Raw genomic sequence first — 229620 nt, 5'->3', positions numbered from 1 at the left:
ACCCGTTGGGATCGGATCCGTCTGCGGCTGGTGAAGTGCCGGAGGAGGTGGATCTTGTGGATTTACGGGCGATGAGCGGCCACCCCTAAGGAAAGTAGGGGTGGACACTCCGTCATTCGCCTAGGAGCCTGCCGCAGTGCCTGCTGTGGTGGGCTCCACCTTTTTTACGGTACCGGATCCGCCGTCCGGCGGATCCGCACTGGAGAGCGGCCGCCCCCACGGAAACCAGGGGCGGACACCCGTTCGTTTCCCCGGAGCCTCCGCAGTACTGCACCACCCGCTGTAACGGGCTCCACCAACACCCTCGTAAGTTAGCCGCGTCCCACCCCACCCGCCACCGGCTCACGAGCCCCAGCCACCCACGCGCCCCCCTTCACCCACACGCGCCGGTCGGCGAGCCCCGGCTGTGGGAGCCGGACCAGCTCAGAGCCGGTGCGCCGCCCCCGTCGGGGTCGCCCCGCGCGTGTCCAGCAGCAACTGGGCCTTCACCGACAGGCCTTGCAGGTCGTACGTGCGGTGCTGCTGGACCAGGATCGTCAGGTCGGCGTCGGCGGCGGCCTCGTAGAGGGAGTCCGCGCGCGGCACCGGACGGTCCAGGACGCTCCAGGACGCGATGTGCGGGTCGTGGTAGCTGACCGAGGCGCCCAGCTCCATGAAGCGCATCGCGATCTCCTGGGCTGGGCTGTTCTGCTGGTCGGCGAGGTCGGCCTTGTAAGTGACGCCGAGCAGCAGCACGCGCGCGCCGCGCGCGGACTTGCCGTGCTCGTTGAGAAGGGCGGCGGCGCGCTGCACGACGTACCCCGGCATCCGGCTGTTGACCTGCTGGGCCAGTTCCACCATGCGCAGGCCGCGGCCGGCGCGGCCGGACAGGTCCTGGGCGACGCCGTGGCCGCCCACACCGGGGCCGGGACGGAAGGCCTGGAACCCGAACGGCTTGGTCTCCGCGCAACGGATGACGTCCCACAGGTCGACGCCCAGGTCGTGGCAGAGGACGGCCATCTCGTTGACGAGGGCGATGTTGACGTGCCGGAAGTTGGTCTCCAGGAGCTGCACGGTCTCGGCCTCGCGCGGGCCACGCGCGCGTACCACCTTGTCGGTGAGCCGGCCGTAGAACGTGGCGGCCGACTCCGTGCACGCGGGCGTGAGGCCGCCGATGACCTTCGGGGTGTTGGCCGGCGTGAAGTCCCGGTTGCCGGGATTCACCCGGCTGGGCGAATAGGCGAGGTGGAAGTCGCGGCCCGCGCGCAGACCCGAGCCCTTCTCCAGCAGGGGCCGCAGGAAGTCCTCCGTCGTCCCCGGATGGACCGGGGACTCCAGGATCACCGTCGTGTGCGGACGCAGCCGCTCGGCCAGGGTGCGCGCGGCGGCCTCCACCTGGCCCAGGTCGAGCCCGCCGTCGGCGCCGCGCGGGGTCGGCGCGCAGATCACGGCGGTGCGCACCCGCCCCAGCTGTGCCGGGTCCTCGGCCACCCGGAAGCCCTTCGCGAGCATCCGGCGCAGCTCGGCGGGGCTCAGCGAGCCCGCCTCGGGGCCGGTGGCGTAGCCGATCGTGGAGACGCCGGAGGCCACGGCGGCCTGGGCGAGGGGCAGGCCGTAGGGACCGAGTCCGATGACGGCGAGGTCTGCGGGCATGGCGTGGGCCGTCCTTCCCAGTAACCGAAGCGGGACAGGTGCGCAAGCCCTGTGGACAGGATGAGCGAGGCGCACGGTCAGACTAGGAGTAAATATGACCGTTATGCGGGATTGTGTTCATGTGTCTTCCGTGGGTTCGGTGACCGTTGTCCACAGGCTGGGGGTGAGTGGTGGCTGAAGTCGGGCAAGCCGGTCAGAATTTGGGCAGGGGCCACGCCCGCCGGGGGTGCGGCCGACGCGACCGATGACCGACGACGTGTTCGACGGCGGACGACGCGGTCGACGACCCATTCGACGATCCCTTCGATGACCCATTCGGCGGCGCGATCGATGACGCGATCGACGACCGACGACGACTGACGACCGACGACGACCAGTGACCGACGACGACCAGTCGACCGACATCGGCCCGCGACCGCCGGGTATCCGGTGACGAACGGCGATCGATGGCCGTGGGCGCCCGATCACCCATGGCGGTCGGCGGCCGATGGCGGTCGACGGCCGATGCCGGTCGGCGGCCGATGCCGGTCGGCGGCCCATGGCGGCCGGTGGTCTGCGGTCGGCGACGGCCGATGGTGAGCGATGGACCGATGGCGAGCGATGGCCGCATAGCGGCAGAGCGGGAGGCAGCGGTGAGGACAGCGACACTGGGGCCGGAGCAGCGTGCGGAGTCCCTGGCGGCCATGGCCGAGCGCGAGCTGGACGTGCTGGTGGTGGGTGGTGGAGTGGTCGGCGCGGGCACCGCGCTGGACGCGGTCACCCGGGGCCTGAACACCGGCATCGTCGAGGCCCGAGACTGGGCCTCCGGCACCTCCAGCAGGTCCAGCAAGCTGATCCACGGCGGCCTGCGCTACCTGGAGATGCTCGACTTCGCCCTGGTCCGCGAGGCCCTCAAGGAGCGCGGCCTGCTCCTGGAACGCCTCGCTCCGCACCTGGTCAAGCCGGTGCCCTTCCTCTACCCGCTCCAGCACCAGGGCTGGGAGCGCCTGTACGCCGGCTCGGGCGTCGCGCTCTACGACGCGATGTCGATGGCCCGCGGCCACGGCCGGGGCCTGCCCGCACACCGCCACCTGAGCCGCCGTCACGCCCTGCGCGTGGCACCGGCCCTGCGCAAGGACGCCCTGGTCGGCGCCATCCAGTACTACGACGCCCAGATGGACGACGCCCGCTACGTGGCCACCCTGGTGCGCACGGCGGTCTCCTACGGCGCGAAGGCGGCCAACCGCGCGCGCGTGACCGGGTTCCTGCGCGAGGGGGAGCGGGTCGTCGGGGCCCGGGTGCTGGACGTGGAGAGCGGTGGGGAGTACGAGATCCACGCCCAGCAGGTCGTCAACGCGACCGGGGTGTGGACCGACGACACCCAGGCGATGGTCGGCGAGCGCGGGCAGTTCCACGTCCGCGCCTCCAAGGGCATCCACCTGGTCGTCCCCAAGGACCGCATCCACTCCACCACCGGCCTGATCCTGCGCACCGAGAAGTCGGTCCTGTTCGTCATCCCCTGGGGCCGGCACTGGATCATCGGTACGACCGACACCGACTGGGACCTGGACAAGGCCCACCCGGCCGCCTCCAGCGCCGACATCGACTACCTCCTCAACCACGTCAACTCGGTGCTCGCGGTGCCGCTGTCGCGCGACGACGTCCAGGGCGTCTACGCCGGTCTGCGCCCGCTGCTGGCCGGCGAGTCCGACGCCACCAGCAAGCTGTCGCGCGAGCACACGGTCGCGCATCCGGTGCCGGGGCTCGTGGTCGTCGCGGGCGGCAAGTACACGACGTACCGGGTGATGGCCAAGGACGCCGTCGACGAGGCGGTGCACGGGCTGGACCTGCGGGTCGCGGAGTGCGTCACCGAGGACATCCCGCTGCTCGGCGCGGAGGGCTACCGGGCGATGTGGAACGCCCGTGCCAGGATCGCCGCCCGCACCGGCCTGCACGTGGTCCGTGTCGAGCACCTGCTCAACCGCTACGGCTCGATGGCGGAGGAGGTCCTCGACCTCATCGCCGCCGACCCCGGCCTGGCCGAGCCGCTGTCGGCCGCCGACGACTACCTGCGCGCCGAGGTCGTCTACGCCGCCTCCCACGAGGGCGCCCGCCACCTCGACGACGTCCTGACCCGTCGCACCCGCATTTCCATCGAGACCTTCGACCGCGGTACCCGCAGCGCCCGCGAGGCCGCCGAACTGATGGCCCCGGTCCTCGGCTGGGACAAGGACCAGATCGAGCGCGAGGTCGAGCACTACGAGAAGCGCGTGGAGGCCGAACGCGAGTCCCAACTCCAGCCGGACGACCAGACAGCGGACGCGGCAAGGCTGGGAGCACCGGAGATCGTGCCGCGGTAGTGCCCGGCCGGGGCGGCTTTCCGGCGGTGCCTGACCGCCGGAAACCACCTGACCGCCCACGCCACCCGACCGTCCGACATCACCCGATCGAGCGACCCAGCGGTGGGATCTCCGTCCCGGCCCCGGCCGTTCTAACGAGTGCGAGGGCAGAACTCGGCCGCGAGCAGTGCGGATTCGAGGTCCGGGTCTGCGATCGCCGTCGTGTTCACACGGAACGTGAGGACATGCCGGCCGCCGATCGAGGCAGCGCTCCGCACGTAGCTGCCCGCGATCCGGCCGTTGTGTCCCCACACCGTGGTCCCGCACGGCAGCTTCACAGGAAAGATCCCCAGGCCGTACGCGCCATGTGCGGCACGGGTGTCGAGCATCTCGCGCAGCCGGCGCGGGGGCAGCAGCTCGCCGTCCAGCAGCGCCGCGTAGAAGCGGTCCAGGTCGTCGAGCGTGGTCACCAGCTCACCCGCCGCGCCGGCCACGCGCGGGTCGAGCTCGGTGACGTCGGAGCCGTCGGTCGCGTAGGCGCGGCCGTGCGGGGAGGGCAGTGAGGTGCGGGCACCGGGGAAGGACGTGCCCGTGAGACGGAGGGGGGTGATGATGCGGCGCCGGACCTCGGTGGCGTACGAGTGCCCGGTGACCTGACGGATGACCATGCCGAGCACGATGTAGTCGGTGCTGGAGTAGGCGTAGTGACCCAGCCGGGTCGAAGGGAGGGAGAGGGCGATGCGTACGGCCTGAAGCGGGGCCAGGGGGACGGCCCCCCGGGTGACCGTGGTGAAGTCGGCGAGCCCGCCGGTGTGGCCGAGCAGGGCCCGGAGGGTGATCCTCCGCCCGTCGACGCCGTGTCCGCGCAGCAGTCCCGGCAGATACCGCTCCACGGAGTCGGAGAGCGAGAGCCGGTCTTCCGCGGCCAGTTGCAGCACGACGGTGGCGATGAACGTCTTCGTGATGCTGCCGGCGCGGAAGTGGTCGGCGCGGGCGATGCCCCGGCCGGCGCCCGCGTAGCGGACGTCGTCGCCGTCACGGTCCAGGAGCGCGGCGGCCGGTGCTCCGCCTTTGATGACGAACTGTGACAGGAGGGGGTTCGTGGCCTCCGCGGAGGAGGCGGAACCGGCCATCAGCGGGGCGAACAGCAGGGCAAGAGCGACCGGTATGGCCACCAGTGTCCGAAGCGACGGCATCCGGGTTCCTCCCTTCTCGCGGCCCATCATCCCGCCCGTGTGACGCACTCGTCACCGGGGGTTCCGGTCGGCCGGCCCCGATGCGCGATCAGGGGGCCCCTGGGCGTCGGGCACTTGTCGGGTGAGGGACAATGGAGGCTCTGTCAGGGCGGGTTGCATGAGGGGACGCATGTCGGAGGCGGAGCGGGCGGGGACTTCTCGTCAGGAGACTCGTCAGGACAACAGTGAGCGTCTTCTCGCCGGGCGGTACCGGCTGGGAGGAGTGCTCGGCCGCGGCGGCATGGGCACAGTGTGGCGCGCCGAGGACGAGACCCTCGGGCGGACGGTGGCCGTCAAGGAGCTGCGGTTCCCGTCGAACATCGACGAGGAGGAGAAGCGGCGCCTGATCACGCGCACCCTGCGCGAGGCCAAGGCGATCGCCCGGATCCGCAACAACAGCGCGGTGACGGTCTTCGACGTGGTCGAGGAGGACGACCGGCCCTGGATCGTGATGGAGCTGGTCGAGGGCAAGTCGCTGGCCGAGGTCATCCGGGAGGACGGCCTGCTGGAGCCCAAGCGGGCGGCCGAGGTCGGGCTGGCGATCCTGGACGTGCTGCGGTCGGCACACCGCGAGGGCATCCTGCACCGGGACGTGAAGCCGTCCAACGTGCTGATCTCCGAGAGCGACGGCCGGGTCGTGCTCACCGACTTCGGCATCGCCCAGGTCGAGGGCGACCCGTCCATCACCTCGACCGGCATGCTCGTCGGCGCCCCCTCCTACATCTCCCCGGAGCGGGCCCGCGGTCACAAGCCCGGCCCGGCGGCCGACCTGTGGTCGCTCGGCGGCCTGCTCTACGCGGCGGTCGAGGGTGCACCGCCGTACGACAAGGGGTCGGCGATCGCCACCCTGACGGCGGTGATGACCGAGCAGCTGGAGGAGCCCAAGAACGCGGGACCGCTGAAGGACGTCATCTACGGGCTGCTCACCAAGGATCCGGCCAAGCGGCTGGACGACGCGGGCGCGCGGGCGATGCTCAACGCGGTCATCAACGCGCCGGCGGAAGTGCCCGCGGACGCCACCCGGGTCGTACCGCTGCCTCCGCAGCCCGAGGCGCCGCAGGAGGAGAAGGGCGCCGGGGCCAAGCGGGGCGAGGAGGCCGGGGAGAAGCTGCGCGGGGCGCTGCGGTCGGTGCGGAAGGCCGCGGGGGCGGCGGGCGCCGCGGCCGCGACCCGGACGAAGAACTCCGGCACGGGCGCCGAGGCGGGCAAGGCCTCGGCGCCCGCCGCCCCGGTCGTCACCGGTTCGCCCTCGGGGCCGGTCGGGGGTGCGCGTCCGGCCGCCGGTGGCGGGTCCGGTGCGGCCACCGCCCCGGCGGGGAGCAAGCCCGCGGCGGGCAAGGCGAGTTCGGGATGGCCCGTGATGCCGCCGCCGGATCTGGACCTGGCGCCCCGGCCCGTGCCCAAGGCGCCGCTCACCGACGTGGTGCCGAAGCGCACCCTGGTGGTCATCGCCGTGGTGGTGGTGCTCGCGGTGCTCGGTACCGTGCTCGCCGTCGTGCTGAACGGCGGCGACGGGGACAGCAAGGGGAGCGGCAAGAGCGGCGGTTCCAAGACGGTGGCGTCCGCGGGGGCGAGTGCGGGCACCGGTTCCGGTTCGGGGGCGAAGTCCGGTTCCGGGGGCGACTCCACCAAGCAGGACACGAGCGGCGGCACGCGGACGGACGGGGACGCCTCGGCGGCCGACGACTCCGGGAGCGGCGGCTCGGACGACTCCGGCGACGACTCGTCCTCGGCGTCGAACTCCAGTGGCAGCGGCACCGACAGCGGCAGCGCGCCGGTGGTACGGACGTACAAGGGCGACCAGGGGTACTCGATCGGGCTGCCCAAGGGCTGGAAGTTCCAGACCAGCAGTGCCGCCGGGGACCGGTTCACCGGGCCCGACGGGCAGAAGCTGCTGATCGCCTGGACGAGTACGCCCAAGGACGACCCGGTCGCGGACTGGGAGAACCAGGCGCGTTACATGGTGCGCTCCCAGTACCAGAAGATCCGCATAGCCGAGGTGGGCTACCGCGGCTGGAACACGGCCGACTGGGAGTTCACCTACGTCGACGGCGGCACCAAGTACCACACGGTCGACCGGGGATTCGTCGTCAGCCCCAAGCAGGGGTACGCGCTGATGTACACCGCGAAGGCCGACGACTGGAGCAGTGAGCTGCGCAAGGACACCTGGAAGACGCTGACGGTGTCCTTCGAGCCCAAGTGACAAATTCGCATCCCCACAATGAGACTTGCCTCCGGCACGTATCGTGAGTGGTTGCGGACCGTACGCATCCAGGTATGCATACAGAACGGGCCGCGAAACGAACGGATTTGACCAGCCGGGCGGCCGGGGGAGGCAACGTGGACGACTACGCGGGTCGGGTGCTCGCCGACCGCTACCGCCTGCCGCTGCCCCCCTCCGACGAGTACGAACACACCGAGACCCGGGCCTTCGACACCTACAGCGGGCAGGAGGTGTTCGTCCGCCAGGTGCCGTTGCCGGAGGTCGTCGAGGCGGAGGTGCTGGACGCCGAGGGGTTGCCGGAGGGTTTCACTGCGCGTGACCGTGGCGCGCGGCGGCCGCCGACGGCGCGCACCGCGACACGCCGGCCCAGCGACCCGGTGGTGCGGCGCGCCGTGGAGGCCGCGCAGGCCGCTGCCCGGATCCCCGACCATCCCCGGCTCGACCAGGTCTTCGACGTGTTCGCCGAGGGCGGTTCGCTGTGGATCGTCAGCGAGTCGGTCGCCGCGCGGTCGCTGGCGGCGGTGCTGGCGGAGCAGCCGCTGAGCCCGTACCGGGCGGCCGAGGTCGCCTCCGACGTGCTGATGGCGCTGCGGGTGCTGCACGCCCACGGCTGGGTGCACCGCAACATCACCACCCGCACGGTCCTCGTCTGCGACGACGGCCGGGTGATGCTGACCGGCCTCGCGGCCGGGGCCGCGGAAGAGGCGCTGTGCGGGTACGACCCGGTGCCGGCGCCCGAGGGCGAGGGCGGCGAGGGTGGCGCACCGGCCGACGGCCGTCGGTGGGCCGGCGTGGCGGAAGGTTACGCCACGCCCGGCGGTCCGCCCGGTCCGCCTGGCTCGTCCGGTCCACCGGGTCCGCCCGGCCCGAACGCTGCGCCCGGTTCGGGTGTTTCGGGCGGTTCCATCGGCTCGGGGGTCGTCCCCGTCGGGGGCATCGGGAGCATGGGTGGTGCGTCCGGTGGTACGGGCGGCGCGCAGCAGGCGCCCGGCGCGTCGGACACCGATCCCGAGGCAGCCCGGCGTGCCGCGATCCAGGCGCGGGCGGCCGGCGGCCTGCCGGGGGCCGGTCCGGACGAGGGCACGGGCGGCACCGGCCAGGGCGGCGCCGGTACGGGTGCCGTGGAGCGGCGGGCGCTGGAGACCGGCTCGGACATCCGGGCGGCGCGGGCCGGGGCGATAGCCGCGTACCGGGCGGGAGCCAGGGCCGCCGCCCGGGTCCATGAGGCCCAGCAGAACGGGCGGACCGCGCTGCCTGGCGCCCGGCAGCCGGCCGAGGGCGACACCGCGGCGCCCGCGGCACAGCCGCCGTACGGTCCGGGACACGCCAACGGGGCGGCGCAGCAGCCGTATGCCAACGGGGTGGCGCAGCCGCCGTACGCGAACGGGCAGGCGCAGCCGCCGGGCGGGGAGCAGCGGGCCGCCGCCGGTATGCCGCCCGGCCAGATCGCGGACCCGTACGGGGTGCGCGGCGCGCCGTCGCCCTGGCACGGTGCCGCACCCCGCCCCCGCCCCGGCACGCCCCCGGCGGTGGCCCCCGGCCAGGAACGCACCGCGCTCCCGACGGCCGGACCCGGTACGGGCGCGCCCAGGACCGGTGCCGAACTTCCCGGCGGCCAGGGACAGCCGCACGCGGTCGTCCCCGCGCAGGGTGCCGGACCCGCCGCCGCCCGCTGGGGCGAGCCCGGTGCCGCCGTCCCCGGGCGGCGGGGGCCCGGCACCGCGCTGGCCGCCGAGCGGGCGCGGCAGGTGCGGATGACCGTCGTGGGGCCGGTGACCGAGCGCTGGGCGCCGGAGCAGGCCGTTCCCGTGCACGAGAACTGGCAGCTGGCGGCCCCGATCGGCCCGGCCACCGACCTGTGGGCGCTCGGCGCGCTGCTGTTCCGGTCGGTGCAGGGACACGCGCCGTACCCGGAGGAGTCGACGGCCGAGCTGGTGCAGCTGGTGTGCTCGGAGCCGCCCGCCTTCGCGGAGGAGTGCGGGTCGCTCAGGCCGGTCGTGGAGTCGCTGCTGCGGCAGGACCCCACCGAGCGGCTGGACTTCGAGGAGCTGCGCGGCTGGCTGCGCTCGCTGGTGCGGTCCGCGCCCGAGCCGGACGCCGGTACGCACGTCGTCACCGCCCCGCCCGCCGACCCCAGGCGGCTGCCGATCGTCCGGCGCCGCGGTGAGCTGGTGCGCAGGCGCAAGGCAGGGCTCCCGGCACCGCACGGCCGGCACAAGCGGGCCCGGGAGGAGCCCAGGTCCCCGCGCAAGCTGGGCCGAACCCTGCTTCTGCTGGTCCTGCTCCTGCTGGCCGCGGCGGTCGCCTACGCCATGCTGTTCCTGCCGAAGAAGGGCACCGGGGACGAGGGCGGCGCGGCGACCGGCGACCGGACGGGCGCGGCCGGCGAGGCGAGTCCCGCACCCAGCCGGAACCAGACGCCCACTGCGACACCGACGCCGACCCCCACGTCGACCCCGTCCACCGAGACGCAGACCACCGCCGGTTCGACCGGCGGCTCCACGGTCGCCGACGGGTTCACCCTGCGCGACGACCCGAACGGCTTCCGGATCGCCGTGGCCAAGGGCTGGAGCCGCTCCCCGAAGAACGGCAGCGGCCAGGTGATCTACTCGCACGGGAAGTTCGAGCTGATCGTCGTGGCCGGACGGGACAGCGCGGCGGCCTTCGGCAGCGACCCGATGGCGTACCAGCGGGACAAGGAGCCGGAGCTGCAGCCCTACCGCGACTCCAGCTGGGCCACCGCGGGCGGGCTGCGGACCATCACGGTCGGTCAGCAGGTGTCGGCGGAGGGCCAGTTCACCTGGACGGGCCAGCAGGGCGACCTGTTCGTGCGCAACATGGTCTTCCTGATCAACGGGAGGTACCACATCGTGCAGGTGCGCGGCCCGGAGGCCGACCGGGACGAGGTCACCACGCTGTACGAGCAGGCGTCGGCGACGTACAGGTACACGGGCTGAGACGCAGAGGTAGCCGCAGACGTACCAGAGGGCGGGCCGGGCGGAATTCAACGCGTCCCCGGGGCAGTTGGTTCCCGTTCCGGTGCGGGGGTTTCGTTCACATCCGGTGGCGGAAGCGAGAACCGTCACAGTGCTGTCTCCGTGGGACCCCCCTTGTTCCCTGACCGGGGAGCGGTCCTTAGTCTGACCCTGACAAGAGCATTGCGGGGCAACGTGAATCAGATGCAGGGCCTGCTCATCGCGGGCCGCTACCGGCTCGCCGACATCATCGGCAGCGGCGGCATGGGCCGGGTGTGGCGCGCCCATGACGAAGTGCTGCACCGGGCTGTCGCCATCAAGGAGTTGACGGCCGCGCTCTACGTCTCCGAGGGCGACCAGGCCATCCTGCTGGCCCGCACCCGGGCGGAGGCCCGAGCCGCGGCACGCATCAACCACTCCGCCGTCGTCACCGTCCACGACGTGCTCGAACACGACGGCCGCCCGTGGATCGTCATGGAACTCGTCGAGGGCCACTCCCTGGCCGACGCGGTCAAGGAACAGGGGCGCATCGAGCCGCGGGAGGCCGCGCGGATCGGGCTGTGGGTGCTGCGCGCGCTGCGCGCCGCGCACAGCGCCGGGGTGCTGCACCGGGACGTCAAGCCGGGCAACGTCCTGATCGGCCGGGACGGCCGGGTCCTGCTCACCGACTTCGGCATCGCCCAGATCGAGGGCGACACGACGATCACCCGTACCGGGGAAGTGGTCGGATCCGTCGACTATCTCGCGCCGGAGCGCGTGCGCGGGCACGACCCGGGGCCGTCCTCCGACCTGTGGGCGCTGGGCGCGACGCTGTACACGGCGGTGGAGGGGCGCTCGCCGTTCCGCCGCACCTCGCCGCTGACCACCATGCAGGCCGTCGTCGAGGACGAGGCCGCCGAGCCGGGCGCGGCGGGCCCGCTGGAACCGGTCATCACGGCCCTGTTGCGCAAGGAACCGGCCGAGCGGCCGAGCCCCGAGGAGGCCGAGCAGATGCTCGCCGAGGCGGCGGAGGGCCGGCGGCCGAGCGGGGCACAGGCGTACGTGCCGACACAGTCGCAGCTCCGCGGCAGCGGCAGCGGCGAGGGGACGCGGCGGGACTCCGGCGGCGGGTACGAGAGCTTCCAGGAGGGCGCGCCGTACGAGGGCTCGTACGGCAGCAACTCCTACCCGAACTCCTACGCCGGTTCTCTCGGCGGCTCCTACGAGGGGCAGCGTCCCTCCAGTGGTGCCACGAACCCCCCGACAACCGTCGGCCCGCCCTCCGCGCCCGTCTCCGCCCGGCCCGGACGGCGCCGGCTGCGGACCCTCGCGCTCGTCGTCGCCCTGGCCGCGCTGCTCGGCGGCGGTGCGGCCGTGGCCCTGCAGCAGTGGGGCTCCGGACAGCAGGACGGCAGCGGCAGCGTGGCCTCGCCGGCCACCTCCGGCCCGTCCTCCTCGGACGGCGCGACCACCGCTCCGGACGGCGCCGTTCCCGCCGACTGGCAGGCCGTGCACGACCCGTTCGGCTTCGGCCTCTCGCTGCCCAAGGGCTGGCAGCGCAAGGTCTTCGGCGTCGACGGCGACCTCAGACAGGTCGACTACACGCCCGACGGCGGCAGGCACTTCGTGCGCATCGCCATCGACAGCTCACCGGACTTCTCCAACGCGCTCGCGCACCAGCAGGACCTGGAGCAGCAGTTGCAGAAGCTGGTCGACTACAAGCGCGTGACCATGAAGCAGAACCTGTACCGGGACCGGGACGGGTCGGTGTGGGAGTACACCTGGACGGCGCTGGCCAAGGACGGGGCGAACGCGGCCGGGCCCCGGCGGGCGATCGAGGAGACGTACTACTCACGGGCGGGCGTCGAGTACGCGATCTACGTGTCGTCGCCGGCGAAGGACTGGGCGACGGCCGACCGGCAGTTCAAGTGGATCCTGCAGAGCTGGCAGGAGCCCGGGTCGTCCGGGTGACGCGCCCGCGCGCCGCGGAAAGCCCCGGAAAGGGGCCTTCCGGTCAGGTGTCTTGGCTTGTCACCGTCCGGAAGGTTCGGGTCCGGTGCGGCATCATGGGGCCATGGGGACCGACGGGGACGCCGTCCGTCTGATCGCGGGGCGTTATCGCCTGCAGGCGCGGCTCGGGCGGGGCGGGATGGGTGTCGTGTGGCGCGCGGCCGACCAGTTACTGGGGCGGGAGGTCGCCGTCAAGGAGCTCACCGTCGACGACTCGCTCTCGGACGACGACGCCCGGCTGCGCCGTGAACGCACGCTGCGCGAGGCGCAGGCCGTCGCCCAGCTGCACCACCCGCACATCATCGTCGTGCACGACGTCGTCGAGGACGGCGGACGGCCCTACATCGTCATGGAGTTGATCGAGGGCGGTTCGCTCGCCGACCGGATCTCGCGGAGCGGGCCGGTGGACGTGGGCGAGGCCGCGCGGATCGGGATCGCGCTGCTGAGCGCGGTGCGGGCGGCGCACGGGGCGGGGGTGCTGCACCGGGACATCAAGCCGGCGAACGTGCTCGTGGAGGCCGCCACCGGGCGTGTCGTGCTCACCGACTTCGGTATCGCCCAGGTCGCGGGCGCCACCACGCTCACCGAGACCGGGTCCTTCGTCGGCTCGCCCGAGTACACCGCGCCCGAGCGGATGTCGGGCGGCCGGTCCGGCCCGGCGTCCGACCTGTGGTCGCTGGGGGCGCTGCTGTGCGCGGCGCTCAGCGGCGAGTCGCCGTTCCGGCGCGACTCGCTCGGCGGGATCCTGCACGCCGTGGTCTCCGACGAGATCCGGCCACCGGCCCAGGCCGAGCCGCTGCTGCCGGTCGTACGGGGGCTGCTGGAACGGGATCCCGAGCGCCGGCTGGGTGCGGCGGAGGCCGAGCTGATGCTGCGCGGGTTCCTGGAGACGGGGGCGGTGACGGGCGCCGGTGGCGCGGCGCGGAGCGCGGACGTCGCGTCGTACACGCCGACCCAGCGGGACGTTCCGTGGCCGCCGCCCCCGGAGCCCGCGGTGCCGCCCCGGACCTCCACCCGCGGGGTGCTGGTCGCCGCGCTGCTGGTCGCCGCGATGGCCGGGGCGGGCGTGTCGGCGGCCACGCTGCTGTTCCACGGGGGCGGGGGCGGCACCGCCCCGGGCCCCGGAGGCACGACGGCCGTCACCGCCTCGCACCCGGGGGCCCCCTCGGCCACGGCCACCACGGCGTCGCCGTCCCTGTCCCCGTCCGCCCCGCCCCCCACCACCCACTCCCGCACCGCGCCCTCCGGCTACCGCCTCGCGCGGGACCCGGCCGGCTTCTCCCTCGCCGTCCCGGAGGGCTTCACCCGCGACCCGCAGGGCGAGCGCGTCTTCTACATGTCGCCGGGGCAGACCTTCCGGCTCGGCATCAGGCTCTCCGAGACGCAGACCGGCGGACCGGGCGGGGTGATGCGGCGCGCGGCGGCCGAGGGGCCGAGCACGAACCCCGGCTACCACGACGGCCGGGTCACCGACACCACCCACTCCGGACATCCCGCCGCCTTCTGGGAGTTCACCTGGAAGGGCTTCAGCGCGGCGGAGGGCCCCCGGCACACCTACGACCTCTGCTGGGAGGAGGGCGGCCGGCTGTACGACGTGTGGGTGTCGGCGCCGGTCGGGAAGGTGCGGGAGGCGCGGGAGTACTTCGACGTGGCCGTCGACACGTTCACGGCCACGTGAGGAAGGACCGCTACCGAGTGCGCCGGACCAGGTCCACGAGACGGCGGGCGGTGCCGGGGCGGTAGGCCGGGCCCTCCAGCCGCAGCACGGCACCGTTGCGCACGACCGCGTACGCGACCGGCGCCGGCGCCTTCGGGAGGGTGACCGGGTGCCGTCCGGAGGGCAGTTGCAGGCGGGCCGGGAGGCGCAGGTGCACCGCACCGGCGTCGGGGACCAACTCGGCGTTCACCGCCAGCGTGGACACCGTGACCTTGACGGGGGCCGGTGCGGTGGACGCGGCCACCGCCACGTACGGCAACGGGAGCGAGTGCCTGCCGTGGGCGGAGTTCGCGGCGGCGGCTTCGGCGGTGTCGGGACCGAGCTTGCGCAGGCGGGGGCCCACGTCGAGGGTGAGCTGGGCGCGGCCCGCCGTCCAGTACGGGAGGGCGAGCCGCCCGCCGGTCAGCGCCGGGTCCGCGGCCGGGGTGTTCGGAGCGGCGTCGCCGGTCATGCGGATCAACCGGTCGACGCCCAGGAACTGGACGTACGCCCATACCTCGTGCGGCCCGCGCTCCAGCGGCCGGCCGCCGGCCAGCCGCTCCGGATCCAGGCTGAGCCGGCCGGACGCGACGAGCCGGGAGCGGCCTTCCCCGTGCGGTTCCAGCCGTACCTCCAGGTCGCCTTCCGGGTACCACCAGTCCTCCCGGTCCCGGTCCTTGACGACCAGTTCGGCGTAGGCGAGCCGGAACGGGTCACGGACGTCCCAGCCGTCCTCGGTTCCCGGCACCCCGTCCAGCAACTCCGGGTCCAGCCAGTGCTTCCCGTCCCGCCGGACGAGGACCAGGGGCTCGCCGTCCCCTCGTACCAGGCTCAGCCTGACATCGGCGACCAGCCGGCCGTCCTCCCAACGGGGCCGGCCGAGTTCGCCGCGGGCCTGCACCTCGCGGATGTGCTCGGCGAACGCGACCGCGCCGTCGAAGTCGCCGCGTTCGAGGAGTTCGGCCCGCAGCCGTGACACCGCGGGCAGCCCCTCCCGTACGGCCGGCGGGAACTCCTCCAGGGCCAGCTGACGGGCCGTCTCGAAACGCGGGCGCTGATCGGCCGGGTCCTCGCGCAGGACTTCGGGTTCCCGGGCGCGGGCGAGGATCTCCACCTGGTAGAGGCGGTGCAGCAGCCGGTTCTGCAGCGCGTCGAGGTCGTCGGAGGGCGGGGTGCCGTCCTTGAGCTGACGGGCGATGGTGCGGAGGTTGGGCCAGAACCCGTACCGGGGGTTGAACCGGTGCTGGGTGTTGTTGCCTCCGTCGTCCCGCTTCATCCAGTAGTAGCAGGGGTAGTCGGCGAGGATCGCCACGCGCTGCGCCTTCAGATAGGCGGCGGTGACGAAGAGCATGTCCTCGAGGAACCAGGGTCCCTCGGGGAAGCGCAGGCCGTGCTGCTCGACGAAGGCCCGCCGGAACATCTTGTGCGGCGTCAGCGTCTGCATCAGCTCGTCGTTGTCGATCGTGCAGGCGTCCACCGTGTGCCGGAACACCCGGCGGGGCCGCACCATGGTGCTGGACATCTTGCCGAGCACGACGTCGGCGTCGTTCCGCTTCGCGTGCTCGTACAGCCGCTCCAGGGCCTCGGGCCCGAGCATGTCGTCGTGGTCGACGAACTGCACGTACTCGCCCCTGGCGTGCTGTATGCCGAGGTTGCGCGGCGCGCCCGGCCAGCCCGAGTTGGGGCGGGTGCGGACCTGGACGTTCGGATGCGCGGCAGCGATCTTCTCCAGCCGGGCCAGGGTGTCGTCCGTCGACCCGTCGTCGACGTAGATCACCTCGTACTCGTCGGCCGGCAGGCTCTGCCCCAGCAACGACGGTGCGCACTCGTCGACATAGGCCCCGGTGTTGTAGACGGGAACGATGACGCTGACCTTGATTCTCGGCATTCCCCGGATTTTACCTGCTTGGCCAAGTGTTGACGAACCGTTTGCAGGAGCGGGGAGGGTGATACGCGCGCGGGATTCGGATAACCGAAACGCGAGGCTCGACCATTCTGCCGAATTACCGGGAGGGTCGGCGGGCGTAATTGTCCCGACGGATCGCGACGCCGAATACCGGTAAAAGGGGCCGCCGCGGACCGTGGTGGTTTGCAGATATGAAGCTTCTTGCGCTCATGAACATATCACGACCATTCAGGAGCCGTCATGTGAATATTTTGTGAAGCACCGTTGAGTTGCCTCGGACGAGGGTGTGAGTGGTGCATCGTTTGTCCCTTTTTCGCACCCGGGGTCCCCTTCTCGTTCGTTGCGATGCATAAGGCAAAGATGGTGACACTCTGTGTGGTTGCCGTGTGCAGCTGGTTTCCCGGGCGGTCTTGACGATCTTTATTTGGTTCGTATTTAGTCTCCTCTTACGTCATTCATAGGGTGGTCTTACCTGGGCTTGCCCGACGGGAAAACGAGGGGTGGAGTGTGCGTACGCGTACACATCTGGCGGGGAAAATGGTCGCTTTGGCCGGCCTTCTCCTGGCCGCGACGGGGGGCGTGACGCTGACCTCGCCGGAGGCGGCCGCCGCCACATGCACGGCGGGGACGGCGAGCGATTTCAACGGCGACGGGGTCCAGGACACGGTGATCGCCGACCCGGGCGCCACGGTGAACGGGGCCAGGCGCGCAGGACTCGTGCGGGTGGTCCTGGGCGGGGGCAAGGGCGTCTCGGAGATCTCGCAGGCGACCAGCGGCATGGACGCGACGCCCGAGACCGGCGACGGCTTCGGCACGTCCTACGCCGCCTACGACGCCGACGGCGACGGCTGCAGCGACCTGGTCGTCGGTGCGCCGTTCGAGGACGTCGTGAAGGACGGCAGGAATCTCGTCGACGCAGGGGCGATCTACATCGTCCACGGTACGCCCACCGGCATCGGGACGGGCTCCGCGATCCAGGGGTACAGCCAGGCGGGGTTCGACTCCGGTACCGCCACCGAGGCGTACGACTGGTTCGGCTACGCGCTGAAGGCGGGCACGGCCGCGAGCGGATCGCCGTACCTGGTCATCGGGGTCCCCGGCGAGGGGGTCACGGTGAGCGGCACGACGTACGCCGACGCCGGGTGCATCGAGTACGTCCAGGGCACCACCAAGGTCTCCCTGACCCAGAACTCTCCCGGGGTGCACGGCGACGCCGAGGAGAACGACCGCTTCGGCTCCTCGCTCGCCGGAACCAACCGCTACTTCGCCGTCGGTGCTCCCGGTGAGGGAGCGGGTGACCTGGCGTTCGCCGGCGCGGTGGACGTCTTCAGCCACACCCTCTCCGGCGGCATGCCCACGCCGCTCGTGGGGATCGGCCAGGACAGCACCGGGATCGGCGGCGCGGCGGAGGCCGGGGACCGCTTCGGCTTCTCGGTCTCCATGACCGGCTACCGGCCCGGCGACCAGACCTACAACTCCGACGTACTGCTGGCCGTGGGCATCCCGGGCGAGGACATCGGGACCACGCCGGACGCGGGCGGGGTGGCGGTCGTCCGCATCCAGCCGTCCGGCGCGTACACCCAGGTCGCGGCCTTCGACAACAGCGTCGCGGACGTCGAGGGCGACGCCGTCGCCGGTGACTTCATGGGCCAGCGCGTGGCGATCGCCAACACCGACACCACCGTCGTGACCACCACGGCCGACGTCCGACTTGCCGTCGGCGAGCCCGGCAAGGACACCCCGACGGTCAAGGACGCGGGCGCCGTGCACATCTTCCGGCCGCTCGACGCCGCCCTCGGCACCAACGACAAGGAGCTCTTCCGCGGCTCGGGGCTGCCCGGCACCGCCACCGCCCGCGACTACACGGGCGTCGCGTTGGTGGGCGGCAGCACCAACCTCTACGTGGGCGTGCCCTACAGCAAGGAACCGGCCACCTCGAAGGGCGTCGCGTACGTCATGCCGTGGTCCGACATCGACGGCACCACCAGCACGGGGACCACCGTCCACGTGCCCGGTTCGGGCGGCCTGCCCGACGCGGGCTCGACGTTCGGGGTGATCGGGTGAACGGCCGGCACGGGAGCAGAGAGCACCGCACCATGAAGATCCGCAGCACACCCGGACGCCGCCCCCTGGTCGCGGCCGCCGCCGTGGCGGCCCTGCTGACGACCGGTCTGAGCGTCGTCCCCGCCCCGGCCGCCGAGCAGACGTCGGCCGGCAAGGACACCTCCGCCGGCAGCGGCACCTCGCTCTCCCCGGACGCCGCCCGGACCCGGGCGAAGAAGTCCGGCAAGGCCGTCGAGGTCCAGAGCCTGCGCGACGAACGCAGCACCACCGTCGCCAACCCGGACGGCACGTTCACCGTCAGCGAGTACGTCCAGCCCGTCCGCACCCGCGTCGACGGCAAGTGGACGGACATCGACACCACGCTGGTCAGGCGGAAGAACGGCACCCTCGCCCCGAAGGCGGCGCTGACCGCCATGTCCTTCTCCGGCGGCGGTGACACGACCTTCGCCGAGATCGAGAAGGACGGCCACTCCGTCTCCCTGGACTGGCCGGGCAAGCTGCCGAAGCCGAAGATCGACGGCTCCACCGCCACGTACCGCGACGTCCTGGACGGCGTCGACCTCAAGGTCACCGCCAGCGCCGAGGGTTTCTCGCACGTGCTGGTCGTCAAGGACGCGAAGGCGGCGGCCGACCCGGAGCTGGCGAAGCTGCGGCTCCCCGTCGAGACCTCCTCGGTGAAGCTCGCCGAGACCGGGGACGGCGGGCTGACCGCCACCGACACCGGCGCCGGCGGTGCGGTCTTCGAGGCGCCGCAGCCGGTGATGTGGGACTCCAGCCACGCCACCGCGGACGCCGCGGACGCCGCGGCCGCCGCCGCCGAGAGCACCCAGACCCCGCCCGAGGGCGCCCGGATCGCCGACGTGGGCGTGGACGTGTCCGCGGGCACCATGACGCTCACCCCCGACACGGACCTGCTCACCGACGCCGACACCGTCTACCCGGTCTACATCGACCCGGTCGTGAAGACCGCCACCCGCACGGGCTGGACCATGGTGTCCTCGCACTACTCGGGCACCTCCTTCTGGAAGTTCGACGACGACGAAGGCGTCGGCCTGTGCCCCTCCGACGTGTCGGTCCGGTGCAGCAGCGCGACGGACGTGAAGCGGCAGTTCTTCGCGATCCCGACGGGGACCTTCGCGGGCAAGGACATCGTCAGCGCCGAGTTCGCGGTGACGCAGGTCTTCACCTACAGCTCGAGCGCCCGTGAGGTGCAGCTCGCCCGGGTCAACAGCACCGGCGCGAGCGCGATCAGCTCGAAGACCGACTGGGCGAACCAGCCGTCCTCCAAGGCGACGATCGGCACCAAGTCGCCCACCGACAACGCCGGTTCGTGCACCTCGACCAACCAGAACGTCCGCTTCGACGTGCAGGGCACCCTCCAGACCGCGGCCGACAAGGCCTGGGACACCACCACCTTCCGGCTGAAGGCGGGCAGCGAGTCCGACACCTCGTACTGGAAGCGCTTCTGCGGCAACGCGCACCTCGAAGTGACCTACAACCGGCCGCCGTTGGAGCCCGTCCAGGACGACCTGCAGATGAAGCCGGGCGGTACCTGCGAGTACGGCGCGGCCACCGAGCACTACGTGACCGAGGCCCCGCGGGTCTCCGCCGTGATCCGGGACTACGACCACGGCGACACCGGCTCCAACTCGGAGACGCTCCAGGCCCAGTTCAAGGTCTGGTGGACCAACTCCAGCGGCGACACGGTCACGCACTACGCCACGACGGCCAAGAAGACCACCGTCGACTCCAGCTGGAGCGACCAGACCGGTGTGGCCACGTTCTTCTACACCGTCGGCAGCGATGTCGCGGGCGACGGGGAGGCCGGGTTCACCGTCCCGGCGAACACCACCGTCGGCTGGGCGGTCCGCGGCTACGACCAGCAGTCGTACGGCCCCTGGTCCAGCGACGGCGACCAGACCCGCTGCGAGTTCATCTACGACACCAGCAAGCCCAAGTCGGCCGCGATCACCTCGGCCCAGTACCCCGACGACGAGGCCTGGCACACCGGCGTCGGCGACTACGGCGACTTCACCATGGACTCGCCGTCCACCGACGTCACCAAGTACACCTACTACCTCACCGGCCCGCAGGCCGACAGCACGAAGAAGACGGTGGCCGCCGACTCCACCGGCGGACCGGCGACGATCCGCTGGATGCCGCCGAGCGAGGGCACCTACACCCTGCACGTGACCGCGGTCGACGGCGCCGGCAACGCGCAGAAGACGCCGACCGTGCACGTCTTCCTGGTCAGCGACGGCCGCGCGCCCGTCGACGCCTGGACCCTCGGTGACGCCAGGGGCTCCACCAAGGCGGCCGGCAGCAGCACCACGCCCGACGCGACGGCCGGTTCCGGAGTGACCTTCGGGGCGCAGGGGCCGCTCGGCTCCACCGACACCGCCGCCTCCTTCGACGGCACCGAGAACGCCTACCTCGACTCGGGCACCGCCTCCGTCGACACCGGCAGGACCTTCTCCGTGAGCGCCTGGGTGATGCTGCCGACGCTGCCCACCCAGAACATGACCGTCGTCAGCCAGGACGGCACCGCCCAGGCCGGCTTCGAGCTCGGCTACGACAAGGACACCGCCTCCTGGACCTTCCGCATCCCGGTCAGCGACATGGAGACGCTGGGCAGCTGGAAGGTCTCCGGCGCGGCGGCCGTCGCGGGCAGCTGGACGCACCTGATCGGCGTCTACGACGCCGAGCTCGGCAAGCTGATGCTGTACGTCAACGGCGTCCTCGTCGCCGACGACGTGCAGGCCCGGCACACCGTGTGGAGCGCGCCCGGCGCCGTGCAGATCGGCCGCCGGATCGACCTGGACGGCTACGTCAACAACCTCAGGGGCAGTGTCGCGGACGTCAAGCTGCACGACCGGGTCATCCCGCCCACCGAGGGCCAGGAGCTCGGCGGCATCCAGCCGCACCAGCTGGCCTACTGGCAGCTGGACGAGGCCACGAACGCCGTCTCCCCGGAGACCGGCGGCGGCACCGGCCTCACGCTCGGCGGCGGCGCGTCCGTCTACACACCGGACGAGTCCTGCGACCCCGAGGCCGACCCGGACTGCACCCCGCCGGCCGAGCCGCTGTGGGGCGACGGGCACCTGGCGCTCGACGGCGTCGGTGGATACGCCACCCGCGCCGCCGCCGGACCGCTCACCGCCCAGGACAGCTTCACCCTGACGGCCCGTGCCCGGCTGGCCTCGGCGAGCCCGGCGGCGGACGAGACGGTGCTGTCGCTGTCCGGCGCCAACGGCACCGCCGTCAAGGTCAGGTACTCGGTGGCCGACGCCCGCTGGCAACTGGTGCTGACCGGCGCCGACTCGGCGACCCCGGTGACCGTCACCGAACTGGACAAGGGCGACGTCCCGAGCTCCGCGGGCGACGGCGACCACCTCGCCCTGGTCTACAACGCGGTCTTCGGCGACGCGCTCCTCTATGTCAACGGAGTCGCCACCGTCGACGTGTCCTGGGACAACACCTGGGACTTCAGCACGACCAGCCTCCAGGTGGGCCGGGCGCTGACCGGTTCCTCGGCGGGCGAGTACTTCTCCGGTGCCGTGGACGAGGTGCGCATGTACCAGGGTCCGCTGGACGCCTCGCTGGTCGCGCTCGTCGCCGACCTGCCGGGCGGCGCCAGCATCGACGAGACCTCGGCATAACCGGCCCCAGGCGTGGGCGGGCGGCTCGACTGTAAGCCGCCCGCCCTTCTCGGCATGCCTGCCGTTCCCGTACATCCCCTACCTACAGGAGAGTTGATGTCCTCGCCTCCCTGGTTCCGGTCGGCACGACCGGCCTGGCGAAGCGGTCGCAGAAGGGCCGCGGTGGTCCTCGGACTGGCGCTGTCCATAGGGCTGCTGCCGCAGTACGCCCCCACGGCCACCGCCTCCGACAGCGGTGTCACCCGGCCCAAGACGCAGACCGACCTCGACCGTCCGGTGCGCGGCAGGAGCGCCACCGCCAAGACCTTCAAGAAGACCGACCAGGCCGCGAAGGCCGCGGTCAGGAAGACCTCCAAGGCGCACTGGCCCGAGGCGGGCAGCGCCGAGGTCGACCTCGGCGGCAAGGCGGTCAGGGCCGACGGCCTGCCGCTGACCGCGAAGGCGGCCGGCGGGGCCAAGGGCGCCGACTCGGTCCGTGTCCGGGTCCTCGGCCGCAAGGCCACGGAGGCGGCCGGGGTGGACGGCGTGCTGTTCACCGTCGCCCGCTCCGACGGCGCCGCGACCGCGGGACCGGCCCAGGTCGCCCTGGACTACTCGGACTTCGCCGACGCCTTCGGCGGCTCCTACGGTTCCCGGCTGCGGCTGGCCACGTACCCCGCGTGCGTGCTGACGACGCCGGAGAAGAAGTCCTGCTCGACGCCGACCTATCTGAAGACGGCGAACGACCCGGCCAAGCAGACCCTGACGGCGACCGTGCAGGCGGCCGCCGACACCTCCGGACTCTCCGGCCAGCTCCTCGAAGCGGACTCCGCCGCGTCCACGGCCGCGTCCACCGCCACGTCCACGGCCACGGTCGTCGCGGCCACCGCGAGCAGCGGCGGCGACGGCGGCGACTACAAGGCGACCGGTCTCTCGCAGTCCTCGCAGTGGGGCGTCGACACCAGCTCCGGCGCGTTCACCTGGTCGTACCCGATGAGCGTCCCGCCGGTCCCCGGCGGCATGCAGCCGACCGTCGGCCTGAGCTACAACTCGCAGTCCATCGACGGCCAGACGGCCACCACCAACAACCAGGGCTCGTGGATCGGCCAGGGCTTCTCCTACGACCCCGGTTACATCGAGCGCAGCTACAAGGCCTGCGCCGACGACGGCCACGACGACACCAACGGCGACGAGTGCTGGGCGTTCGACAACGCCACCCTGTCGCTGACGGGCGGCAGCTCGGGCCGGCTGGTCAAGGACGACAAGACCGGCGAGTGGCGGATCAGCTCCGACGACGACTCCAAGGTCGAGCACCTGACCGGTGCCGTCAACGGCGACGACAACGGCGAGTACTGGAAGATCACGACCGGCGACGGCACCCAGTACTACTTCGGCCTCAACCACCTCACCGGCTACGCGAGCGGCAACGAGGAGACCAACTCCACCTGGACCGTCCCGGTCTACGGCGACGACTCCGGCGAGCCCTGCTACAAGTCCACGTTCGCCGACGCCTACTGCACGCAGGCCTGGCGCTGGAACCTCGACTACGTCGTCGACCCGCACGGCAACGCCATGTCGTACTTCTACGGCACGGAGACGAACTACTACACGCAGGGCCTGAAGACCACCGAGAACGGCAAGGCCTACGTCCGCGGCGGCTACCTCAAGCGCATCGACTACGGCCAGCGCGACGGCTCGGTGTACTCCACGAAGCCCGCCGCCCAGGTCGTCTTCACCACCGCGGAGCGCTGCGTCGGCTCGCTGACCGACTGCTCCGCCGACGCCCTCAAGGACGCCACGGCCGCCGACTGGCCGGACGTCCCCTGGGACCAGAACTGCACGTCGGGCAGCAAGTGCCCCGGCCAGAACTCGCCGACCTTCTGGACCCGCAAGAAGCTCACGAAGATCACCACCCAGATCCGTACCGGTGACGCGACGTACACCCCGGTCGACGTCTGGAGCCTCACCCACGACTTCACCGACAACGGCGACGGCTCCAGGTCGCTGTGGCTGAGCAAGATCGATCACACCGGCAAGGTCGGCACGGACGCCTCGGTCCCGTCCGTCCAGCTGTACGGCACCCAGCTGCCCAACCGCGTGGACGAGACCGGCGACAACATCCAGCCCTTCTACCGTTTCCGCCTCTCCGGGGTGCAGAACGAGTCGGGCGGTGTGCTCAGCGTCAACTACGCCGACAACCAGTGCACGACGGGCAACGTCCCGGCGGAGGACTCCTCCGTCAAGCGCTGCTTCCCGGTGAAGTGGAGCCCGCCGGGCGCCACCGACCCGATCACGGACTGGTTCCACAAGTACGTGGTCGCCTCCGTCGTGCAGACCGACCTCACCGGCGGCAACGCCGACCAGGTCACCTCGTACACCTACCTGGGCGACGCGGGCTGGCGGAAGACGCCGGCCGACGGCATCACCAAGTCCGAGGACCGCACCTGGAGCGACTGGCGGGGCTACGGCAGGGTCCGGGTCGTCACCTCCGACGGCACCAACTCCGCCGCCAACACCCGCACCGAGCACGTCTTCTTCCGCGGCCTGGACGGCGACGTCGACAAGAACGGCACCACCCGCTCCGCGACCGTCACCGACTCCAACGGCGTCTCCTACGACGACTCCGACTGGAAGGCCGGCCAGGAGCTGGAGACGCTCACCTACAACGGCGACGACATCACCGAGAAGTCGGTGACGGTGCCGTGGACCGCGGTGACCGCGACGGAGACCCGGGACTGGGCGACGTACAAGGCCCGTTACGTGGCGACGGGTTCCACCGACACCTACACCGCCCTCGCGGTGGGCGGCTGGCGGCACACCAGGTCCACCACGACCTACGACGACGCGACCGGCCGTGAGAAGACGGTCGACGACGACGGCGAGGTCGGCGTCGCCGACAACCAGTGCACCCGCACCGAGTACGCGGACAGCGCGAGCGCGCACATCTACACGATGGTCTCGCGGGTCGAGAAGGTCGGCGTCGACTGCGCGTCCACCCCCGACCGCTCCAAGGACGTCATCTCCGACGACCTGACCTACTACGACGGTTCGACGACGCTGGGCGCCGCCCCCACCAAGGGCGACCCCACCACGACCAAGCGCCTGTCGGCCCACGACGGCACGACGGCCACCTACCAGACCACCGCCGTGAGGACGTACGACGCCAACGGCCGCCCGCTGGTGGTGAAGGACGCGGAGACCGCGTCGTCGTCGACGCAGTACACGTCCTCCACCGTCTACACGGACACCTACGGCCTGGCGACCAAGTCGACGGTCACCAACATCGACGGCTGGACGACGACCACCGAGTACGCCCCCGCCTGGGGCCAGCCGACCGCCAAGACCGACCAGAACGGCCTGCGCACCGACCTCGCCTACGACGGCCTCGGCCGCCTGGTCAAGGTCTGGCTGCAGGACCGCCCCAAGGCGGGCAACTTCACCCCGTCCATCACGTACGAGTACCTGATCCGCGGCGCCGGCGGCCCGGCCGCCGTCCACACCCAGAAGATCGAGAACGACGGCACGTCGTACGGCAGCGAGTGGTCGCTGTACGACGGCTGGCTCAGGCCCCGCCAGGACCAGACGGAGGGCGAGGGCGGCCGCATGGTCGCCGACACGCTCTACGACGGTTCGGGCCGGGTGGTGAAGGTCAACGACACCTACTTCACCACCGGCGCCCCGTCCTCGACGCTCTTCGACCCGGTCAACGCCGACCTCGACGCGCAGACCGTCACCCAGTACGACGGCGCGGGCCGCACCACGGCCTCGGTCTTCCAGGTCCAGGGCACGGAGCAGTACCGCACCTCGTACGCCTACGGCGGCGACCGCGTCACGACCACCCCGCCCAGGGGCGGCGTCAGGACGACGGTGGTGAAGGACGGCCGGGACAACACCACGACCCAGATCCAGTACCCGGCGGACGGCGCGGCGGTCACCACGTCGTACGGCTACGACGACGCCGGCCGGCTGACGAGCGTCACGGACGACAAGAGCAACAACTGGAAGTACACGTACGACCAGCTGGGCCGGAAGAAGACGGCCGTCGACCCCGACACCGGCTCGTCCTCGTACACCTACGACGCCCTGGACCGCCAGACCTCCGTCACGGTGAACGGCGACAAGACGTCGACGCTCTACGACGAACTGGGCCGGGCGGTCTCCACCTGGCAGGGCGAGGCGACGACGGGCACCAAGCTCTCCGTCACCAAGTACGACACGGCCTACAAGGGCGAGCTGTACGGCGTCTACACCTACAAGGACGGCGCGGTCTACTCCTCGGTGACCTACCCGACCCTGGACCCCGACAACGACTACGCGCCCGTCTCCACCAAGTACTACCTCTCCAAGACGGCGGAGCCGCAGCTGGGCGGTACGTACGAGTTCACGGCCCAGTACAACGACGACGGCACCCTGCAGAGCCAGGGCCTGCCGGCGACCGGTGACCTGTCCGCCGAGTCGGTCGGGTACGTCTACGACGGCCTCCAGCGTCCGACCGGCCTCAACACCTCGCTGGGCGGCCTGAGTTACGTCACGGACGCGTCGTACTCGCCGACGTCGAACCTGGAGCAGCTGGAGCTGTACACGGGGGAGTCCACGGCGAAGAAGACGTGGATCACCAACAACTACGAGGCGGGCACCGACCGCCTGACCGACTCGCGGGTGGACGTCCAGGGCGCGCCGAGCGTGGCCTACGACGCGAACTACACCTACGACGCCGCCGGTGACATCCTCTCCGTCGCCGACACCCCGACCGGCGGCACGGGCGACGTCCAGTGCTTCTCGTACGACGGTCTGGGCCGCGTCTCCTCGGCGTGGACGTCGTCGGTCGCGTCGAACGACGCGAAGGGCACGGGCCCGACGGACGCGTCCTGCGCGTCGGGAGCGTCGTCGACGACGGTGGGCGGGGTCTCCCCCTACTGGACCGACTACGGCTACGACACCATCGGCAACCGCACGAGCGAGGTGCGCCACGGCCTGAACGGCGCGGCGACGTCGAGCCGCAACTACAAGTACGGCGAGACGGGCTCCGGCCCCAACGGCGCCGCCTCCGGCGCCCACACGGTGTCGTCGGTGACGGAGAAGACGGACGCGACCAGCACCACGCCCGCCGTCACCTCCCAGAACTCCTACACCTACGACGCCACGGGCAACACGAAGACCCGTGTCCTGGACGGCGACACCCAGTCGCTGGCCTGGGACAAGCAGGGCGAGCTGACGACGGTCACGAACGCCGACAACTCGGTGACGACGTACAAGTACGACGCGTCGGGCTCCCGCGTCCTTCGGGACACGCCGACGGAGAAGACGTTCTACCTCCCCGGCACCGAACTCCACTACGACAAGTCGACCGCCAAGGTCACGGCGACCCGCTACTACAGCTTCGCCGGCACCACGGTCGCGATGCGGGAGGCGGGCGGCGTCCACTTCCTCGCCTCGGACAACCAGGGCACGGCACAGCTGTCGGTCGACGCGAAGACGGGTTCCACGACCCGACGCCGCATGGACGCTTTCGGCAACGTCCGCGACGACTCCACGTCGTCATCGTCCGGCTGGGTGAACGACAAGGGCTTCGTCGGCGGCACCGTCCAGAAGTCCACGGGCCTGACGACACTCGGCGCTCGCGAGTACGACTCCGACACCGGCCGCTTCATCTCGGCGGACCCGGTGGTCGACTACACCGACCCGCAGCAGATCAACGGCTACGCGTACGCCAACAACAGCCCGATCTCACACAACGACGCGTCGGGCCTCCGCCTCGCCGACTGCGTCGGCGGCTGGAACGAGTGCGGCCCCGGCCCCTCCACCCACCGCGGCGCGGTGGGCACCAGCGACAACGGCGGCTCGGGCAGCACGGGCAGCGGTACGACCTACACCCCGGCCCAGGCGAAGGCGGACGACGCCAGAGCGAAGGAGGACTCCGCCAAGCAGCGCGCGATCGCGGTCGCCAAGGAACTCGGCAAGATCGCGATGGACGAGCTCGGCATCACCGACGCCCTCGACTGCTTCACCACCGGCAACCTGGGCGCCTGCGGCAACACGGCCCTCAACGTGGTCGGCTCCTTCCTCGGCGGCGGCCCCCTGGCCAAGCTCGCCAAGAAGTACCTCTTCCGCTGGGACAAGGCCGCAGCCCTCGGCAAACGCATCTACGGCCTGGGCAAGGACCTGCTGAAGTCCTTCAAGGACTGGCGCAAGAGCAGAAAGGAAGCGGACCGGCTGGCGGAGGCCGCCGAAGCCTGCGTCGTGAAGAAACCCAACAGCTTCACTCCTGATACCAGGGTGCTGATGGCGGACGGCACGGCCAAGGCCATCAAGGACGTGAAGATCGGCGACGAGGTACTGGCCACCGATCCGGAGACAGGGAAGACCAAACCGGAGAAGGTCACGGCCGAGATCAAGGGCGTGGGCCTCAAACACCTCGTGAAGGTCACCGTCGACGTCGACGGGAAAAAGGGCTCGAAGACGGCGTCGGTCACCGCGACCGACAACCATCCTTTCTGGGTGCCGGAGTTGGGCGAGTGGATCTCCGCCACCGACCTGCACTCGGGCGAGTGGCTGACCACCGGCTCGGGCACCCGTGTCCAGATCACCGCGGTGAAGCGCTGGACGGCCCTGACGGCGACGGTCCACAACCTCACGGTCGGTGAGGTGCACACGTACTATGTGCTGGCAGGGACCACGCCGGTTCTGGTCCACAACTGTGGCGTACACCCGGACGAACGCGCCGGCCTCGACTTCACCGACAGTGGACGTCAAGAGGTCTACGACGAGAATCTGGAGAGGAACGGCGGCGTTCTCAAATGCGACTACTGCGGTCAGACCGTGGAACGGCGCGCCTCCAGAGGTGCGGACGGAAAGGCGATCAAGGGCAAGCCGGATGACGCTCAGATCGATCACGAGATTCCGAAGATGCAAGGCGGCTGCGGATCCTCGCACAACGGCTGTGTAGCCTGCCGAAGGTGCAATCGGGACAAGTCGGCCAAGACGGTGGAAGAGTGGGACGATGAACTCCGTGAATTCGCGGAGCCGTAAGGATGGACGTGACTCAGTCGAGCGGACGACCGATTTCGCCGAGCGGTGCGAAGATGTTCAAGGTGGCTTTCGACCTTCCGCAGGAGCGTGAGGACTGGCCGCCGGTCTCGGTGGAACGCCTATGGGGCGAGAAGACCGACGTCAGGTTTGAGATCCGGGTGGTGAACACGCCGTTCTTCGTGCGTGGGATCGCATTCGGTGACCTCGTCATGGTTCGTCCGGACCATGAGCGGAGGGAGTTGGTCTTCGAAAGCTTCACATCCGAGTCGGGGCATTCGGCCATTCGGATCATCTTCATGCGAGGTGGTGACCGTGAGGGAGTCGAGGCCTTCCTGGAAAGGGCGGGCTGCAGTTGGGAAACCGCGCCCGGATTCGGGAATCTCGTGGCGGTCGACATTCCGTCGGAGGTGAACTATCGAGAGCTGCGGGAAGGGCTTCTGGCTCGCGTCGGAGCCAGAGAGATCGAAATCCAGGAGAGTGCCATCTCGAGGATTCATCGAGGTCAACTGGATCGTTTCCCGTAGTGTCCCTCGGTAGCCGGTAGTTGCATGCGGAGCGCCTGGTCGGAACGAGTCGGCCAGGCGCTCCGACGTTCCGTCGGGGAGGCAGAGTCCCGAACGGCTCCTCCGGACCGCCGTGTCTCTGACCGCGCCGCTTCGACAACGGCATGGTGCGCAAGGTACTCATGTGACATGAGTGAAGACGGCGAACTGCCGGTCGAGGGACGGCTGATCGGCGGGCGTTACCGGCTCGCGCGGCGTATCGGCTCGGGGCCGGCCGGGACCGTGTGGCGGGCCCGGGACGAGCAGGAAGGGCGGGACGTCGCCGTCAAGGAGCCGCGGCTGGCCGGTGAGCCGGACGGCGAGGAACGGCAGCGCGCCGCCCACCGTCTGCTGCACGAGGCCCGAGCCGCCGCCCGCGTCGACCACCCGGCCGCCGTCGCCATCCACGACGTACTCCTGGATGACGAACTGCCCTGGGTCGTCATGGAGTTGGTGGAGGGGGCGGCGCTGCACTCCGCCCTCGCCGCCCGCGGCCCGCTGCCGACCGCCGAGGCCGCCCGGATCGGGCTCGCCGTTCTCGGCGCCCTGCACGCCGCGCACTGCGTCGGCATCGTCCACCGCGACCTGAAGCCGTCCAACGTCCTTCTCGCAGCGGACGGCGACCGTGTCGTCGTCACCGACTTCGGCATCGGCGGGGGACAGGGGTGCGGCCCCTTCGACGCCCCGGAGTGCGGTGCGGGGCGCGGGGCGGGTCCCGCCTCCGACCTGTGGTCCCTGGGCGCGCTGCTCCGCGCGGCCATCGGCGGCGACGCCCAGGGCGCCCTGGGCCCGCTTCTCGACGGGCTCCTCGCCCCGGACCCGGAAGCCCGGCCGACCGCCCGGGAGGCCGCCGAGGCGCTCGCCGAGGCCGCCGGTACACCCCTTCCGGCCTGGGTGACCGAACCCACCGCCGCACCGCCCCCGGCCCTGGCCCCCGCGCCGCCCCCGGCCCCGGAGCCCCGCCGCCTCACCCCCCTCACCGCCCTCGGCCTGCTCCTCGCCAAAAAACCGGAACGCGGCTGATCGTCCGCGTCCGAGGGCACCCGAGGGCGCTGATCAGCGCATTCGCTGCCAGTGATCACTGGCGGTGTGTGTGCGGTCGGTGAAACCGGGTTACCCACGGGTACCCAAAGGCCTCGCGCCCGAATACCCTGCGGCTCATGACGGACTCGCAGGCCCCGGCCCACGCACCGGCCCCCACCGGCACGAACCCGCTCGCCCCCGCGCCCGCAGGGGCCCGAACCGCCGCCGACGTGGTCACGCCCGAGCTGGTCGCCCAGCTCACCAAGGGTGTCGTCGGCTCCGGACGTACGGCCAACCACACGCCCTTCACCGGCGAGAAACTGGCCGACCTGCCCGAGTCCACCCCCGAGGACGTGGCCAAGGCCTTCGGCGCGGCCCGCGCCGCGCAGGCCGTGTGGGCGAAGGTGCCGGTACGGCAGCGCGCCGCCGTGCTGCTCCGCTTCCACGACCTGATCCTGGCCCGCCAGGCCGAGGTCCTCGACCTCATCCAGCTGGAGACCGGCAAGGCCCGCCTGCACGCCCACGAGGAGGTGCAGGCCGTCGCCGTCGCCGCCCGGCACTACGGCCGCAAGGCCCCCGCCTACCTCCGCCCCAAGCGGCACGCGGGCGCCATGCCCACCCTCACCAAGGTGACCGAGCTCCGGCACCCGCGGGGCGTGGTGGGCCAGATCGCCCCCTGGAACTACCCCCTCGAACTCTCCGTCGGCGACGCGCTCCCCGCCTTCGCCGCGGGCAACGCGGTCGTCATGAAGCCGGACACCGAGACCTGCCTGACCGCGCTGTGGGCCCGCGACCTCCTCGTCGAGGCGGGGCTGCCCGCGGACGTCTTCCAGGTCGTGCTCGGCGAGGGCCCGGTCGTCGGCCCCGAGGTCGTCCGGCATGCCGACTACGTCTCCTTCACCGGCTCCACCCGCACAGGGCGCGAGGTCGCCCAGGGCGCGGCCGCCCGCCTGGTCGGCGTCTCCCTCGAACTCGGCGGCAAGAACGCCATGCTGGTCCTCGACGACGCCGACATCGAGAAGGCGGCCGCCGGTGCGGTCCGCGCCTGCTTCTCCTCGGCCGGCCAGCTCTGCATCTCCATCGAGCGGCTGTACGTCCACGAGTCGGTCGCCGACGCCTTCGTCGAGCGCTTCGCCGCCCGTACCAAGGCCATGCGCCTGGGCCGTTCCCTCGCCTACGGCGCCGACATGGGGTCCCTGGTCGGGGAACGGCAGCTGGAGACGGTCACCCGCCACGTCGACGAGGCCGTCGAGAAGGGCGCCACCGTCGTCGCCGGCGGCACCGCCCGCCCCGACATCGGCCCCTACTTCTACGAGCCGACCATCCTCGACGGCGTCGAGGACGCGATGGCCGTCTGCACGGAGGAGACCTTCGGCCCGGTCGTCTCGATCTACCGCTTCAAGACGGAGGACGAGGCCGTCGAGCACGCCAACGGCACGCCGTACGGCCTCAACTCCTCCGTCTGGACGAAGAACGGCAGCCGCGGCCGCGCCGTCGCCGCCCGCCTGCGCACCGGCACCGTGAACGTCAACGAGGGCTACGCCCCCGCGTACGGCAGCGTCCAGTCCCCGATGGGCGGCATGAAGGACTCGGGCCTCGGCCGCCGGCACGGCTCGGAGGGCATCCTCAAGTACACCGAGGCCCAGACCGTCGCCCAGCAGCGGCTGCTTCCCATGGCCCCCTCGCTGGGCATGGACGACGAGAAGTACGCCCAGTTCATGAGCACGAGTCTCAAGGTGATGAAGGCACTGAGGCTGCGCTGAAGCACCCCTTCAGGGGCGCTGGGGGTCCCCCGGCCGAAGGCCGGGGGAGGAACTGCGCGATCAACCACCGACGGCTCGCACGCGAAACTCGACGAGGAGCACCCGTGCCCCAGGACACCTACGACTACGACGTCATGGTCGTCGGCTCAGGATTCGGCGGCTCCGTAACCGCCCTGCGCCTGACAGAGAAGGGCTACACCGTAGGCGTCCTGGAGGCCGGCCGCCGCTTCACCCGCGAGACCCTCCCCAAGAACTCCTGGGACATCAAGAACTACCTCTGGGCCCCGCAGCTCGGCTGCTACGGCATCCAGCGCATCCACCTCCTCGGCAACGTCATGGTCCTGGCCGGTGCGGGCGTCGGCGGCGGCTCGCTGAACTACGCCAACACCCTCTACGTCCCGCCGAAGCCGTTCTTCGACGACCCCCAGTGGCGGGACATCACCGACTGGCAGGAGGAGCTGAAGCCGTACTACGACCAGGCCCAGCGGATGCTCGGCGTACGGCTCAACCCGACGATGACCCCGTCCGACGTGCACCTGAAGGCGGCGGCGCAGAAGATGGGCGTCGGCGACACCTTCCACCTCGCCCCGGTCGGCGTCTTCTTCGGCGACGGCAAGGACGCCGACGGCGCGGCGAAGGCGGCGCCCGGGGACCCGGTGGAGGACCCCTACTTCGGCGGCGCGGGCCCCGCCCGCAACGCCTGCACCGAGTGCGGCGAGTGCATGACCGGCTGCCGGCACGGCGCGAAGAACACCCTCAACGAGAACTACCTCCACCTCGCCGAGAAGGCGGGTGCGGAGGTGCACCCCATGACCACCGTCGTCTCCGTCACCGACGACTCCCGGGGCGGCTACGCGATCGCCACCCTCCCCACCGACGACAGGAAGGCGGAGGGGCGGATCTTCACGGCCCGCCGGGTCGTCGTGGCCGCCGGTACCTACGGCACCCAGACCCTGCTGCACCGGATGAAGGCAGGCGGCCAGCTGCCGTACCTCTCCGACCGCCTCGGCGACCTCACCCGCACCAACTCCGAGGCCCTGGTCGGCGCCCAGACCGACGACCGGCGCTACCGCAAGGCGCACGGCACCCCGAAGGCCGACTTCACCAAGGGCGTCGCGATCACCTCGTCCATCCACCCGGACGAGAACACGCACATCGAGCCGGTCCGCTACGGCAAGGGCTCCAACGCGATGGGCGGCCTGTCGATCCTCCAGGTGCCGTACGCGGAAGGCTCCTCCCGCGCCCTCGGGTGGCTGGCGAACGCGGTCCGCCACCCCCTCCTCGTGCTGCGCTCGCTCTCCAACCGGCGCTGGTCGGAGCGGACCATCATCGGCCTGGTCATGCAGTCGCTGGACAACTCCCTGACGACGTACCTGAAGCCGGACGGCGTCGGCAAGGGCCTGCTCACCGCCCGGCAGGGCCACGGCGCGCCCAACCCCAAGCAGATCAAGGCGGCTTCGGAGGCCGCGACCGTGCTCGCCGCCGAGATCAACGGCTTCGCCGGGAGCAACGTCGGCGAGCTGATGGGCACCCCGCTCACCGCCCACTTCCTCGGCGGCTGCCCCATCGGCGACTCGCGCGAGACCGGGGTCATCGACCCGTACCACCGGCTCTACGGCCATCCGGGCATCTCGGTCGTGGACGGCGCCGCCGTCTCCGCCAACCTGGGCGTGAACCCCTCCCTCACCATCACCGCGCAGGCCGAGCGGGCGATGTCCTACTGGCCCAACAAGGGCGAGGCGGACCCGCGGCCCCGGCAGGGCGAGCCGTACCAGCGCCTGCAGGCGGTCGAGCCGCACCGCCCGGCGGTCCCGGCCGGGGCCTTCGGCGCGCTGCGGCTGCCGTTCCTCGGCGTCCCTGCCGTACCGCCGAAGAAGTAGCCGGACACCGAAGAGGGACCTGTGCCCCCCTCCGAGCCCAGGTCCCTCTTCGATCGGTGCGCGGCCGCCGCATACGACGGTCCGCGCGACCTTGCCTATGAGTCCGCGCCGGTCCTCCGCCGCCTCACCAGGACCACCGCACCGGCGCCGACCACGACGGCGGCTCCGCCGACCAGGCCGATGACCGGCAGCGCCGAACTGGAGCCGGTGTCGGCGAGGTTGCCGGTCGGCAGGTCGGAGACGTCGCCCTGGGGCTTCTTCACGGAGTCCTTGCCGCCGTCGTCGCCCGGTGTGGCCGTACCCGGCTCCGGGTTGGACGAGCCGGCCTTGAGGACCGTGAAGTCGTACTGGGCCCAGCCCTCGGCGATGCAGTCCTGGCCCTCGACCTTGTCGAGGTAGGCGCCGGAGCCGAAGGAGTAGGCGTCACCGGCGGGCGCCTTGGCGTCGACGGAGACCCGCAGGTCGACCGACTTGCTGGCGCCCGCCTTCAGCTTCGGCACGTAGAAGAAGTAGTCGCCGGCCCAGTCGTCGTCGCCGATCCGGTCCCAGGACCCGGTGTCGGGGTTCTTGAACTCCAGGTCGACGTACGGGCTGAGGTACCTGGACTCGTCGAGTTCGTAGTTCTCGATCTCGGCGTAGAAGGCGACGCCCTCGACGTCCGCCTTGGAGTCGTTGGTCACGACCAGTTCGAAGCCGTGGAAGCCGTCGCCCGCGACGATCTTGCCGGGCAGGCCCTTGATGTCGGCGGACACCCTGGCGTCGCGGAAGTCCTGGTCGAGGTCCTCGCAGTACGGCACGTCCGGGTCGGACGGGTCCTCGCTGGGCTCCGCCGACTGGGACGGCCCGGTGGAGGAGGACGCCGACGCCGACGCGCTCGCGCTGCCGCTGGGGGAGCCGGAGGGCGACGCGGACCCGGACTCCGACGCGCCGTCGCTCGGCGAGGCCGAGCCGGAGTCCGACGGGGAGGCGGACGACGTGTCGCCGGGGGTCCCGCCCGGTGCGCTCTCCGACGCGGGCGTCGACGGCGACTCGTCCGCGAACGCGGCCGGCGCGGACAGCAGGGCGACCGGCGCGATGACGGCCGCTACCACCGCCGCTGCCATGACCTGGCGAAGTTTCATGAGGACCCCCGTGCGTCAGCTGCGGTGGATGGATGTCACCGCTGGTTCCGCAGATGTGACCGGTGAGTCCTGTGAATGGTTGCCTCCGCATTCACAGAACCCTCATGTGAGGTGGGTCACTCTTCCGTCGGGTCATGGGAAGGCATGGACACAGCCGATTCCAAGGCTATTCTCGCCCCGTCGAACGGCCGAGCGAGAGAGTGTCATGTCTGACAGACGGTCCGAAGAATCGTCGGGGGACGAGCCGTCGTCCTCCTCCATATCCGACGAGGTGTGGGAGCAGTTCCTCCAGGACACCGAACGGGACATCCGCAAGTCCGCTCCCAAGGAGCCGTCCGCCCGGGCCCGTGAGGTGACCGAGCGGCTCAAGGGACAGCAGGGGCAGCCCGAGGGCTGGCGGACCGGGCCGGCCTGGCAGGAGATGAACGGGCGGGCTGCCCGGCGCCGCAGGATCTGGGCGGTCGTCGGCCTTCCGCTGGCGATCGCCGTGGCCGTCGTGGCGATGCGGCCGTCCCTGATTCCGGGCGACCCCTTCGGCTCGTCCGCCGGCACGGACGCCGCCACCACGCCGCTGCCCGCCGAGACCACCACCCCGACCGCCCCGCCCTCCGCGGCCGCCCCCGGCACCCCCACGCTCGCCCACCCGTTCGCCGGTTCCCCGGCGCTGCGCTGGGCCGACGGCGCCGCCGGCATCGTGCTGCCGAAGGCCACCGCGCTCGGCGCGATCCCGGAGGACCGCGTCGAACTGGCCCTCCAGCAGACCAGGAAGCTGCTGGTGGATGCCAACCTGAACCCCGATGTCATAGCCGGCGGCAACCCCGGTGCGGCCCTCTCGGTGCTCGACCCCAAGCAGCCCGGGGTGATCGACAACTTCAAGACCTCGCTGCGCAGCCCCAGTGAGGCCCACAACCCGCTCTTCCTCATCAGCCGCTTCGACCCGAAGGACGTGAAGCTGGCCGGGAAGATCGTCAAGGTGCGCGGCCGGATCACCTTCGCCAAGGGCAAGTACCACGGCGTGGCCGTGCACGCCGACTACACCTTCGTCTACCCCGTCGTCCGCGCCGACGGCTCCACCGAGGTCACCCGCACGATCGTGCGCCGCGTCATGGACGCCGAACTCCCCGACCCCAAGCGGTACCAGGTCACCTCGGGCCGCCTGACCCTCCTCCGCTACGACGAGGACGCCGGCAACTCGATCTGCGGCATCAACGACGGCTATCTGCACCCGCAGTTCCCGTCCCAGGCCCGGGTCCAGGCCCCGACCGGGAGCGCCACTCCGAGCGGACAGCTCGTCGACCCGTACGACCGCAGCCGTGACATCGGCAAGGAGGAGGCTTGCAGCAAGGTGAGCCGTACGTAGGCGGCTACGTAGCTTCATGTGCAGGCCCGTGCAGGCATGTCATGTGCAGGCATGTGCGGACAGGCGAAGGGCCCCGCGGAACGGAGCCGCGGGGCCCTTCTTTCGTCAGCACCGACGTCAGGGCAGCGTCGGTGCCTGGGAGCGGCGCCGGGGGGTTGCGCCGCTGGTCTCTGTGCCCTGTGCCGCCGTCCGTGCCCCGGGTCGGCGCCCCGGCGCGCTCGGGGCGTACGGCAGGTCTCGACCTTTGGCGGACGGTCGGTACACGGCAATTCCGTTGCCTGAACTGGGACTTGGGAACTCCGAAGGCCTTGCGGGCCTTCTACGCATCGTGCTGGATGTACGCGGCCTCCGCAACCGTTTGACCCAGCCCTTGTGCATTTTTGCAATTTTCCGCCGGTCGGCCCCGGGCGTCCCCGGAGCCGGCCGTCTCTTGGGTGACCGGGCTGCTGTCCCCTGCCGTCCGGTCACTTGACTGGAACGAGGTCCCACGGCGCACGGCACGTTCCGTACGCCTCATCGCTCCAGCGAAGCCACGCGTGGTTCTTTCGGGCCCGCCCCTGGCTGACACGGACACCCCACCAACGAAGCGGTTCGCGGGCCGGTCACGCGCCGTACGGGTGAGAAGGGCCCCGAACTCAGGTCCGCCCGACTCAGATGCGACCCCGGCACAGCTCCAGGAGCGTCATGGCCAGGGCCGTGCCGGGCCTGCCGAGGGCCGAGCTGTAGTGGCCGAGGATCTCCATCTCCCGGGAGAGGTTCACCCGGCGGCCGCCGGAGGTGATCCGTGCCTCCTGGACGACGGCGGAGACGGCCATCCGTTCCTGGATCAGACCGATGATCCGGTCGTCGAGCGCGTCGATGCGCTCCCGCGCACCGGTGATCACCTCGGCGGCCTCGTGGGTACGGGCACCGGTCACGTCGATCGCGTTCATGGGGGCTCCTCGTCTGTCCTTGCCGGAAGGGGTGCGGTGCCCCGGAGCGACCGGATCCGGAGAAACAGCAGGCGCCCCGGACCTTGTCGGCCCGGGGCGCCTGGGGAAGTCGCTCGTCAGTTGCTCAAGCGGCACGACCATGGCAGCCGGTGGGCCGGTTGCCATAGGTAAAGAAGACGGTCGTCTGCGTGAGCATGGGGGCGAGTATGCCACAGCACTACGGCGAGGTGCCCCGCGCCCACCCCGTTAGAATCGGTAACCACAGACCCCCGCCCGACCGCCGGAAGGCACCCCGTGTCATCAGCGACTCCCGCTGCCGCCGCTCCCGACACCGTCCTGGTCGTCGACTTCGGCGCGCAGTACGCCCAGCTCATCGCCCGCCGCGTCCGCGAGGCCCGGGTCTACAGCGAGATCGTGCCCAGCACCATGCCGGTCGCCGAGATGCTCGCCAAGAACCCGGCGGCGATCATCCTCTCCGGCGGCCCCTCGTCCGTGTACGAGGAGGGCGCCCCCCGCCTGGACCGCGCGCTCTTCGAGGCCGGCGTCCCGGTCTTCGGCATGTGCTACGGCTTCCAGCTGATGGCGCAGGTCCTCGGCGGCACCGTCGACAACACCGGCGCCCGCGAGTACGGCCGCACCGACCTGCACGTCTCGAAGACGGCCTCCACCCTGTTCGAGGGCACCCCGGCCGAGCAGCACGTGTGGATGTCGCACGGCGACGCCTGCTCCGCCGCCCCCGAGGGCTTCACCGTCAGCGCGTCCACGGACGTCGTCCCGGTCGCCGCCTTCGAGAACGACGAGAAGAAGCTCTACGGCGTCCAGTACCACCCCGAGGTCATGCACTCCACGCACGGCCAGCAGGTCCTGGAGCACTTCCTGTACCGGGGCGCGGGCCTCAAGCCCACCTGGACCACCGGCAACGTCATCGACGAGCAGGTCGCCGCGATCCGCGAGCAGGTCGGCGACAGGCGCGCCATCTGCGGCCTGTCCGGCGGCGTCGACTCCGCGGTGGCCGCGGCCCTCGTCGCACGGGCCATCGGCGACCAGCTGACCTGCGTCTACGTCGACCACGGTCTGATGCGCAAGGGCGAGACCGAGCAGGTCGAGAAGGACTTCGTGGCCGCGACCGGCGTCAAGCTGGTCGTCGTCGACGCGGAGGCCCGCTTCCTCGACGCGCTCGCCGGTGTCTCGGACCCCGAGCAGAAGCGGAAGATCATCGGCCGCGAGTTCATCCGGGTCTTCGAGCAGGCCCAGGCCGAGATCATCGCCGACGCAGGACCGGCCGTGGAGTTCCTGGTCCAGGGCACCCTCTACCCGGACGTCGTCGAGTCCGGCGGCGGCACCGGCACCGCGAACATCAAGTCCCACCACAACGTGGGCGGGCTGCCCGAGGACCTCGAGTTCCAGCTGATCGAGCCGCTCCGCAAGCTCTTCAAGGACGAGGTCCGCATGGTCGGCCAGGAACTCGGCCTGCCGGAGGAGATCGTCCAGCGCCAGCCGTTCCCCGGCCCCGGCCTCGGCATCCGGATCGTCGGCGAGGTGACGAAGGAGCGTCTCGACCTGCTCCGTGACGCCGACGCGATCGCCCGCGAGGAGCTGACCGCGGCCGGTCTCGACCGCGACATCTGGCAGTGCCCGGTGGTCCTGCTCGCGGACGTCCGCAGCGTCGGCGTCCAGGGCGACGGCCGCACCTACGGCCACCCGATCGTGCTGCGCCCGGTCTCCTCCGAGGACGCCATGACGGCCGACTGGTCCCGCCTGCCGTACGAGGTCCTCGCGAAGATCTCCACCCGGATCACCAACGAGGTCCGTGACGTCAACCGGGTCGTCCTCGACGTCACCTCCAAGCCGCCGGGCACCATCGAGTGGGAGTAGGCCTGGTGAAGAGGTGGCACGGCTCCGGCCGTGCCACCTCTTCGTCATGTGTCACGAGGGCCACCGCGACTGTCGATTCCCGACATCTTCTGTCGCGATCTGCTCGCGCGCGTCATCTTTACAGAACAGCTCTGTTTTCCTGCGCTGACCGGCGGTAACTTCCGGCCGTAACACAAACCCAGTGCTGGAGGACCTATGCACGGGCCGACCCCGCCCCTTCCGCTGCCCACCGACCAGCTCCAGTTCGCGATGCCGCCGATGTACGACTCGCTCGACGACGAGCGCCGGCATCGCAAGGAGCGGCTCGCCGGAGCGCTGCGGATCTTCGGCCGGGCCGGACTGGAGGACGGCGTGTCCGGGCACATCACCGCCCGCGACCCCGAGTACTCGAACTGCTTCTGGGTCAATCCCTTCGGCATGCCGTTCAAGCACGTCACCGTCGGTGACCTCGTCCTCGCCAACCAGGACGGCCAGGTGATCGAGGGCCGCTACCACGTCAACCAGGCCGCCTTCACCGTGCACGCCCAGGTGCACGCGGCCCGCCCGGACGTCGTCGCCGTCGCCCACTGCCACTCCGTGCACGGCCGCGCGCTGTCCGCCCTCGGCGACCTGCTCGACCCGATCAGCCAGGAGAGCTGCGCCTTCTACGAGGACCACGCCCTCTACGACGCCTACACCGGCGTCGCCGTCGACGCCGAGGAGGGCCGCCGGATCGCCGCAGCCCTCGGCTCCCGCAAGGCGCTGGTGCTGCGCAACCACGGGCTGCTGACTGTCGGCGACTCGGTGGACGCGGCGGCCTGGTGGTTCCTGTCGATGGAGAAGTCCGCGCAGGTCCAGCTGGCCGCGAAAGCGGCCGGCCGGCCGCTGCTCATCGACCACAAGCTCGCCGTCGCCACCCGGGAACAGCTCGGCGGCGACCTGGTGGCGTGGATCAACTACCAGCCCCTGTGGCAGGACATCAGCCGCAGCGAACCGGATCTGCTGAGCTAGGCGCTCCGCAGGGCGCTCCGCTGGAGGGTGCCGCGGTCTGTCGTCTGCGGCGCCGTCGTGGCTGGTCGCGCAGTTCCCCGCGCCCCTTCGGGGCGCTGGTCAGAAGCTCCGCAGCACCGCTGCCTTTGTCAGTGCGAACTCCTCGTCCGTGAGGACTCCGTCGCGGTGCAGTTCGCCCAGCTCTCGCAGTCTGCGCAGGAGGACGTCGTGGTGGTCGGCCGGCTGGCGCGGTACGGGCGCCGGGGGCCGGTCCCGGTCGGTGTGCTCCGCGTACTCCGCGCCGGGCCGGGTCGAGGGGTGCGGCAGCCGGGCCGTGACGGCCGCCGCGACCAGCGCCGTCAGCAGGTCGCGGCGGACGCTGCCCCACAGGTCCAGGGCGTACGGGTCGCGCTCGGCCGGCAGCTTCGAGAACGTCGTCTCCCGGGTCACGAACCGCAGGAAACCGTCCTCGTATCCGGAGTTGGGCAGCCACTCCACCTGCACCAGATCGCCGACGCGGATGATCCGGGGCCCGGTGGCCCGCTTGACCCGGTCGGAGGTGTCGGCCCAGTCGATGCGCACCTGCGTACCGTCGAACGACACCGTGCCGTCCGAGGACCGCACCGACACCGGCACCGGCGGCCCGGACAGCAGATAGGTCCTCGCCGGCTCCTTGGGGACCTGGTCCAGCAGCAGCGACCGCCGGATCTCCGCCACGACGTACTCGGCCACCCCCGACCGGTCCGCGTCCACCGCCAGCCGATACGGATCGGCCGCCTCCGGCAACCGCCCGCCCGTCGCCTGCAGCAACGGGTCCGCGCCCTCGCGCAGCCGCATCCTCAGCAGCCCCCGCCTGCGCTCCGGCTCGTACCCCACCCCCGCCACCGCCTCCAGGGGCACGGCGATCTCCCCGTATGTCTGCCGGAACAGCGGCACGGACCGGTGGCGTCCCGGCGTGATCCGGACCGTGCTGCCGTCGAAGGCCCAGGTCCCGTCCCGCTGGATGATCTCGGCCATGGGGAAATTCTCGCAGCCGGGTCAACACGTCTGCCGTATCTTCACTCGTCGTGACCAGCCCACTGAACGCGAACGGCGTGGCGTAGGGCACAATTCGCTCTCGACACAAGGGAGTTGCATGACGCCGTCCGGCCCCGGGGAGGGCCCTGCGCGTCGTGCCCCGGGCGTGGGGAAGGCGGGCGTCGGGCGTGGCGGTGCAGGAGGCGAGGCAGGGCGCCGGTACGGGTGCCCACGGTGGCGGCTGCGCGTGCGGGGACTGCCCGCACGGGGCACGCGAGGGACACCGGCGGGCGGTCGCCGAATTCCTCCTCAAACGGGAGGAGTTCGCGGCCGGACAGGGGCTGCCCGCGGCGGTGGCCCACTCGGCCTCCGCCTCCCGCCAGTGGGTCTCCGAGGAACTCGCCCAGTCCGCCGGGGTGGTCGCCGAACGCGGCCGCGCGGAGGGTGAGGCCTGGCTCGCCCGCCTGTGGCTGCGCACCGCGTGCACCGTCTGGGCCGCCGTCGTGATCATGCTCCTGACCCAGGCCCTCACCGCCATCGGCGCGGGCTGGACCAGCGCCCGCACCGCCGGACTGCTCGCCGCCCTGCTCGTGGCCCTCGCCCTCACCGCCGCCTCCTGGTTCCACCGCTCGCGCGGCGGGGTGATCGCCCCCGTCATCGGCGAGGACAACCGCATGTCCACCTCCCGCACCGTCGCCGCCCTGTGGGTCCTCTTCGTCGCCTACGCCGTCCTCGTCCTGGCCGGCCGCCTGGCCGCCGCCTCCTCTCCCGCCGAGCGCGACGCCCTCATCTCCGGCCTCGACCTCGCCCGCGGCGCCGGGGCGGTCACCGTCCTCGCCGTGGTCTGCGGCATCGCCGTCCTGGTGCGCCGGGTGGTCGGCCTGCGCATCGCCGGCCAGCGACTGCAGAAGGTGCGCGCCCACCGCCCGCGCGCCGCCGACCTGCTCACCGACGACTCCGGCCGCGGCACCTTCGCCGACATCCAGTACGTCGTCATCAGCGCCGTCGCCCTGCTCTTCGCCGCCGTACGGCTGGCCCGCCGACCCGACCAGCTCCCCGACCTGCCCTGGGGCCTCGCGACGGTGGTCCTGATCTCCGCCGCGACCTACCTGGCCGGCAAGTACGCCGAGGGCGGCCGTCCGGTGATCCTCTCCGTCGTCCGCGCCCGCGAGGCCGGTGACCTGGACGCCCCGATCCGCACGGGCGACGACATCGAGATCCGCGGTACCGGCTTCGTCCCGCCCGGCGCCCAGACCGCCGACCGCCTCTCCCGCATGGTGGTCCGCATCGGCGCCGTCAACGTCCACGTCCCCCTGGTCCCCGTCACCGGCGGCTTCAGCAACCCCACGGACCACGTCCTCACCGTCCCCGTCCCGGCCGACGTGGAGCCCGGCTCCGTCGAGGTCCAGGTGGTGACGGCGGCCGGAGTGGCGACCAACCGGTGCGTGGTCGAGGTGACGGAGTGAGCCGGCCGGGCGGCGAAGGGCGGGGCGGAACCGGCCGAGCCCACCCCCAGGCCCTTCTTGCCCACCTTTCTCCACCCTCCCGGGTGTCTCGGTCCGGCCGAAATTCGGAAAAACGTCCGGGGGAGGATTGAGCCGACCGCCATCGTCGTACGTATGGTCTGTTGAGGGGCCCGGGTACTGCGGCGAGAGGCGGCTACTGGCGATGACTCACGGCATTCGTTCGGACACGCACACTCCGTATCTCGACGGCGACCGCGGCCTGCGGGACACCGCCACCCGATACGCCCTCCTTCCCCTGCGGATCTTCCTGGGCGTCACCTTCATCTACGCCGGCCTGGACAAACTGACCGACAGCGCCTTCCTCAAATCCGGCGGCTCCGGGTCCATCGGCGACACCATGCGCGCCGTCCGCGACTCGGCCGCGATCCCGGCCCTGATCGACCTGGCCCTGAAGAACCCGGTCGGCTTCGGCACCGCGATCGCCATCGGCGAACTCGCCGTCGGCCTCGGCACGCTCTTCGGCCTGCTGGCCCGGCTGGCCGCGCTCGGCGGCGCACTGATCTCGCTCAGCCTCTGGCTGACCATCAGCTGGGCCAACTCCCCGTACTACTACGGGAACGACCTCGCCTACCTGATGGCCTGGCTGCCCCTGGTGCTCGCCGGCGCCCCCTACCTGTCCCTGGACGCGATGCTCCGCGCCCGACGCCGACACCGCTCGGCACGGGCCTCGCTGGGACTCTGACCGGCTCCGGCTCCTACCTCTCCGGGGTGCCGCGGCGCCTGCGTATCGCCCGGGCCAGCGCCGCGGCCACCCCCGCGAGGAAGAGGCCTGCCACCGTCACGGGGATGACCGCGAACCACTCGGTGTCCCACCAGCCACCCGCGTCACCGGCGTAGGCGATCCCCGCCGCCGTCAGGAAGACACCGACGACCAGTCGTCCGGGCTGGAACTCATGCCGCAGCACGGGTCACCTCCACCTGTCCCGCGCCGACCTGGAGGTCCAGGTCGAGCGTCCCCGCGTTCTTCGCGCCGCTCGACGGCGGCAGCGTCACGTTCTTGTGCCTGCCCGGCTCCACGTCCACGTCCTTCTTGTCGTCACCGGGCAACTGGATGTCGCCCACCCCCACGTCGATGCTCATCCGCACGGTCACGTCCGCCGGCACGACGATCTTCAGCTGGCCCGCGCCCACCTCGGCGGAGGTCGACACCGTCCGCCCCCGGGCGACGCGTATGTGCGTCAGGTCCAGCGTGGCCACGCCGGTCCCGAGGTCGTAGGCCGGTGACACCTCCGCCGCGGTGGCGGGTGTCCAGGACGCCTGTGTCCAGTGGGTGCTGATGTTTGACGGCAGGGCCGTCGCAGCCGCCAGCAGGGCCGCCGTGAGCAGGGCCAGGAACAGCGAGCCGGCCCCCGTGCGTCCGAGGAACGAGCTGAGTGCCGTCCCCACCCCGAACACGATCAGCGCGCACGCCAGACCGGCCTGGAGGCTGGTGCCCAGTGGGTGCGCGTCCCACGTCAGCCCCGTGCCCAGGCTGCCCGCCACCAGCGCGAACAGGAAGATCCAGCCGCCGATCCAGCGCGGTCCACGCGGCCTCGGAGGCGGGCTCGGCCGGGTCCTGACGCCCTGGCCGTGGACCCACGGGGTGCTCAGCCGGAAGTCGAGCCCCGGCGCCGCCGGGCCGGGAACGTCGGCCGGGCCCCACAGGTAGCCGGTGCCCCCGACATGCGTGCCGTCCTTGATGATCGGGTCCCGCCACCACGAGGGGTAGGAGACCGGGACCGGCGGTGCCTGGGCCTCCGGCGGGGCGTCGGCGACGGCCTGGGCGGACAGCGGGTCGGGGTCGGGGGCGCCGCGCCGCCGCGACCAGTATCCGGCGCCGGCCAGCAGCACGGAGAGGACGACGGCGAACGCCAGCACCTGGCCGTTCCTGATCATCGTCAGCAGCACGCCGCAGCCGACCAGCGCGAACAGCACGGCCGCCAGGGCCTGCCCGTCGACCCGGCCGGTCAGCAGCTTGCGGACCTCGTTCTCCTCGTCGTCCTCGTACGGCACGAAGAGCCAGGCCAGGCCGTAGAAGAGGAGACCGATGCCGCCGGTCGCGGCCAGCACGGCCAGCGTGATGCGGAAGATCACCGGGTCAAGGTCGGTGTGGCGCCCGAGCCCCGCGCACACGCCCGCGATCATCTTGTGCCGGCGGTCGCGCCGGAACCGGGCGGAGGCCGCGTCGGCGGCTCCCGCGCCGGTGCGGGAGGCGTCGGCTCCCGTCGCGGCCGCATCCGTCGCGGCGGGCGCGGCATCCGACGGCCCGGTGCCCGCTGGGGGCCGCGGGCCGGGGCCGGGTCCCGGACCCGTCGCGGCGTGCTCGTGATCAGTCATGAGTCAATGGTGACGGCCTGGCGGCCGCAGCGGCAGTCGGGATGACCCTGGCCGAACCCTGAGATCTGCCCCGAGGCCGGACCGGGAAGCGTTCGAGCGGCCGGATGCGAGGAGTTCCCGCGGGGGAAATCCGAAGATCAGGGGAGTCTCGGGGGTCGACCCTGATGCTCCACCACCGCGGGCGTGTGAACATCGATGGCATGCCGGAAGCCGCAGCAGCGCCCCTCGACGACCCGCGGCCGCCGCGCAAGCTCTACCGCAGCAGCGACGGCCGCTGGCTCGGCGGAGTGGCGCGGGGCCTCGCCGGGCATCTCGGCCTGCCTGTCGTCTGGGTCCGGCTCGTCTTCGTCGGCCTGTTCACGGCCAACGGCCTCGGCGCCCTGCTGTACGCCGCGTTCTGGTTCTTCGTGCCGCTCGGCGTCGGCGGGGTCGGCGGACAGAAGCCGCCGTCCCTGGTCGCCACCGAGACCTCGGCGGACGGCCGCCGCAGACTCGTCGCCCGCAAACCGGACCGGGGCCAGATCGTCGCCCTGCTCCTCATGGTCATCGTGTCCATGGTGTTCGTGGGCAGTGTCAACCTGACCAGCGGCGCCAAGGCCTATCTCCTTCCCGCGGTCCTGGTCGCGGCCGGTGTCGCCCTGGTCTGGCGCCAGGCCGACAACGCCCGCCGGGCCCGCTGGGTCGAGGTCGGCAGCCGGCGCCGCACCCTCAGCCTGCTGCGCGCGGGCGTCGGTGTCCTGCTCGTCACCGCGGGCGTCTCGGGCGTCTTCGTCATGCAGGGCTCCGCCGCGCACATCGGCGCGGTGCTCCAGGCGGCTCTCGCCGTGCTCGTCGGCATCACGCTGCTCGCCGGTCCGTATCTGGTCCGGATGACCCAGGACCTCTCCGAGGAGCGGTTGATGCGCATCCGCGCCCAGGAGCGTGCCGAGGTCGCGGCCCATGTCCATGACTCGGTGCTGCACACCCTCACCCTGATCCAGCGCAACGCGGAGAACGCGGGCGAGGTGCGCCGTCTCGCCCGCGCCCAGGAGCGCGACCTGCGCACCTGGCTCTACAAGCCCGAGGGCACCGGCAAGGACGAGGCCGACGAACCCGCCACCCTCGCCGACGCGGTCCGGCGCAACGCGGCCGAGGTGGAGGACAAGCACGGCGTGCCCATAGAGGTCGTCGTGGTCGGGGACTGCCCGCTCGACGAACGGACGGGCGCGCAGATGCAGGCCGCGCGCGAGGCGATGGTCAACGCGGCCAAGTACGGTGGCGAGGGCGGCGCCGTCCAGGTCTACGCCGAAGTCGAGGGAAGGACGGTCTTCGTGTCCGTCCGCGACCGCGGTCCCGGCTTCGACCTCGACTCGATACCCGCCGACCGCATGGGTGTCAGAGAATCGGTCATCGGCCGTATGGAACGCCACGGCGGCACCGCACGGCTGCGGTCCGTGCCGGGCGGCGGCACGGAGGTCGAGCTGGAGATGGAGAGGGCGGAGAAGACGTCATGAGCGACGCGACCGAGGCGAACGGCCCGGCGGAAGGCGCGGGTCAGTCCGGGCGTCGGGTGCGTGTGGTCCTCGTCGACGACCACCGGATGTTCCGGACGGGCGTCCAGGCCGAGATCGGCGAGACCGAGCAGACCGGCGTCGAGGTGGTCGGCGAGGCGGCCGACGTCGACCAGGCGGTCTCGGTGATCACCGCGACCCGGCCCGAGGTGGTCCTCCTCGATGTGCATCTGCCGGGCGGCGGCGGGGTCGAAGTGCTGCGCCGGTGCGCCCCGTTGACGGCGGACGCCGAGCGGCCGGTGCGTTTCCTCGCGCTGTCCGTGTCGGACGCGGCCGAGGACGTGATCGGTGTGATCCGGGGCGGCGCCCGGGGCTACGTCACCAAGACGATCACCGGCACCGACCTGGTCGACTCGATCTTCCGGGTCCAGGAGGGCGACGCCGTCTTCTCGCCGCGGCTCGCCGGGTTCGTCCTGGACGCCTTCGCCTCCACGGACGCCCCGCCGGTCGACGAGGACCTCGACCGCCTCACCCAGCGCGAGCGCGAGGTTCTGCGCCTCATCGCCCGCGGCTACGCGTACAAGGAGATCGCCAAACAGCTGTTCATCTCCGTGAAGACGGTCGAGTCCCATGTCTCGGCGGTGCTGCGGAAGCTGCAGCTGTCGAACCGGCACGAGCTGACCCGCTGGGCGACGGCACGCCGCCTGGTCTGAGGCCCGTGCCCCCGGCCGGTCCGCCGGTGCGCCGGTGCGCCGGTCCGTGGCGCCCGGCCGGCCGTCGGCGGCCGCTCAGACGACCCGCGTCGCCCCCGCGAACGGCATCTCGTCGATCGGGGCGATCCGTACCGGCGCCGACGGGTTGGGTGCGTGGATCATCTGGCCGTCGCCGATGTAGATGCCGACGTGGCTGATGCCCGAGTAGAAGAACACCAGGTCGCCCGGCTGGAGTTCGGAGCGGGAGACGCGGCGGCCGGCGTTGATCTGGGCGTAGGTGGTGCGGGGGATGGAGACTCCGGCGGAGCGGTAGGCGGCCTGGGCGAGTCCCGAGCAGTCGAAGGCGTCGGGGCCGGTCGCGCCCCAGACGTAGGGGCTGCCGAGCTTCGCGTAGGCGTAGGCCACGGCGGCCGCGGCGCGCGAGTCGGTGGCGGCGACGCTGCCGGCGGTCAGCGGGGCGCGGGCGTCCGCCGCGGAGCGTGAGGCGCGTGCGGTGGTGCCGTCCGCCGTGACCGCCGACCGCTGCTGCGGTGACAGCCGGTCCAGCAGCTGCCGCGCCTCGTCCAGTTTGCCGGTGACGGCGCTCTTCTCGCGCTTCAGCTCGGCCTGCCGGGACCGCAGCGCCGTCAGCTCGACATGTGCCGCACCCCGCAACTGCTCGATGTCCCGCAGCTGTTGCCGTACCCGTGTCACCGCACCGGCCTGCCGGTCGCCGGCCCGCTCGGCGATGGCCGCGTCGTCCAGGTACCGGTCGGGATCGCTGGACAGCGCCAGCTGCCAGGCCGGATCGATGCCGCCGTCGCGGTACTGCGCGGCCGCCACGAGCCCGAGCGCGTCCCGGGCGGAGTTGAGCTTCTGCTGCGCGCGGGCGGTCTCGTCCTGGAGCGACGTCAGCCGCCGCTGGGCCGTGTCGGCCTTGTCCTTCGCCCCGTCGTACTTCTGGGTGGCCTCCTCGGCCTCCTGGTACAGCTGGTCCACCTTGGCCTTCACCTGGGCCGGTGTCAGTTGCGGCTCGGCGTTTCCGGTCCCTTCGAAGGCCGTCGCGGTGGCCGCGCCCGCCAGGGCGAGGGTGACGGCCGTGCGGGCCGTGCTGCCGCCTAGCGAGCGCTGTCGGGGCCTGCGGTGCGCTGCCACCTGGAGTGTCCCGTCCTTTCGTACGACCGCCGTCTCGTCCGCAGGCACGCCGGGGGGCGTCCGTACGGCCGCGGGGGAGTGCGGAGCGTGTCCGGCGGCGGCCCGCACAGGGGGAACGGGCCGCCGCAGGACCTTCTCGGCGGTGGTGTCCGACTGCCGCCCCTGGCCCGGGCGGCGGTGGGGAGTCGGTCACCTGGGGGAGGACGCTAGGCCCGGGTGTGTCGGCCCGGTAACGCGATGCGCGGAATTGGCGTGACCGGATCGTTGCCCGACGGTATGTGAACGGGATTCCGGTCCGGAGACGTCGGCTTCTCGGGGTGGGATGACCGAAGCGGCGGTTCCGGGGCTGATCAGGGACGCGGGGTGCTATGGCGTGCATATATGCGGGGCGGCGGGTGCCGGGGGAGGGGGCGGTGGCCGGTGCCCCGTACGGGCCTGATTAGGCTCCGGGGCCATGGACGTACTCATCCATCTCTTCGTCGGCCTGCACATCATCGGCATCGCCGCGCTCCTCGGCGGTTTCCTCACCCAGATGAAGGCGATGGGCCAGGGCACGGCCCGGTTCGTCCCCGGGATGCTGCACGGCGCGTTCACCATGCTCGCGACCGGCGTGATCCTGGTCGGCCTCAACGAGGCCGACGACCACCACGTCAACACGATCAAGATCGGCGTGAAGCTCGCCCTGCTGATCGTGATCCTCGGGCTCGTCTACGTGAAACGGGACGACGAGAAGGTCGAGAAGGGTGCCTTCGGCCTGGTCGGTCTGCTCACGGTGGTGAACATCTTCATCGCCGTGCTCTGGACCTGAGCCGTCCTGTGGACCTGAGCCGTCCTGCGGACGACCCGATCCCCGGCACCCTCAGCGGGCCTTCGTGAGTGCGGCACGGGCGCTCGCCGCCGCACCGGCCGCCACCGCCAGCCAGGCCGCCACCGTCACCCACACCAGCACCCGCCCCGGCCACCTCAGCCAGGCGCCGCCGACGGCGGCCGCGACCGACAGCGTCGCCGTCGCCGTCATCCCCATGGGGAACACCGTCGCCCAGCGGCGCACGTCGTAACGGAGCCGGGGCCGTGCCACCTCCGCGGCCAGCAGGACGACGTACCAGGCCAGGTCCAGGACCAGCAGCGCCACCGTCACCGTGCGCAGGACGCCCCGGTCGTCGTCGTTCCAGAGGTACAGCCGCGCACTGTCGGCGGCCAGCAGTCCCGCCCCGGCCAGCGCCGAGATCGCGAGCGCGCCGCCCGCCACCCACTGGTCACCGGGCCCCCGGGTGATCTGCCGCCACTCGAACCGGGGCACCGCGAGCCCGTACATCGCCAGCCCCAGCCAGAACAGGACCAGCGAGAGGTGCGCGAGCCATGCCGTGGTCAGGGCCGCCGCCAGCGTCGCGCCCAGCACGGCTGGCCCCTGCGTGGCCACGCAGGCCAGGAACACCGCGCCGGGCATCCTCGGCCTCCAGTGCCGTACGACGAGGACCAGCAGCGGTGGCCACAGCACCGCCGACAGCGCCAGCAGGGCCTCGGCGAGGGTCTGCCACCCGAGCGCCGAGAACCGTGTCCCCAGCACCGCCGTCGCCGCCACCGCGGTGAGCGCGCCCGGCGTTCGCGCCTGTTCCGCCCACTGCCGGCGATCGCGCACCAGCCGTACGACGAAGTCCGCGGCCAGCGCCACCCACATCGCGCCGGCCACCGCCAGCGCCACCCTGGACACGGTCTCCGCGCCGACCAGGTGCAGCCCCACCGACATGATGCCGGTGGCCATCACGGCGGCCCCGGCCGCGGGCGGACGCTGCGCCCACCAGGCGCGGAGAGGTGACATGCCGGATATGTCCCTGATGCTAGGGAGAGCCGGCCGCGGTGCGGGCGGGGCACGCGCGCGTGCGGCCCGAAAACCGCGCCGGACGCGCGAACGTACGGTCGCGGCGGACAGGAGTGCCAGGGGGCTTCGGCAGGAGGCCGGGGTTGCGTGACGGCGGGCGGGCGCCGTGGTGTGTGCGGGCCGGCGGAGGGAAGCGGGTGGGGGCGCCCGAGAGGTGACGGGCGCCCCGCGGGGTCAGGCCGGGCGCACCACGCTGTGGATGATCGACTCGCCGCCGTAGTAGATCGACTCCTCGCGGACGTAGGCGCCGGGCTTGGGGGCGTGGATCATCATGCCGTTGCCGATGTAGATGCCGACGTGGCTGACGTCGTCGTAGAAGAAGACCAGGTCGCCGGGCTCGGCGTCGGCCAGGGAGACGGTGGTGCCGGCGTTCACCTGGTCGTAGGTGGTGCGGGGCAGGGAGACGCCCGCGGCCTTCCAGGCGGCCTGGGAGAGCCCGGAGCAGTCGTAGGAGCCGGGGCCGGTGGCGCCCCAGACGTACGGCTTGCCGATCTGTGCGCGGGCGAAGGCGATCGCCTTGGCTGCCTTCGTGGCGTAGGCGGAGTCCGAGCCGGAGCCGGAACTGGAGCCGGAAGAGGAGCCCGAGCCGGAAGAGGAGCCGCTCGACGCAGAGGACGACGACGCCGCCTGTTCGGCCGCCGCGGCCTGCTGCTTCGCCAGCTCCGCCGCCTTGCGGTCCGCCGCCTCCTGCTGCTGCTTCTCGATCGCCGCCAGCCGGGCCTTCTCCGCGGCCGTCAGCTGGGACAGCAGCTCCCGCGCGGAGGCCAGCTTCGTCTGCACGGTGGTCTTGGCGGTCTTGAGGTCGTCCTGCGTCTCGGTGAGCGTCTCGAGGCTCTGGGAGGCCTCCTGCCGCTTCTTCATGGTCGCGGACTGCTCGGTGACGTAGTCGTCGACCGCGCCCTTCTGGCGCGAGGTCAGGCGGCTCATCAACTGGTCCTGGTCGAAGTAGTCCTGGGGACTGTCCGCGAGCAGGAAGGTCGCCGTGTCGGGGACGCTCGCCCCGGTCCGGTACTGGGCCGCCGCGAACGAACCCAGTTCCTCACGCGCCTTGTTGAGCCGGTCGGTGCGCCGGGCGACGTCGTCGAGCAGGGTGTCGACCTGCTTGCGCTGCTTGCCGGTCCGCTCCTTGGCCGCGTTGTACTTCTCGGTCGCCGACTCCGCCTGCCGGTACAGGGAGTCGACCTTCTTCTCGACCTCCTCCAGGCTCGGCTTGCCGTCGTCGGAGGGCGCGGCCTCGGCCGTCTGGGAGAACAGGGCCATGGACGTGAGGGCGGCGGTGGCCAGGGCGGGGGTGCGTATGCCTGCCGCGCGTGTTCCTGACGGCCGGGACTTGCGGTGCGACGCCAACGGGGGCGACTCCTTCCAATGTTCCGCCTACCGAGTTAGCTGTCGGGTTCGGGCGGGTGGTTCGGAAGGGTTGCCCTACGGTCCGTTCCCCCGGTGGGGAGTCGGGACCGATTCACCCCAAGGTCGGTGTGGGTCCCCGGCTCCGGGTGCGCGGCGGCACTCCGGACTCGGCGGAGGCCGTGCGGCCCGGCGATGTTCGCCGGTGGGGGTCGTACGGCCTGCCCGGCACGCTAGCCAACTCGTGTGGTCCCTGTGAAGTTTGATGTGCGATATGCCCGATACATTTTCGTGACCTTGGCGTTGCGGCGTATCTGGGTGGGGCGATTCGGAACGTTATGGGCGACTTGCCTGGTGGTGTCGGAAGGTTCGAGGTGAGTGTTCGCGGCTGCGGGACGCGCGTCGACCTGCCGTGACGGAGTGGATCTGTTCGGTCACCGGGGCGAGTTTTCGGGGCGGCGGCCGGTTGTCGGTGGGGCGCCCTAGACTCGGAGAGCGATGAGCAGCCTCTTTGACGACAGCTTCCTGGCGAGCCTCCAGGCCCCCCGCGGCCATGACGAGGAACCTCCGCCGCCGCCCGAGGACGAGCACGCTCCGGAGCCGGTTCCGGACGATCTGTTCGGCGGGAAGTTCGACGTGCCCCCGGACCGGGACACCTACTACCGCGACGGCGCAGCCCGCCCGGCCCTGGACACGGCCGCGCTCCTGGAGGGGCTGAACGACAACCAGCGGGCAGCCGTCGTGCACGCCGGCTCACCGCTGCTCATCGTGGCCGGCGCCGGTTCCGGCAAGACGCGTGTGCTCACCCACCGCATCGCCCATCTGCTCGGCGCACGCCAGGTGCACCCGGGCCAGATCCTCGCGATCACCTTCACCAACAAGGCCGCGGGCGAGATGAAGGAGCGCGTCGAGCACCTCGTCGGCCCGCGGGCGAACGCGATGTGGGTGATGACCTTCCACAGCGCCTGCGTGCGGATCCTGCGCCGGGAGAGCAAGAAGCTCGGCTTCACCTCCTCCTTCTCGATCTACGACGCCGCCGACTCCAAGCGCCTGATGGCCCTGGTCTGCCGCGACCTGGACCTCGACCCCAAGCGGTTCCCGCCGAAGTCGTTCAGCGCCCAGGTGAGCAACCTCAAGAACGAGCTGGTCGACGAGGAGGACTTCGCCGCCCGCGCCAGCGACGGCTTCGAGAAGACCCTCGCCCAGGCCTACGCCCTCTACCAGTCGCGGCTGCGCGAGGCGAACGCCCTCGACTTCGACGACCTGATCATGACGACGGTCAACCTGCTGCGCGCCTTCCCGGACGTCGCCGAGCACTACCGCCGCCGCTTCCGGCACGTCCTGGTCGACGAGTACCAGGACACCAACCACGCCCAGTACGCCCTCGTGCGCGAACTGGTCGGCACCGGTGTCCGCGCCGACGGCACCGACACCCCGCCCGGCGAGCACGACCTGCCCCCCGCCGAACTCTGCGTCGTGGGTGACGCCGACCAGTCGATCTACGCCTTCCGGGGCGCCACGATCCGCAACATCCTCCAGTTCGAGGAGGACTACCCGAACGCGACGACGATCCTCCTGGAGCAGAACTACCGCTCCACGCAGACGATCCTCTCCGCCGCCAACGCGGTCATCGAGCGCAACGAGTCCCGCCGCCCGAAGAACCTGTGGACCAATGCGGGCGCGGGCGCGCAGATCACCGGCTACGTCGCCGACACCGAGCACGACGAGGCGCAGTTCGTCGCCGAGGAGATAGACCGTCTGACGGACGCGGGCGAGGCGAAGGCGGGCGATGTCGCCGTCTTCTACCGCACCAACGCGCAGTCCCGTGTCTTCGAGGAGATCTTCATCCGGGTCGGCCTGCCCTACAAGGTGGTCGGCGGCGTCCGCTTCTACGAGCGCAAGGAGGTCCGGGACGTCCTGGCGTACCTGCGGGTGCTGGCCAACCCGGAGGACTCCGTGCCGCTCCGGCGCATCCTCAACGTCCCCAAGCGCGGCATCGGCGACCGCGCGGAGGCGATGATCGACGCCCTCGCCCAGCGCGAGAAGATCAGCTTCCCGCAGGCGCTCAAGCGGGTCGACGAGGCGTACGGCATGGCCGCGCGGTCGACGAACGCGGTCAAGCGGTTCAACACGCTGATGGAGGACCTCCGCACGGTCGTGGAGTCCGGCGCCGGACCCGCCACAGTCCTGGAGGCGATCTACGAACGCACCGGATACCTCGCCGAGTTGCAGAACTCCACGGACCCGCAGGACGAGACCCGCATCGAGAACCTCCAGGAACTCGCCTCCGTGGCCCTGGAGTTCGAGCAGGAGTCCGGCGAGGGCGAGCAGACCGGCGGCCTCGCCGACTTCCTGGAGCGGGTGGCCCTGGTCGCCGACTCCGACCAGATCCCCGACGACGACGAGAACGGCGACGGCGTCATCACCCTGATGACCCTGCACACCGCCAAGGGCCTCGAATTCCCGGTGGTGTTCCTGACCGGCATGGAGGACGGCGTCTTCCCGCACATGCGCGCCCTCGGCCAGACCAAGGAGCTGGAGGAGGAACGGCGGCTCGCCTACGTCGGCATCACGCGTGCGCGGGAGCGGCTGTACCTCACGCGGTCGGCGATGCGCAGCGCCTGGGGCCAGCCGTCGTACAACCCGCCCTCGCGCTTCCTGGAGGAGATTCCCGGCGCGTATCTGGAGTGGAAGCGGACCGGGGCGATGGCGCCGGTCTCCTCCGGGCCCGCCGCGGGCGTGGCGGCCTCGCTCTCCTCGACCCGCTCGCGCTCCTCGGCGTCGGGCGCGTCCGGCTTCGCCACCCGGCGGACCTCGGAGAAGCCGGTGGTGTCGCTGGCGGTCGGCGACCGCGTCACCCACGACCAGTTCGGGCTCGGCACAGTCGTCGCGGTGAAGGGCACGGGCGGCAACGCGGAGGCGACGATCGACTTCGGCGACGACAAGCCGAAGCGGCTGCTGCTGCGGTACGCGCCGGTGGAGAAGCTCTAGCTGTTCTGTCCATAGAGGTTGGTGACGGACGGCACGGCTAGGTGGTCTTGAACGAGTGAGGGCCTTCCGGCTTCGGTGTGGATTGCGACATCTCCACCGAGTACCGAGAAGGCCCTCTTGCCCCACCGTAGTGCACCTCTGACCGAGACCGGCCGTCTGCGCCTGGCCCGCCGCGGCGGGGCCCCACGCCTGCCGGCCGGATCAGGTCGGGTCGAGCCCGTGGCTGCGCAGCCACGGCAGCGGGTCTATGGCGGCGCCGCCGGCCGGCCGCACCTCGAAGTGCAGGTGCGGTCCTGTCGAGTTCCCGGAGTTCCCGGAGTACGCGATCGGGTCGCCGGCCTTCACCGTCGTACCGGCGGCGACGCGGTACGACGAGAGGTGGCAGTACCACGTCTCCGTGCCGTCCTTCGCCGTCACGATCATCATGTTGCCGTAGGCGCTGTTCCACTTGGTGGAGACGACGCCGTCGGTCGCGGCCATCACCGTGGTGCCGTAGGAGACGGGGAAGTCGATGCCCGTGTGGACGGACATCCAGTTGACACCGGCCTGGCCGAAATAGGCGCTGAGCCCTCTCTGCGTGACCGGAAGCGCGTACTTGGGGCGCAGCCGCTCCTTGCGGGCCGCCTCCGCCGCCGCCTTCTTCTTCTCGGTCTCCTGCTGGGTCTTGAGGTCGATGCGCTCCTGCGTCCGGCTGGCCCGGTCGGCGAAGTCGTCGGCGCCCGCCGAGAGCGTCCTCAGCTGGGCGTCCAGCTTGCTGTTGGCGGCGGACGGCTTCACCGACTGCGCGTCGGAGGCCGAGGCCGTGGTGTCCTTGCCGTCGTCGGTCAGGCTGTTGACGGAGGCGGCCGCGATCCCGGCGACCCCCATCACGCACACGGAGGGCACCGCGACGGTCAGCAGCGCGGACCGCTTGGGAGGCGTACGGCGACGGGAACGCGCCCCCGCGCGGGAGCCGGCGCGAGTCGCCGGCGGCGCGGCCGGGGTGACCTCTTCCTGGTCCTCCAGCAGTGGCGTTACTGCAGGCAGTTCGCCGGTCGCGGTCAACTCCGCGCCGTCCGAAGAGTCCGCCGCGGACTCCGCGAACCCGTCGTGCCCGCCGTACTCCGCGTACTGGCCGTGCTCCACTTGCTCCCCGAAGTCCCCGTACGGCTCGTGCTGCTGCGCGTGCTCGGACTCGTGCTCGGGGGCGTGCGCCGGGGTGCCGTCGGAGTTCCACTGCGTGGCGTCGTACACGCCGGTGTCGAACGCCTGGGTGCCCCACTCCCACTGCTGGGTCGCACCGGCCATGCCCGACTGCTCGGGCTGCAGCCAGGCGTTCGCGTCCCACTGGCCGCTGGCGTCGGGGGCCGTCCCCTGTGCCGGGACGGTCCACGCGGTGCTGTCGTAGGCACCGGAGTCGTAGGCGGCATGGTGCTGGGCCGCGTACGGGTCGTAGTTCGGTGTCTGGCCGCCGGCGGTCTGCCACTGCGTGGCGTCGTAGGCACCGGTGGCCTGGCCCTCGCCGGGGAGGCTGCCGAAGAGCGGGTCGCTGTGGAACGCGGTACCGGTCGCGGTGTGGTCGCTGTACGTGGTGAAGTCGCCGTACTGGGCTTCCTGGGTGCCGTACGACGCGTAGTGCGCCGGGTCGGCGTCGGAAGCCGGGGCCGGGGTGGTCATGGTCCCCGACGGGTGACGGTCGTTCACCAACTTCTCTTTCGCCTCGACAACAGGGGCTGCCAGAGCAGTGCGGCGACTGTACCCGGCGGTATGCGGGCGCGACAATCTTCAACAGGTTTCGCTGTTTCGGGAAACGGGCATTCGGCCGTGTTTCGGGGGACGGCGGGCGCGGGTTTGGCTTTGTGTTCGATGATTGTTCGAGGCGAGTGGGGGTCCCCGGAGGTCTCCGGGGACCCCGCCAGCTCCCGAACGGGCGCTCCGGCGCGCCCTCAGGCCACCGTCAGACCGCCGGCGATCCGCTCCTCCGGGTGCGTTTCGTCGAGGGCCTGTCGTATACCGGTCGCGACCGCCGGATGGACGGGCAGGGCGAGGTGGCCGATGCCGGTCACCCGCACGTTCGTCGTCAGGAGGTCCGGGTGGTCGACGCGGGCCGTCTCCACCGGCTCCATCAGTGAGTCGAGGTCGCTCCAGAAACTCACGAACCGGGTACGGCAGCCCGGCGCGGGCCGGGCCAGCTCCTCGATGACCGCCGAGCCGGGGCGCATCTGCCGCACGATCGGGTGCGCGTCCGCCAGCGGCGCCACCCGGGTGCCGGAATGCGGGGTGCCGAGCGTCACCAGCGTGCGGACGCGCAGGTCACCGCCGAGGCGCTGGACGTAGTAGCGCGCTATCAGCCCGCCGAGGCTGTGCCCGACGATGTCGACCCGGCCGCTGCCGGTGCGCTCGCAGATCTCCTCGATGTGCCGGCCGAGCAGCTCGGCGGCGGTGCGGATGTCGCAGGTCAGCGGCGAGTAGTTGAGTGACTCGACGCGCTGGCCGCCGTGCTGGGCGAGGGTGCGGCGCAGCAGGACGAAGACCGAGCGGTTGTCGATGAAGCCGTGCAGCAGCACGACCGGCGGAGCCGCCCGGACCGGCAGCCGGGCCGTTCCGTCGGGCTCCGCGGGCGGCGCGGGCGGTACCGCCGGGCGGCGCTCCGGGGTGAGGCCGGTCGGGTAGAGCAGCAGATGCCCGGCCAGGATCGCGGCCTCCAGGGCGGTCGACTTCAGGAGGGCCAGCGAGAGGCCGGCGAGTCTGCTGGGCAGGAAGCGGCGGCAGAACGGGAGAAAGGGCTCCAGCAGTACCTCGGTGACCTTCATCGGCCGACCTCCTGTCGGCACGCCGAGGACAGCTCCGTCCCCCGTGTGCCCTCATGGGGATGCCGGGGCGGAGGCTGCGGGGGTGGCGGGGTGCGACGACGTGCCGCGTCGCGCGCTCCTGCCGTCCCCGCGGACCACGCTGCGGCTCCCTGACGTGTCCCGCTGTGTGTGATTTCCCCCTCTGTAACCTCCGCGAAACTGCCGGTTGCGGGATGCTGGAGATAACGTTCGTTCACTTGAGGTGGGTGGCGGAACGCGCCGAATGTGCGGTACTTCTCGGTACGCATGGATGTTGGCGTGTTCGTTTCGTGGTCATGGAGGCAGTGATGGGTGTGGCAGCCGGTCCGATCCGTGTGGTGGTGGCCAAACCGGGGCTCGACGGCCACGACCGCGGGGCCAAGGTCATCGCGCGGGCGCTGCGCGACGGGGGCATGGAGGTCATCTACACCGGGCTCCACCAGACGCCGGAGCAGATCGTCGACACGGCCATCCAGGAGGACGCCGACGCCATCGGCCTCTCCATCCTCTCCGGCGCCCACAACACCCTGTTCGCCGCGGTCATCGACCTCCTCAAGGAGCGTGACGCCGAGGACATCCTCGTCTTCGGCGGCGGCATCATCCCCGAGGACGACATCGCCCCCCTCAAGGAGAAGGGCGTCGCGGCGATCTTCACGCCGGGGGCGACGACGTCGTCGATCGTGGAGTGGGTCCGGGAGAACGTGCGGCAGCCGACCGAGGCGTAGGCCGCGTCCGCGGGGGGCTGACTTCGGCGTGCGGGTCGTGGGCCGGCCGCGCGCCGGTGGGGACCGGCCGCGCAGTTCCTCCCCCAGCCTTCGGCCGGGTTCGGTCGGGGGTGCCCCCGGCGCCCCTGGCGGGCCGCCATCGCTCGCCTTTCTACGAGGCGCGCTCGTCGAGTTCCGAGAGCATCGCCGCCCGCAGCCTCAGTGTCGTCACCAGGCGCTGGAACGCCTCTGCCCAGTAGCCGCCGGCTCCCGGTGAGGCGTCCTCACGGTCGTCCGGTATCGCGAGGAGGGCGTCCAGGCGGCCGGCTTCCGCGGGGTCCAGGCAGCGCTCGGCAAGCCCCATCACCCCGCTGAAGCTCCACGGGTAACTTCCCGCGTCCCGCGCGATGTTGAGGGCGTCCACCACGGACCCGCCGAGTGGCGCGGACCAGGGCACGGCGCACACACCGAGCAGCTGGAACGCCTCCGACAGGCCGTGTGCCGCGATGAAGCCGGCCACCCAGCCGGCCCGCTCCCCGCCCGCCAGCGTGCCCAGCAGCTTGGCCCGCTCGGCCAGGGACACCGCGCCCGGACCACCCGCTTCCGGTGCCCCCGGCACCCCGAGCAGCGCTCGTGCCCATGCGGCGTCCCGCTGCCGTACGGCGGCCCGGCACCAGGCCGCGTGCAGCTCGCCCTGCCAGCCGTCCGCCACCGTCAGCGCCACGATCTCCTGAGGCGTCCGGCCGCCGAGCCGGGCCGGCCAGGTGGAGAGCGGGGCCGCCTCCACCAACTGTCCCAGCCACCAGGAGCGTTCGCCGCGTCCGGTCGGCGGTCTGGCCACGACGCCGTCGCGCTCCATGCCCGGGTCGCACTCCGGCGGTGCCTCCACCGCGATCACCGGACCGTCCCCGGTGTGATCGACCGCCACGCACGCCCCGGCCCGCACCGCCATCCGCCCGGCGAGCGCCGAGCCGGGCAGCGCGGACAGCAGCTCGGCCGCCGTCGTCCGCACGTTGCGGCTGCGGTCCGACAGCGCCTGCTCCAGGAACGGCTCGTCCCCGGCGGCCAGTCCGGTGCGCAGCGAGTCGAGGAACATCAGCCGGTCCTCGGCCCGCTCCGTCGCCCAGGTCCCGGCCAGCAGCTCGCGCGCCGCCTCGGGCCCTCGGGCCCGCAGCGCGGCCAGCAGCGCGACCCGCTCGGCGAACAGCCCCTCCTGCCACAACTGCCGTATCCCGTCGGTGTCCTCGGGGTCAGGCAGGGTCGCGCCCCCGCCCGGGGCCGCGCGCAGGGCGAACCGCCAGTCCTGGTTGAGCCGGGCCAGCCACAGGGCGCGCGGTCCCGCGAAGGCCAGCGCGGCGGGCCGCAGGTCGGTACGGCCCCGGGCCGCGTCCAGCAGCGCGGGCAGCGTCTGCGGGGGCGCGGCGAACCCGCGCGCGTTGGCCGCCGCGAGCCACTGCGGCAGCAGCTCCATCAGGTCGGGCGAGGTGCCCCGGCGGCCGCCGGTCGCGGTGCCGGGGCGGTCGGACAGCAGCATCGCCAGTCTGCGTGCCGCGGCGGCCGGCAGCGCGGGGCGCGGGTCCCCGGGGGCCGGTTCGGGGCGGCGCGCGGCCGGTGCCGGACGCAGCCCGGCCCGCCGTCGTACGGTCGCCACGGCCGCCTCGTCCAGCAGGGCCACCGGGGCCTCGCGCCGCGGCCCGCCGGTCGCGGGCGGCCGCCGGTCCGTGCCCAGCAGGGCCGCGGTGACGAGATCCTCCCAAGCGGTCACGGGGTTCCCCTTCCACGAGATCCAGGAGTTCCGAGAGATGCAGGAGTTCCGAGAGATGCAGGAGTTCCGAGAGTTCTGTGCGTTCCGAGAGTTCTAAGTGCTCTGTGTGTTCCGAGGGTTCTGTGAGTTCTGTGAGCCGGTGCCGGTGCCGGTGCCGGTGCGGGAGCGGGTGTCGGCCGGGTCAGCACAGCGGTACCGCCTCGCCGGTCTCCTGCGGCCAGGCCGTCAGTGGGGTGAAGCCGCGGTGACCGCACTCGCCGAAGACCGTGACCGGGGCGCCGCCCGAGAGCGCGACCAGCCGCCACAGCCCCGGACCGGAACGGGCGCCCGGCGTCAGGGGCAGCGCCGACTCGCCCTCGGCGTCCGCCAGTTGCCAGGAGTCGCCGTCCGGGACCGGCACGACCCGGTCGAGTGTCACCGGCACCGATTCCAGCCACGGGTCCTCGCGCAGTGCCTCCCCGTACCGGGCCGCCGCCTGTGCCGTCGGTACGCCCGGCGGCCGCGCCGAGGAGGGCGCGGGTGCGGCGAACCGCTCGCCCAGCGCCGCCCGGTGCTGCCCCGAGCCCGGATAGGCGGACAGCTCCGCGTCCAGGGCGAGCCCGACAGGCAGCGCCGGCTCGGGAGCACGGCCTGCCGCACCGTAGGAGAGGAGCAGCGCCGTACGGCCCGAATCGGTGCCGTGCAGCCAGATCCGGCGGGTCGTCAGCTTGGCGTCCGCCGTGTCGTACTGGGCGAGGACCAGCCAGCGGTCGCGCACCGGCGTACCGTCCGCCGGGGCGGGCAGGCCGATGCGGGAGCGGACCGTGGCCGCGAGGCCCGCCGGGAGCCGGTCGCGGCGCAGCCAGCCCTGGTCGAGGAGGTGCAGCAGCGCGCATTCCTCGAGGAGCCGCACCGGCCAGCCCGGACCGGAGCCCGGTATCGCCCCCAACTCCCGCACCCGCGCCGCCAGTCCGGGAGCCTGGGCGTCGACCATGCGGGCCGCCGTCTCCTCCCACAGCCCGTACCCCGCCTGCTCGGCCGCGGCCAGGCCGCCGCGCAGCAGGTCGGACAGCCGCTGCTCAAGCTCCGTGGCGCCCGCCGTGACCCGCTCGGCCCGCTGCTCCGCCCGGCGCCGGGCCGCCTCGGGATCAGCGGCGGCCGCGGAACTCCCGCCGCCCGTCGGCCGTTTCCCCTCCGCGCGCTCGCGTCTGCCCGCGATCCACTGCTCGGCCCAGTCCGGCGGCTGCTGCGCCGCAGGCACCGAGTCGTCCCCGCCCGCCCAGAGCAGGAGCAGTCCGAGGGCGTGCTTGCAGGGGAACTTCCGGCTCGGGCAGCTGCACCTGTAGGCGGGCCCCGCCGGGTCGGCGACGTCCACGATCGTCTGGTACGGCTTGCTGCCGCTGCCCTTGCACAGTCCCCATACCGTCCCCTCCTCGCCACTGCCGGCTCCGGACCACGGCCCCGCCGCTCCGAGCCTGCTTCCCGCTTTGCGTGACGCGGCGTCAGGCGCCAAGGCCAGCACCTGGTCCGCACTCCAGCGCACCCCCTGCTGAGTCATGCCATCGAAGGTAGATCCCGCCACTGACAATCGCCCCGGCGAGCGCGTTTGTGCAGGTCAGGGCGATTGTCAGTGGCGTGGTGCACGGTGGACACCAGATCCGAACCGGCCGAGCTGGAGGGGGCCTCAGCCATGACTGTGTCCGTGGAACCGACCGACCCGACGACCGTCGAGAGCGCGCTGCGACCGCACGCCGAGCACGCCTTCGCCGCCGAACTCGCGGCACTGGCCGCACAGGACGACCGGCCGCGCCCGGCCCGCTGGAAGCTGTCGCCGTGGGCGGTGGCCACCTACCTGCTGGGCGGCACCCTGCCGGACGGCACGGTGATCACACCGAAGTACGTCGGCCCGCGCCGCATCGTCGAGGTCGCCGTCACCACCCTCGCCACCGACCGCGCCCTGCTCCTGCTCGGCGTGCCCGGTACCGCCAAGACCTGGGTCTCCGAGCACTTGGCCGCCGCCGTCAGCGGCGACTCGACCCTCCTGGTGCAGGGCACGGCCGGCACCCCGGAGGAGGCGATCCGCTACGGCTGGAACTACGCGCAGCTGCTCGCCCACGGCCCCAGCCGGGACGCCCTCGTGCCCAGCCCCGTCATGCGGGCCATGGCGGAGGGCATGACGGCCCGGGTCGAGGAGCTCACCCGGATCCCCGCCGACGTGCAGGACACGCTGATCACGATCCTGTCCGAGAAGACCCTGCCCATCCCCGAACTGGGCCAGGAGGTGCAGGCGGTCCGCGGCTTCAACCTGATCGCCACCGCCAACGACCGTGACCGGGGGGTCAACGAGCTCTCCAGCGCCCTGCGCCGCCGCTTCAACACCGTGGTGCTGCCCCTGCCGGAGAGCCCGGAGGCCGAGGTCGACATCGTCGCGCGCCGCGTCGACCAGCTCGGCCGCTCCCTGGACCTGCCGGCCGTGCCCGACGGCATCGAGGAGATCCGCCGCGTCGTCACCGTCTTCCGCGAGCTGCGCGACGGCGTCACCGCCGACGGCCGCACCAGGATCAAGTCGCCGAGCGGCACGCTCTCCACGGCCGAGGCGATCTCGGTCGTCACCGGAGGCCTCGCCCTGGCGGCCCACTTCGGGGACGGCGTGCTGCGGGCCGGTGACGTCGCCGCCGGCATCCTCGGGGCCGTCGTCCGCGACCCGGCCGCCGACCGGGTCGTCTGGCAGGAGTACCTGGAGACGGTCGTCCGCGAGCGGGACGGCTGGAAGGACTTCTACCGCGCCTGCCGCGAGGTGAGCGCGTGAGCGACGACACCGCGTGGCGGCGGTCGCCCGGCCCCGGGCCGCTGCTGCTGGGGGTACGGCACCACGGGCCCGGCTCCGCGCGGGCGGTGCGGGCCGCGCTGGACGCCGCCCGGCCACGAGCGGTGCTGATCGAGGGGCCGCCCGAGGCCGACGCGCTGATCCCGCTGGCCGCCGACCCGGAGATGCGGCCACCGGTCGCGCTCCTCGCGCACGCCGTGGACGAGCCCGGCCGCTCGGCGTTCTGGCCGCTGGCCGACTTCAGCCCCGAGTGGGTGGCGCTCCGCTGGGCTTTGGAGCACGGGGTCCCGGCCCGCTTCATCGACCTGCCGGCCACGCACACGCTGGCCTGGGAGCGGCCGGAGGACCCGGGCGAACCGGACGAAGGGTCCGAGGGATCCGAGGGGTCCGAGGGATCCGGCGGCGGGCCGCACCAGGTCCGCGTCGACCCCCTCGCCGCGCTCGCCGAGGCCGCCGGTTACGACGACCCCGAGCGCTGGTGGGAGGACGTCGTCGAGCACCGGGGCGGGGCCGGGGAGCGGGACGTGTTCGCGCCGTTCGCCGCGGTGGCGGAGGCCATGGGGGCGCTGCGGGAGACGTACGGGGCGGGCGGTCGCGACCGGGACCCCGTGCGGGAGGCCCACATGCGGCTCCGACTGCGCGCCGCTCAGCGGGAGTTCGGGGAGCAGGTCGCGGTGGTGTGCGGGGCGTGGCACGTGCCGGCGCTGCGCGCGAAGACCACCGTCGGTGCCGACCGGGAGTTGCTGAAGGGGCTGCCCAAGGTCAAGACGGATCTGACCTGGGTGCCGTGGACGAACCGCCGGCTGGCCCGGACGAGCGGCTACGGCGCGGGCATCGACTCGCCGGGCTGGTACGGGCACCTGTTCCGCGCCCCGGACCGGCCGGTGGAGCGGTGGCTCACCAAGGTGGCCGGGCTGCTCCGCGAGGAGGACCGGATCGTCTCCTCGGCCCATGTCATCGAGGCGGTGCGGCTGGCCGAGACGCTCGCGGTGATGCGCGGCCGCCCGCTGCCCGGCCTCGGCGAGACCACCGACGCGGTGCGGGCGGTGCTCTGCGAGGGCTCGGACGTCCCGCTGGCGCTGGTGCACGACCGGCTGGTGGTCGGGGACGTGCTGGGGGAGGTCCCGGAGGCGGCGCCCGCGGTGCCGCTGCAGCGGGACCTGGCCCGGGAGCAGCGCCGGCTCAGGCTGAAGCCGGAGGCGCTGGAGCGGGAGCTGGAGCTCGACCTGCGCAAGGAGACCGACGCCGGGCGCAGCCGGCTGCTGCACCGGCTGCGGCTGCTCGGCGTCGGGTGGGGGGAGCCGGTGCGGTCGCGGGGGAGCACGGGCACGTTCCGGGAGACCTGGCGGCTGCGCTGGGAGCCGGAGCTGTCGGTGCGGGTGGCCGAGGCCGGCGTCTGGGGGACGACCGTCGAGGGCGCGGCGACGGCCAGGGCCGAGGCCGACGCGGTGCAGGCGGGCGACCTCGCCGACGTCACCGGTCTCGCCGAGCACTGCCTGCTCGCCGGGCTGCCGGACGCGCTGCCGTTGGTGATGCGGGCGCTCGCCGACCGGGCCGCGCTGGACACGGACGTGGGCCGGCTCGCCCAGGCCCTGCCCGCCCTGGTCCGCTCCCTGCGCTACGGCGACGTCCGGGGCACCGACACCCGCGCGCTCGCCGAGGTCGCCGCGGGTCTCGCCGAGCGGGTCTTCGTCGGCCTCCCGCCGGCCTGCGCCGCCCTCGACGCGGACGCGGCCGACGAGATGCGCGGCCATGTGGACGCGGTGCACACGGCGGTGGGACTGCTCGGGGAGACGGCGGCGCAGGCCGGTCCCGGCCACTCGGACCTCCGCCTGCGCTGGCGGGCCGTGCTGCGCACGCTCTCCGGACGGGACACCGTGCCCGGGGTGCTGCGCGGGCGGGCCGTGCGGATCCTGCTCGACGAGGGAGAGCTGGGGGCGGAGGAGGCGGCGCGGCTGATGGGTCTGGTGCTCTCGCCGGGAACCCCGCCGGCGGACGCGGCCGCCTGGATCGAGGGGTTCGTCGGCGGGAGCGGCGGGGGCGGGATGCTGCTGGTGCACGACGAACGGCTGCTCGGCCTGGTCGACGCCTGGCTCACCGAGGTCCCGGCGGAGGCGTTCACGGACGTACTGCCGCTGCTGCGCCGGACGTTCTCGGTGTACGAGCCGGGAGTGCGCCGGACGATCGGCGAACTGGTCCGCCGTGGCCCGGGGGAGCGGCTGCGGGACGGAGCGGGGCAGGCCGGCGGGACACCGGGGTTCGGCGCCGAGCCGGACGCCGGGCGCGCCGACGCCGTACTGCCGGTGCTGCGCCTGCTGCTCGGCCTCGGCGACGGGGAGGACGCGGCGGAATCGGACGACGACCTTGTGGGGGCGGGCAGATGACCACGGACGTGACGGACGCGGGCAGCGGGACGGGTACCGGAACCGGGACCGGCATCGGAGCCGGGAGCGGCACCGGGACCGGGACCGGCATCGGCACCGCAGATCCCGTGCAGGAGCGGCTGCGGCGGTGGCGGCTGGTGCTCGGGGGCGAGGCCGCCGACGGGACCGGGTGCGCGCTGTCGGGGCGGGACACGGCGATGGACGGGACGCTGGCCGCGCTGTACGGGAGGGGGGACAGACCGCAGTCGGGGCGGGAGCGTGCGGCGGGGCTGGGGGCGTCGGCGCCGTCGGTTGCGCGCTGGCTCGGGGACATCCGGACGTACTTCCCGTCGTCCGTCGTGCAGGTCATGCAGCGTGACGCCATCGACCGGCTCGGGCTGGCCGCGCTGCTGCTGGAACCGGAGATGCTGGAGGCGGTGGAGGCGGACGTGCACCTGGTCGGCACCCTGCTCTCGCTCAACAAGGCGATGCCGGAGACGACGAAGGAGACGGCTCGGGCGGTCGTGCGCAAGGTCGTCGAGGACCTGGAGAAGCGGCTGGCCACCCGCACCCGGGCCACCCTCACCGGCGCCCTCGACCGCAGCGCCCGCGTCAGCCGCCCGCGCCACCACGACATCGACTGGAACCGCACGATCTCGGCCAACCTCAAGAACTACCTGCCCGAGTACCGGACGGTGGTACCGGAGCGGCTGGTCGGGTACGGGCGGGCCTCGCAGTCGGTGAAGAAGGAGGTGGTGCTCTGCATCGACCAGTCCGGGTCGATGGCGGCCTCGGTGGTGTACGCCTCGGTGTTCGGGGCGGTGCTGGCGTCCATGCGGTCGATCGACACCCGGCTCGTCGTCTTCGACACCGCGGTGGTCGACCTCACGGACCAGCTGGACGACCCGGTGGACGTGTTGTTCGGCACCCAGCTCGGCGGCGGGACGGACATCAACCGGGCGCTCGCGTACTGCCAGTCGCAGATCACCCGGCCCGCGGAGACCGTCGTCGTCCTCATCAGCGATCTCTACGAGGGCGGGATACGGAACGAGATGCTGAAGCGGGTCGCGGCGATGAAGGCGTCGGGGGTGCAGTTCGTGGCGCTGCTCGCGCTGTCGGACGAGGGCGCGCCGGCGTACGACCGGGAGCACGCGGCGGCACTCGCGGCGCTGGGGGCGCCGGCGTTCGCGTGCACGCCCGACCTCTTCCCCGAGGTGATGGCCGCGGCGATCGAGAAGCGGCCGATCCCGGTACCGGACACCGCGTGACACGTGGCCGGAAGAGCGACTTGTCGACTCGGCGATGTCCGGCACCGGACGTCAAAACGGACATGACTACCCATCGGTAACGGGGGGCTTGCGCTACCTCGGGAGTCCCGTGCAAGGATCGAAGTCTCCACTGGTCTTTCACCGGCCTTCACGCCGTTGGCCCCCTTCTGCTCTGTTCCGCCGCACGGGAGGACCCTCCCCGTCTTGACCTCGCCAGCAGTTCTGCCCGGTACCGCCGTGCGCGTGTTGCGCACGGCGCCGGGACGGCGTGCGCTGCACCTGGCGCTGCTGGTCGGCGGACTGCTCGCGCTCGGCCTGCTCTGCGGGCAGCGGGCGCAGGCGGCCGAGGGGGTGCCGCCGAATCCGTCGCCGGCACCGTCGTTGACGTCGACGGTGACCTCGGCCGTGACGTCGACGGTGAACTCGGCCGTGACCTCGACGGTGACCTCGGCCGTGACGTCGACGGTGAACTCGGCCGTGACCTCGGCCGTGACCTCGGCGGTGCCGCAGAAGCGCCCGGCGCAGGACGCGGTGACGCCGCATCGGGAGCTGGCGACGCCGCATCGGGAGCCGGTGGCGGCGCATCGGGAGCCGGTGGCGGCGCGAAAGCCCGTCGTCAAGGCCGTGCCGGTGGTGGACGGCGTCGGCGAAGCGGTCCGGTCCGTGACCGGCACGGCGAGCGACACCGTGACCGGGACCGTGTCCTCTCCCGTCACCTTTCCCGTCACCTCGGCCCTGACCGAATCGCTCACCGCATCGCTCACCGGGACACTCACCGAGACGATCACCAGGACACTCACCGAAACGGTGCGGCAGGTGACGGAGCTGCCGGTCGTGCCGGTGGTGCAGGTGCCGGAGCTTCCCGTCGTCTCCGACCCGCAGGCCGGGTCGGACCCGGCACCGGTGACACCGGCGCCGGGTCCCGCGCAGGCGCAGCCGCGGACACCGGTCACGCACGTCGCCGGGCACGAGAAGCCCGCTACGAAAGCCGCGTCGGCGACGGCGACGACCGCCGCGTCGTACGGCCCGCGGAACACCGCCGCCGTGACGTTCGCGTCCGGCAGGGCGCCGCACACCGACGGCCACCGCGCCGACCGCGTCGCCGGTGCTCCCGCCCACCCGGCGCCCGCCGGAGACCCGGACGGCGTACTGGGCAAGGCCGCGGTGGACGCCGCCCCCTCCCGGCAGGGTGACGCGCACGCCGTGACCTTCGTGGGCCGGGCGCCGCTCGGGCTCGCGCCCGGTACCGCCGCGCGTACCGAGGCGGCCGGGACCCGGGACAGGTACCGGGACATCCCCCTCTTCCCCGGCTAGGGACCGGCGGCCCTCCTCCCCGCCGCAGACCTGCCGCGCGGGGCGGAACAGGTCTGCCCGCCCGCCCGGACCCTCTCGGCGGTCCCCCTTCCGGACTCCGTGAGCACGCCTCGGTACCCCTGCCGACGCTCCGGGCGGCGATGTCCCCAGCCGCGCTTCCGGCCCCACCGGAGGCTCTCCCGGCTCCGTACGCGCGGGGAAGACGCGCCGGAGCCTCGAAGGACTGACACACGTATGAACGAGTACATCGGCCGTTCCATGGTCATAGCCGCCGGCCGGAGCTGGTCGGGGGCGTTCGGCGGGCCCGCGGCGGCCGGCGCCGAGGAGCCGCCCGCCGTGCCGGGCCGGGCGGCCCGGATCCGCGGTGCCGAGGCCATCCAGGGCGCCCGTGCGGCCCGCGCCGCGACGGCCACGGCCAGGGCGCAGGCCACGGCCCGAGCGCACGCCCAGGCCCTCCAGAACCGCGCCGAGGCCATGCTCGCGGACCACACGGCCCTCAGCCACTTCCCCGGCCGCCTCCGCTCGGCAGGCACCCCCGTGACCCCGGAGGCCGGCCGCCGGGCGTAGGCCTGCGCGACCGGCTCTCCGCGACTCCGTGGGCGGTTCGGTGCGGACGGCCGAACGCCGTCGGTCCGTCCGGCCGGAACCCCCACGGGCCGGGGCGGCCCTCCCCCTGGGACGGGGTGCGGCCGCCCGCCCCGAGGACCGGAAATCCTCGGGGGCTGAGGCCTCACCGGGCCAACCCCAGCCCGGTGAGGCCTCGCACATCGCACGCAAGACGGCACGCCGTGCCACGAAAACCCGGGATGCCCGGCATCATGTGACAGGTATCACCGCTCAGGTGTGACTCCCGATTTAGAGACCCCCAGCGAGCGGCGATAATCTGCGAGACGGACATGCCGCGCGCTCGGACACCGTGTGCGCACCCCTTGTGACACATTGCGGACGTCACGTTGCCCTTCGCGGCACGCCCACGCATCCAACGAACCGCGAGATCACTGATAGGGACGGAAGCGCGTGGACCTGTTCGAGTACCAGGCGAGGGACCTCTTCGCCAAGCACGATGTACCGGTGCTGGCCGGTGAAGTCATCGACACGCCTGAGGCGGCGCGCGCGATCACCGAGCGGCTGGGCGGCAAGTCCGTCGTCAAGGCGCAGGTGAAGGTCGGTGGCCGCGGCAAGGCCGGTGGCGTCAAGCTGGCCGCCTCCGCGGACGAGGCCGTCGCCCGGGCGACGGACATCCTCGGCATGGACATCAAGGGCCACACGGTCCACAAGGTGATGATCGCCGAGACCGCCCCGGAGATCCTCGAGGAGTACTACGTCTCCTTCCTCCTCGACCGTGCCAACCGCACCTTCCTCTCCATCGCCTCCGTCGAGGGCGGCATGGAGATCGAGGAGGTCGCGGCCACCCGCCCCGAGGCCGTCGCCAAGACGCCGATCGACGCGATCGACGGTGTGGACCTGGCCAAGGCCAAGGAGATCGTCGCCGCCGCGAAGTTCCCGGCCGAGGTCGCCGACAAGGTCGCCGACGTGCTGGTCACGCTGTGGGACACCTTCATCAAGGAGGACGCCCTCCTCGTCGAGGTGAACCCGCTGGCGAAGGTCGCCTCCGGTGACGTCATCGCCCTGGACGGCAAGGTGTCGCTGGACGACAACGCCGAGTTCCGCCACGCGGACTGGGCGGAGCTCCACGACAAGGCCGCGGCCAACCCGCTGGAGGCCGCCGCCAAGGAGAAGAACCTCAACTACGTCAAGCTCGACGGCGAGGTCGGCATCATCGGCAACGGCGCGGGTCTCGTCATGAGCACCCTGGACGTCGTCGCGTACGCCGGTGAGAACCACGGTGGCGTCAAGCCCGCCAACTTCCTCGACATCGGCGGCGGCGCCTCCGCCCAGGTCATGGCGAACGGCCTGGAGATCATCCTGGGCGACCCCGACGTCAAGTCGGTCTTCGTCAACGTCTTCGGTGGCATCACCGCCTGCGACGAGGTCGCCAACGGCATCGTGCAGGCCCTGAAGCTCCTGGAGGACCGCGGCGAGGACGTCTCCAAGCCGCTCGTCGTCCGCCTCGACGGCAACAACGCCGAGCTGGGCCGCAAGATCCTCACCGACGCCAACCACCCGCTGGTGCAGCGCGTCGACACCATGGACGGCGCCGCCGACAAGGCCGCCGAACTGGCCAACGCCGCCAAGTAAGCACTCAGGACGAGGACACAACACACCATGGCTATCTGGCTCAACAAGGACAGCAAGGTCATCGTCCAGGGCATGACCGGCGCCACGGGCATGAAGCACACCAAGCTCATGCTGGGCGACGGCACCAACGTCGTGGGCGGCGTCAACCCGCGCAAGGCGGGGCAGACCGTGGACTTCGACGGCACCGAGGTACCGGTATTCGGTACGGTCGCCGAGGCCATCGAGAAGACCGGCGCCAACGTCTCCGTCATCTTCGTGCCGGAGAAGTTCACCAAGGACGCGGTCGTCGAGGCCATCGACGCCGAGATCCCGCTGGCCGTCGTGATCACCGAGGGCATCGCCGTGCACGACTCGGCGTCGTTCTGGGCGTACGCCGGCAAGAAGGGCAACAAGACCCGGATCATCGGCCCGAACTGCCCCGGCATCATCTCCGTCGGCCAGTCCAACGTCGGCATCATCCCGGGCGACATCACCAAGCCGGGCCGCATCGGCCTGGTGTCGAAGTCCGGCACGCTGACGTACCAGATGATGTACGAGCTCCGTGACATCGGCTTCTCCACCGCCGTCGGCATCGGTGGCGACCCGATCATCGGCACCACGCACATCGACGCGCTCGCCGCGTTCGAGGCCGACCCCGAGACCGACCTGATCGTGATGATCGGTGAGATCGGTGGCGACGCCGAGGAGCGGGCCGCGGACTTCATCGCGAAGAACGTGACCAAGCCGGTCGTCGGTTACGTCGCGGGCTTCACCGCCCCCGAGGGCAAGACCATGGGCCACGCCGGCGCCATCGTCTCCGGTTCGTCGGGCACCGCCCAGGCGAAGAAGGAGGCCCTGGAGGCCGCGGGCGTCAAGGTCGGCAAGACCCCGACCGAGACGGCGAAGCTGGCCCGCGAGATCCTCGCCGGCTGAACAGCTGCGTGACCGAACGCCGGTAGGCCCGTCCCCGGGGTGGGGACGGGCCTACCGGCGTTCCACTCACCGGCGCTTGCCCGTAGCCAAGTAGCCCCGTAAGGGGCGCTGGGGGAGGAACTGCGCGACCAGCCCCCACCGGCCCGCAGCCGACGGACTACCGAGCCACCGGCACCACTCTCTCCGGACCGTTGTCGGCAAGCCTCTGCAGTTTCAGCCGGAGCGCCCGTTCCCCCGCCGACAACGGCCCCATCCCCACCTCCGCCGGCACCCCGCTGATCGCCTGCGCCGGACCGATCGGCGCCTCGTAGTGCGTCGGCGCCGTCCGCAGCGTGAGGGTCGTCGCCGCGACGATCGTCGCCGTGAAGGCGAGCGCGGACCGGGTCCAGAAACGGGTCCGCCGTTCGGCGTACGTCCGCACGGCGGGCGGCTGGGCCGCCCGCAACCGCTCCGTCGAGGCCAGTTCGGCCAGCCGCCGGTGCAGCGCGGCGGGATCGGCGAGTTCCGGCACCTGGCCGGCGACCAGCCGCCGCGCCCGGGTCAGCCGGCCGGCCGCAGCCGGCGTACTCGCCTCCGTCTCCGCCGCGGTCTCCGGCAGGTCGAGGCCGATGCCGTCGTACAGCAGCAGCGTGCGCCGGTACGTCGGCGGCAGCTTCAGCAGCGCCGCCAGGAGCGCGCGGTCGGCCGCGTCGGCCGGCGGCGCCTCGGGGTGGCGTTGGCGCAGCCGGAACCGGTGCCAGGGGGAGAGCGCACACTCGTGCGCCACCGCCCGCACCCAGCCGGCCGGGTCCCGGTCGCGGGCCACCTGCGGCCAGTTCTGCCAGGCCAGTTGGAAGGCCCGCTCGACGGCCTCCAGCGCCAGCTCCCGGCGGCCGGTGAGCAGGTAGGCCTGCCGTACCAGGGCCGGGGCGCAGAACGCGTACAGCGCGTCGAAGGCCTGAGCGGGCGTCAGAGCGGGGGACGGTCCGGCCTCGTGGGCATGGCCAGGGCTCTGCGTCATCGGGCGCACCTCCCTTCGAAAAAGCACATAAACATATATTGAGCGACACTTCGGCCATTCACCGGTTACGACGGGAAAGCGCGTGTCGTTGGGAGCATGGCGGTCGTGATTCGGATGACCGCCCGCCGACCGTCGTTGCCCTCCCGCCGGCGCTCGTCGCCGCCGCTGCTCAGCCGGGTGCGCGACCGTTCCCCGGGACTGGGCGCGAGCCTGGCGGCCGGGGCGCTCGCGGCCGGACTCGGACTCGGTTCCTTCGCCGTGCTGGCGATCGCGCTGTGGGTCAGCTCGCCGTACCCCGACAGCGGACCGGGCGGCGCACTGCACGTCGCGGCCGCGCTGTGGCTGCTCGCCCACGGTGTCGAACTGGTCCGTACCGACACGCTGTCCGGCGTGCCGGCGCCGGTCGGGGTGACGCCGCTGCTGCTGCTTCTGGTGCCGGCGCTGCTGCTGCACCGGGCGGCGCGGTACGCGGTGGACGCGCCGGACGGCGACGACCCCGACGCGCCGCCGCCGGTCCGCGCCCGTACGGCCTGGGCCGGCGTCGTCGCCGGCTACCTCGGCGTCGGCGGCTGCGCCGCCCTCTACGCGCCCGGTGGTGACCTGCGGCCCCAGTGGGCGTGGGTGGCGGTGGCTCCGCCCCTGCTCGCGGCGTGCGCGGCGGGCGCCGGGGTGTGGACGGCGTACGGCCGTCCGCGTGAACCGCTGCTGCGCCTGCTGCCGGTACTGCCGGTTGCGGTACGGCGGCGGCTGCTGGGGCGCGACACGCGGGTGCGGTGGGGTACGGCCCTGCGCGCGTCCCTGGCCGGGGCGGCCGTCTTCCTCGGCGGCGGGACGCTGCTGCTCGCGGTGTCGCTGGTGGGGCACGGGGACACCGCGCGGGCGTCGTTCCTGCAGCTGACGGAGGGCTGGACGGGCCGCTGCGCGGTGCTGTTCCTCTGCGTCTCGCTGATCCCGAACGCCGCGGTGTGGTCCGCGGCGTACGCCGTGGGTCCCGGCTTCGTGCTCGGCGCCGGGCACACCGTGAACCCGCTGGCCTCGGATCCGGCACCGCTGCTCCCGCCCTTCCCGCTGCTGGCGGCCGTGCCGCAGCACGGTCCCGGGACCTGGGTGCACTGGGTGGCCGGGGTGGTGCCGGTGGCGGCCGGGGTGACGGTGGCGTGGTTCGTGGCGGCGCGGGCGGTCCAGCGGCGCTGGTCGGCCGAGCGCACGGCCGGGGTGGCGGCACTGGCGGCGCTGCTGTGCGCGCTGCTGCTCGCGGCGCTGGCCGAGCTGGCGGGCGGCCCGCTGGGCGTCGCCGCGCTCGCCTCCTTCGGCCCGGTCTGGTGGCAGACGGGCGCGGCGACCGGCGGCTGGCTCCTGGCGGTCGGCCTGCCGGGAGCCCTGACGCTGCGCGCCTGGCGGCGGGAGGGCGCCGTCTCACTCGCCGCGTGGCTGGGCTTCGCCGGGCGGAAGCCGCGGGACGCGCAGGCCGCGGAGAAGCAGCGGACGCAGGGGAGCCCAGCACCGTCGGCACCGGCCCCGTCCGCGGCCCCGCCCTCGGCACCGGTCGCGGCCCCGGTCTTCGTGGCCGGACTACTGCCCGACCAGGCCGACGGTGGCGGCGACGCCTCCGAGCGGTACGAGGCGCTGCCGGCCGAGCCGCACGAGGTGCTGCCCATCGACCCGCTGCCCGGCCAGGTACGGTCCGTCGACCCGCCGTCCGGCCAGGTACCGTCCGTCGACCCGCTGCCCGGCCACGCGCCGCCCCTCGACGCACCGCCCGGCCAGGCAGCACCGCCCGTCGACCCGCTGCCCGGTCCCTGGGAGGACGAGGCGGCGCGCAAGGCCCGCTGGACGGCGCTGCGGAAGCTGTCCGAGCCGGCCGAGGACGAGACCACCGACGGCCCCTGACCCTCCCGGCACCGGCACCGACACCGACACCGACACCGTCGCCGCTCCCGCTCCCGGTCCCGTCAGCTGTTCCCGCTCCCCAGGACCCCGCGCAGCTCCTGCGGCAGCAGGTGGTCGCAGGACTGCTTGGCCTCGTTGGTGAGGGCGTCCGAGACGCAGGTGTAGTAGTCGCGGTAGACCATCTGGGCCGTGAAGTTGGCCGCCACCAGTGCCAGCGCCAGGGACGCCGTGACCAGGCCGCTGATCGCCGCCGTCGTCTGGGGGCGGCCGGTGGCGGCCTCGTCCGGGTCGCGGGGCTTGGCGCGGAGCGCGCTGATGCCCCAGTAGACGGCCAGGGCGCCGAGCAGCAGCGCCACGTACGGCCAGCTGAAGAGCGCGAAGAGGAAGGCCCACATGCCGCACAGCAGGGCGTACCGCGCCCGCCGCTGGGCCGGGTCGGTCGGGTCCCAGCGCATGCCGGGGCCGCCTGGACCGCCGGGGCCGTTCTGGCCGCCGCCGCCCGGTCCGCCGTCGGGACGCTGGCCGAAGCCGCCGGGCTGGCGGCCGGGCTGGCGGTCGCTCCACTGACTGCCCCACGGTGCTTCCCGGTCGTCGTCACCGGCCGGGCGGCGCGGCCGCCACGGGCTGTCCGGCGTGCCCTCCGGTGGCGGGGCGAAGGGGTTGTCATCCTTCGAGTCGTTCTTCGGGCCGTTCTTCGGGCCGTCCTTCCGGTCGCCCGTCGGCCGGTCCGAGGGCGCGTCCGGCGGCGAGGTCGGCCGCTCCCGCAGCAGCACGGCGAAACGCGTCCCTCCCTGTACCGACTGCGGGGGGAGCATGCGAAGTCCCAGGCTGCGGTCCGGCATCAAGTGAGCGTCTTCCCCTAGATCAAGATGAACAGATACAGAGCTGACGGATGGGCTGGATACGGATACGGCTGGACACGGCGGACGGCTGCGGGCGATGTGCGCATCGGCCGAAACGACCGCCTACCCGGTGAACGCGTCGTATCCCGGACGCGTTCCCGCCTCGGTACCTCCCAGACGCTACCTTCCGGCCACGCCCCCGTCCCGTGGGGGCCGCCCGGTGTGCCGGTATCGTTGCTGACGGTCGGCCGCTTCGTAGACTTCCCCGTATCCCGGGGCGCGAAGCACTCGTACGAATGTACAAAGCGGGTGCGGGGCCGGCCGCCGTACCGACGCTCCCCCGAGAAAGGGCCCCACCGTGGCCGCCAAGCCCGTGGCCAAGCGCCTCGTCGTGCTGGTCTCCGGATCCGGCACCAACCTCCAGGCGCTCCTCGACGCGATCGCCGAGCGCGGCGCCGAGGCCTACGGTGCCGAGGTCGTCGCCGTCGGTGCCGACCGTGCCGGCATCGAGGGGCTCGCGCGTGCCGAGCGGGCCGGGATCCCGACGTTCGTGACCAGGGTGAAGGACTTCGCGACCCGGGAGGAGTGGGACCGGGCGCTGGCCGCGGCCGTGGCCGCCCACGAACCCGACCTGGTCGTCTCCGCCGGGTTCATGAAGATCGTCGGCAAGGAGTTCCTGGCACGGTTCGGGGGGCGGACCGTCAACACGCACCCCGCCCTGCTGCCCAGTTTCCCCGGGGCCCACGGCGTACGGGACGCGCTCGCGTACGGCGCCAGGGTCACCGGCTGCACCGTCCACTTCGTCGACGACGGCGTCGACACCGGGCCGATCATCGCTCAGGGCGTGGTGGAGGTCCGGGACGAGGACGACGAGAGCGCTCTGCACGAGCGCATCAAGGACGTCGAGCGAAGGCTGCTCGTCGAGGTCGTGGGGCGGATCGCCCGCAACGGCTATCGCATTGAGGGACGAAAGGTAGTTATCCAGTGACCGCCGAGAGCACTGTCACGGCCGAGAGCGGCAAGCGGGCCATCCGTCGCGCGCTCGTCAGCGTCTACGACAAGACCGGGCTCGAAGAGCTCGCCCGCGGGCTGCACGAGGCCGGAGTCGCGCTCGTCTCCACCGGCTCGACCGCCGCCCGCATCGCCGCCGCCGGCGTCCCCGTCACCAAGGTCGAGGAGCTCACCGGCTTCCCCGAGTGCCTGGACGGCCGGGTCAAGACCCTGCACCCCAGGGTGCACGCCGGCATCCTCGCCGACCTGCGCCTGGAGGACCACCGGCGCCAGCTCGAAGAGCTCGGCATCGAGCCGTTCGACCTCGTGGTCAGCAACCTCTACCCGTTCCGCGAGACCGTCGCCTCCGGCGCCACCCCCGACGAGTGCGTCGAGCAGATCGACATCGGCGGTCCGTCGATGGTCCGCGCGGCCGCCAAGAACCACCCCTCGGTCGCGATCGTCACCAGCCCCGCCCGCTACGCCGACGTCCTCAGGGCCGTCGCCGAGGGCGGCTTCGACCTCGCCACCCGCAAGCGGCTCGCCGCCGAAGCCTTCCAGCACACGGCGTCGTACGACGTGGCGGTGGCCTCCTGGTTCGCCTCGGAGTACGCCCCGGTCGACGACTCGCGGTTCCCCGACTTCCTCGGTGCCACCTGGGAGCGCGAGAACACCCTGCGCTACGGCGAGAACCCGCACCAGCCCGCCGCTCTCTACGTCGACGCCGCCGGCGGCGGCCTCGCCCAGGCCGAGCAGCTGCACGGCAAGGAGATGTCGTACAACAACTACACGGACACGGACGCCGCGCGCCGTGCCGCGTACGACCACGAAGAGCCGTGCGTCGCGATCATCAAGCACGCCAACCCCTGCGGCATCGCCGTCGGTCCGGACGTCGCCGAGGCGCACCGCAAGGCGCACGCCTGCGACCCGCTGTCCGCGTTCGGCGGGGTCATCGCCGTCAACCGGCCGGTGAGCAAGGAGATGGCGGAGCAGGTCGCCGAGATCTTCACCGAGGTCATCGTCGCCCCCGACTACGAGGAGGGGGCCCTCGAAGCCCTCGCCAGGAAGAAGAACATCCGGGTGCTGAAGGCGCCGGGTGCCCCCGCCAACCCCGTCGAGATCAAGCCCATCGACGGCGGCGCCCTCCTCCAGGTCACCGACCGCCTCCAGGCCGACGGCGACGACCCGGCCGACTGGACCCTGGCCACCGGCGAGGCGCTGAGCCCCGAGGAGCTGCGGGAGCTCGCCTTCGCCTGGAAGGCCTGCCGGGCCGTGAAGTCCAACGCCATCCTGCTCGCCAAGGACGGCGCCTCGGTCGGCGTCGGCATGGGCCAGGTCAACCGCGTCGACTCCGCGAAGCTCGCCGTCGAGCGGGCGGGCGAGGAGCGGGCACGCGGCTCCTACGCCGCCTCCGACGCGTTCTTCCCGTTCCCCGACGGCCTGGAGATCCTCACCGCGGCCGGTGTCAGGGCCGTGGTGCAGCCGGGCGGTTCGGTCCGTGACGAACTCGTCGTGGAGGCCGCGAAGAAGGCGGGCGTGACGATGTACTTCACCGGGACCCGGCACTTCTTCCACTGAGCCGCCGCACAGGGACCGTGAACACCAGGGCCGTGGCCCCCTGCGCGGGGGACACGGCCCTTGGGGTGCCGGTGAACGCTCAGTTGCTGCGGATCACGATGGTGCCGCAGACCTTGTCGGCGAACGTCTGGCGCTTGGAGTCCCACGCCGGCCACAGCCAGCCCAGGTAGCAGGCGAGGCTGTCCAGGATGTGCGCGATACGGCGCACGAACGCCATGCCGACGCCGACCGGCTGGCCGGTGGCCTCCTTGACCAGGCGGATGCCCAGCGCCTTCTTGCCGATGGTCTGGCCGGTGCGGCCCTCCATGATCAGCTGCCAGATCGCGATGCCGAGGATCGCCAGACCGCCGATGATTCCCAGCACCGCGGCCTTGCTGCTGAAGAGCACCAGGATGTACGGCACCAGGAAGACCAGGCCGTCGACGATCGTGCCGCCGAAGCGCTGGCCCCAGTTCGCGTACGGCGGCGTGGCGCCGTAACCCTGCTGCGGGTAGCCGTAACCGCCCTGCTGCGGGTAGCCCGGCTGCTGGGGGTAGCCGTAGCCCTGCTGCGGCGGGACGCCCTGCGGGGCCTGCTGGTAGCCGGGCTGCTGCGGGTAGCCGTAGCCGGGCTGGCCCTGCTGCGGGTCCTGTGGCTGACCGTAGGGGTTGTTGGGCGCGCCGAAACTCATGACGGGTTTCCTCCGTTTGACCTGCGGGGACGACGCGGACAAGGACGGAGGTACGTCATGAACTGAGCGGTTTTGCCCCCCACCGGACCGCGGTACTGCGCCGTTCATCGTTAAGTACGGGCGAGTTGTTGTCCAGTCCGATTAGCGATGTGTTGTGCAAGTGCAACATCATTGATCATGACCGCACACCCGACTGGAACCGGGAGACCGGCATCCGCGAGGATGGAGCCATGACCGCCCAGATTCTCGATGGCAAGGCCACCGCAGCCGCGATCAAGTCCGATCTGACCGCCCGCGTGGCGGCGCTGAAGGAGAAGGGCGTCACGCCCGGCCTCGGCACGATCCTCGTCGGGGACGACCCCGGCAGCCAGAAGTACGTCGCCGGCAAGCACCGCGACTGCGCCCAGGTCGGCATCGCCTCCATCCAGCGCGAACTCCCGGCCACCGCGACCCAGGAGGAGATCGAGGCGGTCGTCCGCGAGCTCAACGACGACCCCGCCTGCACCGGCTACATCGTCCAGCTGCCGCTGCCCAGGGGCATCGACGAGAACCGCATCCTGGAGCTGATGGACCCGCACAAGGACGCGGACGGCCTGCACCCCATGAACCTCGGCCGGCTGGTGCTCGGCGAGCCTGCGCCGCTGCCCTGCACCCCCAACGGCGTGCTCACGCTGCTGCGCCGCTACGGCGTCGAGATCAAGGGCGCCGAGGTCGTGGTCGTCGGCCGCGGCGTGACCATCGGGCGCCCGATGCCGCTGCTGCTCACCCGGCGCAGCGAGAACGCGACGGTGACGCAGTGCCACACCGGTACGCGGGATCTCGCTTCGCACCTCAGGCGCGCGGACATCATCGTCGCCGCCGCCGGTTCCCCGCACCTGATCCGCCCCGAGGACGTCAAGCCGGGCGCCGCCGTCCTCGACGTCGGTGTCTCCCGCAACGCCGACGGCAAGATCGTCGGGGATGTGCACCCCGGGGTCGCCGAGGTCGCCGGGTGGATCTCGCCGAACCCCGGCGGGGTCGGGCCGATGACCCGCGCGCAGCTGCTCGTCAACGTGGTCGAGGCGGCGGAGCGCAGTGTCGGCTGACCGCGGGCACGAGCAGGGTGCGGGGCGCCGGGCGACGCGGCGCTTCCCGCTGTTCACCCGGGACACGGCGCGCCCCGAAGGGGGCGGCAGGGCCGCGTCGGGGGATCTGCCGGCGCCGGCCCGGCAGTGGCCGATGCTGGTGGTCCTTGCGACCGTCGCGATCGGGCTGCTGCTGACCTCGCTGGACCAGTTCCGGGTCGGTGCGCTGCTGATCGGGGCGGCGCTGCTGGCCGGGGCGGTGATGCGGTGGATACTGCCGAGCGTGGGGATGCTGGCGGTCCGGTCGCGGTTCACGGACATCGCCACGTACGGGGTGCTGGGGCTGGCGATCGTGCTGCTGGCGTTGATGGCGCAGCCGAAGCCGTGGCTGGTGATCCCTTATCTGAAGGACACGCTGCATTTCACGATGAAGAGCTAGGGAATTCACCGGCGGGTGCGGGTGCGGGTGCCTGTGCCTGTGCGTGGGGGCTGGCCGCGCAGTCCCCCCCGCCCCGGCCGAAAGGCGGCCCGTCCTCTCCCCCGAGCAGGACGGGCCGCCGTCGGGAATCAGCCTTCCCAGCGCGCGGCGGCTGTTCAACGGCTGTCCGCCGGCTGTGGCAGAGAGGTGACAGTTCCGCTACGGGGCGCCCGTACTGCCACTGCCTGCGGGAACCGGCGGGCCGCCCGCCGTCGTCACCCGCTCTGAACTGGTGACGAACCGGCGACGAACCGGCGACGAGGCAGGCCGTGGAGGTGCGTGATGGGCGGCTGGCAGCCGCTGCCGGAGGGGCTCCCGCCGGAGGTGCGGCACTTCGTGGAGCAGTTGCGGCTCCTCAAGGACGACACCGGCCTCAGCCTGGTCGCGCTGGGTGCCCGTACCGCGTACAGCAAGTCGTCGTGGCAGCGCTATCTCAACGGCGTGCAGCCGCCGCCCCGGCAGGCCGTCGTCGCGCTGTGCCGGGTCGCGGGCCTCGCCGACTCGGACGCCGAACGGCACGCCGTGCGATGGGAACTGGCCGTCGAGGCCTGGCCGCGCCCGGCGGCCGCGCCGGACCCGGACCGCCCGCCGGGCGCGGCGGAGACGGAGGGGTACGAGGACGACCCGACCCTCCCGTGGTGGGACCGGCCGGAACCGGAACCGGCGCCCCGCCCGCACGGCCGCCTGCTGCTGTACGCGGTCCTGCTGCTGCTCGTCCTGCTCCTCGTGGCGGTCGTCGGTGCCGTGGCTCTCGGGTGAGGTGTGCCCCCTGTGACCTGCGAGGTCACGGCCGGATGACCGGTGTGTCGATGTGTTGACAAGTTCGCGGACAAGTAACGGAGCCGACCCACAACCGGGCTAACGTGTCCAATCGGGACGAGCCGGGGGCCCGTTGGACCTAGGGCGGCAGGCGTGCGACGGTGCGTTCCGGACGGGTCGGTGCTCCAGTGCGCCCCCTGCCCGGGGACTGTTCTCCGGGGCCGCCGCATCTCGCTGGGTAGGCCAGACGGGGACCGGCGCGGGGGCACCGCGCGAGGGGAAGCGCGGGGGAAGACACGGCACCGAACCGGGGGAAGAGGACCGGGGGAAGAGGGGGAAGCTATGCCTCGTTGGAAAGCCCTGCCGGATGAACTCGATCCGCAGGTCAAGGAGTTCGCGACCCAGCTGCGGCGCCTCGTGGACCGCAGCGGCCTGAGCGTCGCGGCGCTGTCCGACCGCACCGGCTACGCCAGGACGTCCTGGGAGCGCTATCTCAGCGGCCGTCTGCTGGCACCGAAGGGCGCGGTCGTCGCGCTCGCCGAGGTCACCGAGACCGATCCCGTCCACCTCACGACCATGTGGGAGCTGGCCGAACGCGCCTGGAGCCGTTCGGAGATGCGCCACGACATGACCATGGAGGCGATCCGGATCTCCCAGGCGCGGGCGGCGCTGGGGGAGTTCGGGGCGCCGCCCGCCACCTCGCCCTCCGGCGCCGGAGAAGGCAAGGCGCCGCGCCGGGCGGGCAGCGCGGTGGCGATGCCGGGGATCGCCGGACCGGCGGGTGTCTCGCCCACCATCCCGCCCCAGCCGACCGCACCCGACGCGAACCGCCGGGAGGGGGCGGGGGGTTCCCGCGGTCCGGCGACGCCTCAGGCCCCGCCCGGCGGCGGCAGGCGGCGGCTGACGATGTTCCTCGCCGGGGCCGTCGGCGTGGTCGTGGTCATCGCCGCGGTCCTCTTCCTCACCGGGGGCGACGGCGGCGGGAGGAAGAACCAGGGCAACGCCGCCTCGGCCACCCCCTCCACCGCTACCGGCAGCGACCTCCCGGCCGGGGTGAAGTGCGCGGGCGCCGGCTGCACCGGCAAGGACGCGGAGGCCATGGGGTGCAGTGGCGACCTCGTGACCACCGCGAAGACCGTCACCGTCGGCGCGACCACCCTGGAGGTCCGCTACAGCCGGACCTGCGGCGCCGCCTGGGGCCGGATCACGGGGGCCGCCCAGGGCGACTCGGTCCGGGTCACGGCCGGCACCACCACGGAACGCGGCGACATCACGGCCGCCGGCGACACGATCGCGTACACGCCGATGGTGGCGGTGCCGGACGCGGCGCGGGCGAAGGCCTGCGCCACGCTGGCGTCGGGCCGGCAGGGGTGCACGACGTAGACCTCGAACAGCCCGTCCGGCGTTCGAGGACGAGGCCGAAGACCGACGACGGGGCCCGGGGCGGCAGCCCCCGGACCTCGCGGCAACGCCGGCCGGCGAAGAAATCTGCGGCACACAGGAATGCCCGCCTCCGTACTGGGCACGCGACACGTATCCCCCCACGGGAGTCCGGAATCCGGTACCCCCGAGTGGCGGCCGTCCTGTCTCACCTCTCCCGGGCAGGCGGCCGCCTCTTTTGTGGGGTGAGCCACACGGACCCCTCGCCCTCCGGCATCCTTGATGCGCGATAGCCTGACCGGTGGATCTCTTGATACCAAGAGATCGATCATTTGTACGTCCGCACCCCAGGGCACCCAGGGCAAGGACGCCCACCGCCAGCTGTCATACGGAGAACGCCATGACCCGCACTCCCGTGAACGTCACCGTCACCGGCGCGGCCGGCCAGATCGGTTACGCCCTGCTCTTCCGCATCGCCTCCGGCCAGCTGCTCGGCGCGGACGTGCCGGTCCGGCTCCGCCTCCTGGAGATCACCCCCGCGCTCAAGGCCGCCGAGGGCACCGCCATGGAGCTCGACGACTGCGCCTTCCCGCTCCTTCAGGGCATCGACATCTCCGACGACCCGAACGTCGCCTTCGACGGCGCCAACGTCGCCCTCCTGGTCGGCGCCCGCCCCCGCACCAAGGGCATGGAGCGCGGTGACCTGCTGGAGGCCAACGGCGGCATCTTCAAGCCGCAGGGCAAGGCCATCAACGACCACGCCGCGGACGACATCAAGGTCCTGGTCGTCGGCAACCCGGCCAACACCAACGCGCTGATCGCGCAGGCCGCCGCCCCGGACGTACCGGCCGAGCGCTTCACCGCGATGACCCGCCTCGACCACAACCGCGCGCTGACCCAGCTCGCGAAGAAGACGGGCTCCACGGTCGCCGACATCAAGCGCCTGACCATCTGGGGCAACCACTCCGCCACCCAGTACCCCGACATCTTCCACGCCACCGTCGCCGGCAAGAACGCCGCGGAGGTCGTCAGCGACGAGAAGTGGCTGGCCGAGGAGTTCATCCCGACCGTCGCCAAGCGCGGCGCGGCCATCATCGAGGCCCGCGGCGCGTCCTCCGCGGCCTCCGCCGCCAACGCCGCGATCGACCACGTCCACACCTGGGTCAACGGCACCGCCGACGGCGACTGGACCTCCATGGGCATCCCGTCGGACGGCTCCTACGGCGTCCCGGAGGGCCTCATCTCCTCCTTCCCGGTCACCACCAAGGACGGCCGGTACGAGATCGTCCAGGGCCTGGAGATCAGCGACTTCTCCCGCGCCCGCATCGACGCCTCGGTGCAGGAGCTGGCGGAGGAGCGCGACGCGGTCCGCGCCCTCGGCCTCATCTGAGCCTCCCGCACCCCGACGGGCCCCGCTCCGGATTCCTCCGGAGCGGGGCCCGTCCGCGTGCGGTGAGCGGGTTACTCCATCCCCCGCTTCCCCGGCGTCCAGAACGGCTTGGTGAGCACCGCACGCCGGTCCCAGCCGGCCTCCTGGACGAGCACCCTGCGCACCGCCTGCACGGCCCGCGCCTCCCCGGCGACGTAGGCCACCCCGCCGGGTCCGGGAGCGAGCCGCCGTACCGCCTCCGGCAGCGAGGTCTCGGTGCGCAGCACCCAGTCGAGGCGCTCCGCGTGGGTGAGGGGCAGCCGGTCGGCGGCCGTCTCCGTCTCGACGCAGCCGGAGATCCGGGCCTCCTCGGGCAGCGCCGCGAGCATCGCGCCGAAGGCGACCGCGGCGGTCTCGTCGCCGACGAAGACGTGGTGGGCGGCGTCGGGGCGCAGCGTGAAGGTGCCCTCCGGCCTGCGCAGCCGCACCTGCTCGCCCTTCTGGGCGGTCCGGCCCCACCGGGCGCCCGGCCCGCCCTCGGAGTGGTCGAGGACGCACAACTCGACGACGCCGGACGGGTCGTAGTGCCAGACCGAGTACGTCCGCAGGGTCAGGCCGGCGACCAGGACCCGGACCTGCTGGCCGGGCCGGACGTCGAGGCCGGCGAGCTGCTCCCCGTCGATGCGCAGCCGGCGCATCCGGGCGGTGATCTGCTCGGCCTCGGTGACGGTGCCGCGCAGGGTCAGCAGGTCGAGGACGGGATTCAGGAGGGCGGGCATCGGGGGCTCCTCAACGGGCCGGGGTGCGGGGGGAGTTGCTCAGGCACCGGTCGAACGCGATAGTACGCGTTCCGGATCGGACGCGATAGTGCGTGTCGGGGTGCGACCGCCGTGACCCGCCACCACCAGCGCCGTCGCCGCGAGCACCAGCAGGGCGACCGTGCGCAGCGCCGGGCCCATCCCGGAGGCGAGGTCGCCGTGCCCGGACAGGATCGTGCCGGTGACCGCGACCCCGAGGGCCGCGCCGGTCTCCCGGGCCGTGGTGCCGAGGCCCGAACCGAGGCCCGCCTGGTGCGGCGGGAGCGAGTCGACCACACCGAGGGTGAGGGCGGGCATCGAGAGCCCGGTGCCGGCCGAGATGACCAGCAGCCAGCAGGCGTACGCCCAGTACGGCGTGGCCGCGTCGACGGTGGACGCGCCGAGCAGACCCAGGCCGATCAGGGCGAGTCCGGCACCCACGACCGCACGCGGGTGGCCCGACCAGCGGGCGGCGAGCCTCGGGACCAGGGCCATGCCGATCGTCAGCGGCATGATCGCGACACCGGTCACGGCCGCGCCGTAGCCCTTGACGCCCTGCAGGTACTGCGAGTTGACGAAGAAGAGGGAGAAGAGGCCGAAGAAGCCGGCCGCCGTGCCGAGGGACGCCGAGCGCAGCCGGGCGGAGGCGAAGACCCGGGGGTCGAAGAGGGGGCGCGGCGAGCGCAGGGCGTGCGCGGTGAAGAGGGCGGTCAGGAGGGCACCGGCCGCGAAGGAGCCGAGGATGGGCGCCGACGTCCAGCCGTACGTGGTGCCCTCGATGATGCCGAACAGCACCGCCACCAGGCCCGCCGTGAGGAGCACGGTGCCGAGCGGGTCGGGGTTGCTGTGCGCGGAGCGGCCGGTGCGCGGGGTGATGACGGCGACGGCCAGGGCGAGCAGGGCCGCCAGCGGGACCATGACGGCGAACAGGGCCCGCCAGGAGAGGAACTGGCCGACCAGGCCGCCGCCCAGGTTGCCGGCCGCGCCGCCCAGGCCGAGGGCCAGGGTCCAGGAGGCGAGGGCGCGGGCCCGCCGTTCGGGGGCGGAGAGGTGGACCAGGATCGACAGGGTGGCCGGGGTGATCAGGGCGGCTCCGGCGCCGGACAGGCCGCGGCCCGCTATCAGCACGGCGGGATCCGGGGCGAGCGCGCTGGTGGCCGCGCCCGCCGCGAACAGGGCGAGGCCCGCGAGCAGGGCGCCCTTGCGGCCGTGCCGGTCGCCGAGCGCGCCGGCCGGGATGAGCAGGCCGGCGAAGGCGATGACGTAGGCGTCGACGGTCCACAGGATCTCGCTGTGCGAGGGGTGCAGGGACGACGCGGCCAGTTCGGGGATGAGCAGGTTGATGGCGGCGACCATGCTCTGCGCGACCAGTACGCAGGCGCACAGGACGAGCAGGACGGGGCGTTTCAGGGCGTGCGGGGGCACGGCTTCTCCCGGGGAGCTGGTGGGTGTGGTGTGGGCTGCCCTGTCACCGTAGGCTCGGCACTGACCTGCTTTCCAGTGCAACCTTTGCAAGGGACGACTGCGTATGACGCAATCCGCCGCATCCCCCGCGGGCCTCGACCTGAACCTGCTGGTCGCGCTGGACGTGCTCCTGGAGGAGGGGAGCGTGCAGGGGGCCGCGCGGCGGCTGCACCTGTCCGAGCCGGCCATGAGCCGTACCCTCGGCCGGATCCGCCGGGCGCTCGGCGACCCCGTGCTGGTGCGCGCCGGGCGCCGGATGGTGCCGACCCCGCACGCACTGGCCGTGCGCGCCGAGGTGAGCGCGGTGGTGGAGCGGGCGCGGGCGCTGTTCGCGCCGGGCCGGGACGCCGATCTGCGTACCGTCTCCCGGACGTTCACGATCGTCGGTTCCGACACGATCGCCGGCACCCACGCCGCCGTCCTCTTCGCCAGGGCCGCCGCGGAGGCGCCCGGCATCCGCATCCGCTTCCTCGCCGAGGCCCATGTGGACCTGCCGTACCTGCGGCAGGGCACGGCCGACCTGGAGGTCGGGGCGATCGACACCACCGCGCCCGAGGTGCGGGTGGAGCAGCTCCACGAGGACCGCATGCTCGGCGTCGTACGGTCCGGGCACCCGCTGCTGGCCGGCGAGCTGACCCCCGAGCGGTACGCGACCGCGGCCGGTCACCTGAACGTCTCGCGGCGCGGCAAGCTGCACGGCCCGGTCGACGCCGCGCTGGCCGGACTCGGCCTGGAACGCCGGGTGGTGGGTACCGTCGGCACCTTCCCGGCCTCCCTCTTCGTGCTGCGCGACTCCGACCTGATCGGCCTGATCACCTCCTGGGGCGTCCCGCTGGCCACCGCCCTGGGCCTCACCACCTTCGAGGTCCCGCTGCCGCTGCCGCCGATCCCCATCGGCCTGGCCTGGCACCCGCGCCACGACGCCGACCCGGCACACGCCTGGCTGCGGGGCTGCGTACGCGAGCTGATGGCCGGGGCCTCCGGGGCCGCCGCCGGTGCCGCGCCGTAGCCGCTCATTTAAATTCAGTATTGACGGAGTGCGGCATCCGGCGCATTCGCCATTTCTTCGAATGTGCGGGCGGTGGGAATTATATAACTTCTCTTCCGGGTGACTGAATTCCCCCGAACGCTCCAGATCCCGCCCGGCGTGACGGTCGTTAAGGTGACCGTGACGCGATTGGACTGGTGCGCAGCCGAAGATCATCCGACAACCGTGCTCCGCTGGCCCGGTGGTATGGATATCACCTCATGCTCGGACCTGCTCGATGATTTCCTGAAGAGAATCAACTCGATGGAAAATGAATATCGGCGGACGCTGGCGGATCTGTACGGGGCCTTCTGAGGCAGGGTGCGGAGGTAATCGATGGACGGGATTCAGCACGACTCGGGGCCGGGTCTCTACGACCACCCCGGCTTCTACGACCACCCCGGTCTCTACGACCATGCCTGGGGTGCCCCGGAGCCGGACGTCGCGGCGAACGACTGGGACCCGGTCGAGGAGCTGGCGCAGATACTGTCCGCACCGAGCGCGGCCACGGCCCCCACCCTGCTGGACGTGCCGGCCCAGCGCCGGGGCAGCCGCCGGCGGGTCCGGCACCGGGTCCGCCACGACTCCCACCTGCTCGACGGCGGCCGGAGCGTCACGCACATCACGCTCCTGATCGCGACGGTCTCGCTGTGCGCGGTGTCCATGCTGGCCTGGTCCCTCTGCTACTCCTACGCCCAGCTGCGCGGCATCGCCTCCTCGGTGCTCCCCGGCGGGCTGGCGCGGTACTGGCCGCTGACGGTCTACGGCCCGTGGTTCGTGGCGGCGCTGTCCGTCCTGCGGGCCACCGCGCAGCGCCGCAGCGCGCGCCGGTCCTGGTGCGTCGTGCTGGCCGCCTCCGTCGTGGCCGTGGCCCTGTGCGTCAGCCACTCCTCCCACGCGCTGCTGTCCTTAGTCATCTTCGGGATTCCGCCCGTCACCGCCCTGGTCTGCTTCTGGGAGCTCGTCGGCCAGATCTCGACCAAGAGCGGCCCCCGGCACGCCACGCCCGCCGGATCGGCGGGCACCACCACGCCCTGAACCCGAACCGCCCCCCGGGAGCCTTCGCGCCCCTCGGGGGTTTGTTCGTTTATGTCCGACTGTTCAGTGACGCCGCACACTTTCGGTCGACGATTGCGCATGCAATCCGAGGCCGAGGGCAGGTGCTGGCGGTCCCCGAGTGTGACCCGGAGGTCACGCAGGGGCACCGAACAGGAACGGAAGGCAATACCGATCATGGCGGACAGCACGGCACGAGCGACCATCCATGCCGGAGGCGACTGGCTGGCAGCGGTCTCCGGCGCAACACGCGAGATCATCGACCCCGCGGACGGCCTGCCCTTCACCGTGGTCGCCGAGGGCGACGAGAAGGACGCGGAGGCGGCCGTGGCCGCCGCCCGGCACGCCTTCGACGCCGGCGACTGGCCCCGGACCCCCGTCGCCGAGCGCGCCGCCCTGCTCCGCCGGGTCGCCGACCTCCTCGTACGCGACCGCGAACAGCTCGGCCGCCTGGAGAGCCGGGACGCGGGCAAGACCGTCGAGGAGGGCCGCGTCGACATCGACTGCGTCGCCGACGCCTTCCGCTACTTCGCCGACCTGGTCGCCGCGGAGGGCGCGGGCCGGGTGGTCGACGCGGGCTCGGCCGACATCCACAGCGTCGTCGTGTCCGAACCGGTCGGCGTGTGCGCGTTGATCACGCCCTGGAACTACCCGCTCCTCCAGGCGAGTTGGAAGATCGCCCCGGCGCTCGCGGCCGGCAACACCTTCGTGGTCAAGCCGAGCGAGCTCACCCCGCTGACGACGGTCGCGCTGATCGAGCTGCTCGCCGAGGCCGGGCTGCCCGCCGGAGTCGCCAACCTCGTCACCGGCCCCGGCCACACCGTCGGCGCCCGCCTCGCCGAGCACCCCGACGTCGACCTGGTCTCCTTCACCGGCGGCCTGGTCAGCGGCACCAAGGTCGCCCAGGCCGCCGCGCCCACCGTCAAGAAGGTCGCCCTCGAACTGGGCGGCAAGAACCCCAACGTCGTCTTCGCCGACGCCTGCGCCACGCAGGAAGGTTTCGACACCGCCGTCGACCAGGCCCTCAACGCCGCGTTCATCCACAGCGGCCAGGTCTGCTCGGCCGGCGCCCGGCTGATCGTCGAGGAGCCGGTACGGGAGCGGTTCGTCGCCGAACTCGCCCGCCGCGCCGCCCGGATCCGGCTCGGCCGGGGCACCGCGGACGGCGTCGAGTGCGGACCGCTCGTCTCCGAGCAGCAGCGCGCCAAGACCGAGGCGTACGTGGCGTCGGCGCTCGCGGAGGGCGCGGTGCTGCGCGCGGGCGGCAAGCGGCCCGAACCGTCCGCCGACCGCCCGGCCGGCGGCTACTTCTACGAGCCGACCGTCCTCGACCAGTGCCACCGCGGGATGCGGGTCGTGCGCGAGGAGGTCTTCGGCCCGGTCCTCACCGTCGAGACCTTCCGCACCGAGGACGAGGCGGTCGCCCTCGCCAACGACACCGAGTACGGACTCGCGGGCGCCGTGTGGAGCACGGACGCCGGGAAGGCCCGGCGGGTCGCGGGACGGCTGCGGCACGGCACCGTCTGGATCAACGACTTCCACCCCTACCTGCCGCAGGCGGAGTGGGGCGGCTTCGGAAAGAGCGGGACCGGCCGCGAGCTGGGCCCCGCCGGGCTCGCCGAGTACCGCGAGACCAAGCACGTCTACCAGAACCTCGCGCCGAAGCCGGTGCGCTGGTTCGCCGGCTGAGTTCTTCCGACCGCCGTACCGAAGAAGCCTTTTGGAGCTCCCTCCCATGTCCCACACCCCCCACGTCTACGACTACGTCGTCATCGGCGGCGGAACCGCCGGTTCCGTCATAGCCTCCCGCCTCACCGAGAACCCGGACGTCACCGTCGCCGTCATCGAGGGCGGACCCAGCGACGTCGGCCGCGACGACGTCCTCACCCTGCGCCGCTGGATGGGCCTGCTCGGCGGCGAACTGGACTACGACTACCCGACCACCGAGCAGCCGCGCGGCAACTCCCACATCCGGCACAGCCGCGCCCGGGTGCTCGGCGGCTGCTCCAGCCACAACACCCTCATCTCCTTCAAGCCGCTGCCCTCCGACTGGGACGAGTGGGAGGCGGCGGGAGCCAAGGGCTGGGGCGCGGTGCCGATGGAGGCCTACTACGCCCGCCTCCTCAACAACATCGTCCCGGTCGACGAGAAGGACCGGAACGCCATCGCCCGCGACTTCGTCGACGCGGCCCAGGAGGCGCTGGGCGTCCCGCGCGTGGAGGGGTTCAACCGCCGGCCCTTCACCGAGGGCGTCGGCTTCTTCGACCTCGCCTACCACCCCGAGACCAACAAGCGGTCGAGCGCGTCGGTGGCCTACCTCCACCCGGTGCTCGACGAGCGCCCCAACCTGCACCTCCTGCTGGAGACGTGGGCGTACCGCCTGGAGCTGGACGGCACCCGGGCCGAAGGCGTCCACGTCCGCACCAAGGACGGCGAGGAACTCCTCGTACGGGCCCGCAACGAGGTCGTCCTGTGCGCCGGCGCCGTCGACTCCCCGCGCCTCCTGCTCCACTCGGGCATAGGCCCGGCTCCGGACCTCGAAGCCCTCGGCATCCCGGTCGCGCACGACCTCCCGGGCGTCGGCGAGAACCTCCTCGACCACCCCGAGTCGGTGATCGTGTGGGAGACGAACGGCCCGATCCCGGAGAACTCCGCGATGGACTCCGACGCGGGCCTGTTCGTCCGCCGCGACCCCGAACAGGCGGGCCCGGACCTGATGTTCCACTTCTACCAGGTCCCGTTCACCGACAACCCCGAGCGCCTGGGCTACGAACGCCCCGCGCACGGCGTCTCGATGACCCCGAACATCCCCAAACCCCGCAGCCGCGGCCGCCTCTACCTGACCAGCGCCGACCCGTCCGTGAAGCCCGCGCTCGACTTCCGCTACTTCACCGACGAGGACGACTACGACGGCCGCACCCTCGTGGACGGCATCCGCATCGCCCGCGAGATCGCGAAGACCGAGCCGCTGGCGGGCTGGCTGAAGCGCGAGGTGTGCCCCGGCCCGGAGATCCTCGGCGACGCGGAACTGAGCGAGTACGCCCGCAAGGCCGCGCACACCGTCTACCACCCGGCGGGCACCTGCCGGATGGGTGCGGCCGACGATCGACTGGCGGTCGTCGATCCCGAGTTGAGGATCCGCGGCCTGGACGGCATCCGCGTCGCCGACGCCTCCGTCTTCCCGGCCATGCCGGCCGTGAACCCGATGATCGGGGTGCTGATGGTCGGCGAGCGGGCCGTGGACCTCCTGAAGGGCGGTGCGTGATGAGCAGTGCGACCCCTGTCTTCTCCGTCGAGGGCCTGTGGAAGGTGTTCGGCCCCAAGGCCGACCGCGTCCCGGCCGACCCCGAACTGACCGGCCTGTCCCCGGCCGAGCTGCGCACCCGCACCGGCTGCACCGCCGCCGTCCGGGACGTCTCCTTCGACGTGCGCAAGGGTGAGGTCTTCGTGGTGATGGGCCTGTCCGGCTCCGGCAAGTCCACTCTGGTCCGCTGCCTGACCCGGCTCATCGAGCCGACGGCCGGTGCCATCGCCATCGACGGCGAGGACGTCCGCGCGATGGACAAGGGCCGGCTGCGGGAACTTCGCCGGCACCGGGCCGCGATGGTCTTCCAGCACTTCGGGCTCCTTCCGCACCGGTCCGTCCTCGACAACGTGGCGTACGGCCTGGAGATCCAGGGCGTCGGCCGCTCCGAGCGGCGTGCGCGGGCCGCCGAGGTCGTCGCCAAGGTCGGCCTGGAGGGCATGGAGCAGCGCCGCCCCGGCCAGCTGTCCGGCGGTCAGCGCCAACGGGTGGGCCTCGCAAGGGCGTTGGCCGTGGACCCCGAGGTCCTCCTCTTCGACGAGCCGTTCAGCGCGCTCGATCCGCTGATCCGGCGGGACATGCAGGAGGAGGTGGTCCGCCTGCACCGCGAGGAGGGCCGCACCATGGTCTTCATCACCCACGACCTGTCGGAGGCGCTCAAACTCGGCGACCGCATCGCCCTGATGCGGGACGGCAGGGTGGTCCAGCTCGGCACCCCGGAGGAGATCGTCGGCTCCCCGGCCGACGACTACGTCCGCGAGTTCGTCCGCGACGTGCCGCGCGAGCAGGTGATGACGGTTCGGACGGCGATGCGGGAGCCGGGGGAGGCCGGGGAGGGCGACGGCCCTGCGGTCGGCCCGGAGGCGACGGTCGCCGAGGCGATCGAGGTGGTCGCGGGGACCGGCGTCCCCGCGCGGGTCGTGGACGGCGACCGGTGCGTCGGAGTGGTCGACGCGGACACGTTGCTCGGCGTCGTGGCGAAGGGCGATGCGGGCGGTACGTCGGCCGCGGGTGGTCGTGGGCCGGGCGCGCAGTTCCCCGCGCCCCTGGGTGGGGATGCGAGCGGTGGGTCGCAGAGTTCCGCGGCTGCGGGTGGTGGTTCGGCTGCGGGTGGTCGTGGGCCGGTCGCGCAGTTCCCCGTGCCCCTGGGTGGGGATGCGAGCGGTGGGTCGCAGAGTTCCGCGGCTGCGGGTGGTCGTGGGCCGGGCGCGCAGTTCCCCGCGCCCCTGGGTGGGGACGCGGAGGTCCCGCCGGAAGGCAACCCGGCCGTCGGCGTCGCTGACGCCGACTCGGCCGCGGGCGGTCGCACGAGTCCGGAGGACGTCTGATGGCGACGATCAGTGTTCCCGGCCCTCGTCGGGTGACGCTTCCTGCCGGCCGGGCCGCCCGTAAGCTTCTCGCCCTGGCGGTGGCGGCCGCGGTCCTCGTTCCCGTGGCCAACGCCCACTGGGCGTCCGCCCCCTGGCCCAGTCACCTCACCGTCGATCTCTCCTCCCCCCTCACCTCCGCCAGCAACTGGGTCATCGACAACCGGGACACGCACCCCCTTTTCCTCTACTTCTTCGGCTACATCAGCAACGCCGTCGTCCTCACCGTCCGCGCCGTCTACCTCACCCTCCTCGCCGCGGGCTGGCCAGGCGTCACCGTGGTGGCCGCCGCCGTCGCGCACCGTGTCGCGGGGACGCGGCTCGCCGCCGGTACGGCCGCCGCGTTCCTCGCCTGCGGTGCCCTCGGCATGTGGGTCCCGACGATGCAGACCCTCGCGCTGATGGTCGTGGCCGTGCTCGCGTCCGTGGCCGTGGGCCTCATGCTGGGCCTCGGTGGCGGGCTCTCCGACCGGCTGCACCGCGCCCTGCGCCCGGTCCTCGACACCATGCAGGTGCTGCCCGCCTTCGCCTACCTCCTCCCCGTCGTCCTGGTCTTCGGCATCGGCGTCCCCGCGGCCGTCCTCGCCACCGTCGTCTACGCCGCCCCGCCCATGGCCCGGCTCACCGCCCTCGGCCTGCGCGGCGCCGACCCCGAGGTCATGGAGGCCGTCGACTCGCTCGGCGCCACCCGCACGCAGCGGCTGCTGACCGCCCGTATCCCGCTGGCCCGGAAGGAACTCCTCCTCGGCCTCAACCAGACGATCATGATGGCGCTGTCGATGGCGGTCATCGCGTCCGTCATCGGGGCCGGCGGCCTCGGTGACCGCGTCTACCAGGCGCTTGCCTCGGTGGACGTCGGCGCGGCCCTCGCCGCCGGCATTCCGATCGTGCTCCTCGCGGTCGTCCTTGACCGCATCACCGCGGCGGCGGGCGAGCGCGGCGACGTCCGCAAGGCCCCCGCAGGCCTCCTGTACGGCCTCGGTGTCACCGTCGCCGTCGCGCTCGCCGCCCGGCTCCTCGGCCGCCTCGACTGGCCCGCCGCCTGGACCCTGGACTTCGCCGAACCGGTGAACCGTGCCGTCGACTGGATGACCGCCCACCTGTACTCGGGCGTGCCGGTCGTGGGCGGCACCGCCGACTGGGCCGGGCACTTCACCACGTGGGTCCTCGACCCCGTCCGCTCCGGGCTGCAGTGGCTGCCCTGGTGGGCGGTGCTGTTCGTGGTCGCCGCGCTGGCCTGGCTGATCGGCACCTGGCGCACCGCGCTCACCGCCGTCCTGGCGATGGCCGCGATCGGCGTGCTGGGGGTGTGGGAGCCGTCGCTGGACACCCTGTCCCAGGTGCTGGCGGCCGTCGCCGTGACGCTCGTCCTCGGCTTCGCGACCGGCATCGCCGCCGCCCGCAGCGACCGCGTGGAGCGCGCGCTGCGTCCGGTCCTGGACGTGTTCCAGACCATGCCGCAGTTCGTGTATCTGATCCCGGTCGTCGCGCTGTTCGGTGTCGGCCGCGCGCCCGCCGTCGCCGCCGCCGTCGTCTACGCGCTGCCGGCCGTCGTACGGATCACCGCGCAGGGCCTGCGCCAGGTGGACCCCGCCGCCCTGGAGTCCGCACGGTCGCTCGGCGCGACCGGCCGCCAGCAGCTCACCCAGGTCCAACTCCCGCTTGCCCGCCCCGCGTTGCTGCTGGCCGTCAACCAGGGTGTGGTGCTCGTCCTCGCCGTCGTCATCATCGGCGGCCTGGTGGGCGGTGGCGCCCTCGGGTACGACGTCGCCTTCGGTCTCGCCCAGGGCGACCTGGCCACCGGGCTGGTCGCCGGTGCCGCCATCGTCTGCCTGGGGCTGATGCTCGACCGGGTCACCCAGCCCACGGAACGCCGTACGGAGAAGGGAGCATGACCATGCGTCGTACGACACTCGTCGCCGCCGCCTCCGTCCTGGTGCTCGCCACCGGGTGCGGTGCCGCCGACATGACCCGGCAGGCCTCGCCGTTCGCCAACGCGCAGGGGTCGAAGACCGTGACCCTGTCCGTGCAGTCCTGGGTCGGCGCGCAGTCCAACGTGGCCGTCGCCCAGTACCTCCTTGAGCACAAGCTCGGCTATCGCGTCGACACCGTGCAGGTCGACGAGGTGCCGGCCTGGGACGCGCTCAGCCAGGGCCGCGTGGACGCGATCCTGGAGGACTGGGGGCACCCGGACCAGGAGAAGCGGTACGTCGACGACAAGAAGACCATCAGCCGGGGCGGGGAGCTCGGGGTCACCGGGCACATCGGGTGGTTCGTGCCGACCTATCTCGTCAAGCAGCACCCGGACATCACCGACTGGAAGAACCTGAACAAGTACGCCCCGCTCTTCCGCACCGCGGAGAGCGGCGGCAAGGGGCAGCTCCTGGACGGCTCACCGTCGTACGTCACCAACGACAAGGCGCTGGTGAGCAACCTGAAGCTGGACTACCAGGTCGTCTTCGCCGGGTCCGAGGCCGCCCAGATCACCCAGATCAAGCAGTTCGCCAAGGAGAAGAAGCCCTTCCTCACCTACTGGTACGCGCCGCAGTGGCTGTTCAAGAAGGTGCCGATGACCGAGGTGCGGCTGCCCGCGTACAAGGAAGGGTGTGACGCCGACGCGGCCAAGGTCGCCTGCGCGTATCCGCACACCCCGCTGCAGAAGTACCTCAACACCGACTTCGCGCACAGCGGCGGCAGGGCGGCGGCCTTCCTGAAGAAGTTCACGTGGACGACGGAGGACCAGGACCAGGTCTCCCTGATGATCGCCGACCAGAAGCTGAGCCCCGAGGAGGCCGCGAAGAAGTGGGTGGACGGCCACCCCGAGGTGTGGAAGCGCTGGCTGTCCTGAGCCGGCCGCCGGGCCTGCCGCCGCGTCACCGGTCCGGCCGCAGGCCGGTGACCCGAAGGTATGTCCGGCGGTTACCCCTCCGGCCGATGCCCGAGGGAGGCGTACGTGGTCTACACGCGCAAGAACGTCAACAGGCTGACCCGAGCCGAGCGGCGCCGGTTCGTGGACGCGCTGCTGGAGGTCAAACGCCGGGGTGAGTACGACGAGTTCGTGCGGATCCACATCGCGCACAACTCCGCCGACCGGGAACACCGGTTGCGCACCGCCCACATGGCGCCGTCCTTCCTGCCCTGGCACCGCAAGCTGCTGCTCGAACTGGAGCGGGCGCTGCGCAGGGTGGACGCGTCGGTGACGGTGCCGTACTGGGACTGGACCCGGGACCGGGCACCGGACTCCCTGCCGTGGGCCGACGACCTGCTCGGCGGCAACGGACGGCGCTCGGACCGGCAGGTGATGACCGGCCCGTTCGCCTACCGGGCGGGTCGGTGGAAGATCACCGAGAACGTGACCGACGTGCACTACCTCACCCGCGACCTCGGCCATGCCCGCGCCCCGATCCAGCTGCCGACCGGGCGGGACGTCGAGTCCGCGCTGGCCGACCCGGTCTACGACAGCTGGCCCTGGAACTCGGCCGTCACCCGCGGGTACCGCAACAGGCTGGAGGGCTGGGGGAGCGGCCGGGGCAGCGTCTCCTGGCAGAACCACAACCGGGTCCACCACTGGGTCGGCGGGGTGATGGTCAGCGCCGCGTCCGTCAACGACCCGGTCTTCTGGCTGCATCACTCCTTCGTCGACCTGCTGTGGACCCGCTGGCAGCAACGGCACCCCGGCCACACGTACCTTCCGGCCGAGCCCCCGGGCGCGGGTGACCCCCAGCACGGCCGGGTGGTGGCCCGGCACCAGCAACTGCCGCCCTGGACCGTCACTCCGGCCGAACTGGAGGACGTGCGGGGGATCTACGGATACGAGTGAGGCGGTGCGCTTGTCCGTTCGAGATGTCACACGTCCCGCTGAACTCACGGCGACACAGCGATCATCGCGCGCGTACGGCTTGCCGTTGATGACGAAGCTGGTGTCTTCTGCGAAGGAGAGCCACCGTGCGAATTTCTGACATCCAGCGCTGTGAGATCCGGCCCGGACGGCTCGTCGAGTGGAGGTTCAGCCCGGTGACGATCGCGGCCGCGGCGGCACTGCCGCCGGATCCGCGGCCGCCGGCGTACATCCAGGAGTCGCACATCAGAACGGCCCGGTCGGTGCGCGAGGACGGGCTGTTCGTACCGACCTGGCTCGGCGCGGCGTTCGACCTGCCGGGCGAGGTCGATCTCGACGCGCTGGAAGGGGCGTTGCGCGGCTGGACGCTGCGGCACGAGACGCTGCGCAGCGGCTTCCGGTGGGCCGGTGACGACATGCAGCGGTTCACGCTCGCCGAGGGCGACGTGTCCCTGCACCGCGAGGAGGTCGGGGAGTTCACCGACGCGGGGGCGCTCACCCGTTACCTGCAGGATCGGTTCGACGCCGCGGCGGACGCGCTCGGCTGGCCGAACCTCATCTACACGGCGGTCGTGCGCGAGGACTCCACCAGCGTGTACATGGCCTTCGACCACACCAACGTCGACGCCTACTCGATCCACCGGCTCCCGGAGGAGATCAACGGACTGTACGCGGCCGCCGTCGCGGGAAGCCCCGTCACCGGTCCGTCCGTGGGGAGTTACGTCGACTTCTGCGAGCAGGAGCGGGCGAACGCGGACGGCATCGACGACGCCCACGCGATCGTCGCGCGCTGGCGGGAGTTCATCGCCCGGTGCGGCGGCCGGCTCCCGGAGTTCCCCGTCGACCTCGGTCTGGAGCCCGGCGGGGTGCTGCCCACCCAGAAGCTGGTGTGCGAGCCGCTCGTCGACGCCGAGGCCGCCGCCGCGTTCGAGGCGTACTGCCGTCCCTACGGCGGCAGTCTGGTGGGCATCCTGGCCGCCACCAGCCTGATCGTCCACGAACTCGGCGGCCAGCCGGTGTACCGCACCGTCGTGCCGTTCCACACCCGGCTGAAGTCCGCGTGGTCGGACTCGGTGGGCTGGTACGTCGGCGGCGCACCCATCGAGGTGCCCGCGGCCCGGAACCTGGAGACCGCGCTCGACACGGTCCGCGCCGAACTGCGGGCCAACCGGTCCCTGGCCCGCATCCCGCTCGCCCGCGTACTGCGGCTGCTCGGCGCGGACTTCAGGCCGACCTCGCCCGACATGTACTCGATCATCTCGTACGTGGACGCCCGTCTCATCCCCGGCGCGGCCGACTGGGCCGAGCAGAAGGCGTACGGGCTGCTCCGGGTCTCGTACGGCGACCAGGTGTGCGCCTGGGTCAACCGGCTGCACGAGGGACTGTGGTTCGCCTGCCGCTACCCGGACACCGACATCGCCTACAAGAACGTGCGGCGCTACGTCGAGCGGCTGCGGGACCTGATCCTGTCCGTGCCCGCGACCGACCGCCCGCGGCCCGCGGAGCTGGCGCTCTCCTGACCCAACTCCCCCTCCCCATAAGGTGATTATGTGTTGCTATGTCACCCTGGGGATGGATGTCCGTTGTGGAACCCCTTGTCCCGCTACTGCTAGTGTTTATGCAATCACGCTAGGCAACCAATTCGCTGTATGAGCAAAGGACCGAGGGTTCCATGCGCAAGCTTCAGCAGGTCGTGATCGCAGCAGTGGCGGCAGCCGGCGGTCTGTCCGCCGTCGCCGCCGCCCCCGCCGTGGCCGAGTCCTACGACAGTGGGCCGCAGGTGTCCAACCACTACCGCCCCTACCAGGAGTGCAGCCCGCAGACGGTGTCCGAGAATGACGTCCCGATCGGTGTGCTCGGCCTCGCCGACACCCTCGACACCACCTGCGGCCAGTACAACCAGGCCTTCGGCGGCTGAGTTCGGCGGGTGTCCTCACGACAGGAAGCGCATCACATGTTCAGCGGGAAGATCAGCGCGAAGAAGATCGCGGCCGTCTCGGGGCTCGTCGGCGGCCTCGCCGTGGCCTGTGCCGGCCTCGCCCCGGCGTACGCCGCGGCGGGTCCGGGGAAGTGCACCGACGACCTGATGGGCAACCTCACCTGCACCCAGCGGATCAAGGGCGAGGTTCCCGAGGGCGGATCCATTCCGCACCAGGAGACCTGCAAGCCGGTGCAGCCCGTGCAGTTGCCCGCGGTCCTGGGCCAGGGGACGGAGCGGCTCGGGCCCGAGGTGACCTGTTCCCCCGGAACCGTCGGGGTGGCGCCCGTGGAGAAGGGTGACGAGCCGGAGTCGCCCGCCGACCCGTTCGGTGTCATGGGCCGGATCCTTCCGGTCGGCGGCCGGTAGCGCCTATACGGCAGACGGGGCTGATGCGCAACATGGCGGGCGTAGATCCCCGGTTGGCTACGGACGGTGTGTATATGCTCACATTAAGTAGTCGAGCCGGGCGCTATCGCCTGGACCAGAAAGGGTCAATCATGCGTAAGTTTCAGCGCGTCGCACTCGTAGCGGCGACGGTTGCGGGGCTCTCCTTCCTCGGTGCCGGGGTCAGCTCCGCCGCCGGTGGCGAGGACGCGCCTCCGCAGATCACCGCCGTGGCCAACTCGACGGCCAACGCCCTGGCCGTCGGTGGCGGTTACTACGCCACTCCGCAGGCCCAGCCGCAGGCGCAGCCCGAGGCGCAGCCCGAGGCTCAGCCGCAGGAGCAGGGGAACTCCGGCCCCGAGCAGGGCGGTTACGACCAGAACCAGGGTGGCGAGTAAAAACGCACCCCGCACGAACTCGGTATCCCGCGTCGGCGCCGCTTCGGTCCGCTCGCCGGTGTGCTGAGTGACAACCATGGCGAAGGCAGCCCGGACGCACCCCGACTCCGTCGAGGTATGCGTCCGGGCTGCTTTGCGTCGCCCTTCGCAGAGGAAGACAACTCATGTTCACTGCACGGAAGATCGCCACCGTCTCGGGGCTCGTCGGGAGTCTCGCCGCGCTCTGTGTCGGCGCCGGGCACGCCTACGCGGACCCGGCCCCGGGCGACTGCAGGACCACCGCCCAGGGCGGCACCGTCTGTGTGCACAAGAGCGAGACGCGTATCGACAAGAACGGTACGCATGTCCTCAAGCAGGCGCAGGACTGCTCGACCTCGGACCGTCCGCGCGTGGTGTTCCCGGACGACCAGCTGGTGGGTGAGGGATCCCACGGCGTCGGAGAGGTCGTGGACTGCTCCAACAAGGCCGAGCTGCCCAAGGGCTTCAAGAGGCCGCACGTCGAGTTCTGAGGGCCGCGAAAACGAAAGTCCCCGGTTTCCCGGCCATCGGCCGGGAAACCGGGGACTTTCGTTCTGCCCTACTTGCCGAACGCGCTGTTGCTGCAGCCCATGCTCGAACCCAGGGACGACTGCTGCGCACCCGAGTTGCCCTCGCCGTTCAGCAGGTTGCCGCCCAGGCCGTTGAGGATGCCGACCTCGCCGAGGATGTCGAGGTTCAGGTCGTGCGACTTACAGCTGCTGCTCTGCTGGATGTTGAATTCGTCGCCCTTCTTGCCCCAGCCCTGGTCGGCGTGGGCGGCGCCGGCGCCGAGGAGCCCGAAGCTCCCGAAAGCGGTGACGAGAACGGCGGCGGTGCGGAGCTTGTGCATGTCATCTCCGATGAGCGAGGTGGATGTGATCTGCGGGAAATCGCGATCTGTGTCATAAAGGCTGATACGAAATACCCGAGATAACCGCGCGACGCGCCGAGTGCCCCTGTATTTCGCTGCATTGCTGACCCGTCGACACACACGAATGGTCCCGGCGCCGGGCGCCGGGACCATTCAGTGCTGCTGTTGCCGGCCTCAGAAGGCGCTGTTGTTGCAGCCCATCGTCGAACCGAGGTTGGTGGCCTGGGCGCCCGGGTTGCCCTCACCGTTCAGGGCGCTGCCCAGCAGGCCGTTGAGCAGGCCGACCTCGCCGAGGACGTCGAGGTTCAGGTCGTGCGACTTGCAGTGCGAGCTCTGGGTGATGTTGAACTTGTCGCCGTGCCCGTGGCCCTCGCCGCCGGCGTAAGCCGTGCCGCTGACCAGGCCGATGCTGCTGAGGGCGGCGACCAGGACGGCAGCGTTGCGAAGCTTGCGCATGTCATCTCCGTGGAGTGGGGGGTTGCGATCTGTGGAAGATCGACTTTTTACAATTACGGGAGATTAGTACCTAATAGGGCAAATCTGGCAACGACGCGCTGTTCTCTGCGATACACGGCAGAAACACCCGAAGGGTCGAACGCCCGTCAGCCCTGGTACTGCGCGCTGGCAAGGGCGTTCGACTGGCTGTTGGCCTGCGTGCAGTCGACGCCACGGGTCTGCGAGGCGGCGAGCAGGGCGACCGGGACGTTCGCGTCGAGCAGGGACTGCGGGCTGCACTCCTGGTACGGACGGAACAGGTTGTTCTGCTCCACCGGCCCGCCCTGCGCCTGTTGCGGGGCCTGGGGTGAGATCTGGGGGCTGATCTGCGGGTTCAGCTGGGGGTTGAGCTGCGGGGCGACCTCTGTGCCGCGCTGCGGGGCCTGTTGCTGGGCCGGCGTGCCGTACGTCTGCGCGGTCGCCTGGGCGGAGGTGGCCGCGGCGGCCTGGGCGTCCGGCTGCGACAGGGGAGTCGGTCCGGTCCCGTAGGAGACGGGGGCGGCGGAGCTGGGGGCGGCACCGACAGCGGTCAGACCGCCGGCTGCTGCGACGATGAGCGCGACTTGCCGAAACTTGCGCATGAAATCCTCGGCTCTTCATTTGATCTGTGCACGGAACCTGATGAAATGACTGATGCGGCAGCGCGGTTATCGCCTTGCCGCCGCGCCGGGCGGCTGGGATGCCCCTTCGCCCTCACCCCGTGGGGAACGAGAGGCAGGTGGACCCGGATACGGGCGCGCTGTCGTGTCACCCGTTTGCCGAAAGGCATATGAGCGGCAACGTCCGTATCGGTGACGGCAATTGGGTGACGCGCTCCTGAATTCCCGTGACCATCGCCCGGCATTCCTCGTTCCGGTGGGGAGAGGGCAGCGGCCGAGGACCTGACGAGAACGAGGCGAATCGCCGCCGGCTCCGATGCGAAGTTCGCGTGCTGTCCCGGGAGTACCGCTGCTGAAAGTGCAGTGTCATTACCGCACCGTCCGCACGCGCGACCGCACCGAACGCAATGGACTTTCTCATCTCCAGGTATCGAAGGGCCGAGGGTTTCATGCGCAAGCTTCACAAGGCCGCGCTCGTTCTGGCGGCGGCCGGCGGACTGTCCGCCATCGGCGCGGGCGTCAGCTATGCCGACGCTCCCGTCGGATACGGCGGTCCGGCTCCGGCGCCGGCTCCGGACCAGCCGTATCCCCAGGCCCCGCCCCCGGCCCCCGCTCCGCCGCAGGCCCCCTACGCGGCCGGCCAGACCCAGGGCTCGGCCCAGGCGACCGTCCCCGCCTACCCGCAGCAGCAGGCCGCGCCGCCGCCGCAGTACCAGCAGCAGGCGCCGCCGCCCCCGCAGTACCAGCAGGCCCCGCCGCCCCAGCAGTACCCCCAGCAGCAGACCGGTTACGCCGCCGCCTCGGCCTCGTCGCAGGGCTCGGCCCAGGCCACCGCCGCCCCCGCGTACCCGCAGCAGCAGTACGCCCCGGCGCCGCAGTACCAGCAGGCCCCGCCGCCCCAGCAGTACGCCCAGCCGCAGGCCGCCCCCGTCTACCCGCAGCAGCAGTACGCGCCGGCGCCGCAGTACCCCCAGCCCCAGCCGCAGCCCGCCCCGCCGCAGGTCGTACCGCAGGTCATGCCCCAGGTCATGCCGCAGGTCGCCCCGCAGCTGGCCGTTCCCCAGGGCTACGCCCCGGAGGGCCCGACGCGCGTCACCCCGCAGGTGAACCCGCAGGTGAACCCGCAGGTGAACCCGCTCATCAACCCCGTGCTCGGAGCGCCGGGCGTGCCCGGACTCGCACCGGTCGGACTCGGCCAGGTCGCGGCGCCTCCCGTCGGCCAACTGGGGCTTCCCCGCCTCGGCTGACGCCCTCCCGACACCGTCCGTACCTTTCATCGACCCGTAGCGGATCCCCGTCCGCTCGACCAACGGAGAACCCATGCGCAAGCTCCACAAGGCGGTCCTCGTGGGCGCCGTCCTCGGCAGCGTCTGCTCGTTCGGCGGCGGCGCCGCCTTCGCACACGGTGAGCCGGGCCACGACATCGACGTCACGCAGGGCACCGAGTGCCGCTCCCACGACATGAACATCGAGGTGCTCGGCAGCGTCGGCGCCCTCACCGGCCTGGCGGGCAACCTGCTGAACGGCGAGGGGAACCCGGGCGCGCAGCAGAGCCACCTCGGTTCGGACATGGGCTGCAACAACCAGGCGCTCTGACCTGGCAGTCCGCCTCTCTCCTCCCCTCTCTTCTCCCCAGTGATCTCCCCAACGTTTCACCGAGTCCGGGTGACTGCCCGCGACGCGTCCGGAAAGGCAGGTACCCCATGAAGCGGGTTACCCGGAACAGTGTGATCGCCATGGCCGTCGCCTCTGGCGCGATGGCGGTCGCGGGGACGGCGCACGCCGACTCCGCGGCGGAGGGCACCGCGAGCGGCTCGCCCGGAGTGGCGTCCGGCAACACCATCCAGTTGCCGGTGGACATCCCGGTGAACGTCTGCGGGAACACCGTGGACGTGGTCGGGCTGCTGAACCCCGCGATGGGCAACAAGTGCTCCAACGAGGGGCACAAGGCACCGGGCAAGGCGGGCTCCAGCACGTCGGGCCGGTCCACGGCCGACGGAACCGCCCACGACTCGCCGGGAATCCTCTCCGGCGACCTCGTCCAGATCCCGGTCCACGTGCCCGTGAACCTCAGCGGCAACAGCGCGAACCTGGTGGGCGTCCTCAACCCCGTCTTCGGCAACGAGTCGAGCAACGGCTCGGACAAGCCCGACGCGCCGGCACCGTCCACTCCGGCCACACCGTCGACGCCGCGGGTGCACCACGAGCCGCAGCACCCGGTCAAGACGCACCCGAGGACCACCGTCGTGCGCCAGCGGACGACCGGCACGCTCGCCCACACCGGCGCGGCCAGCCCCTGGGCACCGGCCGCCGTGAGCCTGGCCTCCCTGGCGGCCGGCGCGGTGCTCTACCGGCGCTTCCGCCCCGGGACGGGCAGCTCGTACGTCTGACCGGAACCGCGCCCCGCACGGGGCGCCGCGGGTGGCCCCGAGTTCGCCGAGTCCGGCGGGCGCGGGGCCCTCGCCGTCCACGCGGGCGCACATGCGCAGCGGGCCCTCGACGGCCCGGTCCGGATCACCCGTGCTGTCCCGGCGTGTAGTGCCCGGGGACCATGCGGGTCGTCACGGCGAACCGGTTCCAGGAGTTGATCACGATGATCGACGCGATCAGCTGCGTCAGCTGCACCTCGTCGAAGTGCTTCGCGGCCCGCTCGTAGACCTCGTCGGGCACGAAGCCGTCGGTGAGCACCGTGACGGCCTCGGTCAGCTCGATCGCCGCGAGTTCCTGCTCGGTGTAGAAGTGCTTCGACTCCTCCCACGCGCTGAGCTGGACGATCCGCGCGATGCTCTCGCCCGCCGCGAGCGCGTCCTTGGTGTGCATGTCGAGGCAGTACGCGCAGTGGTTGAGCTGCGAGGCGCGGATCTTCACCAGCTCGAACAGCTTGGCGTCCAGGCCCTTACGGGCGGCCCCGTCCAGACGGACCATCGCCTTGTAGACGTCGGGCGCGTGCTGTGCCCAGGCGAGGCGGGGGGTGTGCTCGGGGGCGTACTCGGCGCTTTCCTGATTGCTCATGGTGCCGACACTAGGTGCCAGGCAGCCCAGGGGTATGGTCCATTTCCATGGAGAAAGCATGGGCCACTCCGCCGGCCCGGCCCGCTTCGGCCGCCCGGACCACGCGGGCCGCCCTGGGTATCGACCTGCACCTGGAGCCGGCCGCCGGTCCGGGCCTGCGCCGGGGCCTGACCGACGCGCTGCGCGAGGCCGTGCGCAGCGGCCGGCTGCTCCCCGGCACCCGGCTGCCCTCCTCCCGCTCCCTCGCCGCCGACCTGGCCATCGCCCGCAACACCGTCGCCGACGCCTACGCCGACCTCGTCGCCGAGGGCTGGCTCACCGCCCGGCAGGGCTCCGGCACCCGGGTCGCGACGGGCGTGGCACCGGCACGGCAGCCGGAGCCCCCCGCGGGAACGGCCGCCCACCTGCCCGCCTACGACCTGCGCGCCGGGTTCCCCGACGTCTCCGCGTTCCCGCGCACCGAGTGGCTGAAGGCCGCCCGCCGCGCCCTCACCGCCGCCCCCAACGAGGCCTTCGGCTACGGCGATCCACGCGGCCGCGTGGAACTGCGCACCGCGCTCGCCGCCTACCTCGCCCGCGCCCGGGGTGTGCGCGCCGACCCCGAACGGATCGTGATCTGCGCCGGGTTCTCGCACGGCCTGAGCCTGCTCGGCCGGCTGCTGCGGGCCCGCGGGGCGGACACGGTCGCCGTGGAGTCGTACGGCCTCGACGAGCACTGGCAGCTGCTCACGGCGGCCGGCCTCCGCCAGGTCCCGCTGCCGTTCGACGAACTCGGCACGGACACCCGGGAACTGGACCGGGGACCGGCGGCCGTGCTGCTGACCCCCTCCCACCAGTTCCCGATGGGCGTACCGCTGCACCACGACCGGCGGGCCGCCGTCGTGGACTGGGCGCGGCGCACCGGCGGCCTGGTCCTGGAGGACGACTACGACGGCGAGTTCCGCTACGACCGCCGGCCCGTCGGCGCCCTCCAGGGACTCGCCCCCGACGAGGTGGTCTACCTGGGCACCGCCAGCAAGTCCCTGGCGCCCGGACTGCGGCTGGCCTGGATGGTGCTGCCCCCGGCGGTGGCCGGGCAGGTGGCGGCGGTCAAGGGCGGCGCGGACACCTGCGGGGCACCGGACCAGCTGACCCTGGCCGAGTTCATCACCTCCGGGGGCTACGACCGGCACGTCCGCGCCGCCCGCTCCCGCTACCGGCGGCGCCGGGACGCCCTGGTCCGGGCCCTCGCCGAGCGCGCCCCGGCGATCCGGGTCACCGGCATCGCGGCGGGCCTGCACGCCGTGCTGCTGCTGCCGCCCGGCACCGGGCGCCGGGTGGTCCGGGCCGCCGCCGAACGCGGCCTCGCCGTCGAGGGACTCGTCCCGCGCCACCGCCATCCCGGGGCCGCCGCCGAGGCCCCGGACGCCCTCGTCCTCGGCTACGGCACCCCGCCCGACCACGCCTGGTCGGGCGCGCTGGACATCCTGTGCACGGTGCTGTCCGACCCGGCTGTGACCGGCGTCGCCTGAATTCCCGGACAACGGCCTCCGTAATTGAATTACGGAGGCTAGAGTCTCCCCCATGAGCAATGGCGATCAGATTTCCCGTGTGGCCCTCAAGAAAATCACCCCGGACGTCTCCTCGGCGATGGGTTCCCTGCATGCCGCCGCGGTCACCGCGGCCCAGGAGGCCAAGGTCGAACCGGAAATACTCGAACTGGTCAGAATCCGTGCCTCCCAGCTGAACGGCTGCGCGTTCTGCCTCGACATGCACACGAAGGACGCTCGTGCGCAGGGCGAGACCGAGCAGCGGATCTACGCGCTGGACGCGTGGCGGGAGACGCCGTTCTACAGTGAACGGGAGCGGGCCGCACTGGCGTTGACCGAGGCCGTGACGTTCGTCGCGGACGGCCACGTGCCGGACGCGGTGTACGCGGAGGCCGCCGGGGTCTTCGACGAGGCGCAGGTCGCGGCGCTCGTGTGGGCGGCGACCGTCATCAACGCGTACAACCGGATCGCTATTGCGACGCGGATGGTTCCCGGGGCTTATCAGCCCAAATAGAAACGCGATTTCCGGCCCGGTGGATTATCGCCGGGCCGGTTTTTTTGTGTATTTCGGCCGCAGGCCGGCGGGGGCTGGTCGCGCAGTTCCTCCCCCAGCCTTCGGCCGGGGGTACCCCCAGCGCCCCTGAAGGGGCGCTGTTCAGTCGCGTGTTTCCAGCTGCTCCGGTATCTCCTCGTCGAGCCACTTCCGCCATTCCGGTGCCCGTGTTGCCGTGCCGGCCTTGGTCGGTCCTCCCACCCACCGTGTCACCGGTCTGATTCCGTGCAGGGCGTTGACCAGCCACACCTCGCGGGCCGCCAGCTCGGTGAGGGTGCGTTCGCGGTGGGCGGTGCGGATGCCGGTGTGCTCGGCGCGCTCCCGGATCAGGGCGAGGGTCACGCCGGGGAGTACCGGGAGGCGGGGCGATGGCAGGCAGAGGGTGTCGTCCTCCCACCACAGGACGCTGGTGGTGGCCGCCTCCAGGACCACCCCGGACGGGGTCACCAGCACCGCCTCCTGAGCCCCCGCCTCGGCCGCGCGGGCGCGGAGGCGGGCCAGGGCGTCGAGGTCGGGGCCCTTGCGGCGGGGCACGGTGCGCGGGTCCGGCTGGCCGGTCGCCCAGACCTCGACCGTGGTGCCGAGCGGCGGGGCGGGCCGCAGCCGCAGCCGTACGTGGTGGAGGGTGAGTTCGACGCGGGGGAACCAGGCGCCGGCGCGGGGCAGCGCGGCCGTCATGGCCCGCCAGAACTCCAGCAGCCGGTACTCCGGCGGCCCGCCGCACTCGCCGCAGGACCGCACGAAGCGGTCCCGGTGCCGGTCGAGGCCGCGCACCCGGCCGTCCCGCACCAGCCAGGAGTCCGCGACCAGCAGCGGCTCACCGGGTCCGGGGTCCTCGACGGGCCGCAGCCCCGCGGCCGGTGACCACGCGAACACGCCTTCCGCCACCGCCGGTCGTGTCATGACTCCTCCTTCGCCGCCCTCAGTATTTCCGGCCCGACAGCGCCGCCGCCCCGCCCCGCGGCCCGTACGGGGCGTGCTCCAGCCAGGAGCCGCAGGACGGCAGGACCGGCGCCAGCGCCGCCGCCGCGCGCTGCCGCAGCCGGACGGTCCGGCGCCGGGGCCGCAGCTGGTCCAGGGCGGCCCCGGCCGCCTCGCTGTTGAACAGCGCGGCGGCCCGCCGTACCACCGCGAAGTCCGCCACCGTGCCGTTCGCGACGGCCTCCGCCGCGGCCGCCGCGTCGGCGATCCCGCTGTTCATGCCCCGCGCCCCGAACGGCGGGAAGAGGTGTGCGGCCTCCCCGGCGAGCAGCACCCGCCGGTGCGGGTCGGTGAAGGAGGCCGCGACCTTGCGCAGGAAGCGGTACGTCGACACCCACAGGATCCGGTCCGCGTAGCCCTCGCCGACCACCCCGGGCAGCCAGCGGCGGACGGCCTCCTCGGTGCCGTACTCCTCCGCCCGGTCGTGGGCGTGGCACTGGAGGTCCACCTGGAAGCCCCCGGTGAAGGGCACCCGCATCACGCTGCGGCCGCCGACGCCGGGGTGCTCGTAGTGGAAGACCCGTTCCAGGGGCAGTTCGGCGCCCGGCCGGTCCGCGACGTCGACGACCACGTGGAAGCCCTCGCCGTGCGTGCCCTCCATGGGAATGCCGAGCCCGGCCCGCACGGCGGAGCGCGCGCCGTCCGCCGCGATCGCGTGGCCGCACGTCAGCTCCCGGCCGTCGGCGCAGCTCAGCGACACGTCCGAGGCGGTGGTGCGGACGCCGATCACGCGCGCGTTCCACGCGAACTCCACGCCCGCCGCCGCGCACGCGTCCCGCAGGAACCGTTCGGTGTCCACCTGGCGCAGGCTGGTGAAGGGCGGCCGTCCGGAGGGGGGCGGGAAGGTGCGGGAGTACACCTCCCGCCCCCGGTACAGGGTGCGCCTGGTGTGCCAGGTCCGGCCGTACGAGGTGATCTCCCCGGCCAGCCCCGGCCGCATCGCGTCGAGCAGCGCGAGGGTCTCGCGGTGGACGAACAGGGCGCGGCTGCCCGGCCGTTCACGGTCCTCGGGGTCGGCTTCGAGGAGCAGCACCGGCAGCCCGTGCGCGCGCAGCGCAAGCGCCGCCGACAGGCCCACAGGACCGGCACCGACCACGACGGCCGGGGTCACGTGCGCGCCCCCTCCGCCAGCATGCGGGTGATCTCCACCCGCTTCACCTTCCAGGTCGCCGTCATCGGCAGTTCCTCGAACCGCCACTGCCGCGGCTCCGCCATCGCCGGCAGGTCGGCGGTCGCCGCCCGCCACCGCTCGGGGTCCAGCGGCCGTTCCCCGCGCACGCACACCACCGGCACCGGCTCCCTCTCCGCGCCCGGCACGATGACCACCTCACGCAGTTCCTCCAGCCGGTCCATCAGGGTGTCCTCCACCTCCAGGTTGCTGCGCACGGAGTCGATCCGGTCGATCTCCCGGTCGGTCAGGTACAGCGCGCCCAGCCGGTTCCGGTAGCCCATGTCGCCCATCTGCCACCACTCGCCGTCCAGTTGGCGCTCGTACTGCTCACGGGCGCCGAGGTAGGTGAGGATGCGGCCCCGGGTACGGGCCTCGATCCGGCCGGGGGTGCCGGGCGCGGCGGGCCGCCCGTCGGGGCCGGTGACGCGGACGCTGGTGAAGCCCGGGATCCCGATCCCGACCCGGCGCCCGTCGGCGCGGGACACGCTCCGGCGGGTGAACCACTGGAAGGCGACCGGACCGGTCTCGCTCTGCCCGTACAGCTGGAGCAGCCACGGGCTGCGCCGCTTCGAGGCGTCGAGCAGCCGCCGTACCGTGCGCGGGTGGATGGCGTCGAAGGTCGAGCCGTACGACTTCACGCGGGAGAGCGGGGCGCCGGGCGCGTCCGCCAGTTCCTCCCACAGGACGAAGGTGTTGGGGTGGGTCTCGACGATGCCGGGCCGGTGCCGGGCCAGCATCGGGCCGACCTTCGCCGGGTCCGGGTCGGTGATCAGCAGCAGCGGGCTGCCGTAGTGCAGCAGGACGCCGAGCAGGTGGTAGAAGCGGGAGTGCACGAAGGACATGTGCAGGGCCGCGACCTCGCCGCGGGTGGGCCAGCCCATCGCCTGCTGCGGGACCAGTCGGTTCCACATGGTCTGCGGGCAGTGCACGGCGAGCTTGGGGACGCCGGTGGTGCCGGAGCTGTGGGTGATCAGGGCGGGTTCGCGCGGGTGCAGCCGGATCGGCGGCGGGACCTTCGCGCCGGTGTGCTCCGCCAGCGACACCACACCGGGCACGCTGTCGACGGTGAGGGTCTGCCGGACCAGGCCCGTGACCTCCAGGCCGGCCAGTTTCGCCGCGTCCGTGACCAGCCACGGCTGCCGGAGCCGGGCGAGCAGCCTGCCGACCGTCTCGCCGGACAGCGCGGGGGAGAGCAGCACGGGCACCGCGCCGATCCGGGAGACCGCGCAGGTCAGCAGCACGATGTCGACGTTGTCGGTCTTGTGCACGACGACCTGCTCGGCCGGTCGTACCCCGGCCGCCCACAGCCGTGCCGACAACTCCTCGACGGCGTCGGCCAGTTCCGGGTAGCTCAGCCGGACGCCGAGGTCCGGATGGGTGTCCAGGGGCCGGTCCAGGGTGACGAACACCCCGCCGTGCCGGTCGGCGGCCCGCCGGAACAGCGGGCCGAGGTAGAAGCCGCGGTCGCCGATCAGGGACTCCTGCATGGAGACGGTCCTCTCAGTCATGGTCACCACGCGCCCCGGCGGACCAGGTGGCGGCGGAGCTTCCCCGACGACGTGCGGGGCAAGGAAGGCAGCAGGCTGACGCTGCGCGGGACCTTGAAGGCGGCCAGCCGCTGCCGGGCCAGCGCCAGCAGTTCGTCCGGGAGCCCGTCCGGCGCCGGGGTGGCGGCGGGGACCACGAAGGCGCGCAGCCGTCCCGTGCCGGTCCCGTCCGGTACGGCGGCCACCGCGACCTCGCGCACCCCGGGATGGGTGCGCAGCACGGCCTCCACCTCCAGCGGGGAGACGGTGATCCCGCCGACCATCTCCATGTCGTCGGCGCGGCCCAGGTGCCGGTAGGCGCCGTCGGGTTCGCGGACCGCCCGGTCGTGGGTGGCCAGCCAGCCGTCCACGAGGGTGCGCGCGGTGTCCTCGGGCCGGTTCAGGTAGCCGGGCGTCACCGTCGGTCCGCGCACCCACAGCTCGCCCTCGTGGCCGTCCGGCACCGGGTGCCCGTCGCGGTCGCGCAGCTCCACCTCGAAGCCGGGGACGGGACGCCCGACGGTGCCGGGGTGGTTGTGGCCGAGGCCGTTGGCGCAGAAGGCGTGCCCGGCCTCGGTGGAGCCGATCTGCTCCAGGACCGGCGCGCCCAGCAGCTCCGTGACCCGGTCGCCGAGCCCGGCCGGCAGCCCCTCGCCGGCCGACACGGCGGCCCGTACCGAGGTGAAGCAGGCCTGGTGCCCGGTGCCCCGGTCGGCGACCAGCGCCGCGTACGCGGACGGCACCGAGTACAGCAGGGTCACCCGGTGCCGGGCGATCAGTTCGTCCACGGCGGCCGGGTTCGGACGCCGGTCTGCGAGGACGGCGCTGGACCCCGAGAAGAGCGGGAAGACGAAGGCGTTGCCGAAGCCGTACGCGAAGTACAGCCCGGACACCGACAGGGTCACGTCGGCCTCGGTGATCCCGAGCAGCCGCCGCCCGATCAGGTCGTGGTACGCGGCGGGGTGGGCGTGGGTGTGGACGACGCCCTTGGGTCTGCCCGTCGTCCCGGACGTGTACTGGACGTACAGCGGGCTGTCCGCGTCCACCGGGTGGGCGGGGGCCGGTGCGGCGGCGGGGGCGAGCGCGAGCAGCTGGTCGGCGCCGAGGCGGACCCGTCTGGCGAACCGGTCCTCGAGACCGGGGCCCGTCAGGCACAGCACCGCCTCCGTGTCGGCGGCCATGAACGCGTGGTCGGCGGTGGGGAGTTCCGGGTTGACCGGGACGGCCACCGCGCCGAGCCGGGCGAGGGCGAGGAAGGCCACCACCCAGGCGATCCCGTCGGGCAGCGCGAGCACCACCCGGTCGCCGGGGCCGACGCCGTGCCCGGCGAGGACCGTCGCGGTGCGCGCCCCGAGGTCGTGCACCTCGCCGTGAGTCCAGGTGCGATGGCCCTGGTGGAAGGCGGGACGGTCGTGCCACCCCTGTCGCTCGGCGAGTTCGGTGAGCCGGGCGGCGAGGTTGGCGGTCGCCGTGACGGCGGGGGCCGGGGTCATCGGGCGGCCTCCTCGACGGCGTCCGCCGCGGCCGGCGCCGTGTGCTCCCGCAGCGCCCGCATCTGCGCGGCCGTCTTCAGCAGCATCTCGTCGTACTCGGCGGCCGGGTCGGAGTCCAGGACGATCGCCCCGCCCGCGCCCAGCTGCATCCGGCCGCCCGTCATCACGGCCGTCCGGATGACGATGTTCAGGTCCGCGCCGCCGCTGCACCCGAGGTAGCCGAGCGCCCCCGCGTACACGCCCCGGGCCTCGGTCTCCAGGCCGTCGATGATCTCCATCGTGCGCAGCTTCGGGGCGCCGGTCATCGAACCGCCCGGGAAGCAGGCGCGCACGCAGTCCACGGCGTCCGTCCCGGCCTTCAACCGCCCGGTCACCGTCGACACCAGCTGGTGCACGGTCGCGTACGACTCGGTGGCCATGAGGCGCGGGACCCGGACGGTGCCGGTACGGCAGACCTTGCCCAGGTCGTTGCGGAGCAGGTCGACGATCATCAGGTTCTCGGCGCGGGTCTTGGCGTCCGCCGCCAGCGCGTCCCGCAGCCGTGCGTCCTCGAACGGGGTCGCCCCGCGCGGCGCGGTCCCCTTGATGGGCCTGGCCTCGGCCACCCCGTCCCGGGTGATCCGCAGGAACCGCTCCGGCGAGGAACCCGCCACGTCCAGGTCGCCGAAGCGCAGGAAGGCCGCGTACGGCGCCGGGTTGACGCGGCGCAGCTCCCGGTAGAAGGCGTACGGGTCGGGCGGGGCGGGCAGCCGGGCCGCGTCGGTCAGGCAGATCTCGTAGCTGGTGCCGGCCCGCAACTCCCGTTGGCAGGCCCCGATGTCGGCGAGGTAGGCGGCCCGGTCGCGCACCAGCCAGGGCTCGGCGGCCGCCAGGTCCGGTTCCGGGGCGGCGGGCGGCGCCGGCCGGGGCACGGCCGGGGCCAGGAAGCTGAGCTGGGCCAGCGTGTCCGTCAGCCACTCGTCGGCGGCCCGCGCCGCCTGCGGGGAGTTCTCCGCCAGGCAGACCGCGTAGGTGACGTCCGCCTCGTGGTCCACGGCGATCAGCCGGTCCGCGAACAGCCAGCAGGCGTCCGGGGTGTCGGCCCGGTGCCGGTTCGGGGAGCCGCAGTCGGCCTTGGTCTCGTAGCCGAAGTAGCCGACATAGCCGCCGGTGAAGTCGAAGGGCAGCCCGCCGGCGTCCACCCGGCGGCTGCTCAACTGCCGCTTCAGGTAGTCGAAGACGCTCGCGGACACCTTGCGCGGCGGCCGTCCGGCCCGCTCGACCTCGCATCGGCCGGCCGTGACGTCGTACCGCACGAACTCGGCGAGCGGGCCGCTGTCGTCGCCCAGGAAGGAGAAGCGCGAGCGGCCCTCCTCGACGAGCGAGCTGTCCAGCCAGAACGCGCGCGGCGAGGCGGCGAAGAGGCGGGTGAAGGCGGCCTCCGTGTCGACGGCGCCGGCGATCTGCCGGGTGTGCAGGCGGTACGCGGGCACGCCGGCCTGGCGGGGGCGGGGGACGGCCGCGCTCGCCGGGGGCCTCGGCCGGGGGATCGCGGCCTCGGCCGGCGGGACGGCGGTGTTCTTGGTGCGCGCTCTGCGGGCCCGGCGGGCGGTGAGGTTGCGGAAGTTCACCAGCATGCGGTGGCCGTACTCGGTGAGCACCGACTCGGGGTGGAACTGCACGCCCCACAGCGGCCGTTCGCGGTGGCGCAGCCCCATCAGGACGCCGTCCTCGGCCCAGGCGGTGGCCTCCAGCGTGGCGGGCAGCGGCTCGTGCACCGCGAGGGAGTGGTAGCGGACGGCGGTGAAGTCCTGGGTCAGCCCCTCGAAGAGGTCCCGCCCGTCGTGCCGCACCCGGGTCAGGTGTCCGTGCCGCGGCTGCGGGGCGGGTGCCACCCGGGCCCGCTCCCCGAGCGCGATGCCCTGGTGGCCCAGGCACACGCCGAGCACGGGGACCGCGGCCTCGGCGATCACCCGGGCGCTGACGCCGAAGTCACGGCCGTCGCCCGGATGCCCGGGGCCCGGCGAGACCACCACGTTGTCGAACTCCGCGAGAGCGGGCGGTGCCGGCTCGTCATTGCGGATCACCACCGGTTCCTCGCCGTTGACCTCGGCGATCAGCTGGAACAGGTTGTAGGTGTACGAGTCGTAATTGTCGATGAGCAGGGTCTTCACCCGCCCACCTCCCTCGGGTCGTTCCCGGGCCTATGCGGCCCGTCGTTTGTGCCGCCCGCGCAGCGCCTGGAGCGGGGGATACAGCCATTTCTTGAAGAAACGCTGAAGCCGCGGCATGAGAATCCACGTGACAAGCGCTGTCACGCAGAGGCAGAGCAGCAGAGTGCGAATGAGCGGATTGAGGCCGCCGAGATGCGGAATCACGATGATGTTGAAGAGCAGGACCGGCGGAAACACCGCGCTCATGTTGATGAACCACAGTTTCCATTTCGCCGGAGGGGTGGGCGTCGGTGGCACGGGCGGCGGCCCGGCCAGCGAGTCGAACCACTCCTTCGACCCGCGTACGCTACGGCGCCCGGTGGGCCGGGCGATGCCGTCCGCGCGGGACTCCCACTCGCTCCGGTCTGGGGAGTTCTCCCAGGCCAGCGCCGAGTCCTCGGTGGCAAAGCGATACACGACATGCCATTCCGTCTCCTGGTCGACTAGGACGCCGCCGCCGAGGAACCCCGGCCGGCGGGCGCTCGCGCCCAGCATGGCCCACCCCCACGAGTGGAAGTCGGCCTCGCGACCCGGCATCACGTGATAGGCCACGGTGACGGTGACGGGATTACTGGTCACGGTGTCCTTTACGGAATGGACACAACTCGCGTTCAAAGATTCAACGAGTTTTTTTGATGTCCGGATCGTGTCTCTTTATAGCGCTTTCTATGTGCTTGCCGTGGTCTGCCGCCCGCTACTTCTGGTAACTCGCCCGTAATTCAGGAAAGTGCTTGCCCGGCCGTCCTCCGGCATTGCACGATCGCCGTCCCAGAACCAAGGAGGCCGCCATGTCGAGGTACGTCTGGAATTTGACCGAAGAGGGTCGACAGGCAATCGATCAGGCGCGATCCGTGATCGAACCGGCGCGCAAGGAAGTGACCGCGCACCCGCTTTACCAGCGAATATCGGACCGGGAACGCCTGGCCACGTTCATGGCCCACCACGTGTTCGCCGTCTGGGACTTCATGTCCCTGCTCAAGTCGCTCCAGCAGGAGCTGACCTGCATCGACGTCCCCTGGGTGCCCCGCGGCTCCGCGGTGGCCCGCAGGCTCGTCAACGACATCGTGCTGGTCGAGGAGAGCGACGCCCTGAACGGCGGCTTCACCAGCCACTTCGAGCTCTACCGCGCCGCCATGACGGAGGCGGACGCCGACACCGCCCCCGTCGACACCTTCGTCGCGCTCCTCGCCGAGGGCCACGACGTGCCGGCGGCGCTGCGGGTGGCCCAGGTGCCCGCGCCGGCCGCCGAGTTCGTGCGCACCACCTTCGGCATCATCGCCGACCGCCCGCTGCACTGCCGGGCCGCCGCCTTCGCCTTCTCCCGCGAGGACCTGATCCCGGACATGTTCGACCAGGTCGTCAAGGAGGAGGGCACCGGCCGCTTCCCGCTCTTCCGGGACTACCTCGCCCGGCACATCGAGGTCGACGGCGAGGAGCACACCCCCATGGCCCTCCAGATGGTCGCCGACCTGTGCGGCACGGACGACGCCCGCTGGCGCGAGGCCACCGAGACCGTGCTCGTCGCCCTGGAGGCCAGGTCCCGGCTGTGGGACGGGATCACGGCCGCGATGGGGTGAGTGCGCCGGCCGAAGGCGAGGGGCCGGGAGGCCGCCCCGCGCCGCCGGCGGCATCTTCTCCCTGGCCGAGCGGGTGAGGCAGTCGGGTGCACGGTCGCCCGTGTAACCTGTCTGATGCGTCGATTCGGTTAGGAGGGATGGCGGTGGCCGACCGGGAACAGCAGGAGGCGCTGCTGCTGGAGCTCCTCAACAGCACGCCGGTCGTCGACGGGGTCGCCCAGGACCTGCTGGCGGACCCGGCGGCGGCGCGGACCTGGCAGCGGGCGCACGGCGGCAGCGGGACGGCGGCCGAGCTGCGCGGCCTCGTCGCGGCTCGCGACGCCCTCCAGGGGGTGGTGCGCGGCAGCCTGCCCGCCACCGCACTGGCCCCGCTCCTGGCGGGCGTCACCTCCCGCCCCCAGCTCTCGCCGACGGGCGTGTCGTGGCAGCTGGCCGCCCCCGCGGAGCACCGCATGGCCGCGGAGGCGGTCATGGCGTGGAGCGGCGTGCAGCAGACGCTGCCGGGCCGGCTGCGGCCGTGCGCCAACCCGGAGTGCCGGCTGTTCCTCATCGACCGCAGCAGGACCAACAAGGCCCGCTGGTGTTCGATGGCCGTGTGCGGCAACCGGATGAAGGCGCGACGCCACTACCAGCGCACCCGCGACGCCGTGACGGACTGACGCGGTGACCGGCGGACGTCGTGACGGGCGGACGTCGTGACGGGCGGACGTCGTGACGGACTGACGTCGGACGCCGCCCCCGGACGGCGGGCTCACTCCTCCTCGGCCGTGACCGGCGCCTCCCCGAACCGGCCCAGGGCCAGCGCCCCCGCCACGGCCACCGCGAAACCGAGCACCGCGAGCCAGGCCAGCCCCTCCCGGGTGCGGTCCCCGAGCCACACCACCCCGACTGCGGCCGGGCCGATCGTCTCCCCGATGACCATGCCGGCCGTCGCCGTGGTCACCGAGCCGCGCTGCAGCGCCGAGGTCAGCAGCATGAAGGCGCTCCCGCCCCCGACCAGCAGCGCATACGTCGCGGGGTTGGTGAGCAGCCCGGCCGGCCGCAGGGTGTCGATCAGCCGCACCGACACCTCCACCACGCCGAACCCGAACCCCGCCCCGAGACCGAGGACCAGGGCCCGCCCCCGCCCGGTCAGCCGCCCGCCGGCCAGGCCGAGCAGCAGCACCCCCACCGCGGTCCCGAGCATCACCCACTTCAACGTCACGGACCCGGCCCGGCCCCCCTCCGGGCCCGACGCCAGCCCCAGCATCGCGAGCCCCGCGCACACCACCCCCACCGCAGCCCACTCCATCCCGCTCAGCCGCACCCGCAGCAGCCGCGCCGCGACCACCGCGGTCACCGCGAGCGACGAGGCCAGGGCCGCGCTCACCGCGTAGAGGGGAAGCGCCCGCAGCGCCAGGATCTGGAACACGAACCCGAGCCCGTCAAGACCCAGCCCGACGACGTACCGCCACTGCCGCACCGCCCGCAGCAGCAGGGCGGCCTCACCGCCGGCGCCGTCACCGGCCGCCCGCGCGGCCATCGCCTGCAGGACCGTCGCCGTACCGAAGCAGATCGCGGCCGCGAGGGCACACACCATTCCGAAGAGCACAGAGGGACTGTAGGGGAGGGGGCCCGGGGTGATCGCGGGGAAGGGTGAGAAGGAGCGGGTCCGGGGCGACCCCGGACCCGCTCCTCGGGCGTCCCGGACGTCAGCTGGCGCCGGCCAGCCAGGCGGTGGCGTTGAGGGCGAGGGCGGCGTTGGTGGCGCCGGTGTCGTTCCAGCCGTCGTACAGCGTGTTGCCGGACTGGCCGGTGCCGTCGTCGATCGGGGAGCTGTCGCCCCAGAAGGCGACCCGGCCGCTGCCGAAGGTGCTGGTGGCGAAGAAGGCGCCGGTGTTCCCGGTGTAGCCGCTGCGGTAGACCAGGCCCTTGACGGCGGAGTTGTCCGAGGGCTTCAGGGTGGCGGTCGTGCCGTCGGCGATCAGGCTCTTGGTGACCGTGCCGAAGCCGCCGTGCAGCACCGCGTTGCTGCTGTCGCTGACGGCCTTCGGGTAGCCGGAGCCGATGTCGAGCGAGTCGATCGAGAACCCGAACGGGTCGGTCGAGTCCACGCTGTTGTTCGTCATCAGGTCGTTGAGGATCTCGACCGCGTCGTAGCCGTCGTTGTTGCGGTCGGCCCCGGTGTGGTCCGAGATCATGAACAGCCCGCCGCCGGCCTTCACGAAGTTCATGATCGCCGTCTTCTCGGCGGTGGTGAACTTGGTGTTGGGCTCCGGCAGCACCAGCGCGTCGAACTTCGACAGGTCGGTCGTCGACGACCCCCCGTAGGTGAGGGCGCTCGTCGCGGTCTTCAGGCTGTAGTCGCCGGTCTTCTGCAGGGCGATGCCCCACGAGGAGAGCGCGCCGGTCCAGTCCTTGTCCGAGGACGGGGCGGAGTCCTGGGCGAGCGGGTCGGGCTTGCTGGTGGAGATGATCCAGTCCGCGTTGCCGGCCTCCTCGGCGTGGCCGTCGTCGAACAGGACCTTGTAGGTGGTGGCCGCGTGGGCGGGGGTCGCGGCGCCGGTGGCCTGGACGGCGGCGCCGGCGGTGAGCAGGCCGAGCACGGTCAGGGCTGTGGTGAGTTTGCGGCGCGGTACGGCGAAGCCGGGCATCTGTCATTCCTCCATCGGTGGGGGGTGCGAGAGGGATGGCGGTGCGGGTGGTGCGTCACGAGTCGGTCTGCGCGCGTAGAGGGAAACGCGGTCGGAGAAACGCGGGTGTGGGGGCGAAGCTTGTTCTGCGCGCGTAGAGTCCGAAGTTGATCGTTCACCCAGGGACAGCTGGACGGTACCGGCGGGATGTGGCGCGCCGACAGGAGTCCGGCGACTTCACATGCTTTTCTTACCTGTGCATGACAACTCGACACCGTCCGGTGGTGGCTCGAAACCGCTCGTCTAAGCTTTCGCCGGACATCGCATCGCACGGGGGAGAACGAACATGGCGGACACGCGCCGGCAACTGCGCTCGGGCACGGTCGTCCTCGGCGGCATGGGCCTGCTGGCCGCCGCCCTGACCGCCTGCTCCGCCGACCCCGACAAGCGCTGCGTCGACCGCGACAGCTACACCGCGGCCAAGGGCTACCAGGTCGTCTCCGACAAGAACTGCACCTCGGCCAGGTCCGCCGTCGACGCGGGCTACTACTACGGCGGCAAGAAGAAGGTCGGCTGGGTCAGCGGCGGCTCCTTCACCAAGCCGCGCAGCGGTTCGGGCGGCTCCTCCGGTGGCGGCCACAGCGTCAAGCGGGGCGGCTTCGGCAGCGGCCACGGCAGCTCCGGCGGCTGACCGCGCCGTGGAACGCCGCATGACCGAACCCCGCCCCGGCTGGCAGCGCACCGTCGAGGAACAGGGCCTGATCTACCCCCTCACCCGCCACCCCGACGGCATCCTCCGCCCGTACTGGGACGAGAGCGCCTACTACGTCTTCACCCTCGACGAGGTGGCGGCGCTGGAGGAGACCGTCGAGGAACTGCACGCCATGTGCCTGGCGGCGGCGGACCGCATGGTCGCGGAGAATCGTTTCGCCGACCTGGGCATCACCGACCCGCGCGTCGCCGCGGCCGTCACCGATTCCTGGCACCGCCGCGCCGAACTCCCCTCCCTCTACGGCCGCTTCGACCTGCGCTACGACGGCACCGGCCCGGCGAAGCTCCTGGAGTACAACGCGGACACCCCCACCTCCCTGGTGGAGGCCGCGTCGGCACAGTGGTTCTGGATGGAGGACCGCTTCCCGGGCGCCGACCAGTGGAACAGCCTCCACGAACGCCTGGTCGCGGCCTGGCGGAAACAGGCCCCCCTCCTCCCGCCCGGCGCCCCGCTGCACTTCGCCCACTCGTCCGCCGACGAACTCGGCGAGGACCTGATGACGGTCGCGTACCTCAAGGAGACGGCGGAACAGGCGGGCCTCGCCACCGACTGGATCCCCATGGAGGAGATCGGCTGGGACAGCCTCTCCGGCCGCTTCGTCGACAACCGGCTCCGGTTCATCCGCAGCTGCTTCAAGCTCTACCCCTGGGAGTGGCTCACCACCGACGCCTTCGCCGCCCACGTCCTCGACACCCTCGACAACGGCGGCGGCACCGGCACCACGATGTGGATCGAGCCCGCCTGGAAGATGCTGCTCAGCAACAAGGCCCTGCTGGCCGTCCTCTGGGAGCTGTACCCCGGCCACCCGAACCTCCTCCCCGCCTACGTCGACGGACCGGGAGAGCTCGCGACCGGACGCGGCTACGTCAGCAAGCCGCTGCTGGGCCGCGAGGGCGCGGGCGTCCTCGTCCACCCGCCGGGCGCGGAGCCCGTCGTACGCGAAGAGCCTTGCTGCTACCAGGAGCTGGCTCCGCTACCCGGCTTCGACGGCAACCATGTGGTGCTGGGCGCGTGGGTCGTGGGCGAGGAGGCGGCGGGCCTCGGCATACGTGAGTCGTCGGGCCTGGTGACGGACGACTACGCCCGCTTCCTGCCGCACGTGATCCTTTGAGCGCCACCCACAGAATCGCCCCTCCCCGTCAGGCGCTCAGAACCTCCCACAGCTGCTCCACCCCCCACTCCAGATCCTCCTCCGCCACCACCAGCGGCGGAGCCACCCGCACCGTCACCCCGTGCGTCTCCTTCACCAGCACCCCCCGCTCCATCAGCCGCTCCGCCACCGCCCGCCCCGAACCCACCGCCGGATCCACGTCCACCCCGGCCCACAGCCCCCGCCCCCGCACCGCCGTCACCCGGCCGCTCCCGGTCATCTCCGCCAGCCGCCGGTGCAGCAGTTCCCCGAGCTCGGCCGCCCGCTCCTGGAACTCCCCGGTCCGCAGCATCGCGATCACCTCCAGAGCCACCGCGCAGGCCAGCGGATTGCCGCCGAAGGTGGACCCGTGCTCGCCGGGCCGGAACACCCCGAGCACCTCGGCGTTCGCCACCACCGCCGACACCGGCAGCACCCCGCCGCCCAGCGCCTTCCCGAGGACGTACACGTCCGGTACGACCCCCTCGTGCTCGCACGCGAACGTCCGCCCGGTCCGCCCCAGCCCGGACTGGATCTCGTCCGCGACGAACAGCACGTCCCGCTCGCGGGTCAGCTCCCGCACCCCGGCCAGGTAGCCCTCCGGCGGCACGATCACTCCCGACTCGCCCTGGACCGGCTCCAGCAGCACCGCGACCGTGTTCTCGGTCACCGCGGCCCGCATCGCGGTCAGGTCGCCGTACGGCACGATCTCGAAGCCCGGCGTGTACGGCCCGTAGTCAGCCCGTGCCTCCGGATCCGTGGAGAAGCTGATCACGGTCGTCGTACGGCCGTGGAAGTTCCCGCCCGCCACCACGATCTTCGCCCTCCCGGCCGGCACGCCCTTGACCCGGTACCCCCACTTCCGGGCCGTCTTCACCGCCGTCTCCACGGCCTCCACGCCGGTGTTCATCGGCAGCACCGTCTCCATCCCGCAGAGCTCGGCCAGCTGGGTGCAGAACGCGGCGAACCGGTCGTGGTGGAACGCCCTCGACGTGAGCGTCACCCGCTCCAGCTGAGCCTTCGCCGCCGCGACCAGGCGCGGGTGGCCGTGGCCGAAGTTCAGCGCCGAGTAACCGGCCAGGAAGTCCAGGTACCGGCGCCCCTCGACGTCCGTCATCCAGGCGCCGTCGGCCGTCGCGATCACCACCGGCAGCGGGTCGTAGGTGTGCGCGCTGTGCGCGTCGGCGGCGGCGACGAGGGCTTCCGTACGGGTCACGGCGACTCCAGATGGCGCGGCGGGATTGCCCCCTTTCCTACCCTCTGCCCCGGACCGACTGGTGGACGCCACGGCCCTCGGGCCCGGCGTGCCCGGTAATGTGATCCACGGGCCGTGACTGGCGCGCTGGGGTCTGCCGTCACATTCCCGTCGTCCGCCCGGAGGGCGGGCCCCGCGGCGGCTGGTGCGTGCAGCTGCAAGGCGGAGGAGGGAGTCGACGCGGAGCGTCGGTGACCGACGACAACGCCGCTGGGGGCACCCCCTCTGGGGGAGCGCGTGCCAGGCGTCGCGGGGCAGGCGGGAATGTGACGGCAGACCCCGAGGATGGGACCGACCATCGGGGAGCGGCCCGCGTCGTGACCGAGTGCCGTGCGCCTGGGCCGAACCGTGAATGCCGAACGCCATGTCCGGAGGTCCCGAATGCCAGACAAGTCCGCGCCCCTGTCCACCGAGTCCACCGCCTACCGCGCCGCACTGGACGTGATCCGCGCCGTCGAGCCGCGGGTCGCCGATGCCATCGGCCAGGAGGTCGCCGACCAGCGCGAGATGCTCAAGCTGATCGCCTCGGAGAACTACGCCTCCCCGGCGACCCTGCTCGCGATGGGCAACTGGTTCAGCGACAAGTACGCCGAGGGCACGATCGGCCGCCGCTTCTACGCCGGCTGCCGCAACGTCGACACCGTCGAGGGGCTCGCCGCCGAGCACGCCCGCGAACTGTTCGGCGCCCGGCACGCCTACGTCCAGCCGCACTCCGGCATCGACGCCAACCTGGTCGCCTTCTGGGCCGTCCTCGCCGACCGCGTCGAGGTCCCCTTCCTCCAGAAGACCGGCGCCCGCCAGGTCAACGACCTCTCCGAGGCCGACTGGGCCGAGCTGCGCCAGGCCTTCGGCAACCAGCGGATGCTCGGCATGTCCCTGGACGCCGGCGGTCACCTCACGCACGGTTTCCGCCCGAACATCTCCGGCAAGATGTTCGACCAGCGCTCCTACGGCACCGACCCGGCCACCGGCCTCATCGACTACGACGCGCTGCGCGCCCAGGCCCGCGACTTCAAGCCGCTGATCGTCGTCGCCGGCTACTCCGCGTACCCCCGGCTGGTGAACTTCCGGATCATGCGCGAGATCGCCGACGAGGTCGGTGCCACGCTGATGGTCGACATGGCGCACTTCGCCGGCCTGGTCGCCGGCAAGGTCCTGACCGGCGACTTCGACCCGGTCCCGCACGCCCAGATCGTGACCACGACCACCCACAAGTCGCTGCGCGGCCCGCGCGGCGGCATGGTCCTGTGCGACGACTCCCTGAAGGACCAGGTCGACCGAGGCTGCCCGATGGTCCTCGGCGGCCCGCTCCCGCACGTCATGGCCGCCAAGGCCGTGGCCCTCGCCGAGGCCCGGCAGCCCTCCTTCCAGGACTACGCCCAGCGCATCGTCGACAACTCGCGCGCGCTGGCCGAGGGCCTGATGCGGCGCGGCGCCACCCTGGTCACCGGCGGCACCGACAACCACCTCAACCTGATCGACGTCGAGACGTCGTACGGCCTCACCGGCCGCCAGGCCGAGTCCGCCCTCCTCGACTCCGGCATCGTCACCAACCGCAACGCGATCCCCGCCGACCCGAACGGCGCCTGGTACACCTCCGGCATCCGCATCGGCACGCCCGCGCTCACCACCCGCGGCCTGGGTACGGCGGAGATGGACGAGGTGGCGGGCCTCATCGACCGCGTCCTGACCGCCACCGAGCCGGGCACGACGAAGTCCGGCGCCCCCTCCAAGGCCTCCCACGTCCTCGACGAGAAGGTCTCCACGGAGATCGCCCAGCGCGCGACGGACCTGGTCGCCGGCTTCCCGCTGTACCCGGAGATCGACCTCGGCTGAAGCGCCCTGTAAGGGGCGCGGGGAACTGCGTGAACGACCCCCACCGGCCCGCAGTTCCCCACGCACCGAAACCACCCGAGCTCTCTGAGAGAATGGTGAGCATGGCCTCAGATCGTCCCCGCGTGCTCTCCGGCATCCAGCCCACCGCCGGCTCGTTCCACCTGGGCAACTACCTCGGCGCCGTCCGCCAGTGGGTAGCCCTCCAGGAGACCCACGACGCCTTCTACATGGTCGTCGACCTGCACGCGATCACGATCCCGCAGGACCCCGCCGACCTGCGCGCCAACACCCGGCTCGCCGCGGCCCAGCTGCTCGCCGCCGGCCTGGACCCGGACCGCTGCACCCTGTTCGTGCAGAGCCACGTCCCCGAGCACGCCCAGCTCGCCTGGGTCATGAACTGCCTCACCGGCTTCGGCGAGGCCAGCCGGATGACCCAGTTCAAGGACAAGGCCGCCAAGCAGGGCACCGACCGCGCGAGCGTCGGCCTGTTCACGTACCCGATCCTCCAGGTCGCGGACATCCTGCTCTACCAGGCCAACGAGGTCCCGGTCGGCGAGGACCAGCGCCAGCACGTCGAGCTCACCCGGGACCTCGCCGAGCGTTTCAACGGCCGGTTCGGCGAGACCTTCACCATCCCGAAGCCGTACATCCTCAAGGAGACGGCGAAGATCTACGACCTCCAGGACCCGTCGATCAAGATGAGCAAGTCGGCGTCCACGCCGAAGGGCCTCATCAACCTGCTCGACGACCCGAAGGCGACCGCGAAGAAGGTCAAGAGCGCGGTCACCGACACGGACACGGTCATCCGCTACGACGCCGAGCACAAGCCGGGCGTCTCCAACCTGCTCACCATCCACTCCACCCTCACCGGCAAGTCGATCGCCGAGCTTGAGCAGGAGTACGAGGGCAAGATGTACGGCGCGCTCAAGACCGACCTCGCCGAGATCATGGTCGACTTCGTCACCCCGTTCCGGGAGCGCACCCAGCAGTACCTGGACGACGCGGAGACCCTCGACTCGATCCTCGCCAAGGGTGCCGAGAAGGCGCGTGCGGTCGCGGCCGAGACCCTTGCCCAGGCCTACGACAGGGTCGGTTTCCTGCCCGCCAAGCACTGAGCCGGAAACGGCGCGAAGCGAAGCGCTGCACATCACTTCGGCCACGGCTGCCCGGGAGGCGGCCGTGGCCGTACAGTCGATAGCCGGACGCCCGGGTACGAACCCGACATGCGTCCGCCCACCACGACCGACGGGAGATGACGTGGGGACCGTAACGATCGGCGTGTCGATCGCGGTCCCGGAGCCTCACGGCAGCCTGCTCCAGGAGCGGCGCGCGGGCTTCGGCGACGCCGCGGCCCACGGCATCCCCACGCACGTGACCCTGCTGCCGCCGACGGAGGTCGACGCGGGGGCGCTGGCCGCGGTGGAGGCCCACCTGGGCGAGGTCGCCGCGGTGGGCCGGCCGTTCCCGATGCGGCTGTGCGGTACGGATACCTTCCGGCCGCTGTCGCCGGTCGTCTACGTCCGGGTGGTCCAGGGCGCTGACGACTGTGCCTGGCTCCAGCAGCGGGTGCGGGAGGAGTCGGGGCCGCTCGCCAAGGAGCTGCAGTTCCCGTACCACCCGCACGTGACCGTCGCGCACGGGATCGACGAGGCGGCGATGGACCGGGCGTTCGCCGAGCTCGCGGACTTCGAGGCCGAGTGGCCGTGCACGGGGTTCGCGTTGTACGAGCAGGGGGCGGACGGGGTGTGGCGGAAGCTGCACGAGTACGCCTTCGGGGGTTCTGTCGTTCCTCCTCAGGTGGGGCACGTGGAGCAGGGGAGCATCGCCGGTCGGTAGCCGCGGGCCGGTGGGGGCTGGCCGCGCAGTTCCTCCCCCAGCCTTCGGCTGGGGGTACCCCCAGCGCCCCTGAGGGGGCGCGTTCCAGCGGGCCGGCATCAGATCGGCAGCCTCCTGAAGACCGAACGCGGTGTGTGCCTGAGCCCCGACATCACCACCCGCAACACGCCCGGCACCCACACCACCTCCGAGCGCCTGCGCAGGCCCAGCTCGATGGCCGTCGCCACCGCCTCCGGGGTGGTGGCGAGCGGGGCTTCCGCCAGGCCCCTCGTCATCTTCGTGCGGACGAACCCCGGCCGTACGACCATCACGTGCACGCCCGTCCCGTGCAGCGCGTCGCCCAGCCCCTGCGTGAAGGCGTCCAGGCCCGCCTTGCTGGAGCCGTAGATGAAGTTGGCGCGGCGGGCGCGTTCGCCGGCGACGGAGGAGAGGACGACCAGGGAGCCGTGGCCCTGGGCCTGCAGGGCCCGTGCGGCGACCAGGCTCGCCGAGACGGCGCCGGTGTAGTTGGTCTGGGCGACGCGCACGGCGTTGACCGGTTCGCGTTCGTCGGTGGCCTGGTCGCCGAGGACGCCGAAGGCGAGCAGGACCAGGTCGATGTCGCCGTTGGCGAAGACCTTGCCGAGGGCGCTCTCGTGGGACTCGGGGTCGAGTGCGTCGAAGGGGACGGTGTGGACGTCGGGGCCGAGGGCGCGCAGCTGCTCGGCGGCCTGTTCCAGGCCGGGGGAGGGGCGGCCGGCCAGCCAGACCGTGCGGGTGCGGCGGGCGATCAGCCGGCGTGCGGTGGCCAGCGCGATCTCCGACGTACCGCCGAGGACGAGCAGCGACTGGGGCATTCCGAAGGCGTCCTTCACGGCAACTCCTGGGGCTAGAGGAGGACTAGAGACCGAGACGGCGGGACAGGTCGGAGACGAGGACTCCGCGTGGGTCCAGCTCCGCGCGCAGGGCGCGGAAGTCGGCGAGCCGCGGGTACATCGCGGCGAGCAGGTCGGGACGGAGCCGGGCGTCCTTGGCGAGGTAGACGCGGCCGCCGGCGCCCGCGACCTCCTCGTCGAGTTCGTCGAGGAAGGTGCCGAGGCCGGGCAGCCCGGCGGGGATGTCGAGGGCGAGGGTCCAGCCGGGCACGGGGAAGGAGAGCCAGCCGGGGTCGGCCTCGCCGAAGCGCTTGAGGACCGCCAGGAAGGACGGGCAGCGGCGCTCGGAGATCCGGGCCACGATCCGGTGCAGGGCGGCCTCCTGGCCGTGTCCGACGGCGAACTGGTACTGGACGAACCCGGCCCGGCCGTAGACGCGGTTCCAGTGCGGGACGCCGTCCAGGGGGTGGAAGAACGCGGAGAGGCGCTGGAGCTGGCCGACCCGGGCGCGGGGTGCCTTGCGGTACCAGAGCTCGTTGAAGAGGCCGACGCTGGTGCGGCCGAGGAGGCCGTCGGGGAGGAAGGCCGGGGCGGGTGGCAGCTCGCGAGGGCGGAAGGCCAGCGGGGCGCGCCCGGCGCGGCGGTTCCCGGCGAGCGCCTCCCTGGGCGCGTGGTCGCCGCGGGTGAGCACCGCGCGCCCGGTCGCCGCCCCGCGCGCGAGCAGGTCGATCCAGGCGACCGAGTAGCGGTAGCGGTGGTCGGTCCCGGTCAGGCGGGCCATCAGGTCGTCGAGGTCGGTGGCGCGTTCGGTGTCGACGGACATGTACGACGTCTCGACGGGCAGGAGGCGGACGGTCGCCGTGAGGATCACTCCGGTCAGACCCATGCCGCCGGCCGTCGCGTCGAACAGCGGGGTGCCGCGGCCCACCGTGCGGACCTGGCCGTCCGCGGTGAGGAGTTCGAAGGACAGCACGTGACGGGAGAACGACCCCGAGACATGGTGGTTCTTGCCGTGGATGTCGGCGCCGATCGCGCCGCCCACCGTCACCTGGCGGGTCCCCGGGGTCACCGGGACGAACCAGCCGAGCGGCAGCAGCACCTCCATCAGGCGGTGCAACGAGACCCCGGCGTCGCACAGCACGGTGCCGCCGTCGGCGTCGATGGCGTGGACGCGGTCCAGGCCCGTCATGTCGAGCACGGCACCGCCGGCGTTCTGTGCCGCGTCGCCGTAGGCCCGGCCGAGGCCCCGCGCGATACCGCCGCGCGCCCCGCAGTGCCGGATCGCGTCCGCCGCCTCCTGGTAGGTCCGGGGGCGGATCAGGCGGGCGGCGGTGGGGGCGGTGCGGCCCCAGCCGGTGACGGGGACGGTCTCTCCAGACATACGGCGACCGTAACGCCCGTTATGGGCAATTAGCGCTATTGGCCACGAGAGATCGCCTGACTCCCCGAAACGGGTGATTATCCGAATGTCGCTCAATATGGTCGTAGCTTTGGCGGGGTGAAGGTGAACAGTGAGTCCAATGGACGACATGGACCACCGGATCCTCTCCGCACTGCACGCCTGCGGCGCCGATCCACGCGTCGCGTCGGCCGCGCGCGGTCTCTCCCTCGCGGGTGAGCACGGCGCGCTCTGGCTCGCGGCGGGCCTCGCCGGAGCCGCCGTGGACGGCGCGCGGCGCGGCGCCTGGGTGCGCGGCACAGCGCTCGTCGCGGTCGCGCACCTCGGCAGCATGGGCGTCAAACGGGTCGTACGCCGGGCCCGCCCCGCGCACGTGCGGCCCCGGATGCGCACCGCGGGCCGGCACTCCTTCCCCAGCTCGCACGCCACCTCCGCGACGGCCGCAGCCGTCGCCTTCGGCGCGCTCGGGGTGCCCGCCCTCGCGCCGCTCGCGGCCGCCATGTGCCTGTCCCGGCTGGTCGTGGGCGTGCACTTCCCGACCGACGTGGCGGCGGGCGCGGCCCTCGGGGCGCTCACGGCCCGCGCCGGGGCACGCTGGATGAGCGGAGGCGGCCGTGACTGAGACCGCGCACGCCGCCGCGAAGGAGGCCGCCGGAACGGCACCGGCGCAGGGCGCTCCCGCGACCGCACCGGCGCAGGGCACTGCCGCGACGGCTCCGGCGACGGGCGCTGCTGAAACGACTCTGCGCGAACAGCGCGCCCACCCCTCCCGGGCCCACGCACCGGCACGCGCGCGTGTCACCCCCGGCGGCCTCCTCACGGGCCTGCTGCGGACCACCCGCCCCAAGCAGTGGGTCAAGAACACCCTCGTCGTCGCCGCCCCGGCCGCGGCAGGACGCCTCTTCTCGGTGCCCGCGCTCGGCCGCCTCGCCCTGACCTTCGCCCTCTTCACGGCCTGCGCCGCCGCCGTCTACCTGATCAACGACGCCCGGGACGCCGAGGCCGACCGCGCCCACCCCGTCAAGTGCCGCCGCCCGGTCGCCGCCGGCCAGGTCCCGGTCCCCGTCGCCTACGCCGTCGGCGGCCTCCTGGCCGTCCTCGCGCCCGTGCTCGCGGCCCGGCTCACCCCGCCGCTCGTCCCCGTCCTGCTGACCGCCTACCTCGGCATGCAACTGGCGTACTGCGTCGCCCTGAAGCACGTCCTGGTCGTCGACCTCGTCGTCGTCACCACCGGCTTCCTGATGCGGGCGATGATCGGCGGGGTCGCCCTCGGCATCCCGCTGTCCCGCTGGTTCCTGATCACCACCGGCTTCGGCGCGCTCTTCATGGTGGCGGCCAAGCGCTACTCCGAGGCCGTGCAGATGGCCGGGAAGGCCGGCGCCACCCGCGCGCTGCTCACCGAGTACACCACCGGCTACCTCCGCTTCGTCTGGCAGCTGGCCGCCGGGGTCGCCGTCCTCGCCTACTGCCTGTGGGCGCTTGAGGGCCGCGACGGGCCCGGCGCCGGCCTGCTGCCCTGGCGCCAGCTGTCCATGGTCGCCTTCATCCTGGCGATCCTCCGGTACGCCGTCTTCGCCGACCGCGGCACCGCCGGCGAACCCGAGGACGTCGTCCTCGGCGACCGCGCCCTCGCCCTGATCGGCCTGGCCTGGCTGGCGATGTACGGCCTCGCGGTGGCCCACTGGTGACGGCGCGGCCCCTGCTGTCCGGGCCGACCCGCGAGCTGACCGGCTTCGCGGCCGTCGGCCTGCTCGCCTACGCCGCCGACCTCGGCCTCTTCAGCTGGCTGCGCGGCCCGGCCGCCCTCGACCCGCTCACCGCCAAGTCCCTGTCCTTCGTGGCGGGCTGCACGGTCGCCTACCTCGGCAACGCCTGTGTCACCTACCGCCACACCCGTGCAACCGGGGCGCGCGCCTACGCCGTCTTCGTCGCCGTGAACCTCGCGGGCGCCCTGGTCCAGCTGCTCTGCCTCGCCGTCAGCCACTACGGACTCGGCCTCACCTCGCAGCGCGCCGACACCGTCTCCGGCGCGGTCGTCGGCATGGCGCTGGCCACGATCCTGCGCTTCTGGGGTACCCGCACATTGGTGTTCCGCGGAGAGGGCAGAGTCGGATCATGGACTGGCTGAGAAAACTCCCCGTCGTCGGCCCCCTCGTGGGCTGGCTGATGACGACGCACGTGTGGCGGTCGTACGAGCGGCTCGACCGGGTGAAGTGGTCCCGGCTGGCCGCCGCCATGACCTTCATCAGCTTCGTCTCGCTCTTCCCGCTGCTGACCGTGGGCGCCGCGATCGGCGCCGCCACGCTGAGCGAGTCGCAGCAGCAGGACCTGCAGAAGAAGATCGCCGACCAGGTGCCCGGCATCTCCGACCAGCTGGACATCCACTCCCTGGTGCAGAACGCCGGCACCGTCGGTCTCATCGCCGGTGCCGTCCTGCTGTTCACCGGGATCAACTGGGTCGGCCAGATGCGGGACTGCCTGCGCGCGGTGTGGCAGCTGCCCGACAAGGACCAGAACCCGATCCTCGCCAAGGCCAAGGACGGCGTGATCCTGGTCGGCTTCGGCGGCGCCGTGCTCGTCACGCTCGCCGTCTCCACGATCGCCTCGGCGGCGGTCGGCTGGACGGGCCGGCAGCTCGGCATCGCCGAACACAGCTGGGGCAGCCTGCTCCTGCGGACGGCCGCGTTCCTCGTCGCCGTGACCGCGGACTTCCTGCTGCTCCTCTACGTCCTCACCCTGCTGCCCGGCGTCGAACCGCCGCGCCGCCGCCTGCTGGTCGCGGCCCTGATCGGCGCGGTCGGCTTCGAACTCCTCAAGCTGCTGCTCAGCGGCTACATCCAGGGCGTCGCCGGGAAGAGCATGTACGGCGCGTTCGGCGTCCCGGTGGCCCTGCTGCTGTGGATCAACTTCACGGCCAGGATCGTCCTGTACTGCGCCGCCTGGACGGCGGAGGAGACCACCGCCGAGTTCAGGGACGAGTCCGCCGGCGCACCAGATCCGGCAGCGGCCAACGGCGGTTGACCAGGAACGCGGCGCCCGCCAGCAGCACCAAGGCGCCGCCCGCGATGCCCAGCGCCACCCCGACCCCGCCGGAGCCGTTCGCGGAGGAGGCGGCCACCGGCTTCGAGCTCGCGCCGTCGCCCTTGCCGACGGCGGTGGCCCGCGGCGAGGCACCGGAGGTCGCGGCCCCCCTGGGCGGCACCAGCTCGCCCACCGGAGTCACCTTGCCGGCCGCCCGGAAGCCCCAGTCGAACAGCTTGGCGGTCTCCTTGTAGACCTCATTGTGCTCCTTCTTCTCCGGGTTCATCACGGTGACCAGCAGCACCCGGCCGTTCCGCTCGGCGACCCCGGTGAAGGTGGCGCCCGCGTTGGTGGTGTTGCCGTTCTTCACCCCCGCGATGCCCTGGTACACCGGGACGTCGGTGTCGCCGCTCAGCAGCCGGTTGGTGTTCTGGATCTCGAAGGACCCGCGGACCGACTTGCCCTTCGCGTTCTTCGTCGTGTCGCCCGGGAAACTGGCCCGCACGGTCGAGCAGTACTCCCGGAAGTCCTTCTTCTGCAGCCCGGAACGCGCGAACAGCGACAGGTCGTACGCCGACGACACCTGCCCCGGCTGGTCGTACCCGTCCGGACTCACCACGTGGGTATCCAGCGCCTGCAGCTCGTCCGCGTGGTCCTGCATGTCGCGGACGGTCTGCTCGACCCCGCCGTTCATCGCCGACAGCACGTGCACGGCGTCGTTGCCGGAGCGCAGGAACACCCCGAGCCAGAGATCGTGGACCGTGTAGCTCTGGCCCTCCTTTATCCCGACCATGCTGGAACCGGCGCCGATGCCCGCGAGGTCGGCCGGCACCACCGTGTGCGGGGTCGACTTCGGGAACCGGGGCAGCACGGTGTCCGCGAACAGCATCTTCAGGGTGCTGGCCGGGGGCAGCCGCCAGTGCGCGTTGTGCGCGGCGAGCACCTCGCCCGACTCGGCGTCGGAGACGATCCAGGACCGCCCCGTGATGTCCTTCGGCAGCACCGGAACCCCGGCGGCCGGGTTCACCTGGGTCCCGGGCTGCCCGAGCCGGGTACCGCCCACCGTCGACATGCCTGCCGGGGGAGTGGCCGACGGAGTCGTGGACGGGGTCGGCGCGGCGAGCGCGGCCGGCGCGGTGGACGACAGGGACAGCAGGGCGGCGGAGGCGACCAGCAGCAAGCGGCTGGCCTTCGGCTTCGGAGCGGGCACGGACGAGAACGTACCTGCCGCGGAGGGCGAAGTCCCGTCACCGACTCCACCCCGGAACCGGAACCGGACAGCGGCCGGAGATACTGAACCCATGAAGCTCAGCCGTCCGGTCTCCTGGTTCCTGCTCGCCTTCGGGGTGTGGAGCTGGTTCATCTGGATCACTTTCGTCAAAAACCTCGTCAAGGACGGCAGCGGTCTCGCCTTCGACAACGGGCATCCCACGGCGTACTTCTGGATCCACCTGACGCTGGCCGTCGTGTCCTTCGTATTGGGGACGGTCATCGGGGTCATCGGGTTGCGCGGAGTCCGCGCACTGCGCCGTACGTCATAGAAAACAGGCCAGGGAGGAGGCACGGCAGGGTGATCATCGTCTTCGGGCTCCTCGCCCTGGCCGTGGTGGCGGCCCTGTACCGGTACCTCTGGCGCCGCCTGGTCCGCGACACGACGACGGGGTGGGGCCGGCCGCGGCGGCTGGGCACGGCCCTGTTCGTCGCCGGCCCGGCGATGATGTTCGCGGCCCTCTTCGCGGAGCTGGGCCACGCCCCGTTCCTGCTCCAGCGGGTGCTTGCCTGGCCGGGCTTCCTGTGGATGGCGCTCTCGCTGTACCTGCTGCTGGCAGTGGTGGCGGGCGAGGTGGCAAGGCCGCTGCTGGGCCGCCTCCTGGAGCGCTCGCCTCGGAAGCACCCCGGTCCGGAGCGCCCCTTCGGGGGCGCGGGGAACCGCGCGACCAGCCACCACGGCGAGCAACTGTCACCACAAACAGAGGCCCCCCTCCGACAACTCACCCGCACCGAAAATCCCGCCCCCGCCCCCGCCTCCGCTCCCACCCGCCGCCTCTTCGTCTCCCGAGTGGTCGGCGGCGCAGCCGCCACCGCCGCCGTCACCACCGTCGGCCTCGGCACCTACGGCGTCCTGCGCGGCCCCGGCGTGAGACGCGTCACCGTCCCCCTCGCCAAACTCCCCCGCGCCGCCCACGGCTACCGCATCGCCGTCGTGAGCGACATCCACCTCGGCCCCGTCCTCGGCCGCGGCTTCGCGCAGCGCGTCGTCGACACGGTCAACGCCACCCAGCCCGACCTGATCGCGGTCGTCGGCGACCTCGTCGACGGCAGCGTGCAGGACCTCGGCCCGGCCGCCGCCCCCCTGGCCCAGCTCTCCGCACGCCACGGCAGCTACTTCGTCACCGGCAACCACGAGTACTTCTCCGGCGCCCCGCAGTGGATCGAGGAGGTCCGGACCCTGGGACTGCGCCCGCTGGAGAACGCCCGTACCGAACTCACCCACTTCGACCTCGCCGGAGTGAACGACCTCGCCGGTGAAAGCACCGGCCAGGGCCCCGACTTCGACCGTGCCCTGGCCGGCCGGGACCCGGCCCGCGCCTGCGTGCTCCTCGCCCACCAGCCCGTCCAGATCCACGAGGCCGTCCGCCACCACGTCGACCTGCAGCTCTCCGGCCACACCCACGGCGGCCAGCTCTGGCCCGGCAACATCGTCGCCGCGGCGGCCAACCCGACCGTCGCCGGTCTGGACCGTTACGGCGACACCCAGTTGTACGTCTCCCGGGGCGCCGGCGCCTGGGGTCCCCCCACCCGGGTTGGCGCCCCCTCCGACATCACGGTCATCGAACTCGCGTCGCGGCAGGCCTGACCCGGACCGACTCGAACCTGCTGTGGAAGAGCTGTGAAATCCGGCGGAAACAAGCCATCGGTAAGTTCTTCCTCATCTAGTCAGATCACTCTTCCCCCACATGAAACACCTGTGATTAGGTGAGCCGCGTCACTTAGGGGAGTGGCACCTGGGGAGGGCCTGGGCAGGGCCTGGAACGGACCCGTGGTGGTCCTGGGGAGGGCACCAACCATGCGATCTGTTCGCATGCGGATTCTCGTGACACTTGTCGTTCTGGCGGTCGTGGGGATCGGCGGCTGGCAGCTGCTGCCGTCGCAGGAGAACAAGAACAAGACGATCACCGTCGGCACGACCGACGCCGTCACCTCGCTCGACCCGGCCGGCGCCTACGACGCCGGGTCCTGGGCGTTGTTCAACAACATCTTCCAGACTCTGCTCACCTTCGAGCCCGGCGGCGTCCAGCCGGTCCCGGACGCGGCGCAGAGCTGCGACTTCACGGACTCCGGTCTCCAGACGTACCGCTGCGTGGTGCGCGACGGGATCACCTTCCCGAGCGGCCGCACGATGACCGCCGAGGACGTGAAGTACTCCTTCGACCGGGTCAAGAAGATCAACTCCGATGTCGGCCCGGCCTCCCTGCTCTCGACGCTCCGCTCGGTGACCACCTCCGGCAAGACCGTCACCTTCCACCTGTCGTCCGCGGACGCCACGTTCCCGTTCAAGCTGGCCACCGGCGCCGGCGCGATCGTCGACAAGGACAAGTACCCGGCGAACAGGCTGCGCACCGACAACTCGGTGGACGGCACCGGCCCGTACACCCTGACCTCGTACACGAAGGGCAAGCAGGCGAACCTGCGGCCCAACGGCGACTACAAGGGCGAGCTGAGCGGCACCGGCCGCCCCGTCGAGCTGCGCTACTACGCCGACTCGGCCAAGCTCGCCGACGCCTACAAGGCCAAGCAGGTCGACGTGGCGACCCGGACGCTGCCGCCCGGCATGGTCTCCAAGCTCTCGCCGAGCGACCCCGACCAGCGCGTCCTGGAGTCGGACAGCTCCGAGACCCGCAACCTGTACCTGAACACCCGCAAGCACTCGCCCCTGCACGACGTGCTGGTCCGCCGCGCCCTCGCCTGGCTGATCGACCGCGAGCAACTGGCCTCGACGGTGTACGACGGCACGGTGCAGCCGCTGTACTCGCTGATCCCGAGCGGCCTCACCGGCCACACCACGTCCTTCTTCGACACCTACCCGACCCAGAGCGTCGCCAAGGCGAAGGCGCTGCTGGCGGAGGCCGGGGTCAGCACGCCCGTCGAGTTCACCTTCGGCTACGGCATCGGCCACGGCGCGGGAGCCGAGGAGGCCGCCGCACTGAAGAAGCAGCTGGAGGCGGGCGGCCTGTTCAAGGTCGACGTCAAGGGTTACGAGTGGACCGACTTCCAGAAGTCGTGGGCCCAGGGGAAGATGGACGCCTGGGCGGTCGGCTGGGTCGCCGACTATCCCGACCCGGACACCTTCGGCGCCTCCCTGGTCGGCAGCGACTCCGTGATGAGCACCGGCTACAGCAACAAGGCCGTCGACGGCCTCCTCCAGGACAGCCAGCGGTACGCCGACCGCAGCCGTGCCGACCAGGACTTCCGGAACGTCCAGACGGACGTGGCGAACGACGTCCCGCTGATCCCGCTGTGGCAGCGCACCGACTACGTCCTCAGCAGCGAGGACGTGGGCGGGGCCCAGTACCTCACGGACAGCACGGGCGTGTTCCGCCTGTGGAGCCTGAACTGGATCTGACGGGCGTGCTCAGACGCAACGTCTTCCGGCTTCCCCGGCACCCGGCGTCCGTCGGCCTGGCCCGGCACCGGGTCCGGGACCACCTGGCCGCGTGGGGCCACGGCCCGGACACCCCGGCGGTCGACGACGCCCTGCTCCTCGTCTCCGAACTGGCCACCAACGTCGTCCGCCACGGCCCGTTGCGGGAGCGGGAGTTCGAGGTGGCGGTGACCGCCCTGGCGGACGGCTCCTGCCTCATCGAGGTCTCGGACGAGGGCCGCGCGGAGCCCCGCCTGCGCATCGTCAGGGAGGACGACGAGACGGGCCGTGGCCTGCACCTGGTGGAGACCGTCGCCGCGGCCTGGGGCGTGTGGAGCAGGGGAGCCCACGGCAAGACCGTCTGGGCGTTGATCTCGGTCGACCCGTAGTCATTGCGGCCGCGGCGCCGTCGTGGTTGCCCGCGCAGTTCCCCGCGCCCCTGGAAGAAGGGCGCTGCAGTGCGCGCCCCTTCAGGGGCGTGGGGCTGTATCCGATGTGCGGCCGCCGCCGCGTGGGCGCGACCGGCCCAACTCAGCTGCACCCGAGACTCAGCACCGCAGCGTCACCGTCACCGCCAGCCCCTCCCCCGGCGAGGTCCGCACGCGCACCTCGCCCCCATGGGCTTCCACCACCCCCTGCACGATCGCCATCCCCAGCCCGCTCCCCTCCGCGCTCCCCACCCGGAAGAACCGGTCGAAGATCCGCGCCGCGTCCTCCTCCGCCAGCCCCGGCCCCTCGTCGGCCACGCACACCCGCACCGCCCCGTCCGCCCGCTCCACCCCCAGCCGTACGGCGGCGTCACAGGGCGTGTGGATGCGGACGTTGGCCATCAGGTTCCCCAGCACCTGCCGCAGCCCCGACTCGTCCGCCCGCACCAGCACCGCCCCGTCGGCCTCCACAGCCACCGGCCGCCCCGGCTGCTGCGCCCGCAGGTCCTCCGCCGCGTCCCGCACCAGCCGGCTCAGGTCGACGTTCCGGAACCTGATCTCCGGCCGCTGGTCGAGCCGGGCGAGCAGCAGCAGCTCGTCCACGAGGCGGCCCATCCGGTCGACTTCGCCGTGCATCCGGTCCCAGGCCCGCCGCCGCTCCCCGGGCTCGCTCAGCATCCCCTTGTCGTAGAGCTGGAGATAGCCGCGGATGGCGGCGAGCGGGGTGCGCAGCTCGTGCGAGGCGTCGGCGACGAACCGGCGCAGCTGGGCCGCGCTGCGCTCGCGGGTCCGGTACGCCGTCTCCACCTGGTGCAGCATGGCGTTGAGGGCCAGCCGCAGCTGCTCGACCTCCTCGGTCGGATGCTGGCTGGAGGGCACACGCCGGGTCAGGTCGCCCTCGGCGATCGCCGACGACGTCTCCACCATGTCCTCCAGTGGCCGCAGCCGTTGCCGCACGCTGTACATGGTCAGGCAGCACAGCAGCGCGAGCAGCAGCGAGCCGACCGTGAAGTCGAGCCGGAGCGCCTTGGCCATGCCCTTGTGCAGCAGCTCGGTCGAGGTGGCCAGCAGGATGTAGGGGCCGTCGGCGAGCCGGGTCGCGGTCACCCGGTAGGTGGCGCCGTGCACGTCGATGTCGCGCGGGTCGGGCGCGGCGGCGAGGGCGTGCGGGTCGGACACGGCGGCGGCGAGGGAGCGCTGGGCCTCGGTCGGCTTCATGTCGAAGAGGGAGATCGCGTCGCCCTTGGGGTCGATGACCGCGAAGATCGAGTCCGGTGTCGGGTCGGACTCGGTGGGGGTGATCCGGTCGCGGATCACGCCGAGCGCGCTCAGCGAGTCGACCTGCCGCAGGGTGAGTCCCGAACTCCCCAGTGACGTCCGCATCTTGAGCAGCTCGGAGTCCACCTGGTCGAGCAGGTACAGCCGCATGCCCATGATGCTCACCACGGCCGCCACCACGATGCCGACGGCGAGCAGCCCGACGTTGGCCAGGGTGAGCTTGCCGCGCAGCGAGTGCAGTCCGTGCCGGTGCCGGCGTTTGCCGAGGTTCATGTCAGGCCGTACCCGACGCCCCGCCGGGTGGTGATCACCGGGGCTCCGAGGGCGTCGAGCTTGCGCCGCAGGTAGCTGATGTAGGTCTCCACGACGGTCGACTCGGACGGTATGTGCTCGTACTGCCAGACGTGCCGGAGCAGTTGCTCCTTCGGCACGATCCGGCCGCCGTTGCGCACCAGGAAGCGCAGCAGCGCGTACTCGGTCGGGGTCAGCTCGACCGTGCGGCCGGCGCGGTGCACCGAGTACGTCGTCTCGTCCAGCTCCAGGTCGCCGTAGCGCAGCGGCGGGCGCTGCTGGATGACGTCCGCCGGGCGGGTGCGGCGCAGCACGGCGCCGATCCGGGCGACGACCTCGTCGATGTTGAACGGCTTGGTGATGTAGTCGTCGCCGTAGCCGAGCGCCCCGACTATCTCGGCGGGCGCGTCCCGTGCCGTCAGGAACACCAGCGCGAGGTCGGGCTGCCGGGCGCGCAGTTCCCGCGCCAGCGCCCGCCCGTCGCCGTCCGGCAGCATCACGTCGAGCAGGGCCGCGTCCGGCCGGGTGCGCTCGGCCAGCGCGAGGGCGTCGCGGACCGTGCCGGCCGTCATCACCTCGAACCGGTGGTAGCGCAGGGCGATGGCGAGGACGTCCGCGATGCTCGGCTCGTCCTCCACGACCAGCACGGTGCTGCCTGGAGCCGTCATGCCCCCAGTATCGGCGCCGCCACCGACAGCCGGGGGCGCGCAGCTTTGGAGTTCCTTGAGAGTCATGCGCGCCCCGTGTCCCGGCGCGCTCCCCGCTGCCGATCCTGTTGCCCAGGACCTGGGGGACCGACCGACCGAAGTGATCTACGACAAGGAGCTGTTGAACGTGACGGCATTGGCACGGTGGTGCTATCGGCACCGGCTGGTGGTCCTGTTGCTGTGGGTGGGGGCACTCGTCGGCGTGGGCTTCTCGGCCTCGTCGGCGGGCACGAACTACGCGAACGTCTTCTCCCTCCCCGACACGGACTCCAAGACCGCGTACGACCTGATGGAGAAGGCCTTCCCGAACACCTCCGGTGACACGGACACGGTGGTGTGGAAGGCCGACAGCGGCTCGGTGACGGACCAGGCGGTCCAGGACCGCGTCCGGCCGGCCCTCGACAAGATCGCGAAGCTGCCCGGCGTGGGCGCGGTCAGCAGCCCCTACGCGGGCGCCCGCGGTTCCGCGCAGATCAGCAAGGACGGCACGATCGCCTACGCCCAGCTGACCTTCACCAAGCGGGCGAACGAGATCCCCAAGGAGCAGGTGCAGAAGGTCCTCGACACCGCCCAGGCCGCCGAACGAGACGGTCTTCAGGTGGAGTTGGGCGGCCAGGCCATCCAGCGCGTCCAGGAGCCGCCGCAGGGCCTCTCCGAGATGGTCGGCATCATCGCCGCGGCCGTCGTGCTGTTCCTCGCCTTCGGCTCGTTCTTCGCGATGACCCTGCCCATCGCGATCGCCGTCTTCGGCGTCGGCATGGGCCTGTTCTCCACCCAGCTGCTCAGCCACACCACCGACATCCCCGACATCGCCCCGCTGCTCGCCTCCCTGATCGGCCTCGGCGTCGGCATCGACTACGCCCTGTTCATCGTCACCCGGCACCGGCGCGGCATCCTGCGCGGCATGGACCCGGAGGAGTCGGCGGTCACCGCCCTCAACACCTCGGGCCGGGCGGTGCTGTTCGCGGGCGGCACGGTCTGCATCGCACTGGCCGGCATGCTGGTCACGCGGCTGGCCTTCCTGCAGGGCGTGGTCATCGCCACGTCCCTCACGGTGGTCCTGAGCGTCCTCGCGGCCACCACCCTCCTGCCCGCCCTGCTCGGCTTCCTCGGCCCGCGCGTCCTCAGCCGCCGCCAGCGCCGCCGGCTGGCCGCGGAGGGCCCCGAACCGGAGAAGGCGAGCGGGCTCGCGGCCCGCTGGTCGGCGAACGTCGAGAAGCGCCCGCGCCGTATCGCCGCACTCGCCGTGGTCGTCATGGCCGTCCTCGCCATCCCGGTCCTCTCGCTCCGCCTCGGCGCCACCGACCAGGGCAACGACGACGCGTCCACGACCACCAGGAAGGCCTACGACCTGCTCGCCGAGGGCTTCGGCCCCGGCTTCAACGGCCCCCTCCAGGTGGTCAGCGTCGGCGGCGACACCGCGAAGCTGGTCCAGGGCCTGCAGTCGACCCCGGGCGTCGACCAGGTCGCCGAGCTGCCCCCGGCGCAGGGCGTCACGGTCATCCAGGTGGTCCCGACCACCTCGCCCCAGTCGAAGGAGACGGACGACCTCATCGACACCCTCCGCGACCAGGTGATCCCGAAGGCGGGCGCCGAGGCCCACGTCGGCGGTGTGACGGCGGTGTCGAAGGACTTCGCCTCCGTCACCGGCGACCGTCTGCCCCTCTTCATCGCGACCATCATCACCCTGGGCTTCCTGCTCCTCCTGGTCGCCTTCCGCTCCCTGGTCGTGCCGCTGACGGCCGCCGTGATGAACCTGATCGCGGCGGCGGCCTCCTTCGGCGTCCTGGTGGCGGTCTTCCAGTGGGGCTGGGGCCTGGACCTGCTGGGCCTCGGCAAGGAGGGCCCGATCAACGCGTTCCTCCCGGTCATCATGCTCTCCCTGCTCTTCGGCCTCTCCATGGACTACCAGGTGTTCCTGGTGAGCCGGATGCACGAGGAGTGGGTGCACACCAAGGACAACGCGCGGGCGGTCCGGGTCGGCCTCGCGGAGACCAGCCGCGTCATCAACTCCGCGGCCCTGATCATGGTCTGCGTCTTCCTGGCCTTCGTCCTCAGCGGCGACTCGGGCGCCGCGATGGCGGGCGTGGGCCTGGCGGCCGCGGTCGCCCTGGACGCCTTCATCCTGCGTACGGCCCTGGTCCCGGCGGCCATGCACCTGCTGGGCAACTCCAACTGGTGGCTGCCGGCCTGGCTCGACAAGCGGCTCCCGCACCTGGCGGTGGAACCCCAGGAGACGCCCGCTCCGGAGCCGGGCGCCGCCCCGGCCGGCCCGGCCACGGCGATCCACGGCTTCGTCCGCACAGCCGACGGCGACCCGGTCGAGGACGCCTCGGTGACCCTGATGTCCAAGGGCGGCCGCCAACTGGACCGCGTGACGTCCCTGGCGGACGGCTCGTACATCGTGTCGGTCCCGGCGCCGGGCGCCTACCTGCTGGCGGTCACGTCCGCGTCGTACGGCTCGAAGGCCCGGCACGTGACCGTGGCGGAGGGGCCGGTGGTGTACGACGTGGAGCTGAGCGGGGACGAGGTGGACGCGGTCAGCTAGCCGCGCCGCCCCCGGTCCTGCCTCCGGGATCCGGCAGCACCCGCGTCATCCCGGGCAGGAAGTCCGTGAACAGCTCGTGCACCTCCAGCACGAGCGGCCGCAGGACCCGGAACCGCGCGAGGGACACGCCCCGCGCGGTCAGCCGGGCCCCCCGCTCGGCCAGCCGGTAGCTCCGCTCCCGTCCCTCGGTCCGGTCGAAGATCCAGTACAGGACCAGCCCCATCTGCGAGAGCCACATCAACTCGGGCAGTACGTCCCGCAGTTCCGGGGCGACCTTCGTCTTCGCCCCGGCCAGCACCTCGCGGTGCACGCTGATCGCCTCCACGCGCGCGTGCTCGCTCTCCGGGGAGAAGGGGCTGAGCGGGCTGTCGGGGTCGGCGGCGTTCTTGAAGAAGTGGACCGCGAACTCGTGGTACGGCCGGGCGATGTCCAGCCACACCTTGAGCACGCCGGCGAGCCGCCTCTCCAGGTCGGTCTCCTTGTCCAGGACCTCGCGGACCGCCACCCGGTGCTCGGCGGCGAGCTGGTCGTAGAAGCCCTGGATCAGGTGCTCCTTGCCGGCGAAGTAGTAGTACGCGTTGCCCACGGAGACCCCGGCCTCCGTGGCGATGGCCCGCATGGTGGTCTTCTCGTAGCCCCGCTCCCGGAACAGCCGCATCGCCGTCTCCAGGATCAGCGCGCGGGTCTGCTCGGACTTGCTCTGGGCAGCGGCCTCGAGGGGACCGTCGTTCTTCGCGGACACGGACAGAGCCTAACGAGTGCCGCAGGCGTCGCCGTCACAGCCCGCGGGGTCGTAGGTCCACCCGAGACCCGGGTCGTACGACCACCCGTCCGCGCGGCGGTAGACCTTCCCGCCCCACTGCGCGCCCCGCCACCGGGCGGCGGCGAGCACCGCGCCCCGCGCCAGCCGGGCCCCGGCCGGTGTGCTGAGCCGGTGCGCGAGCGGCCGCTGCTCCCGCAGCGCCCAGAGCACGACGATCCAGGCGGCGGTGTCCCGGAAGACCTGCCCCGCGTCGCCGACGACGGTGACCTCGTCGAAGGTGGCCGAGTGGTCGAGGTCCGGGAAGCGGGTGCGGGCCTCGGCCGAACCCGCCGGGACCAGCTCCAGCGGCACCAGCTGCGGCTGCCGCACGAGCCAGTCGCGCAGGTGGGTGCAGAGGGTGCACTCGGCGTCGTAGAGGACGGTGAGCCCGCGGACCGGGACGCGCACGGCGCCCCGGTCGTCGGTTCCGGTCACGGCGGTCACGCCCCGGCCGCCGGCGCGGTCCAGCCCTGCGGCGGGACCGGCGGGAGCTGCTCCTTCTCCATGATCCCGCGGCGCCTGATCCGGTTGAGCACGTACACGTTGCCGAGGTGCATCACGCCGAGCACCAGCAGCACCACACCGAGCTTGGCGGACAGCGCCTCGAAGATGCCCCGGGTGTCGTCGATCGTGTCGCTGGTGTGCAGGTAGAGCGCGACGAAGCCGAGGTTGACGAGGTAGAAGCCGACGACCAGAAGGTGGTTGACGGCATCGGCGAGCTGCTCGTTGCCGTGCAGGACGTCGGAGAGGAAGATCCGCCCGTTGCGGCTGAGCGTGCGGGCCACCCAGATGGTCAGCCCGATGCTGACGAGCAGGTAGATGACGTATGCGATGACCGTGCGGTCCATGCCCCACCCCTTCTTGAACGCGTTCAAAACGCTGACAGGGATGACTGTAGACCCAGTTTTGAACACGTTCAACTCGGTTGCGGGGTGACCCCTTTCACCCTCGCCGCGCCAGCTCCGGCCGCTTGCTGTAGTCCGTGAAGCCGAGGATGTTCCCCCAGGGGTCGGCGACCTCGACGGTCCAGCCGGTGGCCACGGAGAACGGCTCGTCGAGCACCGCGACCCCGGCCTCCTTGAGCCGCCTGGCCGCACCCCGCGCGTCCGGCACCTCCAGCCACACCCGCGGCGACGCCCACACCGCAGGCCGGTGCCCGAGACCCTCCTCGGCCCGCAGCAGGATCCCGGGCGTCTCGCCCCCGACCTTCAGCAGCGCGATCCCGCCCTCGTCGAACCGGAACCCCACCGTGAACCCGGCCCGCTCGTAGAAGGCCACGGCATCCGCGAGCCTCCCGACGGGCATCACCACGTTGTCGAACCCGAGCAGTTCGTACGACTCGTCATCTGACATGCGATCAGATTAGGAGCGGAGATGACGGTTGCCGGGCGGGCTGACCGTCGGGTCACTCGTTGGGCCGAGAAGGGGCCGTCACGTCGGTACGCTGAGCCGTCGTCGGTGCCGGGCGAGCGAGGGGGCGGGGATGGCTCCGGGAGCAGAGACCTTCCACGGTGAGGCGCGGGCGGCGTTCGCCGAGGTCGCGCAGCGGCTGGGCCTGGACGGGCCGGGCGGCGGGGAAGGGGACCGGCATCTCGCCGTCGCGGCCTACGCCGGCGCGGGAGTGACCTACAAGGCGGTCCTCGGTCTGTGGCAGGGCGACGTCGAGATCCACGTCTGCCGCAGGACCGCACTGACCGAGTGCAAGGTCGGCATCGAGGGGCTGGCCGTCTCGGCGGGCGTCGTGGACCGCCGAGACCGGGTCTCCTTCGACGCCCGCAGCCTCCGCCGGCTCCGCAGGTCCCTGGCCGGGCAGGTCCGCTACGTCGAACTCGTGCACCCCTTGGTCTCCGGCGACCCGGAAACGGCCCTGGCGCTGATGCGTGCGGCGGGCGCCTGGGAGTGGCGCAGACCGGCCGCGGGGTGACCGGGAACGCCGAAGGCCCCGCTCCCTGCGCGGGAGCGGGGCCTTCGGCGTCGTAGCCGAACCGGGATCAGAAGCGGCGCGTGATCAGCGCGCGCTTGACCTCCTGGATCGCCTTGGTGACCTCGATGCCGCGCGGGCAGGCGTCCGTGCAGTTGAAGGTCGTGCGGCAGCGCCAGACGCCGTCGCGGTCGTTGAGGATCTCCAGGCGCTGCTCGGCCGCCTCGTCACGGCTGTCGAAGATGAAGCGGTGCGCGTTGACGATGGCGGCCGGGCCGAAGTACTGGCCGTCGTTCCAGAAGACCGGGCACGAGGACGTGCAGGCGGCGCAGAGGATGCACTTCGTGGTGTCGTCGAAGCGCTCGCGGTCCTCGGCGGACTGCAGGCGCTCGCGCGTGGGCTCGTTCGTGTCCTTCGTGATGAGGAAGGGCATGACGTCCCGGTACGCCTGGAAGAACGGCTCCATGTCGACGACCAGGTCCTTGAGGACCGTCAGGCCCTTGATGGGCTCGACCGTGATCGGCTTCTCGGGGTTGATGTCCTTGATGAGGGTCTTGCAGGCAAGGCGGTTCTTGCCGTTGATCCGCATCGCGTCCGAGCCGCAGATGCCGTGCGCGCAGGAACGGCGGAAGGTCAGCGTGCCGTCGACGTCCCACTTGATCTTGTGGAGGCCGTCGAGGACGCGCTCCTTCGGGTCGATCTCCAGCTGGAAGTCTTCCCAGACCGCGTCCGCGGAGACCTCCGGGTTGAAGCGGCGGACCCGGAAGGTGACCGTGATGTAGGGGGAGTCGGCGAAACCGGGCTCGGGCCGGCCGGCCGCGTCCGCCTTGTCCAGAACGGGGGTTGCCATCAGTACTTACGCTCCATCGGCTGGTAGCGGGTCTGGACGACCGGCTTGTAATCGAGACGGATGGACTCGGCGCCGTCGTCGCCCACCTCGCGGTACGCCATGGTGTGGCGCATGAAGTTGACGTCGTCGCGGTTGGGGTAGTCCTCGCGGTAGTGACCGCCGCGGGACTCCTTGCGGGCGAGTGCGGAGACCGCCATGACCTCGGCGAGGTCGAGCAGGTTGCCGAGCTCGATGGCCTCGAGGAGGTCCGTGTTGAACCGCTTGCCCTTGTCCTGGATCGAGACGTTCCGGTAGCGCTCGCGCAGCTCCGCGATCTTCTCGACCGCCGTCTTGATCGTCTGCTCGGTGCGGAACACCATGACGTTGGCGTCCATGGTGTCCTGCAGCTCCCGGCGGATCGTGGCGACCCGCTCGTTGCCCGTCGAGGAGCGCAGCCGCTCGATCTGGTCGACGACGAACTCGGCCGGGTTCTCCGGGAGTTCCACGTACTCGTGGCCGTGCGCGTACGCGGCGGCCGCGATGCCCGCCCGGCGGCCGAACACGTTGATGTCCAGGAGCGAGTTGGTGCCGAGGCGGTTGGCGCCGTGCACGGAGACGCAGGCGACCTCGCCGGCCGCGTACAGGCCCGGGACGACGGTGGTGTTGTCCGAGAGGACCTCACCCTCGACGTTGGTCGGGATGCCGCCCATGGCGTAGTGCGCGGTGGGCTGGATCGGGATCGGGTCCGTGTACGGCTCGATGCCCAGGTAGGTGCGCGCGAACTCGGTGATGTCCGGGAGCTTCGCGTCCAGCTGCTCCGGCGGGAGGTGGGTGAGGTCGAGGTAGACGTGGTCGCCCTCGGGACCGCAGCCGCGGCCCTCGCGGATCTCCGTGTAGATGGAGCGCGAGACGACGTCACGGGACGCGAGGTCCTTCATGACCGGCGCGTACTTCTCCATGAAGCGCTCGCCGTCCTTGTTGCGGAGGATGCCGCCCTCACCGCGGGCGCCCTCCGTCAGCAGGATGCCCATCCGCCAGATGCCGGTCGGATGGAACTGGAAGAACTCCATGTCCTCCAGCGGCAGACCGCGGCGGTAGACGGCCGCCTGGCCGTCACCGGTCAGGGTGTGCGCGTTGGACGTCACCCGGAAGAACTTGCCGGTGCCGCCGGAGGCGTAGATGACGGCCTTCGCCTGGAAGATGTGGATCTCGCCGGTGGCCAGCTCGTAGGCGACCACACCGGACGACTTCTTGACGCCGTCGACCTCGGTGATCAGCTGGTCCAGGACGTAGAACTCGTTGAAGAACTCCACGCCCTCCTTGACGCAGTTCTGGTACAGCGTCTGGAGGATCATGTGGCCGGTGCGGTCGGCCGCGTAGCAGGACCGGCGGACCGGCGCCTCGCCGTGGTTGCGGCTGTGACCGCCGAACCGGCGCTGGTCGATGGTGCCGCCCGGCGTCCGGTTGAACGGCAGGCCCATCTTCTCCAGGTCGAGGACGGCGTCGATGGCCTCCTTCGCCAGGATCTCGGCGGCGTCCTGGTCGACCAGGTAGTCACCGCCCTTGACCGTGTCGAAGGTGTGCCACTCCCAGTTGTCCTCCTCCACGTTGGCCAGGGCGGCGGCCATGCCGCCCTGCGCGGCGCCCGTGTGGGAGCGGGTGGGGTAGAGCTTGGTCAGGACCGCGGTGCGGCTGCGCTTCGTCGACTCGATGGCCGCGCGCATGCCGGCGCCGCCGGCGCCCACGATGACGGTGTCGTACTTGTGGATCTTCATGATTCTCGCAGCCCCGTGCCTAGCGGATGTTCGGGTCGAAGGTGAAGATCACCAGCGAGCCCAGCAGGATGGTGAACACCGTGGCCGTGTAGAGCAGGCCCTTCAGCCACAGCCGGGTGTTCGCACGCTCCGCGTAGTCGTTGATGATCGTGCGCAGGCCGTTCGCGCCGTGCAGCATCGCGAGCCACAGCATCAGCAGGTCCCAGACCTGCCAGAAGGGGCTCGCCCAGCGGCCGGCCACGAACGCGAAGCCGATCTTCGACACGCCGCCGTCGAGCACCAGCTGGATCAGCAGGTGGCCGAGGACCAGCACGACCAGCACGACGCCGGACAGGCGCATGAACAGCCAGGCGGCCATCTCGAAGTTGCCGCGGGTGGAGCGCGGGGTCTTCTTGGTGCGCTTGCGCGGGGCCTCGATGAGGGGGGCCGGGTTGTCCACGTTGAAGAGGGGAGCGCCCTCGACGGGGCCGACGCCGGCTGCGGTGGATTCAGTGGTCGACATCTGTGTCAGCTCCCGAACAGGACACGAGCGGCGTGGCCGAGAACGGGGTAAACGGCCCCGGCCATCAGGACGACCCAGACACCGACGACCGTCCAGAGCATCTGCTTCTGGTAGCGCGGGCCCTTCGACCAGAAGTCGACGGCGATCACGCGCAGGCCGTTGAGGGCGTGGAAGAGGATGGCGGCCACCAGGCCGTACTCCAGCAGTGCGACGATCGGCGTCTTGTACGTGGCTACGACCTTGTCGTAGTCCTCGGGGGAGACGCGGACGAGAGCGGTGTCCAGCACGTGAACGAACAGGAAGAAGAAAATGAGGACGCCGGTGACTCGGTGAGCCACCCAGGACCACATTCCTTCCCGGCCGCGGTACAGCGTTCCAGCCGGCACGGAAGTCCCTCCGGGAGCGGGGTATCGGGGCCGCGCCGGCTTGTGGGTGTCGGTCGGGCCCGGCCGGGTACGGTCCACCGGCCCCCAGCATCGTAGCGAGGCGCTGCCGCTGGGCTTACGCCGGGCCTACCGGTGTGATCAAAGTGGCACGCGTATGGGTTAGCCGGTGGGTTGGCCGGGCGGCATCCGGGGTGGTGGGTTCGGCTATTTGCCGGGTGCGGGTGCGTTTGGGCTGGTCGCGCAGTTCCCCGCGCCCCTGAGGAGTTGCAGCAGACGTCCCCGTGCAAGGCGCCGGAGCTCCTCGGCCGTCACGATCCGTTCCTCCTCCGGATCGTTTGTCAAACGTGACCGGATGCCTTCCAGGACGCGGTCCAGGGATTCGGCGGGCGGCGTGTCGCCCAGGTAGATGACGAAGACGTGGCCGAACTTGGCCTCGTAGGCCGCGTGGGCCGCCGTCAGGGCCGTGTGGGCCGCCGAGTACGTGTCCTCCGGCAGCTCCGGGAGGCACTCGCCCGCCAGGGCCTCCGAGAGGTCCCCCGGGGACAGGTCGTACGCCGCCTCGTCCGCCGCGGCCAGGAGGGACTCCACGTCGGGGTAGGGGCGGTGGTCGGCGATGCGGCGGCACCACCGCCGGCTGTGCAGGCAGTGCAGGAGCAGCCCGCCGGCCTCGTCGTCGGAGGCGGCGTTGAAGGCGTCCAGCGGGGTGGGGAGATGGGGCAGGCGGTGGGCGGGCAGCGTGGGTCCTCGCGTCACATGCGGTGTGGCAGGGGTGGCAGCGGATGCTGTGAGATATGTGTCGTCGACGTTATCGAGGACGTCCACGGTGTGTCCGTTGGTTGCCTGAATTTCACCCGAACGGGAGAGTTTCAGATTGCGTCGATGACGGCCCTGCGGTGGGTGCGTCGTAAGTTGTAGCCGTGAGCCAGCACAGGCGCAGGCCGTCGACACGGCAGGGCGCGCGGAGGCGGGCGGTGGTGGTCGCCGCCGCCTTCGCGGGGACCGTCGCGCTCGGTACCGGCATCGGGGTGTGGGCCTCCTCGGGCGGCGACGGCGGGAGTACCGCCGGAGCGTCCCGGCAGCCCTCCGGCAGCGACCGGGCGGCCTCGTCCGGGGCGCGCTCCGGGGCGGCCACCCCCACCCCCACCCGCAGCTACCCCCTCTCCCAGGCCCCCCGCACCATCCCCGCCGTCCGCTCCCACACCGCCGCCCGCGGCCCCGGCTGGCGCCCGCAGCGGGGCGGCCGGGTCGTGGTGAGCGACCCGGCCCTGGCCGACGAGGGGCGGCTGACCGCGGGCGAACTGGGGCTGTCGTACGCCGGGCAGAAGGGCGCGGACGACGACGTCCGGCCGGGCGACCTGCGGCTCGACCTCGGCGGCAGCGGGGACCCGGAGTCGTACACCATGACCGTGCGCGGCGGGTCGGTGCGGATCAGCGGGCCCGCGGACGCCGGCGTCTTCTACGGCACCCGGACCCTCAAGCAGGAGGTGCACGGCGGCGGTACGGCCCCGGAGGGCGTCGTCCGGGACCAGCCGGCCAAGCCGCAGCGCGGGTTCATGCTGGACATCGCGCGCAAGCCGTTCACCGCCGACTGGATAGAGTCGCGGATACGAGAACTGGGCGACCTGAAGTTCAACGAGCTCGGGCTGCACTTCTCCGACGACCAGGGCTTCCGCATCGAGTCCGACACCCACCCCGAGATCGTCTCCCGGGACCACCTGACCAAGGCCCAGGTGAAGGAGATCGTCGCGCTCGCCGCCTCCCGGCACATCCAGGTCGTACCGGAGATCGACTCGCCCGGACACCTCGGCGCCGTCCTCGCCGCCCACCCCGAGCTGCAGCTGCGCAACGCGCAGGGCGTCGCCACCAGGGGTGCCGTCGACATCTCCAAGGACGCCTCGGCGAAGCTCGTCGACGACCTGCTCGACGAGTACGCCGACCTGTTCCCCGGCTCCGACTGGAACCTCGGCGGCGACGAGTACCAGGCCCTGACCGTCGCGAACCCGCAGGCCTCCTACCCGCAGCTCGCGGCCGCCGCCCAGCAGGAGTACGGCGACGGGGCCACCGTCGCCGACCTCACCACCGGCTGGCTGAACGCCCGCGCCGACACCGTCCGCGCCCACGAACGCACCCTGCGGGCCTGGAACGACGGCTTCCTCCGGGGCACCTCCGTACAGCCCGCCGACGACCTCCAGGTCGCCTACTGGACCGGCAAGGAGAACGGCGCCCGGCAGCCCGTGGAGTACCTGAGGGCGGGCCGCAAGGTCCTCAACTACAACGACGAGTACCTGTACTACGTCCTCGGGCAGCCCAACACCTTCGTCTACCCGACCGGGCAGCGCATCTACGAGCAGTGGATCCCGCGCATGCTGCGCGGCACCTCGGCGGTGGCCGCGCGGTACGAACCCCAGGTCCTCGGCGGCTCCTTCGCGGTCTGGTGCGACCTCGCCAACTCGCAGACCCAGGACCAGGTGGCGGCCGGCATCCGGCTGCCGCTGCGGGCGACCGTCCAGAAACTCTGGGACCCGGGCACCCCCGCGATGTCCTGGACGGACTTCAGGGCCCTGGCGGACAGACTGGGCTGACCCGCACGGGACGTGGCGATCGCGGTCATACGGGTGGACGTACGGCGGTGACGGGCCGTATGTTCCGCATTCCGCGCGGGCCAGGGGAGGGTGCCGTGCCCGACCGCGTCCCGGGGGACCCTTCATGATCTGCGCCCGCTGTCACCACTTCGCCGCCGCGCCCGGCGCCACCCTGTGCCACCGCTGCCTGGGCGACTCACCCGAGCCGGCCCCGGCCTTCGGCAGCACGCCCGGGTTGTGGCTGCGCTCGCCGGTGGGCCTCGGCTGGGCCGCGGCCGTACTGCTCGGGGCGGTCGTCGCCGCCGACCTGTTCGCCGTCTGGGCGGACTTCCTGCAGTACGACGCCACCGGCGCGCTGGCCGACGGCGAGACCGGCGCCGCCGCGTTCCGCCGGGCCGACCGCGCCGACGAACTGCTGGGTGTCGCCGCCGGGGCCCAGGCCGTCTCGCTGGTCGCCTGCGTGATCGTCTACCTGTGCTGGTTCCAGCGGGTGCGGGCCAACGCCCAGGTCTTCGACCCGCTCGGGCACCGCAAGTCGCCGGGCTGGGCGATCGGCGGCTGGTTCGTGCCGGTCGTGAACCTCTGGTACCCGCGCCGGATCACCCTCGACATCTGGGACGCCAGCAGCCCCTGGGGCACGACCCGTTCGCACACCCTGGTCAACACCTGGTGGGCGCTGTGGCTGGCCTCCCTGTTCGCCGACCGCGCCGCGACGACCGGCTACGGCGACGAGGCCGAGGGCGCCGCCCAGGTCCGTGACGGCGCCCTGCAGATGATCCTCTCGGACTCCCTCGACATCGCCGCCGCCGTCCTCGCCATCCTCCTCGTGCTCCGGCTGACCCGCATGCAGCACGAGAAGGCGATGGCCGGCACCGCTCCGGCCGGGCTCTGAGCCACGGCCGCGCGACCGCATCGCGGCGTACCCCGCCGTTGGCCGAAAAGCCTTTCTTCGGACTCCTCCGCATCCTGGGTGCAGCGCCTGTGTGACACTGCCGTACCGTCGCACGCAGTTAGGGAAAGTACGAGCTCCGTGCAAGTGGGGCCTTGGTATGGACCGTTTCTGGGAGGCGTGGGATGAGCCTGGTGGAGCTGATCGCTCAGGCCGATGAACGCGGGCTGGCTGCCAGCGGGTTGGCCTGTTTGGATCGGTGCGTACCCCTGCTGGGCGGGGACGACCTGGTGCTGCGGCCGCTGTGGGCGAGCCTCGCCGACGGCTCCGACTGGAGCGCGGGACTGGAGAAGGCGCGCGGCTCGCTCGGCGCCGGCGAGGAGACCGGCGCGGGGGCGCGGGCGGCGGCGGGCGGCCAGGCCGACGAGGCCGAGGCGCTCGCCCGCCGGATGCTCGACGCCGCGCCCGGGTCGCAGGAGGACGCCGGCGTCCGGATGTGGGCCGACGCCTGTTCCGTCGCCTCGCTGCAGATCCACCGGCTTCTCGACCCCGCCGAGGACAGGGCGCCCTCGGTGGACAGCCGCCGGGAGGGCGGTACCGAGGGCATGTCCCCGCTGGTCGCCGCCGAACTGCGCCGCCAGGTCACGGTGCTGGAGCTGCTCGCGGGGCACGGCGCGGCCGGGCTGCGCCGCGCACTGGACGTCTCCACCGAGGGGCGCCGGGTGCTGCGCGCGGTGGTGTCGCGGCGGGCCCGCGGGCTCGGGTGAACCATTGGTGAGGGCGGTGCGCGGGTCCTGCGCCGGTTGCGGGAACAACGCCGGATCCGGATGACGAAAGCGCCGCCGACCTGGATCTTCCCTATGTGACAGTCCACTACGTGACACCCCCCTACGGGACCGCACGGCAACAGACCAGGCCGCACGCCGCCGCCAGACCGGCGCGGTGGGCCGCGGACGCGGTCGCCATGATGCGCGAGGGCGCCCGGGTCCGGCTCGACTACTCGGCGCAGAGCCTGTGGCGGGTCGACCGGGTGATCGAGGAGATACGCCGGGAGGGCGCGCCCTTCGACGCCGTGCGGGAGACGCTGCGCGGCCTCGGGGCCTACGCCGGTGAGGTGATCGTCCGTCACGCCGGCGCCGAGTGGTGGGCGTCCGGCGGCGAGCACTGGATCCGCACCCCCGACGGCAGGCTCTGGGCCCCGATCGAGGAGGCCGGGCGCTGCTACGGCGGCCACGGCTCACTGCGACTGCTGTGCCGGGACGCCCTGGGGTGACGAAGGGGCCCGGGGCGGCGAGCGGTCCTGGGGCTGCGAGCGGTTCCGGGGCGGCGTGGGGTCCCGGGGCGGCGCGCGGCTCGGCAAAAACAGCGTAATAAGAGACGCGGGCGTTCCCAACCGGCCGGTGGGGGAGCACGATTGGCCCATGGCCGACAACCGACGCTGGTGGGCTCTGGTCGTCATCGCACTGGCCCAGCTGATGGTCGTGCTCGACATGACCATCGTCAACATCGCGCTCCCCTCCGCCCAGGTCGCTCTGCACATGTCCGACGGCAACCGGCAGTGGGTGATCACCGCCTACACCCTCGCCTTCGGCGGACTGCTGCTGCTCGGCGGCCGGATCGCCGACCTCGCCGGACGCAGGATCGCGTTCATGACCGGCCTGATCGGCTTCGCCGCCGCCTCCGCGCTCGGCGGGGCCGCGGTGAACCAGGGCATGCTGTTCGGGGCGCGGGCCCTGCAGGGCGTGTTCGCCGCGCTGCTCGCACCGGCCGCGCTGTCGCTGCTCGCGACGACGTTCACCGACCCGAAGGAACGCGGGAAGGCGTTCGGTATCTTCGGCGCCATCATCGGCGCGGGGGCCGCGGTCGGGCTGCTCGCCGGCGGCTTCCTCACCCAGTACCTGGACTGGCGCTGGTGCCTGTACGTCAACGTGCCGATCGCGCTGGTCGCGTTCGCCGGCGCCTGGGTCCTGCTGCCCGGCGGCGGCCGGCATCCCGACGCCCGCCTCGACGTCCCCGGCGCCCTGCTCGGTTCGGCCGGCATGCTCTCCCTGGTCTACGGCTTCTCCGAGGCGGAGTCCCGGAGCTGGACCGACGGCCTGGTCCTGACGCTGCTGATCGGCGGGGTCGCGCTGCTCGGTCTCTTCGGGTACTGGCAGACCCGTGCCCCGGTCCCGCTGCTCCCCATGACCGTGGTCCGCGACCGGCAGCGCGTCGGCGCCTTCCTCACCGTGCTGCTGGTGACCGTCGGCATGTTCGGCGTCTTCCTCTTCCTGACGTACTACATGCAACGCGTCCTCGGCTACTCGCCCGTGAAGACCGGCGTCGCCTATCTCCCCATCACCGTCGGCATGGTCACCGGCTCCACCCAGATCGCCGCCCGGCTGCTGCACCGGGTCCCGCCCCGCGTGCTGATGGTGCCCGGACTGCTGCTGGCGGCCGGGGCGCTGGCGCTGATAGCCCAGGTCGGGGTCGAACCGGCGTACGCCTCGCACATCCTGCCCGGCATGCTGATGCTCGGCCTCGGCATGGGCACGGCGATGATGACCTCCGTCTCCCTGGCCACCGGCAACGTCGCCCCGCGCGACTCGGGCGCGGCCTCGGCCACCTTCAACACCGCCCAGCAGGTGGGCGGTTCGATCGGCACCGCCCTGCTCAACACCATCGCCGCGAGCGTCACCACCCGGTACGCCACCGCGCACGCCGCGAGCATCCCGAACCGGGCGCTGCTGGAGGCGAAGGCCGCCGTGCACGGCTTCAACGTGGCCACCTGGTGGGCGATGGCCGCGCTGCTGCTCGGCGCCCTCATCGCCGGGGTGGTCGTGAACGCGGACCGGGCCCCCACCCCGCAGGCCCCGCCGGAGCGGACCCCGGAACCGGTGGACTCGGCCACCTGATCCGCCCGTCGGCGCGGCCGTGGCGCGCGCCGAGGAGGGCGACGAGTCCGCCTTCGCGGTCGCCTACCGGCTGGTGCAGCCCGGTCTGCTCGGCCCCTCCGGGGGTTCGTCGGGAACGACGCAGAGGACGTGGCCGCCGACGCCGGGCTGGAGATCGCCCCGGGACCTGGGGCGGTTCCGGGGCGACGGGGCCGCCTTCCGCACCGCCCGCGACACCGGCACCCACCGCACCCGCACCCGGCGCCGGGACGACCGGCGGCGATGAGCCGAGGGGGGACCGGACCGCTCAGCCCGACGTGTGCCGCGGCTTCCGCCGCGGCCCTGACACACGTCGGCCGGAAGCGTTTTCACGGTCTGGGACCGGCCGGGACGGCGTACGTCTGCGGGCCGGAGAGGGAGGCCACGGAGACGGCCGGGGCCGCCACCCCTGGTCCGATGGAGCCGTGACAGGGCTCTGGGCAGGCGTTTCGTCGTCCGGGTAGGTGTCGTCGTTTGCTCACCGCTCCAGTCGCTGACCAGGTGTTTCTGCCTGTTCCTGGGTGCTGTTGGTCACGCGTTGGACATGTGGCCCGACGCTGGCTCGCCAATCGCCAGGGTTATTTCCAGTGCGACGCCATACGTCGAAGTAGACTTAGACGAAACTCGTCGCAGTCGAGATACAGGAGGGTGAGTGGAGGAGAGCCTGCCGATCAAGCCGGACGACGTGGTCGACCGGGACCGGGAGTGGGATCTGCTCGCGGAGTTCCTCACCGATCCGGATCCGGCGATGCGGCTGGGCATTGTGTCGGGGCGGCGGCGGCACGGGAAGTCGTACCTTCTGCAGGCCCTGTCCGAGCAGGTCGGCGGTCTGTACGTCACAGCAGTCCGGGAAGAGGGGCGACTGCCCGCGATCCAACGGTTCAGCGACGCGGTCGCCACGCATACCGGTCTGAGGCCGGGCAGTCTGCGCCTGACCGACTGGCGTGACGTGTTGTCCAATGCCCTTGATGTGACAGCCCGCTCGGCGCATCCGCTCCTGGTGATCGACGAGTTGCCCTACCTGCTCCAGCACTCGCCCGAGATCCCGGGACTGCTCCAGCAGCTTTACGACGAACGCCAGCGCGGCGCCCGGCAGGGTGCCGGGCCGGGGCCGCGGTTGATCCTGTGCGGCTCCGCGATGAGCGTCATGCACGAACTGCTCTCGGGAACCAAGCCGCTTCGCGGCCGGGCCGTGGTCGATCTACGGCTGGGGGCCTTCGACTACCGCGACAGCCGGGACTTCTGGCAGATCACCGACCCGCTGACCGCGCTGAAGGTGCACGCGGTCCTCGGCGGGGCACCCGGCTACCGACCGGTGGCCGGCCGTCCGCATCCGGACGACGGCTTCGACACGTGGCTCACCCGGACACTGCTCGATCCGGGCCGGGCGGTGTACTCGCGGACCGAAACCGAGTACCTGCTGCGCGAGGATCCCAGGATCACCCAGCACACCCTGTACTACGACATCCTCACCGCGATCGCGAACGGCGCCACCACGCCCAGCAAGATCGGCGCCGCCCTGGAACGGCCGCGCAATGCCGTTGCCCACCCCCTGGGTGTGCTGGAGTCCACCGGCTACATCCGCCGGGAGCAGGACATCCTTCGCTCCAAGCACCCTGTCATCACCCTCGCCGACCCTGTCATCCGCTTCAACCAGCTCATCACCCTCCCTCAGGCCGCCGCCGTGGAGCAGGGCTTCGCCGGGCAGGTCTGGCAGCAGGCAGCCCCGACCTTCAACTCCAAGATCCTCGGACCGCACTTCGAGGACCTGGCCCGAGACTTCACCCGCCGCTACGCCCACGCCCTGCTCCCCGGCGGACTGCCCGGGCCGGTCGGCACAACCGAGGTCGCCGACCAGGCCGCCCGGACGAAGCACGAGGTCGATGTCATTGCCCTGGCCGCCGGCGAGCGCCCGCAGGCTCCGCGTGCAAGGATCGCGTTGCTGGGCGAGGCCAAGGCGACCGCCGCGCGCCGTGGGACCGGTGACCTGGAGCGCCTGGAGCGTATCCGTGATCTGCTTGCTGATCAGGGGTACGGCACCGACACCGTCACCCTGGCCTTGTACTCCCTGCACGGCTTCTATCCCGACCTGGTCGACCTGGCCAATCGTCGTGACGATCTCCTTCTGGTCGATCTGCCCACCCTTTACGGCAGCTGACACCGGCGCGCAGCGCTCGTGTCGCAGCTCGCCGAGCCACGGGTCGAACAGCGTGATGCCGTCCCCTCGGCTCGGAAAGCGCTACTGGCCAGACCGCGCCATGGTCCAGCGCGTCGAGCGTGCGGAGTTGAGGGAGCGCGAGAGTCGACATCTGAGACGTTTCAGTGCCTCGTGCCGGGCCGGAGAGGGGGGCCACGGAGACGGCCGGGGCCGCCACCCCCCACAGGAGAGGCCCCGGCCGTCGCGCGGCACGGGCCGCGCGGCGGCCCGTACTCTGTTCAGCGCCATGAGTGCGTTTTCTGTCACACCCCGCGGCGTCACGAGTTAGTTGCACTTTGTACGGACGTGGACGGCGAGCGGTTTCAGGTCGTAACGTGCAGTTCGCGCCGGGCCGCGGAGGACGTATGACCACCGCAAGGATCTGCGGTCCCGAACACCGAAGCCATCAATCGAGGAACCACGACGGCGAGAACCACGACCGCGAGAGCGGCGCCGGTTCGGGCCCAAAGTAGGGAACACACGGGTGCTGGGGGACGACGCGGAGTTGACCGCCGCGGTACGTGCTGCACAGGACGGGGACGAGACCGCGTTCCGCATCGTCTATCGCGCGGTCCAGCCCCGCCTGCTCGGATACGTCCGCACGCTGGTCGGCGATCCGGACGCCGAGGACGTCGCCTCCGAGGCCTGGCTGCAGATCGCCCGCGACCTCGACCGGTTCAGCGGGGACGCGGACCGGTTCCGCGGCTGGGCCGCCCGGATCGCCCGCAACCGCGCCCTCGACCACATACGGATGCGCGGCCGCCGCCCCGCGATCGGCGGCGACGAGACGGAACTGACCGGCCGGGCCGCCGAGTCGGACACCGCCGGCGAGGCCATCGAGGCGCTGGCCACCGACCACACCCTCGCCCTCATCGCCCGGCTGCCGCAGGACCAGGCCGAGGCCGTCGTCCTCCGGGTCGTCATGGGCCTCGACGCCAAGACCGCCGCCGAGACCCTCGGCAAGCGCGCCGGCGCGGTGCGGACGGCAGCCCACCGGGGGTTGAAGAGACTCGCCGAGCTGCTCGGCGCCGACCCCGAGACGGCAGGCGTCCTCGACGCGCTCCCACCCCAGCGAGAACCGAACGCCCGTGCGGTGACGTCCGCGAGTGTGACGCATACGCGTTCGCGGACGCAGAAGGACATGTGATGGCCGACGAGCGGTACAAGTGGCTGAACCGGGTGACGGCGGAACGTCTGCTGCGCGGTGAGTCGCTCGAAGCTGTCGACGCCTCCGCCCGTGACCAGGCAGAACGCCTCGCCGACACGCTCGGCGCGCTCTCCGCGCGGGCCACGCCGGCCGCTGCCGAACTCCCCGGTGAGGAAGCCGCGCTGGCTGCCTTCCGCAAAGCGCGCGAATCCGCCGAGGACGTCCGGACCGCCGTGGCCGCGCCGACCGGTGCGGCCACGTGGCCGCACCGGGGCGAGCGCGACGCCGACGCGGGCCTCTTCCGGATCGGCGCCGGCTCCCGGCCGTCCCGGGTCCCGGGCTGGGCCCGCCCCGCACGGCTGGGCCTCGCCGCCGCGCTGACCGCCGGCATGCTCGGCGGGGTCGCGGTGGCCGCGGGCACCGGGGTGCTGCCGACGCCGTTCGACGACAACCCCCCGGGACCGGCCGCCTCGGTCTCGGCCGCCGGTACCCCCGCACGCCCGCAGGGCTCGCAGTCGCCCGAGTCGCTGCTCGGCGGCGAGACCCGGACGCCGTCCTCCGGTGCCGCCTCCGGTGCCTCCGGGCAGCCCTCGCCCGACCCGTCCGGCAAGACGAAGAACCGGGACACCGGCTCGACCGGCATCCCGGCCGGCGGAGGGAGCGGTGCCCTGACGTCCTGCCGCGCGATCCGGAACGGCAAGTCCCTGGACGCCGACCGCAGGCGCGCCCTGGAGGGACTGGCGGGCGGCGCGGGCCGGGTCGACAAGTTCTGCAAGGCCGTCCTCGACATCGGGCTGAACGGCAAGGACGGCGTCGCCCGCGACGGCAAGGGCGACGACAACGACCAGGGCGGCCGGCACGACGGCCAGGGCGACAACAGCGGTCCGGGCGACGGCGACGGCCGGTCGGGCCGAGGCGACGGCGACGGCAAGAGTGGCGGCAAGGACGGCGGCTGGGGCAACGACCACCGCCAGGACGGCGTGGCCACCCCCGCCCCGACCGCCTTCGTGCCCCTGCGGCCCGACCAGCCCGGCGCCTCGCCCAGCCCCACGTACAGCGCGCTCTGACCTTTGCGCACCGCTGTGAACTGCGGTTCTGAAAGTCCCTGAACTTTTTTCCCGCAGGGTGTGACGCTTTCGGCCGCGGCGGCGCAGTACAGAGTGAGCCGACTGGTCATCGGCCGTCGCACAGAGCCGGGGTTCCCCCCGTACCCGTGGCTCGTGCATCGGCGCGGGCGGGACACGTTCCCCCGGTCCCGCCCGCGCCCCGAACGTCACCCGTCTGTACCCGTCCCTCCGGTTCACCAGGAGACGACGACCTTGTCGCCGTTGCGCACCTGCGCGAACAGGTCCGCGATCGCCGCCTCGTCCCGCACGTTGACGCACCCGTGCGAGCCGCCCGCGTAGCCCCGGGCCGCGAAGTCGTAGGAGTAGTGCACCGCCTGCCCGCCGCTGAAGAACATCGCGTACGGCATCGGCGAGTGGTAGAGCGTCGACACGTGGTGGCGGGACTTCCAGTAGATGTGGAACACACCCTCACGGGTCGGGGTGTACTGCGCCCCGAACCGCACCGACATCGTCGACACCGTGCGCCCGTCGATCATCCAGCGCAGGGTGCGGCTGGTCTTGCTGATGCACAGCACCCGCCCGGTCAGGCACCGCGGATCGGGCGCGGCGGCCGGCTGACCGCCCATCAGGTACAGCTCCCACTTCCCGGGCTTGTGCGTCATCCGGACCAGCCGCTGCCAGGTCACGGCGTCGGTCTCGCCCGTCCGCGGCAGCCCGCGCCTGCCCTGGAAGCCCTCGACGGCCTGGGCGGTGAGGTCGTCGTAGGTCCCCGTCGGCCCGTCGAACAGCCAGGCGACCTGTCGCAGCCGGGCCTGGAGCTCGCGGACGCCGGTGCCGGTGTCGCCGCGGGTGTACACGATGTGCGGCGGGACCGTCTCGACGGCGGACGGCGAGGAGGTGCGCGCGGCGGGCGCGGAAGCCGTGGGAGCCGTGGGAGCCGTTGGAGCGGTGGGCGCGGTGCCGGCGGGTGCCGCGCTGTGCGGGAGGTCGATGTGGACGGGCGAGTGCCCCTTGGCGTCCCCGCCGCCCGCCGGCTGCACCGTGCACCCGCACAGCACGGCCAGTACGGCGGCCAGGACTCCCGAATACCCCGAGACCTTCATGCCGAGGATGCTTCCCCGGGTGACCGCCGACGAACAAGGGGGCATCGTGGGAACCGACAGACGTACCGGTGTATCGGCGTACTGCGGAGGTCACCGTCATGGCCCGTGAGTCGGAGTCCGGACTGCCCGTCGAGCCGGTCTACGGCCCTGGAGACCTGGCGGGCTGGGACCCGGCCGGCAGCCTCGGCGCCCCGGGCTCGTACCCCTTCACCAGGGGCGTCTACCCGACGATGTACACCGGGCGGCCCTGGACCATGCGCCAGTACGCCGGGTTCGGTACGGCCGCGGAGTCCAACGCCCGCTACCGGCAGCTCATCGCGCACGGCACCACCGGTCTCTCCGTCGCCTTCGACCTGCCCACCCAGATGGGCCACGACTCGGACGCACCCCTCGCGCACGGCGAGGTCGGCAAGGTGGGGGTGGCGGTCGACTCGGTCGACGACATGCGGGTGCTGTTCGGCGGGATCCCCCTGGACAGGGTGTCGACGTCGATGACGATCAACGCCCCGGCGGCCGTGCTGTTGCTGCTGTACCAGCTGGTGGCGGAGGAACAGGGCGTACCGGCGGCGGCCCTGACCGGCACGATCCAGAACGACGTCCTGAAGGAGTACATCGCGCGGGGCACGTACATCTTCCCGCCCAAGCCGTCCCTGCGGCTGACCGCGGACGTCTTCGGGTACTGCCGGACCGCGATCCCGCGCTGGAACACGATCTCGATCTCCGGCTACCACATGGCCGAGGCGGGGGCGTCCCCCGTGCAGGAGATCGCTTTCACGCTCGCCGACGGGATCGAGTACGTGCGCACGGCGGTCGCGGCCGGCATGGACGTCGACGACTTCGCGCCGCGCCTGTCCTTCTTCTTCGTGGCGCGTACGACGCTGCTGGAGGAGGTCGCCAAGTTCCGTGCGGCGCGCCGGATCTGGGCGCGGCTGATGCGGGAGGAGTTCGGCGCGAAGGACCCCAGGTCGCTGATGCTGCGGTTCCACACCCAGACGGCCGGCGTCCAGCTGACGGCCCAGCAGCCGGAGGTGAACCTGGTGCGGGTGGCGGTCCAGGCCCTGGGCGCGGTCCTCGGCGGCACCCAGTCGCTGCACACCAACTCCTTCGACGAGGCGATCGCGCTGCCGACCGACAAGAGCGCCCGCCTGGCCCTGCGCACCCAGCAGGTGCTGGCGTACGAGACGGACGTGACGGCGACGGTGGACCCCTTCGCGGGTTCGTACGCGGTGGAGCGGATGACCGACGACGTGGAGGCGGCGGCCCTCGCTCTGATGCGCAGGGTCGCGGACCTCGGCGGCGCGGTCGCGGCGATCGAGCACGGCTTCCAGAAGGGCGAGATCGAGCGGAACGCCTACCGCATCGCGCGGGAGACCGACGCGGGGGAGCGGGTGGTGGTCGGCGTCAACCGCTACCGGCTGGACGAGGAGGAACCCTACGAGCCGCTGCGGGTCGACCCGGCCATCGAGGTCCGGCAGGCGGAGCGCCTCGCCAGGCTCCGCGCCGACCGCGACCGGGCGGCCGTCGCCGCGGCCCTCACCGCCCTGAAGAAGGCCGCCGAGGGCGTCGACAACGTGCTGCCCCCCATGAAGGAGGCCCTGCGGGCGCGGGCCACGGTGGGGGAGGTGTGCGACGCGCTGCGGGAGGTGTGGGGGGTGTACGTCCCGGCGGACGCGTTCTGACGGCTCCTCACGGCGATCCTCACGGCGAATCCTTGTGACGGATCCTTACGGCGGATCCTTACGGCGGATCCTTACGGCGGATCCTTATGACGAACGGCCCGGGGCGTTGTCGGACCCGCGTGCGAGACTACTTCTCATGTTCGGCGTCATCGATCTCCCCACCTACCTGGCAGGACTCGTCCTGATCGTCCTGCTGCCCGGCCCCAACTCCCTCTACGTGCTGTCCGTCGCCGCCCGGCAGGGGATCCGGGCCGGTTACACCGCCGCCGCGGGCGTGTGGTGCGGGGACACCGTGCTGATGACGCTGTCGGCGGCCGGGGTGGCCTCGCTGCTCAAGGCCAACGCCGTGCTGTTCGGGATCGTGAAGTACGCGGGCGCCGGCTATCTCACCTGGCTGGCGATAGGCATGCTGCGGGCGGCCTGGGCGATGTGGCGGTCGCGGAAGCAGCAGGCGGCGGAGCAGACGGCCCCGGCCGCCGCCCCGGCGCAGGAGCGCCCGTACCGCCGCGCCCTGGTGATCAGCCTCTTCAACCCGAAGGCGATCCTGTTCTTCATCGCCTTCTTCGTGCAGTTCGTCGACCCGGGGTACGCGTACCCGGCGATCTCCTTCGTCGTCCTCGGCACCTTCGCCCAGCTGGCCAGCTTCCTCTATCTCAGCGCCCTGATATTCAGCGGCACGAGGCTGGCCGACGCGTTCCGCCGCCGCAAGCGGATGTCGGCGACGGCCACGTCGGCGGCGGGGGTGCTGTTCCTCGGGTTCGCGGTGAAGCTGACGCTGGCCAGCGCCTGAGCCGAAGCCGCCGGACGGTCCCGGCGGCCGGGGTCACAGGTGTTCGGTCAGCCGTTCGGCGGCCCAGTCGGCCCAATCCGCCGAGGTCGCCGAGCCGCGCAGGCCGTATTCGAGGATGAGCCAGCCGCAGATCTGCACCGGGTCGCCGACCCATTCGGCGTTGTCCCGCACGGCCTCCAGGGCGGCGAGCCGTTCGCGGTTTATCCGGGCGAAGTTCTCCAGGTAGTCGACGCCCTCCTCGCGGCTGAGCGTCCACAGGAAGAAGACCCGCAGCAGGGCGGCGCTGCGGAAGGCGAGGTCGGTGCCGGGCTCGGTGAGCCAGCCGCGCAGTTCCGCGCGCCCGGCGTCGGTGATGCCGTACTCGCGGCGCTGGCGCGCGCCGGTGCCGGTGACCTCGATCAGCCCCTTCTCGCTGAGCTTCGCCAATTCGCCGTAGACCTGGCTCTTCTGGGCGGGCCACACCACGGCCAGGCCCGACTCGAACCGCTTGAGCAGGTCGTATCCACTGGCGGGCTGCTCGGCCAGGAGACCGAGGAGTGCGTGGGGCAAGCTCATGGCCTCACCCTACCTTTCCGGAATTCACCCGTCACGACTGGACAGAGCAAGATCGACCGGCCATTCTTGGACCGTCCAATATTGGACTCTCGGTCTGTCCCGAAGGAGACACCGGTGAACTACGTCCGCGGTTTCGCGCCCTGGCTGTGTTACGCGGCCCTGAGCCCGGTCGACTGGCGACTGGGCACGAGCGCTGCCGCCCTGGCCGCGCTGTATCTGCTGGCCCGCCAGCTCCGCGCCCGCACGGTCGACCTGCTGGGGGCCGCCACCTGCGCGTTCTTCGTGGTCATGGCCGGTATCGCGCTGGCCGACCCCGGCACCGCGCTCCAGCACTGGATCTGCGCCCTGGCCAACGCCACCCTGGCGGCCACGGCCCTTGCCTCGCTCGCCGCCCGCCGCCCGTTCACCCTGGCCTTCGCACGGGCCGAGGTGCCCCGGGAGTTCTGGGAGTCCCCCCGGTTCATCAGGTTCAACATGGTGCTGACCGCCATCTGGGCGGCCGGGTTCACCCTCGGCGCGCTCGCCTGTGCCGCCGTCGTCGACTACGACCACTCCGCGACGGTGCCGCTCGTCACCGCCCAGGTCCTGGCGTTCGTCCTCCCCTTCGCCGTCGGCGGCCGGTACGCGGCACGGGCCAGGGCCCGCGCCGCGCAGGCCCTGGCGTAACCGTCCACCGTGCGACACCGCTCCGCACGGCTCTGCACGAGGAAGCAGCAGAACATGCCCGACATCCGCGCGCGGCAGACCGCCGGGCCCGATGACCTGACCGAGAACACCGAGGAGGCGCCCGGCCCCGGAGGCGGTTCCGGAGACCGGCCGGCGAGCCCGGAGCGGCTGATCTACTTCTCTGACGCGGTGGTGGCCATCGCCATCACCCTGCTCGCCCTGGAACTGCCCGTCCCCACCGGGGAGGTGCACGGCAACTCCGGTGTCCTGCACTTCCTGCGCGAGCACCTCGCGGAGTACACCGCGTTCCTGGTCAGCTTCTGGGCCATCGCCATCCACTGGATGATCCACCAGCGGCTGTTCCGGTACGCGACCGGACTCTCGGGCGGTGCCATCCGGTGGAACCTGCTGTGGCTGCTCGCGATCGTCGTCACCCCGTTCACCACGAAGCTGCTGACCAGCGAGGCCGACGCGTACGAGGTGCAGTTCATCGTGTACGCCGCCGTCCAGGTCCTGACCTGCCTGTTCTTCTGGCTGGCCGTCAGGGACCTGCGCAGGTCGGGGGTGCTGGACACCGCCGGCTCGGCGGCGGCGGTGTCCAGCACGATGAGCTGGCTGACCGCCCTGATGCTGGCCTTCCTCATCTCCATACCGGTCGCCCTGCTCACCCACTGGGCCGCCGCGTGCTGGGCCCTGCTCCCGGCGATCCGGGTCGCCCTGCGGGGCCGTGGCGCACCGTAAGGGGCGCTGGGGGTAGGAACTGCGCGACCGGTCACGACGGCGCCGCAGCCGTCAGACGGCATGTCGCGGCGTGTCCAGCGGAACGCCGACGCGGGCCGCGTACTCCCGCACCCCCTCCGCCGTCTCCCCCGCCCACCCCACATAACCGTCCGGGCGGACCAGGAACACCCCCGGGCCGTACGACTCCGGGGCCGGCAGGCCCCCGTCGATCCCGGCCACCGGTTCCGGGGCCAGCAGCGTCCAGTGCGGTCCCCGGAACGCGTCGAACATCCGCACCCCGTCCGCGTTCCGCCCGTCGGGCGCACGGTCGCCCGCCCGCACCGGTCCCGGGTTCGCCCGGGTCTCCTCGGTCAGCGAGGACTCCCGGTAGCCGATGCCCAGCTGGACCGTGGCCTCGCCCCGCCGGACCTCGCCGTGGTGGACGCTCGTCGAGAGGCCCAGCATGGCGGCGGCGTTCGCCCGGCGCTCCTCCTCGTAGGTGTCGAGGAGCGCGTCCGGGGCCCGCCCGGCGAGCACCGCGGCCAGCTTCCAGCCCAGGTTGTAGGCGTCCTGGACACTGGTGTTCAGGCCCTGGCCGCCGGCCGGGGAGTGGACGTGGGCCGCATCGCCGGCCAGGAAGACCCGGCCCACCCGGAACCGGTCGGCCAGCGCGGCGCGCGGGCGGAAGTCGGAGGCCCAGCGCACCTCGGTGACGTCCGCCGCGCCGAGGTGGCTGTACGTCGTCACCAGCCGGCGCAGGCCTGCCAGGGACAGGTCGACCTCCGTGCCCTCGGGCAGCCGGGCGCCCAGCTGGAACTCGTCGGTGCCGGCCAGCGGGCACAACGCCACGCCGTAGCCGTCGTCGTCGGTGAAGGTGTGCCAGTGCTCACGGTCGAGGCCCCGCACCCGCAGGTCGGCGACGAGGAACGGGCTCGGGTCGACCGACTCGCCGGTCATCCCGACGCCCACCGCACGCCGTACGGTCGAACGTCCGCCGTCCGCCGCCACGGCGTACCGCGCACGGGCCGTCGTGCCGTCGGTGAAACGGGCGGTCACCCCCTCCGCGTCCTGCTCCAGGCCCGTCAGCCCGCGCCCGAACGCGACCCGGCCGCCCAGCTCCCGCAGCCGCGCGTACAGCACCTCCTGCGTGCGCCACTGCGCGACCATCAGCGGCTCGGTGTACGGCGCCCCCTCGTCCGCCGGCACCGCGTCGAACATCGGCTTCGTGGTGAGGGGTTCGCCGTTCTTCCAGAGCAGCTGGGGCGGGTAGGGGCCGCCGGCCGCGCGCATCGCGTCGAGCACGCCGAGGTCGTCGTACACCTCCTGCGTGCGGGGCTGGATCCCCTTGCCGCGGGAGCCCGGGAACAGCTTCTCGCCGGCCTCCACGACCAGTGCGTCCACCCCGCGCCGGGCGAGGTCGACCCCGAGGGCGAGCCCGGTGGGCCCGGCGCCGACGATCAGTACATCCAGCGTATCCATCGCATTTCTCCTTAACGTTGTTAAGTGCCGTCGGTGACAAGGCTGCCCTTAACGCTGTTAAGCTGTCAAGCGTGAGTACGGAACGACGCGCCCCCCTCGACCGCCGCCGGGTCGCCGACACGGCCCTGCGCCTGCTGAACGAGGCCGGTCTGGAGGGGCTGACCCTGCGGGCCATCGCCAAGGAGCTGGACGTCAAGGCCCCGGCCCTGTACTGGCACTTCAAGGACAAGCAGGCGCTGCTCGACGAGATGGCGACGGAGATGTACCGCCGGATGGTCGCGGAGACGCGGCTCGACCCCACCGAGAGCTGGCAGAACGTGCTGCGGACGACGGGCCGCGGACTGCGCACGGCGCTGCTCGGCTACCGCGACGGAGCGAGGGTCTACAGCGGCTCACGCTTCACGGGCATCGAACACGCCCCGGAGCAGGAGGCCTACCTGCACGTCATGACGGAGGCCGGCTTCACCCTCGCCCAGGCGGCTCGGGCGGGCATGACGACGAACGCGTACACCATCGGCTTCGTCATCGAGGAACAGGGCGTCGTACCCCTCTCGGGCGAGCGCCGGGAGGGGTACGACGTCGAGGAACGCGCCCGCCTGCTGGCCGACTTCCCGCTGGCGGCGGAGGCGGGCAGGGAGATCTTCGACGATTACGACCAGCACTTCGAGGAGGGCCTCGAAGTGGTCATCGCGGGGATCGGGGCGCGATACCTGTAGCGGCCCGACGGGAGCCGGACGGTCCGTTCTAGAACAGGTTTCCGAGTGTGTGGTAGATGGGGGAGACGGCGTCGGCGGCGGCCGAACCGATGGTCCTGGTCATTTCGCTGATGCCTTCGGTCCCGCCGATGTACCGGCTCGTGCCGAACGAGGCCACTTCGAGAGCGGTGCTGGACACTGCCATCCAGAACTCACTGCTGCCGTACCCGTAGGCGACTCCGGTGTAGTACGCGGCCGTGGCGGAGCTTCCGATGGCATAGAGCGAGAGGCCGACCGCGGCCACTTCCATCTCCGGGCCGAGTTCCGCCCCCGAGAGCCCGGCTATCACGGCGAGATACCCGAAATTGGTGGCCTGCTCCTCGTAGCGCTCCGCCGCCTCCTTCGCCTCCAGCTTCTCCTCGGAGTCGCCGCTCTCAAGGGTGTCGTTCTCCGCGGAGTCGGCAGGGTAGTCCCCGGAGTCCCGTGCGTCCTGCGCGTCCAGGGCCGCCTGCTTGGCCTTCGCCTGCAGCTCGGCGTTGCGCTTCTCCGCGACGGCCTGGAGTGCCCGGCTCGCGGCGGCCGCGGCGACCGCCTTGTCCGCCTGGGCCTCAAGACTTGAGGCGCGGGCCTGGGTGGCCGACGCCTGGGCCGAGTTGGCGGAGGCGACCGCACTGGCGGCCGAGCTCGCGGCCTTCTTGGCGGAGTAGTTCGCCGAACGCGCGGCCGTACGGGCGACGGTCGCCGCGGTCGAAGCCTTGTCGGCCGAGGCCTGCGCGTCCTTCGCCGACTGCTCGGCGTCGTCCGCGTTCGCGTCGGCCTGCTGCGCGTACGTGTCGGCCTGCGCGGCCGCAGCGGTCGCCTTGTCCGCCCACTGCTGCGCCTCCGAGGCCGCCTGGCGCGCCAGGGCCGCCGCCTGCTGGGCCTTGCACGCGTCCGCCTGAGCGTTCTGCGCGATCTTCGCGGCGGCGGCGATCGACCCCTGCATGGCGGCGACATGGGCCGCCCAGTCGTAGTCGAGCTGGGCGGACGTGTGCTGCACCTTGGCGACGAAGTTGCGGCGGACCCACGCCGAACCCTCCATCGCGGCCTGGGCGTAGGCCTTGGTGTAGGGGCCGGCGGTGGCCAGCAGGGCCGCGGTGGCCTCGGTGTCGTCCTCCTGCTGAGCCTGTTCGTAGGCGGTGAGGAAGAAATCACGCAGGGCGTCGGCGGTGCCGGCGTCCAGCGCCGCGTTCACGGCCGCGGTCACCGCGCTGCCCGGGTTGCGCGCGAGAATCGCGGTGGCCCTGACGCGGTTGTCGGCCGCGGCGGCCTCGAACAGCCCGGTGTCGAGGAAGGCGGTGCCCGCGTCCGGGTCGGTGCTCGTCAGCATCGTGACCACCGCGTTGGCCACGTCGGGGCTGCTCAGCGTCTGGGCGATGTAGACGCCGGCCTCGCGGTCGTCCTGCCGTTGCGCGAGCAGCCGGTCGGTGTCGATCCAGGCGTGGATGTCGGCGTCCGAACCGGCCAGGGCGTACCGTGCGCTCTCGCGCGACCAGTTGCCCGTCGAGTTCATCACGCCGACGGCGGCCCGGCGTCCGACGCTGGTGGCCAGATCCATGTCACCGGCCTGGAGCGCCTGCTCGGCCTGGGCGATGAGGTCCTTCGTGGCCTGCGTGGTCTGCGCGGCCTTGGTCCGCTTGCCGATGTACTCGGCGTTGGTCAGCGCCTCCTGCTCCGCGAGTTGACGGCACTCCTCCATCGCCTCCTTCATGTCGGAGTCCAGGCGCTGGGTCTCGGCGTCCCGCGCCTGCTGTTCCACCGTGACGGCCTTCTCGACGGCGGCGGTGGCGGCGTTGGCCGCCGTGGTGGCCGCGTTCGCGAACTCGGTGGACTTGTTCGCGTAGTCGATCGCCTTGCCCGCGTTCGCGACGGCCCAGTTGGCGGCGGTCGCGGCGGCGTCCGCGTGGTCGGCGGCGTCGTTCGCGGCGTCGCGGGCCTCGGCGGCCGCGTCAGCCGCCTGGTCCGCGAGATCCTGGGCCTTGGCCGCGGCGCTGGTGGCGACCACCGCGTTGTTGCCGGCGATCTGGGCCTGCCGCTTGGCCTCCGCCGCCTCGGACTGGGCCGCTCCCGCGGCCTCGGCGGCGTCGGCGGAAGCGCTCGCGGCGGCCGCGGCGTCGTTCGCCGCGTCGGCTGCCGAGGCGGCGGCGGACTTGGACTGGTTGCAGGACGCCCTGGCGGCGTCCGCCGCGGACGCCGCGCTGCGGGCCTTCGCGGCCGCCTTGCTGGCGGCGACGGCCGCGTCCGCGGCGGCCTTTGTCAGGCTGGCGTCCTTGGACGCCGCGATCGCCGCGTTGTACGCCTTCGAGGCGGCCGATCCGGCCGCGGCCGCGGCCTGGCTCGCGGCGGTGGCGGCGTACGAGGCCCGGCGGGCGGCCTGGACGGAGGCCTGGGAGGCGCGGATGGCCACCCGGGCCGCGTCGGCGGCCCCGGACGCGGCGTCGGCCGCCTTGCGGGCGGCCGCGCCGGCCCTGGCCACGTCCTGCTGAGCAGCCTTGGCCTCGGCCGCTGCCTGCAGTGCCGCGGCCTTGGCCTTCGCGGCGGCCTCCGTAGCGCGGGCGGAAGCTTCCACGGCCTGCTGCGTGTTCGCGTCGGCGTTCTGCCCCTCGCGGACGACGACGGCCACGAGTTCGGCGATCGTCGACGACTCCTGGTCGCGGGCGCGGGCGATGAACTGTCCGGTCTCCAGGAACCACTGGATGTCCGAGGCGGTGCCGTCCAAGGCCCGAGTGGCGTACTTCTGCACCTCGGGGCCGGCGGACACCATGAGGCTGGTCGCCGCGACGCGCATGTCCTCCTCGCGCGCCGTGTACTGGCTGTTCTGCAGGAAGGTCGCCAGTGCGTCCTTCGTACCCGTGTTGAGAGCGGTGTTGCCCGCCTTCAGCAGGGCCTTGCCGCCGGTGGCCATCACCGTGGAGGTGGCGGCCTGCATGTCCTCGACGATGGCGGCCACATAGCCGGTGGCGACGAAGTCGGCGATGGCGGTGTCGCCGCCGTCCAGGGCGGCGGCGGCCTCCCGCCGGGTGCCCTTGCCGGCGCCCGCGAGCGCGGTGAGGACGGCGTTGCGGTTGTCCAGGGCGGTGGCCGTCGGTAGACCGGTCGCCAGGAAGGTCTGCACGTCGGAGTCGGAGCCGGTGAGTGCGAGTTCCGCGGCGGCACGGGCGGCCGGACCGCCCAGCATCCACGCCTTCACGGCCTGGCCCCGGTCCGTGTCCGGCAGGCTGAACGGATCGTCGGTGCCGTCCGAGTCGTCGGCGCGAGCCGGCGCGGAGCCGAGTACCAGGTTGGATGTGGCGGCCGCGACCGTGGTGGCCGCGAGGGCGGCGAGCAGGCGCCGTCTGCTCCAGTGTGTGGTGTCCACTGTGGTCCTTCGGGTTCGGTGCCCGGCGGCGCGTCGCCGGCCGCCCGCCGGACAGGATCAGGGTGAGGTGGAAGTCACGTACGGCTCCCGCGCGCCCATGGCGGTAGGACGCCTCGTGGGCGCACGGGAGTGAGGTGCCGGGATCGGCCCCGGAGGGATCGCGCCCTCCGGGGGCTCAGGAGACCGGCCGACGGAGCGTCAGCGGATCGCCATGCCGAACGCCTTGCCGGTCAGCGGCAGGGCGCCCACGCCGGGCTGGTAGGTGATCACCGTGGCACCGGTGCCGCCCATGGCGTTCGACCAGGGGATGCCGTGGACCGCGCCGCGCGCGGCCGGGCCGTACGGCATGCCGATCCACAGGTGGGTGCCGGTGGCGTTCAGGAACGCGCCGACCTGCTGCGAGGCGCCCGGGGTGCCGGGCAGACCGCGCTCGTTGCCCGCCTGGATCCAGTGGTCGGAGTCGCCCGGAGCGCCCAGCAGCGAGAAGGTCTGCACGACGCCCGCGTCCGTGGCGGTGTCCACGTCCTTGCCGGGCACGCCGACCGCGAGCAGCAGCGTCGAGGCGGTGCCGACCGCCCGGGGCGCCGTGTTCGCGGCGGCCACCGAGGCGCCGAACCCGTCGTCGGCGGCGGAGGCGCCGTTCACCCCGGCGACGCCCTGGTTGATGGCGGCCAGTTCCGAGACCGTGCCGGAGGCGGTGATGTGGAGCGTGGTGACCTGTCCGGCGTTCGGGTAGGAGGTCGTACCGACCCACAGGGTCTCGCCGGGGGTGCCGACCGCGAGGATCGAGTCGGTCGCGGAGGCCGCGCCGTCCGGGCGGTAGGCGATCATCGACAGCGAGGCGCCGAACTCGTCACCGGCCTCGGCGGCGTCGCTGATGCCGGTGCTGTCCTGGTCGACCGTCGCGACCGGGGTCGGGATGCCGGCCGCGCTCAGCTCGTGCTTGAAGAGCGTCACCGAGCCGGCGTTCGCGGCACCGGAGTCCGAGGTCTCGCCCGGGGCGCCGATGGCCAGGTTGTTCGGCGAGCCCGCGAGGGACGCGCCGAAGCGGTCGTTGTCCTCGATGGTGCCGACCACACCGGTGTCGTCCTGGTGGATCGAGGTGTTGACCGAGCCGCGCAGGTAGAAGACCAGGCCGGCGTCCACGTGGCCCTTGAGGTTCTTGCCGGGCACGCCGATCGCCAGGTACGGCTCGCCGTCGGCGGTGGTGCCGGCGGCCAGCGCGGCGCCCATCTCGTCGTCCGCCACCGACGTGTTGTCGTCGATCGCGCCGGTGCCGTTGCCCTGCGAGTAGTTGGACGCGGCCCTGCCCTGGCCCAGGCCGTCGGGGGAGCCGTAGATCACGGTCACCTCGCCGCCGTCCACGACGTCGCCGATGTCCTCGTGCGGGACGCCCACGACCAGGTCGGAGCAGCCGTCCTCGTCCCAGTCGACGACGGCCAGCTGCTCGCCGAAGCGGTCGCCCGCCTCGGCGCCGCCCGGCACGGTGTCGAGGTCCTGGTGGAGCACCGCGGACTCGCGGCCGCCGCCGTACACGATCTTGACGATGCCGGCCTCGGACAGGCCGTTGACGGAGGCCGTCGGGTCGCCCACGGCGACGTCCTCGGCGCCGTCGCAGTCGAAGTCGGTGATCCGGGTCGCGTTGACCTTGGAGGCGACCCAGTCGCCGAGGTCGTCGACCCGGGTGGCGATGCCGCCGGTGCGGGTCTCGGAGGAGTCGGTGCCGAAGCAACCGCCCTGCCAGGAACGGCTGTTGACGGCGACCAGGGTGGCCTTGCCGTTGCTCACGCGGACCTCGGGGCCGCCGGCGTCGCCGGCGCAGACGGCGGCGCCGCCCTGGCCGGTGATGGTGGCGGTGGTGCTGTCGGAGGCGTCCACCGACAGGGCGCCGGTGTGCAGCTTGAGCGGCGCCCACTCGTCCTGGGTACGGCCGTACCCGGCGAAGGTCAGCGACTCGCCCGCGGTGGCCTGGGTGGTGGCCAGGGCGACCGGGGTGACGTTGCCGACCGGGCGGTTCAGCCGGGCGAGCACCAGGTCTCGGTCGGTGCGCGGGACCAGTTCGACGACCGTGCGGACCACCCCGTCGGTGGTGGTCAGGTCGGTGCGCCCGATGGTCGCGGTGGTGGTCAGTCTCGGCTTGCCGGCCGGCACGGTGAGGCTGGTGGCCGGGTCGTCCGCGAAGCAGCTGGCCGCGGTCAGCAGCCACTCGGAGTCGACGAGGGTGCCGGAGCAGGCACGGGTGCCGTCCCCGATGTCGAGGCGGGCGGTGTAGCCGTAGCTGGTGTCGGACGCCGCGGTGCCGGTGACGGCGTGCGCGGGACCGGCGGTCAGCGCGAGCGGCAGGGCGAGCAGGGCCGCCGCGAATGCGGCGGGCCGGGCCGGTCTGGTGTGTCGGGTGACCATGACTTCCTTGGGGCGAGGCCTGCCGTCCGGTACGCACCGGACGGCGAAGCGGCTGGTTGAAGGGGTTCGACGGCGCACGAACCGCGCGCCGCGGGTGCTACTTGGAGGTCCTGATCTCCACGAGCATGAATTCGCGCCCCTGTTCGTCAGCGCTTTCGCCCACCGGGGTCCAGGCGTTCTCGGCGATGTCGTACGACTGCTCCTCGGTCCCGACGGTCATGTCGACCTGGGTGGAGTAGTCGTTGCCGCGGATCGCGTACACCGAGGGGATCTCCAGCGACAGATAGCCGGAGTTGCCGGTGGCCCGGAAACAGATCTTGTCGGTCCGGTCGCGGGCCCAGACCTCCAGCAGGCCGGTCGGGCCGCACTCGGCGAGCACGATGTGGCCGTCGCCCCGCTTGAGGGTGATGCCCTGCTCGGCGAGGATCTTGTCGGCTCCCGGGTAGGCGAAGTCCTCGACCGCGTAACCGGGCGCCTCGTCGGCGACCGAGCCGAGCGCCGCCGCGGAGCCGGCGTGGTGGGCGGTGGCTCCGGTCAGGCCGTTCGTCGCCACCAGCCAGGCCAGCGCGGCGGCAGCCGCGGTGCCCAGCACGCGGGTGACGAGTCTCTTGCGCCTCGGCCATGGGGAAGGCACGGTTCTTTCCCTCATTCCAGTCCTCATCGTCGGTTCCGGCCCGATGTCCGGAACAGTTATTCGACGCAGGGCCGAGGGAATCGGACCAGAGCGGCCGGAACCGGCAGAATGAGGAAGAAATACAGGGTGGAAATGATGAAATGCCCTGTTCAGCAATCGCGCGTCCGTGACGTCACCCCCGTCGGCAGCCCCCGGCAGCCTGTAATGGAAAAACAATCCCGAGGGTCGACGGGAGGGTGCCTGAACAAGCCTTTTTCTGGCGCCCCCCGCGCAGCCTCCGGCTGTTTCATGAAATCTGCATACCGGTTACATCAAACTAATTTCAGGTTAACGGAGGGAAAGTGAACGGTCAAAGAATGGTAAGACGGGAAGGTGTCGAATAAACACCTGCAATAGCGAATGCTGTGTAATTCTTTTGCGATTTCCGATGCCAGGACGGATAAAACGGATGCGATCCGTTGCTGCGGAGTCTTCCGGTCTGTACCACTCCGGCAGGGCCCCGGCCACCCGCCGGGGCCCCGCCGGGCGCTACTTCATCGCCTTCCGGATGGCCCGGGTGAGCACCGGAGGCAGCAGGTCCCGGGCGACCCGCCGTACCCTGCTGGGCCGCCGGGGCGGAGCGGCGGGGGCGGCGGCCGGCGGGGCCGGGGGCGCGGGCGCCGGCTCCGGTTCCTCCGGGACGTCCGCGTAGCGCGACGGCGGGAACTCCGGTGCCTGCATCCCCTTGGACTTCAGCCGTATGATCCGGTGCCCCGCCGCCGTCTGGGTGCTCAGGTGGCAGTCGGTCCGCTGCTGGATCATCTCCATCAGTGCCTCCTGCACCGGCTCGGGGTCGCCCCAAGTCCCGTACAGCTTCTGGGTGCTGAGGCAGATCGGGTTCAGCCCGCCGTTGAGGACGGCCTCCCAGGCCGCTATGGAGACACCGGGCGTGTGCTCGGAGCGGAAGTCGTCGAGGATCACGATGCCGTCGGGCACGAGCAGTTCGCGTGCCGCCTCTATGTCGCCGTGCACGTGCTCGTACAGGTGCGAGGCGTCGACGTGCACGAACCGGCAGGAGCCGGGCGCGACTTCGGTGGGGACCACGGAGCTGGGGCCCTGCAGTATCCGGGGGAGCTCCTCGTGGAAGGCGAGGTAGTTCTGCTCGAAGACGCGCCGGGTGAGTTTGCTGTAGGACTTCGTCGACTCGGCCCGGTTCGCGTCGTCCGGGGCGTCGCCCTCGAAGAGGTCACAGACCGTGTACGTCTCGCCGGGCCGCAGGTGCCGGGCCGTGAAGATTGCGCTCTTTCCCATGTAGGTCCCGACCTCGAGGAGGTCGCCGCGCATTCCGGCCTCCTCCTGGCGGCGCAGGAACCAGTCGAAGAGCACCTGGTCGAGCACCGGGAACCAGCCGGGGACGTCGTCGAGACGGCGGGGCGGTCGGGTCGTTTCCTGGGTGGTTATCGCCATGCGGAGAAGGCACTCCCTCGATACACGAAACGGCGGTCTGTGGAACCCCTGCGAAAAACCTGTGCACAGGCAAGGTTCCAAGGTGCCTGCCCGCCGTGCCGATCCGAAACCCAAGCAGAGATGAACGGCGGGCCAACATCGGCGTCAGGCGTTTTTCAGGGTCCGCTTCAGGCGCGGACCGAGCGGAGTCTCCACGTACCGGTGGATGAGCCGGGCGAGCCCCAGCATCCCGAGGACCGTCAGTGCCAGCGTCGGCCACGGCGGCAGTCCCCATGCCCGGTGCAGGACCCGGATCACGAACCAGCCCAGGTGTTCGTGGATCAGGTAGAAGGGATACGTCAGCGCCCCGGCGGTGGTCAGCCAGGGCCAGGCCGCCCAGTTCGTCCAGCCCGCCGCCACCGCGGCGACGGCGGCGAAGGCGAGGGTGACGAGGAGCATCACGACGTACGGGTCACGGGGCGAGCCCGTGTGCCACAGGCCCTGGGCCGCCGTGCGCATGCCGAGGATCCAGGAGAGCGCCACGATCCCCCAGGGCAGCAGCCCGTTGCCGAAGCGATGGACGAGGTAGAGGGCCAGACCGCCGACGAAGTACGGCGCGTACGCGGGCATCACGACCAGCTCGGCCCAGGTGCCGCCCGCCGCGGTGGACAGGACGGCGGCCATGGTCCACACCGAGCAGAACAGCACCACCCTGCGGTAGGTGACGCCCGGCAGGACCACCAGGAGCGCGAACAGGGCGTAGAAGCGCACCTCGACCCAGAGGGTCCAGCAGACGCCGAGCACGCGCGGCACTCCCAGCGGCTGTTGCAGCATGGTCAGGTTGACCAGGAACTCGTCGAGCCGTACCGGGTGCACCACCGCGGGCAGTACCACGGACGCGCCGGTGATCAGCGCGAGCGCGACCCAGTACGCGGGGTAGAGGCGGGCGACCCGGGAGCGGAAGAAGTCGCCGAGGGAGCGGCCCCAACTGCTCATGCAGATCACGAAGCCGCTGATGACGAAGAAGAACTGGACGCCGAGGCAGCCGTAGACGGCCGCTCTGGACAGGGTCGGGAAGACGTGGTCGGGGTTCTGCTGCCAGGAGGCGGAGACGACTCCGCCGCGGCCGGCGTAGTGGTAGAGGCAGACCATCAGCGCGGCGACGAGCCGCAGCCCGTCGAGGGCGAGAAGGCGGGGGCGGGGCCGTCCGGGCGGGGCCGGGGCGGTCGTGGTCCGTGCAGGCGGCGACGGCAGTGGGGGGGATGCGAGTGCCATGGTCCGGGACGCCTACCCGGGAACAGGCCTTTAATCATCCGATCGGTTCGGACATCGCCGGTACGAAGGAGGCCCACCGCCGTCACCTGGGTGAATCACCGGAATGTCACAGGAGGCAGCCCCGATCATTCATATGACGGTATTTATTTGTTCGTTTACCGGCCATGCGATCGGCCGGCACCCCGGCACCCGGCGACGCGTCGCGCGTCACGCGGCGGGCAGGACGGCGCACGGCCCGCCCGCCGCGTGACGCGAGGGCTCAGTCGGACTTCAGCAGCCGGGCCGAGCGGTTGGACAGCTCGATGCGGATCGACTCCTTGCGGGCCAGCTGCCGTATCGCCCTGCCCCGGGCGCCGAGGTCCCCGGCCACGCGGGAGATCTCCGACCACACCCGGCCCCGGTCGCCGCCCGCGATCGCCGCGGCGGACAGCAGCCGGAACGCCTCGTCGGTCTCGCCGCGCGAGGCGCGTATCTCGGCCATGCCGATGAGGACGTCCACCGGCTGCCTGCGGCGCAGGATCTCCTGGCCCACGCGCAGCGCCTCGTCCTGCCGGCCGGCCGTGAAGTGCCGGGTGAAGTCCTCGTTGAGGTACTTGGCGTGCCGGGAGAGCACCGCGGAGAACGGGCCCTCGGCATAGGCCGTCTCGCCGTCCGGCTCCTGCCCCTCGGGGGCGTCGGCAGCGTCGGCGGTGGCGGCGGCGACGGCGGCGAGGGCGCGCGCGGCGTCGTCGGGGCCCGCCAGGTTCAGTGCGGTCGTCATCCGGGCGGTGAAGGCGGAGATGTCGAACAGCTCCTCGACCTCCTGGTACTCGTCCTCCGCCACTTCCTCCTCCAGCACGCGCCGCAGCGCCTCCAGGGCCGCCGCGGGCGTGTACTCGGCGAAGGACCGGTACCCGGGCACCCCCTCGAGCACCTCGCGGGAACCCACCCGGTGGTAGGTGACCGTGCGCAGCCGCTGCTGCACCGCCTCCACCACCGACAGCGGCATCGGGTCGTCCATGCTGGACAGGAAGAACACGTCGGAGGCGGCGAGTTCCTCGCGTACCCGGTCGCGGGAGAGCGCTCCCATCCACTCGACGCGGTCGGACAGCAGCGTCGAGGAACTGATCCGCCAGGTTTTGTGGCCGATCCACGCGAACTCCCACGGCAGGCCCTGCGTGTAGGCGAGTTCCGCGACCCGCGAGAACAGGTCGAGCCCCTTGCGGTCCTGCATCGAGCCGACCATCACGATCCGCGGCCGCTCACCGGGCGTCCGCCGGGCCAGGGTGCGGTGGGTGTCCTGCGGCACGGTGTTGTAGACGACGACCGGGTCGCTCACGCCGAGCTGCCGGAACATGTCGGCCTGAGAGGTGGAGACGCACAGCACCTTGACCTTGGGCAGCACCTTGACCATCTCGGCGTGCCGCAGCGCGTGCTGCTCGCCCTCGAAGTTCATGACGTACTCGGTCTCGTGGGCGTACACCACCACGGACCGGCCCAGGGCGACCAGCGCCTCCGTCAGCTCGTTGGCCAGCGGCGAACGCCAGAACGGGGCGAGGCTGTTGATCAGGACGACCTCGGTGTCCGCCAGGTCGGCCAGCACGTCCTCGGTGCGCGTGTAGACACCGAGGTCGAAGTAGCGGATGTCGACCGGGTTCTGGGCGAGCAGCGCCTGGGTGTAGGTGAGCACGGGGATCGCCACACCGGTGACGTAGGAGAACCCGAGGCCCAGCACGGCCAGCGAGCGCGGCCGGTTGAGCCGCTCCTCGACGGCGCGCAGGGCGCGGTCGGCGCGGGAACCGTGGGTCTGCTCCCCGGTGGGCGCCGGCCGGCGCGCCACGGGCCGTGCGGCCGGGACCTCGGCCTCCTCGATACGGCGCAGGACGCGCGAGGGGACGTCGTCGTGGAAGGTGATGAAGTGCTCGATCGGCTCACCGTGCGCGTTGGGCGTGAACTTGCCCGCGCGCTGCAGTTCGGCGGTGACGTCCACGAGCTCGCCGACCGTGCCGACGTTGCGCAGCAGCGGGTGGTTGATCGTCGGGAAGACGATGTTCAGCGCGGGCGGGCTGAACAGGATCAGCGGCGTGCCGGCCCGCAGCGTCTGCAGGTAGGTGGTGGAGAAGAAGGTGATCGCGAGGTCGTAGCCGTCGAGGGACTCGGCGTCCAGGAGCGCGCTCTCGTCGAGCACGGTCACGTCCGGCAGGGTCTGCAGCCAGTCGAGGTGGCCGCGGAGCGTGGAGGGGTGCGGCTTGATCTCCACCTCGCCGAAACCGGTGAGCGCCTCGCACAGCTCGGTGAGCTGCTCCCGGTGGTCCTTCCTGGAGAGCTTGCGCTGGTCGCTGAGCGGCTGGTCGAGGACGACGATGCGCAGCGGCTCGCCGGAGCCCTTGGTGTGCCGGTGGGTGGTGGAGCGGGCCGCACGCAGCAGCTGGGGGTCGTCGCTGTGGCCGAGCGCGCCCGTGATGTGGACGGACACGTCGCTGTCCGCGGAGCGGAACATCAGGTGCTGGGCGGTCGCCGGGCCCCACACGCAGACGGCGGCGGGGGACGAGGAGCCGTAGTACCAGTTCTGGTCGCGCAGGCCCGGGTCGGTCCGCTTGAAGTGGAAGTCCAGGTGCCCGTCCTGCACGAGGACCAGCGGCAGCGTGTCGTGCAGCTCGCCGGCCACCCGGCGGCCGCGCTGCGACTGGTCGTTGAAGAACACCAGCCGGTCGACGCGCTCCTGCACGGTGTAGGCCCGGATGCGGTGGCCGACCTCCTCCAGGAACTCCGCACCGCTGATCGGCTCGTCGACCTGGAACAGGTTGTGCACCTTGAGGTCGTCGAAGCGGGCCGCCGCCTCCTGCTCGATCCATCCGGCGACATCGCCGTCCCGGTCTGCCGTGACCAAGTGGAAGGAGTGTGCCTCGGCTCCCGGCGCCTTCATGATCTCCGAGGCGAGACCGACGCCGTTGCGGTTCTCGACAAACACAGCGATACGCATGGACGCAATCAATCTTCAGTGGGGCGGTCACGTTTTTACCGTGATCACACCCGAACCTTCATGTGAGTGAATGAAATACGACCTCGTTCGGCCGGGGGTCGAACCGACTGGAAACCTTGGGTGAACTCTGGGGGACATCGGGTTGTGCGGCAGGGCAAAAGCGAGAGGCAGGCAAGTAAGAAGCCCCCCGTTCTCACAGGGTTTTCATACCTTGTGAAAACGGGGGGCTGGGGGAATCGACAGTTTCGTCACAGGTTGTGGATGGGCGACGGCGCCTCTTCCCGGCGCGTCAGGGCACCGCTTCTCAGCGCTTGACGGCCTTCTGCAGCGCTCGGGCCCGGCGGACCATCCGCCGGGCCGTGGAGTTGCGGGGGATGAAGGCGAGCCGCCCGGGGATGCCGCCGGGCAGACCGAGGGAGGTCAGCCGCTTGCGCTTGAAGTAGCGCTTGGCAGTACCGTTCTGGTGCTTGCTGAGATAGCGTTCCGTCTCGGCGCGCAGCTGCGGGTAGATCTTCGGCTGCATGGCGAAGCTCACGGCGCGGATCAGCTCGCCGAGCGCCTCCACGCTCATCCGCGGACGCTGCTCCTCGACGGCCTTGCGGTCGGTCAGCTCGGGCACCAGTGCGTCGACGACGGTGACCGGGACGCGGTTGCTGTTCTCGTACGGCGTGAGCCTGTCGAGGAGTGTGTCGGTGCCGATGCGGGCGGTCGGCAGGCCGTACAGCGCGGACGCGGTGAGCAGCGCGGTGGAGAAGCAGCCGACGACCAGGGCGGGACGCATCCGCTGGTAGAGGACCTCGGCGAGGACCGTGGTGTCCAGCACGGTGAGGTCGGCCCCGAGCTTCTCGGCCTCCTGCTCCAGGGTGCGGGCGAACCGGGCCGGGGCGGAGGGGTGCGGCTTGAACACGATCTTGGTGTGGCCGAGCTGGAGGGCGCCCTGCAACATCCGGACGTGCAGGTTCTCCTCCTGCTCCGGGGTGAGGATGTCGAGCGCGGAGAGGTACTGGCCGAGCAGCAGGGCCGGTTCCTCGATCTCGGGCAGCTCGTCGCCGCTGGGGGCGAGTTCGGCGAGCACCTTGGTGAACGCCGCGGTCGGCACGATCTCGCCCTCGACGCCGAACTCGGTGAGCAGCATCGGCTTCAGGCCGGGCACCAGGTCGAGGTGGAGGACCCGGTCGACGCGGGTGCCGACCAGCGGGTCGATCTTGTTGCGGGTCGGGCCGTAGCTCATCAGGCCGTCGGCGTAGACCGTGACCGGGGCGCCGGTGAAGATCTGGGTGAGGCTCTGCGAGGGGTTGACCTGGATCGACTCGACGGCGATCTCGACGTCCTCGTCGCCGAGCTGCCACTCGTGGCGCAGGAAGCGTTCCCACAGCGGGAAGTCGTCCGGCCGGGGGGCCCAGCCGCCGGGGTGGAACGGGAAGATCGTCTCGTTGTACGAGATCACGTCGTCGAAGCGGTCGCGCAGCCGCTCGAAGCCGGGCGCCTCGTCCAGGCCAGGGGTGGTCTCGGGGGTCGCCGCGTTGTTGCAGACCAGCAGGATGCGCCGGTCGGCCGGGCGGAAGGCGCCGGAGTCCAGGGCGGCGGCGAGGGTGGCCGTGCCGTAGAGGGTGGACGCCTGGAAGATCTGGGTGGTCACGCGGCGGCTCCCGCGGGGGCGGGACGGCGGCGCAGCCGGCGCAGCTTGGTGGCGCGCTGGAGGTCCATGGAGTCCAGGGCCTCGTCCAGCACGTCCTGCGGCATGCGCCGCAGTGCGGCCGCACTCATGGATTTCAGCTTCTTCGCCACCGCGGGCTCGAACCTTTCGATGGATCCCAGGTGATGGGAAATGATGGCGCAATAGGTGCGGACGGCCTTCGGCAGGAGTTCCTTCGCGTCGGCGTCCTGCGCCGTTTCCTCGATCACCTGGTCGAACGCGCGAATGAAATCGAGCTGACGGACGTCGCCGATCTGCGTGAGTGAAGAGGCTACGCCACGCCGGTAGAAGACACCGAGCAGGTTCACCGCCGCGAAGGACCCGGCCTCCCGGTGCAGCTTCCAGATCCACGGCCGGTCCTCGGCCGTGCGCAGCCCGTCCGTGAAATGCACGAGCCCCTTGTCCACCAGACGGCGGTGGTAGACGCCCGCCCACGCGTAGGCGTAGTCGACGGAGGTGGACCGGTCGGCGGGCAGGATGGCGTCCCGCGGGTTCAGCACGACGTTGCGGCGGCCGACCGGAACGCGGGTCACGACGCGGGCGCGCGCGGTGCACTGCACATGATCGGTGCGGACGAAGTCGCAGCCCAGCGACTCGACCGCGTCGACCAGCTGCGGGTAGTAGCCGGGCGCCAGCCAGTCGTCGCCGTCCAGGAAGGTGACGTACTCGCCGCGTGCTTTGTCGATGCCGGTGTTGCGCGCGGTGGCCAGCCCTCCGTTCAGCTCGTGTCTGACATGGACCGCGCCGGGGAGCTCGCGCTCGGCCCGCGCGAGAATCTCTGGTGTCCCGTCGGTCGAGCAGTCGTCGACGAGAATGAATTCGAAGTCCTCACGCGCGTTCGCGCGCAGGCTCCTCAGGGTGTCGGGCGCGTATTGCTGCACGTTGTAGAACGGCACGATGACGGAGAGCTTGACCACGTGAAGGACGTTAGGGGGACGCCCGTCATCCGTCTTGACTGTCGCATTGAATCCAGGTGAACGACGCGTGGCGAAGCTGTGAACCAGGCAATTTTCAGGGCTTATCCCGAGCTGATTCGCCATCCGGCGATGTGTTGTTAACCTTTTGTTGGATTCGGGTTCGGGAGTTCCTCGGAATGGCTTCCTAGCGTCTTCGGTGTGCCAGCAAGTGCAACGAAGACCCTGCGGGTGGCCGTCCTGGCGGACTCCGACACCCGGTGGAAGTGGGGGGCGCTCACCGCGAAGCGCCTGATCCCCAACGAAACCGACAATTCGGACGTCCGGCTCGACGGCTACCTCCTGCGCGGCCGTGCCACCCCCACCGCCCGCCAGCTCCAGGAGGTCGGCGTCCACGCGGACTCGCTCCGCGAGGTGACGGCCGTCGAGTTCCTGAGGGAGATGGAACAGGAGTCGTACGACATCCTCGTCCTCTCCCTCGTCGGCGGCGGCACGCAGGCCATGCTGCACGGGCTGCGCAGCGCCTGGGCCGGCCGGGAGAAGCGGCCCGTCGTCGTCACCGGCTACGTCGGCGTCGTCTACGAGAAGCTCGCCGACGGCCTGCTGCTGCGGCACGGCGCGGACCTCGTCCTCGCCAACTCCCGCCAGGACGCCGACCGGTTCCGGGCGGTGTACGACGGGGTCGGCGCCGACTCCTCGTCGGTGACCGAGGTCGCGCTGCCGTTCCTCGGCGGGGCGCCCTACGAGGGCGAACACGACCCGTACACCGTGGTGTTCGCCGCCCAGCCGTCGGTCCCGGAGAGCCGCAAGGACCGCACCTACCTGCTCAACCGGCTGATCGAGCACGCCCGCAGGCACCCCGAGCGGGAGGTGCTGCTCAAGCTGCGCTCCAAGCCCGGCGAGCACACCACCCACATCGAGGAACTGCCCTACCAGAAGCTGGTCCAGGGCAAGGACGTGCCCGCCAACTTCAAGCTGGTCTACGGCCACATGGGCGAGGTCCTCGACCGCACCGACCTGCTGGTCACGATGAGCTCGACGGCCGCCCTGGAGTCCCTGCACCGCCGGATCCCCACCGTGGTCCTCACCGACCTCGGCATCCGCGAGGCGCTCGGCAACCACCACTTCGTCGGCTCCGGCTGCCTCGCCTCCTGGGACCAGCTCGACGCCGGACACCGCCCGGTGCCCGACGCCGAGTGGGTCTCACGGCAGGGCGTCGCCGCTGGGGGTACCCCCTCTGGGGGAGGCAGCTATGAGAGGGCCTTCGACGCGGGCCGCGAACGCATCGCGAAGCTGCTCGCCCGGCCCGGCGGGCTGCCCCCGCTGAACCCGTACTACACACCCGAGACCGCGTCCGGTTACCTGCCCGGCATCCTGGCCCGCCACCACCTCGGCCCCGACGGCGTCCCGCTCCCGGGCGCGCCCGCCGCCGACAAGGCCCCGGGCCCCGTCCGCCAGATCGTGCGCCGGGCCGCACGCGGCGCCTACCGCCACGGCGTCCAGCGGGTGGCCCCCGTGATCCGACGAATGGGAGAGCTGTGAGCGACCGGATCCCGCGTCAACGAGCCCCGCTCCAAGCGTCCGAAGGAACTGAGCCGATGTCCCACCCCGAAGGGGCCGTAGTGCCCCGCGTCCTCGCCGTGATCCCCGCCCGGGGCGGCTCCAAGGGCGTGCCCGCCAAGAACCTCGCCCCGGTCGGCGGCGTCCCGCTGGTCGCCCGCGCGGTCCGCGAGTGCGTCGCCTCCCGGCTGGTCACCGACGTGGTCGTCTCCACCGACGACCAGGCGATCGCCGCCGCCGCCCGCTCGGCCGGCGCCGAGGTCGTGCTGCGTCCCGCCGCCATCGCCGGCGACACCGCCACCTCCGAGGCCGCCGTCCTGCACGCCATGGACGCCCACGAGGCGCTGCACGGCGCCACGGTCGACGTCGTCCTGCTCGTGCAGTGCACCAGCCCGTTCATCGTCCGCGAGGACATCGACGGGGTGGTCGGCGCGATCGTCGAGAACGGCGCCGACACGGCCCTGACCGTCGCCCCCTTCCACGGCTTCGTCTGGCGCGACGAGGTGCACGCCCCGGTGCCGGTCGGCGCCGACGAGGCGTCCGCCAGCGGCGGCTTCGGCGTCAACCACGACAAGTCGTTCCGGCCGCGCCGGCAGGACCGCCCCCAGGACTTCCTGGAGACCGGCGCCGCCTACGCGATGCGCGCCGACGGCTTCCGCGAGCACCAGCACCGCTTCTTCGGCCACACCGAACTGGTGCGGACCGACCCCGCGCGCGTCCTGGAGATCGACGACCACCACGAGCTCGCGCGCGCCCGCGCCCTGGCCCCGCTCTTCGACGCGGACCGCCCCGGCGCCCTCCCGACCGCCGACGACGTCGACGCGGTCGTACTGGACTTCGACGGCACCCAGACCGACGACCGGGTGCTGATCGACGCCGATGGAAAGGAGTTCGTCTCCGTGCACCGCGGCGACGGACTCGGCATCGCCGCCCTGCGCAAGAGCGGGCTGAAGATGCTGGTCCTTTCCACGGAGCAGAACCCGGTCGTCGCCGCCCGGGCCCGGAAGCTACAGATTCCGGTCCTGCACGGCATCGACCGCAAGGACCTCGCACTCAAGCAGTGGTGCGAGGAGCAGGGCATCGCTCCCGAGCGCGTGCTCTACGTCGGAAACGACGTCAATGACCTCCCGTGCTTCGCCGTAGCCGGCTGGCCCGTGGCGGTCGCGAGCGCCCACGACGTCGTACGCGGCGCCGCACGCGCGGTCACCACCCTCCCCGGCGGTGACGGCGCGATCCGAGAGATCGCCAGCTGGATCCTCGGCCCCTCTCTCGATTCCCTCCCGAAGTAAGGACACCCCACAGTCATGAGCAACTCCCGCCTGCGCCAGTTCGGTTCCCGTGAGGTCGGCCCCGGCAAGCCCGTCTACATCTGCGGCGAGATCGGCATCAACCACAACGGTGAGCTGGAGAACGCCTTCAAGCTGATCGACGTGGCCGCCGAGGCCGGCTGCGACGCCGTCAAGTTCCAGAAGCGCACCCCGGAGATCTGCACCCCGCGCGACCAGTGGGACATCGAGCGCGACACCCCCTGGGGCCGCATGACCTACATCGACTACCGTCACCGCGTGGAGTTCGGTGAGGACGAGTACCGCCAGATCGACGAGTACTGCAAGAGCAAGAACATCGCCTGGTTCGCCTCCCCGTGGGACACCGAGGCCGTCGCCTTCCTGGAGAAGTTCGACGTCCCCGCCCACAAGGTCGCCTCCGCCTCCCTCACGGACGACGAGCTGCTCAAGGCGCTGCGCGCCACCGGCCGTTCGGTCATCCTCTCCACCGGCATGTCGACCCCGAAGCAGATCCGCCACGCGGTCGAGGTCCTCGGCTCCGAGAACATCCTCATGTGCCACGCCACCTCGACCTACCCGGCGAAGGCCGACGAGCTCAACCTCCGCGTGATCAACACGCTGGAGAAGGAGTACCCGAACGTCCCGATCGGCTACTCCGGCCACGAGACGGGTCTGCAGACCACCCTCGCCGCGGTCGCGCTCGGCGCCACCTTCGTCGAGCGTCACATCACCCTCGACCGCGCCATGTGGGGCTCCGACCAGGCCGCCTCCGTGGAGCCGCAGGGCCTGACCCGCCTGGTCCGCGACATCCGCATCATCTCCGAGTCCCTCGGTGACGGCGTCAAGAAGGTCTACGACTCCGAGCTCGGCCCGATGAAGAAGCTGCGCCGCGTCACCGGCGTCGTCGCCGAGGCTGAGATCGCCGCGGCCGCCGGCGAGCCGGTCCAGGTCTGAGTCCAGGTCCGAGTCCGAGTCTGATTGATGTGTTACGACGACGGGACGGTCGTACGTCGATGAGCCCCCGCGCCGGGAACGCCGGCCCCCACACCCTCGCCTTCGTCGAGAGTCCGGTGCAGTTGCTGAACGTGCTGGAGTGGGCGCATGTCCACGCCCTGAGCGGCTCGGCGGAGCCGCTGCAGACCGTACCCGGTCAGGTACGGCGCCCGGCATCCGGCATATCTGCACCCGGCGCGGAACTCACGATCGTCGTCCTGTCCCCGACGGACCCCATGACCCGGGGCCAGCTGCGCCGTATGGCGGACCTGGCCCGGGACGAGGGTTACCGGGTCCGCTGGGAGGAAGCACGGGGTGGCACCACCGCCCCCTTCCAGACGATCGGCGGCCTGGCGGGCTCCCTCCGCCGGGCCGACCGCATCGTGATGGGAGACCCGTTCTCCCGCTACGTACAGCTCCTGCTGACCATCACCCGCGCCCGTGACCTGGTCGTGGTCGACGACGGCACCGCGACGATGGAGTTCGTCGCCCAGCTGGCCCGCGGCGAACGCCTGGTCCGCTGGCACCGCAAGGGCGGCCGGCCCGGCGCCCGGGACCTGCTCTTCGCGCCGGTCTCCTCCTCCGCCCGCCGCCGCCTCACCCCGAGCGACCGCCGGCGCGTCGAGGTCTTCTCCTCCATGCCGATGACCGAGACCCCTGCCGGGGTGACGGTCACCGCGAACGACTTCGGCTGGACCCGCGCCCGCTTCGGCCCGCCGCGCATCACCAAGGGCGCCGACATGGTCGGCACCTCCCTGGTGGAGACCGGCGTCGTGGACGGCGACCGCTACCTGGAGGCCGTCCAGACCCTGGCCAAGGCGCACGGCGCGACCCGCTACTTCGCGCACCGCCGCGAGAGCACCGAGAAACTGCACCGGCTGGCGGCCGAGACGGGCCTGGAGATAGTCCGCCCGGACCTCCCCCTGGAACTGATCGCCCGCCGCGGCCCCATCGGCCGTACGATCCTCAGCTTCCCCTCGACGGTCGTGCACACCCTCCCGCTGGCGCTGGTCGGCACGGGCGTCCGCGTGGCCGTCTGCGACATCGACCCGGCCTGGCTCACGGAGAACGCGTCCCCGCGCGCCCAGGGCTTCCTGTCCGGGGTCACCGGGACGGCGAAGGACGTCCACCGGCTGGCGGCGGTGACGAGCCCGGCCTGAGCGCTCCGCTGGAAATGCCGCGCTGCGTCATCGGTCGTCCGCGACACCGTAGCGGCTGGTCGCGCAGTTCCTCCCCCCAGCCTTCGGCCGGGGGTACCCCCAGCGCCCCTCTGGGGCGCTACCGCCAGGTCGGCATGACCGCGGCCGGGTAGCGGGAACCGGCCGCTCCCCGCGGCAGGATCTCCTGGATCCGGGCGAGGTCGCCGGGTGTCAGCTCGACGTGCCCGCCCCGGCGAGATGCTCCTCACCACCATCGACCTGCCCGTCACCGCCGCCCTGGAGCAGGTGCCGTACCGGTCCGCCTCCCTGCACCTCGACGGTGAGCCCCTCACGGAACTGCTGCTGGAGCTGGACGAGACCGGCCAGAGCGCCCCGTCGGTCCCGGCCGCGCAGGTCGCCGCGCCGATGCCGCCCGAACTCGCCGACGCGGTCAGCCGCTGGGTCGAACTCCTCGACACCCCCGAGGACATCCGCCCGCTCGCCGCCCGCATCGAGACCGAGATCCTCTACCGGCTGCTGCGCAGCTCCCTCGGCCCCGTGCTGCGCCAGTGGTCGCTGGCCGACTCGACCGCGACCCGGGTGCGCGAGGTGGCCCGCTGGATCCGCGCCCGCTTCACCGAGCCGCTCGGCATCGACGAGATCGCGGCGGTGGCGCACATGAGCCCGGCCGGCCTGCACCGGCACTTCAAGGCGGCCACCGGCATGAGCCCGCTCAGGTACCAGAAGCACCTGCGCCTGCAGGAGGCCCGGCGCCGCCTGCTCGCCAGCGACGCCTCGGCGGCCCAGATCGCCCAGGCCGTCGGCTATGTCAGCCCCACCCAGTTCAACCGCGAGTACCGTGCCGCCTACGGCCTACCACCTGTCCAGGACGCGGCCCGCCTCCGCGCCCGCCTCACCCCGACGGTGCCCACCGGGCCGTGACCGCGCCCCTGCCGGAGGCGGGAGCGTCCGGCCGCAAGCCGGTCGTCGTCGGCCCCGGCACCGCCTCGGATCACGCGACGGAGATCACGGCCTTGCCCCGGGCGTGCCCCTCCTCGACGTGCCGGACGCCCGCGGCCGTGTCGGACAGCGGGTAGGTCCGGTCGACCACCGGGACGAGCCTGCCCGCCTCGACGAGCGCGGTCACGGCGAGCAGGTCCTGGTGGACCGGTCCGTCCGGAACCGCGGGGAGGATCGGCCGGAGCCGCTGCCGGACGAACGGGCCGACCGCGGCGACCCGCAGCAGTGCGCCCATCGCCCCGAAGACGTGGCCGGGTGAACCCCCGCCGTTGGCGACCAGCGTGCCGCGCGGGGCGAGCGCCCGGCGCAGCCGGCCGAGCGGACGGCCGCCGACGTTGTCGAGGATCAGGTCGTAGCGTTCGCCCCGGTCGGTGAAGTCCTCCCGTGTGTAGTCGACGACGTGCGCCGCGCCCAGCGAGCGCACCAGCTCGGCGTTGCGCGTGCTGCACACGCCGGTGACCTCGGCGCCGAGGGCCGCGGCGATCTGCACGGCGAAGGTGCCGATGCCGCCGCCGGCCCCGTTGACCAGCACCCGCTGCCCGGCCTCGGCCCGGCCCACGGTCCGGATCCCGCGCAGCGCGGTCACCGCCGCCATCGGCACCGCCGCGGCCTCCTCGAAGGTGAGCCCGGCGGGCTTCGCCACCAGCAGGTCGGGGGTGGTGCACGCGAACTCGGCGAAGGAGCCCCGGCAGAAGCCCAGCACCTCGTCGCCGGGCCGCAGCCCGTCGACACCGGCACCGACCGCGACCACCTCCCCGGCCGCGTCGATCCCGGCCACCCGGGACTTCGGGCGGGTCAGCCCGACACCGCCCAGCAGCCGGGCGACGTACGGGTCGCCGCGCAGCATGTGCCAGTCGTACGGGTTGAGCGCGGCGGCGTGGATCCGTGCCAGCACCTGTCCCGGGCCGGCCTCCGGCGACTCGATGTCCGCCGGCCGCAGGACGTCCGGCGGCCCGAACCGCTCCTGGACGATCGCCTTCATGACTCTCCCCCCTCGTGGTGTACGGCGTACACCCTCTACTGGGCAAGGTAGGTGTACGCCGTACACCCGTCAAGGGGGGCGTGGCGGGTCCGCGGGGTCAGGCGGCGCCGCGGCGCAGGCGCTCCAGGCCGTCCAGCGTCAGGTCCAGGGCGAACTCGAACTCGAACTGGTCGTCGCAGCCGGAGCCGACGACCGACTCCGGGTCGTGGGCGACCGCCATGGCCAGTTCGGTGAGGTGGGGGAAGCGCGCGGCCATCTCCTCGGCCGGCAGCGCGTCCGCGTCCGGGGCCCGGCCGGGCCGGTCCTCGAACAGCTCCTGCGAGAAGCCCAGCAGCCGGCTGCCCATCACATGCAGGGCGTGATGGACCAGGTCGACCGGGAACCCGCCGGCCCGGAGGATCCCGACCATCGAGTCCAGGTACGCGAGGAGCGCGGGGGTCGGGGTGGCCCGCGCCTTCATCCGGGCCTCGATCACCTCGGGCGCCCAGGGGTGGCGCAGCAGCATCCGGCGGGCCGACAGCACCCGCAGCCGGACGGTGTCCTTCCAGCCGGTCCCGTCGGCCGGGGGGTCGATCTCCCCGACCAGGACGTCGATCATCCCGTCCAGCAGCTCGTTCTTGTTGGCCACGTGCTTGTACAGCGCCATGGGGACGACACCGAGCGCCTGCGCGATCCTGCGCATGCTGAGCGCGTCGACGCCCCCGTCGTCGGCGAGGGCGACGGCCGCGCCCAGCACCCGCGTCCGGCTCAGGGGCACCCGCGGCTGCGCGACGGCACCGGCTTGCGCGGCGATCTCGACCAACCCCTCTCACCAGGGAACGACCACGAATCTACAGCGGCCCATCCGCCGGTCACATTTCCCCGCCCCGCTCCGTCAGTGCGGTGACAGCGACACAACAGCGCTCACCGAGGAGACGACGATGGCGGCACGCCCGATCACGGCAGAGGTTCCGATGACCCCCCGGATGTCCGACGACCCCGCGCAGCTGGTCCCCGAGCTGGCGGAGGTGTCGGCGGCACTGTTCCGGGTCACCGGCAACGGCTCGGTGCCGCGGCCCACGATCGGCCTGGTCCAGCTCCGGGCCGGTCAGATCGTCGGCAGCACGTACCTGACCGTTCTGCACACCGGGTTCCTGCGGAAGGCCGGGGAATCGGAGGAGCGGATCACGTCGGTGGCGTCGTGGCAGGACTCGCCGTACTTCACGGCCGCGGAACGGGCCGCGCTGGCCCTCGTCGAGGCGGTGCTCCAGCCCCCGGCGGACGGCGAGCGGGTCTCCGACGAGCTGTACGCGCAGGCGGCCGAGGTGTACGAGCCGAAGGCCCTGGCCACCCTGATGTTCGTGATCGGCCAGGTCAACTTCTTCGTCCCGGTCGCCCTGATCGCCAAGCCGGTACCGGGGCGGGCGTTCAACGCACCGTGGAAGTGAGGCGGTCCCACCGCTGAGGCGGCCGTCGGACCCAGCGGGCTGCGGGCGGGTCGGGGGTGGGTGCCCGCCCGTAGCCGCGCTGACCGTATTGGGCATACTGTCGGCTGATTGTCTGACTGCCGCGCGGAGTGTGGGGGGTTGCTGTGGGGCTGATGGACCGCATCCGCGGTGAGTTCATCGACATCGTCGAGTGGACCGACGACGGCCGGGACACCATCGTGTGGCGCTTTCCGCGCTACGGCAACGAGATCAAGATGGGCGCCCGGCTCGTGGTGCGCGAGTCGCAGGTGGCCGTCTTCGTCAACGAGGGCCGGCTGGCCGACGTCTACCAGCCCGGCACCTACACCCTCTCCACCCAGAACATGCCGGTCCTGTCCACCCTGAAGGGCTGGAAGCACGGTTTCGAGTCGCCCTTCAAGGCCGAGGTCTACTTCGTCACCACCCGGCAGTTCACCGACTTCAAGTGGGGCACCCAGAACCCGGTGATCCTGCGGGACGCCGAGTTCGGCATGGTCCGGGTCCGCGCCTTCGGCACCTACGCCGCCCAGGTGGTGGACGCCGCCGCGCTGCTGCGCGAACTCGTCGGCACCGACCCGCAGTTCCGCACCGAGGAGGTCGGCGAGCACCTGCGCCAGCTGATCGTCTCCAAGCTGGGCTCCGCGCTCGGCTCGTCCGGCGTGCCGCTGCTTGACCTCGCCGCCCGGCAGGACGGCATCGGGCAGCAGCTGGCCAAGGCGCTGACCCTGGAGCTGTCCGCCACCGGCATCGCCATCCCCCGGTTCCACATCGAGAACATCAGCGTCCCGCCGGAGGTCGAGGCGGCGATCGACACCCGCTCCCGGATGGCGATCACCGGCAACCTCGACGACTACGCCAAGCTCCAGGCGGCCGACGCGATCCCGCTCGCCGCCGCCAACCCCGGCACCGGCGGCGAGGCTCTCGGGCTGGGCGTGGGCATGGCGCTGGGCCAGCGGATCGTGCAGAGCACGTCCGGTGCGGCCGCCGCCGCGGTCCCTCCGGCGCAGCCCGCCCCCGCTCCCGCCGCCCCCTCCGACGTCCCACCGCCGCTGCCCACCGCGCCGCGCTGGTTCATCGCCGTCGGCGGCCGGCAGCAGGGCCCCTACGACGAGAGCGCCCTGGCCGGGCAGGTGGCGGCCGGCAACCTGACCCGGACCACGCTGGTCTGGCGCAGCGGGCAGGCCGCCTGGCAGCCCGCGGACCAGGTTCCGGAGCTCACCTCGCTGCTCGCCGACGTCCCGCCGCCACTGCCCCCGCAGAGCTGAGATCGGAGAAGTGCGTTGACGGACCAGGACGTCGTGCCGGCGCCCGACCGGGCGTTCCGGTGCGAGGCGTGCGGCGGGGTCAGCGAGTACGCGCCCGGGACCTACGTGCTGCGCTGCCCGTACTGCAAGCACGAGCAGGACATCACGCCGGTACCGCGGCAGGTGACCGAGCACCCGGTCGAGGAGCTGGCCGCGCTGCCCCGACGGGCCGCCGCGCCCGGCCGGATGAAGGTGTACACCTGCCCCGGCTGCCACGCGGTCACGGAGAGCGACACGCTCAGCGACAAGTGCCAGTTCTGCGCCACCCCGCTGGTCTCGGACGCCTCCGGCACCGAGCGCGTGGTGCCCGAGGCGGTGCTGCCCTTCGGGGTGGACCGTGAGCAGGCCCGCGCGGCGCTGGCGAAGTGGACCACGTCCCGCTGGTTCGCGCCCGACGAACTGAAGAAGGTCACCGAGGCGGAGACCTTCCGCGGCAGCTACCTGCCGCACTGGACGTACGACGCGCAGACCACCACCCACTACACCGGCGAACGCGGCGAGCACTACTGGGTGGAGGAGGAGGACTCCGAGGGCAACACCCGCCGGGTACGGCACACCCGCTGGCACCACACGTCCGGGACGGTCGGCCGGTTCTTCGACGACGTCCTGGTGCCCGGCAGCGGCCAGGTCCCGGTCAAGGAACTGGACAAGCTGACCCCCTGGCCGCTGCAGGAGACGGTTCCCTACCAGGAGGAGTACCTGGCGGGCTTCCGCACCGTCCGCTACGACGTCGAGCCGGAGGCCGGACTGGAGGCGGCGAAGGCACGGATGGCACCGGTGATCAGCGCCGACTGCAGGCGGGACATCGGCGGCGACGAGCAGCGGGTGCACTCGGTCTCCACCGCCTACAGCGCCCTCACCTACAAGCTGGTGCTGCTGCCGGTCTGGTTCCTGACCTACATCCACGCCGGCCGGGCATGGCCGGTGATGGTCAACGCCCGCACCGGCGAGGTCATCGGCGAACGGCCGTACAGCGCACTGAAGATCACCTTGGCGTCGGTGGGCGCCGCGCTCCTGATCGCCCTGGTGGTACTGCTCGTGGTGATGCTGCGCAACTGAGCGCTCCGCCCGGCGCCGGCTGACGACCTCGTTCTGATCCCGGTCTAGGGCTGGGCGTCGTCGGCGCCGCCGAAGTCGGGTACGCCGGCGGACAGCAGGTGTTCGGTGCCGTGTTCGAGGGCCTTGGCCGTCTCGGCGGAGCGGGGGAGCATGGTCTTCTCGTAGGCGCGGACGGCGTCATCGACGGTGGCCGTGTTCGCGAGGGCGAGGGCGAGTTCGCAGGCGTCGAGCATGGCGAGGTTGACGCCGACGCCGAGCGGGGGCATGAGGTGGGCGGCGTCGCCGAGCAGGGTCACCGTCGGGTTGTGCTCCCAGCTGTGCGGGACCGGGAGGGCGAGGATCGGGCGGTCGATGTAAAGGCCGTCGTTGTCTGTGATCATCCGGCGCATGCGGGGCGACCACTGGGCGTACTCGTCGAGCAGCACGGCGCGGACGCCGTCGGTGTCCGCGGCGGTCAGCCCGCGGGTGCTCATCCAGTCGAGGGGCACCCGCCGGATGATGTAGACGCGGATGTGGTTTCCGCTGTTGCGCTGGGCGAACAGGCCGCGTTCGCCGTCGGCCGCGTGGGCGCTGCCCGCACCGACCAGCTCGGCGATCTCGGGGTGCCGGTTCTCGACGTCGGAGAACCAGGCTTCGAGGAAGCTGACCCCGGTGTACCCGGGGACGGCGGGGGACACGGCCGGGCGTACCCGGGAGAAGGCGCCGTCGGCGCCGATGACCAGGTCGGTCTCGATGCTCGTGCCGTCGGTGAAGTGCAGTCGCCGTGGCCCGTCGGCGGGTCCGCTGACCGTGTCGAGGGCGCGGCCCCAGCGCACCGTTCCCGGCCGCAGGGAGTCGAGCAGCAGAGTGCGCAGCTGGCCGCGGTCGATCTCCGGCTTGAAGAGCTCGTCGGGCGCCGGGACCTGATGGGACGTGATGGTGCCGGCCGGGTCCAGCTGCCGCATTTCCTGCCCTTCGGGGCGGGCGAGGGCGAGGAACTCGTCGAGCAGGCCGGCTTCGCGCAGGGCGATCTGGCCGTTGTCGGCGTGCAGGTCGAGGGTGCCGCCCTGGTTGCGGGCGTCGGGGCCCGGGTCGCGGTCGTAGACGGTGACCGCGATGCCGTGCTGCTGGAGGATGCGGGCGCAGGTCAGTCCACCGGGTCCGGCGCCGATGATGCTGATGCCGGCGTGGGCGGGCTCTGGAGAGTTCATGGTCGTTCCTGTCGGTCGGCGAAGAGGGCGATGACCGAGCCGGCACGTACGTGCCGCTCAGGTGCTCACAACCGCAATAAAATCAGAACAAGCAAAAAAGTGCAACGACTCTACTTAGCGACCGGTTCGAGTATCGGATACGCTCCAGCCATGACCGATCCCCCCGTCAGCCGCCGCGACCGCAAGAAGGCGGCCACCCGGCAGGCAATCGCCGACGCCGCACTGCAGCTCTTCCTGGAGCACGGCTACGACCACGTAGGCATCCGTGACATCGCCGACGCCGCCGACGTGTCGACCGCCACGGTCTTCAAGCACTTCAGCGGCAAGGAAGCCCTGGTGTTCGACCAGGACCAGGACAGGGAGTCGGAGCTGATCGCCGCGGTGCGGCAGCGCCCCTCGGGCCAGAGCGTCCTCGACGCCCTCCGGCGGCACGTCCTCGACACCTGGCCCTCGATCGAGGCGCATCCCCAGGCGGCCGGGTTCGCCGAACTGGTGGACTCCACGCCGGTGCTGCGCGCCTACGCCGAACGCATGTGGACCCGGTACGCCGACAGCCTCGGCGCGGCCATCGCCGACGAGTTCGGCGTGGACCACGACGACCTCGCCTGTGCGACCCTTGCCCGGTTCGTACTCGACATCCCGGCCATCGCGCGCGGCCGGCAGGACCGGCGAGCCGCCGTCGAGGCAATCTTCGACATCCTCACGCACGGCTGGGAACCACCCGCCAGGCCGCCCGCGCCGTAGCCCCCGCCGCTAACCGCGCGGGTCGCCCTTGAGCGCCTCGACGAAGGGGGTGAAGGCCGCGGGCGGGAAGGTGAGGGTACCGGCGGCGGGGTCCTTGGAGTCGCGGACGGCTATGCGGGTGGGGGAGTTCGCTATCTCCACGCAGGAGTCGCCGTCGCCGAAGCTTGAGTAGGACGACTTCTGCCAACTGTCGGGGACGGACATCACAGTTCCTTCGCCACGCTGTTGATCAAGTCTCGCGACCTGTCCGGGTTGAGCGACGCGGCTTCCAGCTTACGGAGAAGTGTTCGAAGAGCGCAGAGTCGGTCGTCGGCGTCGATGTAGGCGGCGCCGTTCGGCCCGTCCCGCACGACGGTGTCCAGCTTGGACACGGCGCCGCCCGCGTAGAGCATGGCGCTCGCGGCGCCCGCGAACCCTTCTTCGGTGAAGGGGATGACCCGCACGGTCACGTTGTCCGCCTCGGAGACCTCGAGTACCTCGCTCAGCTGGGCTCGCGAGGCCGCGCGGTCACCGACCATGATGCGCAGTGCCGCCTCGTGGATGATGGCGTCGAACGGTGTGCCGTCCAGGACCGCCTTGCGGCGCAGTCGGTGCTGCACGCGCAACTCCAGTCCCGTCGGCGGTAGTTCCGGGACGCGGTAGGCATAGACCGCGCGGGCGTAGTCCTCCGTCTGGAGCAGGCCGGGGATGTACAGAAACTGTGCCTCCCGCAGGAACGTGGCGTGGTGTTCCAGCTCGGCGAGATCGAGGAAGGGGGCCGGCAGCAGGTCCCGGTACTCCTCCCACCAGCCCCGTGTGCGGTCCTTCGTCATGGCCGCCAGTGCCTCGATCAGTCCACTGTCCGAGCATGAGTAGTTGGCGGCGAGAAGCCGCAGCCGTTTCTCGCTCACTCCGGCGAGGCCGGACTCGATCTGGCTGATCTGCGGTGCGTTCACCCCGAGCAGTGCGGCGGCCTCCCGCGAGGTAAGGCCTGCCGCGTCCCGCAACCTGCGCAGTTCGACCGCCAAGCGCAGCTGACGTGCCGTTGGCTCGATCCTCTTCGCCACCGACCGGGCCTCCCAACACGCCGTCGAGCGCGACTCTTTCGGGGTCAGATTACGCGCCCCGCTTGCGGGATCGAAATATTGCCCCCTACCGTCGGTGACGTAACGGACACGCTGTGGAAGTGCACCGCACCTCTGTCGTGCGGCGATGCCACCGTGCGTGAAATCCCCTTCACCCGACCGGAGTTGATGACGCATGCCCGAGACCTGGGACTACACGCTCCACGTTCCCAACGACCTCAGAGCGGTCACCATCTGCCGCCGCACCCTGCGCCTGATCCTGACCATGCACGGGTTGATCGGCCTCGCGGACACCGCGGAACTGCTGGCCGCCGAGCTGGTCGCCAATGCCGTGCGGCACACGAAGGGGCCGGCCGCGCTCAGGGTCCGGCGCTCCCCGGAGGGGGTGGTGTGGATCGGGGCGTGGGATGCGGATCCCGTGCCACCTGAGCCGCCGGGGGCGGTGACCGGCCTTGAGGAGGCGGGGCGGGGGCTGGGGCTGGTGGTGGCGTGTGCGGACTGCTGGGGCTGGCAGCCGTCCGCCCGGTTCGGGGAGCGGGGCAAGTACGTGTGGTGCGAGTTGGGGGTGGCGTGATGGCGGGAGCGTGCTCGGCAGGTGTCCGGCGGCCCCGCCTGGGAAGTCGGGGGTTGCAGTCTGCCGCGTACGGGCGCGGCGCGGACGGAGGGCGGTTTTGCGTGCGTACCGTCGGAGTGGAGGAGGAGCTTCTTCTCGTCGACCCGGAGTCGGGTGAGCCCCGGGCGTCGGCGCCGGCCGTGCTGGCGCGGGCCTCGCTGGTGGATCCGGGGCAGGACGTGTTCGAGAAGGAGCTCTACGGGCAGATGCTGGAGTTCGCCACCCATCCGCAGTCGGACATGGCGGAGCTCGGGGAGGAGATCGCCCGGTGCCGCAAGGAGGCCGCCAGGCTGGCCGGGGAGCTGGGGTGTGCCGTCGTCGCGCTCGCCTCCTCGCCGCTGCCCGTCAGCCCCTCCATCAGTGTGAACCCGCGGTACCAGTGGCTTGCCGAGCAGTACGGCATCGCCACCCGGGAGCAGCTGGTGTGCGGATGCCATGTGCATGTTGCCGTGGAGTCCGACGAGGAGGGGGTCGAGGTCCTCGACCGCGTACGGCCGTGGCTGCCGGTGCTCATCGCGGTCAGCGGGAACTCACCGTTCTGGCAGGGCAGCGACACCGGCTACGCCAGCTACCGCAGCCGGGTGTGGTCGCGCTGGCCGTCCGCCGGTCCGGCGGAGCGGTTCGGGTCCGCCGAGCGGTACCACCGGCTGGTCGCGGACATGGTGGCCACGGGGGTGATCCTGGACGAGGGGATGGTGTACTTCGACGCCCGGCTGGCCCGGCGCTACCCGACCGTGGAGATCCGGGTCGCGGACGTCTGCCTGCGTGCCGGGACCGCCGTGCTCGTGGCGACCCTCGCCCGCGCGCTGGTGGAGACGGCCGCGCGGGAGTGGCGGGCTGGGCGGGAGCCCGTCGACCACGGGGTGGGGCTGCAGCGGCTGGCCGGCTGGCGGGCCGCACGGTCCGGGCTCGGCGGCGAACTGCTCGATCCCGGCACCATGCGGCCCCGGCCGGCCCCCGCCGTACTGGACGCACTGCTCGCCCACACCCGGGACGCCCTCGTCGCCAGCGGTGACCTGGCGGCCGTGGAGGAGGGCGTGGAGCGGCTGCTGCGGTGCGGCAACGGCGCCGGCGAGCAGCGGGAGCTGCTGGCGGGCACGGGGAGCCTGCGGGACGTCGTCACGGCGTGTGTGCAGCGCACCCAGGAGTGACGCGCACCGCGCGGGAGGCCCCGCTCAGCCCGGCTTGCGGGCCAGGACGAACGCCCGCGGCCACTTCTCCGATTCCACCGGCTCCCGGATCAGCGTCGCCGCCACGTCCAGGCCCGCCTTGGCGAGCATGTCGCCGACCGCGTACGCGGGACGCCAGTGGTAGCGCAGGTCGATCTCGTGGCCGAAGCGTTCGGTGAGGTGGAGGCCGGGGGTCTCGCCCTTCTGGAAGGCCAGCAGGACATGGCCGCCGGGCACCAGGACGCGGTGGAAGCCGGCGAAGGTCGCCGGGAGGTGGTCGTCGGGGATGTGGATGATCGAGTAGAGGGCGAGGATGCCGCCGAGGGTCTCGTCGGGCAGGTCCAGGGAGGTCATGGAGCCCCGGTGGAAGCGCACCGCGGGGTGGGCCTCGCGGGCCAGGGTGACCATGGCGGGCGAGAGGTCGATGCCGAAGGTCTGGACACCCAGGTCGTTCAGGTGGGCGGTGATGTCGCCGGGGCCGCTGCCCAGGTCGGCGACGGGGGCGGTGCCGTTCGCCTTCACCAGCGCGGCGAAGGCGGCGATCATGGACATGTCCACCGGGCGGTCGGGGAGACCGGGGAAGGCGGCGCGGTAGTCCTTGGCGATCGTGTCGTAGGACGTACGGGTGGTCTGTATGAAGTCGGTCGTCTCCGAGTCCGTCACGGTCGCGCACGCTACCGGGCGGGCGGGGCCCCCGTGGCGAAGTCGCGGTTGCGGCTCGGTCCCGTTCCGGTGGGTGGACAGGACGGGCGTGATCGTCGCCAGGCGTGGTATGCGTGGAAGAGGAAACATACGTGTTACCCAGCCACGTCCGAGGTCATGCGTCCGCGGTCAGATTTTCTTCCCCTAACGGGCTGAACTTTTGTTGATCTCGGGTCAGTTGACCCTCCGGGCGTCCTACCCTTCAGAGGGTGAACCAATTGATGTCCCTAGAGACCGAGGCCGACCTTCCCGGGGATGTGCTCCCCGGCGTGCTCAGCGAGGAACTGCACGCCGAACTCGTCGCCTTCCGCCGCGACCTGCACATGCACCCCGAGCTAGGAAACCAGGAGTTCCGCACCACGGCCGCCATCAAGGAACGGCTGGAGAAGGCCGGCCTGCGGCCGCGCGTCCTCCCGGCGGGTACCGGACTCATCTGTGACATCGGGCCGGTAGGGGACGGGCTTCCGGTGCTCGCCCTGCGGGCCGACATCGACGCCCTGCCCATCCCGGACATGAAGACCGAGTGCTCCTACCGGTCCACCGTGCCGGACCGGGCGCACGCCTGCGGGCATGACGTGCATACGACAGTGGTGCTGGGCGCCGGACTGGTTCTCGCCGCGCTGCACGCGAAGGGGCAGCTGCCGCGGCCGGTGCGGCTGCTCTTCCAGCCCGCCGAGGAGGTGCTGCCCGGCGGCGCCGCCGACGCCATCGAGGCCGGGGTGCTGGACGGGGTGGGGCGGATCATCGCCGTGCACTGCGACCCCCGGGTGGACGTGGGGCGGATCGGGCTCAGGACCGGCGCCATCACCAGCGCCTGCGACCGGGTGGAGGTGGCCCTGGACGGCCCCGGCGGGCACACCGCCCGGCCGCACCTGACCACCGACCTGGTCACCGCCGCCGCCCGGGTGGCCGTCGACGTGCCGGCGCTCATCGGGCGGCGCGTGGACAGCCGGAGCGGGCTCGCGGTGACCTGGGGCCGGATCGAGTGCGGGCACGCGCCCAACGTGATCCCGCAGCACGCCGAGCTGTCCGGGACCGTGCGCTGCCTGGACCTGGAGGCCTGGCGGACCGCGCCCGACGTCGTGCACGCGGCGATCGACGAGGTCGCCACCATGCACCGCGCCAAGTCCGAGATCAACTACGTGCGCGGGGTGCCGCCGGTCGTCAACGACCCGGTGATCACCGAACTGCTGCGGGACGCGATGACCGCCCGGCGCGGCACCGACTCCATCGAGACCACCGAGCAGAGCCTCGGCGGCGAGGACTTCTCCTGGTACCTGGAGCACGTGCCGGGCGCGCTGGCCCGGCTCGGGGTCCGCACGCCGGGCGAGCGGACCGTGCGCGACCTGCACCAGGGTGACTTCGACGCCGACGAGCGGGCCATCACCGTCGGAGTGGAGCTGTTCACGGCCGCCGCCCTGATCGACGCGACCATGTAGCCGGAGCGCCGGCAGCCGTTTCGGACGGCATGGCGGACGGCGGGAGAAACGGTCAGCTTCCCCGCAACCCACGCAAGTCCCACATGGGGGCGAAGAGGTGCCCGGTCGGTACCTCTTCGCCCCCTTGTGTCACCCCGCCGTAACCGGCGGCGGCCGCTTGTAACCCGGAGTCGGCACGGTTCGATAACGGCCCGGAGAAACCCCGTTCCCCTCCCCTTCTACGCGCGTTACTGTGCGCCGAAATCGCCACCGAGGGTGGACGGTTGGGGAAGCGGGCCGGGGACGGTGCCGTGGGGACGAAGGGGTGCTTGCTGTGCGTCATATCTCGGGTCGGAGGACTCGGTTCTCCCAAGCTGCGGTGACCGTTGCCGTCATCGCCCTCGCGGCCGCCGGGTGCGGCAAGTCCAGCTCGGACAGCGGTGCGACCAGCACCAACTCGTCCGGCAAGTACAACGGCAAGGGCATCGGCCTCGCCTACGACATCGGCGGCAAGGGCGACCAGTCCTTCAACGACGCCGCCTTCGCCGGCTTCGAGAAGGCCGAGAAGGAGTTCGGCATCGGCGGCCGGGACATCGAGCCGCAGGACGGCGAGTCCGACGCCGACAAGGTGCAGCGCCTCGACACGCTCGCCAAGGCCGGCTACAACCCGATCATCGGGGTCGGCTACTCCTACGCGCCCGCCGTCAAGGAGGTCGCCGCCAAGTACCCGGACATCACCTTCGGCATGATCGACGACTCGACGATCCAGTCGAAGAACGTCGTCGACATGGTGTTCGCCGCCGAGCAGTCCTCGTACCTGGCCGGTGTCGCGGCCGCCTCGGCGACCAAGAAGGACCACATCGGGTTCATCGGCGGCGTGGACATCCCGCTGATCCACACCTTCGAGGCCGGGTTCGACCAGGGCGCCAAGTCCGTCAACCCGAAGATCAAGATCGAGTCGCAGTACCTGACGCAGACCGCGGCCGAGGGCGGCTTCTCCAGCCCGGACAAGGGCAAGACCGCCGCCCAGGGCCAGATCGACTCCGGCGCCGACGTCATCTACCACGCGGCCGGCCTGTCCGGTCAGGGCGTGATCGAGGCCGCCGCCTCCGACAAGGTCTGGGCGATCGGCGTCGACTCCGACCAGTACGCGCAGGACGCCCTCGCCAAGTACAAGGACTACATCCTCGGCTCGGCGCTGAAGAACGTCGGCGGCGCCGTGTACGACCTGGTCAAGTCGGTCTACGAGGGCAAGCCGGAGAGCGGCACCGTCGAGGGCACCCTGAAGTCCGGCGGCGTCGGCTTCGCGGACACCAACCCGAAGTACAAGGCGATGACCAAGGTCGTCGCGGCCGTCGACAAGGCCAAGCAGGACATCATCGACGGCAAGGTCACCGTCAACACGAAGTAATGCGACATATATAAGTCGCCGGGTGAGCGGCCGTACCGATGGGTACGGCCGCCCGCGCGTCGTTGCAGCCCCCGCGCCCCTTGCCTCCTGCAAGGGGCGCACTGCTGTCCGTAGCCTTGGTGGTGACTGTGGCCACAGCTAGATAACGGACCGGACATTGGGGGTTTTCCGTCTGGTCTACGCGCGTTACGCTGCCGCGGAACCAGCGCCTGGTTTGGGCGCTTGCACGAAGGAGTCTCGTTCCATGCGCCGGGTGTCCCGAATCGCCGTTGCGGGCGTTGCAACCGCAGCCCTTGCCGTCACCGTTTCAGCGTGCGGCAACTCGTCCAGCTCGTCCACCGGCAAGGCCGGCGCGTCCAAGGGTGTCGGTCTCGCCTACGACGTCGGCGGCAAGGGCGACCAGTCCTTCAACGACGCCGCGTACGCCGGCTTCCAGAAGGCCGACCAGGAGTTCGGCGTCACCGGCCGGGACATCGAGCCGCAGGACGGCGAGTCCGACGCGGACAAGGTGCAGCGGCTGGAGACCCTGGCCAAGTCCGGCTACAACCCGGTCATAGGTGTCGGCTTCGCCTACGCGCCCGCCGTCAAGGAGGCCGCCGCGAAGTTCCCGAAGGTCACCTTCGGCATCATCGACGACAACCAGGACCAGGCGAGCAACATCGCGGACATGGTCTTCCACGAGGAGCAGTCCTCGTACCTGGCCGGCGTCACCGCCGCGCTGACCACCAAGTCGAACACCGTGGGCTTCATCGGCGGCGTGGACGTCCCGCTGATCCACAAGTTCGAGGCGGGCTTCGAGCAGGGCGTCAAGGACACCAAGAAGAACATCACGGTCAAGGCCCAGTACCTGACCCAGACCGCCCAGGAGGGCGGCTTCTCCAGCCCCGACAAGGGCGAGGCCGCCGCCGAGGGCCAGATCGGCGCCGGTGCCGACGTCGTCTACGCCGCCGCGGGTCTGTCCGGCCAGGGCGTCATCAAGGCCGCCGCCGCGCACAAGGTGTGGGCGATCGGCGTCGACTCCGACCAGTACAACCAGGCCGCGCTGTCGAAGTACAAGAACTACATCCTGACCTCGGCCCTCAAGAACGTCGAGGGCGCGGTCTACGACCTGGCCAAGTCCGTCATCAAGGACAAGAAGCCGCTGTCCGGCGACATCCGCGGCTCCCTGAACAACGGTGGCGTCGGCCTGGCCGACTCCAACCCGGTCTTCAAGAACAACGCCGCCCTGCAGGCCGCGCTCAAGAAGGCCGAGGCCGGCATCAAGGACGGTTCGATCACGGTCAAGACCTCCTGACCCAGGGGGCATGACCGCGGGAGCTGCCTTTCGGATCAGCTCGGCCACGCGGGCCCTGGCACGTGCATCTGCGGCGTTGTCGTCGGTCGCCGACTCCCCCACGCTCGGCTTCGCTCGCGCGGGGGACCCCCATCGCGTCGACTCCCTCCTCCGCCTTGCAGCTGCACGCACCAGACCCCGCTCGGGTCGGCCGAGAGTCACCGTCTGTCTCGGCCGACCTGATCCGAAAGGCAGGTCCCGTCGTAGGCATGGTCAAAAGAACGCTGTAATGGCAGCGTTACGGCCACGGAACGGGGTGCGGGAATGATGTTCTTCCCGCGCCCCCTGCCATGGATCCGGGGACCTCGACGGGGCCCCGGGCGCGGATCCGAGAGTTCGGTCAGGAAACTCGGGTGCGGGTCCGGGCGATCGGCCGGAGGTCCCGGGCGGGTGTCCGGGAGATCGACGGAGATCCCGGGGACCGACGGCAGGGGCAACCCCCGTTCGCGCGGCAGAATGCTCGGAACGGATCGAGAGTCGAAAGAGCTCGGTCAGGTCCGGGCACTATTTAAAGCAGGGGCGCTACGCGCGTAGAGCGACCCCTTTTCCGAGGAGAGTGCGCCATCGACGCGTCCAGCAGCCCTCCGCTCACCGCAGAGACGACAGCCGCGGTCGAGCTGGCGGGGATCACCAAACGATTCCCGGGTGTCGTAGCCAACCACGACATCCACCTGTCCGTCCGCAAGGGCACCGTGCATGCCCTGGTGGGCGAGAACGGCGCCGGCAAGTCGACCCTGATGAAGATCCTCTACGGCATGCAGAAGCCGGACGAGGGCACCATCGCGGTCGACGGCGAGCAGGTCTCCTTCTCGTCCCCGGCCGACGCCATCGCACGCGGCATCGGCATGGTCCACCAGCACTTCATGCTGGCGGACAACCTGACGGTGCTGGAGAACGTCGTGCTCGGCAGCGAGAAGCTGTACGGCATCGGCGGCAACGCCCGGAAGAAGATCAAGGAGATCTCCGACCGGTACGGCCTCGGCATCCGCCCGGACGCCCTGGTCGAGGACCTCGGTGTCGCCGACCGGCAGCGCGTGGAGATCCTCAAGGTCCTCTTCCGCGGCGCCAAGACCCTGATCCTCGACGAGCCCACCGCGGTCCTCGTCCCGCAGGAGGTCGACGCACTCTTCGACAACCTGCGCGAGCTGAAGTCCGAGGGCCTCTCGGTCATCTTCATCTCCCACAAGCTCGGCGAGGTGCTCTCCGTCGCCGACGACATCACCGTCATCCGGCGCGGCACCACCGTCGGCACCGCGATCCCCTCCGAGACCACCCCCCGCCAGCTCGCCGAGCTGATGGTCGGCAGCGAGCTGCCCACCCCGGAGACCGCCGAGTCCACGGTCACCGACAAGGCCGTCGTCACGGTCAAGAACCTCACCGTCTACGCCAGCGGCCCCTCCCTCGGCGAGGTCGGCGCACAGCCCGAGACCGCCACGGTCGGCTCGTCCGGCGCCACCGCCCGCGGCGACGTCCTCGACGAGGCCACCGCCCCCGGCGCCGCCAAGCGCGTCCTCGACGACGTCACCTTCACCATCCACGCCGGCGAGGTCATGGGCATCGCCGGTGTCGAGGGCAACGGCCAGACCGAGCTGATCGACGCGCTCATCGGCACCCGCAACGCCGACTCGGGCACGATCGAGTTCCTCGGCGAGGACGTCACCGGCTGGGGCACCCGCAAGCGCCGCGAGTCCGGTGTCGGCTACATCCCCGAGGACCGGCACCGCCAGGGCCTGCTCCTGGAGTCCCCGCTCTGGGAGAACCGCATCCTCGGCCACGTCACCGAGAAGCCCAACGCGAAGGGCTTCTGGCTGGACATCAAGGGCGCCCAGGCCGACACCCGGCGGATCGTCGAGGAGTACGACGTCCGCACCCCCGGCATCGACGTCACCGCCGCCTCGCTCTCCGGCGGCAACCAGCAGAAGCTGATCGTCGGCCGCGAGATGAGCCACCACCCGAAGTTCCTGATCGCCGCCCACCCCACCCGCGGTGTGGACGTCGGCGCCCAGGCGCAGATCTGGGACCGCATCCGGGAGGCCCGCCGCGAGGGCCTGGCGGTGCTGCTGATCTCCGCCGACCTGGACGAGCTGATCGGCCTGTCGGACACCCTGCGGGTGATCTTCGACGGAAGGCTGGTCGCGGACGCCGACCCGGCCACCGTCACCCCGGAGGAGCTGGGCTCCGCCATGACGGGTGCCGCGTCCGGCCACCTGGAACACGTAGAGACCGCCCCAGAAGGACGCGAAGGCGCCGACGGTCCGGAGGACGAGGCCCGATGAAGAAGTTCGACAAGGAGCGGGTGCTCCTCGCGGTGGCAGGACCGGTCATCGCGCTCGTCCTGGCGATCGCCCTGACCTCGATCGTGCTGCTGGCCTCGAACCGCAACCCGTTCGAGCCGTACGTGCTGATGCTCCAGCAGCTGCCGTACTCGGACATCCAGGTCCTGATCATCAACCAGGCGGCGATGTACTACATCGCGGCCATCGCGGTCGCCCTCGGCTTCCGGATGAACCTGTTCAACATCGGCGTCGACGGCCAGTACCGCCTCGCCGCCGTGATGACGGCCGTGGTCGGCGCCAACGTCGGCCTGCCCGCCTTCCTGCAGATCCCGATGCTGCTCCTGGTCGCCATGCTCACCGGCGCCTTCTGGGCCGGCATCGCGGGCGTCCTCAAGGTCACCCGAGGGGTCAGCGAGGTCGTCTCCACGATCATGCTGAACGCCATCGCCACCAGCGTCATCGGCTACGTCACCCTCTCCGACGTGTGGGGCGTCCAGGTCGGCAACAACATGACGACCGGCGTGATGAAGAAGTCCGGCTGGTTCCCCGGCATCAACCTGGGCTCCGACGTCGGCGACATCTACGGCATGGTCTTCGTCGCCATCGCCCTCGGCATCGGCTTCTGGCTGGTCCTCAACCGCACCCGCTTCGGCTTCGACCTGCGCGCCACCGGCGCCTCCGAGTCCGCCGCGGCCGCCTCCGGCGTCGACGCCAAGCGCATGGTCCTGATGTCCATGCTGATCTCCGGCGCCGTCTCCGGCCTCGCGGGCCTCCCGCTGCTGCTCGGCGACTCCCACACCTACAGCCTCGACTTCCCGGCCGGCCTCGGCTTCACCGCCATCGGCATCGCCCTGCTCGGCCGCAACAACCCGGGCGGCATCGCCTTCGCCGCCCTGCTGTGGGCCTTCCTCGACAAGGCCTCGCCCGCCCTCGACTACGCGACCCCGGTGGCGTACGAGAAGGAGATCGCCACGATCATGCAGGGCCTGATCGTCTTCTCCGTCGTCATCTCCTACGAAGCCGTACGGCAGTGGGGTCTGCGCCGCCAGCAGCGCCAGGTCGGCGCGGAGCTCGCCGCGGCCGCCGCCAAGAACACCAAGAAGGAGGTGGCGGCCTGATGTCCACCGCGACCATCGCCAAGCCGCAGGCGAAGCAGCCCGGCAGGGGCGGCCGCCGAATGTCGCTCCCGGTACTCCTGCTGGTCATCGCCGGTGTACTGATCCTGACCTCGGCCGTGCGCATCATCACCGGCGCCGAGGGCATCACCTCGACCGGCCAGATGTCCACCGCGCTGCGCCTCGCCGTCCCGATCGGCCTCGCCGGTCTCGGCGGTCTGTGGGCCGAGCGCGCGGGCGTCGTCAACATCGGCCTCGAAGGCATGATGATCCTCGGCACCTGGTTCGGCGCCTGGGCCGGCTACCAGTGGGGCCCCTGGGTCGGCGTCGTCTTCGGCATCCTCGGCGGCGCGCTCGGCGCCCTGCTGCACGCCGTCGCCACCGTCACCTTCAACGTCAACCACATCGTCTCCGGTGTGGCCCTGAACATCCTCGCCCTGGGCGCCACCCGCTACCTCTCGAAGTTCACCTTCGAGAACGCCGAGGGCGGCTCCTCCAAGCAGTCCCCGCCGATCGACTCACTCGGCACGTTCAGTGTCCCGGGCCTGTCCGACTGGCTGGACACGCTCAACCAGAAGCACTGGTTCTTCGTCTCCGACATCGCGGGCCTGGTCGGCGGCCTGCTCACCGACCTCTCGCCGCTGACGGTGATCGCGGTGGCCCTCGTACCGATCACGTGGTGGGTCCTGTGGCGCACCGCCTTCGGCCTGCGGCTGCGCTCCTGCGGCGAGAACCCGGTCGCGGCCGAGTCCCTCGGCGTCAACGTCTACAAGTACAAGTACATCGCGGTGATCATCAGCGGTGGCTTCGCCGGCCTCGGCGGCGCGTTCCTGTCGATCGTCGCCTCCAACGTGTACCTCGACGGCCAGACCGCCGGCCGCGGCTACATCGGTCTCGCCGCGATGATCTTCGGCAACTGGATGCCGGGCGGCCTCGCCCTCGGCGCCGGCCTGTTCGGCTACACCGACAGCCTCAACCTGCGCGGCGGCACGGTCAACGTCCACGCGCTGATCCTGCTGCTCGCGATCCTGCTGGTGTTCGGCGCCGCCTACCTGGCCTGGAAGAAGAAGTACGTCCCGGCCGTCATCACGATCGTCATCTCGGTCCTGATGTTCGTCTGGTACGCCACCACCGACGACGTCCCGCGTCAGCTGGTCACCGCGACCCCGTACATCGTCACCCTCCTCGTCCTCTCGCTGTCCGCGCAGTCCCTGCGGATGCCGAAGGCGGACGGCCTGCCGTACCGGAAGGGACAGGGCAAGTGACCGCCGAGGCCGCCGACTTCGACTGGGAGGCCCTGCGCACGCAGGCGCGGGAGGCCATGTCCCACGCCTACGCCCCCTACTCCGGCTACCCGGTCGGGGTCGCCGCCCTGGTGGACGACGGCCGTACGGTCTCCGGCTGCAACGTGGAGAACGCGTCGTACGGCCTCGGCCTGTGCGCCGAGTGCGGACTGGTCTCCGAGCTGCAGCGCACGGGCGGCGGCCGGCTCACGCACTTCACCTGCGTGGACGGCACGGGCGGCCTCCTCGTCCCGTGCGGCCGCTGCCGCCAGCTGCTCTACGAGTTCGGCGGCCCGGACCTCCTCCTGGACACCCCGGAGGGCGTCCTGCCCCTCTCCGAGATGCTGCCCCAGGCCTTCGGCCCGGCCCATCTCACCAAGTAATCCCGTACGGCCCCTTCCGGTTGGGAGGGGCCGTACGCATCGCACTTCTCCGAAGGGAACGCCATGGCCACCATGGACGCCGTCTCCGTCATCCGCACCAAGCGGGACCGCGGTGAGCTCAGCGACCACCAGATCGACTGGGTCATCGACGCGTACACGCGCGGCGAGGTCGCCGACGAGCAGATGTCGTCGCTCGCGATGGCCATCCTCCTCAACGGCATGAACCGCCGCGAGATCGCCCGCTGGACCGCCGCGATGATCGCCTCCGGCGAGCGCATGGACTTCTCCTCGCTGTCCCGTCCGACGGCCGACAAGCACTCCACGGGCGGCGTCGGCGACAAGATCACCCTCCCGCTGGCGCCCCTCGTGGCGGCCTGCGGCGCGGCCGTCCCCCAGCTCTCCGGGCGCGGCCTCGGCCACACCGGCGGCACCCTGGACAAGCTGGAGTCGATCCCCGGCTGGCGCGCGCTGCTCTCCAACGAGGAGATGCTGAACGTCCTCGACACCACCGGCGCGGTGATCTGCGCGGCGGGCGACGGCCTGGCCCCCGCCGACAAGAAGCTGTACGCGCTGCGCGACGTCACCGGCACGGTCGAGGCGATCCCGCTGATCGCCTCCTCGATCATGTCGAAGAAGATCGCCGAGGGCACCGGCTCCCTGGTCCTGGACGTGAAGGTCGGCACCGGCGCCTTCATGAAGACTATCGAGGACGCCCGCGAGCTGGCCTCGACCATGGTGGGCCTCGGCACCGACCACGGCGTGAAGACGGTCGCGCTCCTCACGGACATGTCCACCCCGCTCGGCCTCACCGCCGGCAACGCCCTGGAGGTCCGCGAGTCGGTGGAGGTCCTGGCCGGCGGCGGCCCCGCCGACGTGGTGGAGCTGACCCTCGCCCTCGCCCGCGAGATGCTCGACGCGGCCGGCGTCCGCGACGCCGACCCGGCCAAGGCGCTCGCCGACGGCTCCGCCATGGACGTCTGGCGCCGGATGATCGCGGCCCAGGGCGGCGACCCCGACGCGGCCCTCCCTGTCGCCAAGGAGCAGCACGTGATCAAGGCGCCGTCGGCCGGTGTCCTGACCCGCCTCGACGCCTACGACATCGGCGTCGCCGCCTGGCGCCTGGGCGCCGGCCGGGCCCGCAAGGAGGACCCGGTGCAGGCGGGCGCGGGCGTCGAACTCCACGCCAGGCCCGGCGACACCGTCACCGCGGGCCAGCCCCTCCTCACCCTGCACACGGACACCCCGGAGCGCTTCGAGTACGCGCTCCAGGCGGTCGAGGGGTCGTACGACATCGCGGCGGCCGGTACGGTCTTCACGGCGGCGCCCGTCGTGCTGGAACGTATCGCCTGACCAGGTGTTTCTTCTTTCGGGTGAACGGGATCGGTGGACCTCCGCCGGTCCCGTTCGGCATGCTGGGATCGGTGACGCGACCGAAGGAGACCGCCATGAGCGCACTCACCGTGGGCCAGGACCCCGACCAGAACTGGGACGAACTCGTCCGGTACTGGGAGGAGATGGAATGGCCCGAGGGCAGCAAGGTGGAGATCATCGAGGGGATCATCACCGTGTCACCTGCTCCCGCCTACCGGCACAACGACATCGCGGAGCGTATCCAGCGTCGCCTGTACTCCGTGATTCCGGAGGACTGGGGGGTCTACCAGACGCTGTCGATCGCTGTGCCATCGCGTCTCGGAATGTTCATTCCGGACATTGTGGTGGCTCCTCGGCAGACCGATTCCTCTGTGGAGAGCCATATCCCCGCCGGACTTGTGGAACTCGTCGTCGAGGTCACCTCCAAGTCCAACGCCCGGCACGACCGCGTCAGCAAGCCCGCCGCCTGCGCCACCGCGGGCATCCCGCTCTACCTCCTGATCGACCGCTGGGCCCCCGGCGGCCCCACCGCGACGCTCTACGGCGAGCCGAAGAGCGATGTCTACCGGGTCCTCCGCGCCGTGAAGTTCGGCGACCCGATCGACCTGCCGGAGCCGTTCGGCCTCACGATCGACACCGGGGAGTTCCCGGTCGACTGACCGTCCGTCACCCCAACAGCGCCGCCACGACCACCAGGACCGGTACCGCCAGCACCGTCGACAGCAGGATCGAGTCCCGGGCCAGTTCCTCGCCGACCCGGTAGGTGCTGGCGTAGGTGTAGAGGTTCTGGGCGGCGGGGAGGGCCGAGGTCACCGTCACGTCGAGCAGGGGCGCGCCGTGCAGGTCGAAGACGGTCGACGCCAGGGCCCAGGCGGCCAGCGGCTGGCCCACCGACTTCAGGGCGACCGACAGCAGCACTGGGTGACGGTCGCGGCCCCGGCCCGGGAGCGTGCTGCCGCGCAGGGAGATGCCGAAGGCGAGCAGGACAGCCGGGACGGACATGTTGCCGATCAGGGTCAGGGGGTCCATGACCGGGCCGGGGACGTGGATCCCGAGCCCCGAGACCGCGACGCCGGAAAGGGAGCCCACGGCTATCGGGTTGCGGAGCGGGGTCAGCAGGCGGCGCCACCAGGGGCCCTTCTCGCCCGCGCCGGACAGGTCGAGGACCGTCAGGGCGACCGGGGTGAGGAGCACCACCTGGAAGAGCAGCACCGGTGCCACCAGGGACGCGTCGCCCAGCACGTACACCGCGATCGGGATGCCGAGGTTGCCCGAGTTGACGTAGCTGGAGCACAGCGCGCCGATCGTCGTACGGCCCACACCCCAGCCCCGTACGACACCCACCGCCACGAACACGCCCGCCGCCGCTGCCGTGCTCAGGGCCGTCACCAGGAGGCGGCTGGAGAAGATCACCGCGAGGTCGGCCCTGGCGAGGGTGGTGAAGAGGAGGGCGGGTGAGGCCACGTGGAAGGCGAGCTTGGTGAGGACCTCGCGGCCGTTCACGCCCAGGTGGCCGCCGCGGCCGAGGACGTAGCCGACGGCGATGACGATCGCGATCACCGCGAATCCGCTCAGCACCCCCTGCACGGGACCCCCTCGCGGCGGAGAAGGCCGTCGGGCGGGGCGGGCGCTGCTGATCCGTGGGGCATGCAACCAACCCTCTGGGTCGGTCAGGTGCAGGTCAACGTAGTGGCCCTTGTGATCTTCGCGACCGTACGGAAGGCGGGGTGCCCCGCCCGATGAGTTGTCGGACCCGCGGCGGTCTACTGGTCGTGGATGCCGTGACCCCCGCCGTGCTCGTGCTGTCGGGCCCCGTCGTCAGGGACGAGGTGCCGGGGCTCTGTGACGACGTGCGTGAGCTGCTCGGGGCGGGCGGGGCCGGGCCGTGCCGCCGGGTCGTCGTCTGCGACGTGGGCGGGCTCGGGCCGCCGGGTCTGGCGGCCGTCGACCTGCTGGCCCGGCTCGAGCTGACGGCCCGGCGGGCCGGCGGGCGGATCCGGCTCCGCGACCCCGACCCCGCCCTACGCTCCCTCCTCCGCTTCCTCGGCCTTCGCCTCCAGGTGGAGGGGGAGGCCGAAGAGCGGGAACCAGCGCTTGGTGTCGAGGAAGAAGTGGAACCCGGTCAGCCGGCCGTCTGAGATCTCCAGGACCTGGATGGACCAGGGGCTCCAGCCGCCGGTGTCCGGGTCGGGCTTGTACTGGGCGAACCCGGGCAGGCCGTTGACCCGGACCGGGAACAGCCGCGAGCCCTCGCAGGCGGAGCCGATGGTGGTCATGAAGCCGGCGATGTCGTCGTGGCCGGTGAGCCACAGGTCGAACGGCGGCATCGTCATGATGGCGTCCTCGTGGAGCAGCGCCGTCAGGGCGGCCATGTCGTAGCCCTCGAAGGCGGCGACATAGCGCTCCAGGAGCTTCTGCTGCTCCTCGTCGAGCGGGTCGGAGACCTCCGCGGCGGCGCCCGACTGCCGCTGCTCGGCCAGCGTGGCGCGGGCCCGCTGCAACGCGCTGTTGACCGAGGCGACGGTGGTGCCGAGCAGCTCGGCCACCTCGGTGGCCTTCCAGGCCAGCACCTCGCGCAGGATCAGCACCGCCCGCTGCTTCGGCGGCAGCTGCTGGAGCGCGGCCATGAAGGCGAGCCGGATCGACTCCTTGGCCACGGCGGCCTCCGCCGGGTCGTCCACGGTCGGCAGCACGCGCGCGTCCGGCACCGGCTCCAGCCAGGTGTTGTCGGGCCGGGGCGAGAGCGCGGCCTGGGCCAGCGGCGTCGACTCGCTGAGATCCATCGGCCGGGCCCGCTTGTTGCCCGCGGTGAGCATGTCCAGGCACACGTTCGTCGCGATCCGGTACAGCCACGACCGCAGGCTGGAGCGGCCCTCGAACTTCTCGTAGCTCCGCCAGGCCCGCACCATCGTGTCCTGGACCGCGTCCTCGGCCTCGAAGGACGAGCCGAGCATGCGGTAGCAGTACCCGGTCAGCTCGGTCCGGTGCTTCTCCAGTGCGACGTCGAGATCCGCCGTCGCCGTGCTGTCGGTCATCTTCCGTCCACCCACCCCTGTGGCCGTTCCTGTTCGCGCGCCGTTGCGCTTCAGCACTTCGGAAGGTATCGCAGGGGACTGACAATGGCCCCTGGAGTGGGGAAACGTGCAGGTGAGATGGGGGGGCGCCCACGGACCTGGGGGTGCGGTCCGTGGGCGGGCGCGGCGCCGTCGTGGCTGGTCGCGCAGTTCCCCGCGCCCCTTTCGGGGCGCTGCAGTGCGGGGCGTCGGTCAGTGAGCGTTGGCCAGGAGGGTGCGGCGCGCTGCCACAGAGCCCAGGACCGTGATGGTCACGACGCCCAGGATCGCGAGGAGGCCTACGCCGACCGTGCCGGACCAGCCCTGGGCGTGGAAGGCCAGCGCGCCCACCGTGCTGCCCGCGCTGGAGCCGATGTAGTACGCGGACTGGTAGAGGGCCGAGGCCTGGGCCCTGCCGTGGGTGGCCGTCTTGCTGACCGCGGAGGAGGCGACCGCGTGGCCGGCGAAGAAGCCCGCGGTGATCAGGACCAGGCCCAGCAGGACCAGGGGGAGCGAGTCGGCCAGGGAGAGGAGCAGGCCGGTGGCCGTGGTGCCGCCGGCCAGGTAGAGGGCACCGCGGCGGCCCAGGCGGCCGACCAGGCGTCCCGCGGTCGACGCGGACACCGTGCCGACCAGGTACACCAGGAAGATCGAGCCGATGATGCCCTGGGGGAGCGAGAAGGGCTCCTGGGTCAGGCGGTAGCCGATCACCGTGTAGACGCCGCCGAAGACGGTCATGAAGAGCGCGCCGATCGCGTACAGGCGGCGCAGCAGGGGGTTCGCCAGGTGGTCGCGGACCGTGCCGAGCAGCCGGCGCGGGTGCAGCGAGCCCGCCTTGAAGTGCCGCGGGGCCGGGAGGAGCAGCCGGAAGGCCACCGCGCAGCCGACCGCGATCACGCCGATCGTGCCCACGGCCACCCGCCAGCCCCACTCCTGCGCGACCCAACCGGTGATGACCCGGCCGCTCATCCCGCCCACGCTGTTGCCCGCGACGAACAGGCCTATCGCCGTGACCAGCGCCTTCGGCCGGACCTCCTCGGCCAGATAGGCCTGCGCCGACGCCGGCAGTCCGGCCAGCGCCGCGCCCTGGACGCCGCGGAGCACGATCAGCACGCCGAGGGACGGCGCGAACGGCACCAGCAGTCCGACGGTCACCGCGACCGCCAGCGAGCCGGTCATGACCGTACGGCGCCCGAACCGCTCGGACAGGGCGCTCATCGGGATGACGAACAGCGCCAGACCGCCGGTCGCCGCCGCCACCGTCCAGCTCGCGTCGCTCGCGGAGACGCCGTAGCCGTCCGAGATCAGCGGGAGCAGGGCCTGCGTGGAGTAGAGGAGGGCGAAGGTCGCGACACCGGCGAGGAAGAGCGCGAAGCTCATCCGGCGGTAGCCGGGACCGCCCGGGGTCAGACGGGAGTCGGAGGCGGGGGCGGGGGCGGGGACGGACTCGACGGCGTCCACGGTGGTGGACGCCCCGGTACTGGCGGGAGACATGCTTCGAACGTACGGACCCGCCGTTGATCCGTCCAATGCGTGAATTCGCCATAATCGTTCCCATGGAGCATCAGCAGAGGTCAGTGCAGCGCCTGTCACCGGACAGTGACACAGAAGACATGGCGATGTTGCTGGCTCCACGCCTCGCGTACTTCGCCGGCGTGGCCCGCACGGAGCATGTCACCAGGGCCGCCCAGGAGCTGAACGTCCCCCAGTCCACGCTCTCCCGCGCGGTGGTCCGCCTGGAACAGGACCTGGGCGTCGACCTCTTCACCCGGCACGGCCGCACCGTCTCCCTCACCCCGGCCGGCCGGACCTTCCTCACCTCGGTCGAGCGCGCCCTCGGCGAGGTCCGGCGCGCCGCCGACGAGGTGCGCGCCGACGCCGACCCCACCACGGGCAAGGTCGCCTTCGGGTTCCTGCACACCATGGGTGCGGAGACCGTGCCCGGCCTGCTCCAGGCCTTCCGCGTCGACCATCCCCGGATCCGCTTCAGCCTCGTGCAGAACTACGGCGAGGCGATGCTCGAGAAGCTGCGGGCGGGCGAACTGGACCTCTGCCTCACCTCGCCGGTACCCGACGCCCCGGACCTGGCCGCCCGCCGCCTCGACGAACAGAAGCTGCGCCTGGTGGTGCCCGTCGACCACCCGCTGGCCGCCCGCAAGCGCATCCGCCTCGCCGAGGCCGCCGACGAGACCTTCGTGACCCTGGAACCGGGCTACGGCCTGCGCCGCATCACCGACGACGCGTGCAGGGAGGCGGGCTTCAAGCCGAGGGTCGCCTTCGAAGGGGAGGAGGCGGAGACGCTGAGGGGCCTGGTGGCGGCCGGGTTGGGGGTGGCGCTGCTCCCGCCACCCGCCTTTCCCCGCCCGGGAGTCGTGGAACTGACGGTCACGGCTCCGAGAGCGGTGAGAGAGATCGGCGTGGCATGGCTGGACGGCCACCCGGACACCCCGCCGGTGGCGGCTTTCAAGAGATTCCTGCTGTCGAGAAGGGGCAACCTGCTGCCCACCTAGCGACAGCGCGCCCCTTGGGGGCGCTGGGGGTACCCCCGGCCGAAGGCTGGGGGAGGAACTGCGCGATCAACCACGACGCACCCGCACCCCGAACACAACCGAACCCCCCACCCCCTACCGTCTCAACGACTTGCCGAACCCCGCAGCCAACGGCATCCGCAACCCGATCGGCGGCGGCGCGGCAAGCGCGTCCTCCACCGGCCGCGACACCGCATGCCCGTACAGCGCCCCCATGACGAAGTCCGAAGCGAGAGCGAGGACTTCGTCCCGGTGCTGATGCAACCCGTGGCCGTCCGAGTGCACCTCGAACCGGCACACCTCCCGGTTCGCCTTCTTCGCCCGCGCCGCCAGCCGGAACGACAGCTCCGGATCGCTCCGTTCGTCGTTCGTGCCGTGCACGATCAGCACCCGCCGGCCCACCAGCTGCCGAACCGGTTCCTCGGGCGCCGCCACGTCGTCCTCGGGCAGCCAGGGGGCGATGGAGACCACGGAGTTGACGGCCTCGTGCCCGCCCGCGTGCAGCGCGGCCCGGCCGCCCATCCCCACGCCGAGCAGGCACACCGGAACGTCGCCGTAGCGCCGTACCACCTCGTCGGCCGCCCAGCCGGCGTCCCCGGCGAGGTTCGCCTCGCTGCCGTTCCACCCGCGACAGCGGTAGTGCACGACATGCGCGGCCAGCCCCTCGTCCCGGCCGTCCCGGGCGAGCCGGCGGCCGAGCGCGCGGACGAAGGCCGTCGCCCATACGAGGGACGGCCGTCGCGCGGAGACCTCCTCCCCGCCGGGGAGGAGCAGGACCGCGCCGCTCACCGTCGTGGGCTCCTGGCCGACTGCCCTGCTCAGGCTGGCCGTTCGGACCGGCGTCGCTTGCTGTGCCATGACAGAACAGTGTCAGAAGAGGCGGTGTACGCGACCCGTCCGTGCGGTCACCGTTGCGTATCGACGGAAACGGGAATCTGCGAGTACCGAGCGTTCTACGCGCGTAGGAGTTACAGTGCGGAAATGACGAGCCAGAGCACCGCGAACACCCCGACGCCGGACCAGATCCGCCGGGCGCCGAAGGTTCTGCTGCACGACCACCTCGACGGCGGCCTGCGTCCGGGCACCGTCGCCGACCTCGCCCGGGAGACCGGGTACGCCGGGCTCCCCGAGGCCGACCCGGACAAGCTCGGCATCTGGTTCCGCGAGGCCGCCGACTCCGGCTCGCTGGAGCGGTACCTGGAGACCTTCTCGCACACCGTCGGCGTCATGCAGACCCGGGACGCCCTGGTCCGGGTCGCCCGCGAGTGCGCCGAGGACCTCGCCGAGGACGGCGTCGTCTACGCCGAGGTGCGGTACGCCCCCGAGCAGCACCTGGAGCGGGGGCTGACCCTGGAGGAGGTCGTCGAGGCGGTCAACGAGGGGTTCCGGCAGGGTGAGGCGCTGGCCCGGGAGAACGGCCGCCGGATCCGGGTCGGCGCCCTGCTCACCGCCATGCGGCACGCGGCCCGCTCCCTGGAGATCGCCGAGCTCGCCAACCGCTACCGGGACCTGGGCGTCGTCGGCTTCGACATCGCCGGCGCCGAGGCGGGCTACCCGCCCACCCGGCACCTCGACGCCTTCGAGTACCTCAAGCGCGAGAACAACCACTTCACCATCCATGCCGGCGAAGCCTTCGGACTGCCGTCCATCTGGCAGGCGCTGCAGTGGTGCGGCGCCGACCGGCTCGGGCACGGGGTGCGGATCATCGACGACATCCAGGTCCACGAGGACGGCACGGTCAAGCTCGGCCGGCTCGCGTCGTACGTCCGCGACAAGCGGATCCCGCTGGAGCTGTGCCCGAGTTCCAACCTCCAGACCGGCGCCGCCGACTCCTACACCGGGCACCCGATCGGGCTGCTGCGCCGGCTGCACTTCCGGGCCACCGTGAACACCGACAACCGGCTGATGTCCGGGACCAGCATGAGCCGGGAATTCGAGCATCTCGTCGAGGCGTTCGGTTACACGCTCGACGACATGCAGTGGTTCTCCGTCAATGCGATGAAATCAGCGTTCATTCCTTTCGATGAACGACTCGCCATGATCAATGACGTTGTGAAGCCGGGGTATGCGGAGCTGAAATCCGAATGGCTGTTCCGGCAGACCGCCTCCACCAGCGGTTCTGCCGATCCGGAGGGCTGATCGGATCTCCCGGCGGGGCACGGAATGCGGACAGGCCTTCACCGGCCGTCCGCATTTCGGTGTTTGCGGCGGACTGCCCGGCATGTTTACGGTCGTGGACCGCTCAGCGTGTTATTGATCCCCGTCTCCGTATTCCAAGGACGCATTGACGATGAAGCAGTCTGCTGCCAAGACCCTCGGTGTCGCCGCCCTCGGTGCCGCCTTCGCCGCCGTCGGCGCGGGCGCGGCCAACGCGGCCCCGGCCGTCCCGGACTCCTCCCAGGCCCTGGACACCGTCACCAAGACGCTGCCGGCCGAGAACGTCTCCAAGGCGCTGCCGGGCGCCGGCGAGGCCGTGGCGCAGGGGCAGAGCGCCCTCGGTGCCGGACTGACCGCCGTCCAGCCGGCCGTCAAGCACGTCCTCGCCGGCGGCCCGACCAAGCCCGTCGCCGGCCTCCTCGGCGGCCTGCCGGTCCAGGGCCTGCCCACGCACGGCCTGCCGGTGAACGGGATTCCGCTCGGCTGACCTCTCCCCGGCCGATCGGCAACGCCGTTGGGGCGCCCCGGAAACGTCCGGAGCGCCCCAACGGCGTTGCCGTACGCCCTTGATCACCAGGCGGTGGAGGCCTTCTCCTCCGAGGGGAGGAGGATCCACAGCGCTATGTAGAGCAGGAACTGCGGTCCCGGCAGCAGGCAGGACAGCAGGAAGATGACCCGCATCGTGGTCGCGGAGGTGCCGAAGCGCCGGGCCAGCGCGGCGCACACTCCGCCGATCATGCGGCCGTGGGTGGGGCGGGCGAGGCTGGACATCTGCGGCTCCTTCGTGAGCGTCCGGTGCGAGGCGGCCCTTCCGGCCCCTCGTCCACCCCCAACGCTACGGAGACGAACCGGGTCGAAGCGTCGCTCTACGGGGCGATCCCGACCCTGGGAATCGTCGGGGTACGACCCTGAGCCGCTTCCTCCTGGGGGAGGGCGGCGGGCCGCTGCCGCTCACCCCGCCGACGGAGCCGGGCGCGGGCCGCCGGCACCACCGCGAGATGCGCGATCACCACGCCCGCCGTGTTGAGCAGGATCGAGTCGACGTCCACCACGCGGCCGGGCACCCCGGTCTGCAGCAGGGCTATGCCCGTCGAGATCAGCGCGCCCGCGGCGGCCGAACTGATCAGGGAGGCGAGCGTCGAGACCCGGAGCTTCCCGTGCGTCATCGGCAGCAGCACACCGAGCGGCGCGAGCAGCGCGAGCCCCTCACCGATCCGGTGCGCCGCCTCACGCCCGCCGAGCGCCAGGTCGGCGCGGATACCGGCGAGGGGGTGCAGGTTGGCGGGCATCACCCAGGGCACGTCCAGCGGCCGCAGCATCAGCCAGGCGACGAACACGAGATGTGCGGCAAGGAGGACACCCCCTGCCACACGGACGCGGATCGCGGCGCTGCCGCCGATGGAGCCTTGACGCTGCACGCCCCCGTAGACGCGCCCGCGCACGCGATCGGTTCCGGACGGGGGAGTGAGGCCTCGACCACACGCCCCCGAGGACGGAAGAACCGACGGAACGGGTCTTCACCAGTGGTGATCGTCATGGTGGGGGCCCGTTCCTCGTTGTCGGGTCGGGTCGGGTCGGGTCGGGTCGGGTCGGGCCTGGCCCGGACAGGGACGTGACAGGGCCCCGGCGGTGAGGTATCTCACGGCCGGGGCCCTGCTATTTGAGCTGCTGGTTGCTCCACGGGTGGTGCTGTGGTGACCTCGGCCGGCTTAGGCGGCCGACGGCAGCTGCCCTTTGTAGGTATTCGCGTACGGGAGCGACTCGGGGTTCCTCCCGCTGCCCTTTGGCAGTCTCAGACGTACTGCTGGAGCCACGGCAGCAGCAGGGCACGAGTGGCCTTCGTGCCGACGGTGTCGGAGACCGCGTCATAGGCGTGATCCATGAAGGGGACCTCGACGTACCGGTGGGTGACGCCGGCGGCCGTCAGTTTGTCGGCGAACGCATTCGTGTGGTCGGCGAGGATGAGGTGGTCCCGGGTGCCGTGCAGGAGCAGGGTCGGCGGGGCGGCCGGGCTGATCTGGTCGGCGGAGTCGATGGCCTTGTAGCGCTCCGGGTACTGGGCGGGCGTACCGCCGACGTACTTGTCGCCGCTGTCCTCGCCGATCGCCGTGTCGCCCACCGTGGCCGTCATGTCGACCGCGGGGTACGAGGCGATCGACGCCTTCACCTTCGGCAGCTGGGCGGCCGTTCCGCAACTCGGCTTCAGGGTCCCCGCGTTGATCTTGTAGGCGACGTTGACGGACAGGTTGCCGCCCGCGGACCCTCCGAAGGTGGCCACCCGGTTCATGTCCCAGTGGTATTCGGAGGCGTGCGCGTTGGCCCAGGTCATGGCGCAGCCGACGTCGGCGTCCGCGGTGTTCCAGGTGTGCCGGGTCTTGGTGGCGAGCCGGTAGTCGACGTCGAGAACGGCGTATCCGTGGTCGGCGAGCCAGCTCGTGTAGACCGTCGGACCGCGGGAGCCCCCGATGAAACCGCCGCCGTGGATGTTGACGACCAGCGGCGTGGCCTTGGTCGACGACGACTCGGGCAGATACAGATCTGCTTTCATCCGCTCGCCGCCCAGCGTGGCGTAGGTGACGGTCTTGTCGGGCCCTGAGCCGATGGCGGTTGCCGGGGCGGCCGGTGAGAAGACGAACCAGTCGCCCGTGGCGCCGTGAAGCGATACCACCTGCACGGTGGTGGTGATCAGTGCCAGCAGCAGAGCCGCTCCGCTTGCCGCGGAGAGGGCGACGGGCAGCCGCCTTCGGCCGCGGCGGCGCAGCGCGATCACTCCCGCGACCAGGGCGAGGACCCCCAGCACGATGTTCCAGGAGCCGAGCGTGTCCCGGAACACGGAGAGGCCGAGCACGACATTCTGCAGCGCCATGACGGACAGGACCGGCGACCACCAGCCCACCGGCGTCACCGCCAGCAGCTGTCCGGCCAGGAGGGCCAGAGCCAGGAGCAGGGCCACCACGAGGAACCCGGTGCGGGCGAAGCGTCCGATCCGCTTGCCGCGCGGCCTGGTTGGGCCCGTCCGGTCCGCCTCAGGTGTGGCGGGTGTGTCCGGACCTTCGACTTTGTTGTGCATGGGCGTGTCTCTCGTCTCGCTGAACAGGGAAGTGGCGCCACAGATGGGCGGTGAGGTCGATGATCGGTATCGCGGTGGACCGGGAACGGGGTAAAACGCCCGAATTCACACCGCGCCGCTCTCAGCCGAGGCCGTCCGCGCCGATCCGGACGGCGGATTCGTCGAGCCGGTTCTCGGTGACCGGCTGGACGTTGCCGCCCAGATCGAGGACGGGAGCGGCCTCCTTGTACCAGGACTCGATGACCGCGTTGCCCCAGAAGTCGCGTCGTCGGTCGTCGTGGACGTTCCAGCGGTACGTCTCGTGACCGGGGTCGCCGGTGTAGTAGTCGGAGGTGTAGATCTCCACGCGGTGGCCGTCGGGGTCGCGGAGGTAGACGTAGAAGGCGTTGGAAACGCCGTGCCGTCCCGGGCCGCGCTCGATGTGGTGTTCCTTGCGCACTGCCCCGAACAGGTCGGCGGTGCGCAGGACTTGGTGGGATTCGTGGGTGGCGAGACCGAGGTGGTGCAGGCGGGGGCCGGCGCCGCCGGTGAAGGCGACGTCGTGGACGGTCTGCTTGCGGTACATCCAGGCCGCGTACAGCTCGTGCTCGTCGCCCTCGATGGTCTCCGAGCAGCCGAAGCCGAGGGACTTGTAGTGGGCGTAGGCGGCCGGGATGTCGGGGGTGCAGATGTTGAAGTGGTCCAGGCGGGCGACCTCGGCGCCGCGGTGGAGGTCATAGCGCTGGATGAGACGCTCCGCGCGGTCGATGTCGTGGAAGAACTCGACGGGGAAGCCGAGCGGGTCGACGACACGGACCGCGTCACCGACACCGTGCGTGCCCTCGCCCCGCTTCAACCGCCGTACAGGGCAGCCGAGTTCGTTGAAATACCGTTCGGCCTTGTCAACGTCTTCGGGGGTGCGGACGCGGTAGGAGATGTGGTCCAGGGCGGCGATCCTGCCCTTGCGCAGCACCAGGGAATGGTGGGTGAGTTCGTCGGTGCCGCGTAGACAGAGGGAGTTGGTGTCCTCGTACTGGACGTGGAAGCCGAGCATGTCCACCCAGAACCAGCGGGCCGCGCCGAGGTCGGTGACGGCGAGCTGGGCGTAGGCGGACCGGACGACGTCAGGTGCCGGGGTGTTCATGAGGTGGCTCCGAAGCGGGGGGTGTGCACATGGCCGAGGGCCACGTGCACGATCTTGGACTCGGTGTAGAAGTCGATGCTGTGGGCGCCGCCCTCGCGGCCGACACCGGAGGCCTTGACGCCGCCGAAGGGGGTCCGGAGGTCACGGACGTTGTGCGAGTTGATCCAGACCATGCCGGAGTCGACGGCGTGCGCGATGCGGTGGCCGCGCTTGAGGTCCGAGGTCCAGATGTAGGCGGCCAGGCCGAACTGCGTGGCGTTGGCCAGCTCGATGGCCTCGTCCTCCTCGTCGAAGGGGGCAACGGCGACGACCGGGCCGAAGATCTCCTCCTGGAAGATCCGGGCGTACTGCGGTACGTCGGCGAACACGGTCGGCTGGAGGTAGTTGCCCTCGGGAAGGTGTTCCGGCCGGGCGCCGCCGGCCAGCAGTACGGACTCCTTGCGGCCGATCTCCACGTACTCCATGACCCGGGCGTAGTGCTCGGGGTGGACGAGGGCGCCGACCTCGGTGGCGGGGTCGGACGGCAGGCCGACCCGCACGTTCGCGGCGCGCTCGGCGAGGCGGCGGGTGAACTCCTCGTACGCTGGCCGCTGTACGAGGACCCGTGAACCGGCCGTGCAGCGCTCGCCGTTGAGGGAGAAGACACCGAAGACGACGGAATCGAGGGCGGCGTCCAGGTCGGCGTCGGCGAAGAGCACGACCGGGGACTTGCCGCCCAGCTCCATGGAGGTGGTCTTCAGGTGCTGGGCCGAGGAGCGGATGATGTGCCGGCCGGTGTCGGTGGAGCCGGTGAAGGAGATCAGCGGTACGTCCGGATGGTCGACGAGCGCCTGCCCGGCCTCCTCCCCGATGCCGTGCACGATGTTCACCACACCGGCCGGCACGCCCGCCTCCTCGAAGATCTCCGGCCAGAGGGAGGCCGACAGCGGGGTCCACTCGGCGGGCTTGAGAACGAGCGTGCAACCGGCGGCCAGGGCCGGCGCGAGCTTCCAACTCTCCAGCATGAAGGGCGTGTTCCACGGTGTGATCAGCCCCGCCACACCGACTGGGCTGCGTACGACGTAGCTGAACTGCTCCTCACCCTGGCGGAAGGCCTCCTCGCCGAGGGCGACGACGACGTCGGCGAAGTAGCGGAAGTTCTCCGCCGCCCGCCGTGCCTGGCCGCGCGCCTGGGTGATGGGCAGGCCGGAGTCGTAGGACTCGAATTCGGCGAGTCGGTCATGGCGCGCCTCGACGGCGTCCGCGATGCGGTTCAGGGTGGTGGCCCGCGCCCGGTTGGACAGCCTGGACCAGGCCGGGAAGGCGGCTCGGGCGGCGGCCACCGCGCGGTCGACGTCCTCGGTCCCGCCGGCGGCGGCCTTGGTGTAGGGCGAGTTGCTGACCGGATCGATGACCTCGAAGGTGCGGGCGTCGGCCGCGTCGAGGAGTTCGCCGCCGATCCAGTGGCGGATGGTTTCGGGAACACCGGTGGGTCGCATGATGATGGCCTTTCAGATCTGCGCGGTGAGGTCGCCGCCCTCGGCGAGCAGGGCACGGATACGGGCCACGCCCGTGTCGGTCGGTCCGGTGAGCGGTGGCCGCACGTGGGCGGAGGCGATCCGGCCCTGCTGGTGCAGCACCCACTTCGCCGGGGCCGGGTTGGTCTCCACGAACAGCAGGTCCACCAGCGGGTGCAGGCGGTAGTGGAGATCGCGGGCGCCCTCGAAGTCGCCTGCCTCCCACAGCTCGTACATCCGCGCCACCGGGCCCGGCGCCAGGTTGGCGACCGCGCTGACGAAGCCGGCGCCGCCCAGGGCGAGCAGCGGCAGGCACAGCAGCTCGATGCCGGACCAGACGAGCAGCGAGCGGCCGCAGGCGTACAGGACGCGGGAGAAGTGCTCGAAGTCCTTCGTGGTCTCCTTGACCCCGACGAAGTTCTCGAAGTCGGTGAACAGCCGCTTCACCGTTTCGGGAGCGATGTCGACGGCGGTGCGCGAGGGCACGTTGTACGCGACGATCGGCAGGTCCGGGAACTCACGGGCCACTGTGGCGTACCACTTGTACAGCGCCTCCTGGGTGGGGCGCGCGTAGTACGGCGTGATCACGAGGGCCGCGTCCGCGCCCAGGTCCCGGGCGGCGGCGGTCAGGTCCAGGGTCTCGTCCAGCTTGTGCGAGCCGGTGCCGGGCAGGAACGGGACCCGGTCGCCGATCTCCTCGACCGCCGTACGCATGCCGGCGATCCGTTCTTCGACGCTCTGCGCACTGGGCTCGCCGGTGGAGCCGCCCAGGGAGATGCCGTGCGAGCCGGACTCCAGCTGGAAGCGGATCAGGGAGCGCAGGCTGTCGTGGTCGACGGCGCCGAGGTCGGAGAACGGGGTGATGACGGGCGCGATGGACCCGCGGATGGCGGAGGGGTCGCTGCGGAACTTCATGCGGATTCTCCTTGCGCGGGGGCCGAGGTGTCTGGAGCGTGCGAGGCGTCAGCGGGGTCGGGGAAGTCCGTGGCGGGCGAAGGGTCGTGGACGTGTCGCCACTGCTCGAACCGCTCGCGCCAGTCGGGACCCAGCGGGTAGAGGCCGTCCACGCCGTGCCCGGCGCGCACCTGCTCGGTGATGAAGCGTTCGCGCTGCTCCTGCTCGCGGCAGTCGGCGATCAACTCCTCTGCCAGGTCGGGCGGTACGACCACGACGCCGTCCCGGTCGCCGACGATCAGGTCGCCGGGCTGGACCAGTGCGCCGCCGCAGGCGATGGGCACCCCGGTGTCCCAGGGCACGTGGCGGCGTCCCAGGACGGAGGGGTGCTCCCCGCCGTGATAGACGGGCAGGCCGAGTTCGGTGACCGCGGCGCTGTCGCGGAGCCCGCCGTCGGTGACGACTCCCGCCGCGCCGCGCATCTGGGCGCGCAGCGCGAGGATGTCGCCGATGGTTCCGGCGGAGGTGTCGCGGCGGGCGTCCATGACGAGCACGTGGCCGGGCCGCAGCTCCTCGATCGCTCGCTTCTGGGCGTTCATGCCGCTGCCGTACTTCTTGAAGAGGTCCTCGCGCAGCGGCAGGTAGCGCAGGGTGTGGGCGACCCCCACCATCGTCCGGTCCGGCAGCGTGGGGCGGACGCCGTCGACGGACATGTGCGACAGCCCACGGGAGCGGAGCTGTGCGCTCAGGGTGGCGACGGCGACCGACCGCAGACCGTCCTCGACTTCCTTGTCCAGCAGGTCTGTTGGGACGTAGGCGGTTCCGTACGCGGCCTCGCGCTCGGCCGGGTCGGCCTTGGGCATCGCTCCGTACGGCTCCAGGGCGGGCCCGATGGCGACCGGGTTGCGCAGCCGTCCGGTGGACAGGTCGTCGCCGGACACCTCGACCGCCACCACGTCACCGGGGACGACGACGGAGGCGCCGGCCGGAGTGCCGGTGAGGATGACGTCCCCCGGTTCCAGGGTGACCAGGCGCGAGAGGTCGGCGATCAGCTGCTCGAAGGGGAACAGGAGCGTGCCGGTGGTGTCGTCCTGGACCAGCTGGCCGTTGACCCAGGTGCGCAACCGGAGTGCCGCCGGGTCGAGTCGGCGAGCGTCGAGGAGACGCGGTCCGATCGGTGTGAGGCCGTCGGCACCCTTGGAGCGGAGGTTGGAGCCGCGGTCGGCGTAGCGCAGGTCGTGGATGCCCGCGTCGTTCGCGGCGGTCACCCAACGCACGTGCTGCCAGGCATTCTCGGGACTGACCCGCTGGGTGCGCGAGCCGATGACGAGGGCGATCTCCCCTTCGAACCCGAGGAGTGCGCACCCTTCGGGACGGACGAGAGGGTCGTTGGTGCCCGCGAGCGACGAGGGCGGCTTGAGGAAGTAGGACGGGTGGCCGGGGATCCGGCCACGTTCCCTGGCACGGCTCGGGTAGTTGAGATGAACCGCGACGATCTTCGACGGAGGGTTTCCGAGTGGGTGTGTCATGTCGTCCGCCCGACGTCAGACGCGGTCCAGGAAGGCCTGGACCTTCGTTTTGTACGGCTCTCGGTCGTAGCTCTTCACGTACGCGCCGGCCATGCGGACCGGGTCGCCGAAGAAGTAGTACTCGTACAGCGCCTGCCTGCTGGAGAAGGCGGAGATGCAGGTGTCCCACACCAGGCGGAAGAGCTTGACGCGCTCGGGCCCTGACAGGGTGGCCGACTGGAGGTAGGCCTCGATGTCGGCGGCGGCGGGGCCGGTGACGTCCAGTTCGGTCGGCGTGGCCATCAGACCGGAGGCGCCGAGTTTGCGCAGGATCTGCGGGAAGCGCTGGTAGAGCTTTGGGTACAGGTTGCGGGCGGCGTTGAGCGGGGCGAAGGCCGGAGTGAGGACCCCGTACTCGTTGGTCTCGGCGTCCGCCTCGGCGGCGCGCAGGAAGGCACGGAGCATCTCCAGCGTGGTGATGATCTCGGCGATGTCCTCCTGGACGTGCTGGAACTGCTCGATGCCGATGGCCTCGGTCAGCAGCGACACCAGGCCGAGGACGTACTCGGTCTTGGCGGTCGTGCGGGTCACGACCTGGTGGGTCATGTGGTTGACCGAGCCGGTCCGCGAGTAGAAGCCGTTGCACAGTTCCGCGTCGCCCAGGGCGAAGCAGCGCTCGTAGGGCACGTGCACGTCGTCGAAGACGACCACGCAGTCCGACTCCTCGAAGCGCGAACCGAGGGGGTGGTCGTGGCGCGGGCGGTCGTAGTCCAGCGGCTCGCGGGCGATGTAGCGCAGGCCCGGCGCGTCGTTGGGGAGGGCGAACGCGTAGGAGTACGGCTTGTCCTCGGGGGTGCCGCGCAGCACCGTCGAGGGGAAGACCAGCATCTCGTCGGCGAACGGGGCGATGGTCGCCAGCATGCGGGCGCCGCGGATGACGACGCCGTTGTCGTCCTCCTTCACGATCCGGGCCGCGAGTTTGCCGCCGGCCTGCTGGGTGCCGGACACCGCACGGTTGACCTGCGGCGGGATCAGGGTGTGGGTGCACAGCAGGTCTTCTTCGCGGACCTTCTCGTAGTAGCGGCGGATGTTCTCGCCGAACTCCGGGTTCGCCTGGGCGAACCAGTCGGCGGCGGAGGCCAGGGCCATCAGGGAGCTGTTCATGTAATCGCCGGTGCGGCCGAGCATGCCGTTGCTGTGGTCGGCCCACACCTTGAACGCCTGGCGGCGCTTGACCAGGTCCTCCGGCGTCTTCGGAGTGAGGAAGGACGTGCCGACCCGCTCACCCGAGGTGGGTGAGGAGTAGGTGAGGACGTCCCTGTGGCCGTCCGCGTGCTGGAGGTCGTACAGCTCTGCGTAGGTCTGTACGACGTTACGGAATGCGGGGTGGTCCTGGATGCCTCCCTTGAGGGTCTCGCCCTGGATGTGCACGGTGGCACCGGAGGTGGAGAGGCGTTCGAGGTATTCCTTGCCGGTACGTGCGGGCATGGTGTGGTGCTCCTGACGTGTGTGGAAGCCTGATCAGATGAGGTATTCGAAGTCGTCGGACGACTCGACCGCCGTGCCGAAACGGCTCCAGGCGTAGGTCAGCGCGTCGCCGTCGCGGTGACCGAGGCCGGTGACGCGGCCGACGACGAGGCTGTGGTCGCCGCCGTCGTACGCACGCCACGGCTCGCACTCCACCCAGGCGAGGGGGTTCGCGAGGCGGGGCACACTCGCTTCGGCCGCCCAGCGGGGCGCGGTGACGCCCTGCGCCCCCGCGAACAGGCGAGCCAGCGGCTCCTGCTCGGCCCCGAGGACGTTCACGCAGAAGGGACGGTCGAGCAGCGCGTCGTGGCAGCGGGCCCGGCGGGCGACGCTGACGAGGATCAGCGGGGGCTCGGCGGAGACGGAGACGAACGAGTTCATCGTCGCGCCCCGGGGGCCGTCGTCGCCCGTGTACGTCACGACGGTGACTCCCGTCGTGAACCGGGACATGCAGGCCCGCAGAGCGTCGGGGCCGGGAGGGGCGAGGGTCGGGGGCAAGGGTGCTCACCTGCTCTCTCACGCCGCGGGCAGCGGCTGGACGAGGTGGAAGGACGGGCCTTTCCGAGGCGGCTCCGGCGCAGCCGAGGGGCGCGCGGGGTTCTCGGACGAGGGGGCGGGGCACCGGGTGCGGTGCTCGCGGGGATCGGCGAGGGGCGGAGCCGGCGGCTGATCCCGAGCGAATAATCAAAGCTTTGATTGTTTCGACAGTACCCGCCGATGCCGGGGAAGGAAACCCCTGGCCGTCAAGTTCTACGGCGTTCTGCGCGGCCTACACTCCGAACGTGAACGAGGACCAGCCCGCCATTCCCGAGGACCAGTTGCACTTCTGGTCATTCATCGATCATGCGGTGACGTCCGTCGCCCGTGAGCTGCCGGACGTGGATCCGCTGCCGATGCGCCTGGTGCTCACGCTCCACCGCGCGGCCAACATGCTCGTGTACGACCTGGAGTCGACCGTGCACCGGCCACGGGGGCTGTCGTGGCCGGGCTTCAGGGTGCTGTTCGCCCTCTGGCTGGCCGGCCCCATGGAATCCCGCAAGGCGGCGGAGCTGACCGGAATGAGCCGGGCTGCGGTGTCGGCCCTGGTGAACACGTTGGAGCGGGACGGGCTCGTGGCCAAGGAACGGGCTCCGTACGACGGCCGCGCGGTCCTGCTGGGGCTCAGTGACCAGGGGCGGTCGGTGATCAAGGACGCCTTCACGGCGCACAACGCCCGTGAGCAGGAATGGGCCAGTGCCCTGAGCAGGCAGGACCAGGAGACGCTGATCGGTCTGCTGGAGAAGCTGACCGCTCATTCCGCGCACTTCGACGCCCGGCACCGGGCGTGAGCCCGCCCCTGGAACCAATGGCCGCTCTAGCGCGCGTTCTTGATCGGCACCACCGCGAGTGCGCCGAGCACGATGGCCACCAGGGAGCCGACGAAGAGGGCGGAGTAGTTCGGCCCCGCGTTCCCGATCGCCAGCAGCCCGGTAGCCAGGACGGGGACGAGGACCTGCGGCAGCTGGTAGGACAGTGCGACGACGGCAAGCCCGGTTCCGGCGTCGGCGGAGGCCGGGAGCAGCTCGGTCATCATGGCGACGTCCACGGAGACGAAGGCCCCCTGGCCCATCCCGGCGAGCGCGACCCCTACGGTGAACATGGCCAGATCCTGGGAGAACAGACTGATCAGCAGTCCGACCGCGGTGAACAACGCCGCGAACAGGACGATCGGCTTGCGTCTGCCGGTGCGGTCGGAGATCCAGCTGAACACCAGGCTGGTGACGACGCTGCCCACGAAGTACACACCCAGCACGGTTCCCTGCGCCGCTGCGGCATCCTCGGTGGCGATGCCGAGGTGGTCGGTGAGGAAGTACTGCAGGTAGCTGATCACTCCCACCAGTGACATCGTGACGAGCAGTCGGCAACCCCATGCCCAGGCGAAGTCCTTGTGTCTCACCGGACTGATCCAGTAACTGCGCAGCAAGCTCCGCCAGTCCACCGGCACCCGCTCGGAACGCACGATGTCCCGCAGGACCAGCACCGTGCCGACATTGACGACGAGCGCGAACGCCGCCGGAATGCCGAACCAGTACAGCGGATTCCCGGGCAGCGCCCCGACCAGCCAACTGCCTATGGGCAGGGCGACGGCGGTGCTTATCCCGAAGGCCGCCGCGACGCGGGCCCGGATCTTGGCCGGTATCTGCTCGGCGAGCAGGGCGTTGAGGGCCATGTTCGTCGCGCCGAATCCGGCCTGGGTGATGCTCCAGCCGATGATGATCCACGCGAAGTTCGGCGCGGACGCGAGTATGAGCATCCCGCACACGCCGACGAGAGTGCCGCCGAGGATGAAGGGCCGCCGGATGCCGGCGCGTGCGGTCGAGACATCGCTGAGGCGGCCGAGGGGGGCCGTCACCACGATCACCACGACGCCGCCGACGGCGATGGTCGCGGAGAGCAGCTGGGTCTTGTGTCCGGGGTCCAGTGCGGACAGTCGCAGGGGGATGCTGACCGCGGCTGCCGAGAGACCGGCGAGTGCCGCCCCGAAGTAGGCGAGCAGGAACAGGGGCAGGAACGTCGCAGGCTGTTGCCGACCCCGGAAAGCGGCTGTGGTGGTGTCTGGCGGCGATTCGATGATCTTGGACATCATTGTCCTTCGCTCTCGGGCCGCTGCGAACAGTTGCTCGCGGGCAGCTCTGATCAGTCGTGCAGCGTGCGCAGCGCCTCCGCGACAGCCGCCTGTGCCACTCGCGCGGTGCCGGAGATCCGCTCGTACATCCCGCCCTCGTGGGGCAGCCCCAGCATCCGCAGCGCGGTCACCGGCACCCCGGCGTCGGCGAGTGCGGCCGCGTATGCCTCGCCGTCGTCGCGGAGCGGGTCGCATTCCGCGGTGAAGACGTACGCGGGCGGCAGCCCCTCGAAGCTCTTTGCGCGCAGCGGCGACACGAGGGGGTCGAGCCGTTCCTCGGCCCGGGGTACATACCAGGCGAGGGACATCTCCAGATAAGCCAGTTGTTCCTCGGTGAGCCCCTCGACGCCGCGTTCCCTGGGGCCGAGCGCCAGGTCGACGGCGGGGACCTCCAGGATCTGCAGGGACAGCGGATGCTGCGCCCGGTCGCGGTTGAGCTGGGTCAGTGCGGCGACCAGGTTTCCGCCCGCGGACTGTCCCGCGAGCGCGATGCGCGTCGGATCGACACCGAGGGAGCCGGCCTCGCGCACCAGCCAGTCCAGCGCGGCCCAGCCCTGCTCCAGCGCGGTCGGGAAGGGATGCTCCGGCGCGAGCGCGTAGGAGACCGCCGCGACGACGACACCCGCCCTGACTGCCCGCAGGGCGCACATGGCGGCGACACTCGGATGGTGCAGGCCGCCTTGGATGAAGGCGCCGCCGTAGAAGTGCAGACAGGCCGGAAGGCTGAGGTCGGCGGCCGGCTCACGCGGGTAGTACAGGCGCACGAGCACGTCGGGCCGGCCTTCCACGGGTATGACGTGCTCGCGGACGGGCAGCCGCGGCCCGGTCGGACCGAGGTGCGGGTACACCGCCTGCTCGTACTCGAAGGCACGCGCGCGTTGCTCCCGCGGGTCTGTCGACAGCGCCGGGACGGGGACGCCGAGGGCGGCGATCGCACGGATCAGACTGGGGTCGATGGGCATGGTGCGCCTCCGGTCAGTACGGGATGCTCGCGGACCGGCGTGACCGGTTGCGCAGGAATTCTCCGACTCGGTCCTGCCATTCGCGCGCGATCGCGGACGTCCGGGTGAGCGCCCCGCTCCCGTGGAGTTGCCCGGGCGCACGCCAGGTCTGGACCGGCACACCGGCCTCGGCGAGCCGGGCGGCATAGGCCTCCCCGCTGTCCCGCAGTGGGTCGAGTTCGGCGGTGATCACCAGAGCGGGCGGCAGGCCGGCCAGGTCGGGTACTTCGGCGGGCGCGGCCCAGCCCTCGGCGGGACCGGACACACCGAGGTACGCGGCGTGAAGGTCGGCGACATCCGCGCCGAAGTCGCCCAGCGCGCTGTACGCGCGGTAGGAGTCGTCCTGCTCGAAGCTCAGACTCGCCCCCGGGACCTCCAGCACCTGATGGTCGAGCCGGAGGCCGCGGTCGCGGGCGTGCACCGCGACCAGCCCGGCGAGGTTGCCACCCGCCGAAACGCCGCCCACACCGATGCGGTCGGGGTCGATCCCGAGTGCGGTGGCCGACTCGACGAGCCAGCTCAGGGCGTCGAGGCAGTCGTGGAGCCCGGCGGGGAAAGGGTGCTCGGGGGCGAGCCGGTAGTCGACATCGAAGATGTCGACGCCGCCGGCGACAGCCCGGCTCCGCGCGATCCGCTCGTTGACGATCTCGTGCACGCTTCCGAGGACGAAGCCCCCGCCGTGGAAGGCCAGGTGTGCCGTGCGCGGCCCGGCCGCGAGAGGCGGCCGGTAATGCACGACGGTGATCTTCCCGGCGCGGGTGGGCACGCGGTGCTCGGTCACCTCGCACTCGGTGGGGCCGGGGAGGGTGAACCGCGTGGCGAGAGCGTCGGAGAGCTCTCGTGCCGCGCGCCGCCGCCGGGCCCAGTCGGGCGACTGCAGGTCGGGCAGCTCCGCAACGACCCCGCCGAGGGAGGCGAACGAGTCCACCACGGCCGGCTCACACCCCGCGGCACGGGCGAATGCCAGGTGATCCGTCATCGAAACCTCCATCGAAGTGCTTCGACGAAGCACTTTAAGCCTGGTTCGAGACGCGGTCAATCACGGGGAGACGGGCGCCTGAGCCAGTGGGCTGGGTGTACTGACCCGCGAGGTCGGGGACGTGGCTGGCGGGTGCTTGGCCCGTGAGCGCGGTGTGTCCGCGATGGTGGTTGTAGGTGTGCAGCCAGAGACGGCAGGCATCGCGTCGTTCGGCTTCGGAGCGGTAGGACTTGGCGTAGGCCCATTCGTCGAGGAGGGTGCGGTTGAACGGTTCGGCTTTGCCGTTGGCCTGAGGGCGGTAGGGGCGGGTCCGCTTGTGTGAAATTCCTTGATCGGCAAGCGAGTTGCGCCAGAGGTGGGACCTGTAACAGGAGCCGTTGTCGGTCAGGACCCGGCGGACGGTGATTCCGGCAGTGGCGAAAAAAGTGTGGGCCCGCTGCCAGTCCCCGCACGCGCCGTGGGCCCCAGCTCGGCAATCAGGTCCACCGGTGTCTCGGGCCCGCGCGCGTTGCTGAGGATGACGCGGTGGCCGAGCGGCGCGGCCTTCCGGGCGACCTGGCCGGCGACACTGCCCGCACCGATGAAGCCGAGCGTCGTCATGAGCGGATCTCGGTCTGCGGGCGGACGCTGAGCACCAGCTTGCCGGTGGCGCCGCCCGACTCGGCCAGCGCGTGGGCCTTGGCTGCCTCGGCGAGCGGGAAGGTGGCGGCGACATGCGGGCGCAGTCGCCCGGCTTCGGCGAGGGCGGCGAGGCCGGTCATGCCGGAGCGGTCGTGCTCGACGACCAGGTTCTTCGCTCGTACTCCCAACTCGGCGGCGCGCGCGATCACTTCGTCGAACTCGACGGGCAGGCTGGAGACCAGGATGCCGCCAGGGCTGAGGGTCTCCAGGGCGCGCAGCCGGTCCTTGCCACCGACCACGTCGAGAACCACGTCGATGTCCTGCGCCTCCTGGACGACGTCGGCGGTGCGGTAGTCGATGACCTCATCCGCGCCCAGGCCGCGCACGAGGTCGCATTTGTCGCCGGACGCCGTGCCGATGACGTACGCGCCGCGTGCCTTGGCGACCTGCACCGCGATGTGCCCGATCCCGCCGGCCGCGCCGAGGACCAGCACCCGCTGCCCTTCTCGCAGATCGGCGGTGTCGACCAGCGCCTGCCAGCCGACCAGGCCCGCCATCGGCAGCGCAGCAGCCTCGGCGTGGCTCACCCCTGCGGGCTTGGGCGCGAACGCGCGGACCGGACCGGTGACGTACTCGGCGTACGCGCCGGCACCGTTGGGGTAGGGCAGCATGCCGAACACCTCGTCGCCCGCCTCGAAGAGCGAGACGCCCAGGCCGACCGCCTCGACGACGCCGGACACGTCCCAGCCGAGCGTGAAGGGCGGCTCGCCCAGGAACAGGCCGAGCCTGCGGTGCTGGCCGTCGGTCGGGTTGATTCCGGCGGCGTGTACGGCGACCAGGACCTGTCCGACGCCGGGTTCCGGACGCTCGCGCTCGACCGGGTGGAGCACCTCCGGGTCCCCGAGGGTGTCCTGGCTGATGGCCTGCATGGTGTGCGTGTTCATGTCTTCAGGCTGCGGCAGGGGCCCTGACCTCGCCAATGGCAAGATGGTCATAAACCCATAGAATCGTGCCATGGCCACGCTCAAACCCTCCATCACCCCCAGTACGCCGCCGCACCGGGTCGTCGTCCTCGCACTGGACGGTGTGTACCTCTTTGACCTGGGCATCCCCGAACGGGTCTTCGGCGGGGTCCATTACGCCGGGGTCGTGGGGGCGTACGAGGTGGTCAGCTGCGCCGTGACGAGCGACCGCACGGTGACGACCAGTACTGGTCTCACCCTCACCCTCGACCACGGGCCCGAAGCAATGGAGAGCGCCGACACGGTCATTCTCCCGCCCTACGACCTGAGCTGCTTCGCCGCCGACCTGCCCGAGCCGGTCCGCTCGGCGCTCGCCCGCATCCGCCCCCACGCCCGCATCGTCTCCCTGTGCACGGGCGCGTTCACCCTGGCCGCCGCCGGACTGCTCGACGGGCGGCCCGCGACCACCCACTGGGCGCTCGCGGGCGACTTCCGCCGACTGTTCCCCCATGTGGCACTGGACCCCGACGTGCTGTTCGTCGACGACGGCGACGTCCTCACCTCGGCCGGCGTCGCCTCCGGAGTCGACGCATGCCTGCACCTGGTACGCCGCGACCACGGCAGCGCCGTCGCCAACCAGGTCGCCCGGCAATGCGTGGTCCCGCCCTGGCGGGAGGGCGGCCAGGCCCAGTTCATCATCCAGCCCATGCCCAAGGAAAAGGACGAGGGCACCGGCGCCACCCGCGCCTGGGCCCTGAAACGCCTTGACCAGTCGCTCGCCCTGCGCGACC

At 71.7% G+C, this 229620-nt stretch carries 193 protein-coding genes, 3 pseudogenes and 1 riboswitch (1 of these 197 only partly in view); of the genes and pseudogenes, 113 read left to right on the top strand and 83 right to left on the bottom strand.

The genetic code is table 11. The features are described 5' to 3' along the window. Window positions 1–423 precede the first annotated feature (423 nt). Window positions 424–1632 (bottom strand): nucleotide sugar dehydrogenase, encoded by a 1209-nt coding sequence (locus tag ACIQVL_RS13815; RefSeq protein WP_403434140.1) that lies wholly within the window; start codon window positions 1630–1632, stop codon window positions 424–426. Between the two features lie 632 nt (window positions 1633–2264). Between ACIQVL_RS13815 and ACIQVL_RS13810 the strand changes: the two genes are divergently transcribed. After that, on the top strand, window positions 2265–3971 hold the full coding sequence (locus tag ACIQVL_RS13810; protein WP_403434146.1) for a glycerol-3-phosphate dehydrogenase/oxidase: 1707 nt from the start codon (window positions 2265–2267) through the stop codon (window positions 3969–3971). Between the two features lie 131 nt (window positions 3972–4102). On the opposite strand, the gene ACIQVL_RS13805 is transcribed toward ACIQVL_RS13810, so the two are convergent. After that, complete coding sequence (locus ACIQVL_RS13805; RefSeq protein ID WP_403475401.1) at window positions 4103–5146, bottom strand: serine hydrolase domain-containing protein; 1044 nt, start codon at window positions 5144–5146, stop codon at window positions 4103–4105. Between the two features lie 169 nt (window positions 5147–5315). Between ACIQVL_RS13805 and ACIQVL_RS13800 the strand changes: the two genes are divergently transcribed. From ACIQVL_RS13800 to ACIQVL_RS13785, 4 genes are all read left to right on the top strand, one after another. After that, a complete protein-coding gene (locus tag ACIQVL_RS13800; protein WP_403475400.1) occupies window positions 5316–7388 on the top strand; it encodes a serine/threonine-protein kinase in 2073 nt (690 codons plus the stop codon). A 137-nt stretch (window positions 7389–7525) separates the two neighbouring features. Beyond that, complete coding sequence (locus ACIQVL_RS13795; RefSeq protein WP_403475399.1) at window positions 7526–10366, top strand: protein kinase; 2841 nt, start codon at window positions 7526–7528, stop codon at window positions 10364–10366. Between the two features lie 222 nt (window positions 10367–10588). Continuing rightward, on the top strand, window positions 10589–12334 hold the full coding sequence (locus ACIQVL_RS13790; protein ID WP_403475398.1) for a serine/threonine-protein kinase: 1746 nt from the start codon (window positions 10589–10591) through the stop codon (window positions 12332–12334). 103 nt (window positions 12335–12437) lie between these two features. Then, on the top strand, window positions 12438–14051 hold the full coding sequence (locus ACIQVL_RS13785) for a serine/threonine-protein kinase (RefSeq protein WP_403434158.1): 1614 nt from the start codon (window positions 12438–12440) through the stop codon (window positions 14049–14051). A 10-nt stretch (window positions 14052–14061) separates the two neighbouring features. Here ACIQVL_RS13785 and ACIQVL_RS13780 read toward each other — a convergent pair whose 3' ends face one another. Continuing rightward, the gene (locus tag ACIQVL_RS13780; protein WP_403475397.1) at window positions 14062–15957 is read right to left on the bottom strand and encodes a glycosyltransferase family 2 protein; all 1896 of its coding nucleotides are present in this window, start codon (window positions 15955–15957) and stop codon (window positions 14062–14064) included. Between the two features lie 555 nt (window positions 15958–16512). On the opposite strand from ACIQVL_RS13780, the gene ACIQVL_RS13775 reads away from it, so the two are divergent. The 7 genes from ACIQVL_RS13775 to ACIQVL_RS13745 all read left to right on the top strand — a co-directional run bounded on the left by ACIQVL_RS13775 (window position 16513) and on the right by ACIQVL_RS13745 (window position 33914). After that, a complete protein-coding gene (locus ACIQVL_RS13775) occupies window positions 16513–18039 on the top strand; it encodes an FG-GAP repeat protein (RefSeq protein WP_403434164.1) in 1527 nt (508 codons plus the stop codon). A gap of 32 nt (window positions 18040–18071) precedes the next feature. Next, entirely contained in the window at window positions 18072–21698 is a 3627-nt protein-coding gene (locus ACIQVL_RS13770) for a LamG-like jellyroll fold domain-containing protein (RefSeq protein ID WP_403475396.1), read from the top strand. Between the two features lie 162 nt (window positions 21699–21860). Next, on the top strand, window positions 21861–28706 hold the full coding sequence (locus ACIQVL_RS13765) for a polymorphic toxin-type HINT domain-containing protein (RefSeq protein ID WP_403475395.1): 6846 nt from the start codon (window positions 21861–21863) through the stop codon (window positions 28704–28706). Window positions 28707–28708: 2 nt separating this feature from the next. Further along, window positions 28709–29230 (top strand): DUF4265 domain-containing protein, encoded by a 522-nt coding sequence (locus ACIQVL_RS13760; protein ID WP_403475394.1) that lies wholly within the window; start codon window positions 28709–28711, stop codon window positions 29228–29230. Window positions 29231–29398: 168 nt separating this feature from the next. Continuing rightward, window positions 29399–30271, top strand: a complete 873-nt coding sequence (locus tag ACIQVL_RS13755) for a serine/threonine-protein kinase (protein WP_403475393.1) — start codon at window positions 29399–29401, stop codon at window positions 30269–30271. Between the two features lie 137 nt (window positions 30272–30408). After that, a complete protein-coding gene (locus ACIQVL_RS13750; protein WP_403475392.1) occupies window positions 30409–32034 on the top strand; it encodes a succinic semialdehyde dehydrogenase in 1626 nt (541 codons plus the stop codon). 104 nt (window positions 32035–32138) lie between these two features. After that, window positions 32139–33914 carry a GMC family oxidoreductase N-terminal domain-containing protein gene (locus ACIQVL_RS13745; RefSeq protein ID WP_403475391.1) on the top strand — a complete coding sequence of 592 codons (1776 nt, stop codon included), beginning with the start codon at window positions 32139–32141 and terminating at the stop codon, window positions 33912–33914. A gap of 95 nt (window positions 33915–34009) precedes the next feature. Here ACIQVL_RS13745 and ACIQVL_RS13740 read toward each other — a convergent pair whose 3' ends face one another. After that, window positions 34010–35035: an LAETG motif-containing sortase-dependent surface protein gene (locus ACIQVL_RS13740; protein ID WP_403475390.1), complete on the bottom strand. Its 1026-nt coding sequence runs from the start codon at window positions 35033–35035 to the stop codon at window positions 34010–34012. Between the two features lie 205 nt (window positions 35036–35240). On the opposite strand from ACIQVL_RS13740, the gene ACIQVL_RS13735 reads away from it, so the two are divergent. Next, complete coding sequence (locus tag ACIQVL_RS13735; RefSeq protein WP_403434199.1) at window positions 35241–36395, top strand: hypothetical protein; 1155 nt, start codon at window positions 35241–35243, stop codon at window positions 36393–36395. 650 nt (window positions 36396–37045) lie between these two features. On the opposite strand, the gene ACIQVL_RS13730 is transcribed toward ACIQVL_RS13735, so the two are convergent. Continuing rightward, window positions 37046–37327, bottom strand: coding sequence for a chorismate mutase (locus ACIQVL_RS13730; RefSeq protein ID WP_403434201.1), 282 nt, complete (start codon window positions 37325–37327; stop codon window positions 37046–37048). A gap of 294 nt (window positions 37328–37621) precedes the next feature. Here ACIQVL_RS13730 and guaA point away from each other — a divergent pair, with 294 nt between their 5' ends. Continuing rightward, window positions 37622–39202, top strand: a complete 1581-nt coding sequence (gene guaA / locus ACIQVL_RS13725; RefSeq protein ID WP_403475389.1) for a glutamine-hydrolyzing GMP synthase — start codon at window positions 37622–37624, stop codon at window positions 39200–39202. A 195-nt stretch (window positions 39203–39397) separates the two neighbouring features. Continuing rightward, the gene (locus ACIQVL_RS13720; RefSeq protein WP_403438459.1) at window positions 39398–40192 is read left to right on the top strand and encodes a class II aldolase/adducin family protein; all 795 of its coding nucleotides are present in this window, start codon (window positions 39398–39400) and stop codon (window positions 40190–40192) included. Between the two features lie 99 nt (window positions 40193–40291). On the opposite strand, the gene ACIQVL_RS13715 is transcribed toward ACIQVL_RS13720, so the two are convergent. Continuing rightward, the gene (locus ACIQVL_RS13715; RefSeq protein ID WP_403475388.1) at window positions 40292–41188 is read right to left on the bottom strand and encodes a DUF4429 domain-containing protein; all 897 of its coding nucleotides are present in this window, start codon (window positions 41186–41188) and stop codon (window positions 40292–40294) included. 188 nt (window positions 41189–41376) lie between these two features. Here ACIQVL_RS13715 and ACIQVL_RS13710 point away from each other — a divergent pair, with 188 nt between their 5' ends. Continuing rightward, window positions 41377–42654: a hypothetical protein gene (locus ACIQVL_RS13710; protein WP_403475387.1), complete on the top strand. Its 1278-nt coding sequence runs from the start codon at window positions 41377–41379 to the stop codon at window positions 42652–42654. 202 nt (window positions 42655–42856) lie between these two features. Beyond that, a complete protein-coding gene (locus ACIQVL_RS13705; protein WP_361283107.1) occupies window positions 42857–43396 on the top strand; it encodes a DoxX family protein in 540 nt (179 codons plus the stop codon). A 13-nt stretch (window positions 43397–43409) separates the two neighbouring features. On the opposite strand, the gene ACIQVL_RS13700 is transcribed toward ACIQVL_RS13705, so the two are convergent. Continuing rightward, the gene (locus ACIQVL_RS13700; protein WP_403438450.1) at window positions 43410–43619 is read right to left on the bottom strand and encodes a hypothetical protein; all 210 of its coding nucleotides are present in this window, start codon (window positions 43617–43619) and stop codon (window positions 43410–43412) included. Beyond that, window positions 43606–45030: a PspC domain-containing protein gene (locus tag ACIQVL_RS13695; RefSeq protein WP_403475386.1), complete on the bottom strand. Its 1425-nt coding sequence runs from the start codon at window positions 45028–45030 to the stop codon at window positions 43606–43608. The genes ACIQVL_RS13700 and ACIQVL_RS13695 overlap by 14 nt, the downstream gene beginning before the upstream one ends. A gap of 200 nt (window positions 45031–45230) precedes the next feature. Here ACIQVL_RS13695 and ACIQVL_RS13690 point away from each other — a divergent pair, with 200 nt between their 5' ends. Both ACIQVL_RS13690 and ACIQVL_RS13685 read left to right on the top strand, forming a co-directional pair. After that, entirely contained in the window at window positions 45231–46523 is a 1293-nt protein-coding gene (locus tag ACIQVL_RS13690) for a PspC domain-containing protein (RefSeq protein WP_403475385.1), read from the top strand. After that, window positions 46520–47233 (top strand): LuxR C-terminal-related transcriptional regulator, encoded by a 714-nt coding sequence (locus tag ACIQVL_RS13685; protein WP_403438442.1) that lies wholly within the window; start codon window positions 46520–46522, stop codon window positions 47231–47233. The genes ACIQVL_RS13690 and ACIQVL_RS13685 overlap by 4 nt, the downstream gene beginning before the upstream one ends. Before the next feature lie 75 nt (window positions 47234–47308). Here ACIQVL_RS13685 and ACIQVL_RS13680 read toward each other — a convergent pair whose 3' ends face one another. Beyond that, window positions 47309–48367 (bottom strand): NlpC/P60 family protein, encoded by a 1059-nt coding sequence (locus ACIQVL_RS13680; RefSeq protein ID WP_403475539.1) that lies wholly within the window; start codon window positions 48365–48367, stop codon window positions 47309–47311. A 454-nt stretch (window positions 48368–48821) separates the two neighbouring features. Between ACIQVL_RS13680 and ACIQVL_RS13675 the strand changes: the two genes are divergently transcribed. Further along, a complete protein-coding gene (locus ACIQVL_RS13675; RefSeq protein ID WP_362592005.1) occupies window positions 48822–49175 on the top strand; it encodes a hypothetical protein in 354 nt (117 codons plus the stop codon). A 51-nt stretch (window positions 49176–49226) separates the two neighbouring features. On the opposite strand, the gene ACIQVL_RS13670 is transcribed toward ACIQVL_RS13675, so the two are convergent. Together ACIQVL_RS13670 and ACIQVL_RS13665 are read right to left on the bottom strand one after the other, a co-directional pair. After that, the gene (locus tag ACIQVL_RS13670) at window positions 49227–50186 is read right to left on the bottom strand and encodes a tellurite resistance/C4-dicarboxylate transporter family protein (protein WP_403475384.1); all 960 of its coding nucleotides are present in this window, start codon (window positions 50184–50186) and stop codon (window positions 49227–49229) included. Window positions 50187–50420: 234 nt separating this feature from the next. Continuing rightward, window positions 50421–51593, bottom strand: coding sequence for an NlpC/P60 family protein (locus tag ACIQVL_RS13665; protein WP_403438436.1), 1173 nt, complete (start codon window positions 51591–51593; stop codon window positions 50421–50423). 7 nt (window positions 51594–51600) lie between these two features. After that, a riboswitch (cyclic di-AMP (ydaO/yuaA leader) is annotated at window positions 51601–51776 on the bottom strand. A gap of 312 nt (window positions 51777–52088) precedes the next feature. Here ACIQVL_RS13665 and pcrA point away from each other — a divergent pair. After that, window positions 52089–54581 (top strand): DNA helicase PcrA, encoded by a 2493-nt coding sequence (gene pcrA / locus ACIQVL_RS13660; protein WP_403438433.1) that lies wholly within the window; start codon window positions 52089–52091, stop codon window positions 54579–54581. Between the two features lie 201 nt (window positions 54582–54782). Here the strand turns inward: pcrA and ACIQVL_RS13655 are convergent, their stop codons facing one another. Then, a complete protein-coding gene (locus ACIQVL_RS13655) occupies window positions 54783–56264 on the bottom strand; it encodes a M23 family metallopeptidase (RefSeq protein ID WP_403475383.1) in 1482 nt (493 codons plus the stop codon). 242 nt (window positions 56265–56506) lie between these two features. Continuing rightward, a complete protein-coding gene (locus tag ACIQVL_RS13650; protein WP_403438426.1) occupies window positions 56507–57373 on the bottom strand; it encodes an esterase/lipase family protein in 867 nt (288 codons plus the stop codon). A 326-nt stretch (window positions 57374–57699) separates the two neighbouring features. Between ACIQVL_RS13650 and ACIQVL_RS13645 the strand changes: the two genes are divergently transcribed. After that, window positions 57700–58116: a cobalamin B12-binding domain-containing protein gene (locus ACIQVL_RS13645; protein ID WP_403438424.1), complete on the top strand. Its 417-nt coding sequence runs from the start codon at window positions 57700–57702 to the stop codon at window positions 58114–58116. Between the two features lie 151 nt (window positions 58117–58267). Here ACIQVL_RS13645 and ACIQVL_RS13640 read toward each other — a convergent pair whose 3' ends face one another. Both ACIQVL_RS13640 and ACIQVL_RS13635 read right to left on the bottom strand, forming a co-directional pair. Then, window positions 58268–59860: a DUF5691 domain-containing protein gene (locus ACIQVL_RS13640; RefSeq protein WP_403475382.1), complete on the bottom strand. Its 1593-nt coding sequence runs from the start codon at window positions 59858–59860 to the stop codon at window positions 58268–58270. Between the two features lie 181 nt (window positions 59861–60041). Next, window positions 60042–61397, bottom strand: coding sequence for an SWIM zinc finger family protein (locus ACIQVL_RS13635; RefSeq protein ID WP_403475381.1), 1356 nt, complete (start codon window positions 61395–61397; stop codon window positions 60042–60044). A gap of 132 nt (window positions 61398–61529) precedes the next feature. Between ACIQVL_RS13635 and ACIQVL_RS13630 the strand changes: the two genes are divergently transcribed. The 7 genes from ACIQVL_RS13630 to sucD all read left to right on the top strand — a co-directional run bounded on the left by ACIQVL_RS13630 (window position 61530) and on the right by sucD (window position 70722). Beyond that, a complete protein-coding gene (locus ACIQVL_RS13630) occupies window positions 61530–62648 on the top strand; it encodes an AAA family ATPase (RefSeq protein WP_403438417.1) in 1119 nt (372 codons plus the stop codon). Beyond that, window positions 62645–65050, top strand: a complete 2406-nt coding sequence (locus tag ACIQVL_RS13625) for a DUF5682 family protein (protein WP_403475380.1) — start codon at window positions 62645–62647, stop codon at window positions 65048–65050. The genes ACIQVL_RS13630 and ACIQVL_RS13625 overlap by 4 nt, the downstream gene beginning before the upstream one ends. Then, the gene (locus tag ACIQVL_RS13620) at window positions 65047–66297 is read left to right on the top strand and encodes a VWA domain-containing protein (RefSeq protein WP_403438413.1); all 1251 of its coding nucleotides are present in this window, start codon (window positions 65047–65049) and stop codon (window positions 66295–66297) included. The genes ACIQVL_RS13625 and ACIQVL_RS13620 overlap by 4 nt, the downstream gene beginning before the upstream one ends. A 204-nt stretch (window positions 66298–66501) precedes the next feature. After that, window positions 66502–67611, top strand: a complete 1110-nt coding sequence (locus tag ACIQVL_RS13615; protein ID WP_403475379.1) for a hypothetical protein — start codon at window positions 66502–66504, stop codon at window positions 67609–67611. Between the two features lie 234 nt (window positions 67612–67845). Further along, the gene (locus ACIQVL_RS13610; RefSeq protein WP_403475378.1) at window positions 67846–68178 is read left to right on the top strand and encodes a hypothetical protein; all 333 of its coding nucleotides are present in this window, start codon (window positions 67846–67848) and stop codon (window positions 68176–68178) included. Between the two features lie 450 nt (window positions 68179–68628). Beyond that, on the top strand, window positions 68629–69810 hold the full coding sequence (sucC, locus tag ACIQVL_RS13605; protein ID WP_384029492.1) for an ADP-forming succinate--CoA ligase subunit beta: 1182 nt from the start codon (window positions 68629–68631) through the stop codon (window positions 69808–69810). A 27-nt stretch (window positions 69811–69837) separates the two neighbouring features. Further along, on the top strand, window positions 69838–70722 hold the full coding sequence (sucD, locus tag ACIQVL_RS13600) for a succinate--CoA ligase subunit alpha (protein ID WP_362592047.1): 885 nt from the start codon (window positions 69838–69840) through the stop codon (window positions 70720–70722). A gap of 157 nt (window positions 70723–70879) precedes the next feature. Here the strand turns inward: sucD and ACIQVL_RS13595 are convergent, their stop codons facing one another. After that, window positions 70880–71722: an RNA polymerase sigma factor gene (locus tag ACIQVL_RS13595; RefSeq protein WP_403475377.1), complete on the bottom strand. Its 843-nt coding sequence runs from the start codon at window positions 71720–71722 to the stop codon at window positions 70880–70882. Between the two features lie 96 nt (window positions 71723–71818). Here ACIQVL_RS13595 and ACIQVL_RS13590 point away from each other — a divergent pair, with 96 nt between their 5' ends. Next, the gene (locus ACIQVL_RS13590; RefSeq protein WP_403475376.1) at window positions 71819–73612 is read left to right on the top strand and encodes a DUF6350 family protein; all 1794 of its coding nucleotides are present in this window, start codon (window positions 71819–71821) and stop codon (window positions 73610–73612) included. Between the two features lie 62 nt (window positions 73613–73674). On the opposite strand, the gene ACIQVL_RS13585 is transcribed toward ACIQVL_RS13590, so the two are convergent. Further along, window positions 73675–74454 (bottom strand): hypothetical protein, encoded by a 780-nt coding sequence (locus ACIQVL_RS13585; protein ID WP_403475375.1) that lies wholly within the window; start codon window positions 74452–74454, stop codon window positions 73675–73677. A 358-nt stretch (window positions 74455–74812) separates the two neighbouring features. Between ACIQVL_RS13585 and purN the strand changes: the two genes are divergently transcribed. After that, complete coding sequence (gene purN, locus ACIQVL_RS13580; RefSeq protein ID WP_403475374.1) at window positions 74813–75442, top strand: phosphoribosylglycinamide formyltransferase; 630 nt, start codon at window positions 74813–74815, stop codon at window positions 75440–75442. Then, window positions 75439–77022: a bifunctional phosphoribosylaminoimidazolecarboxamide formyltransferase/IMP cyclohydrolase gene (gene purH / locus ACIQVL_RS13575; RefSeq protein WP_403438394.1), complete on the top strand. Its 1584-nt coding sequence runs from the start codon at window positions 75439–75441 to the stop codon at window positions 77020–77022. The genes purN and purH overlap by 4 nt, the downstream gene beginning before the upstream one ends. Before the next feature lie 79 nt (window positions 77023–77101). Here the strand turns inward: purH and ACIQVL_RS13570 are convergent, their stop codons facing one another. Next, entirely contained in the window at window positions 77102–77692 is a 591-nt protein-coding gene (locus ACIQVL_RS13570) for an RDD family protein (RefSeq protein WP_403475373.1), read from the bottom strand. 230 nt (window positions 77693–77922) lie between these two features. On the opposite strand from ACIQVL_RS13570, the gene ACIQVL_RS13565 reads away from it, so the two are divergent. The 5 genes from ACIQVL_RS13565 (at window position 77923) to ACIQVL_RS13545 (ending at window position 82763) form a co-directional block, all read left to right on the top strand. Further along, window positions 77923–78777, top strand: coding sequence for a bifunctional methylenetetrahydrofolate dehydrogenase/methenyltetrahydrofolate cyclohydrolase (locus ACIQVL_RS13565; protein WP_403438389.1), 855 nt, complete (start codon window positions 77923–77925; stop codon window positions 78775–78777). Beyond that, window positions 78767–79195 carry a DUF3017 domain-containing protein gene (locus tag ACIQVL_RS13560; RefSeq protein WP_403438386.1) on the top strand — a complete coding sequence of 143 codons (429 nt, stop codon included), beginning with the start codon at window positions 78767–78769 and terminating at the stop codon, window positions 79193–79195. The genes ACIQVL_RS13565 and ACIQVL_RS13560 overlap by 11 nt, the downstream gene beginning before the upstream one ends. 321 nt (window positions 79196–79516) lie before the next feature. Then, window positions 79517–79993 (top strand): helix-turn-helix domain-containing protein, encoded by a 477-nt coding sequence (locus ACIQVL_RS13555; RefSeq protein ID WP_403438383.1) that lies wholly within the window; start codon window positions 79517–79519, stop codon window positions 79991–79993. A gap of 342 nt (window positions 79994–80335) precedes the next feature. Continuing rightward, window positions 80336–81376: a DUF2690 domain-containing protein gene (locus tag ACIQVL_RS13550; RefSeq protein ID WP_403438380.1), complete on the top strand. Its 1041-nt coding sequence runs from the start codon at window positions 80336–80338 to the stop codon at window positions 81374–81376. Between the two features lie 397 nt (window positions 81377–81773). Continuing rightward, on the top strand, window positions 81774–82763 hold the full coding sequence (locus tag ACIQVL_RS13545) for a malate dehydrogenase (protein ID WP_403438377.1): 990 nt from the start codon (window positions 81774–81776) through the stop codon (window positions 82761–82763). A 71-nt stretch (window positions 82764–82834) separates the two neighbouring features. Here the strand turns inward: ACIQVL_RS13545 and ACIQVL_RS13540 are convergent, their stop codons facing one another. Together ACIQVL_RS13540 and ACIQVL_RS13535 are read right to left on the bottom strand one after the other, a co-directional pair. Continuing rightward, entirely contained in the window at window positions 82835–83521 is a 687-nt protein-coding gene (locus tag ACIQVL_RS13540) for a siderophore-interacting protein (protein WP_403438374.1), read from the bottom strand. A gap of 39 nt (window positions 83522–83560) precedes the next feature. Further along, the gene (locus ACIQVL_RS13535; protein ID WP_403438373.1) at window positions 83561–84964 is read right to left on the bottom strand and encodes an MFS transporter; all 1404 of its coding nucleotides are present in this window, start codon (window positions 84962–84964) and stop codon (window positions 83561–83563) included. A gap of 103 nt (window positions 84965–85067) precedes the next feature. Between ACIQVL_RS13535 and ACIQVL_RS13530 the strand changes: the two genes are divergently transcribed. The 14 genes from ACIQVL_RS13530 (at window position 85068) to ACIQVL_RS13465 (ending at window position 98867) form a co-directional block, all read left to right on the top strand. After that, window positions 85068–86012 carry a LysR family transcriptional regulator gene (locus ACIQVL_RS13530; protein WP_403475372.1) on the top strand — a complete coding sequence of 315 codons (945 nt, stop codon included), beginning with the start codon at window positions 85068–85070 and terminating at the stop codon, window positions 86010–86012. Window positions 86013–86111: 99 nt separating this feature from the next. After that, entirely contained in the window at window positions 86112–86345 is a 234-nt protein-coding gene (locus ACIQVL_RS13525) for a hypothetical protein (protein WP_403438368.1), read from the top strand. A gap of 21 nt (window positions 86346–86366) precedes the next feature. After that, on the top strand, window positions 86367–87068 hold the full coding sequence (locus tag ACIQVL_RS13520; RefSeq protein WP_403475371.1) for a DUF2637 domain-containing protein: 702 nt from the start codon (window positions 86367–86369) through the stop codon (window positions 87066–87068). 195 nt (window positions 87069–87263) lie between these two features. Then, window positions 87264–88775 carry an aldehyde dehydrogenase family protein gene (locus ACIQVL_RS13515; RefSeq protein WP_403475370.1) on the top strand — a complete coding sequence of 504 codons (1512 nt, stop codon included), beginning with the start codon at window positions 87264–87266 and terminating at the stop codon, window positions 88773–88775. Between the two features lie 46 nt (window positions 88776–88821). Beyond that, the gene (locus ACIQVL_RS13510) at window positions 88822–90351 is read left to right on the top strand and encodes a GMC family oxidoreductase (protein WP_403438361.1); all 1530 of its coding nucleotides are present in this window, start codon (window positions 88822–88824) and stop codon (window positions 90349–90351) included. Continuing rightward, window positions 90351–91718: a glycine betaine/L-proline ABC transporter ATP-binding protein gene (locus ACIQVL_RS13505; RefSeq protein WP_403475369.1), complete on the top strand. Its 1368-nt coding sequence runs from the start codon at window positions 90351–90353 to the stop codon at window positions 91716–91718. The genes ACIQVL_RS13510 and ACIQVL_RS13505 overlap by 1 nt, the downstream gene beginning before the upstream one ends. Further along, window positions 91718–93652, top strand: a complete 1935-nt coding sequence (locus ACIQVL_RS13500) for an ABC transporter permease (RefSeq protein ID WP_403475368.1) — start codon at window positions 91718–91720, stop codon at window positions 93650–93652. The genes ACIQVL_RS13505 and ACIQVL_RS13500 overlap by 1 nt, the downstream gene beginning before the upstream one ends. A 2-nt stretch (window positions 93653–93654) precedes the next feature. Next, window positions 93655–94605: an ABC transporter substrate-binding protein gene (locus ACIQVL_RS13495; RefSeq protein ID WP_403438356.1), complete on the top strand. Its 951-nt coding sequence runs from the start codon at window positions 93655–93657 to the stop codon at window positions 94603–94605. 105 nt (window positions 94606–94710) lie between these two features. After that, a complete protein-coding gene (locus ACIQVL_RS13490; RefSeq protein ID WP_403438353.1) occupies window positions 94711–95577 on the top strand; it encodes a tyrosinase family protein in 867 nt (288 codons plus the stop codon). Window positions 95578–95702: 125 nt separating this feature from the next. Next, entirely contained in the window at window positions 95703–97115 is a 1413-nt protein-coding gene (locus ACIQVL_RS13485) for a condensation domain-containing protein (RefSeq protein WP_403438352.1), read from the top strand. 152 nt (window positions 97116–97267) lie between these two features. Then, a complete protein-coding gene (locus ACIQVL_RS13480) occupies window positions 97268–97513 on the top strand; it encodes a hypothetical protein (protein WP_093499536.1) in 246 nt (81 codons plus the stop codon). 36 nt (window positions 97514–97549) lie between these two features. Next, window positions 97550–97942 (top strand): hypothetical protein, encoded by a 393-nt coding sequence (locus tag ACIQVL_RS13475; RefSeq protein ID WP_403438349.1) that lies wholly within the window; start codon window positions 97550–97552, stop codon window positions 97940–97942. Between the two features lie 131 nt (window positions 97943–98073). Then, window positions 98074–98358 carry a hypothetical protein gene (locus ACIQVL_RS13470; RefSeq protein ID WP_403475367.1) on the top strand — a complete coding sequence of 95 codons (285 nt, stop codon included), beginning with the start codon at window positions 98074–98076 and terminating at the stop codon, window positions 98356–98358. A 164-nt stretch (window positions 98359–98522) separates the two neighbouring features. After that, window positions 98523–98867: a hypothetical protein gene (locus ACIQVL_RS13465; protein WP_403438344.1), complete on the top strand. Its 345-nt coding sequence runs from the start codon at window positions 98523–98525 to the stop codon at window positions 98865–98867. 68 nt (window positions 98868–98935) lie between these two features. On the opposite strand, the gene ACIQVL_RS13460 is transcribed toward ACIQVL_RS13465, so the two are convergent. From ACIQVL_RS13460 to ACIQVL_RS13450, 3 genes are all read right to left on the bottom strand, one after another. Further along, window positions 98936–99226 carry a hypothetical protein gene (locus tag ACIQVL_RS13460; RefSeq protein WP_093499533.1) on the bottom strand — a complete coding sequence of 97 codons (291 nt, stop codon included), beginning with the start codon at window positions 99224–99226 and terminating at the stop codon, window positions 98936–98938. A 195-nt stretch (window positions 99227–99421) separates the two neighbouring features. Then, complete coding sequence (locus tag ACIQVL_RS13455) at window positions 99422–99703, bottom strand: hypothetical protein (RefSeq protein WP_294007180.1); 282 nt, start codon at window positions 99701–99703, stop codon at window positions 99422–99424. A gap of 146 nt (window positions 99704–99849) precedes the next feature. Next, the gene (locus ACIQVL_RS13450; RefSeq protein ID WP_366363803.1) at window positions 99850–100323 is read right to left on the bottom strand and encodes a hypothetical protein; all 474 of its coding nucleotides are present in this window, start codon (window positions 100321–100323) and stop codon (window positions 99850–99852) included. A gap of 467 nt (window positions 100324–100790) precedes the next feature. On the opposite strand from ACIQVL_RS13450, the gene ACIQVL_RS13445 reads away from it, so the two are divergent. The 3 genes from ACIQVL_RS13445 to ACIQVL_RS13435 all read left to right on the top strand — a co-directional run bounded on the left by ACIQVL_RS13445 (window position 100791) and on the right by ACIQVL_RS13435 (window position 102731). Beyond that, entirely contained in the window at window positions 100791–101588 is a 798-nt protein-coding gene (locus tag ACIQVL_RS13445) for a hypothetical protein (RefSeq protein ID WP_403475366.1), read from the top strand. 73 nt (window positions 101589–101661) lie between these two features. Next, complete coding sequence (locus tag ACIQVL_RS13440) at window positions 101662–101937, top strand: hypothetical protein (RefSeq protein ID WP_403438340.1); 276 nt, start codon at window positions 101662–101664, stop codon at window positions 101935–101937. A 140-nt stretch (window positions 101938–102077) separates the two neighbouring features. Beyond that, window positions 102078–102731, top strand: coding sequence for a chaplin (locus tag ACIQVL_RS13435; RefSeq protein WP_403438338.1), 654 nt, complete (start codon window positions 102078–102080; stop codon window positions 102729–102731). A 124-nt stretch (window positions 102732–102855) separates the two neighbouring features. Here the strand turns inward: ACIQVL_RS13435 and ACIQVL_RS13430 are convergent, their stop codons facing one another. Next, the gene (locus ACIQVL_RS13430) at window positions 102856–103353 is read right to left on the bottom strand and encodes a carboxymuconolactone decarboxylase family protein (protein ID WP_403475365.1); all 498 of its coding nucleotides are present in this window, start codon (window positions 103351–103353) and stop codon (window positions 102856–102858) included. Between the two features lie 47 nt (window positions 103354–103400). Here ACIQVL_RS13430 and ACIQVL_RS13425 point away from each other — a divergent pair, with 47 nt between their 5' ends. Continuing rightward, window positions 103401–104864: a PLP-dependent aminotransferase family protein gene (locus tag ACIQVL_RS13425; protein ID WP_403475364.1), complete on the top strand. Its 1464-nt coding sequence runs from the start codon at window positions 103401–103403 to the stop codon at window positions 104862–104864. 52 nt (window positions 104865–104916) lie between these two features. Further along, the gene (locus ACIQVL_RS13420; protein ID WP_403438332.1) at window positions 104917–105396 is read left to right on the top strand and encodes a carboxymuconolactone decarboxylase family protein; all 480 of its coding nucleotides are present in this window, start codon (window positions 104917–104919) and stop codon (window positions 105394–105396) included. 141 nt (window positions 105397–105537) lie between these two features. Here the strand turns inward: ACIQVL_RS13420 and ACIQVL_RS13415 are convergent, their stop codons facing one another. The 6 genes from ACIQVL_RS13415 to ACIQVL_RS13390 are packed head-to-tail and all read right to left on the bottom strand — an operon-like array spanning window position 105538 to window position 113377. Then, complete coding sequence (locus tag ACIQVL_RS13415; protein WP_403475363.1) at window positions 105538–106338, bottom strand: aminotransferase class IV; 801 nt, start codon at window positions 106336–106338, stop codon at window positions 105538–105540. A gap of 19 nt (window positions 106339–106357) precedes the next feature. Then, window positions 106358–107527, bottom strand: coding sequence for an FAD-dependent monooxygenase (locus tag ACIQVL_RS13410; protein WP_403438327.1), 1170 nt, complete (start codon window positions 107525–107527; stop codon window positions 106358–106360). Beyond that, window positions 107524–109095 carry a class I adenylate-forming enzyme family protein gene (locus tag ACIQVL_RS13405; RefSeq protein ID WP_403475362.1) on the bottom strand — a complete coding sequence of 524 codons (1572 nt, stop codon included), beginning with the start codon at window positions 109093–109095 and terminating at the stop codon, window positions 107524–107526. The genes ACIQVL_RS13410 and ACIQVL_RS13405 overlap by 4 nt, the downstream gene beginning before the upstream one ends. A 2-nt stretch (window positions 109096–109097) precedes the next feature. Beyond that, window positions 109098–110606, bottom strand: a complete 1509-nt coding sequence (locus ACIQVL_RS13400) for an AMP-binding protein (protein ID WP_403475361.1) — start codon at window positions 110604–110606, stop codon at window positions 109098–109100. Continuing rightward, entirely contained in the window at window positions 110603–112759 is a 2157-nt protein-coding gene (pabB, locus tag ACIQVL_RS13395) for an aminodeoxychorismate synthase component I (RefSeq protein WP_403475360.1), read from the bottom strand. The genes ACIQVL_RS13400 and pabB overlap by 4 nt, the downstream gene beginning before the upstream one ends. A gap of 30 nt (window positions 112760–112789) precedes the next feature. Next, window positions 112790–113377, bottom strand: coding sequence for an antibiotic biosynthesis monooxygenase (locus tag ACIQVL_RS13390; protein ID WP_403475359.1), 588 nt, complete (start codon window positions 113375–113377; stop codon window positions 112790–112792). 272 nt (window positions 113378–113649) lie between these two features. Between ACIQVL_RS13390 and ACIQVL_RS13385 the strand changes: the two genes are divergently transcribed. After that, complete coding sequence (locus ACIQVL_RS13385) at window positions 113650–114375, top strand: DUF3050 domain-containing protein (RefSeq protein ID WP_403438318.1); 726 nt, start codon at window positions 113650–113652, stop codon at window positions 114373–114375. Window positions 114376–114512: 137 nt separating this feature from the next. Further along, window positions 114513–115034 (top strand): CGNR zinc finger domain-containing protein, encoded by a 522-nt coding sequence (locus ACIQVL_RS13380; protein ID WP_403475358.1) that lies wholly within the window; start codon window positions 114513–114515, stop codon window positions 115032–115034. Between the two features lie 92 nt (window positions 115035–115126). On the opposite strand, the gene ACIQVL_RS13375 is transcribed toward ACIQVL_RS13380, so the two are convergent. Both ACIQVL_RS13375 and ACIQVL_RS13370 read right to left on the bottom strand, forming a co-directional pair. Continuing rightward, window positions 115127–115954: a DMT family transporter gene (locus tag ACIQVL_RS13375; protein WP_403438486.1), complete on the bottom strand. Its 828-nt coding sequence runs from the start codon at window positions 115952–115954 to the stop codon at window positions 115127–115129. A 115-nt stretch (window positions 115955–116069) separates the two neighbouring features. After that, a pseudogene (locus tag ACIQVL_RS13370) lies at window positions 116070–117008 on the bottom strand (hydrolase); the annotation flags it as partial. Between the two features lie 325 nt (window positions 117009–117333). On the opposite strand from ACIQVL_RS13370, the gene ACIQVL_RS13365 reads away from it, so the two are divergent. Together ACIQVL_RS13365 and ACIQVL_RS13360 are read left to right on the top strand one after the other, a co-directional pair. Continuing rightward, complete coding sequence (locus tag ACIQVL_RS13365) at window positions 117334–117678, top strand: hypothetical protein (protein ID WP_403475357.1); 345 nt, start codon at window positions 117334–117336, stop codon at window positions 117676–117678. A 7-nt stretch (window positions 117679–117685) separates the two neighbouring features. Then, window positions 117686–118870, top strand: coding sequence for a glutathionylspermidine synthase family protein (locus ACIQVL_RS13360; RefSeq protein WP_403475356.1), 1185 nt, complete (start codon window positions 117686–117688; stop codon window positions 118868–118870). A 28-nt stretch (window positions 118871–118898) separates the two neighbouring features. Here the strand turns inward: ACIQVL_RS13360 and rocD are convergent, their stop codons facing one another. Next, complete coding sequence (gene rocD, locus ACIQVL_RS13355; RefSeq protein ID WP_403438311.1) at window positions 118899–120104, bottom strand: ornithine--oxo-acid transaminase; 1206 nt, start codon at window positions 120102–120104, stop codon at window positions 118899–118901. 420 nt (window positions 120105–120524) lie between these two features. Here rocD and ACIQVL_RS13350 point away from each other — a divergent pair, with 420 nt between their 5' ends. The 3 genes from ACIQVL_RS13350 to ACIQVL_RS13340 all read left to right on the top strand — a co-directional run bounded on the left by ACIQVL_RS13350 (window position 120525) and on the right by ACIQVL_RS13340 (window position 123815). Further along, complete coding sequence (locus ACIQVL_RS13350; RefSeq protein ID WP_403438309.1) at window positions 120525–121979, top strand: glycine hydroxymethyltransferase; 1455 nt, start codon at window positions 120525–120527, stop codon at window positions 121977–121979. Between the two features lie 101 nt (window positions 121980–122080). After that, window positions 122081–123094: a tryptophan--tRNA ligase gene (trpS, locus tag ACIQVL_RS13345; protein WP_403438307.1), complete on the top strand. Its 1014-nt coding sequence runs from the start codon at window positions 122081–122083 to the stop codon at window positions 123092–123094. Window positions 123095–123236: 142 nt separating this feature from the next. Further along, on the top strand, window positions 123237–123815 hold the full coding sequence (locus ACIQVL_RS13340; RefSeq protein ID WP_403438306.1) for a 2'-5' RNA ligase family protein: 579 nt from the start codon (window positions 123237–123239) through the stop codon (window positions 123813–123815). A gap of 98 nt (window positions 123816–123913) precedes the next feature. Here the strand turns inward: ACIQVL_RS13340 and ACIQVL_RS13335 are convergent, their stop codons facing one another. Next, window positions 123914–124669 carry a decaprenylphospho-beta-D-erythro-pentofuranosid-2-ulose 2-reductase gene (locus ACIQVL_RS13335; protein WP_403438304.1) on the bottom strand — a complete coding sequence of 252 codons (756 nt, stop codon included), beginning with the start codon at window positions 124667–124669 and terminating at the stop codon, window positions 123914–123916. 25 nt (window positions 124670–124694) lie between these two features. Further along, window positions 124695–126050, bottom strand: coding sequence for an FAD-binding protein (locus ACIQVL_RS13330; protein WP_403475355.1), 1356 nt, complete (start codon window positions 126048–126050; stop codon window positions 124695–124697). Window positions 126051–126189: 139 nt separating this feature from the next. Here ACIQVL_RS13330 and ACIQVL_RS13325 point away from each other — a divergent pair, with 139 nt between their 5' ends. From ACIQVL_RS13325 to ACIQVL_RS13310, 4 genes are all read left to right on the top strand, one after another. Next, window positions 126190–126690, top strand: coding sequence for a phosphatase PAP2 family protein (locus tag ACIQVL_RS13325; protein WP_403438298.1), 501 nt, complete (start codon window positions 126190–126192; stop codon window positions 126688–126690). A 121-nt stretch (window positions 126691–126811) separates the two neighbouring features. Further along, on the top strand, window positions 126812–127756 hold the full coding sequence (locus ACIQVL_RS13320; RefSeq protein ID WP_403475538.1) for a decaprenyl-phosphate phosphoribosyltransferase: 945 nt from the start codon (window positions 126812–126814) through the stop codon (window positions 127754–127756). Continuing rightward, window positions 127750–128196 carry a GtrA family protein gene (locus tag ACIQVL_RS13315; protein ID WP_403475537.1) on the top strand — a complete coding sequence of 149 codons (447 nt, stop codon included), beginning with the start codon at window positions 127750–127752 and terminating at the stop codon, window positions 128194–128196. Before ACIQVL_RS13320 ends, ACIQVL_RS13315 begins: the two co-directional genes overlap by 7 nt. Continuing rightward, on the top strand, window positions 128184–129089 hold the full coding sequence (locus tag ACIQVL_RS13310) for a YihY/virulence factor BrkB family protein (protein ID WP_403438296.1): 906 nt from the start codon (window positions 128184–128186) through the stop codon (window positions 129087–129089). Before ACIQVL_RS13315 ends, ACIQVL_RS13310 begins: the two co-directional genes overlap by 13 nt. Here the strand turns inward: ACIQVL_RS13310 and ACIQVL_RS13305 are convergent. Beyond that, window positions 129037–130299: a D-alanyl-D-alanine carboxypeptidase family protein gene (locus tag ACIQVL_RS13305; protein WP_403438293.1), complete on the bottom strand. Its 1263-nt coding sequence runs from the start codon at window positions 130297–130299 to the stop codon at window positions 129037–129039. The genes ACIQVL_RS13310 and ACIQVL_RS13305 overlap by 53 nt on opposite strands. Before the next feature lie 91 nt (window positions 130300–130390). Here ACIQVL_RS13305 and ACIQVL_RS13300 point away from each other — a divergent pair, with 91 nt between their 5' ends. The 4 genes from ACIQVL_RS13300 (at window position 130391) to ACIQVL_RS13285 (ending at window position 134120) form a co-directional block, all read left to right on the top strand. Beyond that, the gene (locus tag ACIQVL_RS13300) at window positions 130391–130630 is read left to right on the top strand and encodes an SCO4848 family membrane protein (protein ID WP_093508084.1); all 240 of its coding nucleotides are present in this window, start codon (window positions 130391–130393) and stop codon (window positions 130628–130630) included. A gap of 29 nt (window positions 130631–130659) precedes the next feature. Next, window positions 130660–131946, top strand: a complete 1287-nt coding sequence (locus tag ACIQVL_RS13295) for a metallophosphoesterase (protein WP_403475354.1) — start codon at window positions 130660–130662, stop codon at window positions 131944–131946. A gap of 210 nt (window positions 131947–132156) precedes the next feature. Next, on the top strand, window positions 132157–133713 hold the full coding sequence (locus tag ACIQVL_RS13290; protein WP_403475353.1) for an ABC transporter substrate-binding protein: 1557 nt from the start codon (window positions 132157–132159) through the stop codon (window positions 133711–133713). 5 nt (window positions 133714–133718) lie between these two features. Beyond that, window positions 133719–134120, top strand: a complete 402-nt coding sequence (locus ACIQVL_RS13285; RefSeq protein WP_403438283.1) for an ATP-binding protein — start codon at window positions 133719–133721, stop codon at window positions 134118–134120. Between the two features lie 159 nt (window positions 134121–134279). Here ACIQVL_RS13285 and ACIQVL_RS13280 read toward each other — a convergent pair whose 3' ends face one another. Together ACIQVL_RS13280 and ACIQVL_RS13275 are read right to left on the bottom strand one after the other, a co-directional pair. Next, window positions 134280–135710 carry a sensor histidine kinase gene (locus ACIQVL_RS13280; protein ID WP_403438280.1) on the bottom strand — a complete coding sequence of 477 codons (1431 nt, stop codon included), beginning with the start codon at window positions 135708–135710 and terminating at the stop codon, window positions 134280–134282. Next, the gene (locus ACIQVL_RS13275) at window positions 135707–136396 is read right to left on the bottom strand and encodes a response regulator transcription factor (RefSeq protein ID WP_403438277.1); all 690 of its coding nucleotides are present in this window, start codon (window positions 136394–136396) and stop codon (window positions 135707–135709) included. The genes ACIQVL_RS13280 and ACIQVL_RS13275 overlap by 4 nt, the downstream gene beginning before the upstream one ends. Window positions 136397–136571: 175 nt before the next feature. Here ACIQVL_RS13275 and ACIQVL_RS13270 point away from each other — a divergent pair, with 175 nt between their 5' ends. Next, the gene (locus ACIQVL_RS13270) at window positions 136572–138983 is read left to right on the top strand and encodes an MMPL family transporter (RefSeq protein WP_403475536.1); all 2412 of its coding nucleotides are present in this window, start codon (window positions 136572–136574) and stop codon (window positions 138981–138983) included. Here the strand turns inward: ACIQVL_RS13270 and ACIQVL_RS13265 are convergent. The 4 genes from ACIQVL_RS13265 to ACIQVL_RS13250 all read right to left on the bottom strand — a co-directional run bounded on the left by ACIQVL_RS13265 (window position 138976) and on the right by ACIQVL_RS13250 (window position 141138). Beyond that, window positions 138976–139725 carry a TetR/AcrR family transcriptional regulator gene (locus tag ACIQVL_RS13265; protein ID WP_403438274.1) on the bottom strand — a complete coding sequence of 250 codons (750 nt, stop codon included), beginning with the start codon at window positions 139723–139725 and terminating at the stop codon, window positions 138976–138978. The two genes, ACIQVL_RS13270 and ACIQVL_RS13265, sit on opposite strands and share 8 nt — an antisense overlap. Window positions 139726–139734: 9 nt before the next feature. Beyond that, complete coding sequence (locus ACIQVL_RS13260) at window positions 139735–140220, bottom strand: thiol-disulfide oxidoreductase DCC family protein (RefSeq protein ID WP_403438272.1); 486 nt, start codon at window positions 140218–140220, stop codon at window positions 139735–139737. 5 nt (window positions 140221–140225) lie between these two features. Then, window positions 140226–140633 carry a hypothetical protein gene (locus ACIQVL_RS13255; RefSeq protein WP_403438269.1) on the bottom strand — a complete coding sequence of 136 codons (408 nt, stop codon included), beginning with the start codon at window positions 140631–140633 and terminating at the stop codon, window positions 140226–140228. Between the two features lie 94 nt (window positions 140634–140727). Continuing rightward, window positions 140728–141138 carry a VOC family protein gene (locus ACIQVL_RS13250; protein ID WP_403438266.1) on the bottom strand — a complete coding sequence of 137 codons (411 nt, stop codon included), beginning with the start codon at window positions 141136–141138 and terminating at the stop codon, window positions 140728–140730. Window positions 141139–141268: 130 nt separating this feature from the next. Here ACIQVL_RS13250 and ACIQVL_RS13245 point away from each other — a divergent pair, with 130 nt between their 5' ends. Then, entirely contained in the window at window positions 141269–141709 is a 441-nt protein-coding gene (locus tag ACIQVL_RS13245; RefSeq protein ID WP_403475352.1) for a hypothetical protein, read from the top strand. A gap of 67 nt (window positions 141710–141776) precedes the next feature. Here ACIQVL_RS13245 and ACIQVL_RS13240 read toward each other — a convergent pair whose 3' ends face one another. From ACIQVL_RS13240 to ACIQVL_RS13220, 5 genes are all read right to left on the bottom strand, one after another. Beyond that, window positions 141777–142556, bottom strand: a complete 780-nt coding sequence (locus ACIQVL_RS13240; protein ID WP_403438261.1) for a succinate dehydrogenase iron-sulfur subunit — start codon at window positions 142554–142556, stop codon at window positions 141777–141779. Further along, a complete protein-coding gene (sdhA, locus tag ACIQVL_RS13235; protein WP_403475351.1) occupies window positions 142556–144310 on the bottom strand; it encodes a succinate dehydrogenase flavoprotein subunit in 1755 nt (584 codons plus the stop codon). Before sdhA ends, ACIQVL_RS13240 begins: the two co-directional genes overlap by 1 nt. A 19-nt stretch (window positions 144311–144329) precedes the next feature. Next, a complete protein-coding gene (locus ACIQVL_RS13230) occupies window positions 144330–144812 on the bottom strand; it encodes a succinate dehydrogenase hydrophobic membrane anchor subunit (RefSeq protein ID WP_403438254.1) in 483 nt (160 codons plus the stop codon). Between the two features lie 5 nt (window positions 144813–144817). Then, complete coding sequence (gene sdhC / locus ACIQVL_RS13225; RefSeq protein WP_071659649.1) at window positions 144818–145198, bottom strand: succinate dehydrogenase, cytochrome b556 subunit; 381 nt, start codon at window positions 145196–145198, stop codon at window positions 144818–144820. A 204-nt stretch (window positions 145199–145402) separates the two neighbouring features. Then, window positions 145403–145951, bottom strand: a complete 549-nt coding sequence (locus ACIQVL_RS13220) for a 2-oxo-4-hydroxy-4-carboxy-5-ureidoimidazoline decarboxylase (RefSeq protein WP_403438251.1) — start codon at window positions 145949–145951, stop codon at window positions 145403–145405. A gap of 164 nt (window positions 145952–146115) precedes the next feature. On the opposite strand from ACIQVL_RS13220, the gene ACIQVL_RS13215 reads away from it, so the two are divergent. The 9 genes and pseudogenes from ACIQVL_RS13215 (at window position 146116) to ACIQVL_RS13175 (ending at window position 155992) form a co-directional block, all read left to right on the top strand. Continuing rightward, the gene (locus ACIQVL_RS13215; protein WP_403475350.1) at window positions 146116–147780 is read left to right on the top strand and encodes a family 20 glycosylhydrolase; all 1665 of its coding nucleotides are present in this window, start codon (window positions 146116–146118) and stop codon (window positions 147778–147780) included. Between the two features lie 124 nt (window positions 147781–147904). Further along, complete coding sequence (locus ACIQVL_RS13210; RefSeq protein ID WP_403475349.1) at window positions 147905–148672, top strand: DUF4328 domain-containing protein; 768 nt, start codon at window positions 147905–147907, stop codon at window positions 148670–148672. A gap of 182 nt (window positions 148673–148854) precedes the next feature. Next, on the top strand, window positions 148855–149436 hold the full coding sequence (locus ACIQVL_RS13205) for a hypothetical protein (protein ID WP_403438242.1): 582 nt from the start codon (window positions 148855–148857) through the stop codon (window positions 149434–149436). 110 nt (window positions 149437–149546) lie between these two features. Further along, window positions 149547–149942 (top strand): hypothetical protein, encoded by a 396-nt coding sequence (locus ACIQVL_RS13200; RefSeq protein WP_403438239.1) that lies wholly within the window; start codon window positions 149547–149549, stop codon window positions 149940–149942. A 148-nt stretch (window positions 149943–150090) separates the two neighbouring features. Next, the gene (locus ACIQVL_RS13195) at window positions 150091–151563 is read left to right on the top strand and encodes a DHA2 family efflux MFS transporter permease subunit (RefSeq protein WP_403475348.1); all 1473 of its coding nucleotides are present in this window, start codon (window positions 150091–150093) and stop codon (window positions 151561–151563) included. A 19-nt stretch (window positions 151564–151582) separates the two neighbouring features. After that, window positions 151583–151765: pseudogene (locus ACIQVL_RS13190) on the top strand (RNA polymerase sigma factor); the annotation flags it as partial. A 468-nt stretch (window positions 151766–152233) separates the two neighbouring features. After that, window positions 152234–153739: an ATP-binding protein gene (locus ACIQVL_RS13185; protein ID WP_403438233.1), complete on the top strand. Its 1506-nt coding sequence runs from the start codon at window positions 152234–152236 to the stop codon at window positions 153737–153739. 523 nt (window positions 153740–154262) lie between these two features. Next, window positions 154263–154925 carry an RNA polymerase sigma factor gene (locus ACIQVL_RS13180; protein ID WP_403438230.1) on the top strand — a complete coding sequence of 221 codons (663 nt, stop codon included), beginning with the start codon at window positions 154263–154265 and terminating at the stop codon, window positions 154923–154925. After that, entirely contained in the window at window positions 154925–155992 is a 1068-nt protein-coding gene (locus ACIQVL_RS13175) for a hypothetical protein (RefSeq protein ID WP_403475347.1), read from the top strand. The genes ACIQVL_RS13180 and ACIQVL_RS13175 overlap by 1 nt, the downstream gene beginning before the upstream one ends. 233 nt (window positions 155993–156225) lie before the next feature. Here the strand turns inward: ACIQVL_RS13175 and ACIQVL_RS13170 are convergent, their stop codons facing one another. Then, entirely contained in the window at window positions 156226–157095 is an 870-nt protein-coding gene (locus ACIQVL_RS13170; RefSeq protein WP_403475346.1) for a L,D-transpeptidase family protein, read from the bottom strand. Between the two features lie 98 nt (window positions 157096–157193). On the opposite strand from ACIQVL_RS13170, the gene ACIQVL_RS13165 reads away from it, so the two are divergent. Both ACIQVL_RS13165 and leuE read left to right on the top strand, forming a co-directional pair. Further along, entirely contained in the window at window positions 157194–158774 is a 1581-nt protein-coding gene (locus ACIQVL_RS13165) for a methylmalonyl-CoA mutase (protein ID WP_403475345.1), read from the top strand. Between the two features lie 136 nt (window positions 158775–158910). Continuing rightward, the gene (gene leuE, locus ACIQVL_RS13160) at window positions 158911–159564 is read left to right on the top strand and encodes a leucine efflux protein LeuE (protein ID WP_403438219.1); all 654 of its coding nucleotides are present in this window, start codon (window positions 158911–158913) and stop codon (window positions 159562–159564) included. 33 nt (window positions 159565–159597) lie between these two features. On the opposite strand, the gene ACIQVL_RS13155 is transcribed toward leuE, so the two are convergent. Further along, entirely contained in the window at window positions 159598–160119 is a 522-nt protein-coding gene (locus ACIQVL_RS13155; protein ID WP_403438216.1) for a PadR family transcriptional regulator, read from the bottom strand. Window positions 160120–160233: 114 nt separating this feature from the next. On the opposite strand from ACIQVL_RS13155, the gene ACIQVL_RS13150 reads away from it, so the two are divergent. Next, a complete protein-coding gene (locus ACIQVL_RS13150) occupies window positions 160234–160785 on the top strand; it encodes a hypothetical protein (RefSeq protein WP_403438213.1) in 552 nt (183 codons plus the stop codon). 54 nt (window positions 160786–160839) lie between these two features. Beyond that, a complete protein-coding gene (locus tag ACIQVL_RS13145; RefSeq protein ID WP_403475344.1) occupies window positions 160840–161526 on the top strand; it encodes a TMEM175 family protein in 687 nt (228 codons plus the stop codon). Between the two features lie 51 nt (window positions 161527–161577). Here ACIQVL_RS13145 and ACIQVL_RS13140 read toward each other — a convergent pair whose 3' ends face one another. Continuing rightward, complete coding sequence (locus ACIQVL_RS13140) at window positions 161578–162984, bottom strand: FAD-dependent monooxygenase (protein ID WP_403475343.1); 1407 nt, start codon at window positions 162982–162984, stop codon at window positions 161578–161580. 71 nt (window positions 162985–163055) lie between these two features. Here ACIQVL_RS13140 and ACIQVL_RS13135 point away from each other — a divergent pair, with 71 nt between their 5' ends. After that, window positions 163056–163700 carry a TetR/AcrR family transcriptional regulator C-terminal domain-containing protein gene (locus tag ACIQVL_RS13135; protein WP_403475342.1) on the top strand — a complete coding sequence of 215 codons (645 nt, stop codon included), beginning with the start codon at window positions 163056–163058 and terminating at the stop codon, window positions 163698–163700. Between the two features lie 28 nt (window positions 163701–163728). Here the strand turns inward: ACIQVL_RS13135 and ACIQVL_RS13130 are convergent, their stop codons facing one another. The 8 genes from ACIQVL_RS13130 to ACIQVL_RS13095 all read right to left on the bottom strand — a co-directional run bounded on the left by ACIQVL_RS13130 (window position 163729) and on the right by ACIQVL_RS13095 (window position 178388). Continuing rightward, window positions 163729–167076 carry an ALF repeat-containing protein gene (locus tag ACIQVL_RS13130; RefSeq protein WP_403475341.1) on the bottom strand — a complete coding sequence of 1116 codons (3348 nt, stop codon included), beginning with the start codon at window positions 167074–167076 and terminating at the stop codon, window positions 163729–163731. A gap of 198 nt (window positions 167077–167274) precedes the next feature. Further along, window positions 167275–169479: a S1 family peptidase gene (locus tag ACIQVL_RS13125; RefSeq protein ID WP_403438197.1), complete on the bottom strand. Its 2205-nt coding sequence runs from the start codon at window positions 169477–169479 to the stop codon at window positions 167275–167277. Between the two features lie 97 nt (window positions 169480–169576). Further along, window positions 169577–170113: a hypothetical protein gene (locus tag ACIQVL_RS13120; protein ID WP_403438194.1), complete on the bottom strand. Its 537-nt coding sequence runs from the start codon at window positions 170111–170113 to the stop codon at window positions 169577–169579. A 528-nt stretch (window positions 170114–170641) separates the two neighbouring features. After that, the gene (locus ACIQVL_RS13115) at window positions 170642–171559 is read right to left on the bottom strand and encodes a class I SAM-dependent methyltransferase (RefSeq protein WP_403438191.1); all 918 of its coding nucleotides are present in this window, start codon (window positions 171557–171559) and stop codon (window positions 170642–170644) included. Window positions 171560–171703: 144 nt separating this feature from the next. Continuing rightward, the gene (locus tag ACIQVL_RS13110; RefSeq protein WP_403475340.1) at window positions 171704–172813 is read right to left on the bottom strand and encodes an acyltransferase family protein; all 1110 of its coding nucleotides are present in this window, start codon (window positions 172811–172813) and stop codon (window positions 171704–171706) included. Between the two features lie 259 nt (window positions 172814–173072). Beyond that, complete coding sequence (locus ACIQVL_RS13105) at window positions 173073–175775, bottom strand: glycosyltransferase (protein WP_403475339.1); 2703 nt, start codon at window positions 175773–175775, stop codon at window positions 173073–173075. 304 nt (window positions 175776–176079) lie between these two features. Beyond that, the gene (locus tag ACIQVL_RS13100) at window positions 176080–177414 is read right to left on the bottom strand and encodes an alpha-2,8-polysialyltransferase family protein (RefSeq protein ID WP_403438182.1); all 1335 of its coding nucleotides are present in this window, start codon (window positions 177412–177414) and stop codon (window positions 176080–176082) included. Further along, window positions 177411–178388, bottom strand: a complete 978-nt coding sequence (locus ACIQVL_RS13095) for a glycosyltransferase family 2 protein (RefSeq protein WP_403475338.1) — start codon at window positions 178386–178388, stop codon at window positions 177411–177413. The genes ACIQVL_RS13100 and ACIQVL_RS13095 overlap by 4 nt, the downstream gene beginning before the upstream one ends. Window positions 178389–178586: 198 nt before the next feature. Between ACIQVL_RS13095 and ACIQVL_RS13090 the strand changes: the two genes are divergently transcribed. The 5 genes from ACIQVL_RS13090 to ACIQVL_RS13070 all read left to right on the top strand — a co-directional run bounded on the left by ACIQVL_RS13090 (window position 178587) and on the right by ACIQVL_RS13070 (window position 184305). Then, window positions 178587–179927: a DUF6716 putative glycosyltransferase gene (locus ACIQVL_RS13090; RefSeq protein WP_403475337.1), complete on the top strand. Its 1341-nt coding sequence runs from the start codon at window positions 178587–178589 to the stop codon at window positions 179925–179927. 56 nt (window positions 179928–179983) lie between these two features. Next, window positions 179984–181234 carry a cytidylyltransferase domain-containing protein gene (locus ACIQVL_RS13085; protein WP_403438173.1) on the top strand — a complete coding sequence of 417 codons (1251 nt, stop codon included), beginning with the start codon at window positions 179984–179986 and terminating at the stop codon, window positions 181232–181234. Window positions 181235–181249: 15 nt separating this feature from the next. Continuing rightward, window positions 181250–182185, top strand: a complete 936-nt coding sequence (locus ACIQVL_RS13080) for an N-acetylneuraminate synthase family protein (RefSeq protein ID WP_403438169.1) — start codon at window positions 181250–181252, stop codon at window positions 182183–182185. 59 nt (window positions 182186–182244) lie between these two features. Further along, a complete protein-coding gene (locus ACIQVL_RS13075) occupies window positions 182245–183384 on the top strand; it encodes a hypothetical protein (RefSeq protein ID WP_403438166.1) in 1140 nt (379 codons plus the stop codon). A 237-nt stretch (window positions 183385–183621) separates the two neighbouring features. Then, window positions 183622–184305 carry a helix-turn-helix domain-containing protein gene (locus ACIQVL_RS13070; protein ID WP_403475535.1) on the top strand — a complete coding sequence of 228 codons (684 nt, stop codon included), beginning with the start codon at window positions 183622–183624 and terminating at the stop codon, window positions 184303–184305. A gap of 70 nt (window positions 184306–184375) precedes the next feature. Here ACIQVL_RS13070 and ACIQVL_RS13065 read toward each other — a convergent pair whose 3' ends face one another. Together ACIQVL_RS13065 and ACIQVL_RS13060 are read right to left on the bottom strand one after the other, a co-directional pair. Beyond that, window positions 184376–185365, bottom strand: a complete 990-nt coding sequence (locus tag ACIQVL_RS13065) for an NAD(P)-dependent alcohol dehydrogenase (RefSeq protein ID WP_403475336.1) — start codon at window positions 185363–185365, stop codon at window positions 184376–184378. Between the two features lie 97 nt (window positions 185366–185462). Further along, entirely contained in the window at window positions 185463–186167 is a 705-nt protein-coding gene (locus ACIQVL_RS13060) for a TetR/AcrR family transcriptional regulator C-terminal domain-containing protein (protein WP_403475335.1), read from the bottom strand. A gap of 118 nt (window positions 186168–186285) precedes the next feature. Here ACIQVL_RS13060 and ACIQVL_RS13055 point away from each other — a divergent pair, with 118 nt between their 5' ends. The 3 genes from ACIQVL_RS13055 to ACIQVL_RS13045 all read left to right on the top strand — a co-directional run bounded on the left by ACIQVL_RS13055 (window position 186286) and on the right by ACIQVL_RS13045 (window position 189173). Beyond that, complete coding sequence (locus tag ACIQVL_RS13055) at window positions 186286–186792, top strand: carboxymuconolactone decarboxylase family protein (protein ID WP_403438157.1); 507 nt, start codon at window positions 186286–186288, stop codon at window positions 186790–186792. Window positions 186793–186944: 152 nt separating this feature from the next. Then, complete coding sequence (locus ACIQVL_RS13050) at window positions 186945–188075, top strand: SPFH domain-containing protein (protein ID WP_403475334.1); 1131 nt, start codon at window positions 186945–186947, stop codon at window positions 188073–188075. 15 nt (window positions 188076–188090) lie between these two features. Next, window positions 188091–189173, top strand: coding sequence for a hypothetical protein (locus ACIQVL_RS13045; protein ID WP_403475333.1), 1083 nt, complete (start codon window positions 188091–188093; stop codon window positions 189171–189173). Between the two features lie 44 nt (window positions 189174–189217). Here the strand turns inward: ACIQVL_RS13045 and ACIQVL_RS13040 are convergent, their stop codons facing one another. After that, window positions 189218–190363, bottom strand: coding sequence for an FAD-dependent oxidoreductase (locus ACIQVL_RS13040; protein ID WP_403475332.1), 1146 nt, complete (start codon window positions 190361–190363; stop codon window positions 189218–189220). Window positions 190364–190513: 150 nt separating this feature from the next. Here ACIQVL_RS13040 and ACIQVL_RS13035 point away from each other — a divergent pair, with 150 nt between their 5' ends. Continuing rightward, window positions 190514–191107, top strand: coding sequence for a TetR/AcrR family transcriptional regulator (locus ACIQVL_RS13035; RefSeq protein ID WP_403475331.1), 594 nt, complete (start codon window positions 190514–190516; stop codon window positions 191105–191107). A 9-nt stretch (window positions 191108–191116) separates the two neighbouring features. Here the strand turns inward: ACIQVL_RS13035 and ACIQVL_RS13030 are convergent, their stop codons facing one another. After that, on the bottom strand, window positions 191117–191311 hold the full coding sequence (locus tag ACIQVL_RS13030; protein WP_403475330.1) for a DUF397 domain-containing protein: 195 nt from the start codon (window positions 191309–191311) through the stop codon (window positions 191117–191119). Next, entirely contained in the window at window positions 191311–192153 is an 843-nt protein-coding gene (locus tag ACIQVL_RS13025; protein WP_403438139.1) for a helix-turn-helix domain-containing protein, read from the bottom strand. Before ACIQVL_RS13025 ends, ACIQVL_RS13030 begins: the two co-directional genes overlap by 1 nt. A gap of 193 nt (window positions 192154–192346) precedes the next feature. On the opposite strand from ACIQVL_RS13025, the gene ACIQVL_RS13020 reads away from it, so the two are divergent. Continuing rightward, window positions 192347–192745, top strand: coding sequence for an ATP-binding protein (locus tag ACIQVL_RS13020; protein ID WP_403438136.1), 399 nt, complete (start codon window positions 192347–192349; stop codon window positions 192743–192745). Between the two features lie 101 nt (window positions 192746–192846). Beyond that, the gene (locus tag ACIQVL_RS13015; RefSeq protein ID WP_403438133.1) at window positions 192847–193935 is read left to right on the top strand and encodes a glutamate--cysteine ligase; all 1089 of its coding nucleotides are present in this window, start codon (window positions 192847–192849) and stop codon (window positions 193933–193935) included. A 24-nt stretch (window positions 193936–193959) separates the two neighbouring features. Here ACIQVL_RS13015 and ACIQVL_RS13010 read toward each other — a convergent pair whose 3' ends face one another. Beyond that, window positions 193960–194616 carry a class I SAM-dependent DNA methyltransferase gene (locus ACIQVL_RS13010; RefSeq protein WP_403438130.1) on the bottom strand — a complete coding sequence of 219 codons (657 nt, stop codon included), beginning with the start codon at window positions 194614–194616 and terminating at the stop codon, window positions 193960–193962. A 260-nt stretch (window positions 194617–194876) separates the two neighbouring features. On the opposite strand from ACIQVL_RS13010, the gene ACIQVL_RS13005 reads away from it, so the two are divergent. From ACIQVL_RS13005 to ACIQVL_RS12965, 9 genes are all read left to right on the top strand, one after another. Next, window positions 194877–196094, top strand: a complete 1218-nt coding sequence (locus ACIQVL_RS13005) for a M20 family metallopeptidase (RefSeq protein WP_403438128.1) — start codon at window positions 194877–194879, stop codon at window positions 196092–196094. A gap of 358 nt (window positions 196095–196452) precedes the next feature. Next, window positions 196453–197484: a BMP family protein gene (locus tag ACIQVL_RS13000; protein ID WP_403475329.1), complete on the top strand. Its 1032-nt coding sequence runs from the start codon at window positions 196453–196455 to the stop codon at window positions 197482–197484. Window positions 197485–197728: 244 nt separating this feature from the next. Continuing rightward, complete coding sequence (locus tag ACIQVL_RS12995; protein WP_403438122.1) at window positions 197729–198778, top strand: BMP family protein; 1050 nt, start codon at window positions 197729–197731, stop codon at window positions 198776–198778. A 602-nt stretch (window positions 198779–199380) separates the two neighbouring features. After that, a complete protein-coding gene (locus tag ACIQVL_RS12990; protein ID WP_403438473.1) occupies window positions 199381–201093 on the top strand; it encodes an ABC transporter ATP-binding protein in 1713 nt (570 codons plus the stop codon). Then, window positions 201090–202211, top strand: a complete 1122-nt coding sequence (locus ACIQVL_RS12985; RefSeq protein WP_403438119.1) for an ABC transporter permease — start codon at window positions 201090–201092, stop codon at window positions 202209–202211. The genes ACIQVL_RS12990 and ACIQVL_RS12985 overlap by 4 nt, the downstream gene beginning before the upstream one ends. After that, entirely contained in the window at window positions 202211–203473 is a 1263-nt protein-coding gene (locus ACIQVL_RS12980) for an ABC transporter permease (protein ID WP_403438116.1), read from the top strand. Before ACIQVL_RS12985 ends, ACIQVL_RS12980 begins: the two co-directional genes overlap by 1 nt. Next, window positions 203470–203874 carry a cytidine deaminase gene (locus tag ACIQVL_RS12975; RefSeq protein WP_403438114.1) on the top strand — a complete coding sequence of 135 codons (405 nt, stop codon included), beginning with the start codon at window positions 203470–203472 and terminating at the stop codon, window positions 203872–203874. The genes ACIQVL_RS12980 and ACIQVL_RS12975 overlap by 4 nt, the downstream gene beginning before the upstream one ends. 72 nt (window positions 203875–203946) lie before the next feature. Next, window positions 203947–205224, top strand: a complete 1278-nt coding sequence (locus tag ACIQVL_RS12970) for a thymidine phosphorylase (RefSeq protein ID WP_403475534.1) — start codon at window positions 203947–203949, stop codon at window positions 205222–205224. A 95-nt stretch (window positions 205225–205319) separates the two neighbouring features. Beyond that, entirely contained in the window at window positions 205320–205904 is a 585-nt protein-coding gene (locus ACIQVL_RS12965) for a Uma2 family endonuclease (protein WP_403475328.1), read from the top strand. A 7-nt stretch (window positions 205905–205911) separates the two neighbouring features. Here the strand turns inward: ACIQVL_RS12965 and ACIQVL_RS12960 are convergent, their stop codons facing one another. Beyond that, window positions 205912–206832, bottom strand: a complete 921-nt coding sequence (locus ACIQVL_RS12960) for an AEC family transporter (protein WP_403438110.1) — start codon at window positions 206830–206832, stop codon at window positions 205912–205914. Window positions 206833–206984: 152 nt separating this feature from the next. Between ACIQVL_RS12960 and ACIQVL_RS12955 the strand changes: the two genes are divergently transcribed. Beyond that, the gene (locus ACIQVL_RS12955) at window positions 206985–207383 is read left to right on the top strand and encodes an STAS domain-containing protein (RefSeq protein ID WP_403475327.1); all 399 of its coding nucleotides are present in this window, start codon (window positions 206985–206987) and stop codon (window positions 207381–207383) included. Here the strand turns inward: ACIQVL_RS12955 and ACIQVL_RS12950 are convergent. Then, window positions 207267–208280, bottom strand: coding sequence for a sigma-70 family RNA polymerase sigma factor (locus ACIQVL_RS12950; RefSeq protein WP_403475326.1), 1014 nt, complete (start codon window positions 208278–208280; stop codon window positions 207267–207269). The genes ACIQVL_RS12955 and ACIQVL_RS12950 overlap by 117 nt on opposite strands. Window positions 208281–208511: 231 nt before the next feature. Next, the gene (locus tag ACIQVL_RS12945; RefSeq protein ID WP_403475325.1) at window positions 208512–209792 is read right to left on the bottom strand and encodes an MFS transporter; all 1281 of its coding nucleotides are present in this window, start codon (window positions 209790–209792) and stop codon (window positions 208512–208514) included. Window positions 209793–209854: 62 nt separating this feature from the next. Between ACIQVL_RS12945 and ACIQVL_RS12940 the strand changes: the two genes are divergently transcribed. Then, window positions 209855–210808, top strand: coding sequence for a LysR family transcriptional regulator (locus tag ACIQVL_RS12940; RefSeq protein ID WP_403438101.1), 954 nt, complete (start codon window positions 209855–209857; stop codon window positions 210806–210808). A 114-nt stretch (window positions 210809–210922) separates the two neighbouring features. Here the strand turns inward: ACIQVL_RS12940 and ACIQVL_RS12935 are convergent, their stop codons facing one another. Continuing rightward, a complete protein-coding gene (locus tag ACIQVL_RS12935; protein WP_403475324.1) occupies window positions 210923–211684 on the bottom strand; it encodes an alpha/beta hydrolase in 762 nt (253 codons plus the stop codon). Window positions 211685–211807: 123 nt separating this feature from the next. Here ACIQVL_RS12935 and ACIQVL_RS12930 point away from each other — a divergent pair, with 123 nt between their 5' ends. Further along, complete coding sequence (locus tag ACIQVL_RS12930; protein ID WP_403475323.1) at window positions 211808–212965, top strand: adenosine deaminase; 1158 nt, start codon at window positions 211808–211810, stop codon at window positions 212963–212965. A gap of 151 nt (window positions 212966–213116) precedes the next feature. After that, window positions 213117–213470 carry an ATP-binding protein gene (locus tag ACIQVL_RS12925; protein ID WP_403475322.1) on the top strand — a complete coding sequence of 118 codons (354 nt, stop codon included), beginning with the start codon at window positions 213117–213119 and terminating at the stop codon, window positions 213468–213470. A gap of 83 nt (window positions 213471–213553) precedes the next feature. On the opposite strand, the gene ACIQVL_RS12920 is transcribed toward ACIQVL_RS12925, so the two are convergent. From ACIQVL_RS12920 to ACIQVL_RS12880, 9 genes are all read right to left on the bottom strand, one after another. Then, complete coding sequence (locus ACIQVL_RS12920; RefSeq protein ID WP_181805292.1) at window positions 213554–213754, bottom strand: PspC domain-containing protein; 201 nt, start codon at window positions 213752–213754, stop codon at window positions 213554–213556. Between the two features lie 95 nt (window positions 213755–213849). Beyond that, window positions 213850–214401: a VanZ family protein gene (locus ACIQVL_RS12915; protein WP_403438095.1), complete on the bottom strand. Its 552-nt coding sequence runs from the start codon at window positions 214399–214401 to the stop codon at window positions 213850–213852. A gap of 374 nt (window positions 214402–214775) precedes the next feature. Beyond that, the gene (locus ACIQVL_RS12910) at window positions 214776–216053 is read right to left on the bottom strand and encodes an alpha/beta hydrolase fold domain-containing protein (RefSeq protein ID WP_403475321.1); all 1278 of its coding nucleotides are present in this window, start codon (window positions 216051–216053) and stop codon (window positions 214776–214778) included. A gap of 121 nt (window positions 216054–216174) precedes the next feature. Further along, window positions 216175–217176, bottom strand: a complete 1002-nt coding sequence (gene hpaD, locus ACIQVL_RS12905) for a 3,4-dihydroxyphenylacetate 2,3-dioxygenase (RefSeq protein WP_403475320.1) — start codon at window positions 217174–217176, stop codon at window positions 216175–216177. After that, window positions 217173–218654: a 5-carboxymethyl-2-hydroxymuconate semialdehyde dehydrogenase gene (gene hpaE, locus ACIQVL_RS12900; protein WP_403475319.1), complete on the bottom strand. Its 1482-nt coding sequence runs from the start codon at window positions 218652–218654 to the stop codon at window positions 217173–217175. The genes hpaD and hpaE overlap by 4 nt, the downstream gene beginning before the upstream one ends. Before the next feature lie 12 nt (window positions 218655–218666). Then, complete coding sequence (dapA, locus tag ACIQVL_RS12895) at window positions 218667–219587, bottom strand: 4-hydroxy-tetrahydrodipicolinate synthase (protein ID WP_403475318.1); 921 nt, start codon at window positions 219585–219587, stop codon at window positions 218667–218669. Beyond that, window positions 219584–221095 (bottom strand): fumarylacetoacetate hydrolase family protein, encoded by a 1512-nt coding sequence (locus ACIQVL_RS12890; protein WP_403475317.1) that lies wholly within the window; start codon window positions 221093–221095, stop codon window positions 219584–219586. Before ACIQVL_RS12890 ends, dapA begins: the two co-directional genes overlap by 4 nt. A gap of 15 nt (window positions 221096–221110) precedes the next feature. Further along, entirely contained in the window at window positions 221111–222562 is a 1452-nt protein-coding gene (gene hpaB / locus ACIQVL_RS12885) for a 4-hydroxyphenylacetate 3-monooxygenase, oxygenase component (RefSeq protein ID WP_403475316.1), read from the bottom strand. A gap of 33 nt (window positions 222563–222595) precedes the next feature. Continuing rightward, the gene (locus tag ACIQVL_RS12880; protein WP_403475533.1) at window positions 222596–223051 is read right to left on the bottom strand and encodes a flavin reductase family protein; all 456 of its coding nucleotides are present in this window, start codon (window positions 223049–223051) and stop codon (window positions 222596–222598) included. Window positions 223052–223383: 332 nt separating this feature from the next. Between ACIQVL_RS12880 and ACIQVL_RS12875 the strand changes: the two genes are divergently transcribed. Then, the gene (locus ACIQVL_RS12875) at window positions 223384–223929 is read left to right on the top strand and encodes a MarR family winged helix-turn-helix transcriptional regulator (RefSeq protein WP_403475315.1); all 546 of its coding nucleotides are present in this window, start codon (window positions 223384–223386) and stop codon (window positions 223927–223929) included. A gap of 26 nt (window positions 223930–223955) precedes the next feature. Here ACIQVL_RS12875 and ACIQVL_RS12870 read toward each other — a convergent pair whose 3' ends face one another. The 6 genes and pseudogenes from ACIQVL_RS12870 to ACIQVL_RS12845 all read right to left on the bottom strand — a co-directional run bounded on the left by ACIQVL_RS12870 (window position 223956) and on the right by ACIQVL_RS12845 (window position 228811). Continuing rightward, complete coding sequence (locus ACIQVL_RS12870) at window positions 223956–225224, bottom strand: MFS transporter (protein ID WP_403475314.1); 1269 nt, start codon at window positions 225222–225224, stop codon at window positions 223956–223958. Window positions 225225–225277: 53 nt separating this feature from the next. Then, window positions 225278–226228: an alpha/beta hydrolase fold domain-containing protein gene (locus ACIQVL_RS12865; protein ID WP_403475313.1), complete on the bottom strand. Its 951-nt coding sequence runs from the start codon at window positions 226226–226228 to the stop codon at window positions 225278–225280. Between the two features lie 13 nt (window positions 226229–226241). Then, window positions 226242–227246, bottom strand: a complete 1005-nt coding sequence (locus tag ACIQVL_RS12860) for an alpha/beta hydrolase (RefSeq protein WP_403475312.1) — start codon at window positions 227244–227246, stop codon at window positions 226242–226244. Between the two features lie 97 nt (window positions 227247–227343). After that, window positions 227344–227700 (bottom strand): annotated as a pseudogene (locus ACIQVL_RS12855) (integrase core domain-containing protein); the annotation flags it as partial. Next, on the bottom strand, window positions 227631–227846 hold the full coding sequence (locus tag ACIQVL_RS12850) for an NAD(P)-binding domain-containing protein (protein WP_403475311.1): 216 nt from the start codon (window positions 227844–227846) through the stop codon (window positions 227631–227633). The pseudogene ACIQVL_RS12855 and the gene ACIQVL_RS12850, both read right to left, overlap by 70 nt. Then, the gene (locus ACIQVL_RS12845; RefSeq protein WP_403475310.1) at window positions 227843–228811 is read right to left on the bottom strand and encodes an NADP-dependent oxidoreductase; all 969 of its coding nucleotides are present in this window, start codon (window positions 228809–228811) and stop codon (window positions 227843–227845) included. Before ACIQVL_RS12845 ends, ACIQVL_RS12850 begins: the two co-directional genes overlap by 4 nt. Window positions 228812–228881: 70 nt before the next feature. Between ACIQVL_RS12845 and ACIQVL_RS12840 the strand changes: the two genes are divergently transcribed. Next, a protein-coding gene (locus tag ACIQVL_RS12840) for a GlxA family transcriptional regulator (RefSeq protein WP_403475309.1) crosses the window boundary here: on the top strand, window positions 228882–229620 show its 5' portion. It continues 290 nt past the right edge of the window; the window shows 739 of its 1029 coding nt (coding positions 1–739); its start codon is at window positions 228882–228884; its stop codon lies beyond the right edge, outside the window.

The sequence above is a fragment of the Streptomyces sp. NPDC090499 genome (assembly GCF_044769305.1).
GTDB lineage: Bacteria > Actinomycetota > Actinomycetes > Streptomycetales > Streptomycetaceae > Streptomyces.
This window is presented reverse-complemented; position numbering and strand designations above follow the sequence as displayed.

Excerpts from the sequence above, each read along its gene's own strand:
- ACIQVL_RS13815 (WP_403434140.1), bottom strand. The coding sequence starts at position 1,632 with ATGCCCGCAGACCTCGCCGTCATCGGACTCGGTCCCTACGGCCTGCCC.
- ACIQVL_RS13805 (WP_403475401.1), bottom strand. The coding sequence starts at position 5,146 with ATGCCGTCGCTTCGGACACTGGTGGCCATACCGGTCGCTCTTGCCCTG.
- ACIQVL_RS13800 (WP_403475400.1), top strand. The coding sequence starts at position 5,316 with ATGTCGGAGGCGGAGCGGGCGGGGACTTCTCGTCAGGAGACTCGTCAG.
- ACIQVL_RS13790 (WP_403475398.1), top strand. The coding sequence starts at position 10,589 with ATGCAGGGCCTGCTCATCGCGGGCCGCTACCGGCTCGCCGACATCATC.
- ACIQVL_RS13785 (WP_403434158.1), top strand. The coding sequence starts at position 12,438 with ATGGGGACCGACGGGGACGCCGTCCGTCTGATCGCGGGGCGTTATCGC.
- ACIQVL_RS13780 (WP_403475397.1), bottom strand. The coding sequence starts at position 15,957 with ATGCCGAGAATCAAGGTCAGCGTCATCGTTCCCGTCTACAACACCGGG.
- ACIQVL_RS13775 (WP_403434164.1), top strand. The coding sequence starts at position 16,513 with ATGGTCGCTTTGGCCGGCCTTCTCCTGGCCGCGACGGGGGGCGTGACG.
- ACIQVL_RS13770 (WP_403475396.1), top strand. The coding sequence starts at position 18,072 with ATGAAGATCCGCAGCACACCCGGACGCCGCCCCCTGGTCGCGGCCGCC.
- ACIQVL_RS13760 (WP_403475394.1), top strand. The coding sequence starts at position 28,709 with ATGGACGTGACTCAGTCGAGCGGACGACCGATTTCGCCGAGCGGTGCG.
- ACIQVL_RS13755 (WP_403475393.1), top strand. The coding sequence starts at position 29,399 with ATGAGTGAAGACGGCGAACTGCCGGTCGAGGGACGGCTGATCGGCGGG.
- ACIQVL_RS13750 (WP_403475392.1), top strand. The coding sequence starts at position 30,409 with ATGACGGACTCGCAGGCCCCGGCCCACGCACCGGCCCCCACCGGCACG.
- ACIQVL_RS13740 (WP_403475390.1), bottom strand. The coding sequence starts at position 35,035 with ATGAAACTTCGCCAGGTCATGGCAGCGGCGGTGGTAGCGGCCGTCATC.
- ACIQVL_RS13735 (WP_403434199.1), top strand. The coding sequence starts at position 35,241 with ATGTCTGACAGACGGTCCGAAGAATCGTCGGGGGACGAGCCGTCGTCC.
- ACIQVL_RS13730 (WP_403434201.1), bottom strand. The coding sequence starts at position 37,327 with ATGAACGCGATCGACGTGACCGGTGCCCGTACCCACGAGGCCGCCGAG.
- ACIQVL_RS13720 (WP_403438459.1), top strand. The coding sequence starts at position 39,398 with ATGCACGGGCCGACCCCGCCCCTTCCGCTGCCCACCGACCAGCTCCAG.
- ACIQVL_RS13715 (WP_403475388.1), bottom strand. The coding sequence starts at position 41,188 with ATGGCCGAGATCATCCAGCGGGACGGGACCTGGGCCTTCGACGGCAGC.
- ACIQVL_RS13705 (WP_361283107.1), top strand. The coding sequence starts at position 42,857 with ATGACTCACGGCATTCGTTCGGACACGCACACTCCGTATCTCGACGGC.
- ACIQVL_RS13695 (WP_403475386.1), bottom strand. The coding sequence starts at position 45,030 with ATGACTGATCACGAGCACGCCGCGACGGGTCCGGGACCCGGCCCCGGC.
- ACIQVL_RS13690 (WP_403475385.1), top strand. The coding sequence starts at position 45,231 with ATGCCGGAAGCCGCAGCAGCGCCCCTCGACGACCCGCGGCCGCCGCGC.
- ACIQVL_RS13685 (WP_403438442.1), top strand. The coding sequence starts at position 46,520 with ATGAGCGACGCGACCGAGGCGAACGGCCCGGCGGAAGGCGCGGGTCAG.
- ACIQVL_RS13675 (WP_362592005.1), top strand. The coding sequence starts at position 48,822 with ATGGACGTACTCATCCATCTCTTCGTCGGCCTGCACATCATCGGCATC.
- ACIQVL_RS13670 (WP_403475384.1), bottom strand. The coding sequence starts at position 50,186 with ATGTCACCTCTCCGCGCCTGGTGGGCGCAGCGTCCGCCCGCGGCCGGG.
- pcrA (WP_403438433.1), top strand. The coding sequence starts at position 52,089 with ATGAGCAGCCTCTTTGACGACAGCTTCCTGGCGAGCCTCCAGGCCCCC.
- ACIQVL_RS13650 (WP_403438426.1), bottom strand. The coding sequence starts at position 57,373 with ATGAAGGTCACCGAGGTACTGCTGGAGCCCTTTCTCCCGTTCTGCCGC.
- ACIQVL_RS13645 (WP_403438424.1), top strand. The coding sequence starts at position 57,700 with ATGGGTGTGGCAGCCGGTCCGATCCGTGTGGTGGTGGCCAAACCGGGG.
- ACIQVL_RS13635 (WP_403475381.1), bottom strand. The coding sequence starts at position 61,397 with ATGACTCAGCAGGGGGTGCGCTGGAGTGCGGACCAGGTGCTGGCCTTG.
- ACIQVL_RS13630 (WP_403438417.1), top strand. The coding sequence starts at position 61,530 with ATGACTGTGTCCGTGGAACCGACCGACCCGACGACCGTCGAGAGCGCG.
- ACIQVL_RS13620 (WP_403438413.1), top strand. The coding sequence starts at position 65,047 with ATGACCACGGACGTGACGGACGCGGGCAGCGGGACGGGTACCGGAACC.
- ACIQVL_RS13610 (WP_403475378.1), top strand. The coding sequence starts at position 67,846 with ATGAACGAGTACATCGGCCGTTCCATGGTCATAGCCGCCGGCCGGAGC.
- sucD (WP_362592047.1), top strand. The coding sequence starts at position 69,838 with ATGGCTATCTGGCTCAACAAGGACAGCAAGGTCATCGTCCAGGGCATG.
- ACIQVL_RS13595 (WP_403475377.1), bottom strand. The coding sequence starts at position 71,722 with ATGACGCAGAGCCCTGGCCATGCCCACGAGGCCGGACCGTCCCCCGCT.
- ACIQVL_RS13590 (WP_403475376.1), top strand. The coding sequence starts at position 71,819 with ATGGCGGTCGTGATTCGGATGACCGCCCGCCGACCGTCGTTGCCCTCC.
- ACIQVL_RS13585 (WP_403475375.1), bottom strand. The coding sequence starts at position 74,454 with ATGCCGGACCGCAGCCTGGGACTTCGCATGCTCCCCCCGCAGTCGGTA.
- ACIQVL_RS13570 (WP_403475373.1), bottom strand. The coding sequence starts at position 77,692 with ATGAGTTTCGGCGCGCCCAACAACCCCTACGGTCAGCCACAGGACCCG.
- ACIQVL_RS13565 (WP_403438389.1), top strand. The coding sequence starts at position 77,923 with ATGACCGCCCAGATTCTCGATGGCAAGGCCACCGCAGCCGCGATCAAG.
- ACIQVL_RS13555 (WP_403438383.1), top strand. The coding sequence starts at position 79,517 with ATGGGCGGCTGGCAGCCGCTGCCGGAGGGGCTCCCGCCGGAGGTGCGG.
- ACIQVL_RS13550 (WP_403438380.1), top strand. The coding sequence starts at position 80,336 with ATGCCTCGTTGGAAAGCCCTGCCGGATGAACTCGATCCGCAGGTCAAG.
- ACIQVL_RS13545 (WP_403438377.1), top strand. The coding sequence starts at position 81,774 with ATGACCCGCACTCCCGTGAACGTCACCGTCACCGGCGCGGCCGGCCAG.
- ACIQVL_RS13540 (WP_403438374.1), bottom strand. The coding sequence starts at position 83,521 with ATGCCCGCCCTCCTGAATCCCGTCCTCGACCTGCTGACCCTGCGCGGC.
- ACIQVL_RS13530 (WP_403475372.1), top strand. The coding sequence starts at position 85,068 with ATGACGCAATCCGCCGCATCCCCCGCGGGCCTCGACCTGAACCTGCTG.
- ACIQVL_RS13520 (WP_403475371.1), top strand. The coding sequence starts at position 86,367 with ATGGACGGGATTCAGCACGACTCGGGGCCGGGTCTCTACGACCACCCC.
- ACIQVL_RS13515 (WP_403475370.1), top strand. The coding sequence starts at position 87,264 with ATGGCGGACAGCACGGCACGAGCGACCATCCATGCCGGAGGCGACTGG.
- ACIQVL_RS13510 (WP_403438361.1), top strand. The coding sequence starts at position 88,822 with ATGTCCCACACCCCCCACGTCTACGACTACGTCGTCATCGGCGGCGGA.
- ACIQVL_RS13505 (WP_403475369.1), top strand. The coding sequence starts at position 90,351 with ATGAGCAGTGCGACCCCTGTCTTCTCCGTCGAGGGCCTGTGGAAGGTG.
- ACIQVL_RS13500 (WP_403475368.1), top strand. The coding sequence starts at position 91,718 with ATGGCGACGATCAGTGTTCCCGGCCCTCGTCGGGTGACGCTTCCTGCC.
- ACIQVL_RS13495 (WP_403438356.1), top strand. The coding sequence starts at position 93,655 with ATGCGTCGTACGACACTCGTCGCCGCCGCCTCCGTCCTGGTGCTCGCC.
- ACIQVL_RS13480 (WP_093499536.1), top strand. The coding sequence starts at position 97,268 with ATGCGCAAGCTTCAGCAGGTCGTGATCGCAGCAGTGGCGGCAGCCGGC.
- ACIQVL_RS13475 (WP_403438349.1), top strand. The coding sequence starts at position 97,550 with ATGTTCAGCGGGAAGATCAGCGCGAAGAAGATCGCGGCCGTCTCGGGG.
- ACIQVL_RS13470 (WP_403475367.1), top strand. The coding sequence starts at position 98,074 with ATGCGTAAGTTTCAGCGCGTCGCACTCGTAGCGGCGACGGTTGCGGGG.
- ACIQVL_RS13465 (WP_403438344.1), top strand. The coding sequence starts at position 98,523 with ATGTTCACTGCACGGAAGATCGCCACCGTCTCGGGGCTCGTCGGGAGT.
- ACIQVL_RS13460 (WP_093499533.1), bottom strand. The coding sequence starts at position 99,226 with ATGCACAAGCTCCGCACCGCCGCCGTTCTCGTCACCGCTTTCGGGAGC.
- ACIQVL_RS13455 (WP_294007180.1), bottom strand. The coding sequence starts at position 99,703 with ATGCGCAAGCTTCGCAACGCTGCCGTCCTGGTCGCCGCCCTCAGCAGC.
- ACIQVL_RS13450 (WP_366363803.1), bottom strand. The coding sequence starts at position 100,323 with ATGCGCAAGTTTCGGCAAGTCGCGCTCATCGTCGCAGCAGCCGGCGGT.
- ACIQVL_RS13445 (WP_403475366.1), top strand. The coding sequence starts at position 100,791 with ATGCGCAAGCTTCACAAGGCCGCGCTCGTTCTGGCGGCGGCCGGCGGA.
- ACIQVL_RS13440 (WP_403438340.1), top strand. The coding sequence starts at position 101,662 with ATGCGCAAGCTCCACAAGGCGGTCCTCGTGGGCGCCGTCCTCGGCAGC.
- ACIQVL_RS13435 (WP_403438338.1), top strand. The coding sequence starts at position 102,078 with ATGGCCGTCGCCTCTGGCGCGATGGCGGTCGCGGGGACGGCGCACGCC.
- ACIQVL_RS13430 (WP_403475365.1), bottom strand. The coding sequence starts at position 103,353 with ATGAGCAATCAGGAAAGCGCCGAGTACGCCCCCGAGCACACCCCCCGC.
- ACIQVL_RS13425 (WP_403475364.1), top strand. The coding sequence starts at position 103,401 with ATGGAGAAAGCATGGGCCACTCCGCCGGCCCGGCCCGCTTCGGCCGCC.
- ACIQVL_RS13420 (WP_403438332.1), top strand. The coding sequence starts at position 104,917 with ATGAGCAATGGCGATCAGATTTCCCGTGTGGCCCTCAAGAAAATCACC.
- ACIQVL_RS13415 (WP_403475363.1), bottom strand. The coding sequence starts at position 106,338 with ATGACACGACCGGCGGTGGCGGAAGGCGTGTTCGCGTGGTCACCGGCC.
- ACIQVL_RS13405 (WP_403475362.1), bottom strand. The coding sequence starts at position 109,095 with ATGACTGAGAGGACCGTCTCCATGCAGGAGTCCCTGATCGGCGACCGC.
- ACIQVL_RS13400 (WP_403475361.1), bottom strand. The coding sequence starts at position 110,606 with ATGACCCCGGCCCCCGCCGTCACGGCGACCGCCAACCTCGCCGCCCGG.
- ACIQVL_RS13380 (WP_403475358.1), top strand. The coding sequence starts at position 114,513 with ATGGCGGTGGCCGACCGGGAACAGCAGGAGGCGCTGCTGCTGGAGCTC.
- ACIQVL_RS13375 (WP_403438486.1), bottom strand. The coding sequence starts at position 115,954 with ATGGTGTGTGCCCTCGCGGCCGCGATCTGCTTCGGTACGGCGACGGTC.
- ACIQVL_RS13365 (WP_403475357.1), top strand. The coding sequence starts at position 117,334 with ATGGCGGACACGCGCCGGCAACTGCGCTCGGGCACGGTCGTCCTCGGC.
- ACIQVL_RS13350 (WP_403438309.1), top strand. The coding sequence starts at position 120,525 with ATGCCAGACAAGTCCGCGCCCCTGTCCACCGAGTCCACCGCCTACCGC.
- trpS (WP_403438307.1), top strand. The coding sequence starts at position 122,081 with ATGGCCTCAGATCGTCCCCGCGTGCTCTCCGGCATCCAGCCCACCGCC.
- ACIQVL_RS13330 (WP_403475355.1), bottom strand. The coding sequence starts at position 126,050 with ATGTCTGGAGAGACCGTCCCCGTCACCGGCTGGGGCCGCACCGCCCCC.
- ACIQVL_RS13325 (WP_403438298.1), top strand. The coding sequence starts at position 126,190 with ATGGACGACATGGACCACCGGATCCTCTCCGCACTGCACGCCTGCGGC.
- ACIQVL_RS13310 (WP_403438296.1), top strand. The coding sequence starts at position 128,184 with ATGGACTGGCTGAGAAAACTCCCCGTCGTCGGCCCCCTCGTGGGCTGG.
- ACIQVL_RS13300 (WP_093508084.1), top strand. The coding sequence starts at position 130,391 with ATGAAGCTCAGCCGTCCGGTCTCCTGGTTCCTGCTCGCCTTCGGGGTG.
- ACIQVL_RS13290 (WP_403475353.1), top strand. The coding sequence starts at position 132,157 with ATGCGATCTGTTCGCATGCGGATTCTCGTGACACTTGTCGTTCTGGCG.
- ACIQVL_RS13280 (WP_403438280.1), bottom strand. The coding sequence starts at position 135,710 with ATGAACCTCGGCAAACGCCGGCACCGGCACGGACTGCACTCGCTGCGC.
- ACIQVL_RS13275 (WP_403438277.1), bottom strand. The coding sequence starts at position 136,396 with ATGACGGCTCCAGGCAGCACCGTGCTGGTCGTGGAGGACGAGCCGAGC.
- ACIQVL_RS13255 (WP_403438269.1), bottom strand. The coding sequence starts at position 140,633 with ATGGACCGCACGGTCATCGCATACGTCATCTACCTGCTCGTCAGCATC.
- ACIQVL_RS13250 (WP_403438266.1), bottom strand. The coding sequence starts at position 141,138 with ATGTCAGATGACGAGTCGTACGAACTGCTCGGGTTCGACAACGTGGTG.
- ACIQVL_RS13245 (WP_403475352.1), top strand. The coding sequence starts at position 141,269 with ATGGCTCCGGGAGCAGAGACCTTCCACGGTGAGGCGCGGGCGGCGTTC.
- ACIQVL_RS13240 (WP_403438261.1), bottom strand. The coding sequence starts at position 142,556 with ATGGCAACCCCCGTTCTGGACAAGGCGGACGCGGCCGGCCGGCCCGAG.
- sdhA (WP_403475351.1), bottom strand. The coding sequence starts at position 144,310 with ATGAAGATCCACAAGTACGACACCGTCATCGTGGGCGCCGGCGGCGCC.
- ACIQVL_RS13230 (WP_403438254.1), bottom strand. The coding sequence starts at position 144,812 with ATGTCGACCACTGAATCCACCGCAGCCGGCGTCGGCCCCGTCGAGGGC.
- ACIQVL_RS13210 (WP_403475349.1), top strand. The coding sequence starts at position 147,905 with ATGATCTGCGCCCGCTGTCACCACTTCGCCGCCGCGCCCGGCGCCACC.
- ACIQVL_RS13205 (WP_403438242.1), top strand. The coding sequence starts at position 148,855 with ATGAGCCTGGTGGAGCTGATCGCTCAGGCCGATGAACGCGGGCTGGCT.
- ACIQVL_RS13195 (WP_403475348.1), top strand. The coding sequence starts at position 150,091 with ATGGCCGACAACCGACGCTGGTGGGCTCTGGTCGTCATCGCACTGGCC.
- ACIQVL_RS13175 (WP_403475347.1), top strand. The coding sequence starts at position 154,925 with ATGGCCGACGAGCGGTACAAGTGGCTGAACCGGGTGACGGCGGAACGT.
- ACIQVL_RS13170 (WP_403475346.1), bottom strand. The coding sequence starts at position 157,095 with ATGAAGGTCTCGGGGTATTCGGGAGTCCTGGCCGCCGTACTGGCCGTG.
- ACIQVL_RS13165 (WP_403475345.1), top strand. The coding sequence starts at position 157,194 with ATGGCCCGTGAGTCGGAGTCCGGACTGCCCGTCGAGCCGGTCTACGGC.
- leuE (WP_403438219.1), top strand. The coding sequence starts at position 158,911 with ATGTTCGGCGTCATCGATCTCCCCACCTACCTGGCAGGACTCGTCCTG.
- ACIQVL_RS13155 (WP_403438216.1), bottom strand. The coding sequence starts at position 160,119 with ATGAGCTTGCCCCACGCACTCCTCGGTCTCCTGGCCGAGCAGCCCGCC.
- ACIQVL_RS13145 (WP_403475344.1), top strand. The coding sequence starts at position 160,840 with ATGCCCGACATCCGCGCGCGGCAGACCGCCGGGCCCGATGACCTGACC.
- ACIQVL_RS13140 (WP_403475343.1), bottom strand. The coding sequence starts at position 162,984 with ATGGATACGCTGGATGTACTGATCGTCGGCGCCGGGCCCACCGGGCTC.
- ACIQVL_RS13125 (WP_403438197.1), bottom strand. The coding sequence starts at position 169,479 with ATGGTCACCCGACACACCAGACCGGCCCGGCCCGCCGCATTCGCGGCG.
- ACIQVL_RS13115 (WP_403438191.1), bottom strand. The coding sequence starts at position 171,559 with ATGGCGATAACCACCCAGGAAACGACCCGACCGCCCCGCCGTCTCGAC.
- ACIQVL_RS13110 (WP_403475340.1), bottom strand. The coding sequence starts at position 172,813 with ATGGCACTCGCATCCCCCCCACTGCCGTCGCCGCCTGCACGGACCACG.
- ACIQVL_RS13105 (WP_403475339.1), bottom strand. The coding sequence starts at position 175,775 with ATGCGTATCGCTGTGTTTGTCGAGAACCGCAACGGCGTCGGTCTCGCC.
- ACIQVL_RS13085 (WP_403438173.1), top strand. The coding sequence starts at position 179,984 with ATGTCCCACCCCGAAGGGGCCGTAGTGCCCCGCGTCCTCGCCGTGATC.
- ACIQVL_RS13080 (WP_403438169.1), top strand. The coding sequence starts at position 181,250 with ATGAGCAACTCCCGCCTGCGCCAGTTCGGTTCCCGTGAGGTCGGCCCC.
- ACIQVL_RS13075 (WP_403438166.1), top strand. The coding sequence starts at position 182,245 with ATGAGCCCCCGCGCCGGGAACGCCGGCCCCCACACCCTCGCCTTCGTC.
- ACIQVL_RS13070 (WP_403475535.1), top strand. The coding sequence starts at position 183,622 with ATGCTCCTCACCACCATCGACCTGCCCGTCACCGCCGCCCTGGAGCAG.
- ACIQVL_RS13065 (WP_403475336.1), bottom strand. The coding sequence starts at position 185,365 with ATGAAGGCGATCGTCCAGGAGCGGTTCGGGCCGCCGGACGTCCTGCGG.
- ACIQVL_RS13055 (WP_403438157.1), top strand. The coding sequence starts at position 186,286 with ATGGCGGCACGCCCGATCACGGCAGAGGTTCCGATGACCCCCCGGATG.
- ACIQVL_RS13050 (WP_403475334.1), top strand. The coding sequence starts at position 186,945 with ATGGACCGCATCCGCGGTGAGTTCATCGACATCGTCGAGTGGACCGAC.
- ACIQVL_RS13040 (WP_403475332.1), bottom strand. The coding sequence starts at position 190,363 with ATGAACTCTCCAGAGCCCGCCCACGCCGGCATCAGCATCATCGGCGCC.
- ACIQVL_RS13035 (WP_403475331.1), top strand. The coding sequence starts at position 190,514 with ATGACCGATCCCCCCGTCAGCCGCCGCGACCGCAAGAAGGCGGCCACC.
- ACIQVL_RS13030 (WP_403475330.1), bottom strand. The coding sequence starts at position 191,311 with ATGTCCGTCCCCGACAGTTGGCAGAAGTCGTCCTACTCAAGCTTCGGC.
- ACIQVL_RS13020 (WP_403438136.1), top strand. The coding sequence starts at position 192,347 with ATGCCCGAGACCTGGGACTACACGCTCCACGTTCCCAACGACCTCAGA.
- ACIQVL_RS13005 (WP_403438128.1), top strand. The coding sequence starts at position 194,877 with ATGTCCCTAGAGACCGAGGCCGACCTTCCCGGGGATGTGCTCCCCGGC.
- ACIQVL_RS12995 (WP_403438122.1), top strand. The coding sequence starts at position 197,729 with ATGCGCCGGGTGTCCCGAATCGCCGTTGCGGGCGTTGCAACCGCAGCC.
- ACIQVL_RS12985 (WP_403438119.1), top strand. The coding sequence starts at position 201,090 with ATGAAGAAGTTCGACAAGGAGCGGGTGCTCCTCGCGGTGGCAGGACCG.
- ACIQVL_RS12980 (WP_403438116.1), top strand. The coding sequence starts at position 202,211 with ATGTCCACCGCGACCATCGCCAAGCCGCAGGCGAAGCAGCCCGGCAGG.
- ACIQVL_RS12970 (WP_403475534.1), top strand. The coding sequence starts at position 203,947 with ATGGACGCCGTCTCCGTCATCCGCACCAAGCGGGACCGCGGTGAGCTC.
- ACIQVL_RS12965 (WP_403475328.1), top strand. The coding sequence starts at position 205,320 with ATGAGCGCACTCACCGTGGGCCAGGACCCCGACCAGAACTGGGACGAA.
- ACIQVL_RS12955 (WP_403475327.1), top strand. The coding sequence starts at position 206,985 with ATGAGTTGTCGGACCCGCGGCGGTCTACTGGTCGTGGATGCCGTGACC.
- ACIQVL_RS12950 (WP_403475326.1), bottom strand. The coding sequence starts at position 208,280 with ATGACCGACAGCACGGCGACGGCGGATCTCGACGTCGCACTGGAGAAG.
- ACIQVL_RS12945 (WP_403475325.1), bottom strand. The coding sequence starts at position 209,792 with ATGTCTCCCGCCAGTACCGGGGCGTCCACCACCGTGGACGCCGTCGAG.
- ACIQVL_RS12940 (WP_403438101.1), top strand. The coding sequence starts at position 209,855 with ATGGAGCATCAGCAGAGGTCAGTGCAGCGCCTGTCACCGGACAGTGAC.
- ACIQVL_RS12935 (WP_403475324.1), bottom strand. The coding sequence starts at position 211,684 with ATGGCACAGCAAGCGACGCCGGTCCGAACGGCCAGCCTGAGCAGGGCA.
- ACIQVL_RS12930 (WP_403475323.1), top strand. The coding sequence starts at position 211,808 with ATGACGAGCCAGAGCACCGCGAACACCCCGACGCCGGACCAGATCCGC.
- ACIQVL_RS12925 (WP_403475322.1), top strand. The coding sequence starts at position 213,117 with ATGAAGCAGTCTGCTGCCAAGACCCTCGGTGTCGCCGCCCTCGGTGCC.
- ACIQVL_RS12920 (WP_181805292.1), bottom strand. The coding sequence starts at position 213,754 with ATGTCCAGCCTCGCCCGCCCCACCCACGGCCGCATGATCGGCGGAGTG.
- ACIQVL_RS12910 (WP_403475321.1), bottom strand. The coding sequence starts at position 216,053 with ATGCACAACAAAGTCGAAGGTCCGGACACACCCGCCACACCTGAGGCG.
- hpaD (WP_403475320.1), bottom strand. The coding sequence starts at position 217,176 with ATGAACACCCCGGCACCTGACGTCGTCCGGTCCGCCTACGCCCAGCTC.
- hpaE (WP_403475319.1), bottom strand. The coding sequence starts at position 218,654 with ATGCGACCCACCGGTGTTCCCGAAACCATCCGCCACTGGATCGGCGGC.
- dapA (WP_403475318.1), bottom strand. The coding sequence starts at position 219,587 with ATGAAGTTCCGCAGCGACCCCTCCGCCATCCGCGGGTCCATCGCGCCC.
- ACIQVL_RS12890 (WP_403475317.1), bottom strand. The coding sequence starts at position 221,095 with ATGACACACCCACTCGGAAACCCTCCGTCGAAGATCGTCGCGGTTCAT.
- hpaB (WP_403475316.1), bottom strand. The coding sequence starts at position 222,562 with ATGCCCGCACGTACCGGCAAGGAATACCTCGAACGCCTCTCCACCTCC.
- ACIQVL_RS12880 (WP_403475533.1), bottom strand. The coding sequence starts at position 223,051 with ATGTCCCGGTTCACGACGGGAGTCACCGTCGTGACGTACACGGGCGAC.
- ACIQVL_RS12870 (WP_403475314.1), bottom strand. The coding sequence starts at position 225,224 with ATGTCCAAGATCATCGAATCGCCGCCAGACACCACCACAGCCGCTTTC.
- ACIQVL_RS12865 (WP_403475313.1), bottom strand. The coding sequence starts at position 226,228 with ATGCCCATCGACCCCAGTCTGATCCGTGCGATCGCCGCCCTCGGCGTC.
- ACIQVL_RS12860 (WP_403475312.1), bottom strand. The coding sequence starts at position 227,246 with ATGACGGATCACCTGGCATTCGCCCGTGCCGCGGGGTGTGAGCCGGCC.
- ACIQVL_RS12850 (WP_403475311.1), bottom strand. The coding sequence starts at position 227,846 with ATGACGACGCTCGGCTTCATCGGTGCGGGCAGTGTCGCCGGCCAGGTC.
- ACIQVL_RS12845 (WP_403475310.1), bottom strand. The coding sequence starts at position 228,811 with ATGAACACGCACACCATGCAGGCCATCAGCCAGGACACCCTCGGGGAC.